This window comes from Nitrosococcus halophilus Nc 4, assembly GCF_000024725.1.
Taxonomy (GTDB): Bacteria; Pseudomonadota; Gammaproteobacteria; order Nitrosococcales; family Nitrosococcaceae; genus Nitrosococcus; species Nitrosococcus halophilus.
This window is the reverse complement of sequence record NC_013960.1, coordinates 628,809-858,840: the sequence shown is the minus strand read 5'-3', so window position 1 is coordinate 858,840 and position 230,032 is coordinate 628,809. Positions and strand designations below refer to the sequence as shown.

The 230,032-nt window shown below is 51.4% G+C and carries 220 protein-coding genes, 2 tRNA genes and 1 pseudogene (2 of these 223 only partly in view); 74 read left to right on the top strand and 149 right to left on the bottom strand.

The features are described from left to right. On the bottom strand, positions 1–120 hold the beginning of the coding sequence (locus NHAL_RS04145; RefSeq protein WP_041355399.1) for an ABC transporter permease subunit. 1,287 nt of this gene lie to the left of the window's left edge; the window shows 120 of its 1,407 coding nt (coding positions 1–120); its start codon is at positions 118–120; its stop codon lies beyond the left edge, outside the window. Between the two features lie 3 nt (positions 121–123). Continuing rightward, positions 124–1,101: an ABC transporter permease gene (locus tag NHAL_RS04140; RefSeq protein ID WP_013031911.1), complete on the bottom strand. Its 978-nt coding sequence runs from the start codon at positions 1,099–1,101 to the stop codon at positions 124–126. Between the two features lie 223 nt (positions 1,102–1,324). Between NHAL_RS04140 and NHAL_RS04135 the strand changes: the two genes are divergently transcribed. The 9 genes from NHAL_RS04135 to NHAL_RS04095 all read left to right on the top strand — a co-directional run bounded on the left by NHAL_RS04135 (position 1,325) and on the right by NHAL_RS04095 (position 14,861). Beyond that, positions 1,325–1,621 carry a hypothetical protein gene (locus tag NHAL_RS04135; RefSeq protein WP_013031910.1) on the top strand — a complete coding sequence of 99 codons (297 nt, stop codon included), beginning with the start codon at positions 1,325–1,327 and terminating at the stop codon, positions 1,619–1,621. A gap of 108 nt (positions 1,622–1,729) precedes the next feature. After that, a complete protein-coding gene (locus NHAL_RS04130) occupies positions 1,730–2,401 on the top strand; it encodes a hypothetical protein (RefSeq protein WP_238985436.1) in 672 nt (223 codons plus the stop codon). A 77-nt stretch (positions 2,402–2,478) separates the two neighbouring features. After that, on the top strand, positions 2,479–3,816 hold the full coding sequence (locus NHAL_RS04125) for a sigma 54-dependent Fis family transcriptional regulator (RefSeq protein ID WP_013031908.1): 1,338 nt from the start codon (positions 2,479–2,481) through the stop codon (positions 3,814–3,816). A 415-nt stretch (positions 3,817–4,231) separates the two neighbouring features. After that, a complete protein-coding gene (locus NHAL_RS04120) occupies positions 4,232–5,698 on the top strand; it encodes an efflux transporter outer membrane subunit (protein ID WP_238985435.1) in 1,467 nt (488 codons plus the stop codon). Positions 5,699–5,739: 41 nt separating this feature from the next. Then, entirely contained in the window at positions 5,740–8,238 is a 2,499-nt protein-coding gene (locus NHAL_RS04115; protein ID WP_013031906.1) for an FHA domain-containing protein, read from the top strand. 74 nt (positions 8,239–8,312) lie between these two features. Continuing rightward, complete coding sequence (locus NHAL_RS04110; RefSeq protein ID WP_013031905.1) at positions 8,313–9,689, top strand: beta-barrel domain-containing protein; 1,377 nt, start codon at positions 8,313–8,315, stop codon at positions 9,687–9,689. 81 nt (positions 9,690–9,770) lie between these two features. Further along, positions 9,771–10,523 carry a peptidylprolyl isomerase gene (locus NHAL_RS04105; RefSeq protein WP_013031904.1) on the top strand — a complete coding sequence of 251 codons (753 nt, stop codon included), beginning with the start codon at positions 9,771–9,773 and terminating at the stop codon, positions 10,521–10,523. Between the two features lie 28 nt (positions 10,524–10,551). Beyond that, positions 10,552–13,602 carry a peptidase domain-containing ABC transporter gene (locus tag NHAL_RS04100; RefSeq protein ID WP_013031903.1) on the top strand — a complete coding sequence of 1,017 codons (3,051 nt, stop codon included), beginning with the start codon at positions 10,552–10,554 and terminating at the stop codon, positions 13,600–13,602. Beyond that, positions 13,599–14,861, top strand: a complete 1,263-nt coding sequence (locus NHAL_RS04095) for a sigma-54 interaction domain-containing protein (RefSeq protein ID WP_013031902.1) — start codon at positions 13,599–13,601, stop codon at positions 14,859–14,861. Before NHAL_RS04100 ends, NHAL_RS04095 begins: the two co-directional genes overlap by 4 nt. Positions 14,862–14,882: 21 nt before the next feature. Here the strand turns inward: NHAL_RS04095 and NHAL_RS04090 are convergent, their stop codons facing one another. Then, entirely contained in the window at positions 14,883–15,662 is a 780-nt protein-coding gene (locus NHAL_RS04090; protein ID WP_013031901.1) for a PP2C family protein-serine/threonine phosphatase, read from the bottom strand. 678 nt (positions 15,663–16,340) lie between these two features. On the opposite strand from NHAL_RS04090, the gene NHAL_RS04085 reads away from it, so the two are divergent. After that, positions 16,341–17,660: an autotransporter outer membrane beta-barrel domain-containing protein gene (locus tag NHAL_RS04085; RefSeq protein ID WP_162010818.1), complete on the top strand. Its 1,320-nt coding sequence runs from the start codon at positions 16,341–16,343 to the stop codon at positions 17,658–17,660. Between the two features lie 108 nt (positions 17,661–17,768). Here NHAL_RS04085 and NHAL_RS20920 read toward each other — a convergent pair whose 3' ends face one another. The 3 genes from NHAL_RS20920 to NHAL_RS04070 form a co-directional block, all read right to left on the bottom strand. Next, positions 17,769–20,393, bottom strand: a complete 2,625-nt coding sequence (locus NHAL_RS20920; protein WP_013031899.1) for a caspase family protein — start codon at positions 20,391–20,393, stop codon at positions 17,769–17,771. Positions 20,394–20,784: 391 nt separating this feature from the next. Next, complete coding sequence (locus tag NHAL_RS04075; RefSeq protein ID WP_013031898.1) at positions 20,785–22,059, bottom strand: serine/threonine-protein kinase; 1,275 nt, start codon at positions 22,057–22,059, stop codon at positions 20,785–20,787. 45 nt (positions 22,060–22,104) lie between these two features. Next, complete coding sequence (locus NHAL_RS04070) at positions 22,105–23,001, bottom strand: alpha/beta fold hydrolase (protein ID WP_013031897.1); 897 nt, start codon at positions 22,999–23,001, stop codon at positions 22,105–22,107. Between the two features lie 137 nt (positions 23,002–23,138). Here NHAL_RS04070 and NHAL_RS19620 point away from each other — a divergent pair, with 137 nt between their 5' ends. Then, the gene (locus NHAL_RS19620; RefSeq protein ID WP_162010817.1) at positions 23,139–24,629 is read left to right on the top strand and encodes an FHA domain-containing protein; all 1,491 of its coding nucleotides are present in this window, start codon (positions 23,139–23,141) and stop codon (positions 24,627–24,629) included. Positions 24,630–24,678: 49 nt separating this feature from the next. Here NHAL_RS19620 and NHAL_RS04060 read toward each other — a convergent pair whose 3' ends face one another. From NHAL_RS04060 to NHAL_RS04030, 8 genes and pseudogenes are all read right to left on the bottom strand, one after another. Next, positions 24,679–24,879 carry a hypothetical protein gene (locus NHAL_RS04060; protein ID WP_013031895.1) on the bottom strand — a complete coding sequence of 67 codons (201 nt, stop codon included), beginning with the start codon at positions 24,877–24,879 and terminating at the stop codon, positions 24,679–24,681. A 99-nt stretch (positions 24,880–24,978) separates the two neighbouring features. Next, a complete protein-coding gene (locus tag NHAL_RS04055; protein WP_203434357.1) occupies positions 24,979–26,031 on the bottom strand; it encodes an efflux RND transporter periplasmic adaptor subunit in 1,053 nt (350 codons plus the stop codon). Positions 26,032–26,106: 75 nt separating this feature from the next. Next, on the bottom strand, positions 26,107–27,621 hold the full coding sequence (locus NHAL_RS04050) for a TolC family protein (protein WP_013031893.1): 1,515 nt from the start codon (positions 27,619–27,621) through the stop codon (positions 26,107–26,109). A gap of 9 nt (positions 27,622–27,630) precedes the next feature. Continuing rightward, entirely contained in the window at positions 27,631–30,966 is a 3,336-nt protein-coding gene (locus tag NHAL_RS04045; RefSeq protein ID WP_013031892.1) for an efflux RND transporter permease subunit, read from the bottom strand. 171 nt (positions 30,967–31,137) lie between these two features. Beyond that, a complete protein-coding gene (locus NHAL_RS22570) occupies positions 31,138–31,278 on the bottom strand; it encodes a zinc ribbon domain-containing protein (RefSeq protein WP_476703501.1) in 141 nt (46 codons plus the stop codon). Continuing rightward, the gene (locus NHAL_RS04040) at positions 31,271–31,867 is read right to left on the bottom strand and encodes a helix-turn-helix domain-containing protein (protein ID WP_049780574.1); all 597 of its coding nucleotides are present in this window, start codon (positions 31,865–31,867) and stop codon (positions 31,271–31,273) included. Before NHAL_RS04040 ends, NHAL_RS22570 begins: the two co-directional genes overlap by 8 nt. A 194-nt stretch (positions 31,868–32,061) precedes the next feature. Beyond that, entirely contained in the window at positions 32,062–33,141 is a 1,080-nt protein-coding gene (locus NHAL_RS04035) for a cytochrome-c peroxidase (protein ID WP_013031891.1), read from the bottom strand. 641 nt (positions 33,142–33,782) lie between these two features. Next, positions 33,783–34,938: pseudogene (locus NHAL_RS04030) on the bottom strand (RNA-guided endonuclease InsQ/TnpB family protein). A 34-nt stretch (positions 34,939–34,972) separates the two neighbouring features. On the opposite strand from NHAL_RS04030, the gene NHAL_RS04025 reads away from it, so the two are divergent. Then, on the top strand, positions 34,973–35,125 hold the full coding sequence (locus NHAL_RS04025) for a ribbon-helix-helix protein, CopG family (RefSeq protein ID WP_013031890.1): 153 nt from the start codon (positions 34,973–34,975) through the stop codon (positions 35,123–35,125). A gap of 150 nt (positions 35,126–35,275) precedes the next feature. Here the strand turns inward: NHAL_RS04025 and NHAL_RS04020 are convergent, their stop codons facing one another. The 7 genes from NHAL_RS04020 to NHAL_RS03985 all read right to left on the bottom strand — a co-directional run bounded on the left by NHAL_RS04020 (position 35,276) and on the right by NHAL_RS03985 (position 41,862). After that, positions 35,276–36,046, bottom strand: coding sequence for a hypothetical protein (locus NHAL_RS04020; RefSeq protein WP_013031889.1), 771 nt, complete (start codon positions 36,044–36,046; stop codon positions 35,276–35,278). Positions 36,047–36,148: 102 nt separating this feature from the next. Beyond that, positions 36,149–37,102, bottom strand: a complete 954-nt coding sequence (locus tag NHAL_RS19615; protein WP_013031888.1) for a lipase family protein — start codon at positions 37,100–37,102, stop codon at positions 36,149–36,151. A gap of 37 nt (positions 37,103–37,139) precedes the next feature. Further along, on the bottom strand, positions 37,140–37,601 hold the full coding sequence (locus tag NHAL_RS04010; RefSeq protein WP_013031887.1) for a ferritin-like domain-containing protein: 462 nt from the start codon (positions 37,599–37,601) through the stop codon (positions 37,140–37,142). Positions 37,602–38,165: 564 nt separating this feature from the next. Then, a complete protein-coding gene (locus NHAL_RS04000) occupies positions 38,166–39,968 on the bottom strand; it encodes an ABC-F family ATP-binding cassette domain-containing protein (protein ID WP_013031885.1) in 1,803 nt (600 codons plus the stop codon). 64 nt (positions 39,969–40,032) lie between these two features. Next, a complete protein-coding gene (locus NHAL_RS03995; RefSeq protein ID WP_013031884.1) occupies positions 40,033–40,353 on the bottom strand; it encodes a hypothetical protein in 321 nt (106 codons plus the stop codon). Between the two features lie 13 nt (positions 40,354–40,366). Beyond that, positions 40,367–40,798: a DUF2141 domain-containing protein gene (locus NHAL_RS03990; RefSeq protein WP_238985434.1), complete on the bottom strand. Its 432-nt coding sequence runs from the start codon at positions 40,796–40,798 to the stop codon at positions 40,367–40,369. A 47-nt stretch (positions 40,799–40,845) separates the two neighbouring features. Further along, positions 40,846–41,862, bottom strand: coding sequence for a ribonuclease T2 family protein (locus tag NHAL_RS03985; protein WP_013031882.1), 1,017 nt, complete (start codon positions 41,860–41,862; stop codon positions 40,846–40,848). A 110-nt stretch (positions 41,863–41,972) separates the two neighbouring features. Here NHAL_RS03985 and NHAL_RS03980 point away from each other — a divergent pair, with 110 nt between their 5' ends. The 3 genes from NHAL_RS03980 to NHAL_RS03970 all read left to right on the top strand — a co-directional run bounded on the left by NHAL_RS03980 (position 41,973) and on the right by NHAL_RS03970 (position 43,327). Continuing rightward, positions 41,973–42,239 (top strand): hypothetical protein, encoded by a 267-nt coding sequence (locus NHAL_RS03980; RefSeq protein WP_013031881.1) that lies wholly within the window; start codon positions 41,973–41,975, stop codon positions 42,237–42,239. 438 nt (positions 42,240–42,677) lie between these two features. Next, positions 42,678–42,920 carry a FitA-like ribbon-helix-helix domain-containing protein gene (locus tag NHAL_RS03975; protein WP_013031880.1) on the top strand — a complete coding sequence of 81 codons (243 nt, stop codon included), beginning with the start codon at positions 42,678–42,680 and terminating at the stop codon, positions 42,918–42,920. Further along, complete coding sequence (locus tag NHAL_RS03970; protein ID WP_013031879.1) at positions 42,917–43,327, top strand: type II toxin-antitoxin system VapC family toxin; 411 nt, start codon at positions 42,917–42,919, stop codon at positions 43,325–43,327. Before NHAL_RS03975 ends, NHAL_RS03970 begins: the two co-directional genes overlap by 4 nt. Positions 43,328–43,412: 85 nt before the next feature. On the opposite strand, the gene NHAL_RS03965 is transcribed toward NHAL_RS03970, so the two are convergent. From NHAL_RS03965 to NHAL_RS03955, 4 genes are all read right to left on the bottom strand, one after another. Further along, on the bottom strand, positions 43,413–43,751 hold the full coding sequence (locus tag NHAL_RS03965) for a tRNA-binding protein (RefSeq protein ID WP_013031878.1): 339 nt from the start codon (positions 43,749–43,751) through the stop codon (positions 43,413–43,415). 303 nt (positions 43,752–44,054) lie between these two features. Then, positions 44,055–44,234 (bottom strand): GNAT family N-acetyltransferase, encoded by a 180-nt coding sequence (locus tag NHAL_RS22395; RefSeq protein WP_420804791.1) that lies wholly within the window; start codon positions 44,232–44,234, stop codon positions 44,055–44,057. 512 nt (positions 44,235–44,746) lie between these two features. Next, on the bottom strand, positions 44,747–44,935 hold the full coding sequence (locus NHAL_RS03960) for a type II toxin-antitoxin system HicA family toxin (RefSeq protein WP_041354628.1): 189 nt from the start codon (positions 44,933–44,935) through the stop codon (positions 44,747–44,749). Further along, positions 44,932–45,144, bottom strand: a complete 213-nt coding sequence (locus NHAL_RS03955; protein ID WP_013031877.1) for a type II toxin-antitoxin system HicB family antitoxin — start codon at positions 45,142–45,144, stop codon at positions 44,932–44,934. Before NHAL_RS03955 ends, NHAL_RS03960 begins: the two co-directional genes overlap by 4 nt. A 626-nt stretch (positions 45,145–45,770) precedes the next feature. Here NHAL_RS03955 and NHAL_RS03950 point away from each other — a divergent pair. Both NHAL_RS03950 and NHAL_RS03945 read left to right on the top strand, forming a co-directional pair. Continuing rightward, on the top strand, positions 45,771–46,061 hold the full coding sequence (locus tag NHAL_RS03950; protein ID WP_013031876.1) for a hypothetical protein: 291 nt from the start codon (positions 45,771–45,773) through the stop codon (positions 46,059–46,061). Between the two features lie 64 nt (positions 46,062–46,125). Beyond that, positions 46,126–46,395 carry a hypothetical protein gene (locus NHAL_RS03945; protein WP_013031875.1) on the top strand — a complete coding sequence of 90 codons (270 nt, stop codon included), beginning with the start codon at positions 46,126–46,128 and terminating at the stop codon, positions 46,393–46,395. A gap of 450 nt (positions 46,396–46,845) precedes the next feature. Here NHAL_RS03945 and NHAL_RS03935 read toward each other — a convergent pair whose 3' ends face one another. The 4 genes from NHAL_RS03935 to NHAL_RS03925 form a co-directional block, all read right to left on the bottom strand. Beyond that, complete coding sequence (locus tag NHAL_RS03935) at positions 46,846–46,968, bottom strand: hypothetical protein (protein WP_420804790.1); 123 nt, start codon at positions 46,966–46,968, stop codon at positions 46,846–46,848. Next, positions 46,913–47,062, bottom strand: a complete 150-nt coding sequence (locus tag NHAL_RS22390) for a hypothetical protein (RefSeq protein ID WP_420804792.1) — start codon at positions 47,060–47,062, stop codon at positions 46,913–46,915. Before NHAL_RS22390 ends, NHAL_RS03935 begins: the two co-directional genes overlap by 56 nt. A gap of 270 nt (positions 47,063–47,332) precedes the next feature. Further along, entirely contained in the window at positions 47,333–47,713 is a 381-nt protein-coding gene (locus NHAL_RS03930; protein ID WP_275261047.1) for a Uma2 family endonuclease, read from the bottom strand. A gap of 253 nt (positions 47,714–47,966) precedes the next feature. Continuing rightward, entirely contained in the window at positions 47,967–50,156 is a 2,190-nt protein-coding gene (locus tag NHAL_RS03925) for an ABC transporter substrate-binding protein (RefSeq protein ID WP_013031872.1), read from the bottom strand. A gap of 126 nt (positions 50,157–50,282) precedes the next feature. Here NHAL_RS03925 and NHAL_RS03920 point away from each other — a divergent pair, with 126 nt between their 5' ends. Then, a complete protein-coding gene (locus tag NHAL_RS03920) occupies positions 50,283–51,062 on the top strand; it encodes an enoyl-ACP reductase FabI (RefSeq protein WP_013031871.1) in 780 nt (259 codons plus the stop codon). Positions 51,063–51,147: 85 nt separating this feature from the next. Then, complete coding sequence (locus tag NHAL_RS03915) at positions 51,148–52,359, top strand: dicarboxylate/amino acid:cation symporter (protein ID WP_013031870.1); 1,212 nt, start codon at positions 51,148–51,150, stop codon at positions 52,357–52,359. A gap of 1 nt (position 52,360) precedes the next feature. Here the strand turns inward: NHAL_RS03915 and NHAL_RS03910 are convergent, their stop codons facing one another. From NHAL_RS03910 to NHAL_RS03895, 4 genes are all read right to left on the bottom strand, one after another. Then, on the bottom strand, positions 52,361–54,274 hold the full coding sequence (locus NHAL_RS03910) for a SurA N-terminal domain-containing protein (RefSeq protein ID WP_013031869.1): 1,914 nt from the start codon (positions 54,272–54,274) through the stop codon (positions 52,361–52,363). Positions 54,275–54,380: 106 nt separating this feature from the next. Continuing rightward, positions 54,381–54,457, bottom strand: a tRNA-Asp gene (locus NHAL_RS03905). A 22-nt stretch (positions 54,458–54,479) separates the two neighbouring features. Further along, positions 54,480–54,555 (bottom strand) — tRNA-Val (locus tag NHAL_RS03900). An 11-nt stretch (positions 54,556–54,566) separates the two neighbouring features. Beyond that, positions 54,567–54,839 (bottom strand): HU family DNA-binding protein, encoded by a 273-nt coding sequence (locus NHAL_RS03895; protein WP_013031868.1) that lies wholly within the window; start codon positions 54,837–54,839, stop codon positions 54,567–54,569. A gap of 360 nt (positions 54,840–55,199) precedes the next feature. Here NHAL_RS03895 and NHAL_RS03890 point away from each other — a divergent pair, with 360 nt between their 5' ends. Further along, on the top strand, positions 55,200–55,736 hold the full coding sequence (locus NHAL_RS03890) for a BCAM0308 family protein (RefSeq protein ID WP_013031867.1): 537 nt from the start codon (positions 55,200–55,202) through the stop codon (positions 55,734–55,736). Positions 55,737–55,806: 70 nt separating this feature from the next. On the opposite strand, the gene NHAL_RS03885 is transcribed toward NHAL_RS03890, so the two are convergent. Beyond that, positions 55,807–56,568 (bottom strand): BON domain-containing protein, encoded by a 762-nt coding sequence (locus NHAL_RS03885; protein WP_013031866.1) that lies wholly within the window; start codon positions 56,566–56,568, stop codon positions 55,807–55,809. Positions 56,569–56,736: 168 nt separating this feature from the next. Here NHAL_RS03885 and NHAL_RS03880 point away from each other — a divergent pair, with 168 nt between their 5' ends. The 5 genes from NHAL_RS03880 to NHAL_RS03860 all read left to right on the top strand — a co-directional run bounded on the left by NHAL_RS03880 (position 56,737) and on the right by NHAL_RS03860 (position 60,233). Further along, positions 56,737–57,081: a Rap1a/Tai family immunity protein gene (locus tag NHAL_RS03880; RefSeq protein WP_013031864.1), complete on the top strand. Its 345-nt coding sequence runs from the start codon at positions 56,737–56,739 to the stop codon at positions 57,079–57,081. A 12-nt stretch (positions 57,082–57,093) separates the two neighbouring features. Next, positions 57,094–57,585, top strand: a complete 492-nt coding sequence (locus tag NHAL_RS03875) for a restriction endonuclease (protein WP_338040069.1) — start codon at positions 57,094–57,096, stop codon at positions 57,583–57,585. 411 nt (positions 57,586–57,996) lie between these two features. Then, complete coding sequence (locus tag NHAL_RS03870; RefSeq protein WP_013031862.1) at positions 57,997–58,956, top strand: hypothetical protein; 960 nt, start codon at positions 57,997–57,999, stop codon at positions 58,954–58,956. A 12-nt stretch (positions 58,957–58,968) separates the two neighbouring features. Further along, the gene (locus NHAL_RS03865) at positions 58,969–59,238 is read left to right on the top strand and encodes a DUF4258 domain-containing protein (RefSeq protein ID WP_013031861.1); all 270 of its coding nucleotides are present in this window, start codon (positions 58,969–58,971) and stop codon (positions 59,236–59,238) included. A gap of 266 nt (positions 59,239–59,504) precedes the next feature. After that, a complete protein-coding gene (locus NHAL_RS03860) occupies positions 59,505–60,233 on the top strand; it encodes a hypothetical protein (RefSeq protein WP_013031860.1) in 729 nt (242 codons plus the stop codon). A 173-nt stretch (positions 60,234–60,406) separates the two neighbouring features. Here the strand turns inward: NHAL_RS03860 and NHAL_RS03855 are convergent, their stop codons facing one another. The 15 genes from NHAL_RS03855 to NHAL_RS03785 all read right to left on the bottom strand — a co-directional run bounded on the left by NHAL_RS03855 (position 60,407) and on the right by NHAL_RS03785 (position 72,050). Then, positions 60,407–61,024 (bottom strand): V-type ATP synthase subunit D, encoded by a 618-nt coding sequence (locus NHAL_RS03855; RefSeq protein ID WP_013031859.1) that lies wholly within the window; start codon positions 61,022–61,024, stop codon positions 60,407–60,409. Beyond that, on the bottom strand, positions 61,024–62,451 hold the full coding sequence (locus tag NHAL_RS03850) for a V-type ATP synthase subunit B (RefSeq protein ID WP_013031858.1): 1,428 nt from the start codon (positions 62,449–62,451) through the stop codon (positions 61,024–61,026). The genes NHAL_RS03855 and NHAL_RS03850 overlap by 1 nt, the downstream gene beginning before the upstream one ends. Next, the gene (locus tag NHAL_RS03845; RefSeq protein ID WP_013031857.1) at positions 62,448–64,229 is read right to left on the bottom strand and encodes a V-type ATP synthase subunit A; all 1,782 of its coding nucleotides are present in this window, start codon (positions 64,227–64,229) and stop codon (positions 62,448–62,450) included. The genes NHAL_RS03850 and NHAL_RS03845 overlap by 4 nt, the downstream gene beginning before the upstream one ends. Further along, complete coding sequence (locus NHAL_RS03840) at positions 64,222–64,875, bottom strand: V-type ATP synthase subunit E (RefSeq protein ID WP_013031856.1); 654 nt, start codon at positions 64,873–64,875, stop codon at positions 64,222–64,224. Before NHAL_RS03840 ends, NHAL_RS03845 begins: the two co-directional genes overlap by 8 nt. Continuing rightward, positions 64,872–65,264, bottom strand: coding sequence for a V-type ATP synthase subunit F (locus NHAL_RS03835; RefSeq protein ID WP_013031855.1), 393 nt, complete (start codon positions 65,262–65,264; stop codon positions 64,872–64,874). Before NHAL_RS03835 ends, NHAL_RS03840 begins: the two co-directional genes overlap by 4 nt. Continuing rightward, a complete protein-coding gene (locus NHAL_RS03830; protein WP_013031854.1) occupies positions 65,264–65,716 on the bottom strand; it encodes an ATP synthase subunit C in 453 nt (150 codons plus the stop codon). The genes NHAL_RS03835 and NHAL_RS03830 overlap by 1 nt, the downstream gene beginning before the upstream one ends. A gap of 25 nt (positions 65,717–65,741) precedes the next feature. After that, positions 65,742–67,724 (bottom strand): V-type ATP synthase subunit I, encoded by a 1,983-nt coding sequence (locus tag NHAL_RS03825; RefSeq protein WP_238985433.1) that lies wholly within the window; start codon positions 67,722–67,724, stop codon positions 65,742–65,744. 19 nt (positions 67,725–67,743) lie between these two features. Continuing rightward, positions 67,744–68,898 (bottom strand): V-type ATPase subunit, encoded by a 1,155-nt coding sequence (locus NHAL_RS03820; RefSeq protein WP_013031852.1) that lies wholly within the window; start codon positions 68,896–68,898, stop codon positions 67,744–67,746. Positions 68,899–68,901: 3 nt separating this feature from the next. Next, the gene (locus tag NHAL_RS03815; RefSeq protein WP_013031851.1) at positions 68,902–69,234 is read right to left on the bottom strand and encodes a hypothetical protein; all 333 of its coding nucleotides are present in this window, start codon (positions 69,232–69,234) and stop codon (positions 68,902–68,904) included. A 15-nt stretch (positions 69,235–69,249) separates the two neighbouring features. After that, positions 69,250–69,945, bottom strand: a complete 696-nt coding sequence (locus tag NHAL_RS03810; protein WP_013031850.1) for a dienelactone hydrolase family protein — start codon at positions 69,943–69,945, stop codon at positions 69,250–69,252. 48 nt (positions 69,946–69,993) lie between these two features. Next, positions 69,994–70,653 (bottom strand): phosphoribosyltransferase, encoded by a 660-nt coding sequence (locus NHAL_RS03805; protein ID WP_013031849.1) that lies wholly within the window; start codon positions 70,651–70,653, stop codon positions 69,994–69,996. A 168-nt stretch (positions 70,654–70,821) separates the two neighbouring features. Continuing rightward, positions 70,822–71,178: a DUF488 domain-containing protein gene (locus tag NHAL_RS03800; protein ID WP_013031848.1), complete on the bottom strand. Its 357-nt coding sequence runs from the start codon at positions 71,176–71,178 to the stop codon at positions 70,822–70,824. Positions 71,179–71,322: 144 nt separating this feature from the next. Continuing rightward, positions 71,323–71,514 carry a hypothetical protein gene (locus NHAL_RS03795; protein WP_013031847.1) on the bottom strand — a complete coding sequence of 64 codons (192 nt, stop codon included), beginning with the start codon at positions 71,512–71,514 and terminating at the stop codon, positions 71,323–71,325. After that, positions 71,514–71,834: a helix-turn-helix domain-containing protein gene (locus NHAL_RS03790; RefSeq protein ID WP_013031846.1), complete on the bottom strand. Its 321-nt coding sequence runs from the start codon at positions 71,832–71,834 to the stop codon at positions 71,514–71,516. Before NHAL_RS03790 ends, NHAL_RS03795 begins: the two co-directional genes overlap by 1 nt. Positions 71,835–71,864: 30 nt before the next feature. Next, entirely contained in the window at positions 71,865–72,050 is a 186-nt protein-coding gene (locus NHAL_RS03785) for a hypothetical protein (RefSeq protein ID WP_013031845.1), read from the bottom strand. Positions 72,051–72,151: 101 nt separating this feature from the next. On the opposite strand from NHAL_RS03785, the gene NHAL_RS03780 reads away from it, so the two are divergent. After that, positions 72,152–74,221 (top strand): NAD(+) synthase, encoded by a 2,070-nt coding sequence (locus NHAL_RS03780; RefSeq protein WP_013031844.1) that lies wholly within the window; start codon positions 72,152–72,154, stop codon positions 74,219–74,221. Between the two features lie 26 nt (positions 74,222–74,247). Here NHAL_RS03780 and NHAL_RS03775 read toward each other — a convergent pair whose 3' ends face one another. The 6 genes from NHAL_RS03775 to bioB form a co-directional block, all read right to left on the bottom strand. Beyond that, the gene (locus NHAL_RS03775) at positions 74,248–74,958 is read right to left on the bottom strand and encodes an MlaC/ttg2D family ABC transporter substrate-binding protein (protein WP_238985432.1); all 711 of its coding nucleotides are present in this window, start codon (positions 74,956–74,958) and stop codon (positions 74,248–74,250) included. A gap of 412 nt (positions 74,959–75,370) precedes the next feature. Next, entirely contained in the window at positions 75,371–76,111 is a 741-nt protein-coding gene (bioD, locus tag NHAL_RS03765) for a dethiobiotin synthase (protein ID WP_013031842.1), read from the bottom strand. A gap of 13 nt (positions 76,112–76,124) precedes the next feature. Further along, positions 76,125–77,054, bottom strand: coding sequence for a malonyl-ACP O-methyltransferase BioC (gene bioC / locus NHAL_RS03760; protein WP_013031841.1), 930 nt, complete (start codon positions 77,052–77,054; stop codon positions 76,125–76,127). 23 nt (positions 77,055–77,077) lie between these two features. Further along, the gene (gene bioH, locus NHAL_RS03755; protein WP_013031840.1) at positions 77,078–77,845 is read right to left on the bottom strand and encodes a pimeloyl-ACP methyl ester esterase BioH; all 768 of its coding nucleotides are present in this window, start codon (positions 77,843–77,845) and stop codon (positions 77,078–77,080) included. Further along, positions 77,842–79,002 carry an 8-amino-7-oxononanoate synthase gene (gene bioF, locus NHAL_RS03750; RefSeq protein WP_041354624.1) on the bottom strand — a complete coding sequence of 387 codons (1,161 nt, stop codon included), beginning with the start codon at positions 79,000–79,002 and terminating at the stop codon, positions 77,842–77,844. Before bioF ends, bioH begins: the two co-directional genes overlap by 4 nt. Positions 79,003–79,011: 9 nt before the next feature. After that, entirely contained in the window at positions 79,012–80,046 is a 1,035-nt protein-coding gene (gene bioB / locus NHAL_RS03745) for a biotin synthase BioB (protein WP_013031838.1), read from the bottom strand. A 51-nt stretch (positions 80,047–80,097) separates the two neighbouring features. On the opposite strand from bioB, the gene NHAL_RS03740 reads away from it, so the two are divergent. Beyond that, the gene (locus NHAL_RS03740; protein WP_013031837.1) at positions 80,098–80,811 is read left to right on the top strand and encodes a ComF family protein; all 714 of its coding nucleotides are present in this window, start codon (positions 80,098–80,100) and stop codon (positions 80,809–80,811) included. Here NHAL_RS03740 and NHAL_RS03735 read toward each other — a convergent pair. The 12 genes from NHAL_RS03735 to NHAL_RS03680 form a co-directional block, all read right to left on the bottom strand. Next, on the bottom strand, positions 80,808–81,629 hold the full coding sequence (locus tag NHAL_RS03735) for a thermonuclease family protein (RefSeq protein ID WP_013031836.1): 822 nt from the start codon (positions 81,627–81,629) through the stop codon (positions 80,808–80,810). The genes NHAL_RS03740 and NHAL_RS03735 overlap by 4 nt on opposite strands. 45 nt (positions 81,630–81,674) lie before the next feature. Next, entirely contained in the window at positions 81,675–82,535 is an 861-nt protein-coding gene (gene ubiA, locus NHAL_RS03730; protein ID WP_013031835.1) for a 4-hydroxybenzoate octaprenyltransferase, read from the bottom strand. 66 nt (positions 82,536–82,601) lie between these two features. Continuing rightward, on the bottom strand, positions 82,602–84,740 hold the full coding sequence (gene recG, locus NHAL_RS03725) for an ATP-dependent DNA helicase RecG (protein ID WP_013031834.1): 2,139 nt from the start codon (positions 84,738–84,740) through the stop codon (positions 82,602–82,604). Continuing rightward, positions 84,715–85,101, bottom strand: coding sequence for a RidA family protein (locus tag NHAL_RS03720; protein WP_013031833.1), 387 nt, complete (start codon positions 85,099–85,101; stop codon positions 84,715–84,717). Before NHAL_RS03720 ends, recG begins: the two co-directional genes overlap by 26 nt. 28 nt (positions 85,102–85,129) lie before the next feature. Then, positions 85,130–87,283: a bifunctional GTP diphosphokinase/guanosine-3',5'-bis pyrophosphate 3'-pyrophosphohydrolase gene (spoT, locus tag NHAL_RS03715; RefSeq protein WP_013031832.1), complete on the bottom strand. Its 2,154-nt coding sequence runs from the start codon at positions 87,281–87,283 to the stop codon at positions 85,130–85,132. A 44-nt stretch (positions 87,284–87,327) separates the two neighbouring features. Continuing rightward, positions 87,328–87,588, bottom strand: a complete 261-nt coding sequence (gene rpoZ / locus NHAL_RS03710) for a DNA-directed RNA polymerase subunit omega (RefSeq protein WP_013031831.1) — start codon at positions 87,586–87,588, stop codon at positions 87,328–87,330. Between the two features lie 225 nt (positions 87,589–87,813). Further along, entirely contained in the window at positions 87,814–89,097 is a 1,284-nt protein-coding gene (iscB, locus tag NHAL_RS03705; protein WP_013031830.1) for an RNA-guided endonuclease IscB, read from the bottom strand. A gap of 216 nt (positions 89,098–89,313) precedes the next feature. Continuing rightward, complete coding sequence (gmk, locus tag NHAL_RS03700; RefSeq protein WP_083761435.1) at positions 89,314–89,958, bottom strand: guanylate kinase; 645 nt, start codon at positions 89,956–89,958, stop codon at positions 89,314–89,316. A 95-nt stretch (positions 89,959–90,053) separates the two neighbouring features. Beyond that, complete coding sequence (locus tag NHAL_RS03695) at positions 90,054–93,113, bottom strand: type I restriction endonuclease subunit R (protein ID WP_238985431.1); 3,060 nt, start codon at positions 93,111–93,113, stop codon at positions 90,054–90,056. A 71-nt stretch (positions 93,114–93,184) separates the two neighbouring features. Then, on the bottom strand, positions 93,185–94,834 hold the full coding sequence (locus NHAL_RS03690) for an RNA-binding domain-containing protein (protein ID WP_013031827.1): 1,650 nt from the start codon (positions 94,832–94,834) through the stop codon (positions 93,185–93,187). A 46-nt stretch (positions 94,835–94,880) separates the two neighbouring features. Further along, complete coding sequence (locus tag NHAL_RS03685) at positions 94,881–96,227, bottom strand: restriction endonuclease subunit S (protein WP_162010816.1); 1,347 nt, start codon at positions 96,225–96,227, stop codon at positions 94,881–94,883. Further along, on the bottom strand, positions 96,220–98,619 hold the full coding sequence (locus tag NHAL_RS03680) for a type I restriction-modification system subunit M (protein WP_013031825.1): 2,400 nt from the start codon (positions 98,617–98,619) through the stop codon (positions 96,220–96,222). Before NHAL_RS03680 ends, NHAL_RS03685 begins: the two co-directional genes overlap by 8 nt. A gap of 274 nt (positions 98,620–98,893) precedes the next feature. Between NHAL_RS03680 and NHAL_RS03675 the strand changes: the two genes are divergently transcribed. Both NHAL_RS03675 and NHAL_RS03670 read left to right on the top strand, forming a co-directional pair. Continuing rightward, positions 98,894–99,223, top strand: a complete 330-nt coding sequence (locus NHAL_RS03675) for a type II toxin-antitoxin system RelE/ParE family toxin (protein ID WP_013031824.1) — start codon at positions 98,894–98,896, stop codon at positions 99,221–99,223. Beyond that, positions 99,216–100,340: a helix-turn-helix domain-containing protein gene (locus NHAL_RS03670; RefSeq protein ID WP_013031823.1), complete on the top strand. Its 1,125-nt coding sequence runs from the start codon at positions 99,216–99,218 to the stop codon at positions 100,338–100,340. Before NHAL_RS03675 ends, NHAL_RS03670 begins: the two co-directional genes overlap by 8 nt. A 329-nt stretch (positions 100,341–100,669) precedes the next feature. Here NHAL_RS03670 and NHAL_RS03665 read toward each other — a convergent pair whose 3' ends face one another. The 4 genes from NHAL_RS03665 to NHAL_RS03650 all read right to left on the bottom strand — a co-directional run bounded on the left by NHAL_RS03665 (position 100,670) and on the right by NHAL_RS03650 (position 105,802). Beyond that, positions 100,670–101,524, bottom strand: coding sequence for a YicC/YloC family endoribonuclease (locus tag NHAL_RS03665; RefSeq protein WP_157862477.1), 855 nt, complete (start codon positions 101,522–101,524; stop codon positions 100,670–100,672). Positions 101,525–101,592: 68 nt separating this feature from the next. Beyond that, a complete protein-coding gene (locus tag NHAL_RS21740) occupies positions 101,593–102,690 on the bottom strand; it encodes an RNA-guided endonuclease InsQ/TnpB family protein (RefSeq protein ID WP_013031821.1) in 1,098 nt (365 codons plus the stop codon). Positions 102,691–102,797: 107 nt separating this feature from the next. Next, positions 102,798–105,188: a phosphoketolase family protein gene (locus NHAL_RS03655; protein ID WP_013031820.1), complete on the bottom strand. Its 2,391-nt coding sequence runs from the start codon at positions 105,186–105,188 to the stop codon at positions 102,798–102,800. Between the two features lie 137 nt (positions 105,189–105,325). Continuing rightward, positions 105,326–105,802 carry a hypothetical protein gene (locus NHAL_RS03650; protein WP_238985430.1) on the bottom strand — a complete coding sequence of 159 codons (477 nt, stop codon included), beginning with the start codon at positions 105,800–105,802 and terminating at the stop codon, positions 105,326–105,328. Positions 105,803–106,307: 505 nt separating this feature from the next. On the opposite strand from NHAL_RS03650, the gene pap reads away from it, so the two are divergent. After that, on the top strand, positions 106,308–107,786 hold the full coding sequence (pap, locus tag NHAL_RS03645; protein ID WP_013031818.1) for a polyphosphate:AMP phosphotransferase: 1,479 nt from the start codon (positions 106,308–106,310) through the stop codon (positions 107,784–107,786). Here the strand turns inward: pap and mtnC are convergent. The 4 genes from mtnC to NHAL_RS03625 all read right to left on the bottom strand — a co-directional run bounded on the left by mtnC (position 107,783) and on the right by NHAL_RS03625 (position 110,133). After that, positions 107,783–108,460 (bottom strand): acireductone synthase, encoded by a 678-nt coding sequence (gene mtnC, locus NHAL_RS03640; RefSeq protein WP_041354620.1) that lies wholly within the window; start codon positions 108,458–108,460, stop codon positions 107,783–107,785. The genes pap and mtnC overlap by 4 nt on opposite strands. Positions 108,461–108,463: 3 nt before the next feature. Further along, positions 108,464–109,006, bottom strand: coding sequence for a 1,2-dihydroxy-3-keto-5-methylthiopentene dioxygenase (locus NHAL_RS03635; protein WP_013031816.1), 543 nt, complete (start codon positions 109,004–109,006; stop codon positions 108,464–108,466). Beyond that, a complete protein-coding gene (locus tag NHAL_RS03630) occupies positions 109,003–109,629 on the bottom strand; it encodes a methylthioribulose 1-phosphate dehydratase (RefSeq protein ID WP_013031815.1) in 627 nt (208 codons plus the stop codon). Before NHAL_RS03630 ends, NHAL_RS03635 begins: the two co-directional genes overlap by 4 nt. A gap of 132 nt (positions 109,630–109,761) precedes the next feature. Beyond that, positions 109,762–110,133 (bottom strand): hypothetical protein, encoded by a 372-nt coding sequence (locus NHAL_RS03625; RefSeq protein ID WP_013031814.1) that lies wholly within the window; start codon positions 110,131–110,133, stop codon positions 109,762–109,764. Between the two features lie 256 nt (positions 110,134–110,389). On the opposite strand from NHAL_RS03625, the gene rph reads away from it, so the two are divergent. The 3 genes from rph to hemW are packed head-to-tail and all read left to right on the top strand — an operon-like array spanning position 110,390 to position 112,911. Next, positions 110,390–111,109 (top strand): ribonuclease PH, encoded by a 720-nt coding sequence (gene rph / locus NHAL_RS03620; RefSeq protein WP_013031813.1) that lies wholly within the window; start codon positions 110,390–110,392, stop codon positions 111,107–111,109. A 3-nt stretch (positions 111,110–111,112) separates the two neighbouring features. Continuing rightward, positions 111,113–111,715 carry an RdgB/HAM1 family non-canonical purine NTP pyrophosphatase gene (gene rdgB, locus NHAL_RS03615; protein ID WP_013031812.1) on the top strand — a complete coding sequence of 201 codons (603 nt, stop codon included), beginning with the start codon at positions 111,113–111,115 and terminating at the stop codon, positions 111,713–111,715. A gap of 38 nt (positions 111,716–111,753) precedes the next feature. Continuing rightward, positions 111,754–112,911, top strand: coding sequence for a radical SAM family heme chaperone HemW (hemW, locus tag NHAL_RS03610; RefSeq protein ID WP_013031811.1), 1,158 nt, complete (start codon positions 111,754–111,756; stop codon positions 112,909–112,911). A 70-nt stretch (positions 112,912–112,981) separates the two neighbouring features. On the opposite strand, the gene NHAL_RS03605 is transcribed toward hemW, so the two are convergent. The 4 genes from NHAL_RS03605 to NHAL_RS03590 form a co-directional block, all read right to left on the bottom strand. Then, positions 112,982–113,776: an RNA-guided endonuclease TnpB family protein gene (locus tag NHAL_RS03605; protein WP_041354618.1), complete on the bottom strand. Its 795-nt coding sequence runs from the start codon at positions 113,774–113,776 to the stop codon at positions 112,982–112,984. Positions 113,777–114,183: 407 nt separating this feature from the next. After that, positions 114,184–114,825 (bottom strand): response regulator transcription factor, encoded by a 642-nt coding sequence (locus tag NHAL_RS03600; protein WP_013031809.1) that lies wholly within the window; start codon positions 114,823–114,825, stop codon positions 114,184–114,186. Then, positions 114,818–116,104 (bottom strand): sensor histidine kinase, encoded by a 1,287-nt coding sequence (locus NHAL_RS03595; RefSeq protein ID WP_013031808.1) that lies wholly within the window; start codon positions 116,102–116,104, stop codon positions 114,818–114,820. Before NHAL_RS03595 ends, NHAL_RS03600 begins: the two co-directional genes overlap by 8 nt. An 888-nt stretch (positions 116,105–116,992) precedes the next feature. Continuing rightward, the gene (locus NHAL_RS03590) at positions 116,993–117,802 is read right to left on the bottom strand and encodes a UDP-2,3-diacylglucosamine diphosphatase (RefSeq protein ID WP_013031807.1); all 810 of its coding nucleotides are present in this window, start codon (positions 117,800–117,802) and stop codon (positions 116,993–116,995) included. A gap of 113 nt (positions 117,803–117,915) precedes the next feature. Here NHAL_RS03590 and NHAL_RS03585 point away from each other — a divergent pair, with 113 nt between their 5' ends. Genes NHAL_RS03585 through NHAL_RS03560 form a run of 6 tightly spaced genes read left to right on the top strand, consistent with a single transcriptional unit; the run spans position 117,916 to position 125,518 of the window. After that, positions 117,916–119,391: an SLC13 family permease gene (locus NHAL_RS03585; RefSeq protein ID WP_013031806.1), complete on the top strand. Its 1,476-nt coding sequence runs from the start codon at positions 117,916–117,918 to the stop codon at positions 119,389–119,391. A 17-nt stretch (positions 119,392–119,408) separates the two neighbouring features. Next, the gene (locus tag NHAL_RS03580; RefSeq protein ID WP_013031805.1) at positions 119,409–120,452 is read left to right on the top strand and encodes an agmatine deiminase family protein; all 1,044 of its coding nucleotides are present in this window, start codon (positions 119,409–119,411) and stop codon (positions 120,450–120,452) included. A 50-nt stretch (positions 120,453–120,502) separates the two neighbouring features. Then, positions 120,503–121,378 carry a carbon-nitrogen hydrolase gene (locus NHAL_RS03575; RefSeq protein WP_013031804.1) on the top strand — a complete coding sequence of 292 codons (876 nt, stop codon included), beginning with the start codon at positions 120,503–120,505 and terminating at the stop codon, positions 121,376–121,378. Positions 121,379–121,434: 56 nt separating this feature from the next. After that, a complete protein-coding gene (locus tag NHAL_RS21735) occupies positions 121,435–123,348 on the top strand; it encodes an ATP-binding protein (RefSeq protein ID WP_013031803.1) in 1,914 nt (637 codons plus the stop codon). A gap of 17 nt (positions 123,349–123,365) precedes the next feature. Then, entirely contained in the window at positions 123,366–123,815 is a 450-nt protein-coding gene (locus NHAL_RS03565) for a response regulator (protein WP_238985429.1), read from the top strand. Continuing rightward, complete coding sequence (locus tag NHAL_RS03560) at positions 123,815–125,518, top strand: ATP-binding protein (RefSeq protein ID WP_013031801.1); 1,704 nt, start codon at positions 123,815–123,817, stop codon at positions 125,516–125,518. Before NHAL_RS03565 ends, NHAL_RS03560 begins: the two co-directional genes overlap by 1 nt. A 19-nt stretch (positions 125,519–125,537) precedes the next feature. Here the strand turns inward: NHAL_RS03560 and thrC are convergent, their stop codons facing one another. The 3 genes from thrC to alaC all read right to left on the bottom strand — a co-directional run bounded on the left by thrC (position 125,538) and on the right by alaC (position 129,238). After that, a complete protein-coding gene (thrC, locus tag NHAL_RS03555) occupies positions 125,538–126,620 on the bottom strand; it encodes a threonine synthase (RefSeq protein WP_013031800.1) in 1,083 nt (360 codons plus the stop codon). A gap of 91 nt (positions 126,621–126,711) precedes the next feature. After that, positions 126,712–128,022, bottom strand: a complete 1,311-nt coding sequence (locus NHAL_RS03550; protein ID WP_013031799.1) for a homoserine dehydrogenase — start codon at positions 128,020–128,022, stop codon at positions 126,712–126,714. Between the two features lie 34 nt (positions 128,023–128,056). Beyond that, entirely contained in the window at positions 128,057–129,238 is a 1,182-nt protein-coding gene (gene alaC, locus NHAL_RS03545; RefSeq protein WP_013031798.1) for an alanine transaminase, read from the bottom strand. Between the two features lie 281 nt (positions 129,239–129,519). Here alaC and NHAL_RS03540 point away from each other — a divergent pair, with 281 nt between their 5' ends. Continuing rightward, positions 129,520–130,353, top strand: coding sequence for an HDOD domain-containing protein (locus NHAL_RS03540; protein ID WP_238985428.1), 834 nt, complete (start codon positions 129,520–129,522; stop codon positions 130,351–130,353). 21 nt (positions 130,354–130,374) lie between these two features. Here the strand turns inward: NHAL_RS03540 and era are convergent, their stop codons facing one another. The 10 genes from era to rpoE form a co-directional block, all read right to left on the bottom strand. Continuing rightward, complete coding sequence (gene era, locus NHAL_RS03535) at positions 130,375–131,286, bottom strand: GTPase Era (protein ID WP_013031796.1); 912 nt, start codon at positions 131,284–131,286, stop codon at positions 130,375–130,377. After that, complete coding sequence (rnc, locus tag NHAL_RS03530; RefSeq protein WP_013031795.1) at positions 131,279–131,974, bottom strand: ribonuclease III; 696 nt, start codon at positions 131,972–131,974, stop codon at positions 131,279–131,281. The genes era and rnc overlap by 8 nt, the downstream gene beginning before the upstream one ends. Then, the gene (locus NHAL_RS03525) at positions 131,971–132,345 is read right to left on the bottom strand and encodes a DUF4845 domain-containing protein (RefSeq protein ID WP_013031794.1); all 375 of its coding nucleotides are present in this window, start codon (positions 132,343–132,345) and stop codon (positions 131,971–131,973) included. The genes rnc and NHAL_RS03525 overlap by 4 nt, the downstream gene beginning before the upstream one ends. Positions 132,346–132,363: 18 nt before the next feature. Continuing rightward, positions 132,364–133,185, bottom strand: coding sequence for a signal peptidase I (gene lepB / locus NHAL_RS03520; protein WP_013031793.1), 822 nt, complete (start codon positions 133,183–133,185; stop codon positions 132,364–132,366). An 82-nt stretch (positions 133,186–133,267) separates the two neighbouring features. Further along, entirely contained in the window at positions 133,268–135,064 is a 1,797-nt protein-coding gene (gene lepA / locus NHAL_RS03515; protein WP_013031792.1) for a translation elongation factor 4, read from the bottom strand. 126 nt (positions 135,065–135,190) lie between these two features. Further along, a complete protein-coding gene (locus NHAL_RS03510) occupies positions 135,191–136,606 on the bottom strand; it encodes a DegQ family serine endoprotease (protein ID WP_013031791.1) in 1,416 nt (471 codons plus the stop codon). 148 nt (positions 136,607–136,754) lie between these two features. Further along, positions 136,755–137,198, bottom strand: a complete 444-nt coding sequence (locus tag NHAL_RS03505; protein ID WP_013031790.1) for a SoxR reducing system RseC family protein — start codon at positions 137,196–137,198, stop codon at positions 136,755–136,757. 206 nt (positions 137,199–137,404) lie between these two features. Then, positions 137,405–138,457, bottom strand: coding sequence for a MucB/RseB C-terminal domain-containing protein (locus NHAL_RS03500; RefSeq protein ID WP_013031789.1), 1,053 nt, complete (start codon positions 138,455–138,457; stop codon positions 137,405–137,407). Beyond that, positions 138,441–139,010: a sigma-E factor negative regulatory protein gene (locus tag NHAL_RS03495; RefSeq protein WP_013031788.1), complete on the bottom strand. Its 570-nt coding sequence runs from the start codon at positions 139,008–139,010 to the stop codon at positions 138,441–138,443. Before NHAL_RS03495 ends, NHAL_RS03500 begins: the two co-directional genes overlap by 17 nt. Before the next feature lie 57 nt (positions 139,011–139,067). Further along, positions 139,068–139,658, bottom strand: a complete 591-nt coding sequence (gene rpoE, locus NHAL_RS03490) for an RNA polymerase sigma factor RpoE (RefSeq protein WP_013031787.1) — start codon at positions 139,656–139,658, stop codon at positions 139,068–139,070. A 185-nt stretch (positions 139,659–139,843) separates the two neighbouring features. Between rpoE and nadB the strand changes: the two genes are divergently transcribed. Beyond that, on the top strand, positions 139,844–141,478 hold the full coding sequence (gene nadB / locus NHAL_RS03485) for an L-aspartate oxidase (RefSeq protein WP_013031786.1): 1,635 nt from the start codon (positions 139,844–139,846) through the stop codon (positions 141,476–141,478). A gap of 46 nt (positions 141,479–141,524) precedes the next feature. Here nadB and NHAL_RS03480 read toward each other — a convergent pair whose 3' ends face one another. The 6 genes from NHAL_RS03480 to sdhC are packed head-to-tail and all read right to left on the bottom strand — an operon-like array spanning position 141,525 to position 145,374. Further along, positions 141,525–141,968, bottom strand: coding sequence for a protein YgfX (locus NHAL_RS03480; protein WP_013031785.1), 444 nt, complete (start codon positions 141,966–141,968; stop codon positions 141,525–141,527). Next, a complete protein-coding gene (locus NHAL_RS03475) occupies positions 141,931–142,179 on the bottom strand; it encodes a succinate dehydrogenase assembly factor 2 (protein ID WP_013031784.1) in 249 nt (82 codons plus the stop codon). Before NHAL_RS03475 ends, NHAL_RS03480 begins: the two co-directional genes overlap by 38 nt. Positions 142,180–142,191: 12 nt before the next feature. Then, positions 142,192–142,887, bottom strand: a complete 696-nt coding sequence (locus NHAL_RS03470) for a succinate dehydrogenase iron-sulfur subunit (protein ID WP_013031783.1) — start codon at positions 142,885–142,887, stop codon at positions 142,192–142,194. 23 nt (positions 142,888–142,910) lie between these two features. After that, the gene (sdhA, locus tag NHAL_RS03465; RefSeq protein WP_013031782.1) at positions 142,911–144,674 is read right to left on the bottom strand and encodes a succinate dehydrogenase flavoprotein subunit; all 1,764 of its coding nucleotides are present in this window, start codon (positions 144,672–144,674) and stop codon (positions 142,911–142,913) included. After that, a complete protein-coding gene (gene sdhD / locus NHAL_RS03460; protein ID WP_013031781.1) occupies positions 144,671–145,000 on the bottom strand; it encodes a succinate dehydrogenase, hydrophobic membrane anchor protein in 330 nt (109 codons plus the stop codon). The genes sdhA and sdhD overlap by 4 nt, the downstream gene beginning before the upstream one ends. Next, complete coding sequence (gene sdhC, locus NHAL_RS03455; RefSeq protein ID WP_013031780.1) at positions 144,997–145,374, bottom strand: succinate dehydrogenase, cytochrome b556 subunit; 378 nt, start codon at positions 145,372–145,374, stop codon at positions 144,997–144,999. Before sdhC ends, sdhD begins: the two co-directional genes overlap by 4 nt. A gap of 189 nt (positions 145,375–145,563) precedes the next feature. Between sdhC and ygfZ the strand changes: the two genes are divergently transcribed. Continuing rightward, the gene (ygfZ, locus tag NHAL_RS03450; RefSeq protein WP_013031779.1) at positions 145,564–146,601 is read left to right on the top strand and encodes a CAF17-like 4Fe-4S cluster assembly/insertion protein YgfZ; all 1,038 of its coding nucleotides are present in this window, start codon (positions 145,564–145,566) and stop codon (positions 146,599–146,601) included. A 43-nt stretch (positions 146,602–146,644) separates the two neighbouring features. Here the strand turns inward: ygfZ and NHAL_RS03445 are convergent, their stop codons facing one another. From NHAL_RS03445 to cysC, 9 genes are all read right to left on the bottom strand, one after another. Further along, on the bottom strand, positions 146,645–146,974 hold the full coding sequence (locus NHAL_RS03445; RefSeq protein ID WP_013031778.1) for an HU family DNA-binding protein: 330 nt from the start codon (positions 146,972–146,974) through the stop codon (positions 146,645–146,647). 141 nt (positions 146,975–147,115) lie between these two features. Next, entirely contained in the window at positions 147,116–148,042 is a 927-nt protein-coding gene (locus NHAL_RS03440; RefSeq protein WP_238985427.1) for an MraY family glycosyltransferase, read from the bottom strand. Positions 148,043–148,143: 101 nt separating this feature from the next. Beyond that, positions 148,144–149,280: a glycosyltransferase family 4 protein gene (locus NHAL_RS03435; RefSeq protein WP_013031776.1), complete on the bottom strand. Its 1,137-nt coding sequence runs from the start codon at positions 149,278–149,280 to the stop codon at positions 148,144–148,146. A 28-nt stretch (positions 149,281–149,308) separates the two neighbouring features. After that, positions 149,309–151,303, bottom strand: a complete 1,995-nt coding sequence (asnB, locus tag NHAL_RS03430; RefSeq protein ID WP_013031775.1) for an asparagine synthase (glutamine-hydrolyzing) — start codon at positions 151,301–151,303, stop codon at positions 149,309–149,311. After that, positions 151,303–152,442: a glycosyltransferase family 4 protein gene (locus NHAL_RS03425; RefSeq protein WP_013031774.1), complete on the bottom strand. Its 1,140-nt coding sequence runs from the start codon at positions 152,440–152,442 to the stop codon at positions 151,303–151,305. The genes asnB and NHAL_RS03425 overlap by 1 nt, the downstream gene beginning before the upstream one ends. A 34-nt stretch (positions 152,443–152,476) precedes the next feature. Continuing rightward, a complete protein-coding gene (locus NHAL_RS03420; RefSeq protein ID WP_013031773.1) occupies positions 152,477–153,583 on the bottom strand; it encodes a glycosyltransferase in 1,107 nt (368 codons plus the stop codon). After that, the gene (locus NHAL_RS03415; RefSeq protein ID WP_013031772.1) at positions 153,580–155,013 is read right to left on the bottom strand and encodes an oligosaccharide flippase family protein; all 1,434 of its coding nucleotides are present in this window, start codon (positions 155,011–155,013) and stop codon (positions 153,580–153,582) included. The genes NHAL_RS03420 and NHAL_RS03415 overlap by 4 nt, the downstream gene beginning before the upstream one ends. Before the next feature lie 106 nt (positions 155,014–155,119). Continuing rightward, positions 155,120–156,532 (bottom strand): MBL fold metallo-hydrolase RNA specificity domain-containing protein, encoded by a 1,413-nt coding sequence (locus NHAL_RS03410; RefSeq protein ID WP_013031771.1) that lies wholly within the window; start codon positions 156,530–156,532, stop codon positions 155,120–155,122. Continuing rightward, positions 156,529–157,158 (bottom strand): adenylyl-sulfate kinase, encoded by a 630-nt coding sequence (gene cysC, locus NHAL_RS03405; protein ID WP_013031770.1) that lies wholly within the window; start codon positions 157,156–157,158, stop codon positions 156,529–156,531. Before cysC ends, NHAL_RS03410 begins: the two co-directional genes overlap by 4 nt. A 162-nt stretch (positions 157,159–157,320) precedes the next feature. Here cysC and NHAL_RS03400 point away from each other — a divergent pair, with 162 nt between their 5' ends. Together NHAL_RS03400 and rfaH are read left to right on the top strand one after the other, a co-directional pair. Then, positions 157,321–158,691, top strand: coding sequence for a mannose-1-phosphate guanylyltransferase/mannose-6-phosphate isomerase (locus tag NHAL_RS03400; protein ID WP_013031769.1), 1,371 nt, complete (start codon positions 157,321–157,323; stop codon positions 158,689–158,691). 60 nt (positions 158,692–158,751) lie between these two features. Further along, entirely contained in the window at positions 158,752–159,270 is a 519-nt protein-coding gene (gene rfaH / locus NHAL_RS03395; protein WP_013031768.1) for a transcription/translation regulatory transformer protein RfaH, read from the top strand. A 6-nt stretch (positions 159,271–159,276) separates the two neighbouring features. On the opposite strand, the gene sufT is transcribed toward rfaH, so the two are convergent. From sufT to NHAL_RS03360, 7 genes are read right to left on the bottom strand one after another with little or no spacing between them, the layout of a single operon-like run. Next, on the bottom strand, positions 159,277–159,822 hold the full coding sequence (gene sufT / locus NHAL_RS03390) for a putative Fe-S cluster assembly protein SufT (protein WP_041354612.1): 546 nt from the start codon (positions 159,820–159,822) through the stop codon (positions 159,277–159,279). 12 nt (positions 159,823–159,834) lie between these two features. Further along, complete coding sequence (sufU, locus tag NHAL_RS03385; protein ID WP_013031766.1) at positions 159,835–160,287, bottom strand: Fe-S cluster assembly sulfur transfer protein SufU; 453 nt, start codon at positions 160,285–160,287, stop codon at positions 159,835–159,837. Further along, a complete protein-coding gene (locus tag NHAL_RS03380) occupies positions 160,284–161,546 on the bottom strand; it encodes a cysteine desulfurase (protein ID WP_013031765.1) in 1,263 nt (420 codons plus the stop codon). The genes sufU and NHAL_RS03380 overlap by 4 nt, the downstream gene beginning before the upstream one ends. Then, positions 161,543–162,886, bottom strand: coding sequence for a Fe-S cluster assembly protein SufD (gene sufD / locus NHAL_RS03375; protein WP_013031764.1), 1,344 nt, complete (start codon positions 162,884–162,886; stop codon positions 161,543–161,545). The genes NHAL_RS03380 and sufD overlap by 4 nt, the downstream gene beginning before the upstream one ends. Further along, positions 162,883–163,656 (bottom strand): Fe-S cluster assembly ATPase SufC, encoded by a 774-nt coding sequence (sufC, locus tag NHAL_RS03370; RefSeq protein WP_013031763.1) that lies wholly within the window; start codon positions 163,654–163,656, stop codon positions 162,883–162,885. The genes sufD and sufC overlap by 4 nt, the downstream gene beginning before the upstream one ends. A gap of 51 nt (positions 163,657–163,707) precedes the next feature. Continuing rightward, positions 163,708–165,156, bottom strand: coding sequence for a Fe-S cluster assembly protein SufB (gene sufB, locus NHAL_RS03365; protein WP_013031762.1), 1,449 nt, complete (start codon positions 165,154–165,156; stop codon positions 163,708–163,710). Next, on the bottom strand, positions 165,153–165,644 hold the full coding sequence (locus NHAL_RS03360) for an SUF system Fe-S cluster assembly regulator (RefSeq protein ID WP_013031761.1): 492 nt from the start codon (positions 165,642–165,644) through the stop codon (positions 165,153–165,155). Before NHAL_RS03360 ends, sufB begins: the two co-directional genes overlap by 4 nt. Positions 165,645–165,842: 198 nt before the next feature. Here NHAL_RS03360 and rpe point away from each other — a divergent pair, with 198 nt between their 5' ends. The 6 genes from rpe (at position 165,843) to trpC (ending at position 171,391) form a co-directional block, all read left to right on the top strand. Then, positions 165,843–166,514, top strand: coding sequence for a ribulose-phosphate 3-epimerase (rpe, locus tag NHAL_RS03355; RefSeq protein ID WP_013031760.1), 672 nt, complete (start codon positions 165,843–165,845; stop codon positions 166,512–166,514). Between the two features lie 79 nt (positions 166,515–166,593). Further along, positions 166,594–167,271, top strand: coding sequence for a phosphoglycolate phosphatase (locus NHAL_RS03350; RefSeq protein ID WP_013031759.1), 678 nt, complete (start codon positions 166,594–166,596; stop codon positions 167,269–167,271). Positions 167,272–167,385: 114 nt separating this feature from the next. Then, the gene (trpE, locus tag NHAL_RS03345; protein WP_013031758.1) at positions 167,386–168,864 is read left to right on the top strand and encodes an anthranilate synthase component I; all 1,479 of its coding nucleotides are present in this window, start codon (positions 167,386–167,388) and stop codon (positions 168,862–168,864) included. Positions 168,865–168,873: 9 nt separating this feature from the next. After that, positions 168,874–169,455, top strand: coding sequence for an anthranilate synthase component II (locus NHAL_RS03340; RefSeq protein WP_013031757.1), 582 nt, complete (start codon positions 168,874–168,876; stop codon positions 169,453–169,455). A 58-nt stretch (positions 169,456–169,513) separates the two neighbouring features. Further along, positions 169,514–170,536 carry an anthranilate phosphoribosyltransferase gene (gene trpD, locus NHAL_RS03335; protein ID WP_013031756.1) on the top strand — a complete coding sequence of 341 codons (1,023 nt, stop codon included), beginning with the start codon at positions 169,514–169,516 and terminating at the stop codon, positions 170,534–170,536. 36 nt (positions 170,537–170,572) lie between these two features. After that, complete coding sequence (gene trpC / locus NHAL_RS03330) at positions 170,573–171,391, top strand: indole-3-glycerol phosphate synthase TrpC (protein ID WP_013031755.1); 819 nt, start codon at positions 170,573–170,575, stop codon at positions 171,389–171,391. 67 nt (positions 171,392–171,458) lie between these two features. On the opposite strand, the gene NHAL_RS03325 is transcribed toward trpC, so the two are convergent. The 6 genes from NHAL_RS03325 to NHAL_RS03300 form a co-directional block, all read right to left on the bottom strand. After that, positions 171,459–171,890: a hypothetical protein gene (locus tag NHAL_RS03325; protein WP_041355376.1), complete on the bottom strand. Its 432-nt coding sequence runs from the start codon at positions 171,888–171,890 to the stop codon at positions 171,459–171,461. Positions 171,891–171,978: 88 nt separating this feature from the next. Then, positions 171,979–172,488 (bottom strand): hypothetical protein, encoded by a 510-nt coding sequence (locus NHAL_RS03320; RefSeq protein ID WP_013031753.1) that lies wholly within the window; start codon positions 172,486–172,488, stop codon positions 171,979–171,981. Positions 172,489–172,786: 298 nt separating this feature from the next. Continuing rightward, positions 172,787–173,347: a hypothetical protein gene (locus NHAL_RS03315; protein ID WP_013031752.1), complete on the bottom strand. Its 561-nt coding sequence runs from the start codon at positions 173,345–173,347 to the stop codon at positions 172,787–172,789. 193 nt (positions 173,348–173,540) lie between these two features. Then, complete coding sequence (locus NHAL_RS03310) at positions 173,541–174,773, bottom strand: methane monooxygenase/ammonia monooxygenase subunit B (RefSeq protein WP_238985425.1); 1,233 nt, start codon at positions 174,771–174,773, stop codon at positions 173,541–173,543. A 63-nt stretch (positions 174,774–174,836) separates the two neighbouring features. Further along, entirely contained in the window at positions 174,837–175,580 is a 744-nt protein-coding gene (locus tag NHAL_RS03305) for a methane monooxygenase/ammonia monooxygenase subunit A (protein WP_013031750.1), read from the bottom strand. A 352-nt stretch (positions 175,581–175,932) separates the two neighbouring features. Then, the gene (locus NHAL_RS03300) at positions 175,933–176,709 is read right to left on the bottom strand and encodes a methane monooxygenase/ammonia monooxygenase subunit C (protein ID WP_013031749.1); all 777 of its coding nucleotides are present in this window, start codon (positions 176,707–176,709) and stop codon (positions 175,933–175,935) included. 413 nt (positions 176,710–177,122) lie between these two features. On the opposite strand from NHAL_RS03300, the gene serB reads away from it, so the two are divergent. Together serB and NHAL_RS03290 are read left to right on the top strand one after the other, a co-directional pair. Beyond that, positions 177,123–177,959 carry a phosphoserine phosphatase SerB gene (gene serB, locus NHAL_RS03295; protein ID WP_013031748.1) on the top strand — a complete coding sequence of 279 codons (837 nt, stop codon included), beginning with the start codon at positions 177,123–177,125 and terminating at the stop codon, positions 177,957–177,959. 54 nt (positions 177,960–178,013) lie between these two features. Further along, positions 178,014–178,466: a CBS domain-containing protein gene (locus NHAL_RS03290; RefSeq protein WP_013031747.1), complete on the top strand. Its 453-nt coding sequence runs from the start codon at positions 178,014–178,016 to the stop codon at positions 178,464–178,466. Between the two features lie 132 nt (positions 178,467–178,598). Here the strand turns inward: NHAL_RS03290 and NHAL_RS03285 are convergent, their stop codons facing one another. The 5 genes from NHAL_RS03285 to NHAL_RS03265 form a co-directional block, all read right to left on the bottom strand. Continuing rightward, positions 178,599–179,630 (bottom strand): cupredoxin domain-containing protein, encoded by a 1,032-nt coding sequence (locus NHAL_RS03285; RefSeq protein ID WP_013031746.1) that lies wholly within the window; start codon positions 179,628–179,630, stop codon positions 178,599–178,601. 6 nt (positions 179,631–179,636) lie between these two features. Further along, positions 179,637–181,316, bottom strand: a complete 1,680-nt coding sequence (locus NHAL_RS03280; protein WP_238985424.1) for a multicopper oxidase domain-containing protein — start codon at positions 181,314–181,316, stop codon at positions 179,637–179,639. 804 nt (positions 181,317–182,120) lie between these two features. Then, positions 182,121–183,563 (bottom strand): SpoVR family protein, encoded by a 1,443-nt coding sequence (locus NHAL_RS03275; protein ID WP_013031743.1) that lies wholly within the window; start codon positions 183,561–183,563, stop codon positions 182,121–182,123. A gap of 32 nt (positions 183,564–183,595) precedes the next feature. After that, a complete protein-coding gene (locus tag NHAL_RS03270) occupies positions 183,596–184,777 on the bottom strand; it encodes a YeaH/YhbH family protein (protein WP_013031742.1) in 1,182 nt (393 codons plus the stop codon). Between the two features lie 63 nt (positions 184,778–184,840). After that, positions 184,841–186,772, bottom strand: coding sequence for a serine protein kinase (locus tag NHAL_RS03265; RefSeq protein ID WP_013031741.1), 1,932 nt, complete (start codon positions 186,770–186,772; stop codon positions 184,841–184,843). A gap of 656 nt (positions 186,773–187,428) precedes the next feature. On the opposite strand from NHAL_RS03265, the gene NHAL_RS03260 reads away from it, so the two are divergent. Then, the gene (locus tag NHAL_RS03260; protein ID WP_013031739.1) at positions 187,429–188,517 is read left to right on the top strand and encodes a glycosyltransferase family 4 protein; all 1,089 of its coding nucleotides are present in this window, start codon (positions 187,429–187,431) and stop codon (positions 188,515–188,517) included. Here the strand turns inward: NHAL_RS03260 and NHAL_RS03255 are convergent. Continuing rightward, positions 188,464–189,285, bottom strand: a complete 822-nt coding sequence (locus NHAL_RS03255; protein WP_013031738.1) for a sulfite exporter TauE/SafE family protein — start codon at positions 189,283–189,285, stop codon at positions 188,464–188,466. The two genes, NHAL_RS03260 and NHAL_RS03255, sit on opposite strands and share 54 nt — an antisense overlap. Before the next feature lie 107 nt (positions 189,286–189,392). Between NHAL_RS03255 and NHAL_RS03250 the strand changes: the two genes are divergently transcribed. Next, positions 189,393–189,917 carry an NUDIX hydrolase gene (locus NHAL_RS03250; protein WP_013031737.1) on the top strand — a complete coding sequence of 175 codons (525 nt, stop codon included), beginning with the start codon at positions 189,393–189,395 and terminating at the stop codon, positions 189,915–189,917. On the opposite strand, the gene NHAL_RS03245 is transcribed toward NHAL_RS03250, so the two are convergent. The 8 genes from NHAL_RS03245 to NHAL_RS03210 all read right to left on the bottom strand — a co-directional run bounded on the left by NHAL_RS03245 (position 189,903) and on the right by NHAL_RS03210 (position 198,611). Further along, entirely contained in the window at positions 189,903–191,177 is a 1,275-nt protein-coding gene (locus NHAL_RS03245; RefSeq protein ID WP_013031736.1) for an MgtC/SapB family protein, read from the bottom strand. The genes NHAL_RS03250 and NHAL_RS03245 overlap by 15 nt on opposite strands. Before the next feature lie 37 nt (positions 191,178–191,214). After that, positions 191,215–191,643, bottom strand: a complete 429-nt coding sequence (rimI, locus tag NHAL_RS03240) for a ribosomal protein S18-alanine N-acetyltransferase (protein ID WP_041354609.1) — start codon at positions 191,641–191,643, stop codon at positions 191,215–191,217. A 101-nt stretch (positions 191,644–191,744) separates the two neighbouring features. Further along, on the bottom strand, positions 191,745–192,440 hold the full coding sequence (locus tag NHAL_RS03235; protein ID WP_013031734.1) for a uracil-DNA glycosylase: 696 nt from the start codon (positions 192,438–192,440) through the stop codon (positions 191,745–191,747). A 7-nt stretch (positions 192,441–192,447) separates the two neighbouring features. Continuing rightward, complete coding sequence (locus tag NHAL_RS03230) at positions 192,448–193,983, bottom strand: 2-isopropylmalate synthase (RefSeq protein WP_013031733.1); 1,536 nt, start codon at positions 193,981–193,983, stop codon at positions 192,448–192,450. Between the two features lie 258 nt (positions 193,984–194,241). After that, on the bottom strand, positions 194,242–195,045 hold the full coding sequence (pssA, locus tag NHAL_RS03225; RefSeq protein ID WP_013031732.1) for a CDP-diacylglycerol--serine O-phosphatidyltransferase: 804 nt from the start codon (positions 195,043–195,045) through the stop codon (positions 194,242–194,244). A 5-nt stretch (positions 195,046–195,050) separates the two neighbouring features. Continuing rightward, the gene (gene ilvC, locus NHAL_RS03220; protein WP_013031731.1) at positions 195,051–196,067 is read right to left on the bottom strand and encodes a ketol-acid reductoisomerase; all 1,017 of its coding nucleotides are present in this window, start codon (positions 196,065–196,067) and stop codon (positions 195,051–195,053) included. A gap of 299 nt (positions 196,068–196,366) precedes the next feature. Continuing rightward, positions 196,367–196,861 carry an acetolactate synthase small subunit gene (ilvN, locus tag NHAL_RS03215; RefSeq protein WP_013031730.1) on the bottom strand — a complete coding sequence of 165 codons (495 nt, stop codon included), beginning with the start codon at positions 196,859–196,861 and terminating at the stop codon, positions 196,367–196,369. A gap of 1 nt (position 196,862) precedes the next feature. Further along, positions 196,863–198,611 carry an acetolactate synthase 3 large subunit gene (locus tag NHAL_RS03210; RefSeq protein ID WP_013031729.1) on the bottom strand — a complete coding sequence of 583 codons (1,749 nt, stop codon included), beginning with the start codon at positions 198,609–198,611 and terminating at the stop codon, positions 196,863–196,865. 363 nt (positions 198,612–198,974) lie between these two features. On the opposite strand from NHAL_RS03210, the gene pyrC reads away from it, so the two are divergent. Next, on the top strand, positions 198,975–200,012 hold the full coding sequence (gene pyrC, locus NHAL_RS03205) for a dihydroorotase (protein WP_041354607.1): 1,038 nt from the start codon (positions 198,975–198,977) through the stop codon (positions 200,010–200,012). Positions 200,013–200,058: 46 nt separating this feature from the next. On the opposite strand, the gene purC is transcribed toward pyrC, so the two are convergent. Genes purC through dapA form a run of 3 tightly spaced genes read right to left on the bottom strand, consistent with a single transcriptional unit; the run spans position 200,059 to position 202,701 of the window. Beyond that, entirely contained in the window at positions 200,059–200,775 is a 717-nt protein-coding gene (gene purC / locus NHAL_RS03200) for a phosphoribosylaminoimidazolesuccinocarboxamide synthase (RefSeq protein WP_013031727.1), read from the bottom strand. 12 nt (positions 200,776–200,787) lie between these two features. Next, a complete protein-coding gene (gene bamC / locus NHAL_RS03195) occupies positions 200,788–201,765 on the bottom strand; it encodes an outer membrane protein assembly factor BamC (RefSeq protein WP_238985491.1) in 978 nt (325 codons plus the stop codon). A gap of 57 nt (positions 201,766–201,822) precedes the next feature. Further along, the gene (dapA, locus tag NHAL_RS03190; RefSeq protein WP_013031725.1) at positions 201,823–202,701 is read right to left on the bottom strand and encodes a 4-hydroxy-tetrahydrodipicolinate synthase; all 879 of its coding nucleotides are present in this window, start codon (positions 202,699–202,701) and stop codon (positions 201,823–201,825) included. Between the two features lie 170 nt (positions 202,702–202,871). Here dapA and NHAL_RS03185 point away from each other — a divergent pair, with 170 nt between their 5' ends. The 6 genes from NHAL_RS03185 to NHAL_RS20905 all read left to right on the top strand — a co-directional run bounded on the left by NHAL_RS03185 (position 202,872) and on the right by NHAL_RS20905 (position 211,876). Then, positions 202,872–203,405: a glycine cleavage system transcriptional repressor gene (locus tag NHAL_RS03185; RefSeq protein ID WP_041354605.1), complete on the top strand. Its 534-nt coding sequence runs from the start codon at positions 202,872–202,874 to the stop codon at positions 203,403–203,405. 19 nt (positions 203,406–203,424) lie between these two features. Beyond that, complete coding sequence (locus NHAL_RS03180; protein ID WP_013031723.1) at positions 203,425–203,892, top strand: peroxiredoxin; 468 nt, start codon at positions 203,425–203,427, stop codon at positions 203,890–203,892. A 358-nt stretch (positions 203,893–204,250) separates the two neighbouring features. Continuing rightward, positions 204,251–209,359 carry a ribonucleoside-diphosphate reductase subunit alpha gene (locus NHAL_RS19610; RefSeq protein WP_083761354.1) on the top strand — a complete coding sequence of 1,703 codons (5,109 nt, stop codon included), beginning with the start codon at positions 204,251–204,253 and terminating at the stop codon, positions 209,357–209,359. An 83-nt stretch (positions 209,360–209,442) separates the two neighbouring features. After that, complete coding sequence (locus tag NHAL_RS03170; protein WP_013031720.1) at positions 209,443–210,690, top strand: ribonucleotide-diphosphate reductase subunit beta; 1,248 nt, start codon at positions 209,443–209,445, stop codon at positions 210,688–210,690. An 83-nt stretch (positions 210,691–210,773) separates the two neighbouring features. After that, complete coding sequence (locus NHAL_RS03165) at positions 210,774–211,415, top strand: MT-A70 family methyltransferase (RefSeq protein WP_013031719.1); 642 nt, start codon at positions 210,774–210,776, stop codon at positions 211,413–211,415. A 119-nt stretch (positions 211,416–211,534) separates the two neighbouring features. Continuing rightward, positions 211,535–211,876, top strand: a complete 342-nt coding sequence (locus NHAL_RS20905) for a hypothetical protein (protein WP_157862474.1) — start codon at positions 211,535–211,537, stop codon at positions 211,874–211,876. Between the two features lie 3 nt (positions 211,877–211,879). Here NHAL_RS20905 and NHAL_RS03155 read toward each other — a convergent pair whose 3' ends face one another. Then, the gene (locus NHAL_RS03155) at positions 211,880–212,254 is read right to left on the bottom strand and encodes an exosortase system-associated protein, TIGR04073 family (RefSeq protein WP_013031718.1); all 375 of its coding nucleotides are present in this window, start codon (positions 212,252–212,254) and stop codon (positions 211,880–211,882) included. Between the two features lie 183 nt (positions 212,255–212,437). On the opposite strand from NHAL_RS03155, the gene NHAL_RS03150 reads away from it, so the two are divergent. The 4 genes from NHAL_RS03150 to NHAL_RS03135 all read left to right on the top strand — a co-directional run bounded on the left by NHAL_RS03150 (position 212,438) and on the right by NHAL_RS03135 (position 217,626). After that, positions 212,438–214,309, top strand: coding sequence for a lytic transglycosylase domain-containing protein (locus tag NHAL_RS03150; protein WP_013031717.1), 1,872 nt, complete (start codon positions 212,438–212,440; stop codon positions 214,307–214,309). Between the two features lie 182 nt (positions 214,310–214,491). Continuing rightward, positions 214,492–214,875, top strand: coding sequence for a hypothetical protein (locus tag NHAL_RS03145; protein ID WP_013031716.1), 384 nt, complete (start codon positions 214,492–214,494; stop codon positions 214,873–214,875). A 357-nt stretch (positions 214,876–215,232) separates the two neighbouring features. After that, on the top strand, positions 215,233–216,138 hold the full coding sequence (locus NHAL_RS03140) for an OmpA family protein (protein ID WP_013031715.1): 906 nt from the start codon (positions 215,233–215,235) through the stop codon (positions 216,136–216,138). A gap of 138 nt (positions 216,139–216,276) precedes the next feature. Then, positions 216,277–217,626: an MATE family efflux transporter gene (locus tag NHAL_RS03135; protein ID WP_013031714.1), complete on the top strand. Its 1,350-nt coding sequence runs from the start codon at positions 216,277–216,279 to the stop codon at positions 217,624–217,626. A gap of 57 nt (positions 217,627–217,683) precedes the next feature. Here the strand turns inward: NHAL_RS03135 and NHAL_RS03130 are convergent, their stop codons facing one another. From NHAL_RS03130 to NHAL_RS03110, 4 genes are all read right to left on the bottom strand, one after another. Then, entirely contained in the window at positions 217,684–217,980 is a 297-nt protein-coding gene (locus NHAL_RS03130; protein ID WP_013031713.1) for a PepSY domain-containing protein, read from the bottom strand. 440 nt (positions 217,981–218,420) lie between these two features. After that, the gene (locus NHAL_RS03125) at positions 218,421–218,849 is read right to left on the bottom strand and encodes a YqaA family protein (protein ID WP_013031712.1); all 429 of its coding nucleotides are present in this window, start codon (positions 218,847–218,849) and stop codon (positions 218,421–218,423) included. Positions 218,850–219,366: 517 nt separating this feature from the next. Then, positions 219,367–219,663, bottom strand: coding sequence for a type II toxin-antitoxin system RelE/ParE family toxin (locus NHAL_RS03115; RefSeq protein WP_013031710.1), 297 nt, complete (start codon positions 219,661–219,663; stop codon positions 219,367–219,369). Further along, complete coding sequence (locus NHAL_RS03110) at positions 219,663–219,911, bottom strand: type II toxin-antitoxin system ParD family antitoxin (RefSeq protein WP_013031709.1); 249 nt, start codon at positions 219,909–219,911, stop codon at positions 219,663–219,665. The genes NHAL_RS03115 and NHAL_RS03110 overlap by 1 nt, the downstream gene beginning before the upstream one ends. Before the next feature lie 163 nt (positions 219,912–220,074). On the opposite strand from NHAL_RS03110, the gene NHAL_RS03105 reads away from it, so the two are divergent. Beyond that, a complete protein-coding gene (locus NHAL_RS03105) occupies positions 220,075–220,638 on the top strand; it encodes a transposase (RefSeq protein WP_238985423.1) in 564 nt (187 codons plus the stop codon). 93 nt (positions 220,639–220,731) lie between these two features. Here NHAL_RS03105 and NHAL_RS03100 read toward each other — a convergent pair whose 3' ends face one another. Beyond that, a complete protein-coding gene (locus NHAL_RS03100; protein ID WP_203434355.1) occupies positions 220,732–220,947 on the bottom strand; it encodes a hypothetical protein in 216 nt (71 codons plus the stop codon). Between the two features lie 113 nt (positions 220,948–221,060). On the opposite strand from NHAL_RS03100, the gene NHAL_RS03095 reads away from it, so the two are divergent. Next, positions 221,061–222,284 (top strand): IS256 family transposase, encoded by a 1,224-nt coding sequence (locus NHAL_RS03095; RefSeq protein WP_013031487.1) that lies wholly within the window; start codon positions 221,061–221,063, stop codon positions 222,282–222,284. Here the strand turns inward: NHAL_RS03095 and NHAL_RS03090 are convergent. From NHAL_RS03090 to NHAL_RS03075, 4 genes are all read right to left on the bottom strand, one after another. After that, the gene (locus NHAL_RS03090; protein WP_203434354.1) at positions 222,245–222,520 is read right to left on the bottom strand and encodes a hypothetical protein; all 276 of its coding nucleotides are present in this window, start codon (positions 222,518–222,520) and stop codon (positions 222,245–222,247) included. The genes NHAL_RS03095 and NHAL_RS03090 overlap by 40 nt on opposite strands. Then, positions 222,517–222,828, bottom strand: a complete 312-nt coding sequence (locus NHAL_RS03085; RefSeq protein ID WP_013031708.1) for a nucleotidyltransferase domain-containing protein — start codon at positions 222,826–222,828, stop codon at positions 222,517–222,519. Before NHAL_RS03085 ends, NHAL_RS03090 begins: the two co-directional genes overlap by 4 nt. 177 nt (positions 222,829–223,005) lie before the next feature. Further along, positions 223,006–224,160, bottom strand: coding sequence for an RNA-guided endonuclease InsQ/TnpB family protein (locus NHAL_RS03080; protein WP_013031706.1), 1,155 nt, complete (start codon positions 224,158–224,160; stop codon positions 223,006–223,008). After that, on the bottom strand, positions 224,138–224,752 hold the full coding sequence (locus NHAL_RS03075) for an IS607 family transposase (protein WP_013031705.1): 615 nt from the start codon (positions 224,750–224,752) through the stop codon (positions 224,138–224,140). The genes NHAL_RS03080 and NHAL_RS03075 overlap by 23 nt, the downstream gene beginning before the upstream one ends. 170 nt (positions 224,753–224,922) lie before the next feature. Between NHAL_RS03075 and NHAL_RS03070 the strand changes: the two genes are divergently transcribed. From NHAL_RS03070 to NHAL_RS03055, 4 genes are read left to right on the top strand one after another with little or no spacing between them, the layout of a single operon-like run. Then, on the top strand, positions 224,923–225,237 hold the full coding sequence (locus tag NHAL_RS03070; protein ID WP_013031704.1) for a nucleotidyltransferase family protein: 315 nt from the start codon (positions 224,923–224,925) through the stop codon (positions 225,235–225,237). Beyond that, positions 225,225–225,650, top strand: a complete 426-nt coding sequence (locus NHAL_RS03065; protein ID WP_013031703.1) for an HI0074 family nucleotidyltransferase substrate-binding subunit — start codon at positions 225,225–225,227, stop codon at positions 225,648–225,650. The genes NHAL_RS03070 and NHAL_RS03065 overlap by 13 nt, the downstream gene beginning before the upstream one ends. Positions 225,651–225,702: 52 nt before the next feature. Then, positions 225,703–225,966: a type II toxin-antitoxin system HicA family toxin gene (locus NHAL_RS03060; protein ID WP_338040068.1), complete on the top strand. Its 264-nt coding sequence runs from the start codon at positions 225,703–225,705 to the stop codon at positions 225,964–225,966. 3 nt (positions 225,967–225,969) lie between these two features. After that, a complete protein-coding gene (locus NHAL_RS03055) occupies positions 225,970–226,368 on the top strand; it encodes a type II toxin-antitoxin system HicB family antitoxin (protein WP_013031701.1) in 399 nt (132 codons plus the stop codon). 450 nt (positions 226,369–226,818) lie between these two features. Here NHAL_RS03055 and NHAL_RS03050 read toward each other — a convergent pair whose 3' ends face one another. Further along, positions 226,819–227,028 (bottom strand): hypothetical protein, encoded by a 210-nt coding sequence (locus NHAL_RS03050; protein WP_013031700.1) that lies wholly within the window; start codon positions 227,026–227,028, stop codon positions 226,819–226,821. Beyond that, positions 227,029–227,256 (bottom strand): ribbon-helix-helix domain-containing protein, encoded by a 228-nt coding sequence (locus tag NHAL_RS03045; protein WP_013031699.1) that lies wholly within the window; start codon positions 227,254–227,256, stop codon positions 227,029–227,031. It lies immediately after the preceding gene. A gap of 308 nt (positions 227,257–227,564) precedes the next feature. Here NHAL_RS03045 and NHAL_RS03040 point away from each other — a divergent pair, with 308 nt between their 5' ends. The 3 genes from NHAL_RS03040 to NHAL_RS03030 all read left to right on the top strand — a co-directional run. Continuing rightward, the gene (locus NHAL_RS03040) at positions 227,565–227,834 is read left to right on the top strand and encodes an AbrB/MazE/SpoVT family DNA-binding domain-containing protein (protein WP_013031698.1); all 270 of its coding nucleotides are present in this window, start codon (positions 227,565–227,567) and stop codon (positions 227,832–227,834) included. Positions 227,835–228,634: 800 nt separating this feature from the next. Next, on the top strand, positions 228,635–229,939 hold the full coding sequence (locus tag NHAL_RS03035) for a flippase (RefSeq protein ID WP_013031697.1): 1,305 nt from the start codon (positions 228,635–228,637) through the stop codon (positions 229,937–229,939). Between the two features lie 11 nt (positions 229,940–229,950). Continuing rightward, positions 229,951–230,032: the start of a sulfotransferase domain-containing protein gene (locus NHAL_RS03030; RefSeq protein ID WP_238985422.1), read on the top strand. The gene runs 827 nt beyond the window's last position; the window shows 82 of its 909 coding nt (coding positions 1–82); it begins with the start codon at positions 229,951–229,953; its stop codon lies off the right edge, out of view.

Below are 230,032 nucleotides of genomic sequence, written 5' to 3'. Positions count from 1 at the left end.
GCGGCGCCAAGGTGCGCGTAGATGCTCACGCCGGCGGATCATCCCTATCCCCACGGCTAGCACCACCAACAATAGGTAAATAAGAATATCGGTCCAAAGAAAAACAGGCTGAAAAGGCATCATTTAGCTAAGGCGCACCCGGGGGTCCACCAAAGTATAAGAAATATCCGTCAAGATCAGCCCCAAGATATAAAGTACTGAACCCAGAAATACCATGGCCCGCACAATGGCAAAATCCTGGGCGTTGATGGCATCAATGGTATAACTGCCAAGGCCTGGGATGCCAAAAAAAGACTCCAAAATAAGGCTGCCTAGAAATAAGGTAGGCAAAATCACCACTGCCCCAGTCAAAATAGGGATCAAAGCATTTTTTAGTATATGCTTAAAGAGCACCTTGAACTCGGATAAGCCCTTTGCCCGGGCAGTGCGAACATAGTCCTTGCCCACCTCTTCCAGAAACAAAGTCCGATACCACCGGGTACCGGCGCCAATACCGGAAACAACCCCAATAATGACGGGTAAAATGATGAATTTGAAAGCCCCTAATCCACTCACATAGCCGGAAATAGGTACCAAATGCATCAGCTTGCCTACCAGGTATTGGCCAGTGATCACATAAAATAGGGTGGAGATAGACATTAAAACCACACAAAATACGACCCCCCCTAGGTCAAGATAGGTCCCGCGGAAAAATACAATAAATAGGGCAAAGGTAATATTAACCAATAAGCCCACCATAAACACGGGCACCGCAATGGCTAAACTGGGCCACATACGGGTACGGAGATCCTGTCCGATATCGCGACCATCATCGGCACGGCCAAAGCGGAAGGCAAATAAAGAAACAGATTTAGTAAAAAAAACAGTCTCGGTAAACTTTTCCTTCCCCTCCGCATCCCTATTCCAGAATAAGGGCTTATCATAACCTCGCTCCCGCTTCCAAGCCTCTATGGCTTCCTGAGTGACCCGCTTAGTTCCCAGATGCACCCGGGCCATGTCATCCGGGCTGTTGATTCCAAAAAACAAAATAAAGGTCAAAATATTGACCCCTACTAGAATCGGGATAGCATACAAGATACGACGAACAATATAAGCAAGCATATCTATTTAAAGTTATTAGGGTAGAAAGATGGAGACTATACTCTAGTCATGACAAGCTATTATGCTATTTAAAGATCACCTATCCAATGAGTCCCCTCCAGCGCCCATTGGCATCCGGGGGAACTCAGCCCTAAAGAAGGGCATGTCCTGCTCATCCTAGCGGAGGTTTAGCTCTCCGGTCATTGATAAAATATTCGATTTGCAACCCGAAGATGCGAAGACGATGAACTTGCAAGAATTCAAAAATCGACTAGCCGCCAATAATCCACCTCAGGATATCCCCTTACCGCTTCAGGCCTTATGGTATGAGGCTAAGGGGGATTGGGATCAAGCCCATCATCTTGCCCAATCAGCGGGGGATGCGGCAGGGGCTTGGGTCCACGCCTACCTGCACCGAAAGGAAGGGGACCTTTCAAATGCCGCCTATTGGTATTCCCGCGCTGGCAAAACCGTCTCCCAATTGCCTTTGAAGGCAGAATGGGAAGAAATCACCCAAGCATTGCTGCAACAACAGAGCTAAGGAATCACCATGAAAGCAATCTCATTGAAACCTTGGTTTTGGCTTACAATAGCAGGATTCTTGGCAATTGGAGGAGGAAGCCCTGCCTTTGGGGAGGAAACCCATATCATGATTCGTGCGCGCGCTGTTGACGCTAAATTTATTGGCAGCAGTGTCGGCGGCATGCGCGCTGTGGTAGAAGACGTAGAGACCGGTGCAATCCTGGCTCAAGGTCAGATTCGAGGGGACACCGGCGACACCGATTTATTAATGAGAACCCCTCCTGAGCGGGGTCAACGAATCACCACCGAAACCACGGCTGGCTATCTGGCCACGGTGGACCTCGAGCGGCCCCGCCTGCTACGTTTTCGAGTATGGGGTCCCACTGGTGCCCGCCAATCCCAGCAAGAGGCCACGGTGACCTCTTGGGTGATTCCCGGCAAGGATATTATTGGCGATGGTATAGTTATTGATTTACCCGGTTTCATTGTCGATGCCTGGACTCGGGTATCAGCCGGTGGCCAAACCGATATTTATGGGAAGATCACCATGATGTGTGGCTGTCCCATTATGCGCGATGGCCTATGGCCACCAGAGAAATTTGAAGTCAAAGCCATCTTGATGCAAAACGGCGAGAAATTGCGAGAAATCGCGCTCCCCTTTACCGGTTCTGTCAACCTTTTCCAAGGAAAAACAGTGATTGAAGAGCCGGGCGTTTATGAGGTGGTGGTCTATTCCTACGATAAAATGACAGGAAATACGGGGGCAAACCAAACCATGCTCCAAATCACTGGCCCATAAACCCTGGCCGGGACACCCAGATAAATGTCGATGGCCAAGGATTTTGCCAAGGTGCCCGCACCACAAGCAAGGCGAAGATGTCTGCGGAAAAGACCACCACCATAGCAGTCCCCCTGGGATCGGGTAGAGGCCGACGGCTCAAATTTGAAGCCCTTGCCTTAAAAGTGCTTTCAGGAGCTGACGCAGGATTAGAAGTCACCCTGTCCTTGCCTACGATAAGGATCGGCACCGCCCCCGATAATGACCTCATCTTGCACGACCGCTCAGTCTCCCGCCACCACGCCGAGATCCGTTCAACACCAGAGGGGTATCTCTTCCGTGATCTTGGCTCAACCAATGGCTCTTTTATCGAGTCTCTGCGGGTCACTGAAGCTATTCTTGGCATGGAGGTCACCGGCATGCTGGGCAGGACGCAAATCCTATTGCGCCACCTCACAGAAGAGCATGAAATAGCGGTAGCCCAGGATAATCAACTGGGCTCCTTAGTGGGGGGAAGCCAACCGATGCGTGAACTCTATGGCTTCTTGCGGGCGGTCGCCCCTACCCCCACGACTCTACTGATCCAAGGTGAATCCGGTTCGGGAAAGGAACTGGTCGCCCGCACCCTCCACCAACTTTCTCACCGCAATGGTCCCTTCGTTATCTTTGATGCCTCTGTGACCGATAGAGAGCTTATCCGCAGCGACCTGTTTGGGCATCTCAAAGGGGCCTTTACCGGTGCCGCCAGCAGCCGAGAAGGGGCCTTTCGCAAGGCGAATCAGGGAACTTTATTCATCGACGAAATCGGTGAGCTTCCCCTTGAGCTGCAACCTAGGCTCTTGAGAGCCCTGGAAAATCGCGAGGTGACCCCCCTTGGCTCAGACCAACCCATTCGAATCGATGTGCGCGTCATTGCAGCCACTCACCGCGATCTTGCCGCCATGGTCCAAGCAGGCACTTTCCGCGCTGACCTCTTTTATCGCCTTTCTGTCATCACAATCGACGTCCCTCCCCTACGGGATATCCCTGAAGACATCCCGCTGCTGGTGCAACACTTTCTCAAACAACGGGCCCTCGACTGTCACCTCACGCCCGCCGCCCTAAAGACACTGCAAGCTTATTCCTGGCCTGGAAATATCCGAGAGCTTCGCAATGTGCTGGAACGTGCTGCTGCTTTGGCAAAAGGAAAATCTATTCACCCCCAGGACCTCCACTTTCTCCCCCTTTCAACCGCCGAAGAATCTCCCTCCCAGTCTAGCCTTTCCCCGTCGCCCCCTGGCTCTCGGCTCAAAGCCTTAGAGCGGCAGATGATCCAAGAAGCCCTGGCGCGAAACCGGCACAATAAGGCCGCCACCGCTCGGGAATTAGGCATCTCACTTTCCACTTTGAAGCGCCGCCTAAAAGAGTATGCAATCCCCTCCCAGAGAAGGCCCTAACAGCCGGGAAAAGCTATAAAAAGCGGGTCAGATTGACCCGGCCGGTTCACTTTGAACCGGTTCATATTGCTCCTAGAGCAGCATGGGGCCTTATAGGGGAAAGGGAAATATCGCCCCGGCCCCCTTCTTCACCCCCTATCTCCTTCTCTTTTCCCGACTTAAATTCTATTGGAATGAATTCTGCATATGTACTTAAGAGCAAGTTACAGGCCCAATGATGTTATGAGTCTCAAACAAAGCAAGCGGTCAACTACCATAAGCAGTACGGCTAGCTAAAAATTTTACTTTTTGTTTAAGTTAATTCCTTGATTAGCTGATGTATTATACTTTTAACTTACGGTGGCGATATGGCTGCCTTAGTCGCAAGGATACCCCCCCTAGACAGGGGGATGTCCCTATGCGGGAGTGTAAAGAAATGCGGGCCCCAACCCAAAAACCAGTGATTTATCGCTTCTTCCCCCGCGGTTATTCAGAGCACCGAAATGGTGTGCTTAATTCTATATTGCTATGGCTGATTGCCGGCATGGGTTTAGTTATTTTGCCCTCTTGCGCCAATTTGGGCGGCCCAGCCTACCAACGTCCGGAACTTCCCGTTAAAAAGGAATGGTCGCGGGGAAGCTCTACAGCAGAAACAATCCGCTTGGATTGGTGGACCGCTTTCGGTGACCCCTACCTTAACAGCCTGATTGAAAAAGCGATTGCCCAAGGTATTGATCTTAAAATATTAGCTGCCCGCAGCGAGGTTGCAGAAGTGGCCATCGAGCAAGCAAGAGCGGGAGCACTACCCACCGTCAATTTAGGGTTTGGAATAAACACCCAGAAGGTTACCGGGCAATCTTCAACCACCCAGTACAACGCCGCCAGCGCGCTGAACTGGGAACTGGATATCTGGGGCAAATTTAAAAAGGGGGTTAAGGCACAAACGGCTGCTTATAAAGCCACTGAGGCGGATTGGCGAGCAGGATATTTAACGTTAGTCTCCAATGTCGCCACCTCCTATTTCCAAATTCGCCAATTCGATGAACAAATCCAGCGACAGCAAGCCTACTTGAACCAGAATGAGGAAATCTTAGCTATCTATGAGTCCATGCACCAAGAAGGGCTCATTCCCGAAACCCAGATATTGCAACAGAAAGCAGAAATTAGCCGACTGAAAACGGGTTTATTGGAACTCAATCGCTTACGTACCGTCACTGAAAATGCTCTAGCCACATTGCTTGGGATTCCCGCCGGTGAACTGCAAGTGCCCCGTAGTTATCTGCAGGACAGCGTGGACATCATTGGCGTACCCTCGGGTTTACCGGCAGACCTCTTATCGCGGCGGCCCGATGTCATCGCTGCAGAATACCGCATTCTTCAGGCACATGAACTCTCTGGTCAGGCAAAGCTAGCTAAGCTTCCTTCCATCACACTGACGGCCAGAGGGGGCACCGCTAGCTTTGAGTTGACTGATTTAATGAAAATGTGGACTTTTGGAATCATGCCATCCATCAATTTCCCCATTTTTGACCCCAATATTAATGCGCGAATCAAAGTGAGCGAGGCTGAAGCCAAAGTGGCTGCAGAGGAATATCGTCGCACCGTATTCCAGGCCTTTGAAGAGGTTGAAAATGCACTCACCAATTTGGCAAGCCGGAAAGAGCAGAAAAAAGAACTGGAGCAACAAATCATTGATCTGAGAATTGTCTCGGATCAGATTCAGGCCCAATTAGAGGAAGGCTTAATCTCTCAACTGCAGGTCTTTGAGATCCAACGCTCCTTGCTGGCGGCAGAACTGGCCATGCTCAGCAATTATCAACAAATTCTCTCCAGTACTGTCACACTATATAAAGCACTGGGAGGTGGTTGGCCAGAGACGGATATTCAGCAATCCCTCCAATAAGGTGAAGTCCTCATTACAATCATTTTTATAGTCAATGACCTATGTATGCTGTCGCCGAAAAAAAATTAAATATTGCACTCAAGCCTTTGTCTCATCCCGAGCTAGGCAAAATTCTTGTGGAAGAATCCTTGTTTCCTATTGGCCGTAATGAGGCGCCTTTTTCATCCTACCCACGGGATTTGGTTACCGCGCTTTCCCGACGCCATGCGCGAATTTTTAAAGAAAATAATAGGGTTTATCTTGCTGATCTTGGATCTCAAAATGGGACCACTATCAATGGTAACCCTATTTGCAACACGCCCATAGAACTTCATGCTGGTGACCAAGTATGTTTTGCAGGAATACTGACTTATCAGGCGGATATAGTCCAATATGACTCTCCCCATGCTGCACCCGAATCCACAACCCCTTCGATTCGCCTCACTCTTGTGCCACAACGGACAGATATTAGCCTTGATCCCATTGTGGTTTCCCAGTTGCCATTTTTGGTTGGCAAAACCAATGAGGCTTTTCTGCGATACAAGGATCAATATCCACAAGAAGTGAATTTCCTCTCTCGGCGTCACGCCCATTTCTTTTTAAAAGAGGGTGATCTCTACGTTGAAGACCTAGGAAGCACTAACGGAACCTTTGTCTCAGGCAACCGCCTAGATGAACATGCCAAACGCCTTAAAAATGGCGATACAATCGCTTTTGGTGGAAATCATTTTGTTTACACTGTGGCCCTGGAAGGCGCTGAGGATCAGGATCTCAAAACATCCGATCCAATCTCATATTCTACAAACAAGATCGATCAGGTCCATCCAGAATCAGCAAAAACAACCTTTGTAGCCTCCGCAACTTCTTTTTTAGATATTTTTTGCATTGACGAGGAAAAAGCTAGCAATCAACCTGAAAAGGGTGAAGAGAACAGTTCTGCTAGTGCCCAGTCTCCCCAACCTTCTGCCCAATCCCAGCCGTCAAAAAGCGCTACTCCACGATGGTTTAGGAAGGCAAAAATCTTTCTTTCAGAAATACATAATGAGTTTTCAGAAAGAGACCCCAAAAAACAAAAGCGATTTCGCATCATTTTAGCAACCGGCACTGGGGTGCTTATTCTGGCATTGGGCACTTACCTGACCAGTGACCAGCAACAAAAGATTGAAGAACTGGTCGAGCAGGGCCACTATGGAAAAGCGGTCTCTCTAGCCAACGAATACTTAGAAAAACATCCAGAGAATAAGGAAATCAAAAATCTGGCAACAGAAAGCCTGCTAAAGTCCATAATGCCTGACTGGATAGCGCAACTTGACAAGCATACCTTTGCAAATGCCAATGAAATATTAAAGCAGGCTCAGTATCAAAACCAATTTAATAGCGATCTCCTATCTATGCTGAAGCTATTAGACTGGATCGTCGATATGGAAGAATTTATTTATAAACGTGGCGGCCTCGATACACCGATTATCATTTATAAACATGAAGACTCAATCAATGCCTTAATTGAGCGGTGGGATGCCGAGCGGACAAGCAACCGTCGTTTAATGACCCATATTCTCACTCTAGTTCCTGAATTTGAATCCCTATACAACCAAACCTTTAGCTCTCTACGAACCCTACAAAACGAGAAAGCAACTTATCTTACCGCACTCGAGAAACTAAAGGCCACCATAAAAGAAAAGCTTGATTCTAATAAGGCAAAAGAGCTTAAATCCATCTTGAGGGAGTTTTCTGATAAATATCCTCACATCGCCGGTATTGAAAACCTGCAATCTGATCTAGAAAAGTACCTCATGATCCAAGCGGACATCGGCAACACCAACCCGATCCGGCTTTCCAAAAAGATGACAATGCTAGCCCTCACTACCCCCCCATTCAAAGAAAAGTTAGCTAAGTTGCAAGCTGCCGTCATGCCACCTCCCAAAATCAATGAACAGTTTCAACAGGCGTCTGAAGCTTGGCAATCAGGGCAAATACGGCAGTCATTATCATTGCTAAAAAACTTAAATCAAGGGGAATGGGCAGAATTAGCCGCCCAAAAGCTACAACGGAATACACAAATCCTTCGTAATTTTCTTGCCTTAAAAGAGGCACAGGAGAGCGATAATTATAGAGAGCGTTTATTTACCTTCTATAATTCTCTGGATCCTGAGGAAGACGTCTATTTTTCACGTCTTCTTGCCGATGACTTTCAATACCATAAGGAGAAAGCTCTGGCTAAAGCGCAACAAACAATAGCCAAAGCCCAAAAGCAGTGGTCAACTTACCTGGAGGAAGGGAGAATTCAGGGCATTCATCGACTCGAAACTACTATCTCGGATGCTTTCAGAATCCGGTCTCGCCTGTTAACCCAGGCTCATAACCATTTAGCCGAAGTCATGCATACTTATAACCTAATACAGCTTGATTTCCCTGCTGAGGACAAAGCCCTCTACCAGAAAATTATCCGAGAAATTAGATTACAACGGCAATCATTAAGGGAATTAAGCATGGTATTAGACCATGCCTTGCTAGAGGCCAAACTCAAGCTTATTGTGGAACCTTCTTATAGTAATAAATAGGATAATGCGCCACAAAGCTATCATTACCGTTGCAACCCTTCATTGAGAACATAAAGCTACCATCAGAGGCGACTATGAGTTCAAAAGAACGCAGCTATAAAAGCTTTCCTGAGGCTCTAGGAGAACATAGTACCGAGGGTATTGCCATACTGACCTCTGAGCCTTCGCGTCTCATGGGAGCCACCATCGGTGTTTTGGTCGCACTGCTGCTTGCCGGTATCATCTGGTCTTTTGTGGGGCGAGCAGATGTGATCGTCACTACCCATGGTTCCCTAAGTCCCGACTCTGAAGCACGCCGATTTTATGCTCCTATTGGTGGTGAAATCGTTGATATTTATATGGCTGAGGGACAACCCGTACTCAAAGGCGATGTCCTCGCCCGCCTTAACGCACGGGGAGCCATTGAGGCCGCGACAAACGCCCTGGATGCGGAACTCAAACTTGCAGAAATAGAGCGGGAATACAAGGCATGGCCCGAACGAAAAAATCTACGCATGCGTCAAGCCGAAGCCCTTAAGAAACAAATTGCTATTGCTGAAGAACGCCATCAAAAACGGGTATCGGAAGGCCTAAGGAAATTGGCTGAGGCCCAAAAAGCAAGACTAGAAGAAGCGCGAGGAACACTTGATAAAGCAGCAAGGCAACTGGAAATCGCCAAACGGGAATGGGAAAAATATAAGCGACTATTCAATAATCCCGGGGGGGGAGGCGTTTCAAAAAATCAGGTCGAAGAAAAGAAAAGTGATTATCTTTCCGCTGCAACCAATTATCGGGTCGCTAAAGCGCAGTTTGGAAAACTAGATTATGAGTTGAGCAATGAGTATTCACAAGCCAAATCGGAATTAGAAGGAAGCGATCAAGAACTCATTAAACTTCGAATCGAATATGAGGCCCTACTAGATGATATCAAGCGAGAGGAAAACCGACTACTCATAAAGCTTCGCGGCGCTCGCTTGGCTGCAGAAGCAGCCTCGCGGATTAAATTTGAAAACATTGACGAAGATAATTTTCTACGTATTCTGGCGCCGGTTTCCGGTGTCATCACTGAAGTCACCTACACACAAATCGGAGACAAAGTCCAAGCCAATACCCCCCTAGGCGCCATTGCCCCTGAAGAGTCGAGAGCCATCCTGAAAATTGAGATTCCAGAACAAGATCGGGGGTTTCTTGAAGAAGGACTACCTGTGAAAGCCAAATTCAGCGCTTTCCCCTATCAACGCTATGGTGCGATTGATGGAACACTAGAGTATATTTCGCCAGCAGCAAAACCCTCCTCCCAAGATAAAAATCTCGTGTATACAGGCCACATAGGGTTAGAGAAGACTTATTTCTCTATCGAGGATGTTGACTATCCCCTACGGTATGGAATGACCGCCACCGCAGAGATCGTGGTCCGGGAGCGACGTTTGATTGATTTAGCATTAGATCCTTTCCGGAAGGTGGCGGGCTAATAGACAGTACTTAAGAACTTTTTAATTTGGGGTATTGATAACACTGAGTCCCCGGGTTTCCAAGAGAAATGGAGGCACACCATGAAAGATATCGTAAGAATTGATGACGAAGTCATCACTGCGGATGCTTTTCTAAAAACACTCAAACTCACTGGACGATTTGAAGAGCTTATTGAGGAAATGGTTAGAGATAAGCTCAAGGTCCACGCCGCTAAACGGCAAGGAGTTTCCTTAACGACTGATGAGATCCAAGAGCGGGCCGATCAATTCCGGCGTGTCTACGGTCTGCACCGGGCTAAAGACATGAACCAATTTCTTGATGCTATTGGCGTTTCTTTAGATGACTTTGAAAACTTCATTATTGAGATCCTCTATCAAGAAAAGATCATGGCTAAAGTCTGTAGTGACGATGCCATAGAAGAATACTTCCGGATGCACTCGCCAAAATTTGAAAGTATTGAACTGGGTCATATTGTCCTTGACTCTGAGGGTAAAGCAAAAGAGATTTTTTCCCTTCTCGAAGAGGAGCCGGAACTTTTCCCAGAATTAGCAAAAGAGCACTCTATCGCAGATACCAGGGACCACCATGGCATGGTTGGCAAAGTGCTGCGAGGTTCATTGCAAACGGATATTGAAAGTAAAGTTTTCAACGCTCCTGTTGGCGAACCTCTTGGCCCCTTTGCATCCAGCGATGGCTCTTTTTTTGAAATTTTTCAGGTGACCGCCAAACACGAAGCTAAACTTGATGAAGAAACGAAGTCCGAGGTACGTCGTTTAGTCGTGGATGATTGGTTGTCTACTCAGGCTCAAGAACACCGAATAGAAGCATTATAATCTGCCTACGGCTAGAAGGAGTCCTTTTGTGAGTAACGAAGCCCTCGTTGAGTTCCTTTCTTCTGTCGAAATTCTCTCTGTCTTTAGCCGCTCGGAGCTAGAAGAATTAGCGGCGCAAGCCGAAACAAAATTCTTTGATCTTGGCGATACTGTCTGCAAGGTCGGTGACACCAGCAGTGGTCTCTATATTGTCAAGTCCGGGATGGTCCGCATTTTTACCGAACAGTTAGGAAAGGAAATTAGCATGGGGCTGAGAAAACAAGGGGATGTTTTCGGCGAGATTGCGATTATTCGGGAATATCGGCATGAGTCCTCGGTGCGCGCCTCTGCAAAGACAGAGATTTTATTTATACCCCGTGAAGCATTCTTACCCCTCTTAGAAAAGAGCAAGGATACGCAAAAATTTATAGCCAGTTATGTGGCGATACGTTCCGCAGGAGGGTTTATCTCCCAACTTTTTGACCTGCGGAAGAAGGTTAATCAGAGCGAGATTGAGAATTTAGTACGCAGCGTTGGTATCAAACGGGTAGAGCCTGGGCAAATTATTCTCGAACAAGACTCCCGCAAAGATCGACGACTATACGTTGTACGCCAAGGTGAAGTAAGTATCCTTCGGGAAGAACATGGTACCGAGTATCATCTTGCCACCTTACGCCAAGGAGATATTTTTGGCGAGAAAGCTTGCCTGTTGCGACAAGAACAACCCGTTTCCGTAGTTGCTGATACTGATACGACTTTATTAGTCATCCCAGAACAAGCTGCCCACTTTATGTTGGAGCGCAATCCCAAACTCCGAGAAATACTTGAGGAGCGGATTCAATTTACCGAACGGGAATTACACCGCCAAAGAAAACTCGCCGAGCGCCGGAAGCGCCCTTTAATGCTTGATTTACATTCAAAACCAGGACGGGGCGAAAAAATTATCCGGCGTTTTCCCTTGGTTGAACAAGCCGAAGAGATGGACTGCGGGGCAGCTTGCCTATCAATGATTTGTAAACACTATGGCATCCCTATCACAATGGGGAAACTACGTGAGATGGCGAACGTCACCACTGAAGGCGCCACTTTAGATAGTATAGCTCGAGTCGGTGAAGCACTTGGCTTTACTACTCGCGGAGTGCAATGTACTTACCAGTCTCTCTTGGGTTTTGAGCTGCCATTTATTGCCCATTGGGAAGGTTATCACTATTTCGTTGTCTACGGTATTTCCGATGAGCATGTTTGGGTTGCTGATCCTGCCGTAGGTTTCCGAAAATTCACAGTAGAGGAATTTGAAAAGGGTTGGAGTGGCACCTGCCTACTATTTACGCCAGGCACAGACTTGGTGCAGGCTGCAGCTACTCGCTCACCCTGGGTTCGCTTCATTAGATACCTCAAACCCCATAAGAAAATGCTGGCCCATATTTTTTTGGCCACCTTCATTATCCAAATCCTTGGTGTCGCTCCCCCCATTATTATTCAAAATATTTTAGATCGGGTAGTGGTACATCAAAACATTGATCTCCTCCATTTACTCATTGTAGGTTTAGTCATCACCAATATTTTTATGCAGCTGACATCAATGCTGCGTGCTTTTTTATCTAATTTTATGATACGCAAAATGGACTTTGCGATGATGTCAGAATTTTTTAAGCATACCCTTTCTCTGCCCATCTCTTTTTTCTTTAAACGTAAAACCGGTGATATCTTTGCACGCTTCCAAGAGAACCAAACTATACGGGCATTTTTAACCGAATCGACCATCACCACTGTTCTTAATCTATTGATGGTTTTTATCTATTTCACTGTCCTCTTTTTCTATAATGTCAAGATGACCTTAATCCTTATTGGATTTGTCATCCCATTATTGATTTTAACCGTTTCGGTAACGCCAAAACTAAAAAGATACGCCCGTGAAGCCTTTGCTACCTCTACCGAGTCGGAAGCAATTCTCATGGAAACGATTGGGGGAGCAGAAACCATCAAGGGTATGGGAATTGAGCGGCCGATGCGCCTAAAATGGGAAAAGAAATATGCGCATTCCCTTGAGGTCCAGTATCGGGCCCAACAGTTTCAAATTCTAGTAGGCCTTGCCAGCCAACTTTTAAATGCTGCCACAACAGTAGTTATTTTATGGGTAGGCGCCAGTCTTGTCCTGGCCCAAGAACTGACCATCGGTCAATTGATTGCCTTCAATGCCTTGATGGGCAGTGTCATGTCCCCATTGCTTGGGCTTGTGGGGCTCTGGGATCGGCTTCATGAGGCCGGTGTGGCGATGGAACGACTGGGGGACATCCTGGATATGGAGCCCGAACAAAAGCCCCAAGACTTACCTTCACGGGTGGTGCTTCCAGATTTAGAAGGCAATATCCGGTTTGAAAATGTTTATTTCCGTTATGGGGGTAATGAAACACCCTATGTGCTTGAAAACCTCAACTTTGAAATCAAGGCGGGGGAACTCATCGCCATTGTCGGCCATAGCGGCTCAGGGAAGACAACGCTTGCCAAGATTTTAGTTGGCTTCTATAGCCCCACAGAGGGCCATATTTTTGTCGACGACTATGATATGGCGGTAGTCGATAAAGAGACTTATCGAGCCCAAATCGGTTATGTGATGCAGAACAATCTGCTGTTTTCTGGCACCATTGCCGAGAATATTTCAGCGGGTGACGAAAACCCGGATCGCCGGCTGATCGAAGAAGTGGCCAAAATGGCCGATGCCCATGGGTTTATCAGCAAAATGCCCTTGGGATATGAACAGATCGTGGGGGAACGGGGGGTAGGCCTCTCTGGGGGGCAAATTCAGCGTATCTGCATTGCCAGAGCCCTCTACCATGATCCTCGTTTGCTCATTTTTGACGAGGCAACCTCGGCGTTAGATACCCAATCCGAAAGTAATATTTTAAAAAGTATGCAAGAGATCCTTAGGGGGAGGACGGCAGTGGTGATTGCTCACCGGCTTAGCACCATCATGCGTGCCGATAAGATCTTGGTCCTCTATAATGGTGCTATTGTCGAACAAGGACAACATCAGGAACTGGTGAACAGGAAAGGGATGTATTACGAACTCGTTCAGAAACAAATGTCAGGCGGAGCATGAAGCTATACAATCTCAAGGGTAGTTCGGCTATTTCCTATGGTGGTCTCATCGAGAAGATCGAAATTCTGCGTTCCACGCTGCGATGGGCGACTAAGTTAGAGCGTCCCGAGATACAAAAACTCCTCAGCCAATGTAATACTTTGCGCGATGAAGTCATGCGACTGTCACATAAAGAACGTTTCGTGACTGCCTCGGCCACTGCTGAAGCGCGGGTAAACCTACCGACTAAAGAACGGCGGCAAGCCTTAATAGATCGCAGCTTTGTCTTTGAAGGTGTATTTGGTGAAAGTCCAAAGCTCTTGGAAACACTGGAAATTGCTGAAAAAGCAGCGCCGACGGATCTCCCCGTACTCATTGAGGGAGAGAGTGGTACCGGGAAGGAGTTGTTGGCGAAAGTTATCCATGCCAATGGAAGCAGGGCAGATAAACCCTATATTTCTGTCAACTGCGGCGCAATCCCACAAGAGTTGCTCGAATCTGAACTGTTTGGTCATAAAAAAGGCGCTTTTACGGGGGCAACCTCTGACCGTAAAGGAAAATTCGAGAGTGCCGACGGGGGAACTATCTTTCTAGATGAGATAGGTGAGCTACCCCTTCATGGTCAGGTCAAACTGCTTCGGGTACTACAATCCAATGAGGTCCAACGGGTCGGTTCTGACGAAATCATCCAGGTAGACGCTCGAATCGTAGCAGCCACCAACCGAAATCTACGGGAGATGAGTCAGCAGGGAAAATTCCGTGAGGATTTATTTTATCGACTCAGTGTCATCCATGTTACCCTGCCCCCTTTGCGAGAACGTCAAGATGAGATTGCATTACTCTTTGAGTATTTTATTGATGAGGCTGCGGAGAAACTTAACCGCCAGCCTATCAAGATGGCGTCGCGACTCAAAACATTTTTATCAAACTACAGCTACCCTGGCAATGTTCGAGAACTGCGCAATATCATCTTCCGCCTCTCTTGCCTAGCCGGTGAAACCGCCGATTATGAGCATTTACCCGATTATATTCGCCCCCAAAGCGCATCCTCCCAACCGGTGGCTATTGACAAGCTAGGGACAGGAAGCTCTCTAAGCGAGGTCAAAAAGGCAGCCAGCGATGAAGCTGAAAAACTTTTCCTTGAAAGGAGTCTTCAGGAGATGAACGGTAAGGTGACAGAGCTTGCCAAACGAATTGGAATGAATCGCTCCCATTTACAGACCCTTCTAAAAAAACATGGGTTAAGTGCCAAAGATTTCCGTTCCAAAAACCAAGCGTAAGAATTTTCAACCCTCTGTTCTTTATGGGTTTGCTATTAATGGATTCAAGAGGGTTCTAGTTCCATCCATTTGATCTTCGGCAAGTACCACCACCACAGTCACATTATCTCTTCCCCCTCGCTTAAGGGCGAGATCCACTAACATTTCAGAACTTTTCTGGTAATTTTCCTCTCTCAATATTCCCCCAATATCTTCATCGCTCACCTCATTATGGAGACCATCACTACATAGCAGAAAAACATCACCACTTTTGACTTCTAAGGCCCCCCTGTCCAACTCCAGGGTATCAACCGCACCAACCGCCCGGGTAATCGCCCCTGCCGAGGGATGATTTTGGGCTTCCCTCCGGTCAAGCAAGCCATGGCTAATAAGTGCTTCCACATGGCTATGATCATGGGATAGTTGCCTCAACCCTCCATTGCGAAAAAGATAAACCCGGCTATCTCCCGCCCACAGATAGATACAGCGCTGGCCGTAGCCAAGCAATACAACGACTGTGCTACCGATGACTCGTTCCTGGCGAGCAGCGGCTTCTTCTCGTAAACGGTGATTAACCTCTTGTAAACGACGTCGAACTTCTGCCTCGAGTGCTTCTAAATTGGACTGGTACGGCATCTCAGCCAAGGTACTCACTACCATCTGACTGGCGACATCGCCAACGGCATGCCCCCCCATCCCGTCTGCAACGGCCCAAATACCATAGTCGCTTTGCTCCAAAAATGAATCCTCATTAATTTTGCGGATTTTACCCTTGTGGGTTCGGGCAGCTGAGCGCCAATGGAGTGCGCCTTTATTGCTCATAGAAAACTTCACCTATCTGAGAAGGTACTGAAATGTTTATTGAATTTAAAATTAAATAATAGATGATTAAAAATCAAACGAATGAATCTAAATCCCATTAGGAGCTAAAAGGTCTGATCTTGCTGGAAGCAAAAGAGGCTTCAATGCCTATTCACCTGTCTATAGCGACTGATGGGACACCCCTGTTTTTATGCATAATTAATGCCAAAAAAATCAAAACTCATTCTAATAGCGCTTTGAACTCTGTGATTCACAAAATCTCAATAAAAAGACAGGATCTTAAAAACCCCATTGCTAATTGTCGCCATGGGAGAAACGCTCTATGATGGCGAATGCTGAGTATTTTGGTTTTTCTAAAGGATAAAAATAAATCTCATGGCATCAAAAAGGAGCCGGTAGTATTCTTAAAATGCCTTTTCTCACCTATGATAAAGAGGAAAGGTAAGAGACTTTTTATACCACTGGCTCGTTCCAAAATACCAGCTATTCTATAGGTAGGTGCTGACTTCACCTAGAGGGGGTGGCTGTTGATCAATAGCAATTCCAGCCATCAACGATAACAATAAGGGGGGAACAATGGTTAAATTTGACCCACCTCTAGCAACAGCAAAAAGAACTATGTTAACCAACGTTTTTTTTCATACCTCTACTTCTAAGGACTCCCTATCTGGGGGGAAATTGCAAAAATGCTCACCATCTTGGCTTTTACCCCAATTAGGCACCTTGGTAGCCCTCGCAGGACTGTGCAATCCAGCCCAGGCCCAACTCCAAATACCAGAACCACTCGCCCCCGGACTCAATCCAACCCAGTCTAATATGGACAGGGTCATCCGTATTGTCTGTCCCCAAGGGGTTGCTGGCCAAGAGTTCCAGGAGCGCTGTAATGCTTTGGTGGGGGGCTCCCAAGAGGCCCCCGATCAAGTCCGTAATGCCCTACAACGGGTATCTCCGGAACAAATTATCAGCCAAGGCACCGAATCAACCAAAGCGGTGCGGAATATGCAGTTCAACCGCCTGTTTGCTTTGCGCACCGGCGCTCCTGGGCTCCTAACCTATAACATGGAAGGACAACCTACGGCTGTTTCCTGGTCCCCCGGCCATGGGACGGGTGGCGCAGCAAGCGCAGACGGCTCGGACATGTGGAGTCGCCTTGGAATTTTTATCAATGGCCTAGGCGGCTTTGGTGATGTGGACTCCACCTTCAATCAACTCGGCTTTGATTTCGAGAGCTCAGGCGTTGTCGCCGGGGTGGATTATCGCTTCACTGATAACTTTATTTTAGGCCTGGCCTTTAATTACCTCAACACCGATACCGACTTCGATCGGGAAGGGGGAGAGTTAGACAGCGATTCCTATAGTGGCTCCATTTACGGAACCTTCTATGCCACCAATAGCTTTCATTTGGATTGGGTCGCCACTTACGGCGAGATCAATTATGACTCCATACGTAACATCAGCTACGCTGTTCCAGGCGATGTCGTCAATACCCAGTCCACCTCCTCCCCAGACGGTGATCAATTCAGTGCCGCTATTAGTGCAGGCTACGATTTTTCCCTCAATGCCTTAACTATCAGCCCTTATGTGCGCGGTGAATATATCAATCTTGAAGTCAATTCATTCAACGAACAGGATCCTCTCGGTTGGGGCGTACGCTACTCAGACCAAGATATTGAATCGGTCACCACTGTGGTAGGCACCCAAATTGCCTATGCTATCAGCACCCAACATGGGGTGGTGCAACCCTTTATCCGGGGCGAATGGTTCCATGAGTTTGAAGACGACAGCCGAAATATCTCCACCACTTTTGTACAAGATCCTACCCGGGAACGGTTTAACATCGTCACTGAAGGCCCCGATAGAAACTTTTATACCTTTGGAGTAGGTGTATCAGGCACCTTTGCCAAAGGAGTTTCAGCCTTTTTCAATTATGATGTCTTGCTAGATCGGGAGGACGTCTCTAGCCACATGTTCATGATCGGCGCCCGCATGGAGCTGTAAGGCCTTATTCTGTATTCCAACGGCCATTTTCGGGATTTTCTCCTGCCGCTTCTGGAATATGAAGTGGCAGGAGAAACCCAGATTTTTACTCTTGCTTACGCCTATTCCCTATTGGGCATAGGCAAACAACCGAGGCTTGTTCTCAGCAGCTAACCGCGCCGGAAAGAAGAAAAATTCTCCCGCCTCGTGTCCGGCATATTTTATCGGTACATACTGGGGATCCTGCTCCACCCCCAAGGCATCCGCCGCCCGGGCGACACGCTTTTGTATCTCATTGTATAAGCGAAAACCTTCAAGGATATCGTCATTCTCCTGGAGCACTTCCAAAAAAGCCTTTGCAAAAATAGAGTGATCCCCCGCGCCTGCATCCAGAACCGGTTTAAGGCCGCCTGATGTCAAGGCAATGCGCGCTTTAGTCTTGGCCATCACTTTAAACCACTTTATTTTAGTTTCTCCTGACATTCCAGTCTGTAAGCGGGCAAGGGATGAGCGAGTTAGCGCTCCTGAATAGCAGGAGTCCGCAACCACCAATATATGCTTCGCAGCCATCACATTGAGAATATCGGTAATAGCGACATTAGAGATCCAGTTGGCGCTACTATCCGACTCAGAATCAACGGGAAGCCAATAACCTCGTAAATTGGCACTCTCCAAATGACCATGCCCGGCATAGTAGAGAAGGAAGTTATCCTGTTCCGTCAGTTTCTCCCGCAATTCGTTCAGGGCGGAAAGAATGGCGTAGCGATCTGCGTCCAGTAACACCTTTGTTTTGAAACCATACTTTGACTGCAGTATATCGGCCACAACCTGAGCATCCTCACGGGCCGCCTTCAGATCGGGAAGATGCTGGTAGTGGTTATTACCAATGATCAGGGCATAGTAGTTGCCAAAATCAATAGCTTTTAGCTCTTTCGATCCCAACCCAGAGGACTTTTCCCTCTCCGCCCTTTGGGCTTTAATGGTTGCCGGAACAATGGAGAAATCCAAAGCGGTACGGTTTCCGCCACTATCGATGGCGACAATGCTTACCGGTGTTTCTGGTCGTTGTATGGGCAAATGCAGCTTGAATAATCCGTTTTTCCGCAACTCCTGGGCCTGGTCATTAATGCGAAAAGATAAAAGATCATCTCTTGGCGTCACCTTGCCAACAAGTTCTATCTCCGATACGGCAGTACGCAAGAGGGCACTTAAATTGCCGCGGGTAGCCGACAAGGGGGGTTCAATGATCTCGATAGAAGGCCCTACCGCTGATGTCTCTACGACGGCAGCCATTGCTGAGGCTTCCGGAACCGTCGCCTCCGCCATCAGTTGCTCAATTTTTTGCTGCTGCTGCTCAAGCTCACGCTTTTGCTGCTCAATTCTAGCATCCCGACGGGATAACTCTTCTTCCAGGGCCTTGATTTCTGCGTAAGCATCTTCTTGGCCTGCCACTAAATCACCCAGTTGACTCTGCAATATCCTGATTTCTTCGTTGCGTTCATTCAGGGCAAGTTGTAGCTGCTGGGTGTTATGCTGTTCCTGGCGCCATTTTTCTGCTAACTTCGAACGCTGCTCTTGGAAGGTTGATTCCAATGAAGTGATATTGTCTTTTTGAGTGTTAACCACGCTTTGAAGCTGATTTAATTTTGCCTTGAGGCGCTCCACCTCTGCCGCCTTATCTTTCCCAGCGGCTGCCGCCTCGAGGCGTTCAAGTTCCGCCTTCATCCGCTCACGTTGAGTTTGCGCTGCTTGGAATTCAGCTCGTCGTTTCCCAAGCTTTTCCTGGGTCTGTTCCAAGACCTGGCGCAAATCAGCTGTCTCCAGTTGCTGCTGCGCTAACTGCTCAATTAAACGCTGTTGCTCTTGTCGTGCTTCCTGTAACTGAGCCTGTAATTTGGCACGGGTTTCCTTATCTAGTGTGTCCTTTGCTTTTTCCGCTGAGGGAGTTGGAAGCAGACGGCCTTGCTCTTCAAGCTGCTTTTGCTTCAATAAGATCTCTTCCTCAAGCTGCTTTAATAAGAGCTCTCGTTCTTGCTCGGCTCTTTGCAACTCCGCTTGACGACGCTCCAGGATTTCCCTGGCTTCGCGCAGCCGGTCCTGCAACTCGGCAACATTTTCCTTCAGCCTTACGGCTTCCTCTTTCACTGCCTGACGCTGCGCTGCTTCAATTGATGAAACGAACTCTAACTCCCCCCCCGTCAGCCCGGAGGCTCTCCGATACCAATTCATGGCAGTGGTAAGGTCCCGCGGGACCCCAAGACCCGCCTCATAGAGATAACCCAGATTGATCTGGGCTCGGGAGTAACCTTGGGCAGCAGCCTTTTGGTACCAGCGGAAAGCCAACTCATAGTCCGCCTTTACGCCCAACCCTTTTTCATAAATCTCACCAACATAAGTTTGGGCCGCGGGATCACCCTCTTGGGCCTTGGGAAGCCAGATTTTCAAGGCCGTGGCATAATTTGCCCGGTCATAGGCCACATACTCCCCACCCCTGATTTCACAATCTATGATGGTGGTTTTGATCGGCCGACGGGCCGTCAGATAAGTAAACTGCCGTCCGAGTTTTCTGACCTGTCCGGGAAGCAAACAGTCAACGACCAACAATTCCTCGGCGTTACCAGCGTTAGCCTTTGTCTCCTGTACCGATGCCGAGCCTGCGGCACATCCTCCCAGGAACACCCCTAAGGCCACGATCAACGTTAAAACCGGCGGGCGTAATCCCTTTGAAGAAAAGGCAATAAGTCTCGGCGCCATCGCCACCAATAACGAAATTTTTCTGCAATGAAATACGCTTAGCACAGCGGGAACCCCGCTTTTAATGGATAGAGGTTTAAAAGATCAATCACCCTTTTATCCGGGCAATCAGCCTGACTTTAAATCCAGTACGTTCACTCAAAAGAGGCATGCATTTTCTGGGCCAATAATTGCTAGCCATTCCCAACCGATTGAAGGATAAAGATATTAAACAACTCCCCCGTAGTTGACTGCAAAATAAATGAACTTCTATTCGGGAAATGGTTGGATAATGACAAACACTAGGCGATTAGATGATACCCAAAAACTAGGCCTCTTAAATTTAAGGGAGATCCTATCCACAGATTAGTTCCCTCTTTCCCTAGAGAAAATAATAGAACAACCGCTCAGTCTATTCATGTTTTTGTGACTTCAGATTTTCAATTTTCCGGAGCCCCTTTTGGGCCTGTTCATTATCTGGATCAATTTCTAGCACCATTTTGTAAGCTTCGTAGGCATTGCTGCCCGGAGGTTCCGTTAATCGCCCCACTGCCGCGTGGACTTCAGCAACATTAAGCAGGTGCTCGACTCTTTCCTGATCTTGAGATTTTTTAGGAAATACTTCCACCTGCTTTAGAGGTTCGTTGGATTGAGGCCCTATCAGGGAGGGAGAAAGAAAAAGGTAAATCCCCAAAAAGACTAAAGCCAACAACCCGATCCCCATCGCCCAGCGCCTAGCCCTGTAAGTTGACGATTTCTTCTCCGAACTAGGCTCAACCAATACCCGAGTCCCTCCCGGCATTACTTGGGTGGGGGACCAGCGTGAAGTCCCGGTTTTTTGAGGTAGTTCCTTCTCGGAAGGGCCAGACAAATGATCAATGAAGGCGATTAATGCCTCCGCATCCTCAAATCGGTCATGGGGATCTTTAGCCAACAAATGCTCTACAAGGGGCTGATAGATGGCAAACTGGGAAGGTAAACTGGGGATAGGGCTTTGCGCATGCATCAAAATCGTAGCAATCGCATCATCTCCTATAAAAGGTTTCTGGCCCGTCAGCATCTCGTAGAACACCACTCCTAGGCTGTAAAGATCGGAACGTCCATCCAGCTTTTTGCCCGTCGCTTGCTCCGGGCTCATGTATTCGGGTGTTCCAACACAGAAACCCACCGCAGTCAGCTGAGTGTGGGCGGTCAGTGGTTTAGCGATACCGAAATCAGTCAGAACTGCAGTGCCATCTTCCTTAAAGAGGATATTGGCCGGCTTGACATCCCGGTGAACAAATCCATGAGCATGGGCATAACCCAAGGCACTGGCAACTTGGCGGATAATCTTCAAAGGGCAGACCACAGGGGCTTGCTGCTGGATACGTTGCTTAAGATTGGCTCCGCCAAGATACTCCATAGCCATATAGTAATGGTTACCAAAACAACCGACGTCATACACGGTGATGATACTCGGATGGCTTAATTGGGCGACAATCTTCCCCTCCTTTAAGAACCGCTCACACAATGAATGGTCGATATCAAGGGGAGGCGTCATGATCTTAAGGGCAATCTTTCGCTCCAGGGACTCCTGGATAGCAAGATAAACCTTCGCCATCCCCCCCTGACCAATCATCCTCTGGATCCTATAACCAGGAATTTTCAGGGAAGAGACTTCTTTCGCTTGCTCCTCGGAGATGCTCATCGAATAAGATTCCATACTCCGCCATCTTCATGGCGCAAATTTGACTTAATGGCTTGACATCGTCTCAAACACCATTCGGTAATCCCTTGAGCGAAGGGCAGCGAGCACAGACGGCCAAATTGCCTTCCAACAACAAATATGATCGAAATCTGCTAATAAATGTAGCTTAGCATGCTTCTGTCGAGACACAGCAGAGCGCACCATAGGGGGCAAAATATTCTGGTCCCGCTCACCCAATAAATGAAGTTGAAAAATGGCAGGATTAAGGGGCGGTTGTTGGCTTGGGTTAATGGAATCCCAAAGAGGAGTATACCCATGATGCTGTGCCCAAGCCGCTGGGTTAAGATTACCAGCAATGGTCACGACTGCTGCCGTTTGCGAAAAGCGCTCAGCAAGCAACATGGCTAACGCACCGCCCCCACTATAACCGATTAAAACCAGCTCACTAAAATTACCTGTCGCTAATACATGGGCAAGCGCTACCGCCATACTCTCCACCACCTGAGGGGAATATCGGCCATAGGTCCAAAGCTGGGGAGTGCAAGGGGGATCCCTAGCCAAACCATGGTAGCAGGGCCGCCCCAAATAGACGCTTGGAACGGTATCTTGGGCCATCAGTCGAAGTGCTAAGGGGTTTCGCGGAGTGGGATCCCTGGAGATCCATCTTCGCTTAATCCAAGGTGAACCATCACCGTCCAGATAAACATGGAGGGTTTTCCGTGGTTGCCCCAAATGGCGGGTGTAGATAACATGCCGAAACTCAGCCCCTGGTATTACCTTGCGAGTCATCCCCCACTCGCGAGCCTTGGCATCGAGACTCTGGGGGGGCGAAACAACGCAGCCCATAAGGAATAAGAATAGCCCCATGAGGGGAAAGAACTTGACCGGCATAGGCTGATAATTCTCTCCTAAGGCCAGAGGACTCATCTTGCCGGTGATCATCAAAGTATACCTCCGCCCCCTCTCTCATTTTGCTGGGGCTATGCTTGAATACATTGTCTAGTCCCTTACCCTGGATAATAAAGGGGAAATGAGAGATGGCAAAATGCCTAGCTAGTATAATGCAAGGTAACGGAAAAATGGCCAGATTAGTGAATACCTCAGTATTTATTCTTACTTTTTTGCTTTGGGCTAGCAGCCCCCCTGCCTCGGCCGCAATCGAAAAAACAGATATTATCCTGCTCCTGGAAAATTCCCAAAGCATGCAGGAAAATGACCCTGAATTTCTTACCCAAAAATTCGTCCTTAATTTCATCAATGGGCTAAGAGGCGATTCTCAAATCGCCATCATCCTTTTTGATGGGGGAACTTCTGTCGCGATGCCCTTAGTCCCTGTTTCCCAGAAAACACGGGATGCCCTGGTCACTAATCTGGATAAACTCACCTATACCGGCCGCTTTAGAAATAGTGCCGCCGGAATGGAACGGGCACTCTACGAGCTTAAAAATTTTGGCCGTCCTGAGGCTGAAAAAGCCATTATCTTGCTGACCAATGGTCCCATCGAGACCGGTGATGAAAAACGGGACCGTGATTTCTCAAGATGGATGCAGGAATATTTAGCCCATGAAGCCGCAGAGGCAGGCATTAAGGTATTTGGAATCGCATTTACTGAGGCGGCTGATTTCCATCTCCTCCAGATCTTAGCCCATACCACGGGGGGAACCTATTATCGGGCCCCTCAAGCCGTTGACCTTCAATCCGCATTCAACCGAATTAGAAAGGTCATCACCCCTACCAGTACAGCCCCAGCAGCGCCTGCCATTGATATTCCAAAACTAAAAAAGGTAGAGCCCCCTGTCCCTGAATCTACAGAAAGCCCCCAAGCGCCGTTGGGTGCTGAAAACCAGCTTCCCTCTCCCCCCCAGCAAGACGCTGAAGAGGGTACCTCTCCGTCCCTGGGGGATTTTCCGTGGTTGCAGCCCTATGTGACCCGGTTAAAGGCGGAGTGGAAATGGATAGCCGCCATCGCTGGTCTGATGCTGGTCGCCATTTTCATCGTAACAGCTTTGCTCAAACGCTCCCGGCAAACTACCGCTCCTTTCGCCCCAGCGGGCAACGACTCCAGGAAATACATTCCCCCTGCGCAGCTCGAAGGTCTGACCCGCCCCTCCCACTACGATATTACCGGCAAACTTGCTTGGATTAGCAGAGCACCTGGAGAAAACTCCAAAGATACAGCCACCATTTGCATTCAGGATGATGTGATCAGTCGGGACCACGCCCTTATTCAATACCGGGATAACGCTTACTGGATAAGCGACCGGGGCAGTATCAACGGCACCTTTGTCAACGATGAAAAGATCACGGGAGAAAGGGCGTTGCACGATGGGGATCGAATTCGATTCGCCAAATACGAATTCAGGTTTATCCTGCCCCATCGTACCGATATGGCGGATACCATGCTCATCCAGTCAGACCACTCGGATGATCGCACCGAACTCATTGACTTAGATGACAGGACCTCCCCTCAGCCAACGGCACCATCTTCCGACAACGCCCCTCCCCAGGATGACGATGACGAGGAGGCCACCATCATTCGACCCGTTCAGCACAACGGTCCCCACCGCTAAAACAACAACAAATGCTGTATCCCCGAAGTAGGGAAGCAACCTTCGAGAATCAGGCTTTCCGCCCAGAAGCGAAGGCCCTTCTGGCCGCCAATGAGTTGGTTAAGTTAAAACCAAGACGTTCCGAAATGCTGCTAGGCTGGCTCTGCTGGGGATTGAATCGAAATCGGGTACCACCGCCTACTACCGCAGTCATTGCCTTCTGATCAAGCTCTACACTTTCCGGGAGATCCTTAATGACGATATGAGCCATAATGATATTCCTCATTGTCGCTTTGAACTTTAAAACTCCGCAGGCTATTCAGATTATATATCCCACGCTCTGTTCATAAATTTAGCACATTAAATTCCGTTACGAAAAAATCATCACTTTTTCCCCCGCCTGAGCACCGCTTAAAAGCTCGACACTTTCAGCAGAGCAAGGACGACCGGTTTTAACAAACCGCCGCTCTAATCTGCCATCGGGATGTACCACTTCTACGAATTCCAATTGACCAATCTGCTGCACCGCCCCAGCGGGCACACACAGATGGACCCGTTCCTTGACGGGAATTAACAACCGGCCAAACATCCCCTCATATAGTTTTTCTGTCCGGGGCAAAGTCATTTTGACAAGAAACGAACGGCTCGGGGCATGGGCCTGGGGTACAATTTCATCAACCTTCCCCTTGAAGGTCAGATTCAATGCGTCAATAGAAACCGAAAGTCTCTTTCCCCTCTCCAGATGGACCGCCAGGGACTCGGCTACCGGGGCCTCCAACCGCAGAGAAGCCTCATCATAGAGCACCAAAAGCGGTTTACCAGGCTGCGCAATATCCCCAGGCTGGGCTAACCGATCCACAATCTGTCCCGAGCGGGGAGCAGTAATGGCAGCATAGGAAAGCACCACCTTAGCTTCAACAAGGGCCTGTTTTGCCCGCAGATACTCAGCGCGGGCCACTGCCACTTGGGTTTGGAAATCATCAAATTGCGACTTGGTGATGGCCTCGCCACGGTAAAGTTCCTGCACCCGCTCGAAATCCGCCGCTGCCTTTTTCCAATTGGCCTTGGCCGCTTCCAACACCTCCTCCGCCTGCAGGGCACGGGCCTGTAAATCTTTGCTATCCAAGCGTATCAGCAGATCTCCCTTTTGGACCTGATCTCCTGCCCTCACCGCAATGTCTTCAATCGTCGCCAACACCTTAGCCGAGATTTGGGTTCGAGTTGCAGCTTTCAACGTCCCCACCGCTTGCTCTACCTCTTGGCGGCGGATTTCACGCACCAAGGCGGTTTTTTGATCCGCCAATTTTTGCCAACTCGGAGGATGCAACGTCGGCTCAATTTTTTCTTCAAACGCTCCGGCTAGCCAAGCGATGACCACCACTAAAAGGGCCAATCCCATGACCAACGAGAAGATTTTTTTCACCCCTCTGGGGGGATATCTTTTGGGCTTCACCACTCAGCCACCTGCTTCAATGGACTATGGACCATGATCACCCGCCTAAGCGGTAAAGGCATCGCTTAATCGACCGGCAGCGCGCTCCAAATTCGACCGTGCAATCTCTATCCCCGCTTGGGCATTGGCAAAGCGCGCGCGCGCTCTGGAAAGGGCGACTTGCGCATCAATCAGCTCAGTCAGGGTGGCCATTTGGGCCCTATAGCGAATCTCAATTTCCCGCAGGCTCTCCCGTCCCTGCTTGACGGCTCCTGTGGCTACCCGCAGTCGCTCCCGTGCCTCCTGGAGTTGCAAATAAGCGCGGCGAACATCCAATTCAATATCGGACAACAGCCCTCGCTGCTGGGCATTAAGCTTATGCAGGCGGGCCTGGGCCTGTTGAATTTGGCTCCGGGTACGCCCCCCATCAAACAAGGTAAGCTGGGCCACCAGACCTACAAAAAAATTGGTGTCGCCGCTGGCCAGATCCCCCGTAAAGGCATCATAGTGGGCCGTTAAATCCAGGGTAGGATAGTGGGCGGCGCGGGCGGCACGGATGTGAGCCGAGGCGGCTTCTCTCTTGCGGGCCAACCGGCCAATTTCCGGGCGGCTGCGGAGAGCTTCCTCAATGAGGGTTTCCAGTTCGCTAACCCGCTCGGACCCAGGGGCTGGCGGTACGGTTTGGGGCAATTCCTGCCTAGGCACTGGAGCACCCACCACATTATCCAGCACCATCCAGGCCAGTTCAAAACGGTTGCGGGCAGCAATCAAGGCTTCTTGTACCTCGGCTAAGCGAACTTCAACAGACAGGACATCAGACTTTACCGCAGTCCCTGCCCGCAACCGGGTCTGGACTATGGCAAGATGGTGCTCCACCTGCTCAATGGCTTCCCGTCCTATTTGGAGGAGCTCATGGGCCTGTAATAGGCGGTAATAACCTTCAGTCACCCGAAAAACAAGTTGGTTTTGCACGCCCTCCAAACCGGAGACCGCGGCCTCCCGCTCTGCGGCGGCGGCCCGCTTGGCCGCCATCTGTCGTCCTCCAGAATAAAGATTGTATTGGGCCAGCACTTGGGTGTGAAAATTATCGGTGAGGGAGGGATCATTAAAATCCTGATCGAAGTTCAATTGGGCCTGATTAAGTTGGAACATGAATGTCTGCACGGGATTATCCGAAATTCCATAGCTCTCGGAAACACTCAAACGAGGAAAAAATTCAGCCCGGGCCCCTGCCAAAGCCGCATCGGCAATATGAATGCGCTCCAGTGCCGAAGCCACATCAGGATTGGATTGCAACGCTTGTTGAATCAGCTCGTTCAACACCAATACCCCTTTTTCATCCCGCAGAGGGAAATTGCTCTCTATCTTCCCAGTTTCCCCTACCCGCTCAGGACTCGGTAACCCAGTGAAAGAGCGCTCTTGGGATATCTCAGCAGTCCCCGGGGATTTCACCCCTCTTTTCGGTGGCGGCTTGAGTCCCTCGGCACAGAGGGCAGACGCTGAAGGGCAACCGGCATTTTTAGCACACCCTACCGCCCCAAAACCCAAGAGACCCAGAAGTAATAAAAGGCGCGGAGACATGGAATGTACCTACCCCCCTGAAGAGGAGCTTTTTGCCACCAATCGACCCTCGGCAACGGTCCCAAAAACTAAGGAATACACGATAGGGATCACCAGCAATGTGAATAAGGTCGAAGTCACAATCCCGAAGATGATGGCCCAAGCAAGGCCGGAGAAAATAGGGTCCAGGGTAATCACCCAGTTACCCAAAAGAGTCGTCGCGGCCGTCAAAAGAATAGGCCGGGTGCGGATGGCCGTGCTGCGAATAATCGCCTCCAACAGCTCGTGCCCTTCCTCTTGGGCATAGCGAATAAAGTCGATGAGGACCACTGAATTCCGCACCACGATTCCGGCCAACGCGATCATGCCGATCATCGCCGTGGCGGTGAAATAGATGGGATTGGGATAGCCCCCAATAGCCTGGCCCGCCATGATATTGAGCAACCAGAACCCTGGCATAATGCCGATGAGCGTCAAAGGAATGGCGAGCATAATAATGAGCGGCAGAATGCGGGAGCCCGTTTGGAACATCAAAATGATAAAAATACCCACCAGGGCCGCGGCAAAAGCCAGCCCTAGATCCCGAAAAACATCAAGGGTGATATTCCACTCCCCTTCCCCAGCCCACTCAATGGGATAACCGGCTGGCACTGACCAGGGCTCCCCTCCTCCTGGCGAGAACCAAGTTCTCTCACTCAATGGCCGAGGCGTTGCCGTCTCTTCCTTCTCCTCCCCAGTTTGGCGGTCAAGTTGCATATCGATAATGGCATCCGCCGGCGGAACCCCCGCCACCTCAGCATAGACATAGACCACCCGTTCGAGATTTTTATGGTAAATGGTTTGATCTTCCCGTTCCTGGCGGAAAGACCCCAATGAACCCAACTGGACCAATTCTCCCTGCTGACCCACAATATATAGCTTTTCCAGATCGTTGATGGCCGACCGTTGGGCCCGGGGAAGGCGCAATTCTACCCAAAGCGGATCAACCTCTTTGGGCCGATGAAGCACCGTGGCTGGCAAACCATCGAGGGCCATTTGCACCGTTTTGCCGATATCTGCCGTAGAAATACTCGATAAAGCGGCTTTTTGCTTGTCGGTCTCAAATACCCACTGGATTTGTTCCTCTTGGGCGCTAATATCCACATCCACCACCTTGGGTTCTTGGCGTAAGCGTTCTTCTAGACGCCGGGCTACGGCAATTTGCTCCTCGTAGGCGGCGCCCTCTGGAGCATAGACTTCCGCCGTAATCGTGGCCAATACGGGGGGGCCAGGGGGGACTTCCACCAACTTGACGTTAGCCCCTAGTTCCTGAGCCAAGCGAGTAACATCCTGGCGTATACGGAGAATAATTTCGTGGGATTGGTGGGCCCGCTTATCCTTAGGGGCCAAGTTGACCCGAATATCGGCCACATGGGGCCCCTGGCGGAGGTAATAGTGGCGCACTAAACCATTGAAGTCCATGGGCGACGCCAATCCAACATAAACCTCATAATCACGAACCTCCGCCACCCGTGACAGATATACGCCTAGGCGCCGGGCCACCCCATCGGTAGCCTCCAGGGTCGTCCCCTCTGGCATATCGATCACCAACTGAAATTCATTCTTGTTGTCGTAGGGCAACATTTTGAGAGGAATAGTCCGAAATAAAGGCAAGGTTAACGCGCCCAGTAGCAACACCAGGACTAACCCCAAAAGGGTCCAACTACGCCAGCGTTGATTAAGGATTGGCGTCAACACTCTCCGATAAAAGCGGTAGAGGGGTTGCTCCCCGAGCTCATAGGGTTTCTCCCCGGCCTTCCCTGTCTCCACCAGTTTTCTCAGCGCCACCATGGCCAACCAAGGGGTAATGGTGAAGGCCACCACCGTGGAAAAGGTCACCGTCAAGGGAACATTTAAAGCCATCGGCGCCATGTACGGTCCCATCATGCCGGTAATAAAGGCCAAAGGGAGGAAGCTGACGATGATGGCCAAGGTGGAGAGAAGCAACGCCGGACGAACTTCCTGAACCGCTCTGAGGACGGACTCCCGGGCCGGCAAGACCCGCATGGTAAAGTAGCGGGCAATATTTTCTACGTCTGTAATGGGATCATCCACCAGCAGCCCCAAGGCCAGGATCAGGGCAAACAGGGTAACCCGATTGATGGTGTAACCCGCCACGAGATTCACGAATAGCGCCAGGCTGTAGCAAACCGGAATAGCCAGGGCAATCACTAAAGCCGGTCGCCATCCCAGGGTGAGACCAATGAGGCCAATCACTGTCAGCACTGCAACCGCCAGCGCTTCTACCAGTTCATTGACTTTATCGTTGGCGGTTTCCCCATAGTTGCGGGTAATCCGATAGTAGACTCCCGCAGGCAAATGGGTCTGGGAAAGGGCCTCCATCCGCTGCTCAACCGCATCGGCCACCCACACCGCATTGGTCCCCTTGCGCTTGGCCACGGCCACATGGACCGCCGGAAAAAACTCCATACTCTCTGTCCGGGACTCGGCCGCCGGGCCAAAACCAATCCAGCTATAACTTTCCACTTCGGCTGGACCTTCCAATACCTCGGCCACATCTCGCAGATAAACCGGCCGCCCATCCTTCACCTGGATCACCAGATCTTGGAGTTCCTCCACATCGCCAAGAAAGGTGCCCACTTCAACATTGAATTGCTGGTTTTGCTGCTCAAATCCCCTCGTGCGGTAATTGACGTTGCTTGCTTGAAGGGCATCCAGGATCTGCAAGGCTGAGGTTTGCCGGGCGGCTAAACGCTCCGGATCCAGTTCCACACGAATTCTTTGCGGTCTCCCTCCCACTACCCGAACCCGATTGGTATCGCGAATCTGTTTTAATTCAAGCTGGAGTTCCTCGGCGATACGCCTGAGCTCATGATCCCCGTAAAGAGCGGTGCGATCCGACCAGAGGGTAATGTTGACAATGGGAACATCGTCGATCTCAATGGGCTTCACCACCCAGCGGGTGACCGCAGGAGGCACTTGGTCAATATTCGAGTTGATCTTGTTATAAAGCTTAACCAGGGACTCCACCCGGTCCTCTCCCACATAGAAGCGAACCGTGACAATACAGCGTTCCGGTTGGGACATGGAGTAGACGTATTCCACCCCATCAATCTGATACAGTAGTTTCTCTAAGCGGGTGCCTACCTGCCGCTCCACCTCCTCCGCAGACAGGCCAGGCGCAGAGATAAAAACATCCGCCATGGGGACTACGATCTGGGGATCCTCTTCCCGCGGAGTCAAGTGCAAAGCCGCGACGCCGAGAAGCAGGGACAGAATGCTCAACAGGATGGCAACATCGCCGCGAAGGAAAACCTCCACTAACCGGGTGAGCAGCGGGGTCTTTGCGCTATGGGAGTGAGTCATTTCCTAGACACAGTCTTACGCCTGCTGGTATCGCCAACAGCGCCAAGATAAGGACAACCGCGATAACCCCCTGGGTCAGTGCTTTTGTTTGTGGGATCTGACTTCTCCCCGCCCAGTCGGGCGAGGGTTGTTGGATCACTCCAAGAACTTTCCTCGTTCAACACGCCTTCCCTAGGCGACAACGCCTATTGTCGCCCCCGTTCCAGTCGCTCCAGAGGCTAACCCCGCCAGCCCGGCGGTTTTGATATTGATCGCCGCTGCGATGTCGCGGTCATGGACAGTCCCGCACGAGGGACAGCGCCATTCACGCACCTCCATGGGTGGGGCAACGCTTGGAGCTGGGGAACCCGCGGTCGATCTCGACTACGGTTCGCCCTACCCACTGCCCCTTGTACTTCAGTTGACGGACAAACTCACCCCAATGGGCATCGGCTATGGGCTTGGCAAGCCGGGGGTGTTTGATCATGTTCTTCACCGCAAGAGATTCAACGCACACGACTTGGGTGGCGTCCCTACGGCAGTCAGCTATTTTGGTGTGCAGACGGGCCACCTTCAGCCGCAGTTTGTTGCGGTTACGGGAACCTTTCCGCTTCTTCGCCAGCTTACGCTGCAGATAGGCCAGCTTCGCTTCGTACTGCTTGGTGTACTTGGGATTGCCGGATTTGAATCCGTCGCTAGTGACGCTGGAAACCTCATTCAGCCAAGAAAAGTCCTGCTTGAGTTGGACAAGCCTTTTTTCCAGCGCCCAATGGGGAATGACTTCGCCGTTCTGATAGAACGCATCGGTACGATGCTTGAGCGTGTTGTTCCAAACAAAACGCGCACAGCCGAACGAACGAGCCAGCAGTTCGGCTTGTTCAGCTGTGGGATAGAATCGTTCCTGGTACGCCCTCTTCGTCATATTTGTGTTTTACAAAGCTCAGCGCATTCTATAAAGCCGCTTCGCGGCTTGCGCTTATATCACCGCCCGATTGGGCGATGCTTTACGCGCTATTGGGTAAAGGCGGCAATCCCTTGCCGCCAAACCTAGAGGCGGGCTGAAGATGCCGCCCTAGGAGAATCATTATTAATATTCTTAGCAGTGATGGAATAAGATTAATGTCCCATCATAGCTTCGCTGGAAACATCCACCACCGGGAGCGGCGTTCCCTTGGTGTGAGGCGGCAGAATAGGATATTCCACTTTCGGCTGTTCGCCAGTCAAAGTTTTCAAAAAGGTCACAATGGCTGCGGTCTCATTATCATTGAGGTCTATGCCCAGTTGTGACGACCCCATGATAGCGACGGCTTGTTCCAGTTCCCATACCTCGCCAGAATGGAAATAGGGAGGAGTTAGCTCTATATTGCGCAAGGAAGGCACTTTGAAGACATACTCATCACTGGCCGTCTTGGTCACCGCAAACCGCCCTTTGTCTTCCTCCGGCAGGACTTCACCACCGGGTTTCTCTACAACCCCAAAAGGATAATAGCCCTCGCCACCTAGATTAACCCCACTGTGGCAACTGGAACAACCTTTATCCATAAAAAGTTTTAGTCCTCTTTTCTCTGCCTTGGAGAGCGCTCCAGCATCACCCTTAAGGTATTTATCAAAGGGGGATCCCGGGGTCAATAAAGTGGCCTCGAAGGCTTCTATGGCCTTAGCCATATTATTAAAAGAGACGGGGTCAGCCTCGCCAGGAAAGGCCTTTCTAAAGCTCTGGACATATTCTGGGATGCTTTTAAGGGTCCGCTCCACTCGATCTGGAGTATTGTTCATCTCTACCCCTGCCTGAATCGGCCCTTTCGCCTGGGCTTCGAGATCCTCGGCCCGTCCATCCCAGAATTGCGCCAGGTTAAACACGGAATTAAGCACGGTAGGAGCGTTACGGGGTCCCTTTGCCCACCCATGGCCAATGGAAGTCTCTTCCAGATCTACCCCTCCAAGGGCCAGGTTATGGCAGGTATTACAGCTAATCAACCAGCTCTTAGAAAGGCGAGGATCGAAATATAGCCACTTCCCAAGCTCGATCCTCTCCGGCGTCACCTCATTTCCCTCTAAGGCTGGCGGCTCAGTGGGAATCGGCTTAAATTGGGACTGAGCCTGCTCCATCAGCTTCCCATCGTTTTTTCCTGCAAGGACATGACTGGTGTAGGTGGTTCCTATTGCTAGCGCCAAGCAAAAAGCAATTTTTCTCATTCTTCTCCCTCCTTAATAGTGGGCACATAAAAAAATATGGAGGCTAATCTACTCTATTACACTCATTCCAGGATTTATTGAGAAATATCAGCGACCTGATTAATCCTCGTTTTATAGGGATGAAATTAGAACACCAAATATTAAATAATAGATGAGATTATAAACGATGTCTTCTAGCCTTTCTCCATCGAGGAGGGACCAATAGCCCCCGCCCCCAATACTGCCGCCTTAGAAGCTGTTGGAAAATACCTTTATGGGTAGGGTGGGTTGAGCGTAGCGAAACCCACCGCTTCGCCGGGAGCACATTAGGACCTGCGAAGGATGCCCATAGGGAAGGGGCACATCACCGCTGTTCGTTGGTCCCCCTTTCCATGGTGCGCATCGCTGCGCTCTGCACACCCTACGCTGTCCTCAAAGTTTTCCAACAGCTTCTTAGCGAGCACTCGTTGATCAACTGCTGAACTTGCAGGTCAAGCTATAGAAATCCTATAAAATTTCTCCGCTTACAGCAAACTCAGCATTTCAAGCCCCCATCTCAAAGGTGGATACGATTGGAGTTTCGCCATGACTGACTGCGGTTCGGTCCCTCCTCCCCTTGTCAGCCTGGAGAATTCGCGTTTCTCAGCAGTCCTCGGCGGTGGCTAGGCCACGGCCCTTGGGGTCTTCACCGCTCCACGCGCTTTATCGGTTCCGGCGCTCCCCGCCGTACCCAACATCAAAACATTCTTGGCCGCGTTAATATCCCGGTCGTGCTCCGTTCCACAGTCCGGGCATTCCCACTCGCGAACTTTGAGCGGCATGGACTCTTGAATAGTCCCGCACTCAGAGCACCTCTTGCTGGTGGGTGCCCAGCGGTCCACGATAAACACTTCCCGGCCATATTGCTGCTTTGTACTCCATTTGCCGCTTGAGCTCATACAGCCCGCAATCCGCAACGGCTTTGCTCAAGCGGCGGTTTCTCAACATCCCTGTGATATTCAAATCCTCCAGACAAATCACTGGGTTCTCGTTGACTATCTTGGAGGATTGTTGGTGCAGAAAATCCCGGCGGCTATCGGCTATCCGGGCATGGATACGCGCCACTTTTTGCTGTTGATGGCGGCAACGCTGAGAGCTTTTCTTTTTCTTGCTCAGGCGACGCTGAGCCTTTTTCAATTGACGGGCATATTGATAGGTATATTTAGGCGCACCAGACTTATACCCACTAGAGGTGACCCCCACATCCTTAACCCCCACATCCACCCCAACAGCGTTCTTGCGGGCAGGCAGAGCGGCAATCTCCACCTCACAGGCCATGCTGACAAAATAACGGCCAGCGGGGTCTTTACTGACCGTCACCATTTTGGGGATACCCATCATCCTGCGAGACCATTTCAGCTTAAGCGCCCCAAGCTTTGGCAGCTTCAACAACTTGCTTTCGGCGTTGAAATTCTTCGCCACATGGCGTTGGTCCAATTGATAGCGTACCGATTGGGTCTGATGGCGTCTCTTAAAGCGGGGATACTTGCCCCGACCGGCGAAGAAGTTTTTAAACGCCCTATCTTGGTCCCTCAGTTTTTGGGTATGGCAACTGGCGGTGGCTTCGCTCAGCCAGGGGCACTCGGTTTGCTTCAGTGCCGTCAATTGGCGGCTGGGGCTGATAGTGTTCAGCGACTCGCCCTGCGCTTGATACGCCTTCGTTCGCGTTTCCAACGCCCAATTCCACACATAGCGGGCATGGCCGAATTCAATGGCCAATTGCCGCTTTTGCGTGGGTGTGGGGTAAAACCTGAATTTGTAGGCGCGTTGTGTTACCACGCAGCAATTATGGTACAACTGTCGGGTAACAACAATGGCAAGAGAATTATTGAATGTGCGAATCGATTCCGAACTCAAGAAACAACTTCAGGAGTTAGCAGAGAGAGAAAACCGAACGCTGTCGAACCTCGTCGAAACGGTGCTCGCCAACTACGCGAAACGCGAATTCATGGCAAAACGCGAGTAATCGGCCCTCGCGCCCGACGCGCCGTTTCACTTCGCACTCTCGCTAGGGGGGCGTCGTGCGTCCATACACTCCTTCAATGCTGAGCGCACTCAGAAGAGCTATGATTGATTTCTTGTAGTCTTAAAAGCCGAACTTGGTGAGAACCGGTTCCTATCGTGCTAAATTTTGATATTGGCGATATAAGATATTCCCGCCCCAAACCAAGGAGAGCAAAATCAATGCCTCTCCCATAAAATTCACCCCTCCAGCAATCAGGTGGTCGTATTCGAGAAGCCCCAAGTCACCCAAGATATTCCGCCAATCGTGATGACCCGGATTATCCCGTCCCGTCGTGCCCCCCAGCAGGAGAAGTTCACCAGCTCGAGCGTCGTTGATGTAGGGTGCCAGATCCATCACACTTTGCCCCAACCACCAAAGACCTATACTGGCGCCAAAAGTATCCCGCTGTTGCAAAAGAAAAACGCCAATTACCGCCATAGGCATCATTAACTGGGCCAATGAACCCCCTAGAATGGTCATAAATTGACCAAAAGGAATGAATAGGATATGGCCGGCTTCATGGAAGATCAAATCCACCAAATGCATAAACGAGCCATTGATTTCGGGCAGCCCCCCCGTCAATTGGCTGTAATCTGTCTGGATGAACCAGAAGCCCCAAAACGCAAAGCACACAAAAAGGAGCAAGCGGCCATAAAAGCCGCTGTGACTCACTGGAGACTCCACATAGAGCACTCTTTCTTTGAGCTGCCCTAGCAAGGCATCAGTTTTGCTATTTCTGCTCTTGGGGGATGATGACTCTGGCGAGCGAAATCGCTGCTTCAGCCATCGAGAAAAAATCAACCCGCACGCTGGACATTGGGATTCGGGAATAATATCGCTAGCTTGCCGCTGGTAGCCGCACTTGGGACAAGTTTGGTACATTTTCCTCGCCTTAATCAGCCCTTAATGAGGGGGTATAAACCCCCGCTACGGGTGTTTTCGACGAAAAAAGTGACTTCTTTAAAATTTAAACGGAATACTCAATTAAGGGTAGGTGGCCGCTTTGAGTATCTTCCGGACAATACGCTGCAGGATCTCCAGATCATGATCCCTCAAAAAGTCTCTATTTCCCAAGTTAAGCTGATTCAGAACATTGGAGAAAGTCGTCAGCAACCTTCCCCCATCCATGAATGCTTTTGGCATGGGGGTGCCCGGCAATGACGGCTGTCCCAAAACAGACTCCATTATTCTGCCCCAATATCCCTCTAATTTCTCGGTATAAAAAAGCTCGTCATTCCAATCTACAAAAAACAATTTACCCACATGAATATATTCAATGTTTTTTGTCTGATAAGCCCCAAGGTTTGGGAAAAAATCAAGAATTCGGTCTAAAAACACCGTTCCAAGGATTTTTGCAACTGCCGGAGAAAAAGGGACATGAGGAATCAAATCATCACGTCGCTCAAACCTGAAAATCGGAAGAGGGTAAGACCTTGAAAAATTCCGATCGCCAACCCGAGGCGATGAGAATACATGGGCAGCGGTTACCGGTATCTCATTGGCTTCCTTAAGCCGCCTTGCCGCAATGGTAGCTAAAGCGCCTCCCGCGCTATGACCAGTGATAAAAAGTTGTTTGCTCCCTCCACCATGATCCCGAACCATCTCAGGAAGTTGGCTATAAATAGAATCCAACTCGTTGTCAAAGCCTTTGTGCACTCTATAGCCCAACTTATCATAAACAATCTGGGCATAATTAAGGTTGGTCAACCAATTCAATGCTGAAGTCTCTAAATCATGAGAGGATTTTATATTAATTTGAGTACCACGAAAGGACAGCACCACAATACGATCATCAGAGGCGATAAAACCGGTAAAGCTATCGCCTTTAAAGACGTCAATAAACGCTGGCTGCCACCTCTCAAAATTAAATTTCCGAGGTTTTGTATAAGTCGCCCTGGACGCTTCTAATAGCAGCTGAGTTTGATCGACAAAATTCATCAACTTATCTCGCAGATTATTGACGCTCTAGAAGCTCTTACCCGCACCCTTGACCATGACGATGGCGCCGCCCCCTCCCTCGACCATGTCCACCCTCTTGCCCTCTTTCTGCGCATCTCTGAAACGCAGGCAAATGATTCTCCTGGGAAGCTCTTTTTAATTGTAAGAATACCTGATAAACATCGGGATATTCCTGGGTAAGGTGAAGTAGCCGATCATACATTTCCGCATTGTCTATTTCCGCCTGAACCCCCTTCCGACAGGCTTCCAAAACAGAAGAAGGAACCTCAACCTTAGAATCCCAATCATCTTCCGGGACGGGGATACCATATTTATGAAATAAGGGAAGCAATGCTTGGATATGTCGCTCCTCGGCTTCCACAATATTTACAAATGGCCTAATGTCTCCGTATCTGCTCATCACCTGACGATAGGTGGCACGGGCCTTATACTCATCATTCATGGCCTCTGTAAGCGCCTTTCTCAATTCCTCTGACATTATCAGCCCTCATGAGATTAATAAGAAAAACGATTTTTAACATCTATGTGGACTTACGCAGTTAGCCATTCCCACGCAGGCAGAAATCTAATCACTGCCCGAAAAAACTGGATCCTCGTCTTCGCGGGTATGACGTCTCCGACCTTTTGCGTAAATCCTGCCTATGACTATTTCGCCCACAGCTACTCTAACAATTCTGAGTATAGTCCCGATTTTAATAAATCGTCAGTCACCGTTAGCCTCAAAATGGGAGCCACTACCTCAAAACCCTCAGCAAGGCATTGTTTCATCATTTCATACCCCAGCTCATCCGCAATTGGCCCCCTCTGCCATGCTTTCTCCCAATGTTCTTTATCGGCCATTGGGCATAGGCTACCCACGCTCCATCATCATTTTGGTGAAGTCTAGAACCAAGACTCCCCTAAATTCTATATGCAGCCTCGGTTATCCTCCGCCAACCCTCGCAGAATCGATCCTCCATGCCGAGATTAAGCTTCCACTGATACACCACAACAAACATTTCCTCACCCCGACCTCACCTATAGACCAAGCAGCAAAAACGGATCAATTATTCTGATTTATCAACTCCAATTCTTCCCACCGCTGATATAGCTGTGCCACCTTATTCTCCGCCTCTTTAAGCTGGGCGTATAGCTCCGTTAATCGTTCAAAATCACTGGTAATTTCAGGATCATGAAGCCGCTGCTGAAATACCTCGACGACTTGCTCCGCCTTTGAGATTTTTTGCTCAATTCGGTTGAGCTCTTTCCGTTCTTCATAACTCAATCCTTGAGACGCCTTCTGTTTGGGCGGAGGAGAATGACCTTTGGATGCCTCTTTTGAAGGTTGGGAGTTTCTAGCCTCGAGCCATTGGTGATAATCGGCAAAAAATTCCGCTTTCCCATGACCATCCAAGTAAAGCAATGTGTCGCTAAGACGATCCAGCAAGAAACGGTCATGGGTAATCAGAACGATAGCGCCGGGAAAGTCCTGCAAACTTTCCTCCAGCACCTCAAGGGTAGGAATGTCCAAGTCATTGGTTGGTTCATCCAACAATAAAATATCCGCAGGCTTTAGCATCAAATTCGCAATCAACACCCGGGCTTGTTCTCCGCCGGAAAGCTGGGATACCGGAAGCCCCAGCTTTTCACTGGGGAAAAGAAAACGCTTAGCCCAAGAGGCGATATGGAGGGCACGTCCCTGGAAAATAACCTGATCTCCCTGGGGGCACAAGGCTTCCTTTAAGGTCTGGGTCGGATCTAATTGCTCCCGCTTTTGATCAAAAGTCACGATTTGAACCCCATCCGCCCACTTGATAGAGCCGGAATCGGGGCTAAGATCTCCTTTTAGCAGTTGCATCAAAGTGCTTTTCCCACTTCCATTCCGCCCTAAGATCCCCACACACCTGCCTGGAGAAAGCTGTAGGCTCAGATGGACAAAGAGTTGCTTTCCGCCCCGGCTGATTCCTAGATCTTTGGCTTCCAAAAGCTTCTTGGTTTTTCGCTGAGTCGCTTCAAAATCAATTTCTGCGGCTTTCCCTTGGGCGTTGCGGGCTTTCACTGCGCTCAACTCATCCTGGAGCTGTTGCGCGCTGTCAAGACGATAACGCGCTTTCGAGGTCCGGGCTTTAGGACCTCTTCTCAACCAATTGAGTTCTCGTTCTACTTTATTGGAGAGAACCAGTTCCTGCTGTGCCTGCTGGTTAAGCATCTCTTCCCGCTTCTGAAGAAAACTGCTGTAATTACCCTCCACCTTCAGAAAACCCTCTGGATACTGCTTATTGAGCTCCACAATCCGATTGGTGGTGTTTTCCAGAAAATAACGGTCGTGACTCACCAACACAAAAGCAAAAGAAGCCTGCTTCAGCAACCCTTCTAGCCATAAAATCCCTTCCATGTCCAGGTGGTTGGTGGGCTCATCCATGAGCAATAAATCCGGTTCCTGTATCAAAGCCTGGCTAATGGCAAGCCGTTTACGCCATCCTCCCGATAAAGTGCCTACCTTCTGCTCCCTATTTGGAAACACCACCTGACGGCTAATTTCCCGCAGGCGTTGATAGTGCTCCGTTTCTCTATGCTCCTCTGAGAGAACCTGGAATAAAGTTTCCTCAACGGTTTTTTCCGGGTCGAATCGATCCTCCTGAGGCAAATAAACCACGAGCGCATCTCGTTTCTGGACAATCTTTCCTGAGTCGGGGGTCTCAATTCCTGCAAAAATTTTCAACAAGGTGGATTTTCCAGAACCATTGGGACCAATTAACCCTAAGCGTTCATCGGAAAAGAATCCCAGAGAAATATCGGAAAATAAAGCATGATTTCCATAAGACTTGCTAATGGCATGACTGTTAATCAGGAGAGTTGAAGACATCTTTTATTTCAAATGGCATCTAAATAAGATTTTCGAATTGCAGACACACATGCATGATCTGTTACTATTTTAAAAATACACACTTATCAATGACTCCAGGCCAGGAAAAAAGCGCTTTCTGCTTTTGTTCAGGGGACAGTTTTGCGGCCGCCTCCTGAATGGCCGCCATATCGCCACTCATTGAGGCAATGATAAATGCGGCCTCTTCTGCAGGCAGTTTGCCCTGGGTTTCCTTGTACATACATTCACACTGGGCACGATTAGCTCCTCGACTTTTCAAACATCCTTCCATAAAAGAATCAGCCTGGCCACCCACTCCGGCTTGACTCCAAATAAGAAAAATGAGGGTCAACACTGTGTTTCCAAGGGTACGTTTATTTTTCATCTTGCTTTCCTATTTACTGATTCCAACTTTCTAGCTTTACCTCAACTTCCTTAGTTGAATTCACAATAAATTTGACTTCATCCCATTGAGGGGCTCTAAAAACAGCTTTTACATTATTAGAAAAACCATAGGACTCTTTAGGTATCCCAAGAAAATTACGATCAGCTTCGCCATTTTTATTTTGATCGTGAAAAGCCGCTATCCCATATTCCCCTTCGGGGACATCATCGACTCTCCACTCAACTTTCTGGCTCTTCACCTCCAGCACAGTATTGAAAAAGGATTCTTCCAGCCACTTCTCGGCAGCATTATAGAGGGCAACCCGAACCTGCCCTTCCACGGGTTTAATGCCTATGATATTGATAACTAAAGTATTTGCCCCCCTGGTTTCGGCCATTGCCAAATGACTAAAACCGCCCCCCCAAAACCACAGCGCAATACCCACGGTAAAAAAAATGGTTCTGAAGTCTTTGCGAAACATGGGGGATAAGTTCACTGGCTAGACAATCCTATGGGGTCCACCCGGAAGTGGGACCCACAATCCGATCCGCTTTGCTTAGGCGCTTGGGCGATGAGGACTTCCAAATCGGTCCCCGGAGTCAAAGCCCCCGTCAGGCTTATTTGGACCTCCACCAACATCCCCTGTTCACACTCCAGCTTGATCCGTTCCCGGGCTCCTGAACCCAGCACAGCGGCCAACCGGGTGAGAAAATCCTCGGTTCGGACTTCCCGGCCAATCTTCCGGTTCATAAAGTAGGCCATACCAGCATCATTGAACTGGCGCGTCAAATCCACCGATACCTGGAAGTATTTCTCCGCCGACCAGTCCGCCTGGCAAGTACCGTGCTTGTGCCACTCGTGACGCTCAAGGCAAGAGTCAACTTCCACACTGGGCATCACCTGGGCCAGCGCATCATCACGGAAAAGAGGGGTAAGGATAACCTCCGGGTAATCGCAAAAGTCCTGTTCCTGCATTTTGATCTCCCCACAAAAACCATAGCTCTTGCCGCACGCCTGCTTGTTAGGCCAGAGACCATGGAGGGTGAAATGGCGGGCTTGATAAGCGCTCGGATCAGTCAAACGACAAACCGGTTTTTGGGGCTTAGTTTCGCAAAAAGCTGGCTGCCAACTCAAGGCCAGCACATAGCTATCCCCTTGACCGGCGACATTGCAAGCATTGCCTCCCACTCCATTCCCCCCTGGGTCTCCTGCCTGAAATTTGCCACAGTCGACACTGACCCAGCGTTCCTTAGGCCCGGCGGAAGGGACCCGGATTCGGTACCAGCCTGGATTATCGGGCTTGTTGGCCTCAAATGCCCGGTAACGCTCCCCCGCCACGATCTGGGCGCTATCTGGATTGGTCTGCTTGTTTTTTGAAACATAGGCAGGACAGGATCTCTCGGCGGCAAAAATACCGCTCACCGGGGCTGCCCAAGGGACTTGAGCACAAAAAAAGCCAACGGCCACGGAGCATACCAGAGCGGCATTTTTTATCCAGCGGGACATCATACTTGCTCTATCCTTAATCTCTGTATTAATGTGGGAACCGCCTCAGTCATCTATACTTGGGGCTCAAATTGGTCAAAAATGAATACTAAATATTTAATAAGTGGCCACAAATGGAAAATTTAATACCTTCAGATTTACTTCCCTATATACTCATTGTCTTTGTTCTCGGCGTAATTATTGGGATTTTCTCTCGTCGTTTTTTATGGGGCTTTATCGCACCGCTTCTTGCCGCCGTCTTTTTATATGGGGTTGAGTCCGGCAGCCTTGTGGGATTCGCCTATGCCCTATTTCTCGTTATGACGCCACCTATCATACTCGCTTCAGGAGTCGGTGCCTGGCTCGGCATAAACATTTCCAAAAAACTTCAAAACAGATAGGCGAAATACTCACCAGACAGGGACTCCTTCGGTTCAGGAGGGTGGTGTTCCGGTTTGAATAGCAATTTTCCCCGTATCTAGTGGAGCTTCTTGCCGCACGGAAACTTAAGGCTGTTGATCCGGTGGTTTAAGAATGCGGTCGGTTTCGCACGGCTCAACCGCTACTACAAGCGGGCAAGTAGCGTGCGTTGGGCGCACGGAGAAGAATCACCTGCTGGGATAAAAGGTCAGGAAAATCAACTCCTCATACCAATTTAACCAAAGAATGCAATCTATTCTCGTCTACGTTTCCGAGAACATCGCCTATCTTCTAAAGACTATCCATGCCACTCATAATTAAAATCTAACAGGCTCACTGGCTACTATTATGCATTACTTGACCATGTTTCATTATGGTACCATAATGAAACCATTAATATGGATTGGAGAATTTTCAATATGCCCACACTGACCATAAAAAACATCCCAGATGATTTATACAATGCGTTGAAACATATTGCAGAACAGCACCATAGAAGCATCAACAGCGAAGTCATTGTTTGTCTGAAAAAAACACTATTGCCTAGCCGTATCTCTCCAAATGAGAGACTCCAGAATATCCAAGCTCTACGCTCCCAGATCACACCTGGAGTAATTTCAACAGAGGAGATAGATCAAGCGATTAATGAAGGCAGGCCATGATCGTTGCTGATACAAATGTTATTGCGTATCTGTTACTTCCTACACCATTTTCTGATTCAGTAGACACACTGTACAGAATAGATCCCGTCTGGGCTGCCCCCTCTCTTTGGAAGAGTGAGTTTAGAAATATATTAACTCTTTACCTCAGAAAGGGCCTCATTACTCTTGAAAAGGCACTTCGAATCCAAGAGAATGCTGAATTGATAATGATAAATAATGAATTTGATGTACCTTCTCCTCATATCCTTGCGCTCGTAAATGAAAGCAAGTGTTCATCATACGATTGCGAATTTGTTGCACTTGCTCACCAGTTAAACACACCGCTCATAACGCAAGACAACAAATTGTTAAAAGAATTTCCCTCCATTGCTATTTCTATTTCTGAGTTTCTTGATAGAAAGTCCTAACGGGGCTGTAGAAAAGCCCCAAAATTCTTCATTTTTAGTGCTTTCAAAATCGTGCTTTTTTGGCGCCCGCGTGAACATTCCTTATTTAGGCTAGCTTTGCACCATTAGGCGCTTCGGTATCTGGCACTGCCAATACAACCGCCCCATCATCGCGGTGAAATCCCGTAACCAAACACTCAGATATGATTGGCCCTATTTGCTTGGGTGGAAAATTTACAACCGCCATCACCTGTTTACCAAGCAATGACTGCTTATCATAAAGATCGGTAATTTGTGCACTAGATTTCTTGATTCCTATTTCATCACCAAAGTCTACTTTTAGCTTGAAAGCAGGTCTTCTTGCTTCAGGAAAGTCTTCAACCTCGACGATGGTCCCCACTCTCAGTTCAACTTTTTGAAAATCACTCCATTCAATAGGGTTCATATCAATTCCTAAATAGTTTGCATGCCTTTCTCGTAGTTTCGCGGATATTTATTCTCGCCAATGCTTTGGATTATTGAGGACATCAGCGCATATCACTTGTCCTTTAACATGCCCAATAACCCCCGAATGAAGTTCCTGGACCATCCAAGCATCGGAATTTTCAGGCGGGATTGGATACGGTGCGTAGAATCCCTTTATCCCAGCGGCGGAAAAGCCATACTTTGGATAATAGCCAGGATGTCCGAGTACAAATACTAGTTCAATACCCGCCGCCTTCAGTTGTTTTAGTCCTTCCTTGATAAGTCAACCTCCGATACCCTGATTTTGGTATTCTGGGTGCACCGATAGAGGAGCAAGAATTGCTGAAGAAACTAGCCGTTGAGAATGCTTAATTCGTACATTCGTGAAAAGAATATGCCCGACAACATGATCGTTGACAGTTGCAACAAGGGACAATAATGGCTGGGCACTTGGATCTGCCAATAGATCGGTAACAAGATCCGTGATCTCGTTTCCTTTGTACCGGGTTTTTCAGAGAGCGTGACGCGCATGCCTTTGGGGTGTTCAAAATTCCTATGACTTCCCCCTGCGTAGACGCCCAATTTATAAAACGCACTCCCGTTGCAGATGGAGGGCTTAATGGTCACGTGCCCACTGGCCCCGAGTACCTCATACCAATTTCATGTAATTTTGCATTGTATAAGTTCAGTCTAAACAATTGCTTGAAGCCTTAATAGATTGCACTCTTTGATTAAATTGGTATCACACCTCTTATTGGGTTCTTGTCCATCGCCCCGCGATTTTGCCTTGGGCTTCCTTCAGACCTCCCCTCAAGAGTTGGCCCTTGCCCTTTAGCTAACCTTCGGCTCTGCGATTACCTGGTATCGGGACTTTCACCCCACTAGTTAAATGCCATGCCTGGCACACACGACAAAGCTCACTTGCCGTTTTTGAGCGCAGTGAAAAAACGGTCAAGTGCAGCGCCTTGTTAGCGGCTATTTGATTGGCTCTACACCAAGGTCTTTGCATATCTTCTTTGCCAAGATATCTTTTATTTCGGAATGCCTTGGAATTGCAGATCGTTTGTTCAGAGCAGGATTATGCCACCATGAATGTTTACCACCTTCCCTCAAAAGATCACATCCTTGGCTGCGTAGGTACTGGAGAAGTTCATTTCTCTTCATATAGCAATTTTTTCTTCCTTATAACCGCTGCCAGCGGCAGTCAGCGCATCCTGGCGGTTAAATTCTAGTGCCTCTTTTAATGTAATTTTCAAAGTCTCTTTCAATTCTTCGTAGGTCTTTTCTTGGCAGTTGACCCCAGGAACTTCTTCGATCCACCCCACCCACCAATCGTCTTCCTGTTTTACAACAGCGGTATATTCGTTCTTCATGGCCATTACCTCCTTACTGTTCATTTGCTGCCGCTAACATAGGATAGATATAAAAAATCTACTTTATAACAGAAACTTTCTATAGCGTTTCCCGAATAAATGAGATACGAATATCGACTTAGTCGGGCCTTAAGTTCTCAATCCAACCGTATCTCTCCTCTTTGGGAAACGCTATAGCTATAAGAAGCTGATACTTTACTCAACATGGCCTTAATTATCCAGTAACAACAACAAGTTATAAAAAAGGCCACAATCTCTCTGGGATTGTTATGGATAAGTCAACGCCCTCCAAGAGGCAGGTACTTACTTCCCTCTCATCCCCCACCCACAGCATCTCTCCGTTTTTCTTTGCCCTTTACCCCCAAGAGCAACCCGCCAACGAACACCCTATTTTTATTGTTGCCATCAAACCAACTTTTTAAACATTTCTCTTCCCGTGAGTCGTCAGGCATGTCCTGGAGAGAAAATATAATATTCATTAAATCATAGACTTAAAAATATCACGCCCCCTCGACTACCCACTTGGCACGGCAACTGCAATCTGTTGGGTAAGCACCGAAAAAATTTCGGTTCCAAATTTAAAGCTTAATGAATGATTTAACTTTCAATTTAAAGGAGAACACACCATGAGCACACTCTTTATCACTGACTTGGCCGAGAGCAAAACCCTGGACCAGGACGCCATGACTTCCGTCCGCGGCGGAATGCGCGCCCTTAAAAGCCGCAGCCTGTACTGGGGACCTATGGGGGACCGCTTCGTTAGCGTCAACCCAGTCCAGTCCATTGACCAGTTCCAGGGCATTAATAATGCGGTAGGCAACAATGTGGCTAACTTCGGGTTCTCTGATGTGCGCAACACCAACACTCAGAACCAGCATGCCCAGAACAATGTGAATGTGGGTGGGTTTCTTCTCTAAACTCAATCTGGCCTAGATGAACGAGGGGGGCCAACGGCCCCCCCACTTGACAGAGGAAAGTAACATGACATCCATTACCGTTGCCGATTTAGCTGAAAACAGAACCCTGGACTCCCGGCAGATGTCCACCCTGCGGGGCGGTAAAGCCCTCGGGCTTCCCGGCTTGAGTTTTGCCAATGTGGCCGTTGATATCGATCTAAATCAGGAGATTAACCAATTCCAATCCCTGAATATCAATGCCGCCAATAATGTCTCTAACTTTGGCTTGTTTGCTCCCAATATCAGCCCGACGCTGAGCCAAAGCGCGCCCGTGACCACCAACCTCTTTACCTAAAATACCGCCACCGCCCCCTTCACGGGGGCTGCGGTGTTGAGGCATCTCCCCTCATCTATATATATACCCTGCCTCTGCATCCCTTAGAGCCCATTGGAATTGTCCGACAAGGATAAGCAATGGCTGAACCCTGAGCCCATTGCTAATGCATGATTCAAGACCCTTAATATTCCCGGGCTTAGACGCTTTTTAAATCTACAACGCAAGACCTGGCTCCGTTATATTAGGCCATTTATAGCTTTTTCCATTCTTCTTTACTGATTTGTGCCTGCCTCAATATGCTTGCCAGAAGCTACTTGCCAATATCCCCTTGGTGTGGATTGGGAACACGGATAGTCACGCTACCTCTGATCATAAACTGATGCCTTCCACCTGAATAAGGACCCTCAAAGCCAAGCTGCCGTAGGTAATAGATTAATTCCCGCCGTTTGATGGATCCGAAAACAGGCATTAAACAATTTCTTTTATTATTAATTCAATTCCATCGATCACTGGCAAGTCTAAATTTTTATGAACCCTAAATAAGATCCACTCTTCCAACACTTCTTCTAGTTGCTCCCGGCACTCTTCCAAGTGAAGCGGCATTCGCATAAACTCCTCTGCATGGCGGAATTTCGCCATAAAATGAGCCATCATCGGAAAGAATCTCATACTGTGCATGGCGCATAGCCGCTTGCATGTATTGTATTAGCATTGGCAACTGTTCCCTATTAAAATATCGCGCTTATTTGGCAGCTATATTGCTTAGAAGCTGCTGGAAAACCCTTTTGCTAGGATAGGTTGAGTGCAGCGAACCCTATCGCTGCTCCCCCTTTCCCTTTCGATGGTGTGCATCGCCGTGCTCTGCACACCCTACTCCATAGGGGTAGTTGAGATTTTCTAAAAGGTGCGGAGATAGGGCCGTCCGCTTTCCGAAACTCTTCAGCGCAGGAATCTTTCATTCTTTCTCCTCACCTTTGACAAACACCTGATTCAGATTAATTTCGAGTTCAGGAAAGGTAGCAACAGCCAACATCCCTTTACCTTCCACAATATTAGGCTTACCATAAGTGCCCTTCCCACTCTTTAACCATACTGTCACCAGCTTATCGGTGGGGTGCGCTGTCCAATATTCTTTGACACCCACCCGTTCATAAAGGACTCGCTTTTGGATTTGATCTTTCGCTGCGGTAGCAGGCGATAATACTTCGATGATCCAATCGGGCGCACCACGGCAACCCCTCTCATCCAATTTGGAGGAATCGCAGATCACAGCAAGATCAGGTTGAACGACGGTTTCTGTCTGCTCGTCAGCCTCATCGCTCTTCGGTAGGCGCACATCAAAGTGCGCCCTATAGACGCGGCAGGGTCGTTCGAGGAAAAAATTGGCAATCTCTGGCGGGACAGTTCCAACAGTATTTCTTGGTGGTTTCGGCTTGGCGCTGGTGCCATGCCATAAGCCACACCGTCAATCAGTTCCCACCGTTCCTCTTCCGGCCACGTGAGATAATCCCCGTAGGTGTACCCCCCTTGCCGATCTCTGGCGAGCGTCATCCCGGTTCCTCCTTATGTCCCCTTCCTTCTTCTTAATGCTAATGCTCTTCCAACACCACTCGCCCTGGCTGTCGTTCTTTGCGCCAGTAAAGCATCACTGCGGGCATGGCCACTAACACCAAGGCCGCTAAAAGCGCCCACAGGGGCCAGATCACCGGGCGATTCCATTCAGCCCGCAACTGGGCCCGTAGTTGCGGATCAATGCGGCGGTACTTCAAGGTATTATTCGCCATCAAGTTAGGTTTGACATTAGAATTCCAGGCATGGAGCAAATTCACCTGCTTAGGATGATAGCCCCAAACCCAAGGGGCATCCTGGCGGGCAATAGCCACCATTTCTCGGATAATCATCAAGCGCTCCGGACCGTTTTCCATACTTTTCATCTGCCCAAAAAGACGATTGAATTCCGGATTACTATAGTTAGCTGCGTTCTCGCCACCATGTTTGGCCTTGCCCTCAGGCCCATAGAGCAAAAATAAAAAATTTTCTGGATCGGGATAATCCGCGTTCCACCCCCATTGGAAGATCTGGGCATTGCCCTGGCGCATCTTGTCTTGAAAGCGGTTGTAGTCAGTATCGCGCACCACCAACTGGATATTCAGTTTCCGGAATTGCTTCCGCATCCAGCTCAGTAAAGCAGCGCTGTCCGGGCCTCTGCTGGTGGTATCAAAATGCAACAAGAGGGGTTTGCCGGTCTCGGCGTCCCGGCCATTGGGATAACCGGCTTCAGTCAACAGCCGACGGGCTGTTTGCAGGGACTTGCGACGAGGTTGTCCCTTTTCCCATTCATACACATAAGGATTAATCCCCTTTTCGCCGCTTTCATAGCCGAAAATTCCCGGAGGCAAGGGACCTTGAGCGGCAATCCCACGACCATTGGCAAAGATGGAGATAAATTCCTCGTAGTCGATGGCAATGGAAATGGCCTGGCGCAGCTTGCGGGCCCGTTCGCTATACCCTCCCACCACCGGGTCCAACATATTAAAGCCCACATAATAGGTGGAAGTGCCAATAGCCGTGACCAGCTTGATGCCCTTAGCCTCCATCTGTGCCGTCAAGCTGAGCTCGCCTCCGCCGGAAATGCGCAAGGCTTGATCAAAACTGTCTGAAGCCACTTCAGAAGCATCGTAGTATCCCTGCAAGAATTTATTCCAGTAGGGAATGCTTTCCTTCTCTAGACTAAACACCACCCGATCAATGAAAGGCAAAGGTTCGCCCCCATCCGCCAGGAGACCCGCGGTCTTATCCTCAGGTTCCCCCTCAGTGGGATAAGTTTCCCCATGAAAGTTCGGATTGCGTTCCAGCACCATGCGGCGATTAGGATCATTTTCCGTCAGCATGTAGGGTCCCGTCCCCACAGGGTACCAATCCAGGTTCAAATTGCGCTCGGCCATGCCTGGTTGTGAATAAAACCGATCCGCTTCCCAGGGTACGGGGGCAAAAAAAGGCATGGCCAACCAATAGCGCAATTGGGGGTATTTGCCTTCGATGGTTAATCGATAAGTATAGCGGTCCACGACCTCTACCCCGGCTAGGGGATAGGCACGAAGATCTAGATACTCATCCTGGGTACCGGCTTGGGCCGCCGCCAAAGTTTGGGTATATTCCTTCAATCCCACAATATGATGGCTCATCAGGCCCAAAATGGGGGAGTGGACCTTGGGGTGGGCCAAACGTTTAATCTGGTAGACATAATCCGCCGCGACCAATTCCCGGGTGCCGGTGCGGGGAAAATCGCCAATCTTATAAATTCCCTCCAACTCCCCAGGAGTTAGGTTATGGTAAAGCAACCGGCCCGCGTCATCCTTGGCCAATGCCGGATGGGGTTGGTAATAAATCCCCGGTCGGATCCGAAGCTCATAAACGCTATAAGCAATTTCATGGGCGGAGGCCTCCTCGGGAAGAAGATTGCCCGTCGCGTCCAAGTAAGTGACCTGGGGCAAAGATTCGGCGGTCAAGGGCGTTAGGGTATAGGGACGCAGCAGATAATGGTATTGCAAAGGAGGCTCGTAGATCTGACCGGTAAAGATCACCTCGTTGGCACTATAGGAACGGGCCGGATCCAAGGTCTTGGGACGCAAATTAAAACTTGAATAGGCGACGTTATGGGCACCCTCGGTATGGGGATAGGGATTATTCCAGATTTCCCCCGTACAGGCCGTTAGCCATAGGAGGCAGAAAATTCCTGTCCAGCGCAGGAGAGGAGAGATCAAAAAAGCTATTAACATGCTTGCAAAACGCTCACTATAAGCCCACTCAAGGAAAAGTCCCCTTTTTCCCCTTTCGGAAACGGGCAATTTCGGGTAGTTTTACCCGCCAACTTCTGAGAAAAAAAGATTTGAGGAGTCATACTTATGGGTTTTCTAGCAGATAAAAAGGTCCTCATTGTGGGTGTCGCCAGCCCCCGCTCTATTGCCTGGGGAATCGCCCAAGCCATGAAGCGAGAAGGTGCCGAATTGGCGCTGACCTACCAAAACGAAAAACTTCAGGGGCGAATTGAAAAGCTGGCCTCCCAATGCGATACCGATATCACCCTGCCCTGCGATGTCAGCAGCGACGAACAAATCGAAGCCCTGTTTACCCACCTAGACGATTATTGGGACCATGTGGATATCATTGTCCACTCAGTAGCCTTTGCTCCCCGTGACCAGTTGCAGGGGGATTACCTCGAGAGCGTCACCCGAGACGGTTTCCGCATCGCCCACGACATCAGTTCTTACAGCTTTGCCGCCCTGGCAAAAGCAGGCCGAACCATGATGCATGGTCGCAAGGGCGCCCTCCTGACCCTCAGCTACCTCGGGGCTGAACGGACCATTCCTAACTATAATGTCATGGGGGTGGCGAAAGCCAGTCTCGAAGCTAATGTGCGCTACATGGCCACCGCCCTGGGACCGGAGGGAACCCGAGTCAACGCCATCTCCGCCGGTCCCATTAAGACTCTAGCGGCAGCGGGCATTGATAATTTCAATAAATTCCTGGCTTATTCCGAACGCAACACCCCCCTCAAGCGCAATGTCACCACGGAAGAAGTGGGGAATGTGGCCGCTTTCCTCTGCTCCGATTTGGCCTCAGGAATTACGGGGGAAATCGTCTATGTGGATGGGGGCTACCACATTGTCGGCATGGGCGAGTGAGGGAGAAACCACGACCCCTTTTCGCCCCTCTGGCGCCATAACATACGACTACCCATAAAAATAACAAAAGCAAATTCTGAAAACTATGCCCCATCGTACTGCGCTTATACTTCTGGGATTTATTATCGTTGGCGTGATTGCAGGCGTCCTGGCGGGATGGTACGCTGGCCCCCGCATGGAAGCCGTGGCTTGGCTCGGCACCCTGTTTCTCAATGCCCTCAAGATGACCATCATCCCCCTGATCCTGTCTGCCGTCATTACCGGCGTCGCCAGTTTGGGGGATGTCCGTAAACTAGAGCGGGTGGGGGCTATCGCCATCGGCTATTATGCCTGCACTACCGCCATTGCGGTGGCCATTGGCCTGCTGGTCGTCAACCTGATTCAACCCGGGAGCGGTATCACTATTGGCGATGGCTCGGTCCCCGAAAACGTTGCCGCCAAAGGAGAGACGGGAATTGAGGATATTTTACTCTCCCTCATCTCCCCCAATCTCATTAATGCTGCCGCTGAAGGGCAACTCCTCCCCCTCATTGTCTTCGCCATCTTGTTCTCCGCCACACTCACCACACTCGGAGATAAAGGCCGACCGGTATTGGCTTTCTTTGAAGGGGTGAATGAGGCCATGATGAAGCTGGTGGTATGGATCATGTACCTGGCGCCGGTGGGCATCTTCGCCCTCATCGCCGCCCGCCTAGGCCAGAGCGGCGGCGGCGAAGCTTTTTTAAGGGAAGTCAGCGCCGTAGGGTGGCATGTGGTGACCGTGCTTTCCGGGCTGGCCCTGCACTTTGTGGTGCTGCTGCTGCTCTTGTTTTTTGTTGCCGGCCGAGGGTGGGATTACCTGGTCACCATGCTCCGCGCCCTGCTGACCGCTTTTGGCACCGCCAGTTCCTCCGCCACCCTGCCGCTCACCATGGAATGCGCGCGGGAAAATGAGGTTGACCCCCGAGCCGTTCGCTTCGTGCTGCCCTTGGGCTCCACGATTAACATGGACGGCACGGCCCTTTACGAAGCTGCGGCGGCAATGTTCATTGCCCAAGCGTATGGGATCCACCTGGGCTTGGAACAGCAGGCTCTTATCTTTATCACCGCCACCTTGGCCGCCATTGGCGCCGCCGGCATCCCCGAGGCGGGCCTGGTCACCCTGGTCATCGTGTTGAATGCCGTGGGTCTCCCCCTTGAGGGCATTGGGCTATTACTGGCTGTGGACTGGTTTCTCGATCGCTTCCGCACCTCGGTGAATGTTTGGGGCGATGCCGTCGGGGCCGCCGTGTTAGCCCGCTTCCTACCCAAAAGCTAAGTTACAGGTTATCCCGATAAATTTTAATATCTGCTTCCGCTCTCAACTCATCGATAAAGCCCCGATAGGCCACTTGGCCGTGCATCTGCTCCACTTCTTGGGCCAGGGATTGGCGCGCTTTCTCATCTAGCTGCTTCAGGTCTCCATCCTTGACCGTATAGAGGCCTACCACTGCATAGTCCCCTGATCCCAAGGGTTGTCCTGCAAAAACGGGACTCTCCGATTGAGGATGGGGCAACCCATAGGCCATCTTCAGGATCTCCCGAGGAATACCCTCGCCGCGACGGCTATAAAATTTCTTCTCATTCCAAGCCTCTTCCCCAGCAAAAACAGATTCCGGAGCCTCTCCCTGCCGCAAGCGCTCAACCAAGGCGTCTCCCTGTTCTCGGGCCTTGGCCTTGGCCCGCTCCAAGGTCAAATTTTCCTGTATTTTTTCGCGGACTTCCTCAAAGGGCTTGATGTCGGCTGGGAAATGTTTTTTTACCCGTAATACCACCAGGTCATTGGGTCCTAACTCAAGAGTTCGGCTGTTCATCTCTTCCTGCAGCACTTCTTCACTAAAAGCAGCCGTCACCACCTTGGGGTTGGCCCCAATCCCGCTGCCTCCACTTCGCGAGAAAGGCTCGCTGGTCTCAATGGGGAGTTCGAGGGCCTCCGCAGCAACCTCCAGGGTAAAGGGATTCTCATAGGTAAGATTATCCAGAGTCTCCGCTTGCTCGTAGAAATGTTCCTCCGCCAGTTGCTGGCGGTACTTTTGCGCCAGTTCCTCACGGACCTCTTCAAAGGAGGGAGCTTCGCCCCGTTGAATACCGGTCAGCTGGATAATGTGGTAACCAAACTTGCTCAATACCGGCTCGCTCAGATCGCCCACCTTTTCCAGGGAAAAGGCCGCCTCCTCAAAGGCCGGGTCCATCACCCCCCGCCCAAAGAAACCCAGATCCCCTCCCTGTTGGGCCGAACCCGGATCTTCCGAGACTTCCTTGGCCACTTCCTCAAAAGGTTCCCCTTGTTGTAAACGCCGCAACGCTTCCTCGGCCTTCTCCCGTGCCGCCTGCCGGGCGGCATCATCCCCCCCCTGGGGCACTTGTACCAATATATGACTGGCCCGGCGCTGCTCCGGGGTTCCGAATTGATCTTTGGACTCCGCGTAGAGGTCACGCAAGGTCTGCTCATCCACCGGGATATCGGTAGCTAAAGACTTAGCGGTAAGGCGCAAATAATCCACCGCCACCCGCTCTGGGGTGCGGAATTCATCCGGATGCTCCTCATAATATTGGCGCAACTCCTCGTCACTGATTTGAATAGCATCGCGGAACTTGGACGAAGGCACAATGCCGTAGCCGATTTCCCGCTCCTGATGCCGAAGACGGGCGATATCCTCCATTTCCTGCTGGGTTGCAAACGCCGAAAGGTGCAAGGTAGAGGCCAACTGCTCGCTCAAGAGACTCAAGCGCAACCGGGCCTCGTAAGCTGCGGTCGTTAATCCTTGGCTATTCAGCACACTCTCGTAACGCTGAAAATCAAACTGACCCGTCTCATCTTGGAAGGCCTCATTGTTATGAATGACCTTACTGAGTTCCGAGTCGCTCATGCCTAACCCAAGCTCCCCCGCGGCATCCAAAACCAAGCGCTGCTCAATCAACCCCTCTAAAACACGCTGTTTGGTCGCCGGGTCATCCAGCATTTCTTCCGAGAAACCTTCCCTCATCAAGAAACGCAATTGTTGGGTATAGCGCTGGAATGCCGCGCGGAATTCACGGGTAGTAATCTCCTCACCGTTGACGGAGGCGGCTAGGGCTTCTCCCCCTTCGCGGAAATAGTTATTAATACCCCACAGGGCAAAAGGAATAGTAATAAGCCCAACAATTACCCAGGCAAAGATACCTTGGGCACGACTCCGTATGGCTTCCAACATGGATTTAGCTACCTCTTCAACAGAGCGACCACTAAAAAGGAACAAAAAAGGCGCAATTTACAATCCTGTAAAATGCGCCTTTTCATTCTATAGCTCTAACATAAGATGGCGGAGTGGACGGGATTCGAACCCGCGACCCCCGGCGTGACAGGCCGGTATTCTAACCAGCTGAACTACCACTCCTAAAAAAACTATCAATCCCACCTGGTGGGTGCTGAGGGGCTCGAACCCCCGACATTCGCCTTGTAAGGGCGACGCTCTCCCAGCTGAGCTAAGCACCCAAGGAAACTGCCTAGTTTACAGCATCCTTAAGGGCTTTTCCAGCTTTAAACGAAGGTATTTTCGAAGCTTTGATTTTAATTTCCTCACCCGTTTGCGGGTTACGGCCCGTCCGGGCAGCGCGATCCCGCACGGAAAAGGTGCCAAAACCTACGATTGTCACTTGGTCACCACGCCTTAGCGCATCGGTAACCGCTTCGATAACAGAATCCACGGCCCGGGCTGCGGCAGCTTTGGTTAAATCCCCTGACTCCGCTACCGATTCAATAAGCTCCGATTTATTCACTAAGTTATTCCCCTATTTTGCCAATTATTTTAACTTTAAATTTATTCGACGGTTAGCTGGTTACAGAATTTCCTTGGCTAAGACCGGCGCGATTAACTCCAAACCACGTCAGATTCTATACCAATTGGCCAGAAGCCGAGTCAAGCGCATCTCCAGCTATTCACCCCTCCTCCAGGCCCCCTGGCCGCTTCCACTTCCATAGGGAGTGAAATTACCCATTCCCAGGGACAGGGGATAAGTCTATATTTATTGGTAGATGCCCAATAGCAAATTTAACAGAATTTATAGACGTAACTAAAATCCATTGCGGATATTTTAGTAACCCATTTTCCGTCTTTTCAGATAGTTAAGGAGAATTTTATGGGAAAAGGGGGCTCATCTAAAGATACCTATAATATCGCCCATCAGAAGGGAACGCCAGGTGCTGGAGGCAATCGGGGAGATCGGCTGATCAAGGAAATGATCCATGATCCCTATAAAACCCGGAGCAAATTACCGGAACCTACCGTCTGCCCGGAATGCCAGGCCCTCTTTCAGCAGGGCAGATGGGCCTGGGCGGAAGTTCCCCCTAACGCTAATCAGGAGCTATGCCCTGCCTGTCAACGGATACGAGACCGGGCTCCCGCCGGGTTTTTAATGCTGAGCGGAGCGTTTTTCCAAGAACACCGGGAAGAAATCATCAACCTTATCCGCAACAAAGAGAAAAGCGAGAAGGCGCAACACCCCTTAAAGCGAATCATGGACATTGAGGAGCAAGAAGGAGAAACCGTCGTTACCTTCACCGAAATCCACCTACCGAGGGGAGTGGGAGAAGCCCTGAATCGGGCCTATGAGGGTGAGCTTGATTATCAATATACGGATGAGACCAGTATTCTCCGGGTGCGGTGGCATCGGTAGGGAATGCTGGAAATAATAGCCCGCCAAAGTTTTTGAAGGGGACTTTGGCGGGCAGTAATATCCCGGATCCTTACAGCGTTCTCACTTGGATCTGGTTAACGACGTCCGTCATCCCCGACAGACACCAGGCATTGGTCTCTGCCATGCCTTTTTCTTCCTCAGTAGCCACCAATCCCCTCAAGGTGATCACCCGATCCTGGATATCCACTCGAATTTGATCCGCTTCCACTAAGCGATCCTTTTCCAGGATCAAACGGAGAGCATCGGCAAGCTCTTCTTCCGTCTCCTCCCGGGCGGGCACCACCTCCAAGTGATTTTCAACATTTCGGCACCCTCGTAACCACCAGCTCATTGCCCCGATGAGATACTTATGGGAGGGGCTTGGAACATGGCCTTCCAAAGTCACCACCCCCTCTTCCACTGAGATCTGGACTAAGCCACTGGGCTCACGGTCTGCTTGCTGCCAAGTTTCAAAGTCTACCTTTTCAAGCCCTTGTCCACCGCCCTCCTGGGCCCGTCCCTGAAGGGTGCAATTATGGAAAGTTAAGTCTTCCAGCAATGACTGGCACAGGGCATCCCGCAGCGCCCCCTCACCCCGGTGCTCTGTGGGCCTAACGGTGAGCCGGTCAACCAATTCAGTCACATCAGCTAATTTTCGGTTGCGCAAAAGTTGCAGGGCGCACTTTTTGGTGGTGAGATCTTCCACTTCGCCTTCAAGTATAAGAGTCCCATTGCGGACGCTTACCTCAATAGGAGAGCGATGGAGATTGATACGTTCATCGTATTCAAGAACCGCTTTTACCTGTTTAATGGTGTCATCCTGTGTGCTCATTTTTTTCCCCTATTTTCAATCAGCCTATGCATACAAAGTTAGTCCCTTAGCCAAGGTTTTGGGGAATTTCTGTCGAAATATAAGTACCCCAGCGAAAGTTTTGAGGGGTTGGTTTTCCTGGGCTCTCATCCCAACCTCTGCCTTTTTGTCCTATTTTGCTTTTTACTTATGCCCCCTCTTTCAGCAAAGGAAGATAGCCTTGATCAGGGCTGGTTCCTTAACGCCTGCCAGCAAGCACTCACGAAAAAGATAGAAGCACCTAAAACTGCCTTCAACAGTGGCTACTGCTATGGCTACCTGGAAGGCCTACGGCACACAGGAAAAATAGCGAACGATTTTGTCACTCAACCCGAGCTATGGGGCCGTCAACTCTGGTGCATCCCTGAAGAAGAAAGCCTTGAAGCAGTAACACAGGCTATAATCGCCGAGCTGAAGATTCCTCCTGGCACCGGCAAAGCCTCCTACCCGGCCGCAGTCATGAAATCCTTGAAAAAACGCTATCCCTGCCCATAAGCCGCTGAACTAATTAGCGGTACCGCCGATATAGCCTTAAATTCAACTCAAGAGGTATGGTGTATGGCTCGTCGCCGATCCAATATCATGGAAGATATGCACGACATCTTTCTCGTTCAGTGCAAACAATGGAAAACTAGGCAGGTGGGGGTCGCTAAGGTGCGCGAACTTTACGGTTTGGTGGCTGGTGAGAACGCTACTCGAGGAATCCTAGTCACTTGTGGTCAATTCACTCCCGACGCTAGGGCCTTTGCCAAAGGAAAATCGCTGGAGCTGGTAGATGGGACAGCGCTGCTGGGACGAGTAAGTAAAGTTCAAAAGCACAGCAAAATGGATCCCGCCATCGCCTCTCAGCAAGAACACGCTACCCATATAGCTCCCGATTGCCCGCTTTGCAGAAAACCGATGGTGCTCCGAAAAGCTCGGAAAGGAAGTAATGCCGGTAAACAGTTTTGGGGTTGTACGGCATTTCCTGGGTGTAGAGGTGCAAGAAACTATCCATAGGACAAAAAAAGTTGTCCTTTAGTGCACCCTCCCCTTCTCCGCGTTGCTAGACCTTATCTTCCTTTTACATACCCTCCCTCCATCTAGAAGCAGCACACCATTTGCGTTGGATCACTTCCAGCATTCCCGTTCTCTTCTAAAGCAACCAGTTCTTTTTTTACCCTAGTTATACCAATCCCAATAAAAAACATTCTTTATTAACCATTAACCCCCCCCTCATCCTAACCTTCTCCCGCCAGGGGAGAAGGGATAAAAGAGCGTTAATTTCTGGGATTAGTATTAGGCTCTCTCACGGATTTATAGATATTTGTTATAGGAAAAATATCATTGACTTTTTCTAGACACCCGCTAAAATGGGTTATAGATATTTTAGATATCACATATATCTTGATCTTATCTTAAGAGGCTGCCATGAATATCCGAAAAATTACCCCAGAAAAACTAACTGAAGAGCTTGCCTCTCTTCTGCATAGTTTGGTGAGAGATCTCAATGATATATATGAACCAGGAGCTGGACGACGGCTGCTAGGATTGCCAGAAGATCCAGAATCACATGAGCTTCCCTCTCCCAGTGAACTGGATATCTCCCACTACGAGATGACTCATATTATGCAGGCGCTCTATGAATATCTCGATAAGAATGAATGGGATACCGCAGGAAAAACGAGACACCTATTAGATTACGTAACTAGAGCCCGGTACTTCACCATATTGTTTAGAGATGGATCACCTTTAGGCATGAATATAGAGGGGCCTGTACACGGTTACTGTAAACACATTGCTGATACTGCTTTTGCACGCTGGGCACTTGAAGAAGATGCGGGCATTACGATAAAGGATCTCGCGCTTATCGCTGATGTTACTGAGAAAACTATTCGCATGGCCGCAAATCCCAAGCTACCGGACCCTCTTAAGACGACACGTTCCGGCGGGCGGACTTACATCGATCAGGAAGAAGCGCTGCGTTGGCTCAAGAAACGGCCTGGATTCCGGGAAACTCGTTACTTTGACTCGGCGGAAGAAGGGGAAATCCCAGAATTCGATTCTGTACAGGAGTTAGGACAATTCATCGCAGCCCAGCGGAATAAGTTAGGCCTATCCCTAGAACAGATTGCTGAAAAGCTGGAGTGGTCACCTGAGATATTAGCTGCCTTCCAAGCACTAGAAAAAAGCAGCGATGAATTTGACTCGGACCCGATTGACAGTGATGAATTATTTTTTGGATTAGGAAAACTGCTTCGCCTGGATGCGAATACATTTGCCATTAACGCTTATAAGGTTGCCATATGGCATACCTTTAAGTGCAAATTCCAGCAGGTCCAGGAAAAATACGGCCAAAAAGGCAATACGAATACCGAACATCGTAAGTAAGGAAAGGCAAAGATGGCTTTAACCAAACATGCTCAAAACCGCATGCAACAGCGTGGTATTCCACCGCTGGCAGTGGAGCTTTTAATGGCCTATGGGCGCATTGAATATCAGAATGGAAGCCAACTCCTATATTTCGACAATCGTAGTTTCAAACGCGTTTGTAAAAAACTCGATGCAGCCAGGAAAAACATAGAGCAACTTGCAAAAGCCTATTTGGTGATCGGTGAGAACGGCCAAGTTATCACAACCAGCCACCGGACCAAACAGATTAAGAGAAAGTGAGTTTATTCAGCACACCACCTTGGAGAAGAAGAAAACAATGGAAAATAACTACTTTCCTAAATTTGCCAAAATCATTGGAGCGCAAAACAAAAGAGACCTTATCTTCTAAGACTAATGCGGCAAAGATTGATCAAGATAGAGTACGGATTCAAAGACAGGTTGAGGTTTTGATCAAAGAATAGCTTGAATAAAGATAGGGCGTGTCTAGCGCCCCGCTCAGTATATGGCGGGGCCCATTTGCACGGGGCGGTATATGGTTTATTTACATGGTGTGCCAACTCGAAGTCGAAGGGCATTTTCCGCAAGCTCACTACGCGTTTGATAACGGGGTGCTCTCGCTGCCGCTCATGCGGTTGATTGAACAGCAGGGCAAGCACCAGGTGTTGGAGCTAGAAAGCTCCCGGCTCATTCAATGGCAGGGGCAGTGGCGCCGGGTCGATGAGATCGCCGCCGAGTTGCGCCAGCAACATCCTGAGAGCTTTCGTTGCGTGAACGTGAAGCTGCGTAGCGGTGAGGAAAGACCATTCTGGGTCTTCACCAAAACGGTGCGGTTAAAGCGCTATGGTCGTAAGCGTCTGGTTCTGGTCCATGAGCAAGCTGACCTCCAGGATCAACCCCGTTTTTTACTCACCGACGCCCTGCACTGGGAAGGGGGACGGGTCATTCAGGTGTGGAGCTACCGCTGGCCGGTGAAAATCTTTCATGAGTTCTGCAAACAAGCTGTGGGACTGGAAGCGGCTCAGGTGCGCAAGGAGGAAGCCGTCAAAAGCCACTTCCGCTTGAGTTGCGTAGCGCAGTCGCTGCTTCAGCGCACCCCAGCAGGAGGCAGAAAATCTGAACGATTCGCCTTTGTTGAAAACCCACAACACACCCTCGGTCAGAAGCGCTATACCCTCACCCGCCAGTCCCTCGGTCAAATGTTGCACTTCGTGCAGGGACTCTTTGCACAGGGGCAATCTCAGGAGCAGATTCTGGAACGACTAATGCCCGCTTAACTCTAAACCTCTCTCAACATTTTGAGGTTAACTTTCCAAGTCGTGTTTCAACAGGCCGCAGACTTAATCTGACAGACACATTTTCTTCTTTTGTCGGTCGTGTTCTTGGTATAGACATAAACAACTTTAAGAAAGTGCGGTAGGATGGGTAGAGGCGATCGCCTCTACCCATCCTACCGCACTTTCTTACCCTGCTCCTGTAACACCTTAATCTGAAATAAAGCGTTACGCTCCTCTTCTTCCAAGGCCGATTGAATGTAGCGAATAGCCCCTTGGTAGCGGGGAATCACATTGTATTTGAGGGCATTAACCCGTTTCTGGGTTTTACGCTGCTCGGCCAGCATACGGCGCAGGGAAGTCTCTGCTTCCCCAAGCCGGGCTAAAACCATTGCCAGTTCCGCCAGTTTGGTTCGAGTCTCATCCAAACTAGCATCGGTCCAAAGCAGGCTGATGGGCTGCAAGGGCAGAGGTTCAGCAGTCACCGCCGGGTATTCCACTCCCAGGCTAGAACGGGGGAGGATCTTCACTGACAGGCTGGGGTGAATGCCTAGGGCCGCCTGGCGTAACTGACGGCTATTCATCCGCAGGTGGGTAATGGATAGCCAATGGTAAGAATCTTCCAAGGCGGCCCGGGCTTCATGCCGCAATTGGCGATAACGGGTTAAATGCTCGTAAACCAACCGTGTCAACAACTCCCGCTTGCGTTCCAGCAAGTCGTGCCCTTCCTGGAGAAAAGTGACTTGACGTTTAAGATCGAGCAAAGCGCTCTTGGTCGGAGGCTGGCGCGCCATCAACTCTCTCCAGAAGCTCTCTCTTGGGATAGGTCTGCCTGACCAGAGTCGCTGCCCCACTTATGATATTTTTCAAGATCCGCCTCAGTCACTCGGGTGAGGGCTGTCTGGGGAAGCAAGGAAAGCAAATCCCAAGCCAAGTCCAAGGTCTCAATGATGGACCGTTCCTCCTCTTCCCCTTGCTTGACAAAACGCTGTTCGAACTGGCCAGCAAAATTAAGATACTGCCGGTCAGACTCGGAAAGTTCCTCGGCGCCGATAATAGAAGCCAAGTTTCTCACCTCCAAAGCCTTGGCGTAGGCCGCATAGATCTGGCTGGCGACCCGGGGATGGTCTTCTCGGGTAAAGTCCTTGCCAATCCCATCCTTCATCAACCGGGACAAGGAAGGAGGAATGCTCACCGGAGGATAGATTCCTTGATGATAGAGTTCCCTGGAAAGAACAATTTGCCCTTCCGTAATATAGCCCGTCAGGTCGGGAATCGGATGGGTAATGTCATCGGAGGGCATGGAAACCACCGGCACCATGGTAATGGAACCGTGTCGGTTCTTAATCCGTCCGGCCCGCTCATAAATCTCGGCCAGATCGGAGTAGAGGTACCCAGGGTAGCCTTTACGGGAGGGCACATCCCCCTTGGCCGTGGCCACCTCGCGCAGCGCTTCCGCGTAATGAGTCATGTCGGTCATCACCACCAGCACATGCAAGTCCTGCTCAAAGGCCAAATACTCGGCGCAGGTCAGCGCGGTACGGGGCAGGATCAAGCGTTTGATGGGAGGATCGTCCGCCAGGTTGAGATACATCACCACATTGCCCAGCACACCGCTGCTCTCGAACTCCTCCTGGAAGAAGCGGGCATCTCCATAGGTGACTCCCATGGCGGCAAAGACCACCACAAAGCGGGTCTCCTCACCCAGCAGTTTGGCCTGGCGGACAATCTGAGCCGCCAGGCGATTGTGGGGAAGGCCCGAGCCGGAGAAGATGGGCAGTTTTTGGCCACGCACCAGGGAATTGAGACCGTCAATGGTGGAAATTCCGGTCTGGATAAATTCTTGAGGATAGGCACGGGCGACGGGATTGGCAGGGGCACCGTTGACATTGCGTTTGAGGGGAGCCACGATAGGGGGGCGGTTATCACGGGGGGCCCCCACACCGTCGAAAATACGACCCAAGACATCTGGTGATAAAGGGATCTCAAAGGGTTCTTCCAAAAACCGGACCCAAGTGCGTTCTAAATCCAGGTCATCGGTGCCCTCGAAGATTTGGACCAGGACTCCTTTGTCGGAAGTGAGGATCACCTGCCCGTTGCGACGCCGCCCCTGGTGATCCTTGACCACCACCCGCTCCCCAAAAGCGCCACCGGGGATATCTTGCATAAACAACAATCCCCCCCGGGCCGCAGAGGCGGTACAGTACTCCTTCTCTTTCATTCCGAATGCTTTCCAGCCTCGGCGTATTCCATGCCGAGCCGATCAAATTCTTCCCTTATCGTCTTGGCGAAATCCCGCAATTTTTCCACTTTAGTATTGTCATAATCGCTTTTGCAGCGCTTGGCACGGGCCAGAATGGGCAGTCCTAAAAGCTCTTGTACCGGCACCCCCCGCTCCAGTAATTCAGTGCCCCGATGGTAGAGCTGGAGCATCAGCTCCAAGAGGGCAAACTGTTTCTCCGGGGTGCAAAAGCTATCCACGGGGTCCAGGGCGCTCTGCTGCAACACCCCTTCCTTGATAAGGGCCGCTCCCTCCAGCACCCAGCGCTGGGTACCGGATAAAGCCTCGGGACCCACCAGGTTAACGATACGGGAAAGTTCTTCCGCTTGGGTGAGCAAAGTCATGGCCTCAGCACGCTCTGCTTGCCAACGCTTGTCAATATGCTCAGCCCACCAGCGGGCGGCCACCGGGATATCGTCAGAAAAACTTTCCGTCCAGGAGACGGCCGGATAATGACGGGCATCTGCCAATTCTTTTGAGAGGGCCCAAAAGGTTCCCACGATTTCTTTAGTGTGGCTGGTCACGGGCTCAGAGAAATCACCCCCCGGAGGGGAAACCGCACCGATAAGGGTCACTGAACCGACTTTCCCCCCCAGGGCCTGGACCCGCCCCGCCCGCTCATAGAAGGCAGCGAGCCGGGAGGCTAGATAGGCTGGATAACCTTCCTCCACCGGCATCTGCCCCAAGCGCCCGGCCACCTCCCGCAACGCTTCGGCCCAGCGGCTGGTGGAATCCGCCACGATGACCACATCATAGCCCTGGTCTCGATAATACTCGCCCAGGGTCACGCCGACGTAAAGGGAAGCCTCCCGAGCCACTACCGGCATATTCGAAGTATTCGCGACCAGTAAGGTACGCTCCATCAACGATCGGCCCGTATGGGGATCAGTCAATTGGGGAAAGGAATCAAGAACTTCAACCAGTTCATTGCCCCGCTCACCGCAACCCACATAAATCACAATATCGGCATTGGACCAGCGGGCAATCTGGTGTTGGACAATGGTCTTACCCGCCCCAAAGGGACCTGGCACCGCCGCTTTACTACCCTTGAGCAGCGGGAAAAAGGTATCCAATATCCGCTGCCCGGTAATCAATGGCGCCACACTGTATTCCCGTTGTCGGTAGGGGCGAAACTTGCGCACGGGCCAACGGTGAGAGAGGGTCAAGTCATGGAGGCGGTTATCCCGCGTACGCACGCGGGCAATCACCTCAGCCAATGGATAATCCCCCTCACCCACCAGCTCCAGGAGTTCTCCTGATAACTCAGGGGGGACCAGGATGCGATGTTCAATGGTGGGGGTTTCAGGCACGGCGCCCAACTGAACGCCGCCGGTGACCGTCATGCCGGTGGTTAACTGAGGGTTGGGTTGGAAGTGCCAAACCCTCTCTTGGTCCAAGCCTTGGAGTTGGATACCACGGGAGATCCGATCCCCGCTGACCTCCAAGATACGGTCAAGGGGCCGTTGTATGCCATCGAAAATTTGCCCTAAAAGGCCCGGTCCCAGTTCCACCGAGAGGGGATAACCAAGAGGCTCCACTGCCTCGCCAGGACGCACCGATTCGGTCGCCTCATAGACTTGAATAAGGGCCTCCTCCCCCTCACGGCCGATGACTTCCCCCACCAAGCCGATTTTTCCAACTTTCACCTGCTCCCCAGTGGGCACCTGGGGAAGGCGCGCTCGAACCAGCGGGCCGTTGACTTCCAGCAACTTACCCATGATGGAACACTCTTTCCACCGGAACCGCTTGGGCAAAAAGACGCTCAATAATGGCTTGATGAAGCTCCTCCGCCAGCCGATCCAGGCGGCCTTCAAAGGTATTATCCACGCGGATGCGGCGGTCTTTGCTCACCACCTGCACTCCGCCGCTGCAACTTAGGGGTTCGGGAGATAAGCGGATATGCTTGCCCGGCACCGCTTCTGCCGCAAAAGCTTCCCAGGTCCCCTCAAGGCATTCCAGATCTTGCTGATTGAGCTCCGCAACAAGCTCTTCCTGCTCGATAGCGTTGGCCCCGGCCCCCAGGAGTCGCTGTAGTACGGGCAAGTATCGTGGCCTCTCCGCGGCAAACGCCCTAAGCTGGTGGCGAAGATCCTGAACCACGGCTTGCACCAATTCCCAGCGGAGACGATCTAATTTTCCTTGGAGCTTGAGTTCACTTGCTTGCACCCGCCGCCGATAGACCCGCTCCGCCATTGCTTTGGCCGCCAGTATTTCCCGTTCTTCCCGGAGGCGCAGACGCTCATCGGTCTCTTCGATAATACGCTCTCGGCTCTGCCGCGCCCGGGATAAGTACTCTTCCGCCAAACGCTCGGCACGGGTCAGGAGGGCCGCCTCCAATGCTTCCACATTGGCCTCGGTACTCATGTTTCTTTCTCTAGGGCACCATGGCCCAATACCTTAGCCACCAAATCTTCCACTGCAGGATGGTAATCGCCTGGTGCCTGCAAGGGAGGCACTTCAGTGATGACGATCCGCGGACTCTCGGCCCGCACTCGGCTGAGCCGCCCCGACGGGCAACGGGAAAGTCCTGGCTCTAAGAGAACTAATGCTTTTTCTTTTCCTCTCTCCAATTCCTCTAGCAGCTTTTCCACATCGTCTTCAGTGGCATTGGGCCAAGTTTCAAAGCCAATCAAAGCAAACCCTTCCGTGAGGGCGGGGCTTCCCATCACAATCAGACGGGTACCCGATCCCACCTCCCCCGAGGGTCCCAACTTAGGCTCCGTGCTAAACCTTAAAATTTCCTGTTCAGCCATTAGATTTTACCTAGCATGAGGATGGTGACCACCACCCCATAAATGGCTATCCCCTCCGCTAGGCCTAGATAAATGAGCGTGCGCCCGAACAATTCCGGTTTCTCGGAGATTGCGGCCAAGGCGGAAGAACCTACCGTCCCCACGGCATAGGCTGCAGCCACGGTCGCCACTGCAGTAGGCAGCCCCACCGCCAACAGAGCGAGGGCCATCCCCATGGAAATCTCCGCAGAAGCCGTTGCAGCCGCCTCCCCTTCCTCAGCCATGGCGTCCCCCATGACTAGCAACAACAAACCAACTTGGGCCGCCATGAAAATGAGTAAATTCATTCCTATGGCACCCCCCCACCAGCGGGGTACTGCAAGCCCCCGACTTCGCGGACGGATCACATAAAACACCCCCACTCCCACCAAGACGACGAGGCTTAAACCCATCAAAGCAATCAGCCAGTACATGGTTACTCCCTTTAACAACCTGAAACTATTTTGGAATCGCCAATGTCAGCGGTTGAAATACCCGGCCATCACCGCTGAAAAACCGAGAAAACCCCTCGTAATATTCCAAGCGTAATACCTGAATAGCCACGATGGCCCCCTCCAGAATTAAAATAAAAAGATTGCCCAACACCATGGTGATCCAATGGCCTGCGAACTCCATCGTCCCGGCCAAAGCAAATACCGCCAGCGCCAACGCCACATGATTCAAACTAAAGGCCGCTACCCGAAGAAAAGAAAGGGTATTGGCAAAATAGCCCATTAACATTTCAAAGCTCTCAATGAGCACCACCAGTCCCCTTGCCATACCGGGGACCTGAACCTGATACCATTGATATCCCCACAGGGCGAGAAGGGGCAATAAAATGACCGCTGCCTCCGCAGATCCGAAGACTCCCTCCTCCACCCAGCGGAACGCCCCGTACACGACACCTAAATACATCAAGCATCCCGCCAATCCCCGCCCCCCTAACAGGGCCTCGGCATAACGCCCCGCTGCTAAACGGTTGCGAATCCCAATGCCGGTCGCCAAAAGAATAAAGCCCACTCCCCAGAAAAGGGCGACTTCAAGCATCCGTTGAGGGTTGGACAAGGGCGCCATCCATAAAGGGGGAATGAACCCTTCATACCCAAAGACGCTGCCATATAAAAAGCCAAAAAAGCAGGATGAAGCCCCTAAGGAGAGCACCAAAGGAGTGTAACTCCCCAGTTGGCGGTACCCCCACCAACCCACCGCCAGCAGAGTTGCCCCATGCCCCACATCGCCAAACATCATGCCAAACATGGCAATAAAGGTCAGGGCAAACAGCCAGGAAGGATCTAATTCACCGTAACGGGGCACCCCGTAGTTATGCACCAATTTTGTAAAAGGCTGGAGCCAAGGGGGAGAACGTACCAAGGAAGGCACCGTCAGTTGCTCCTCTAGGGCCGGATCTCGGGCCTCTAGAACAAAAGGCTTCCCAAACCGTTTTTGCAAGGCTTCCTGCAAAAGAGCTACCTCTTCCGTGGGTACCCAACCCTGGACTGTCGCCAGTCCACCCCGACTGCGCAGAGCCAGAGAATCGCCTAACATGGCATAGGGGGCCGCCAGGACAAGCTTTTGTGACCCCTCAAACAAGGCTCTTTCGTGTTTTTTATAGAGAGTTTCAACCTCCCGGGCCAAGGCCAGGCGTTGTTCCTGGAGGTGCTGGCGTTGTGCCGTCAACCGCTGGCGAACCCTCTGGGGATGATCTTGAAATTCGGGGGGCAGTTGCAGCGGGCGGTAGGCAGCCGCCCGGAGCACGCTTTGGACTTGTCGCTCATTTCCCTTCACCCCAGCAAGCACCACCAGGGCGGTAGCCTCAGAGCCGGCAAAAGACTTGAGGATATAGCCTGCAATGCCTATCGCTTCCTGAAGCCGTTTGAGATTACTTTTGGGGACAGCCCCAAGTCGGACATCCAAAAATTGCAGCTCACCCTGCAACAAGCCCAAATTCACATCCAACTGGGCATAGGTATCCAGGGTTTTATCCAGTTGGGTGACGGCGCGGATCTCCTCGTCCAACTGCCGGGCTTTTTCCGTCAACTGGGCACAACGGCGCCACAGCCCCCCTAACCAGTCATTGAGGGCTGCCAACTCCGGCTCGCTGACGAGCTGCATCTTCTCTGGTGGGAAATGGAGGTTAACACCCAGATATTCCCCCACCTTCTGCAGGCGCAAGCGGGCACTAGAAAACAACGCCTGATAATTGGCGGCGGGACATTCTGGCAAACTTTCCTCCCCGGCAGAAAAGGATTCCGGATTGAACACCCCACTTTCCGCCAGGGCCAGGGCAGCGGCCGGAGCCTCCTCCCTGAGCATGTGGAGGGTGATCCGCTGCATCGGTAATGGTGTAAACGTAAACATCCCCCGAAGAATTTCCCAGACTACCAAAGCCTTTTCCTTGAGCATATGAAGAGTAACCCGCTGCATCGGTAATGGTGTAAGCATTCCCAGAGACCCCCCCAGACTACCGAGCCATGCCGCCAGAAGAGGACTGCAAAGTCCCTCTCTCTCTGAAGCTAGCGCTGTCATCAGTAAGCCAAACTGCCTGATGGATGAGATGGGGCGCGAGCTGCAAGGTGCGGCCTTTGATGACCCCATAAAGATGTAATAATTCTTTTTCCCGGAGGAACAAATAAGCTAACGCCCGCCCCAGATTGAAACTGGTGCGTTTCAGAATAAATCGGGCGACTCCCAGTAAATGCTTTCCCAGTCTGTCTTCCACCTCGGAAGCTGAAGTGGCCCCTGCCACCAAAGGTTCTAAAGGAGTCGGAACCCGGCGCAGCGCCTCTTCGAAATTTTCTGCACGCACCAGGGTTAGCAAGTGCTGGCTACTCAGATGATAGCCACCAGGGCTCAGCAAAAAATAAGTCAGCGGGGGAGCAAGGCGGTAAGCAAACCGGTAGCGCAAGAGCCACACCAGATTGATTTGGTCAATAAGATGACCGACCAATGGTTGCAGGTAGTGGCGGTCTAGCTCTTCCTGGATAGCTTTCATTCGCTGATCCAGCCTGGCATAGTATTCTCTATCGATAGTGGCCTCGATAAGAAACAGCTCCCGATCTTCCCCATGGTGAGGCAATTCATAACGTTCTCCATAAACAGATCGGGCTTGATGGGCAATGCCGGCATAGGGCGTTCCCTCCAAACAACCCAGCATCTCTGGAACATCCTCAGCCTCCATAAGCTTGTTCAAGGGCAATGCTGTCATAGCCCCAATATCAATAAAATCAGCTTCGATAGCTTCCTTAGAACGGCCCGTCAATTTCCCGCGAACCACCGCTTTCAGGTTGCCTATCTCAAACCGGCGCAGCCAATAGCTCAGCAATTCTTGGGCTTCACTGTCCAAGGGACGAATAAGGCGACGGGCTTCTCTCAACAAGTTATCTATCAACACCTGTTCTAAAGAGCGGTCCTCCATTTCCTCCAAGGAAATCGTCGTCAGCCCAGCAGCACGCAGCAAAACCGTGGCATCCGTGACCGATTGTTCCACCAACTCTTGCAGTTGTCCTGCTGACAGGAGACGCCCGGAGAGGGCCGAGACCAAGGTATTTAAATAGGCATAGCGGGCAACAGTGGCTATCGACGGGGGCTTAGTGGCAATGACGGGGAAACGCTGCATACCCTAGGGATAAGCAGCAGGATCGAGCAGGCTGGCCAGGGCTATCTCACTGGCTTCGCCCTTGCGCTCCTCGGCCAAGGCTTCAAGCTGCCTTTCTCTCTCCTCATAGCGCCGGGTCAATTCACTAACGGTTTGCTCTGCCCGCTTCTCGGCCCTGGTCACAAAAGATTGCTGAATTTCTGGGATACGGCTGGCAAAGCGCTCTTCCGCCCGACGAGCTTCAGCAAGGGCTTTCTGGATTATCTTATCCCGCTCCTGGCTGGCTTGATCCACTAATGCCTGGGCACGCATCTCTGCTTCCAGGAGGCGCTTTAAAGTCTCTTTTGCCCCGTCCATAAACTCCTGTCTCACCTAGGATAAGGAGGGTGAAAGATGCTGTTGGAACCATTCACCAGCCAGCCGCGCCACCTCCTCTAACTTGCCGGGTTCCTCAAAGAGATGAGTGGCCCCGGGAACAATTTCTATACAGTACTCTGCCTGTAGCGGTTGGGTGGCCTGCAACGATTGAATGGCTTCCTGATTTAATTTCACCACCGGCGCATCATAACCGCCCACAATCAGCAGGGTCGGCGCAGTCACTCGAGGCAATGCCTCTCCGGCCAGATCAGGCCGCCCCCCACGGGAAACCACCGTCTTTATCAGCGTTGGTCGCTCCGCGGCTGCAATTAATGCCGCAGCCGCTCCCGTACTGGCGCCAAACAAGCCAATCCGAAGGTTTTGTAGCTCCGGCTGTTGCTTGACCCAATCCAAGGTGGCAATAAGCCGCTCAGCCAATAATTCGATGTTAAAACGTAAATGCCGGGTTTGCTGATCAACCTCCCATTCCTCGGGGGTCAGAAGGTCAAACAACAGCGTAGCCATTCCTACCCCATTGAGTGTTTCCGCCACCAAGCGGTTACGGGGGCTCAAACGGCTACTCCCACTACCATGGGCAAAAATAACAAGCCCTGAAGCTCCTCCCTTGGGGATAGCCAGTTCCCCCTCCAAGGAGATTTCACCCGCTTGTATTTGGATAGGTCGGGCTGTAACGGGGGTCGAATTTCCCATGGGCGCCTCCCACTTAGGTACAGGTTGTCATACACATCAGGAACTCAATCAATCCTGTTCTCTCTGCTGCCAAGCACGGACGAGCAAATCACGCACTTCCTCATCGCTGGTCTGGGAAAAATCCCTATACCATTTGCCGATAGCAAGAAAAGGCTCGGGAGTAGCAAGACAGATGACTTCATCGGCCTCAGCTCGGAGCTTTTCCACCGTATCGGCTGGCGCCACCGGCACGCCGATAACAATTCGTCCCGGTTGCCGTTGCCGCAGGGCCAAGACCGCCGCCCGCATGGTGGCTCCCGTAGCCAAACCATCATCAATTAAAACAACGCAGTGATGACGAACTTCTGGTACGGGCCGCTGGCCTCGATAGGCTTGCTCCCGACGTTCAAGCTCCTTTTTCTCCCGGCTCACCACCCTATCGATAACACTGTCCGAAACTCTTAAACTTGACACAAGCTCCTGATTCAAATACTTTATTCCGCCGCTCGCTATGGCACCCATGGCCAATTCTTCCTGACCGGGCACCCCTAGCTTACGCACGAGCATCAGATCCAAGGGCACCGCTAGGGCCTGGGCGACCTCAAAAGCCACCGGCAATCCGCCACGAGGCAATGCGAGGATGAGGACATCGGTACGCCCCCCATAGGGCTCAAGGGCCTCCGCCAATAATCGTCCTGCCTCGACCCGGTTTCTAAAAGGTAATTGCATCGTGGCACCCTCACTCTTTAATATCCTTAATACCGCTTAGTGCTAATACAAATAGCCCTTTAATTTGTAACCTTCAATTAAAGTATAGAAGCTCCCAGCCGGTAGGATGGAGTTCCCTCACCTGGAAATCATCGCTACCAAAGGGAATGCCCCTTTTATAACGAGGCACTAATGGGATAACTTTTTTTCCAAATACTCCTTAAGCGCCATGGCGTTATTATGGGCTGTATCCTTGGCCCCAAAAATCAGAGTCACTTTTCGGCTTTTTACTATTTCAGTCAGTTGGTTTACTGTTTCAGGCTGTCCTTTTAGCTCTTGAAAATAACGCTTTTTGAATTCTGGCCATTTCTCCGGTTCATGCCCAAACCATTGCCGTAGCTGGTCACTCGGTGCAATATTCTTAAACCAGTCATCGATAGCGGCAGCTTCTTTCTTGATCCCCCGAGGCCAGAGACGATCGACTAATATCCGGTAGCCATCATTTTTATCCGGTTCCTCATAGACCCTCTTCAAAGCAATTTTCATGGCAAGTCTGCTCCTACTTCGGGGCAGTAAGCTGGGTAGAGACACCCCCAAAGCGCCACCGCCTGGAAAGGCTTATCCCACGCAGATCCTCCAAAGCCGCATAGCACAGGGGCACCAGGAACAAGGTCACGAACGTTGAGAACGTCACCCAAAGGCCAGGTGGGCCAACATCACCACCAACGGTTGGGCGTAGGCGCGCAAAGCCACTGCCGCCAAAGGCACTTCCCGCCCCTCCGGCCTGCTCCTGCTACGAGTGCTAATAGGCGATATCCGAGTGGATGACGCCTTCGGAAATAAACACCCTATTCCCAAGCCAACCACGGTCGCTCTGGTCATTACTCCGCTTGGATAGGGAACGATTCTGGGTCAGAGGCAGGTTCGACGCGGATTTCCACGTGCCGATTGAGGCGGTTCAGCACCGTGACCAGCCGGTCGATAGTAAATCCCTTAAGGTCGGCGTTCTTAATCCGGGAAATGTCTGGCTGGGCTAGTCCGGTGATGTCGGCAGCCTTGCGCTGGGTGAGCTTCCGCTCGCGCAAGATCCCGATGATCTCCGCCACGAGTTCCGCCCGCATTTGCCGGGCTTCGGCGTCCGCGTAACCTAGATCGCGGTAAATATTTCCGCTACCGCGTACAATTTCAACCTCTTCGCTCATTTCAACTGCTCCTTTAGCTGTTTTAGCCGTTCACGGATAAGCAATCTCGAAAATGCCTGAACCCAAGCCCCTCATCGGCTTGGTGATGGCCGCTTTTTCTCCTTTGGCTGCAATCGTGAGGGTGTCTGTCATAATCTCCTGCACGGCGGCGGGAAACTTCAAAAATTCTTTCCGTGCCGCCTTGATCCATGAAATTTTTCTTGGGGGTTCCTTCATGGATTTATGATAGTAAATAAACTATCATTTTCAAACAAAAAGTCCCGGCCTTCGAGTAAGCTGGCAAGGGTTCTCCTGGAAACCGGCATACCCAACAAGACATGAGCAGAAAAAATACCTTTTTTAATCTTTATCACCACAATTTTATTCGCGCAGCGGTGGCAGTCCCCCAGTTGCAGGTTGCCGATCCCATATTTAATGCCAAAGAAACGGAAGCTTTGCTGCAGCAAGCCGCCGAGCATAAAAGCCTGCTGAGCGTCTTTCCAGAACTAGGACTTTCCGCCTACTCCTGTGATGATCTCTTCCAACAACAAGTGTTATTGGATGAATGCCAGGAAGCCCTCGGTCAAATACTCAAGCGCTCTCAAAAACTCCCTATCATTGGCGTCGTGGGCCTGCCGCTGCAAGTTGATAACTTGCTTTTCAACTGCGCCGCAGTATTTCATCAAGGCCGCCTCTTAGGCATCGTCCCCAAAACCTATTTACCCAATTACCGGGAATTCTATGAGTTACGTCAGTTTACCCCCGCCGACTATGCCTTACGGGAAAGTATCCCTCTTTGTGGCCAAAAGGATGTGCCCTTCGGTAACCGCCTCCTATTTCAGGTTGAAGAACAACCCCTCTTCACCTTCTATATCGAAATCTGTGAAGATTTATGGTCTCCCATTCCACCTTCTTCCTATGCGGCCTTAGCGGGGGCAACCGTGCTCATCAACCTTTCCGCCTCCAATATTACGGTGGGAAAAGACGATTACCGCCGCCTCCTGGCCAGTAGCCAATCTAGCCGTTGCTTAGCCGCTTACCTCTACACCGCCGCGGGGAGCGGTGAATCCACCACAGATCTGGCCTGGGATGGCCATGGGATGATCTACGAGAACGGTACCTGCTTAACCGAAACCCAACGCTTCAGCTATCGCTCCCAGCTGGCCATGGGCGATATCGACTTGGACCGCCTGCAACAGGATCGAATGCGCCAAAACAGCTTTGGCCAAACTCGCTACCGCCATAAAGACTTGCTGGCAACCTTCCGGACTATCCGTTTCTCAGCACCCCTTCCTATTCAGGAACAAGTTTTGCTCAAGCGTTCCTATGAGCGTTTTCCCTATGTTCCCAGCAACCCTGCGGACCGTGATCAGCGCTGCCAAGAGGTCTATGAAATCCAAGTCCAGGGATTGGTCAAACGGCTCCAAGCAACCGGCTTGGATAAGGTGATCATCGGCATTTCAGGAGGACTTGATTCTACCCAGGCCCTCATCGTCTGCGCCCACGCCATGGATGTGATGAAGCTACCCCGCACTCAGGTGCTGGCCTATACCATGCCCGGGTTTGCCACCAGCGAACAAACTTTGCAACAAGCGCGACGGCTGATGGCGGCCATCGGCTGCCAGGCCCATGAAATCGACATTCGCCCGAGTTGCATGCAAATGTTGAAAGATCTTGGCCACCCCTATGCCCAGGGTAAACCGGTCTATGATGTGACTTTTGAGAATGTGCAAGCGGGGGAGCGAACCAGCCATCTATTCCGGCTAGCCAATCTCCATGGGGCACTGGTGGTGGGCACCAGTGATTTAAGTGAACTGGCCTTAGGCTGGTGCACCTATGGAGTCGGGGATCACATGGCCCATTACCATGTCAATGCCAGCGTACCTAAGACACTCATTCAATATATAGTGGGCTGGGTCTCCAAAAACCAACAACTAGGGATAGAAGCAAGTAGAATTCTGGAAGAAATCCGGGAAACCGAGATCAGCCCGGAACTTATCCCCCACGAGAACAACGAACAACCTGCTCAGCGCTCCGAGGAGGTTATCGGGCCCTACCAACTCCAGGATTTTCATCTTTATTACACTTTGCGTTTCGGTTATACGCCTGCCAAAATCGCTTTCCTCGCCTGGTCTGCTTGGCACGACCGGACTGGCGGCACCTGGCCTGATATTCCAAAGGCCCAGCACAATCAGTACGAACTGACCGAGATTAAACGCTGGCTAGGAGTCTTTTTGGAACGGTTCTTCAAATTCAGCCAATTCAAACGCAGTTGTCTACCCAATGGACCCAAGGTCGGCTCCGGGGGAGCTTTGTCACCCCGGGGTGACTACCGCGCCCCCAGCGACAGCGAAGCCAGCGCCTGGCTGGCCCAGCTTGAGCAAATCCCTGACAAAATTGCTGATTAGGGACTTTCAGAGGGCTCGCGGCCTCCTCATTTCATGGCATGCTGGTTGCGCAGCGCCAGCTTGTCGATCAAGCCCTGAATCCCACCAACCCGGATCTCACGGTAAAAGGTGGCCCGATAGTTGGTCACCAAGCTTACCCCTTCTACCTGCACATCCTCCACCTTCCAACTTTTTTCCTTGTTAAGGTAAAGATTTACTGCGATATGGATGGGGGGGCCCCCATTTTCATTCTCCACCTGCACCTTGACATTGACCCGGGTGGCCTCCGGGGGATGGTTCACTGGCAGCACTTTGATCCGTTCCTGGAGGAAATTTCGGATATCCTCCGTACTATACTTGTGCAAGGCCGTGACATAGGTTCGCACCAGTAGTTGACGAAACTGGGCCGTAAAATCGAGCTGTTGTTCCTCTGTTGCCTGACGCCAGTGCTTGCCCAATACCCGGCGCGACATTCGCCCAAAGTCAAAATGTGGCACGATGAGTTCATTGGCCAAGCGGTAAAAATACTCTGGATTATCCGCAGGGCTGACCTGCTGATCCTTTAACGCTTCAAGAACCCGTTGCGAAGTCTCCAACACAATGTCTCGCGGCGAAAGCAGATTCGCCTGGGCCGCCATCCCTAATGGCATGATGGCCCACACCATGATCCCTAGAGCCAAGAACCGCTTAGCCATCGGCTTATGCCCCCCGTCACTTCTCTGCCCTAAAAAGTGTTGCATAAAACCTCTTGTGTTCATCACTACACCTTAACCATCGTCCACAACCAGACAATCTATAGTATAAGGAAGCATACAAATTTAAGTAATGCCAGAATTTGCCGAAATGGCGGTCATAAGATAAAAAAAAGGGCGCCTAAACTAAAAGGGCGCCCAGATCTAGGAGGCTTAGAGGACAAATATGAGATCTCAAAACTGTTATTAAAATTATAGCAGGATTCGTGCCATTTGTTAGGGGTATAATAAAAATCTACCGAAAAGGTTTTTTTACCACAATAACCATATGTTTTATAAGAGTATTTTTCCTTGGAGCCTCTGGAAGCAATCATTACTCTTAGGCCCTATGAGTATTGCCTGTCAAAGATATGACGTGGCAAATCACCCATTTTTGTTGCTTTAACCCAACAATACTTTATCTGGATAGTGTTCCAGTTCATTTGCTCAATTCTCCCCCTTTAAAACACGACCCTTTATCGGCGTCTCTTTGGACCGCAGCGATGCATAATTCCTTGTCAAGAAAAGCAGCCACTTTCCCCGGCACCGGTCTTGAAAGATAGGGCACCGTTCCCAACAAAGGAGCCGGCAGACGTTCACGCAGAGCCTCTATATTCTCCTTTTCCCAGGCAAGCTTGGTGGACTCAATACTATTGGCAATCCATCCCCCAAAAGGCAAGCCGGCTCGGCTGATGGCCTCGGCGGTTAGCAGGGCATGATTAAGACATCCAAGACGTAATCCCACCACCAGCACCACGGGCAAATCCAGCAAAACAGCCAAATCGGCCATGGTTTGTTTACCGTTGATAGGCACCGCCCAACCGCCTATTCCTTCCACCACCACCCTATCCGCAAGGGTGGACAGGGAATCAAAAACGGCTTTTATGACGGTGGGCTGAATCTCAATGCCCGCCGTTGCCGCCGCAATATGGGGAGCAATAGGCGGCGCTAGGGGGTAAGGATTCACCTGCGGGTAATCCAGAGAAACGCTGGCACATTGACTGAGCAATAAGGCATCTTCATTGCGCAGCCCTGCCGTTGTCCGTTGACAACCGCTGGCGACCGGCTTCATGGCCGCCACACGGTAACCTGCCTGCTGCAAGCAGACCATTAAGCCCAAACTACAGCAGGTCTTACCTACCTCCGTATCCGTGCCGGTAACGAAAAGTCCTGTCCCCATGGCGGAAAAATCTTCAGGACCGGTTTCCAATGGGTTTGGAACGGCCTTTGAGGGCATGGAGAGGGATTTGTATAGCGCCGTCCGCAGTGCGCTGCTGTAAGGTTTGTTCTACGCCCCAGGCATGACCATAGACTACTTCGAAACTTGCTGGTAAGCGCCCTCCCTCACGAAAGGCCTCGTAACTTTGCATCATCTTTTGCCGCCTATTCTTACCCATCAAGCCCGCTTGCCGCCCCGAGCCCACCGTTTGCGCCCCTAGCAGTTTAAGGTCGCGCATCAGCCCATAGACATCGGGATAGGTGAACGTGTAGTGTTCGACGTCCATCACCGGCTCTGCAAGACCTGCCCGGACTAACCCATCGCCGATGTCATGCATATCCACAAAAGGATTCACATGCCGGTAAGCATCGGCACTGGACCAGGCTGCCCGCAATTCTTTCAAGGTATCGGGTCCTAAGGTGGTGAAGGTGAGCAATCCTCCAGGCTTTAAGATCCGCCGAAATTCGGTGAACACAGAGTCCAATGCTGAGCACCATTGCAAGGTCAAGTTGGAGAAAATTAGATCCACACTTTGATTGGCGAAGGGCAAACATTCCGTATCGCCACAGACAAAATGGCAATGGCGGCGAGGCCACACCGCTTCCAATACCCGCTCTAGCGCTCTGCCTTTCACCCGCCGCCGGGCCTCATGGAGCATCTCCGGTGCCAAATCCAATGCCATGACTTGCGCCTTTCCATAGCGGCGTAGAAGGTCTATTGTCTGAAGCCCAGTCCCCGCCCCCACATCCACCACTACGGCCGGGGATAGCTTGACTAACTCTAAACGCTCCAGTAGCTGTTCCCCCACCATGCGTTGTAATACCGCCACCTGATCATAGCGGGCGGCAGCCCGATTAAAGGCCTTGCTCACCTGTCGCTTGTTAATACCGTATTCCGGATTCAAGAATTCACTTCCCGCTACAAAGTCTAGATTTCCAAAAAAGGCTGAAGAATGTCCCCAAATGCTTGCTGGTGGGAAAGGAAGGGGACATGTCCCGCCCCCGGAATAATACCCACTTGAGCCTGGGGCAACTGGGCAGACAGCCAATCACCTACTTTGGCCGGAACCAAAGTATCGCGCTGCCCCAGCACCATCAAAGTTGGACAACTCACCGTCGCTAAGTTTACCCGGAGATCGCTGTTTTTAAGCAAAGCCAAGCCGGCCACTAGTCCTTCCCTGCCTGAGTGATGAGCAGGCGTGAGCTGTGTCAAAAGGGCCTGAGCGACTGCTTTTGCTTGTTCAGCACCTCGGGTCTGCAACCAGACAAAGCGCTTCAGGGTTGCCGTTAAATCCGCCTGCAGCGCCTCCCCAAAAGCCGTTAACACCTCTGGGGCAACGGCCCAAGGCCAATCAGGTGCGGTTACAAAGCGGGGGGTGCTGGCCGCCAGCACCAGCTTCTTCACTTGCAGGGGATAATTGATAGCCACTTGCAAAGCCACCAAACCGCCAAGAGACCACCCCATCCAAATAGCCTGGGGGGGCGCCACCTTCTTTACCGCTTCTGCCACGGCAACTAACTGCCCCCCTTGAGGCAGGGGATCGCTCCGGCCATGACCGGGCAGATCCACCAGGGTCACCCGGAAGTGGGCCGCCAAGCGTTCGGCAAGGGGGAACCAAACCCCGCTGTGAAAACCCCACCCATGGAGCAATACCAGATCAGGACCTGCGCCCCGCTGTTCTACATACAGACTCATAAGGACTCGGCCAAGGCCTCAAGTAGACGCTCCACCTGGGTCTCAGAATGGGCGGCGGTCAAGGTGATTCGCAGCCGTGCGCTTCCTGCCGGCACCGTAGGCGGACGAATGGCGGTAATCAACATCCCTCGCGCGAGCAGGCTTTCACTCAACTTAAGCGCTGCCGCTGAGTCCCCCACTAAAAGGGGTTGGATAGGGGTCTGGGAATCCATCAGTTGAAGCCCCAACTGGGCTGCCCCTTGGCGGAATTGGGCAATCAAATGGGCTAATTTCTCCCGGCGCCAGGATTCGGCTTCGGCTAACCGAAGGCTGGCCAGGGTAGCCGCCGCCACCGCGGGGGGCGGGGCAGTGGTATAGATATAAGTCCGAGCCTGTTGGATCAGGGTTTCAACAAGGGCTTCCTCACCGGCGACGAAGGCCCCGAAGGTGCCCAAAGCCTTGCCCAAAGTCCCCACTAAGATGGGTACCTGAGCCATTCCCAACCCCCAATGGGCCAAACTCCCGCGCCCTCCTTCCCCCAAGACCCCTAGGCCGTGGGCATCATCCACCAGCAGCCAAGCATCGAAATGGCGAGCGACTGTGGCCAGTTCCGGCAGGGGGGCCAGATCCCCATCCATGCTAAAGACACCATCGGTCACCACCAGCTTGCGCCGGGCTCTACGGGCGGCCAAAGCAGCCTCCAGGGCCTGGCAATCCCGGTGCCGATACCGTTTAAAACGAGCCCCCGCAAGCAACCCCCCATCCAGCAGAGAAGCATGGTTAAGGCGGTCCTCAAAAACCGCATCTTGGTGCCCCAGCAAAGCGCTAATGACCCCAAGATTGGCCAAATACCCGGTAGAAAACAACAACGCCCGGGGCCGTCCCACAAACTCCGCCAAGGCTTCCTCTAATTCATGATGGGCACGGCTATGGCCCGTCACCAGGTGAGCAGCCCCGCTACCAACGCCGTATTCCTGGACTCCCTGCATAAAGGCAACTCGAATCTTGGGGTGATTGGCCAGGCCCAAATAGTCGTTACTGCAAAAAGTCCAAACCCGGCGGCCATCCACTTGGATCTCCGGCCCCTGAGGACCTTCCAGTACCCGCCGATAGCGATAAAGAGATTGGGCCTGACGCTGATCCAAATTCGGCGCCAGGGCGGTCTTTAAATCCGGCACCACTCCGTTTCAAGCAGAGGCAGAAGGCATCTTGTCTGCATTGGAGACGGCGGGGGTCTGCTCCTCGGAGGGCAGACACTTAAGCCCCAAGCGCTCAAACAATTGCTGATCATGATCCGTGGTTGGATTGGGGGTGGTGAGCAATTTTTCACCATAGAAAATGGAATTCGCCCCGGCGAGAAAACATAAAGCCTGCAATTCATCGCTCATTGCTTCCCTGCCCGCCGAGAGACGCACAAAAGAACCGGGCATCAAGAGCCGAGCGCAAGCCACGGTGCGCACAAACTCAAAAGGGTCCAGCGCAGGGGCTCCAGCCAAGGGGGTTCCCTCGACCTGGACCAACATATTAATCGGAACGCTTTCCGGATGGCGTGGCAAGTTAGCCAAATTGGCTAGCAGTCCCGCCCGATGGTCACGGTCCTCCCCCATCCCCACAATACCACCACTACAAACATGAATGCCCGCTTCCCGCACTCGGGCCAAGGTATCCAATCGATCCTGGTAGGTGCGAGTGGAAATGATTTCCCCGTAAAACTCTGGCGAAGTGTCCAAGTTATGATTGTAATAGTCCAATCCGGCGGCCTTGAGCCGTTCCGCTTGGCCGGGGCCTAACATGCCCAGGGTCACGCAGGTCTCCAGCCCCAATGCCTTCACCGCTACAATCATCTCCGCCACAGGCTCCAATTCACGGTCTTTGAGGCTACGCCAAGCCGCCCCCATGCAAAAGCGACTAGCTCCCCGCGCCTTGGCATTCCGCGCTGTCGCCAAGACCTCATCCAGAGGCAATAGGGGTTCGGCTTTCACCGGAGTGCTGTAGCGGGCACTTTGGGGACAATAGGCGCAGTCCTCGGGACATCCCCCTGTTTTAATGCTCAGCAGGGTGCTCACCTGGACTTGATTAGGATCAAAGTGCCGACGATGGACCGTCTGGGCCTGATGGATGAGATCCACAAAGGGCTGTTCAAGCAATGCTCTCACCTCTTCTGTGGACCAATCATGGCGCAGGCCATCACATATTTCAGTTGAAGGAAGAAAACAGGTCATAATTACTCATTATACTCATCAAGCTGCTGCCGGATTCTTTATGGAGAAGCCGTGACTGTCAACCGAGCCTCAATTTGGCTGGAAACCTTTTGGCAGAGGTTATACCCTCCATTATGCGCTTTATGCGGAGCGCCGGGCGCTACTGGACTAGACCTTTGTAGCCGCTGCCGGGCTGATTTACCGCCTCTCGGCAGTGCTTGCTTGTGCTGCGCACGCCCCCTCTCCATTCCCGGAATCTGCGGTGCCTGTCAACAACAAGCCCCTCCCCAAGACCGGACCCTAAGCGCCTTCCGTTATGCGCCCCCCCTCGATCATTTGATCCTGCAGCTAAAATTTCATGGCAAATTACATCTCGCCCAGTTGCTAGGCGCATTGACCGCCGAGCACCTGGAACATCGGGCTCATCCCCTGCCAGAGTGTATCATTCCCGTCCCCTTGCACCCTACTCGATTGCGGGAACGGGGGTTCAACCAGGCCCTGGAACTGGCGCAACCCATTGCCGCCCGGCTGCAAATCCCCATTCACTATCAGGGGATATACCGAAAGCGGAACACCACCAGCCAATCAGAACTGCCCCGTCAGGAACGTAAACGCAATATACGCGGCGTCTTTGCCCTTCAGGGGCCTCTAACCGCCCGTCATGTGGCGATTATGGATGATGTCTTCACTACCGGGCATACCGTGGGGGAACTCACTAAAGTCTTGCGCCGAGGCGGCGTACAAATCGTTGAGGTTTGGACCTGTGCCCGAGCCCTGCCCTTTTAAAGCGGTTTGAGCCCACTGGGGTGGCGAACCAGAATCGAATAATTGCTCCGGCGGCGGGATACCCACCCTCGAACCTCAAGCTGCTTCCCCAAATAACGTTCAAGCTCCCCAAAAAGGCCCAATTGCTCCTGGGGAATGCGTACCGCCACCTGGGGGCCAAAGGTCAGGCGCACATATTTGCGTCCTGGACGAATCGCCACGGGAACCCCTTGATAGCGCTGCCAACCCCGCCGATAGTTGCCCTCGGGGATCTCCAGGATCGGCCGGGGTACATAGTCGGGCATCTTCCAAAGCCCCCGCTTAGCCGCTTCGGCGCCCTCCTGGGCCTGAACCAATGAATTGCTGTACTTGAGATTGGGAGGAATAAGGTTAACCACCGCCAATCCTTCCTCCACCAGGCGGAGATTCAGGTGCTCTCCCTCCACGGTAAAGACGTGGGCTAGCAGTCGATCATAGTGATCGTGCCGCTCTTTATCGAATTGGAGCTGTACCTTTTGGTCTTCGATATGTTGCCGCAGCCAATCCCGCGCCGAACGCCCTCCCGCCTCCTCCGGCCGATAACGGCCCTCGATCTCGGGGGCGTTAATCCCTAACAACCGGACTCGCAACCCTTCCTTGAGCAGAAGGGTATCCCCATCATATACCCGCTGGACGTAGTAATAAGGGGCCTGGAGCTTGAGTTTTATCTCCTGGGCACCCGGCTGGGGACGGTCGCTATAGTGGGTATGGCCTTCCCCATCGACCCAACGAAACACGGCCGCCTCTGAGGGGGCAACCAGGAGAAATGCCAGCAACAGCAACAAAAGCCTCTTGGTCACCGCAAAACTCCCAAACGCTCTTATGTTTATAGAGTCAGACAACCGCTACGCCGCCAAGTAATGGAGGGCAATCCCCACAAATATGGTGGCCCCAAAGGCGTTATTATTGAGGAAGGCCCGAAAACATTGCGCCGGTTCCCGATCCCGGATTAGATATTGCTGGTAGCCAGCAAACCCTGCCGCCACTAACAACCCGGAGTAATAATACCCGCCTAACCCTTCCCGGTATCCCACCCAGAATAGGATCAGCAACAACATCCCTTGCAGGAGGGCCGTAATCAAGCGATCTTCGTTGCCAAACAAGACGGCCGTGGATTTGACGCCGATGAGCAAATCATCTTCTCGATCCACCATGGCATAGAAAGTATCATACACGGTCGCCCAGAGCACCGTAACCACAAATAGCAGCCATGCCGCCCCTGGCACCGTTCCCGTCTGGGCGGCAAAAGCCATGGGCACCGCCCAACCAAAAGCAGCGCCCAAGTAAATCTGGGGCCAATGGGTGTAACGCTTCATGAAAGGATAGGTCGCAGCCAGAAAAGCGCCGGCAAAAGAGAGCCCGATGGTCAAGGGATCCAGTAACAACACTAACCCAAAGGCCACTAGACACAGCCCAACAAATAGGATCAGCGCCTCTCGAGGATGGACTCGACCCGTGGCCAGGGGGCGGTTAAGGGTGCGTCTGACATGGGGATCGAAATCACGATCGGCAAAATCGTTGATCACACATCCAGCAGAGCGCATGATCACAACGCCCAGGACAAACACCCCCAATACCTTGGCATCAGGCTGACCCCCACTGGCAATCCAGAGTGCCCAGAGGGTTGGCCATAACAATAAAAAGATACCCACTGGACGATCCAACCGCATCAATTTAGCGTATATCTCAAGTTTTTGTTTTGTCATAGAAAATCATTAAAAACACTGGATGATAGTTGTTGGCGAGAAACCTTTGGCTCCAAAGCTGCTCGTTTACACTTCCCCGTAATGGCTTTCTTCCCCTAGCCAGCGGCGAATTAAAGCTTCCGCTTGGGCAGGATATTGCCGTTGGAAGCGATCTGCCACTCGCCCCACCCGCGCTAACAGATCCTGGTCCCGCAGAAGATCAGCGACCCGGTACTGGGGCAGGCCCGTTTGGCGAGTTCCCAAGACCTCACCCGGACCTCGAAGCTCAAGGTCACGGCGTGCGATCTCAAAGCCATCGTTAGTGGCCCGCAAACAAGCCAACCGGGCCCGGCTCAATTCGGACAATGGTCCATGGTACAACAGGACACAATAACTATCCGCCGCGCCGCGACCGACCCGGCCCCGCAACTGATGCAACTGGGAAAGCCCCAGACGCTCGGCATTCTCAATAATCATCAGGCTAGCATTGGGGACATCAACCCCCACTTCAATAACCGTGGTGGCGACCAGGAGATGAATCGCCCCGGACTTGAAAGCGGCCATGGTGCTTTCCTTGTCCGGGGGCTTCATCCGTCCGTGGATGAGCCCAATGCGCAATTCAGGCAATACTTCGGCCAGCTCCGCTGCGGTCTTCTCCGCCGCCTGAGCCTGCAAGCTGTCGGATTCTTCAATCAGCGTACACACCCAATAGGCCTGTCTCCCTGCCTGGCAGGCCCGGCGCACTTTGACCACCACTTCGGTTCGGCGGCGATGGGAGACGGCTGCTGTGGCGACGGGGATACGCCCAGGCGGTAATTGGTCAATCACCGAGGTGTCCAGATCGGCATAGGCCGTCATGGCTAGGGTTCGCGGGATGGGCGTGGCGGTCATAATCAACTGATGGGGACAATAGGCGCCATGGCGGCCTTTTTCCCGGAGTGCTAGCCGCTGCTCAACGCCAAAACGGTGTTGTTCATCGACCACCACCAACCCCAGATGATGAAAATTGACCCCTTCCTGAAACAGGGCATGGGTTCCCACCGCCACCTGCGCTTCCCCGCTTTTGAGCCGATTCAAACTTTCCCGCCGTCCCTTTGCGGCCCCTTTAGCGGCTAGCCATTCCACATTGATCTCAAAAGGGGAAAACCAACGTTGTAAAACCCGTAGATGCTGTTCCGCCAGCAGCTCGGTAGGCGCCATCAACGCCGCCTGGTGACCGGCCTCAACCGCCTGTAAAATCGCCAAGGCGGCCACCACCGTCTTGCCGGAGCCCACGTCCCCCTGAAGCAGGCGCTGCATGGGCGAGTCCCGGGCCATATCCTCCAGGATTTCTTGGACGACTCGCTCCTGGGCCGCCGTTAAGGGAAAGGAAAGCGCCGCCAAAAAACGTTTTTGCAATTGCCCTTCACTGGCTAGCGACGGTGCCTGCAGTTGGGTGGCCCGTAAGCGCAATTGCCGCAGGCTCAAATGGTGCGCCAGCAATTCTTCAAAGGCCAGGCGTTGCTGGACAGGGTGCTTCCCCTCAGCCAACACATCTAAGGGGGCATCCGGTGGCGGCTGGTGAAGATAGACAATCGCTTGACTCAAAGTCGGCAAACCGATCCCTTCTAGGAATGTCGGCGGCAGGTGATCGATGATTCCCTCCTCGCCAAGATCCTTGAGCACCCCTTGGATCAGATCCCTGAGGAGGGGTTGGCGCAACCCTTCCGTGGTGGGGTAAATGGGGGTAAGGTGGACCTCGATTGCCTCCGCCTCCTCCCCCAGGAGACGACGATATTCAGGATGAACCATTTCCAGCCGTCCGGCGCCCTGTCGTACTTCACCAAAACAACGTAACCGGATTGCTGGCGTCAAGGAATTTTGCTGCCAGGTTGAGAAATGGAAAAAACGCAGGAAAATCTCCCCAGTGCCATCACTGACGGCGCAAACCAGAGAACGGCGGCGACCCTGGCGGATCTCGCTCAGCTGAATTTCGCCCTCAATCAAGGCTTCCCTGCCTATCTGCAAGGCCCCTATGGGCACCAATTGGGTTCGATCCTGGTAGCGCTGGGGGAGGTGAAAGAGCAAGTCCTGGACCTTGGAAAGGCCCAATCTTGCAAGCCGCCTAGCCAAGTTGGGCCCCACGCCCTTGAGCGCGGTTACCGGAGTGCTCAAGGTGAGCGGGTTTGGGTCACCCTGTTCCTGAGTAAGCGAGGGTTTCTCAGTCGCCAAGATGGACAATGGCATCCATTTCCACCGCCACTTCCCGGGGGAGAGCCGCCACCCCAATAACCGCGCGGGCGGGATAGGGAGGCTGAAAATAATCGGTCATAGTGGCGTTGACAAGGGGGAAATGGGTCAAGTCGGTAAGATAAATATTTAACTTCACGACCTGGGCTAGGCTACCCCCCGCCGCCTCGGCGACCACCTTGAGGTTCTCAAACACTTGCCGAATTTGAGCCTCCATATCCCCCTCCACCAGCTCCATGGTCTTGGGTTCAAGGGGTATTTGTCCAGAAAGGTAGACTACATCCCCTACTTTTACAGCCTGGGAATAGGTGCCAATGGCAAGGGGGGCGTTATCGGTTTGGATCACTTCGCGGGGCATGATGGCTCCTTCAAGTGTTATTGCTTATTTAATGCTTGCTGCGAACAATGCGCAGCACCATATCGAGGGCTCGGATACGCCGCATCAGACGCGCCAGTTGATAACGATTCCGGACTTCGAGGGTAAACAGGATGCTACAGATAGCGCCGTCCCGATCATTGACACTGACATTATCAATGTTGGTATCCGTATCAGAGATGGCGGCGGCCACCGTGGCCAGCACCCCACGGCGATTTTCCACATCCACCCGCACTTCCACTGGAAGTTCGGCCTGCACCTCATCGGCCCATTCCACCTCTGTCCAGCGCTCGGGACGCTCCCGGAATTCCGCCAGATTTTTACACCGCCCGGTATGAATGACGACTCCCCGCCCCGCAGTGACAAAACCACGGATAGGATCACCGGGGATGGGGCGGCAACATTTGGCAAAAGTCACCACCATGCCCTCAGTCCCCTTAATCTTCAGGGGCCGGCGAGTAGAAGCGCTTCCTGATTTTTTTTCTCCCTCTTTCTCTTCCAGCGCCGGCGCCAAGCGCCGGGCGACCAGCAAGGCAGGACGATTGCCAAGTCCAATCGCCTCCAAGAGCTGATCAACCCTTTCTAACTCGAAATCCTTGAGGAGCAGCTGGAGGCGACCCGGGGGAATATCATCCAAGGTCAAGGAATAACTCAGAAGGTGTTTGTTTAGCAAACGCCGCCCCAACTGGATCGACTCATCCCGCTTTAGGTTTTTAAGATAGTGGCGGATATTGGCTCGCGCTTTGCCTGTCACCACGAAGTTGAGCCAGGAGGGATTGGGCCGGGCCGTGGGAGAAGTGATGATTTCCACGTTTTGCCCATTCTCTAGGGGAGTGGATAACGGAGCCAGACGCCGGTCAATCTTGGCCGCCACACAATGATTGCCCACATCTGTGTGGACGGCATAGGCAAAATCCACTGCCGTGGCTCCCCGAGCTAAAATCATAATCTTGCCCTTGGGGGTAAAGACATAGACCTCATCCGGAAACAGATCGACTTTGACGTTCTCCAGAAACTCCAAGGAATCGCCGGCATCTTGCTGTATCTCCAGCAAGCCTTTGAGCCACTCCCGGGCACGCCGTTGAGCGCTCCCGTTGACTCGCCCGCTCCCGGATTTATATAACCAGTGAGCCGCAATCCCGGCCTCTGCCACCCGGTCCATATCATGAGTCCGGATCTGGACTTCAATCGGCACCCCATAGGGACCAAATAAAACGGTATGTAGGGCCTGATAGCCATTGGCCTTGGGAATGGCGATATAATCCTTAAATTTACCAGGAACAGGCTTGTAAAGGTTGTGAACTACTCCCAATGCCCGGTAACACGTATCCGCCGAATCCACCACAATTCGAAAGGCGTAAAGATCCATCACCTCGGAAAGGGAGCGGTGTTTGTCCCGCATCTTGACATAAAGGCTATAAAGGCTCTTCTCCCGCCCTTCAACAATGCCTTCGAGGCCCTCTTGCGCGAGCCGCTGGGCGATACCATCCTGAATGCCCCTGACGATTTCTTTGCGGTTACCCCGGGCCCGCCTGACCGCAGCTTCCAAAACCCGGTAACGCAGGGGATAGAGGGCTTGAAACCCTAAACCTTGTAACTCCTTACGGATGTTATTCATGCCTAGGCGATTAGCAATAGGCGCATAGATCTCCAAGGTTTCGTGGGCGATACGCCGCTGTTTTTCCCGGGCAACGTAACGCAAGGTGCGCATATTGTGCAGCCGATCCGCCAGTTTGAGCAAAATGACCCGGATATCCCGGGTCATCGCCAGCAACATCTTACGCAAATTTTCCGCTTGGGCATGCTCCCGGGAAGTGACATTAATCTGGGCGAGCTTGCTCACGCCATCCACCAGCTCCGCGACCTCCTCACTAAAATATTGAGATAGTTCAGTCTTGGAAACACCCGTATCTTCTAAGACATCATGGAGCAAGGCGGCCATAATGCACTGATGGTCCATGTACATTTCCGCCATAATGGCCGCCACCGCCAGGGGATGGGTAATATAGGGTTCACCAGAGCGACGTTTTTGCTCTCCGTGGGCAGCAGCAGCAAAATGGTAAGCGCGCCGAATCTCGCTTTGAAACTCCGGCTCAAGATAGCTCGCTACGGCCGTGCAGAGGCTATCGATACTCCCCGGCAAAACCTTCCGGTCGCGGGGCATAAGCCCTCGAGGAGAGAGCTTAATGGCGGTTTGGGGTTGAGTATTCAGGACTCCTCCCGAACTTCATCTTCACTGACCACCGATTCTTCAGCATGCTCACGGGCACTCGCCGAATCCATCACGCCAACGCTAATGTTACCCTCTGCAATCTCGCGCAGGGCCATTACCGTGGGCTTATCATTATCCCAAGGCAAGGAGGGTTCCGCACCCAGGGCCAATTGCCGAGCTCGCTTCGCTGCGGCCAGGACTAATAAGAAGCGGTTATTAATATTCCCAATGCAATCTTCAACCGTCAGGCGTGCCATAATCTCGCCTCTATCCTCCGTTACTGTAAATTAAGACCAAGCAAAAAACGCTTTTACTCCCAGATTATCATAATGCTTTGAAACGCCGAAGCAGATGCCCTCCTGAGGGGGATGGCTACCCTGAAGGAGTGCATGGACGCACGACGCCCCCCCAGCGAGAGTGCGCAGCTTGCTACGCGGTGAGCGCGAGGGTCAGCATGACTTGCTGTCGTCGCCGTGTTTGGCTCAGACAGCCGATAGCCCGTAGTCATAACCATCACCTCTTTGGATGAGTTTGAAATGCTTCCAGTTGGCCGAAATCTTCCGGGCCTTGGCCTTGATGTCAAAGGCGCCGTTAGCCCGGATGCCTGCCAGTATTCCGGTGTGTGTGCCCCCATACTTACCTTTGGGCTGAATGAGCCTCACCAGATCACCCGTTTGAAATCCTCTTACTCGCTTGCACCTTCCGGCCTTCCCGCGTGGAAATCCGTACTTATCAGTGCGCGCAACTTGCCGTGTGCCGCGTCCAGTGGCCTTTATTTGAAGTGCTCGGTAGCCTTCGGTGAGGGTCACCTGCTCACCGATTTCACCCACGCACGCGGCATCAATCCAATGGTCTTTGCCGTAGCTTTGACTGATCCTGTTTTTCTTAGTCCTTCCGCCACTCCAAAAAGAAGTCGGCAACCCCACTGATTGAATAGCGCGACCAACAGCGTAGCGGGTAGCATTGACCGCGGCGGCATCTTTTAGGGGCTGATTGGCTTTGGATTGGATCTGAGAATATCCAAACTCTGTCGCCGTTTTACTATTCTTCTTTTGGTTGCAGGGCGTGCACACCAAGGTTAAATTAGATACCCGGTGACTGCCACCCCTAGATCTAGGGACGATGTGTTCAACTTCCAGAGGGACATCCTTGTTGCTACAGTAGGCGCACTTCCTGCCCCACTTCTCTAGTAGGTATTCGCGTACCTCATACCCCATCAATTCGCCTTGCTGATATTCAACGCCGCTGATTTCCGGGTTTTGAATTTTCTGCATATCAAAGCGTACGGTTTCAATGTGGCATTCAGATAGGGGCGCTCTATCGAGTAGACGGTTAAACCATGTCGAAACATTCTCAACCCGTGATCGCAGTGAAGGCGGTAACCAACCGGCGGGTCTTGTTCTATTCAAAAACCGTGGCGCACGATAGCGGGTCTTTCTGCCTCTACGACCTCGGCGCAAACTGCGCCGCTTCTCTAACCTATCGCGTACAGATTGCCCTCTGTGCTCCAGGTTCGCGGCCCACAGCACGACGCGCCCCTGTTGAGGAAAATTCCCAACTAAAGCCAATCCGGTGGTTTTGCTGCCCGGATCAACCCTGAACTCAACCGGCTGCGGGTTAGAATCAACTCTATATTTCAGGATGATCGTAAATGGCTGCATCCGATAAACGCCAGCCTTCCCATCCCGCAACAACCGCCTAGCCCTTGAGGGCCTGCACGGCATCAGCGCTGTTTTATCAGTGTCTAATACAAAAACTCTATTCATTAGCTTTCGCTACTCTAAAAGTTAGGGTTCTCTCGCCAATGTTTGAAGGGTCGTTCAGTCTCGGCATTCGCTCCTGTGTCGCTCCGTAGTTCATTGCCTTTGACCTCAGCGCCTGGGGCTGAGAAATGCACTCCAGGGTGAGTCGCTTTCGCTTCAACTTCAAACGTAGCCCCGAAGGGCTGAGGCTGGTTGAGCCAACCAACTCATTCGAAAAGTTCAGGACGAACTTGGAGAATTAGTTGGGCGACGACTCAACAATAACTCACCTAGCAAGGGCGTTAACCGCTCCTCTTGCCGGAGACGCAACAAACGCCGGCCTCGAATAATGGCCATCAGATCCTCAAGCGCCGTCTCAAAAACATCATTGACCACGAGGTAGTCAAATTCATTATAGTGAGAAATCTCTGTACGGGCGTCCCGCATCCGCCGGGCAATCACGGTTTCCCCATCTTGTCCCCGCAGGCGCAGCCGACGCTCTAGGGTCTCCCGGGAAGGGGGCAGAATAAAGATGCTCACACAGTCAGGAAACCGTGCTTGCACTTGGCGTCTCCCCTGCCAATCGATCTCCAGGATAACATCCATACCCTGCTCAAGAAGCCCAGCCACCTTCTCCCGAGCCGTACCATAATGGTGATCAAACACCTGGGCATGCTCCAAAAAGGCACCCGCCTGTTGCATGGTCTCAAAGGCGGCGTCATCAATGAAATAATAATCCACCCCATCCCGCTCCCCTGGGCGGGGAGGACGGGTCGTATGGGAGACTGAAAGGCAAACACCCGTCATGGAATCCACCAACGCTTTGACTAGGCTGGTTTTCCCAGCGCCAGAAGGGGCCGCGACAACGAATAGGCTACCAGGCATCATGAATCATTTTTAGCGGAATACTGAAAACCCACCATTATCTTATTCTTTTTTATTTTCTACCATCCCGCATCCCAATACCGAGTATCGACCTTCTACTCCAGCAAATGCCTTAGGCTCTGTTGCAGAGATGATTTGAACGCCGGATCGCTAGCCAGCAAGCGGTACAAATCCAGATCCATTTTCCGGCGCTCGAGCATGACTTCCTCGAAGATCTTCTCGAAGGCCAAGGTGCGGTTATCCGCGTCCTGGTTGTGCTTGTATTTGGCTTCAAAGTCCGGGTGGGCCTGGATGCTTTTGATGATACTGAGGAACTTCACCCGCTGTTCTTCCGGCGTGGCCTCCCAACCCTGGAACCAGCGTTCGTTAAAGCTTTGGATAATCTCATCAAGAGGATCCTGTTCTTCGCCACCTCCGTGAACGCCCCGAGGATTGGGGTTAGTGGGGTCAACTTCCGTCTCGGATTCATCCAGCCCAATGGCCTGATTCAGCTTGACCCGTTCCAGGCCATAGGAAGACAGATCGACGGAGTCCAGCAGGGCATCGATTTCATCGGCATCCTTGCTTTTAACCACCAGCTTGGGAATCAGGAACTTCAGAAACCAGAACAGCTTCTCCCAGGCAACCACTTCATAGGGCATAATGGACGCCATCTGGCCATAAATCTTCACGAATTGCTTGGCCTTGATTTTGAAGTCCGCCTTTTCCTCGTCCTCCAGGCCCAATTCCTGGTTGAAACGCGCCGCGGCGGTATCCATCAGGGGGCTCAATTGCTGGGCATCGGCGTTGTCAAAGTACAAGCCGACAAACGCTTCCACCTCGCGCCATTCGTAGACCCCCACATCCCCCAGGGCATCCTTGAGTTCGTGCAGCACATTGACATCCGTTGCCTGTGACAGGCTGGTGGCGGTGTAGAAGGGATCAAAGGCGGCCTTGATGTCCTCCACCGTGTTGAAGAAATCCAGCACGAACAGGTCTTCCGTCTTCTTGCCCCACTGGGGAGCCGCCCGGTTGAGGCGGGACAGGGCCTGCACGGCCAGGACCCCTTGCAGTTTTTTATCCACATACATGGCGGTCAACTTGGGCTGATCGAAGCCGGTGAGGTACTTGTTGGCCACCACCAGCAGGCGGTACTCGTCCTTATCGAACTTATCTCGGGTGTCCGCTTCAGGAAAGCCATTCATCTCGGCCTCGGTGTATTCAATGCCGTCTACTTCTTTGGCGCCGGAGAAAGCCACTAGCGCCTTGAAAGGGTTGCCCCGGTCCCGAAGGATGCACCCAATCGCCTGGTGATAGCGGATGGCGGTTTCGATATTCTGGGTAATCACCATGCCCTTGGCCCTGCCCCTGAGCTTTTTGGCGTTCACCACCTGGGGGATAAAGTGCTCCAAAATGATCTCGGCCTTGGCGTTGATGGTCTGGGGATTGCGCTCCACATAGGCCCGCAACTTCTTCTGGGCCTTGGCGGTATCGAACAGGGGGTTGTCCTCGATGGATTTTTGGATCTCGTAATAGCTTTTGTAGGTGGTGTAGTTGGCCAGCACATCGAGAATAAAGCCCTCCTCGATGGCCTGCTTCATGGAGTAGAGATGGAACGGCTTGAAGCTGCCGTCGGGCTGTTGCTGCCCGAATTTCTCCAGGGTGCTGTTCTTGGGGGTGGCGGTGAACGCAAAGTAGGAGGCATTGCCCCGCATCTTGCGCGAACGCATGGCGTTCAGAACCTTATCCTGAGGGTCGCTCTGATCGTCTTCGTCATCGGCATCCCGCCCCATGGCCTGATTCATCTTGCCGTGGGCGCTGCCATCCTGGGAGCCGTGGGCCTCATCGATGATGACGGCGAAGCACTTATCGCTCATGTCCTCGATGCCATCAATGATAAACGGGAATTTCTGGAGGGTGGTGATAATGATCTTCTTGCCCTGCTCCAGGGCCTGTTTAAGGTCTGAGGAGCGGAGGGCCGGGGCGATAATGTTCTTCACCTCCGAGAACTCGCGGATGTTCTCCCGCAGCTGCTTGTCCAGCAGACGCCGGTCGGTGACCACAATCACCGAATCGAACAGGGGCGCATCCAGCCCCTTGGCTCCCCGGACATGGGCAGAGACCGGGTAGGTCTCGATTAGTTGGTAGGCGGCCCAGGTAATGGAGTGGGATTTCCCGGAACCGGCGGAGTGCTGAATCAGGTAAGTCTGGCCCACTCCCCGTTCGCTGGCGTGGGCCACCAGCTTGCGGACCACATCCAACTGGTGATAGCGGGGAAAAAACAGGGTGCGCTTGGCCAGGGAGGTTTTGCTGCCGCCGTCGAGGCGCACAAAATGCTGGATGATGTTGGCGATGCTCTCCTTGCTGAACACCTCCCGCCACAGATAGGCGCTTTTATGGCCGCCGGGATTGGGCGGATTGCCGGCGCCAAAGTGATGCCCCTTATTGAAGGGCAGAAAGAAAGTGCTTTTCCCGGCCAACTTGGTGGTCATGTACACTTCGTCGGTATCCACCGCCATATGCACCAGACAGCGCCCGAATTGCAGCAAGGGCTGGGTGATGTCCCGCTCCAGGCGATATTGCCTCTGGCCGTGGTAGCGGGCGGTCTGGCCCGTCCAGGGGTTTTTCAGCTCCAGGGTGGCGAAGGGCAGGCCGTTGATGAACAGCACCAGGTCGATTTCTTCCAGCGTACGGGTCAGGGAATAGCGCACCTGACGGGTGCTGCTGAAGAGGTTGGCGCTGAAGTTCTCCTTGACCTTATCCGAGCTGCTGGCCAGGGGCGGAGGAAACATCAGATGGAAATGGGCGTCATCAATGCTCAGGCCCCGCTTGAGCAGGTGCAGCAGCCCGTGCTTTTTCACCAGCCGGTCGAACCGCTCCAGAATCTTGCTCCGCCAGTCAGGGTGGTGCTTTTTGAGCTTGTCCAGTTCCTCGGCCTGGGCGCTCTCCAAAAACTGCCAGAAAAGTCGGGTATCGACCGCATAGTGGGCATTGAAATCCGCAGCCTGCCCCAACTTGTAACCCTGGTTCGGGCTGAAGGGCACCTCCCTTATCCCCTCCCTGATGGCTTTTTGTTCTTCCAGACAGGTGCCGGTCAGATATTTCTCTATGGTAGCCTCTAGGGCCTGTTCGTTGGTTTGGCTGACCATGGCGGACTTCTTAATTCTTATTTCCAAGACAGGCGCTCAGTCAAATGACGCCTTTAGATTAACATCCTGTATAATGTCTAAAAATATCTAAAAAATGTCTAAGAATTGGATTTAGACATTTGCCAGTCCTTCCCTTTTGGTTCGATTAAACCCTCATTTTTCAAGGCCTGGAGCAGATTTTTAATCTTGTGGTTCTTCTGCTTTTCGTCTAAAACGTCTGGGAGTTTGTCTAGCAGCAAACGGTTAATGTCTGCTCGCTTTGCCGTACCAAACCTCTCAATATACTCGCAGATGAGCTGTTTGTAGTGCTGATCGTCGAAACCACGATTACGGATATACTGGGCTCTCTCGTCGCTATGGCGGGCTACACGAGCGGAAATGTGGAAATTCGGCTTGCGCCCCTCTATAAGCCCCTGCTGTTTAAGATATTTTGCCTGTTCATCCGTTAGAGGTTTACGCTTTTGAACGCGATCAAGCAACATGATGTCATCGAGTGTCAAGTCTGGCAATTCAGCCAATTTGCGTGCGTAGTTCACATCAATCACACGCCCGGTAATAGTTACCTGAACCCTGCACTTATCCAATAGGTATTCCGGCAACGGGAAAAAGCGTTTCTTCTGGATAACGAACATCTTACGAATACCACTGCCGATGGTATCGATCATATTCAAGTTGACCATGGCATCGGTCAGGAAACGGTTGCGGTAACGCGACTCTGGCGCATCTGAGTGAATCACATGCTCTACCGAACCGGGAATAAAGCTGCCGGGGTTACTAAAACACAAACGGCCATCTTCAAATTCCACGACCGAAATTTTCCCGCCCAATTCATAATCCTGATGGGCAATGGCATTATTCAGAGCTTCGCGGATAATAAAAGGGTCGAACTGATCAACTTCTTCTGGAAATAGCGTCCCCTCAGCCATATAGCGATATTTTAAATTGCGGATCTTGTGGAATACCTGCTCTACACTCAGCAATAAGGGACAGGAGAAGTGCTCGTAATCACGCTCCAGTCCATCCCGGTCTTTCAATATCCAGGTAATTGTTGCAGAGCCAGGATTCAGCCAGTGCGAGGATTCTGGCTTACCCAAAAGCAAAATCGCAGTACGAGTAACCTGCCCATTGATCGTCAACTTGGCTTTGTTTAGGAAGGTCGCATTGTCCCAGCTTTCTATTTCTCCAGATAATTTGGGGTGTTTGGTGGCGTACTCACGTCTGGCGAGGGTAATGGCATCCTCGTTCAGTTCATTAACGGTTGCACCGTGACAGATTTCGGCGCTCCAGTCATACGCTCGATTCTGAGCCCGGATTCGCTCAATCTCCTCAAGGTTAAGCGGCCCCAATGACTCCCCATCGCGTCCGTAATAGTGGCCCTCCCAGGCGATGGGGAGACCCTGCGGTGCGGCAGGAATTTCAAACAGAATCACCCGACCAATTGGATGCTCTACCGTGTAAATGTCGACAAACGTCAACCGGTTGGTTGTCTTGTCTGCAATTTCTTTTTTGAGTGACAGCAAGTCTTTCATTTGTATGCGGAACCGAGTTCCAACCACTTTCCTGCTATCCTTTACCCCGAAGAGCAACCAAGCCTTATTGAGCCCTTTTAAATTGGCTTCGTTACTGAGAGCCGAAAAATACTTGCCGAGTTTTTTGAAATCGTATGAATGTCTGGCTTCTTTAAATTCAACCACCTCGTTTTCACCAAAGCTTTTGAGTAGCTGTTGAAGCTTATACTCTGGATTCATTTCGGCTCTTGATATTGGCATTCACAGAAACGTTTATAAATTGTTATCAAGCCACCTTCTCTTCCCTGCGGGCCGGTTCTCCCACACCGGGCACCTTGATCTTGCCGGTGACGGCGCTGTTGATGAGGGTGGCTTTGTATTCCTTGAGTTTGGTAATTTGTTGTTCGAGGAGAGTGATGCCTTTGTCCAGTTTGGCGGATTCGGTTTCGATGTAATCTAGGATTTCAAGCTGTTCATCATAGGGGGGGACCGGACAAGAAAAGTTGCCAATTTGATCTGTGCTAATATGAGGAACACTGATACCAGTTAGCATCGGTTCAAAGTACGAAAGGAAGATGTTACTTGACAGCGTATTTGACACATACTTTGTGCATACACCAGATTTTCCCCTGATTCGGACAACTCTCTGGAGAAGTAGACAAGGCAAGTCTTCTTCATCTATTAGAGACAAACGTATACCCGAAGAAATCCAAGGCCTATCCATAGCCATAACCAAGTCACCTTTGGCTAAGTTATACTTGGAATAATCTGCTGCTTCCTTTTTTGGCCAATAAACCACTTCACCCCAATCTGTATTTCCAGGATTTACATTAACTCCCCTGAGAAGTTTGATATCCTCAGAATTACTAGAGTATAAAGAACTCTTAAAAGCAAATCCGGGAAGCATATCTATATGGTGCTTAAGCTTGGCGAACTTCCAATGTTTCGGCACATGTCCAATCCACTCCACTCCGGAATCCCGCATGGGCGCATCCGAGTTGAGGCCACGGGTGACGGCGTTCTGGATCAAGATCTGCTTGCGCTCTTTGAGCAGGGTGATCTGCCGTTCCTTGATGTTGACAGCTTGCTCGATCTGGGCGGTTTTGCGGTCGAGGAAAGCAGCGATGGCGGTTTGTTCTTGTTTTGTGGGGATAGGTATACGTTGAATACCTATAAAGTCCGCGCTTGCCCGCGGCATCTTAGAGCCGTAAGTAGACGCATTCACTAAGTCTATAAACGATGAAGAAGTCATCAAGTACCTGAAATACTTAGAGCTTCCTTGTCGCGCACGATAAACAAGAAATTCAGTTGAGCAAAGCCCCTCCACTTCAGTTAGAGCCACTTTGGATAGGTAAGGTCTCAGCTTTCCGAATAAAATATCGCCAGCCAAGAACCTATTTGCCATCCCCTCAACCTCTGATGCTGTTTCAATGAAACGGCCAGTGAAGGACTCAACATTTTCCATGCCAATGTATTTTAAATTGGACTGGCGTGTTATCACTTTTTCGGATGCTAAACTCAAAGCATATTTTAGCGGTACAACCTGCCAGTGAGATGGAATTTCACCCAGCCACTCCACGCCGGAGTCTTTATAAGACTCATAACTAGGCATCGTTATTCGGAAATCACTCACCCTCCACCCCCGAAACCTCTTCCACATCAATGCCCAAAATATCGGCAATCAACCCCTCGGCCTGCTGCTCCAGGGCGATAATCTCCCTGGCTACCTCTTCCATACTGCGCAGGGGCTGGTGGCGGTAAAAATATTTATTGAAGCTGATCTCGTAACCGATTTTCACCGAATCCATATTGATCCAGGCTTCACTCACATGGGGTTTAACTTCGGCTTTGAAGTACTGGTGAATATCGTCCTTCAGGGGGATGGTTTCGCTATCGCGCAGATCCGAACTGCTTTCATAGGTGAGGTATTCGTCGGGCTTTTCAGTTGCATAGTAGCCAAAATCGGCTAGCTCGCTTTCCTCGCAGCCCAGCCGTTGCAGCAAAGTCCGTAGTTGATCCTGGCTGAACTTCTCCACCTTCTTGATGACTTTCTCGGCGTTTTCGTCATACTTGCTAACGGCGTTGAGCAACTGGTTCTTATCGCTGACGCCCAGTTTGACGCCGGTTTCCTTGGCCAGGGCCTTCAGCGCCTTGTCTACTCGCGTTTTGAAGCGGTTAAAGTCGTTGAACTCGTCGGTGCCGATGACTGCCATCAAATGCTCGGCCATCTGAACCAGGGTATGGTGCTTCCGCCAGGTCTCCAGGTTCAGCAGTTTCTTGCGCTGCTTGGCGTTGAGATTCAGCGCCTGTTCTTCGCACCAGGCGAGAATGGCCTTTTCGTGCTCGGCCAGGGTACCTTTTTCATAAACCCTGTCCCCCCATTGTCCATAGATCCAGGCCATGGGCTCTCCTAGGGCCTTGTCGAAGCGCAGGGTTTCAATGCGTTCGGTACTGAATTGGGCCTTGCGCCGGTCCGGGCGTTCGATGGCGACCTTGTAGTAGCCGAAATCGCGATTGTCGAACACCTGGGCGGCGATGCCCTCGGCCCCCGCCGGGCGGTCGATGCTGGCCAATTCCAGATAGGTTTGAGTGATTTCGCGGATATGTTCCGGGGCGAACTCGCAGTTCTTGTTGCCCAGGTTCTTGCGCAACTTGCGGTAGAGCCGGCTGGCGTCGATCAACTGCGCCTTGCCCCGGCGGTGCTCCGGCTTGTGGTTGCTGAGCAGCCAAATATAGGTGGTGATGCCGGTGTTGTAGAACAGGTTGTTGGGCAACTGGATGATGGCTTCCAACAGGTCGTTCTCGATGATATGGCGGCGGATGTTGCTCTCGCCGCTGCCGGCGTCGCCGGTGAACAGGCTGGAGCCGTTGTGGACCGAGGCAATGCGGGAACCCAGGCCTCCTGCCTGGGGGGCTTTCATCTTGCTGATCATCTCCATCAGGAACAGCAGTTGGCCGTCGCTGGAACGGGGGGCGGCATCGACGGTTTCCACATGGCCCCAATAATCCTTGAGCTGCACCTTGAAGCGGGGGTCGATGACCTCGCCGCCGTCCTTGATATATTTCTGTTCGCCGGCCCAGCTTTTGCCATAGGGGGGATTGGAGAGCATAAAGTCGAACCGGTTGCCGGCGAATTCGTCCGTGGATAAAGTGGAGCCCACCCGGATGTTGGCCGGGTTGTTGCCCTTGATCATCATGTCCGACTTGCAGATGGCGTAGGTCTCGTCGTTGATCTCCTTGCCGTAGAGATACACATCGCCGCTGGCGCGGATGGCGCCCTCTTCATCCTTGATGAAGTTTTGGGACTCGGTGAGCATGCCGCCGCTGCCGCAGGCCGGATCGTAGATGGTCATCACCGGCGGCAGCTTGTCCTTGACCGGATCGAAGACCAGGTGGGTCATCAGCTCAATCACCTCGCGGGGGGTGAAGTGCTCGCCGGCCTCTTCGTTGTTCTCTTCGTTGAACCTGCGGATCAGCTCCTCGAACACATAGCCCATCCCCAGGTTGCTGAGGGCGGGCAGGCGGTTACCCTCCGGGTCTTGGGCTTCCTCGTGGGTGAGGTTGATGTAAGGGGAAGTAAACTTCTCCAGCACATCCAGCAGCACGTCCTTGGCCGCCATATGGCGCACCTGGGCCTTGAGATTGAACTTGCCGATAATCTCCTTGACGTTGCCGCTGTAGCCGCTGAGGTACTCTTCCACATTGGCCAGCAAAATCTGCTGGTTGTTGGTGGCGGTTTGGTAGAGCTGTTTCAGGGTCCATTTGCTGGCGTTGTAGAACACATAACCCGAGGCCGCCTGCAAGGCGCTGTCCTCCAGCTCGGTCAGTTTCATCTCCTTGCGCTGGAACCGGACTTCCTCCAGCACGGCAGCCTTGGTGGGTTCAAGCAGGGCATCCAGGCGGCGCAAGACCACCATGGGCAGGATCACATCCCGGTACTTGCCCCGAACGTACACATCGCGCAGGCAATCGTCGGCAATGGACCAAATAAAGGACACCAATTTGTTATGGAATGCGTGGTTCATCGAAAGTTTTAAGGGTTAAGGTTGAAGTGTTAAGGGAAAAAAGGGTTAAGTTTTTGCTTTCCTTAACCCTAAACGGAAGCGGAGGGAAATTATTCGATGTTTTGGATCTTCTCACAAAACAAAAATACATTTAAAATCAATATCTTGATGTCTATTTTGCTAGCAATTAAAATAATACTACCCATGGGCCATATTTTATGGCGTACATACTGAATTGGACAAAAATATCAAAATAATTTACCTAATAGGTAAAGAATGCTAGAATAAGGACACCTTGGAAATCCTGTTCGGAAACAAAAAGGTTAGAGAGCTATGCGAGCAGCGGCGTATAGCCGAGAAGAAGCTCGGCACGCAGTGTGCTCGCAAATTGCGAGCACGACTCAGTGATCTTGAGGCTGTCAGCCGAGTAACTGAGCTCGTCGCTGGAAACCCTCACCCTCTCAAGGGGGACCGACAAGGACAATTCGCTCTCGATCTGGCAGGAGGCTGGCGTCTGGTATTTAGCCCAGCCAACGAGCCTTGCCCTATGAAGGATGATGGGGGTATCGATTGGGCTCAAGTGACCATAGTTTGTATTGAATATATAGGGGACTATCATGACTGAGTTGAGTGCTGCATTTGCGCCAGACTGGGTCTCCCCGCCTGGCGAATCCATACTTGATATATCTGAAGAGCGCGGCTGGACACAAGCTGAACTTGCTCAACGTCTGGGATACACAGAAAAACACGTCAGTCGGCTTATCAACGGCAAAGTACCACTTAGCGTTGATGCTGCACTTCGTCTGGAGCGCGTAGTCGGTGGGACAGTTGATTTTTGGCTATCTCGCGAAGCTAATTATCAAAATCATAAAGCGCGACTGGAAGCAGCCGAGAAACATGCCAACTGGGTATCCTGGCTTGATGATTTACCGGTTAAAGAGTTGATGGACAACGGCACCATAACGAAGCAGCGCTTGGTCGGAAAGAATAAACCAAGCGTAGTTGAGTCGTGCCTCCGGTTTTTTGGCGTTGCATCACCAGATGAGTGGAGAGCACACTACGGCGGTATGCAAATGGCATTTCGGAGAAGCCGAGCTGAACAATGTGACGTAGGCGCGATCTCGTCTTGGCTAAGACTGGGAGAGCAGCAAGCGGAACAAGTTGACGTGCCCAAGTACAATAAAGCTCGCTTCGAAAAGGCTTTACGCGTGATTCGCACATTTACATGTGACCCGCCTGAAGATTTTGAGCCAAAGATGAGACAACTGCTTTCGGAAGCAGGTGTAACATTTGTCCTAGTACCCGCTATATCAAGAGCCCATGTAAGTGGAGTTGCTCGGTGGTTAGGGCCTACACGACCTCTAATACAGCTTTCCTTATACGGTAAAACTAACGATAAATTCTGGTTTACTTTTTTTCATGAGGCTGCGCATATCCTGCTGCATTCTGGGGGTAAAGAAGAGAAGAAATCGGTCTTTCTCGATGACCCTAATGCAACACATACTGACGATCCGCAAGAACATGAGGCGAATAGTTGGGCTGGAGACTGGTTAATTCCATCTCAATATAGCGGTAGATTGACTAGCTTAACTAGCAAAGCGGACGTGCGTCATTTTGCAAAAGAGATCGGAATTCATCCAGGTATAGTGGTAGGACGTTTGCAGCACGATGGAGTAATACCGCCGTCATGGATGAATGATCTTAAGCAGAGTTTCAAGTTCAAAAAAGCGTCTACTGATTAAATGTTTTAACGAGACTTCCACACTCGATTCTTCACTAAAAGGAGCGATGGGCGCACGCTTCATTCTGGCATAAATAACGCTGCTGTCCGCTCTCACTTTTGCCACGTTTGACCACTCGATCAGTTTTCGTACGGTTTTGTCGTATAGCTTTCCCATTCTCCTGCCTCAAAAAATTGGGGAGTACAATCTCATCTATAAAACTATAGCGAGATATTACTCCCCATTACTACCCAAACTTGGCAGGACTTACACGAACACGATGACAGTCAAAATATGTTAAGTCATTGAATGTTAATGGTTATAAGAACAAACAAGAGCACTATAGAACATCACTCGATATTCTGAACTTGCTCCCGGACTTGTTCGATGAGCACCTTAAGCTCCACTGCATCTTGGCTAATCGCCACATCCACGGACTTGGCGGCCAAGGTGTTGGCCTCCCGATTCAGCTCCTGCATTAAAAAGTCCAAACGCCGGCCCACGGGTTCCTCCCGCTGAAACACTTGCCGGACTTCAGCCATATGGGCTTGCAGCCGATCCAGTTCTTCCGTGATATCGCTTCTTTGGGCAAAAAGCACCAACTCTTGCTCCAACCGCCCAGGCTCCAGTTCTGCTTGAACCGTCTCCAATCGAGCGTGCAAGCGTTCTCGAAAACGGGTCATGGCTTGGGGCAATTGGGCGCGGACCCGCTCCACAATCGCCTCGATTTCGCCACAGCGCTGGGTCATGAATACCACTAAACGGGCGCCCTCGGCGGCCCGGGTCTCTACCATCTCATCTAAAGCGCCCGCCAAGGCAGATAAGGCTTCGGTTTTCAGCCGCTCCACATCAAGCGCTGGGCTTTTCAGCACTCCTGGCCAACGCAGCACTTCCAGGCTATCGAGGGGCGCCGGGTGATGGGCGAGGGCATCGATCTCTTCACAGAGGTGGACCAATTGGCGGGTTAATTGCTCGTCGAGGGAAAACTTTATCGCCGCCGCTGAAGGAGAGAGATAACGCAAGGCGCAATCGACTTTTCCCCGCCTAAGCCGATTGCTGACTAATGTCCGGACCTGAGATTCAATGAAACGCAATTCCTCCGGTAAACGCACCGAAACATCCAAGTAACGGTGGTTAACCGAGCGAAGCTCCCAAGTAAAAGTCCCCGCATCACTTTGTACCTCTTGACGCGCAAACGCTGTCATGCTGTAAACCACAGGCCATCTCCAGGCGTAATATCATAAAATTGCCTTATATTGACATCCTTCCCGCCCTAAAGGAGGGGAATTCCTTCCGCAAGACGGCGATGCCCCGCCGCGAGAATGTTCATGGCTGCGTTCACGTCTCTATCGTGATGCGCCCCACACTCAGGGCATGACCATTCTCTTATTCCAAGACCTGCCCTACCTCTCGGACTACTGTTGCTGATACCGCCACAGCACGAACAGGCTTGGGTAGTGTACGCTTCGTTGATCTCTACAAACTCGGCTTGCATCGCTTTCGATTTATAATCAAGCTGAGTTTTCAGTATAAACCCGCCCGCATCTAAAACAGATTTAGCCATTTTAGTTTTAGCAAGGCTGGAACTGCTGACATTACCCACGACGATGAATGCGTTTTCATGAACCACTTGGGTTGTGAATTTATGGAGGGCGTCTAAACGCCTATTTTTGATCTTGGCATGGATAGCCTTTACCCGTTTGTTCTTGTTGGCGCGTTGCGCTTTGGCCAGTTGCGCTTGCCCATTACGGTAGAAACGATACGCTTCCAGCTTCAAACCGTTGCTGCAAGTGGCGGTATCCTTTAAACCCAGGTCAATCCCCACCTGCCCGGTGGCAATGGACTGCTCAAGAGCCACTTCGACCACGATGTTGAAATACCAGCGTCCGCGGGCATCTTGTGAGAAAGAACCGGAGCGGAACGCCTGCTGAGACAAGCCGTAGCTGTCCCATACTTTGAAGGAGTGGCTGGCAAAGTACACCTGACCCTTCTTCCATTTGGCGGCGCCTTTCTTGAACGGTATCCAACCTAATGAACGGCGCGGCCCACCAGAAACACGCCAGCGGAGCTTGTCGGTTTTGAATTGTCTGCGTGATTTGTGGTGCGCGGCAATCACTTCCTGCACGGTGGTGGAGTGAATAATAAAGCCGCGCTCCAGCTTGATGCTTTTTAGCTGCTTTTGCAGCTCGTATGCCGTGAATGAGTTGCGGATATAACCCACACCGGGAACAGGCACATAGGAATCATCCGCCGTGATTTCGTTAGCCCCATTCCAGACCTGATTGACTTCAAAGGCCATGCGCTCAAGGACTGGCTTATGCTTATCCTTGACTCTGACTTTCAGGGTTTTTATGTTGGCCTTAAGTTTCATCACTTAATATTAACAGAACCGCCCTACATCCCCTCCCTGAAGGAAGGGGCTTTGGGCGGAATTTCGGTAACTTGAACAAGGAGGTAGAACCAGCAGGGCCAGGCAGTTTACAAGGGCCACTTCCAGTTGCGGATTTCCGGCTTGTCAGTACCATACTCGTAAGCATAGTTGCGGCATTCAATTTGCCTGTCACGCAGTGTTTCCTTGGCATGAGCGCCCGCCACCTGGAGTGCCGGGATACGGTTGATGACATCGATAGCCAAGCTAAAGCGGTCCACTTCGTTCTGAATGGCCAATTCCAGGGGAGTGTTAATATTGCCCTTTTCTTTGTAGCCGCGAACATGCAGGTTGCGATGGTTGGTGCGTCGGTAAGCCAGGCGGTGGATAAGCCAGGGGTAGCCGTGGAAATTAAAAATAATAGGCCTGTCCACGGTAAATAGGCTATCGAAGTCCCGGTCCGAAAGCCCGTGGGGGTGCTCGCCGGCGGGGGTGAGGGTATAAAGGTCCACCACGTTGAGAAAGCGGATCTTGAGATCCGGGAAGGACTCACGCAGCAGCGCCGTCGCCGCCAGGGCCTCCTGGGTGGCCACATCACCGCACCCGACCATCACCACATCGGGCTCCGTCCCCTGGTCATTGCTGGCCCAGTCCCAAATACCGATACCCTTAGTACAGTGCTTGATGGCCGCATCCATATCCAGGTACTGCAAATGCTTTTGCTTATCCGCCACGATCACGTTGACATCGTTGCTGCTCTTGAGGCAATGGTCGGCCACGCTGAGCAGGGTGTTGACATCAGGCGGCAGGTAGATACGGGTCACGGTGGGACTTTTGTTCACCACCAAATCAAGGAAACCGGGGTCCTGGTGGGTAAAGCCGTTGTGATCCTGCCGCCAAACGGTGGAGGTGATCAGAAGATTAAGGGAGGACATCGGCGCTCGCCAGGGGATATCCTCGGCGATATCCAGCCATTTAGCGTGCTGATTGAACATGGAGTCGATCACATGGACAAAGGCCTCGTAGGTGGCGAAAACACCATGGCGGCCGGTGAGAAGATAGCCCTCCAGCCAGCCCTCCAGGGTATGCTCGGAGAGCATTTCCATTACTCGCCCGTCAGGGGCAAGCTCCCCCCCATCGGCATCCTCCGGTAGATAATCCGCGAGCCACGTCTTTTTGCTGGCTTCATAGACGGCGCTCAATCTATTGGAGGTCGTCTCGTCAGGCCCGAACACCCGAAAATTATGAGGGTTATTCTCCATAATATCGCGCAGGAACTCGCCAAGGGGCCGGGTGTTTTCAACCTCCATCTGGCCTGGCTTCGGCACCTGGACAGCGTAGTTGCGAAAGTCAGGTAGGCGCAGCGCTTTACGCAGCAGGCCACCATTGGCATGGGGGTTGGCGCTCATCCGCCGGGGTCCCACCGGGGCCAGGGCCTTCAACTCGGGGATGAGCCGACCACTGGCGTCAAAATGCTTCTCCGGTTGGTAGCTATGCATCCACTCTTCCAGCATTTGCAAATGGGCCGGATGGTCCCGCATGCCGGACAAAGGCACCTGGTGGGAGCGCCAATAACCTTCCACCTTATGCCCGTCCACTTCCTTGGGGCCGGTCCAGCCCTTGGGACTGCGGAGTACGATCATGGGCCAGCGGGGCCGGCTTGCAATACCCCTGCGGCGAGCTTCTTCCTGGACCCGACGGATCTCGGCTACGCACTGCTCCAGGGTCGCCGCCATCGCCTGGTGCATCAGCTCCGGATCCTCCCCTTCCACGAAATAAGGGGTCCAGCCGTAGCCCTGAAACAAGTTCTCCAATTCCTCATGGGAGATGCGGGCAAGAAGGGTCGGATTGTTAATCTTGTAGCCGTTTAAATGGAGGACAGGCAAGACGGCCCCATCTCGAATGGGATTGAGGAACTTATTGGAATGCCAAGCGGTGGCTAACGGCCCCGTTTCAGCCTCACCATCCCCGATCACCACCGCCGCGATGAGATCCGGATTGTCAAAGGCGGCGCCAAAGGCATGGGAGAGGCTATAGCCGAGTTCACCCCCCTCGTGGATGGAACCGGGGGTCTCGGGGGTACAGTGACTGCCAATGCCACCGGGGAAGGAAAATTCCTTGAAGAAACGGCGCATCCCCTCTTCGCTCTCCCCTTTATTGGGGTAGGCCTCTCCATAGACTCCCTCTAAGTACACCGGCGCCAGCACACCGGGAGCGCCGTGACCCGGCCCGGCAAGAAAGATCATGTTGAGATCCTGCTTCTTGATAAGCCGACTGAGGTGGATGTAAATGAAGCTAAGCCCAGGACTTGATCCCCAGTGGCCGAGGAGCCGCTGTTTGATATGCTCCGGCTTAAGAGGCTCCCGCAATAAGGGGTTATCCTGGAGATAAATCATGCCCACGGCAAGGTAGTTGCAGGCCTGCCAATAAGCGTGGATCTGCCTCAGTTCTTCCGCTGCTAAGGGACCCCTCTGCGCCTCCGATTTCGCCGTGACAGACATGTGGGCTTCCTCCTCACCTGGTGTTTAAACGTCTCTCCTATTCCATTATGGGCTTAGGGAGGCCTATTTTGAAGGCGTGTCGAGAGCAAATCCATTGGCAATTGATTTTAAAAATGTTTTTAGCGAGGCGTTAGAGCTTAACGGGCTGTCACCAGAAAATAATGAGGGTCCCCTTCCTGAAAGAGCTCAATAGACCCGGAATAAGAGCGGACTTCTCCTGGATCGAGAACAGCTTCATCTGCGGTCAACGCCGTACTGATGATCTCTGCTGAGCCAATCTGAATCCCTACCTGGTCGAAAAGGAGGATTTTTACTTCAGGGTGTATCACCGACAAGGTATCATTTTGCAATACTACCCGGTATTCAGTAGCGACTTTCCCTTGGGCCTTGATCAGGGTAAAAATAATATTCCGTAGGTATTTGTGAGTAATAAGGATGGCCTTGTCATACTCCAAAGGCACTAAATGTGGTAGCCGCCCTTGAAGCAATGTCTTCATCTCACCCTGCAGCTTTTCCAACGCTTCAGTTGTTGCCGTCAACTGCCGTGCCTGCTTATAAAATTCTGCCGAAATCTGATCATTTTCTGCAGACAATTTAGAAGTGTAGAGCCACATGAGCAGAATTATTAATGAGAATAAAAAAATGAGGCTACCGAGAGCAATCTGAAGTAATTTAATTTTTAGCTCGCTCCGATGCCGCCTTCGCGAACGGCTTATATAGGGTTGAGAGAGCTGAGGGCCAGGCTCTGTAGTAGGTCTGTCCCCCTTCGGTTTTAGTCGAGTCTGCCCCTCGATAGGCGACAAGGAATTTTGCCGCATCTCACGATTATCCATTCTTGTCCCGATGACTCACGGTTTGATAAATTCCAATACCTGGCTGTTCATCTTGTCTTGGTGATGAAAAACCCAAGCTAGTCCTCCATGACCCTTCCAAATTACGTACCAACATAAAAATATAGTTACATTTTCGATACTTAGGTCTACCTTAAGTGAGTGAGCATCAGGATTTTTTACACCTTATCATTATTTTATCAGCATAATATAAATTTTTATTATTATTTTCATATGCTTAGAAAAAATAACTCAATGTTTATTTTTTTTACATTAAAGGAAGAACCCCATGCTCGAGGCGGCCAAACAAGAGCATAGACTCTCCAAAGCAGAATATAAAAAGGCGCTCCCCCTTTTACGCACTCGCCTATTGTCAATACAACAAAGGCTAATCAAAGCAGACTTTCCCGTCATTATTCTGATTTCGGGAGTGGATGGAAGTGGCAAGGGCGCGATCATCAATCGGCTTAACAAGTGGATGGACCCCCGGTACATTCAAACCCATGCCTTCGGCCCTCCCTCGGATGAAGAGCGGGAGCGCCCCCCCCATTGGCGATACTGGCTCGCCTTGCCTCCCAAAGGGCGCATAGCTATCTTTGCCGGCTCATGGTACAGCGATCCTCTCTCCCGCTATATGAAAGAGTTGATGGATTTCAAGCAAATGGAGAAAGCACTGACCCGCATTTGCAAACTGGAAGAAGAACTCATTAGGGACGGTGCCTTAATCCTCAAATACTGGTTACATCTTAGCAAAACCCAGCAACGCCAGCATTTCCAGAAGCTGATGAAGAATCCCAAAACCCGTTGGCGGGTCACCCCGCGTGATCTGAAACACCTTGAACTTTATGATAAATTTTGCGCCATTGCAGAGTACACGCTCAAGGCCACCCACACCGCCGAATCCCCCTGGCTGATTGTAAACGGGAGCAACCCCTATTCCCGGGATCTTAAAATCGGCCAAGATCTCTATCACCGTATGAGCGCCCATCTAGAAGCACGCACCTTAGCTACTGTCGCTCCCCTGCCTCCTCCGGTGAAAACCCATTCGGTCAGGGAAATGGACCGACTTAGTGCCCTCGACCTCACCCAGTCTCTCTCGAAAAAAAGCTACAAAACCCAACGCAAGCACTACCAAGAGAAGCTTAGCCGGCTAGCGCGACGGGCCAATAAAAACCAAATTTCTAGCCTTTTGGTGTTTGAGGGCTGGGATGCCGCTGGCAAGGGGGGCAGCATTCGGCGCATTACTCAGGCCCTGGATGCCCGCTACTATCGCGTTATTCCCTTTGCCGCCCCCACGGACGAAGAAAAAGCTCACCATTATCTTTGGCGTTTCTGGCGCCACCTGCCACGGGCTGGCCGGATCACCATTTATGACCGTAGCTGGTATGGGCGGGTACTGGTGGAGCGTATCGAAGGCTTGGCCACCCCTGAAGAATGGATGCGCGCCTATGGGGAGATTAACGATTTTGAGGAAGAACTGACAGAGCATGGGATTTTGGTGATTAAATACTGGCTGCATATTAGCCAGGACGAACAACTACGCCGTTTCAAAGAGCGGGAGAAAATCCCCTACAAACAGTTTAAAATTACCGAGGAAGATTACCGCAATCGGGAAAAATGGGAAGAATACCAGGCAGCCGCCAACGAGATGATTGCGCGCACCCACACCCCCTATGCCCCCTGGTATTTAATCGAAGGCAATGACAAGCGCTTTACCCGGATTAAGGTCTTAAAAATCTTCTGCGAGCAGCTAGCAAAAGCCCTTTAGGCGGCGAAGGAGTCAAAATCACGCACCTGGAGATGGGATGCCGTGGGACTGAGTTCCCCCTCCCGAACCAACCATACGGTTTGCATTCCCACCTTAGCTGCCGCGTCCAACTCTTCCTCCACATCAGAAAGAAAAAGAATTTCTTCAGGCCGAAAGCCAATGATTTCAGCAATATAGCGGTAAGAATCGGGTGCTCGCTTAGGGCCGGTGCGGGTATCAAAATAGCCATCAAAAAGGGGTGTCAAGTCACCCCCAGGCGTATGGGCGAATAATAGTTTCTGGGCCTGAACGGAGCCGGAGGAGAAGACATAGAGTTTAAGCCCCGCCTCACGCCAAGCACGCAAATTGCGCTCCACATCTGGGTAAAGATGACTGGTAAAATCACCTTGCTGATAACCTGCTTCCCACAGCAGCCCCTGCAGGGATTTCAACGCTGACACCTTGGCATCCGCGTCGATCCAAGCCAGCAACTGGCGAATAATCCCTTCTTGATCCAAGCGCTCACCGGGGATCGCCGCCCGCACTTCCTCCAGCAAGGGCGCCACCTTGGGATCTTCTGCATGTTGTTTCACAAAGTCTTCCATCCGTTCCCGTGCGTAGGGGAATAGCACGTCCTTCACGAAAGACAGGGAGGTGGTGGTCCCCTCAATATCCATAACAATCGCCCGGATCACGGTTTATTGACCCAAGCGGGGAAACCGGTCCGCAATGTCGTCGCCGGTAAAATCGGCAACCCACCCCTCTGGTGTGGTAAAGAGTCGGATACATTTCAAGTTTGGATTTTCCCCCATATCAAACCAGTGGGGTAGGCCCGCGGGCACGCTAATAAAATCCCCCTGCTCGCATAGCAAGGCGTACACCTTACCCTGAGCGTGGAGATAAAATTGTCCCCGCCCTTCCACGAAAAAGCGCACCTCAAAATCGCTGTGGGTATGCTCGCTCAGAAATTTTTCCCGAAGCGCCTGCTTTTCCGGATGATCAGGCTTAACGCTAATCACATCCGCTGACTTAAATCCGTATTCCCGGCACAGCCGGTCCACGGAAGCCTGATAGGCCGCCAGGATTTCCTCCTGGGAAGCCTCCGGGGCCAAAGACTGTGGTGTTTCCCACCGTTGGAAACACACTCCGATCCCGTCCATGAATTTAGCAATCTCTTCAACTCCCCCATAGGTCTCAACCTGGTTGGGGTCATTTTCATGGTAGATTTTCAATAGGCTCATGGGCTTGCTAACCTCCGTCTGAGCACCTCACACTCAAACAAAAATTCAAAGGCCTCCACGTGGCGGCAGGCCTCCTCTACACTACGCCCCCAAGTATACAAGCCATGTCCTGCAATAAGATACCCAGGGCTGTCTGGATTCTGCGCCAAATAAGCGTCCACCGCCGCCGCTAAGCGGCCCATATTTTGGTCATTGGGGAAAATAGGAACCCGTACGGTCGTCTCGTGGGTCTCTATTCCGGAGAAGGCTTTCAGTACCTCATAATCGCTCAGTATCAACTCACCCGATAGCATACGGGACAGCACGGTGGAGTAAACCGAATGGGTATGGAAAACGGCATTGGCTTCAGGAACACGCCGGTATAGGGCGGCGTGGAGCAGTGTCTCGGCGGAGGGGCGCTTGCCGGTCGTTAAGGAACTACCCTCCAAATCCGCAAGCAGCATCCCTTCGGGGCTCAATTGGCCCTTATGCCAGCCGGACACGGTGATGATCATGCAATTGGAATCAATGCGCGCGGAAAAATTGCCGCTGGTGGCAGGAACCCAACCGCGCTCAAAAAAGAAATGGCCAACTCTTACCAATTGCGCGGCAGCTTGTTGGCAAAGAGCATTCTTTTCATCCAAATATCACGAATCCTCTATAACAGGAATATCTTGCTCTATACAGGGCTAATGCCCGATCGCTGGCGCCGCCACGACTGGGGTACTGGTCTCCCCCCACTAAAGGGGGGAAGGCCACGGACAGTTCATAACCGCCTACCAACGCCGCTCAATGCTGACGGTGGGTTCTTGCGGAGTTTTATGCCTCCAAGGTTGGGGCATTTTTTCATTACAGAACACCTCTTCTGGGCAAGGAGGGGAGAAATCAGAATGCTGTGATAATGATAAGGTAATAACCTGCCACTCCTCTAAAAGCTTTCCATACACCTTATCGCTTTCCGCTTCATCTTGCACTTCTGGGTGTTCCGCCAACAATTGCAAGTGATGAACAATGGCCCGGGCGGTCTGGGAACAAGGATGGGTCATAAAGCGAGTCATGAGATAACAGACCGTAGCTTCCAATCCATAAAAAGCAACCTGTGGGCTGGTCTTTCTTAATGGCATTTTATTAGGCATTGAGTTGGGCATCTTGGCTCTCCTTAGACGTTGCCTCAGCTTTTGTTCAATTGGGGGCACTATCGTAAATATACTATTAAATATACTATCATTTAAATGATAATAATTATCATTAATAAATCAAGTCAAGCACTATTCCGCGCTATTTTTCTTCCTTCCCTCCCTCATGGAGACCTAAAAGTTATAATATAGATTTTTGAAACCCTCATGACTCTCAGAAGAAGTTATGATGATATGGGTTTTTTAAAATCCGGAAAGGAAATCAACCATGAGACCAAGCGGCCGCGCCCCAGACGAATTACGCCCTATCCGCCTTACCCGCCACTACACCAAATATGCCGAAGGTTCGGTATTGGTAGAGTTTGGCGATACTCGAGTTATCTGTACCGCTTCGGTCGAAGACCGAGTTCCCCGCTTCCTAAAAGGCAAAGGACAGGGTTGGGTAACCGCTGAATATGGAATGCTCCCCCGCTCTACCAATATCCGAATGGGGCGGGAAGCCGCTCAGGGGCGCCAAGGGGGACGCACCATGGAGATCCAGCGCCTTATTGGCCGCTCCTTACGGGCCATAGTGGATCTCAGCGCTTTGGGGGAAATCACTGTGACTATTGATTGTGATGTCATCCAGGCTGATGGGGGCACCCGTACCGCCTCCATCACAGGGGCTTATGTGGCCCTAGTGGATGCAGTCGGCAGCCTTCTCAAAAAGAGGGTCATTGCCCATAGTCCTATTCATGGCCAGGTAGCCTCGGTATCGGTGGGTATTTGTGAAGGGAGACCCGTACTGGACTTAGATTATATAGAAGATTCCACAGCGGAAACCGACATGAATGTGATCATGAACGAGGCCGGTGGGTTTATCGAAATCCAGGGAACGGCCGAGGGCCATGCCTTTCGAATGAACGAGCTGCAAGCCATGTTGGAGTTAGCGAAAAGCGGAATTGGCACTTTACTTGCTAAACAGACGGAAGCCCTTGCCAAGAATTAAACCATGGCCCTGCTACAAGCTGTTTTAGCAAGCAATAATCCCGGCAAATTGCGGGAAATGGGCGAAATTTTAAGCGAGCTTAGAATGGAGGTCATTTCCCAATCTGCATTCAAGGTGCCTGAGGTGGCAGAAACAGGTCTTAGTTTTGTGGAGAATGCCCTCATTAAGGCCCGCAATGCCGCCCGTCATACGGGGCTGGCGGCCATTGCCGACGATTCCGGCCTTGAGGTCGATGCCCTAGATGGCCAACCGGGAATCCACTCAGCCCGCTATGCAGGCCCCAACGCCACCGATCAGGAAAATTTGGAAAAACTCCTAGAAAACCTCAAGACGGTACCCGAAAAGCCACCTAGCGCCCGGTATCAGTGTGTCATCGTCTATATGCGACACTGGCAAGATCCTACGCCATACATCTGCCAAGGAACTTGGGAAGGACAGATCATTTTCACTCCCCAGGGTAGCGGGGGGTTTGGGTACGACCCCCTCTTCTACCTGCCTGAGCATCACTGTACAGCGGCAGAACTGTCGCCAGAAGAAAAAAATCGCCTTAGCCACCGGGGCAAAGCTTTAAGGGTGCTGCTAGATGCCCTCCGCCAAGAAGCCTAAAAGCCTTATTCTTCACTGCCCAGGCAAAATATTCATCTATGCTCCAATTCCACGCTCTACCGCCTCTTGCCCTATACATCCATCTCCCCTGGTGCGTTCGTAAGTGCCCCTATTGCGACTTCAATTCCCATCCCTTGCCGGAGGAATTCCCGGAAACCGCTTATATTGATGCTCTGATCCGAGATTTGGAACAGGATCTGCCGCGGATCTGGGGCCGACGTATCCACAGCATCTTTATGGGAGGGGGGACTCCTAGCCTTTTTTCTCCAGAGAGCTTAGATCGGCTGCTCTCAGCACTGCGGGCCCGCCTGTCTTGGGCACCGCAGATGGAAATTACCCTGGAGGCTAACCCGGGAACCGTAGAACAAGGTCGTTTCACTGAATTCCGCAGCCTCGGCATCAACCGCCTTTCCCTTGGCATCCAAAGCTTTAACGATGAGGCGCTTAAAAATCTGGGGCGAATCCACTCCTCCCAGGAGGCCTGTCAGGCCATAGCAATGGCCCATACTGCAGGGTTTGATAATATTAACTTAGACCTGATGTTTGGCCTCCCTGGGCAAACGGAAACCCAAGCCCTAGCTGATATCACCACAGCCATTAGCTTTGCCCCTAGCCATATTTCCCACTATCAACTCACTATCGAGCCCCACACTTATTTTTACCGCTATCCCCCCTCCCTGCCTTCAGAGGAAGGTATCGATACTTGGCAAGAGGCTTGTCAAGCTCAGTTAACTCATGGGGGTTATGGCCGCTATGAAGTATCCGCCTTTGCTAAAAAGGGTCGGCAATGTCAGCATAATCTCAATTATTGGCGTTTTGGGGATTATCTTGGAATCGGCGCTGGCGCCCATGGAAAAATCTCCGATGCCATGGAAAACCGCATCACTCGAATCTGGAAAATTAAACATCCTTCAGCCTATCTTACCAAAGCAGGCACAGCGGAAGGCATCGGCGGGGAAACGATCCTCTCTCCCCAAGAGGCGGCCTTTGAATTCATGCTCAACGCCTTGCGCTTGACGGGGGGATTTCCCAGCCGCCTGTTTCAGGAGCGGGTGGGCCTTCCCATTAGTGTGGTGGAAAAAGCATTACACCAAGCAGAGACTCTAGAATTGATTGAGTGGGACTTTCAGCAGATCCGTCCTACAGAAAAAGGATTGTCCTTGCTGAACGAGTTATTGCAGCTATTTTTACCCTGACTTCTCCCCGCCCTGTCGGGCGAGGGTTGTTGGATCACTCCAAGAACTTTCCTCGTTCAACACGCCTTCCCTAGGCGACAACACCTGTTGTCGCCCCCGTTCCAGTCGCTCCAGAGGCTAACCCCGCCAGCCCGGCGGTTTTGATATTGATCGCCGCTGCGATGTCGCGGTCATGGACAGTCCCGCACGAGGGACAGCTCCATTCACGCACCTCCAGCGGCAGCATTTTGTTGATATGTCCGCACCCTGGGGTGGGGCAACGCTTGGAGCTGGGAAACCCGCGGTCGATCTCGACTACGGTTCGCCCTACCCACTGCGCCTTGTACTTCAGTTGACGGACAAACTCACCCCAATGGGCATCGGCTATGGGCTTGGCAAGCCGGGGGTGTTTGATCATGTTCTTCACCGCCAGAGATTCAACGCACACGACTTGGTTTTCGTTGATCAGTGTGCGGCTCGCCTTGTGGGTGGCGTCCCTACGGCAGTCAGCTATTTTAGTGTGCACACGGGCCACCTTCAGCCGCAGTTTGTTGCGGTTACGGGAACCTTTCCGCTTCTTCGCCAGCTTACGCTGCAGATAGGCCAGCTTCGCTTCGTACTGCTCGGTGTACTTGGGATTGCCGGATTTGAATCCGTCGCTAGTGACGCTGGAAACCTCATTCAGCCAAGAAAAGTCCTGCTTGAGTTGGACAAGCCTTTTTTCCAGCGCCCAATGGGGAATGACTTCGCCGTTCTGATAGAACGCATCGGTACGATGCTTGAGCGTGTTGTTCCAAACAAAACGCGCACAGCCGAACGAACGAGCCAGCAGATCGGCTTGTTCAGCTGTGGGATAGAATCGTTCCTGGTACGCCCTCTTCATGATATTTGTATTTTACAAAAATCAGCGCATTCTGTAAATCCGCTTCGCGGCTTGCGCTTATATCACCGCCCGATTGGGCGATGCTTTACGCGCTATTGGGCAACAACCGCCTAGCCCTTAAGGGCCTGCACGGCATCAGCGCTGTTTTATCAGTGTCTAATACAAAAACTCTATTCACTTTCGTGACTCCGAAAAGTAAGGGTTCTCTCGCCAATGTTTGAAGGGTCGTTCAGTCTCGGCATTCGCTCCTGTGTCGCTCCGTAGTTCATTGCCTTTGACCTCAGCGCCTGGGGCTGAGAAATGCACTCCAGGGTGAGTCGCTTTCGCTTCAACTTCAAACGTAGCCCCGAAGGGCTGAGGCTGGTTGAGCCAACCAACTCATTCGAAAAGTTCAGGACGAACTTGGAGAATTAGTTAGGCGACGACTCAACGTTTGTGTCTTCCAAAAAACGTGCTAAATGGATCAGATCGGCCAGGTTTTTAGCCTCCAATTTTTCCATCACCCGAGCTCGGTGGATTTCAACGGTTTTAGTGCTAATTCCCAATTCTATAGCCACCACCTTGTTAGGTTTACCCTTCACAATGAGTTCCATCACTTGGCGCTCGCGAGAGGTGAGCTGGGCCACCCGCTGGGCAATTTCCTCTTGCTGCTGCCTAGTTTCACGCCTTTTTCGATCCAGTTTAATACTTCTCTCGATACGCTCTAGGAGGATCTGGTTGTCAAAGGGTTTCATAAGAAAATCAATGGCTCCCCCATGCAACGCACCTACCGCATCGGGGACACTCCCATGGGCAGAAATAAAAATGACAGGGAGGGGGTTGTTTTTTTCCGAAAGCAATTTCTGCAACTGTAAACCGCTCATTTCAGGCATCCGAACATCAAGCACCAAACACCCCGATTGGCTAGGGTCCAACTTCTTCAAAAACTCGCCTGCCGAAGGGTAAGTTTTGACCTTAAACCCCGCTGACTCGATAACCCAGCGCAGAGAGTCCCGCACCGCCTCATCATCGTCAACGACAAACACAATTGCTGGATGACTCTCACTATTCATTCTGGTTATCCTTAGGCAAAACAGGCAAAGTAAAACGAAAGGTGGCGCCCTGCTCCCAGCGGGGCATAGCCCATAGCCGTCCACCATGTTTTTCAATAAGACTACGGCTGATGGCTAAACCCAGTCCTAACCCTTCAGGTTGGGTAGTAAAAAGGGATTCGAACACCTGTTCGAGCCGGTCGACGGCCTGCCCCGCCTTGGTACTGACCCTCACTTCAATCTCCCGGGCTGCGTTTAGTTTCGCCGTTAGCTTTAATTCACGGCGAGATGACGGATCGTTCGCCATCGTATCCATCACCTTGCACAACAAATCTAGCAAAACCTGTTCCACCTCGATGGGGCTGACAAAGATAGGCGGTAAGTCATGGGGCACCCCTAGCGAAATCGAAATCCCTTCATAATCTAGCCTAGGCTCCACTAACTCTATCGCCCGCAAAATAATTTTATTGATTTGGATCCTCTGAGGCTGCTGTAGTTCCCAAGGGACCCATTGCCTCAAGCGCCTGATGATTTCACTAGCGCGTTCTGCTTGAATAACAACCTCCTCCATGGCGCTCAGTAAAGAAACCGGGTCCCTTGTACTGGTACGCAATCGGCGTACACACTCTTGAGCATAGGTAGCGATAGCGGCTAGAGGCTGATTAATTTCATGGGCTAATCCTACTCCAAGTTCACCCAGGAGGGTGAGTTGGGCACACTGAAAAAGTTCTTCCCGACTTTGCTGCAGCTGGACCTGGGACTGAGTCCGGGCGCTGAAATCCAGCAAGGCAATACGGCGACTCCTCTCTCCCTCTTTTTGCCCTCTTAAGGCTAAATTTTCTAAATGGGCATAAATGATTTTGCCATCCCAGCGTTTGAGACGGAGTTCCTGAGCCGCTTTACCCCCTTCCTGATAAACTGCCTTAAGAAAAGAAAGAAACACTGGGATATCCCGCTGCACGACCCAGACGCTAAATAACTCTCCGACGATATGTGAACGCTCTGCCCCTAGCAGCGCTGCTCCCGTCAGATTGATCTCCTGAATATAGCCCTGGCAATCCAAAGTGAGATAACCCACCGGGGCGAAATCATATAACTCGGCACAGCGATTTCGCGCCTCTTCCAGCGCTTGCTGGGACTGCTGGAGTTCCTGGCTTTTTACCTCTAACGCGGTTTGAGAGGTCTGGAGTTCCCGAGCTAGGCGTTCAAGATCTTGAGGTGGGGAAGACGCCGGTTGAATCTGAGGGTTTTTGGGTTCCTCCGGCAGAGCCGTTTTAGACCATTCTTCGTGATTTGCCACAGGCAGTTTATTCCACTTCCATTTTTAAGGCTAGCCTTTCGCTGACTTTCCATGATCCGCATCAAAACTATCGGTTCTTTCTTTGAACCTTTTAGATAAAAATAGAAGATTTTTTAGATTAAATTCTAGGCAAAAACACGATAGAGATTATGTTATTGTTTTTATTATATATTTTTTAAGCAAGGCTGCGCTAAGCAAGAAATTTTATTTGTATTATTGAGTTAACAAAATGGCAACAAAGGAAATGATTAATAACTCGAGCACCCATTAAAATCTAGAAAACTAGAGCAACAATTGAAGTGTATCAATTATTTTACAGTCGTTGCTGGAATGGGAAAAAATAATAGGAGGGAAATGAAATCGGAGTTCGCTGCTTATGAGTGACAATTATCGGCTTATCTGCTTTCGCCGACCGGGCTCCTGCCCGGTTGTCCTCTGCGCGTTTCCTGCTTCATCGAGGCCCCTATTGTCCCAGGTCTTGCCCGGTATCGTCAGGAGGCTGTGCCCCTCCACAGGCCTAACTTCCCACGCTCCTCGCGGTAGCCAAAATGGATGTGCCGGTCGGGTTTTACATCATGGCCGGTCTTCTGATAACAACCCCAAGGCCTCCCTATTGAGACCACACCCTAGCCTGGGGTCGATGTTACCGAAACGCGCCGCAGCGAACAACACGTTATGTGGCCCTTGCGCTCGGCGCGCCGTTTCACTTCGCGACCTCGCTAGGGGGTCGTTCACCATCCATGGAGAACTTCAAAGGTTTCCTTTATCCCAGCTATTAACCCGCTAGAACCAGAGAATCAATAACTGGGATAAAGGGTTCTCGTGACGGCTCCCCACCCTATTGGAAGGAGCTTCCAACTTCGTTAAAGTGCCGATGAAGTGTCTCTGTTAATTGGTGCTGACTAAACGCCTCTTACGTTCAATGCTTGCAGGGGCATCTTCGTTAATCAAAAAGACGCTTTCATCAGCCCAATGAAGAATGGCAAGCTGGCCAGCTTTATTTTCTACCAGCGCCGTACAACTCTCTACCCAATCTCCGGTATTACAGTATAAAACCCCCTCAAAATCTTCCACCGTCGCTTTATGAATATGACCACAGATGATGCCACCGACTCCTTGACGCTTAGCCTCATGAACCAGGGCCTGTTCATAATTGCTGATAAAGTTAACCGCATTCTTAACTTTGTGTTTAAGATATGCGGACAAAGACCAATAGGGGAAACCCAGCTTACGCCGGAAAAAATTGAACCATCGATTAAATACCAGAAGCATATCGTAGGCATGGCCGCCAATCAAAGCCACCCACTTACTATGGCAAACGATGCTATCAAATTCATCCCCATGGAGGACTAAAAAGCGCCGGCCATCTTCGGTAACGTGTATTGCTTGCGCCTCGATTCGAATACCGCCAAAATTTTTACCGACATAATCCCGAAAGAACTCATCATGATTTCCAGGTATATAGATCACTTCGGTACCGTTTGCCGCCTTCTGCAGGACGTTGCGCACGACTTCGTTTTGCAGTTTAGGCCAATACCAGCCGTTTTTAAGCTTCCAAAAATCAATAATATCTCCTACAAGATAAAGCCGCTCTGCTTCAACCTGGGTCAAGAAATCTAGCAAGAACTCTGCATTACAGCCCCGAGAACCCAGATGAATATCAGAGAGCCAAATGGTACGGTAATGTAACGATGCCATAAGTCGCTGTCTCCCACCAAAACTGTTGGCGACTGTAATGGCCAGATGTGACTAGGCAGTTACCCTTCGGTGAAATTTTCGTGATCAGCCTCTAAAAAATTAATGCCATAATAATGACCGAATCCACGGCTCAATACCCCTATCATCGCCGCCAATACATTGGGCTTATTCTTGGCCCCTTGGTGGTGGTTTCGCTTCTGGTGCTACCGCCTCCTCCTGGCTTGGATATTGAAGCTTGGCGAACCGCCGCGGTAGCTTTGTTAATGGCTATCTGGTGGATTACAGAAGCCTTACCGATCCCCGTTACCGCACTCCTCCCTTTGGTCCTATTTCCCCTGTTTGGAATTGCCGACATCCGGGAAACGGCAATCCCTTATGCTAATCCACTTATCTTTTTATTTATGGGAGGTTTCATCATTGCCTTGGGGATGCAGCGCTGCGGCCTGCACCGGCGTCTTGCTTACTTTATCCTCAGCCACATGGGGGCTTCACCTGCGGCGACCCTTGGCGGCTTCATGGCCGCTAGTGCCTTTCTCAGCCTTTGGATTAGCAATACCGCCACCACTATGCTGATGCTGCCCATCGCCATCTCTGTGATTGAAGGGCTTCGAGGAACGAAAGAATCTACCCCGCCATCTTCCCCTTTTGCGGTGGCCCTTCTGTTAGGCACCGCCTATGGGGCCAGCATAGGCGGCCTCGGCACCCTCGTAGGAACGGCGCCCAATGCGCTATTAGCCGGCTTTGTTCTGGAAACCTATGGCCTGGAGTTAGGGTTTGCGGAATGGATGCTGCTGGCAGCCCCCTTTCTGCTAGTGCTCTTAACCCTTGCTTGGCTCATGCTTACCCAAGTCGCATTTCCAGGCCTTCATAGAGAACACGGCGATCAGAGGGTCCAGATGCGCCAGGCACTAAAGCAACTCGGTCCTGTGTCTCGGGCTGAACGCAGGGTCAGTATGGTCTTTACGCTAGTCGCCGCCCTTTGGTTGCTACGCCCCCTAATCGAAGCGATGGCCCCCCACTTCGCGCTTAATGATCCGGGAATCGCCCTCTTTGGCGCCATTCTCCTGTTTCTCATTCCCGTTGATTGGCAACGGGGGCATTTTCTCATGGATTGGACCACGGCAGAGCAATTGCCCTGGGGCACTTTGTTGCTCTTCGGGGGAGGACTCAGCCTTGCTGCCAGCATCAGTGACACAGGACTGGCTAACTGGCTCGGCGATAGCTTCACCCTGCTATCCGGCTTACCCCCTTGGCTGATATTGCTGGGGATTGCGACGACAGTGATGTTCCTCACAGAACTCACCAGCAACACGGCCACAACCTCCGTATTCCTACCTATTCTGGGTTCTGTCGCCTTAAGCTTGGGCCAACCCCCCTTGCAGCTCTTAATCCCCGTCACCCTGGCGGTCAGCTGCGCCTTTATGATGCCGGTGGCCACTCCCCCTAATGCCATTGTCTTTGGCACTGGCCTCATTAGTATTCCCCAGATGGCACGGGCCGGATTTTATCTTAACTTAGCCGGTCTCCTAGCCATCACCGGGATCAGTTATTGGTGGGTCCCCCTTATCTTTAGCCCTTCTCTACCCTAAGGAGACCCCATGGAATCATGAACAATCCTAAATATACCTTACTTCCAGAATGGGCTCCCCAAAGTGGAGTCATGCTGACCTGGCCCACTGCTGAAAGTGACTGGGGACCTTGGCTGAAGGAAATTGAGGCGGTGTACCTGAACATTGCCCGCGAGATCGCCAGCCGAGAAAAGTTACTCATTGTTTGCCGCCACCCGGATCACCTGGCCCACGTGAAAAAGCAGTTGGCGCAACAAAGGATAAATCAAGCTGCCCTCTCCCTTCATGTGGCCCCTTTCAATGATACTTGGGTTCGAGACTATGGCCCTCTGGGCTGCTTGGATCCAGAGGGACGGCCTCTACTGCTGGATTTTGTTTTCAATGGCTGGGGGGGTAAATATGAAGCCAGGCTGGATAATGAGGTCACAGCACGGCTATATACACAAGGTGTTTTTGGGACCATTACATTCAAACAGTTAGCATTGACTCTTGAGGGAGGCAGTATTGAAGTCGATGGTGCAGGCAGCTTACTCACTACCGCAAGTTGCTTGTTATCTGGAACTCGTAATGGTAACCTTACCCAGGAAGCCATGGAAGTGCAGCTTAAGCAGTGGTTAGGCGTTGAGCAAGTACTATGGCTACACCACGGCCAACTCGCTGGGGATGATACCGACGGCCATATCGATACCTTGGCCCGTTTCTGTGACCCCCAGACAATATGCTATGTGGCTTGTGATGATCCGAAAGACCAACATTACCCTGAGCTTCAAGCCATGGAAGGAGAACTACGAACCCTGCAAACGGCTAAAAGCGCCCCTTACCGTTTGGTGCCATTGCCTTGGCCGAGCCCTAAATTTAATGCCGAAGGTCAGCGACTACCGGCAAGCTATGCCAATTTTCTTATTCTCAATGGGGCGGTTTTGGTCCCTACCTACCAAGATCCCGCCGATACCCAGGCCCTATCGATTCTCCAAAGTTGTTTCCCGGATCGGCAAGCGGTCGGCATTGACTGCCTTCCTCTCATTCAACAATATGGCAGTCTCCACTGCATGGCCATGCAGCTACCGGCGGGTATCCTCTAGCTAGGGTGCCCTCTTGAAATCCGGATTTTTCACCACCATCGGATATACCATTGAAAGTTGCTATCGTTCAGCAAGCCTGTAGCCAGCAGCGCCAAGAGAGCCTCAAATACAGCATCCAAGGGATTCGAAAAGCGGCTGAACAAGGCGCGAAGCTAATTCTATTGCCAGAACTGCATACGGGACCCTACTTTTGTCAAACTGAGGATACCCAGTATTTTGACCTGGCAGAGCCCATTCCCGGTCCCTCAACAGAAGTCTTTGGAACCTTGGCGGCAGAGCTGGGGGTTGTCCTGGTTATTTCCCTGTTCGAGCGCCGAGCGCCCGGGATTTACCATAATACAGCGGTGGTCTTGGAGACAGACGGCCACATTGCTGGACGTTATCGCAAGATGCATATTCCTGACGACCCCAATTTTTATGAAAAATTTTATTTTACTCCAGGTGATTTAGGATTTACGCCTATTGAGACCTCGGTGGGACGCCTTGGAATCTTAGTCTGCTGGGATCAATGGTATCCCGAGGCGGCCCGTCTGATGGCCTTAGGGGGCGCGGAATTGCTGCTCTATCCTAGCGCCATCGGTTGGGATCCTCGAGATGATGAAGTGGAAAAGTCTCGACAGCAGGAAGCTTGGATCACTGTACAACGGGGCCATGCCATTGCCAATGGCTTGCCCCTTCTCGCCAGCAACCGGATTGGGATAGAACCCGACCCTAGCCAACAGACACCGGGTATCCAGTTCTGGGGCGCAAGTTTTATCGCTGGACCTCAAGGGGAAGTGCTTGCTATGGGGCCGATGGATGAAGCCGCAGTATTAGTGGCGGAAATAGACCTTCAACGTATCGAGGTCATTCGCCGAATCTGGCCTTACCTGCGGGATCGCCGGATTGATGCTTATGAAAACTTAACCCAACGTTATCTTGACTAAGGAATGGCGACCACCCGTTAGCATGGATTTGATTAACTTGGTAAAGAAACAGGGCAATGAGCTTATTGGCAAGCTTGAGTTTTAAGCGATTATTCTCCGACCTAGCCCTGAAGTGGAAAATCACCTCAGTCACCATTCCCCTGATTATCGCTATCCTTCTGCTAGGGTATGCACTGAGCAGGGATAAAGGCCAGGAAATCGAATTTACCCAGAAGGAAACCTATGGTATCGAGTATAGCCGTGCCCTGCGGAATTTGATGCAAGCCTCCATGGAGCACCGTGGCCTGGCCAGCCTTTATCTTAGCAGCGGCGCCAAGGTTAAGGATCAATTAGAGCAGAAACAAAAGCAAATCAGGGAACGTATTCAAGCCGTCAACGAAGAAGAGGCGCAATACGGTGCAGCCCTTAATACGGCCGAGGGATGGCGGAATATCCAGACCCACTGGGAGCAATTGCAACGTCAGGTCGTCGATTTGTCCCCCAAAGAAAGCACGGCTCGACACAATAGCCTAATTACCCTGATCATTGACTTAATTGCCAAGGTCAAACATTCCTCCAATTTAACCCTGGACCCCCACACCGACAGTTATTACTTGGTAGACACGATACAAAATCAGCTACCGAACTTAATAAACACCATCGGTATATTACGGGCGGTAGCGGTAAAAACAGTGGGCAATTCGCAAATCAGTGAAAAAGATAAAACCGATCTGATTGGTTTACAGAAAGTAGCGGATCTCTATAAAAGACAAATTGAAAAAAATCTCAACATTATTATCGACAATACCCCCGCCTTGAGAGCCAGACTGGAGCAATCCGCCGAGGAGTTCTCCCAAGCCAGCAATCGTTTCTTCAATTTAATAAACAACGGCTTACTGGCTGGAGTCAGCAACAATAGCAAGCTGGGCGCAAGTGAGACCTACAACACCGCAACGCAAGCGGTAAACGCCGGATTTCATTTTTTCGATACCGCCTCCTCATCCCTGAATGAACTTTTGCAAGAGCGGATAGCAGCAGTCAAGCAAGAACAATATGTCACTCTAGGGGGGATAATCTTGTTTGTAACGTTTGCCATTGGCGTTGGCTTCATGGTCATTGGCGCAATTACCCGGCCTATCCAAAGGGCGCAATTTCTTTCCATGGCCATTGCCAGCGGCAATCTGGAAAATGCCATTGAGAGTAATAGTAATGATGAAGTGGGCCGGATGCTACTCTCCTTAAGCGATATGCAGAAAAAACTGCGGCAGCAGATTGAAAAGGAGCGCCATCACCTCAAAGAATTGGAAGAAAAAAACGCAGAACTGGAACGCTTTATCTATACCGTTTCCCATGATCTCCGCAGCCCCTTAATCACCATTAAAGGCTTTTCAGGCATGCTGAAGCGCAGCCTCTCCCAAGGTGACAGGGAACAGATGCAAGGAGATATTAAGCGCATCCAGGCTGCGGCAGATAAAATGCAATTATTGCTTGACGACTTGCTAGAGCTCTCCCGCATTGGCCGCTTGGTTAACCCACCGGAAAAGGTTTCCCTAGAACATCTCGCCCGGGAGACCGTCGAACTGGTTAAAGGCGCTATCATTGAGCGAAATGTCCAAGTTGAAATTGGCCCCGACTTACCCCTCCTTTTTGGCGATCGGAAACGGCTTCTAGAGGTCATGCAGAACCTTGTTGAAAATGCTGTTAAGTTCATGGGCGAGCAAAAAGAACCCCGGATTGAGATCAATGCCCTAGAAAGAGAGGGGGAACTGCTATGCTACGTGCGGGATAATGGTATGGGAATCAGTTCCCGCTATCATGAAAAGATTTTTGATCTATTTGATAGGCTCGATCAAGATGTGGAGGGTACGGGGATCGGCCTTGCTATTGTGAAGCGCATTATTGAAGTCCATGAAGGGCGGGTCTGGGTTGAATCAGAAGGTCCAGGCCAAGGAAGCACATTTTATTTCTCTATCCCAAAGGTCCCAGCTTAAAGATGAAAGGTGAAGTTTTGAATATTTTGCTGATTGAAGATAATGCGGATCATGCAGAACTGGTGATACGCAGTTTTCAAGAACATCGCATCGCTAATCGCATTTATCATGTCTCCCATGGAGAAGAAGCGCTCCAGTACCTATTCCGACAGGGCAACTATACCAATCCAAAAGCGAGTCCCCGTCCCCATGTCATTCTGCTCGACCTGCGTCTACCCCGTATCGATGGTCTAGAAATACTGGAGACCATTCGGTCCACTCCTGAAATCACCAATATTCCCATTGTGGTACTGACCACCTCTCAGGCAGAGCAGGATGTGGCCCGAGCCTATAGCGAGCATGTCAATAGTTATCTGGTCAAGCCTGTGGATTTCGATAGTTTCAACCGAATGATGGAGGATTTGGGTTTCTATTGGCTGGCTTGGAATCATTATCCCTGGTCCGAAACCTCATCCAAGTTAGCCTAATGAAGCCTGCTCCCCTCACTCCAAGGGAAGACGTTTCCCCTCAAAAACCTATACAGCTTCTCCTCATCGAAGACGAAGAGGCCCATGCGGAACTCGTGCGACGGGCATTGCAGGGGCAAGCTACGCCTATCGATTTAATGGTAGCACGTACCCTCCGGGAAGCGCGGGAATATCTTAACCACACCCTCCCCGATCTTGTCATTACCGATATCCGCTTACCGGACGGCAGTGGCATTGAACTCCTGTCACCCGGAATCAGCGTTTCCCCCTTTCCGGTCATCGTGATGACCAGTTACGGGGATGAAAAAATGGCGGTTGAGGCCATGAAGGCAGGAGCATTGGACTATATCGTCAAATCCGAGGCCACCCTCAATGACATGCCCCATGTGGCAGAACGCACCCTACGACAGTGGCATGAGATTACCGAGCGCAAACGGGCCGAGAAAGAACTCCGAATCCATGCCAAGCAACTCGTAGCCCTGTCCCATCTCAGCCATCAGGTGCTCTCGGGGATAGGGATTGATGCCCTAATGAAAGAAGCTGTCCATCTCATTACCCAAACCCTCAAAACAATAAAATGCGTCAAGATCCTAGAATTACTTCCCGATCGTAAAACCCTACTGCTACGGGCGGCCACGGGTGGGTGGAGTTCCCGGGTGGGTCAAACCACTTCTCTCACCCACCCAAACCCCCTTATTACCCATGTTTTGATTTCCGGCAAGAGGGTTTTTGCCGAAGATTTACATACCGATGAGCGGTTTCGGAGTTCACTACTCACTGAACAATATGGACACAGCGGAGTTGCCCTGCCCCTCTCTGGTCGAGATAGATGCCTAGGTGTTTTATGGGCCAGCTCAGAGCAGCCCTGGACCATGACCAACAATGATATTAGTTTTCTAGAATCGACGGGAAATACCCTGGCGGTCGCCATTGAGCGCAAGGAGACCGAGGCACGGATGCGTAAGTTACAAAATGATTTACTTCAAGCCAGTCAATTCAGCACCCTGGGTGAACTGGGCACCACCCTCGCCCATGAAGTCAATCAACCCATTACGGCTATCATTAACTATGTCCGGGCCTGCCAGCAAATGATCATGGCTGGTAAGGGCCAAGTCACCCAGACTATTTGCGAATTGATGGATAAAACCGTCGCTGAGGCGGAACGGGCAGCCTCCATTATCCATCACCTTCGGGAGTTTGCTCGAACCGGGGAGTTGCATCGAACCCCGGAAGCCCTTAATACGGTTGTTTACGATGCCAGCCGACTGGCTTTAGGAGAAACAACTGAAAGTGATATCAAGGTAAATTTCGAATTTAGTTCTCAGCCACCTCTGGTCTCCATTGATAAAATCCAAATTCAGCAAGTGGTGTTCAATCTCGTTCGCAACGCGGTGGAAGCGCTCACGGAAGCAGAGCGAAAATTTATCACTATTAAGACCATTTCCACTCAAGACCATGCCGTTGAGGTCCAAATTCAGGACACCGGTCCAGGCATTAGCCCTCCACTCAACGATAAGGTTTTCAAGCAGCGCTTCTCGACCAAAAATGAGGGAATGGGGATGGGGCTTTCCATCAGCCGTTCCATTATCAAAGCCCACCAGGGAGATTTATGGATCTCCGATACACCCGGCGGCGGCGCCACCTTCCATTTTACATTGCCCCTATCCGAGATACAGCCTACACATAAAGAGACTAACAATTAAGGGTAATTTCATCTCTAGGCTAACTTTCCAGATTCTCTAAGATAGCCGCTTGAACCGACTCTAGGCTCGCTTCAACCGTCACCACAGGCGCTTTACTCTGGGCAATAGCCGTATCCGGATCCTTCAGACCATGGCCAGTCAGGGTACAAACAATCTTGCTACCCCCAGGTATCTTGCCAGCCTCAATGTCCCGTATCGATCCGGCTAGAGCAGCCGCCGAAGCGGGCTCGCAAAACACGCCTTCTCTTTCGGCAAGCAATTTTTGAGCGGCTAGAATCTCTTCGTCAGAGCAAGCACTAAACCAACCCTGGGATTCCTGCTGTGCTCCCCAAGCCTTATCCCAGCTTTGGGGATGGCCAATACGGATGGCGGTAGCAATGGTTTCCGGTTGGTCCACCATTTTACCTTCTAGAAAGGGGGCCGCCCCGCTGGCCTGATAGCCACACATGCGGGGCCGGGTATTGACGATCCCATGGGCATGGTATTCACTGTAACCCATCCAATGGGCGGTAATGTTGCCCGCATTCCCCACCGGCAGGCAATGGAAATCCGGGGCACATTCCAGTTCTTCAATAATTTCAAAAGCTGCCGTCTTTTGTCCCTGGATCCGATAGGGATTAATGGAATTGACAATGGTCACGGGCGCCTTACTCGCCACCTCCTTGACGAGTTGCATCCCCCTATCAAAATTACCCCTGATTTGGATCACTATAGCCCCATGCATCATGGCCTGAGCAAGCTTGCCATGGGCAATTTTACCTTCCGGAATAAGGACAAATGCGGTAATTCCCGCTCGCGCCGCGTAGGCGGCTGCCGAGGCCGAAGTGTTGCCGGTAGAGGCGCAGATAATGGCGCGACTGCCCTCCTCAACAGCCCTGGTGACGGCCATGGTCATTCCCCGGTCCTTAAAAGAACCGGTTGGGTTGAGTCCCTCATACTTCACATAAATATCGACCTCCCGGCCCAACTCTCGGGGGATATTATTCAATCTGATAAGGGGGGTATTCCCCTCTCCTAAGCTAATCACCCGGGTATCGTCATGGACCGGCAAGCGGTCGCGATATTTATCAATCAGGCCGGTATAACGAGCTCGAAATGGCATAATGGAAAATCCTGTTTTAATCGGACTACTGTAAGGGTAAAAGTTCTCAAAGACAAAGACTATTTTAAAAATGCCCCGGGTCAGGCTGCCCTTAGCACAGGGTTTCTAGGCGAATCCGGGTCACCGATCCTTCAATGGACTTTAGAGCCTCGATACGGCGAATGGCTTCATTCATATTCCTTTCCAGCACTGGCTGGGTCAATATGATAATGGGTACATGGTTTTCGCCGGCTGCCGGTTCCTTTTGAAGGATGGCCTCGATGCTGATACTTTGATCCCCGAAGACCCGGGTGACTTCGGCCAACACACCGGGCCGATCCACTGCCCGCATCCGCAGATAATAGGCCGTTTTTACCTCTTCCATGGAAAGAATGGGAATTTCCGCCAAGGCATGGGGCTGAAAAGCAAGATGGGGTACTCGATTTTCTGGATCAGAAGTCAAAGCCCGCACCACATCCACCAGATCGGCAACTACCGCAGAGGCGGTGGGATCGGAGCCTGCCCCTGGACCGTAGTAAAGGGTGGGTCCGACAGCATCCCCTTTCACCAAGATTGCATTCATCACTCCATCCACATTAGCAATCAATCGACGGTAGGGAATGAGGGTAGGATGAACCCTGAGCTCAATACCCCCCACTACTCGCCGGGCAATCCCCAAATGTTTAATCCGATAGCCTAGTTGCCCGGCATAATCAATATCTTCACGAGTCATCCCGCCAATGCCTTCGGTATAGACCTGTTCGAACTGTAACGGAATACCGAAGGCAATGGAGGCTAGAATTGTGAGCTTGTGGGCAGCATCAATCCCTTCCACATCAAAAGTAGGGTTGGCCTCAGCGTAGCCTCGATGCTGGGCATCCAATAAAGCTTCAGCAAAATCACACCCCTTATCCCGCATCTCGGTAAGGATAAAGTTACTGGTGCCATTGATAATCCCGGCTAACCATTCAATGTGGTTACCGGCAAGGCCTTCGCGTAGGGCCTTGATAATGGGAATACCGCCTCCCACAGCCGCTTCAAAGGCGACCATGACGCCCGCTTTTTGCGCTGCCGTAAAGATCTCGTTGCCATAAAGGGCAATTAACGCCTTATTTGCCGTGACCACATGCTTACCCTCGGCAATCGCCTTCAACACCAGGGTGCGCGCTAAGTCGGTTCCCCCCATGAGCTCGACGATAATTTCAGCCTGGGGATCGGTCACCACTTCATGGGGATTAGTCGTCAGCCAGATACCCTCCGTATTACAGCTACGGACCTTATGAGGGTCACGGGTTGCAGCACAGCAGACCTGAATACCACGCCCAGCGCGGCGGGTAATTTCCTCGGCATTACGCGAGAGAACATTAACTGTACCGCCACCGACTGTACCTAAGCCGAGCAAACCTACCTTGACTGGTTCCAACAGGCTTCTCCTTAATTAAAATAAAAAAAATGACTCACTGGGCCTGCCTGAACATATGCCGTATCCCGCGGATGGCCTGGCGGGTACGGTGTTCATTTTCAATCAAGCTAAAGCGAACAAAATCATCGCCGTAAGTCCCAAACCCAACGCCAGGCGACACCGCTACTTTAGCCTCATTCAGCAACTTTTTGGAAAACTCCAAAGACCCGAGGTGGCGAAAAGGCTCTGGAATGGGCGCCCAGACAAACATCGTGGCCTTGGGCAGGTCCACATCCCAGCCTGCACTTGCAAGGCCTTGGCATAGTACATCACGGCGTCTCCGATAAGTGTCGCAAATCACTTTTACACAGTCTTGGGAACTTTCCAAAGCGGTGATGGCCGCCACTTGAATAGGCGTAAACATGCCATAATCCAAATAGGATTTCATGCGGGTCAGCGCGGCTATTAACATGGGATTGCCACACATAAAACCCACCCGCCAACCTGGCATATTGTAAGTCTTGGACAAAGAATAAAACTCTACAGCGATATCCTTGGCCCCTGGGACTTGCAAAATCGAGGGCGCAAAGTAACCATCAAACACGATCTCGGCATAAGCCAGATCATGTACAACCCAAATCTTATGCTCACGAGCAATTGCAATCACCTGCTCAAAAAAGGATAAATCCACGCACTGGGCGGTGGGATTGGCAGGAAAGTTGAGCACCAACATCTTAGGCCGAGGCCAAGTATCCTTAATCGCCTTTTCTAATTCAGCAAAGAAATCCCCCCCAGGGACAAGGGGGACATGACGGATATCCGCCCCTGCAATCACCACCCCATAAGGGTGGATAGGATAAGCGGGATTAGGCACCAAGACGGCATCTCCCGCTCCTAGCGTAGCCAGTGCCAAGTGGGCCAGTCCTTCCTTAGAGCCAATGGTCACAATGGCTTCGCTTTCAGGATCCAATGCTATATTGTAGCGCCGCCGATACCATTGACAGATCGCCCGGCGCAGTCGAGGAATCCCTCGTGAGACAGAATAACGGTGGGTATCTGGGCGCTGCGCAACCTCCACCAGTTTATCCACAATATGCTTGGGCGTGGGTCGATCCGGATTGCCCATCCCAAAATCAATAATGTCTTCCCCTCGAGCCCGGGCCTTAGCCTTCAACTCGTTGACAATATTAAAAACATAAGGCGGCAGACGCTGGATACGCGGAAATTCCCTAATCAAATTAGTTACCTATTAGCTAAATGGCGCTATTTTCGCCAATTTCATCCTGAATAAAGATAAACCCCTGAAAATACCGTATGGGGAAAAAAGGTGTCAAATGCTTTTGTGCTCTATTCCCAACAAAGCAATGCCCATCAAGACAATAACGCTATCTTGGCTCAATAATTCAGGCAAACCCTTATATTGCCGATATGTAGGACTAGCAAGAGTGCTAGGAAGTATTGGCTCACCAGGTTTTATACCAGGAACCAATACGCTATCAACGCCCGGAGGAAAACGAGGTGATACAAATAGAACAATTCTGCACGGAGATCCTTGAAGATTTGAACAACAATCATTTGGTGTTACCCACCTTGCCCGAGGTCGCCCTCAAGATTCGCGAGGTGGTCGACGATCCGAATACTTCGGCAGCCGATGTCGCAAAAATTATTGTCACCGATACGGCCCTCTCGGCTCGTCTGATTAAAATTGCAAATAGCCCCCTCTACCGGGGCCGTCACCCCATTGACAATGTCCAGATGGCTCTAGCTCGCCTAGGAATTACCTTAGTCCGCAACCTCGTGACCAGTTTAGTGATGGAGCAAATATTCCAAGCGACCTCCGAATCCGTGGATCGACGCATGCGCAAACTTTGGGAACAAAGCACCCAGGTAGCCGCCATCGCCTATGTACTTGCCACCCAGATAGACAAGTTTAAAGCTGATGAGGCGCTGCTAGGAGGGCTTATTCATCAGATCGGCTCCCTTCCTATTCTCATGCGGGCTGAAGATACTCCGGAATTGCTAGAAAACGAGACAATGTTGGACGAGATTATTACCCAGCTTTCTAGCCCTCTCGGTAAGGCTATCCTCCATAGTTGGCATTTTCCATCAGAGCTCGTAGCGGTTACCGCCGAACATAATAACCTTCAACGAAACCCCAAACCAGAACCCGATTTAGTGGATGTGGTTATCGTAGCGAAATTACAAAGCAATCTTGAGGATATGGAATCTCATGAAGATTGGCATACTATACCCGCTCTTGCCAAACTAGGCTTTAGTACCGATATTAGCGTCATCAATCTAGAGGAAAACGAAGCTGAGATCCGTGAAGTCAAAGCCATGCTTGGGGGATAAGAAACAGCCTCTACTCGGAAGCTAAGGACTGTCGTACCCCCAACTACGCAGTAAGTGTTCATTATCCGACCACCCTTCGCGAACTTTGACCCATAATTCCAAGTAAACCTTACCTCCAAACATTCGTTCCATATCAAGTCGGGCCTCATAACCAATACGCTTGAGGCCTTCCCCCTTCTTACCAATCACGATAGCTTTCTGCCCAGGGCGCTCAACATAAATCGTCGCAGCAATGCGGTAAAGGTTCTTTTCTTCCTCTATAGATTCCACGAATACCGTGAGAGCATAGGGTAATTCTTGTCCCAAATGGCGCGTTAATTTCTCACGAATAAGTTCTGCCGCGAGGAAGCGCTCGCTGCGGTCTGTCACCTGATCTTCAGGGTATATCATCGGCCCTTCCGGCAACAGCCCAGCAACCTTTTTTTCTAGCACTGCCACATTATCCCCTTTCCAGGCAGAGACAGGGACAATAGCTGCAAACTCCATTTTCTTAGAAAGCTGCTCCATAATGGGCAGCAAGGTTTTTTTATCAGCGACTCGGTCTACCTTATTGAGCACTAGAACGATGGGAACCCCACGCCGACGTAATCGCTGCAAGATCCGTTCATCCTCCTCGGTAAATCGGTAAGCTTCGACTATGAATAAAATGAGATCCACGTCCTCAATGGCAGAATCCGCGGCCCGATTCAGGTACCGGTTCATGAGTCGGCGCTCTTTATCCTGAAGGCCAGGGGTATCCACATAGATCGCCTGTGCATCGGGGGAGGTTTTAATCCCTAAAATCCGGTGACGGGTGGTCTGGGGACGACGCGCGGTGATACTGATTTTTTGGCCTAGAATACAATTGAGTAGGCTTGATTTTCCCACATTGGGACGGCCGATAATCGCGACATAGCCGCAACGAGCACCTTGGGTAAGCATCTTCTCAGGCATTCATGTTTTCACCTGCTGTCTGCAACAGCTCTAAAGCTTGGGTGGCCGCATCCTGTTCGGCCTTGCGGCGACTACGCCCCGTCCCAACCACCGAAGGGAAGGTGTCGTTGATAATGCACTCAACCTGAAAAACCTGATCATGGGCCTCCCCTCTCACCGCACTGACTCGATAATCGGGTAGGGGAAGCTGCCGGGCTTGCAAATACTCCTGGAGACGAGTCTTAGGATCTTTAAGGAGGACTTCGCTGGTCAGTGCCTCTAACCGATCCTCATAAAGAGAGGCCACTAATTTCCGGCAAGCTTCTAACCCCCCATCTAGGTACACCGCTCCTATCACTGCTTCAAAGGCATCTGCCAATATCGAGGTACGGCGGTAGCCGCCACTTTTCAGTTCCCCCGGACCAAGGATCAAATGATCCCCGATTTCAAGTTCCCGGGCTAATTCCGCCAAGGTTTCTCCCTTGACTAGGGTCGCCCGAAGTCGACTTAATTTTCCCTCCTGGGCCTTGGGAAAACGTATATAAAGAAACTCCGCAATCAGAAAATTCAGAATAGAATCCCCCAGGAATTCCAGGCGCTCGTTGTTCTCCTTGGCAGCGCTACGGTGGGTGATAGCGCAGCGCAATAAAGCCGGCTCTGTAAAACGATAGCCTAACTTTCCACACAATCGCCTCAAACCGTCAATCAACGTGCGGGAACCTCGATGGCACGGTTGAAATGCACTACCAAGTCAATATTCCCCAGAAAAGGGGTGCGCACTTCATAATCGACGGCAACGGTTAATGTATTACGGGTTTTAGCAATGTCAATATTTTCCTTGGAAACACGATCCACCTCATTAATATCTAGCCGCCGAAGCAAAATGTTACGAATCTCAGCATGGCTCATTTCATGCAACTCGGACTGCTTGGCCAGACCTTCTAAAGAAGTTTTTACACTAAAATATTCCACGTAGAGGGGAAAAAGACGCAATACTCCTAGCCCCAACAAAGCCAATAAGGCCAGCATAAAAAGCCAGCCTAGAAAGCCCATACCCTCTTGTTGTTTTCTATCAGGCATCCCCGCTCCCTCAATTGGTTATTGAATAGATTCTCCGATACGGTCCCAGATAATTCCTCCCTGATCCCACTGCCAGCTCATCCACACCATAAAGGCCTTACCCACTAAATTCTCTTCAGGCACAACCCCCCAAAAACGACTATCGTTACTCCGATCCCGGTTGTCCCCCATCATAAAATAATGGCCTTCGGGGACAATATATTGACCTTCCACCAAGCTTGCCCCAGGCTCGACTACAATCCGATGTTGGCCATCTCCCAAGTGCTCTGCCCGAAGTTCAGCAGGCTGACTATGGGAATGTGCATCTTGATAGTAAGGCCCGATAGTTTCCTGGGGCACGGGCTTGCCATTCACATAAATAGTTTTATTAAAGTAGCCGATACGATCCCCAGGCAATCCGACTACCCGCTTAATATAATCGACAGTGGGGTCTTTCGGATAACGAAAAACCGCCACATCACCCCGCTGCGGTTTACCCATCTCAATAATCTTTTTATTAATAACAGGCAAACGGATTCCATAAACGAATTTATTGACCAGGATAAAATCCCCTACCATAAGGGTTGGAATCATCGATCCCGAAGGGATGCGGAAAGGCTCTACCAAAAATGAACGCAGCACTAATACAACAATAATAATAGGAAAAAAGGAACGGGCATATTCTACCAACACCGGTTCCTTGTTGAGCTCTTTTAAGTCAGCTTTACTCGCCCCCTCTGAAGCTGTTTTCCTAGCCACGACTTCGCGCCGTGCAGGTGCCCACAGCCAAGCATCCAAAGCCCAAATCATGCCGGTGATTACAGCAGCAATCAGCATTATTGTAGGAAAATCGAAATTCATCGGAAATATTTACCTTAATTCACTAAATCACAATCCAGTAAGCTTACCTATAGGAAATATCAGTTTTCTCTCTAGACATTTTTCAAGGCTTTTTTCCCACTTTCAACACCGCCAAAAATGCCTCTTGGGGGATTTCCACTGATCCTACCTGCTTCATGCGTTTTTTACCTGCTTTTTGCTTTTCTAGTAGCTTGCGCTTACGGGTAATATCACCACCATAACATTTCGCCGTCACATTTTTACGCAAGGCTTTCACCGTAGTGCGCGCCACCACATGGGTTCCGATAGCCGCCTGAATAGCCACATCAAATAGCTGCCGAGGAATGAGTTCTCTCATCTTTTCAGCCAATTCCCGCCCTCGATAATAGGCCTGATCCCGATGAACAATCAGCGAAAGCGCATCCACCCGCTCCCCATTAATCAACAAATCCAATTTAACCAGATCCGCAGCTTGGAAGCGCATGAAATGGTAATCCAGGGAAGCATAGCCACGGCTCACCGACTTGAGTCGTTCAAAGAAATCAAGCACCACCTCACTAAGTGGCAACTCATAATTAAGTAGAATTTGGTTCCCTAAATACTGCAGCCGCTTTTGTACCCCTCGCTTCTCCTCGCACAGACCAATCACCGCCCCCACATGCTGTTGAGGCACCAAAATATCGGCCTGAATAATGGGCTCACGAATCTCGGCAATATGCCCAGGTTCTAGCAAAGCGGAGGGATTATCAATGGGCAACACCTCGCCCTTAGAAGTTAATACTTCATAAACCACGGTGGGCGCGGTGGTAATGAGATTGAGGCCGTATTCTCGCTCCAGCCGCTCTTGCACAATCTCCATATGCAGCATGCCTAGAAAGCCACACCGAAAACCAAACCCTAAGGCCTGGGACGTCTCGGGCTCATAGAATAAAGCAGCATCGTTAAGACGAAGTTTAGCAAGCGCCTCTCGGAGATCCCCGTAATCATCCGAGTTAACGGGGAACAGGCCGGAGAAAACCTGGGGCTTGACAGCCTTAAATCCCGGCAACGGTTTAGCAGCGGGCCGATCGACATAGGTCAGAGTATCCCCCACCGGTGCCCCATCCACATCCTTGATCCCCGCAATCACATAACCGACCCCCCCTGCAGAGAGCTGCTCAATATCCTTACGCTTGGGGGTGAACAACCCTACTTTCTCTACTTGATAGTGGTGGCCAGTGGACATGACCTTGATTTTATCTTTAGATTTAAGCGTGCCATCGATGACCCGCACCAGAGAAATCACGCCCAAGTAATTATCAAACCAGGAATCGATAATCAGTGCCCGCAAAGGTTCCGCTGGATCACCCTGGGGTGGGGGGATGCGGGTGACCAGCGCTTCTAGAAGCTCTTCGATCCCTTGCCCTGTTTTGGCACTCACTTGCAAGGCATCGCTTGCATCTAAGCCGATAATCTCTTCAATTTCTTGACATACTCGCTCTGGCTCTGCCGAAGGAAGGTCAATCTTATTCAGTACTGGCACCACTTCTAAGCCCTGCTCAATCGCCGTATAGCAATTGGCAACGCTCTGGGCTTCAACTCCTTGAGAAGCATCAACCACCAGTAAAGCCCCCTCGCAGGCAGCTAGGGAACGCGATACTTCATAGGAAAAATCCACATGTCCCGGCGTATCGATAAAGTTGAGGTAATAAAGCTCTCCATTTCGCCCGCGGTAACTCAAGGAAACACTCTGGGCCTTGATAGTGATACCCCGCTCACGTTCAAGATCCATAGAATCCAACACCTGTTGGGCCATTTCACGTTCACTCAGGCCACCGCAGAGCTGTATGAAGCGGTCGGCAATTGTGGATTTGCCGTGATCAATATGGGCAATAATGGAGAAGTTTCGAATATTTTTCATACTTTGGCAGATAGCATCAACCTACCGACTATAAAACAGAATACCGGCCGGAGACCTCTCCCCGACCGGCATCTGATACCTCGTTAATGGTAAAGGTCGCTGTATTATCTAGACAGCAGAAAGCCCTCAACCATCCCCTGGAATTTTTATGGCGACAAAAGAAGTGGTTTGTCCCCGTTGCAGAAGAAGCGGCACAGACTTACCTGCAGGCAATTTTCCGACAAGCTCTTTGAATTGGCTAATATCCTTGACCTCCGTATTATTAATGCCAAGAATAATATCGCCCCGCCGAAGCCCCGCCTCAGCGGCGGGTCCTTCTTCCACTCTAGTGATTTGCACGCCCGAGGTTAAATCAAGTTGCGCACGCTCCTCATCGCCCAGATCGGTCACCTCAATCGCCAGTCGCTTCTCAAAAGTTTGTCCCGGTCTGCCTACGGCCTTCCGCAGTTCTTCTTCTTCCGGTAACTCGCCAATCTTAACCTTAAGTGTCTTCTGGGCGCTGGCACGTAAAATTTGCACGTCAACCTTATGACCGATTTCGGTCCTCCCCACTAATGGTGGCAAATCTGATGATTGAGGAACCAGGTTCCCGTTAAAACGAGTAATAATATCACCCGCTTGGATACCGCCCTTCGCTGCTGGACTGTCCGCCAATACCCTCGCGACCAAAGCACCTTGGGGCTTTTCTAGTCCAAAGGACTCTGCCAATTCACGGGTGACATCCTGGATAACTACTCCGAGCCAACCCCGACTCACCTGTCCTTTTTCTTTGAGTTGTTCTACAACTTCCATAGCCACATCAATGGGTATGGCAAAGGAAAGCCCCATGAACCCCCCTGTGCGGCTATAGATCTGAGAATTGATACCTACCACTTCTCCCGCCAAGTTAAAGAGAGGTCCGCCTGAGTTCCCTGGATTAATGGCCACATCCGTTTGGATAAAGGGCACATAACTCTCTCTCGGCAGACTCCTTCCCAAGGCGCTGACAATACCTGCCGTGGCCGAATGCTCAAAACCAAAGGGGGAGCCAATGGCAAGCACCCACTCGCCCACCTTAAGTTGGCTAGAGTCGCCTTGTTTCAGGGTTGGCAAACCTTTCCCATTCACCTTTAACAGGGCCAGATCACTGCGTTCATCCCCACCTACAACCTCTGCTTCCAATTCGCTTCGGTCGCTAAAACGTACAATTATCTCATCCGCATCACGGATAACGTGATAATTGGTAATCACGTACCCATCTGATGAAATAATGAACCCTGATCCTAAAGAATGGGTTTCAAAACTTCGCGGTTCTCCTTCTCCCTCGCCAAAGAAGCGGCGGAAAAAATCTTCAAAGGGACTTCCTTCTGGAAATTGGTGTAATCCGTGCGGCAAACGGGGCCCTCGTTGGGTAACCTTCTGGGTGGTACTAATATTGACCACCGCAGGACTGCTATTTTTCACCAATTCAGTAAAATCCGGTAGTCCTGCCGCCTGCGGGCTACTCGCCAATAGCAGCAATACTACCAGGAAGACCCACTGTTTATTCAAAAAACTCTTCATGCTAACTCCCAATATTTACCGCGCAAAAAAGCGTATGAATTTAGCGAAGGGAAAAGATGATAGAGGCTTGAAATCTAGTCCCAAATACTATACGGCCGCGGTCTCTGCTTGATATTTTACCACTCTATCAATGTAAATAGGGCTCGCTTTACCGGTTGCCTTTACTCACTGTACGCAGGATTTGAGGTTCAAAGCCACGTTCAACCTGCACATATCGCACCCCTAAAAGCCCTGCTGCCAACCCGCTGAGCCCTGATAGAACCACAAGACTTTCGCCCCACCCCCAATGCTGCGCTAAGGTTTCACCAAATCCAGCGCCTAGAAACATAGCGAGCAAAGGCACCACATAGAGCACGAAAGGGCCTAGATAAAGGATTCTTTCGGGGATGCCCACAATCACCCAATCCCCTACTTCTGCTCCCACCGGATTGGAAGCCTTGACAGCAATGGATTTTCCAATCAGATACTTGGCGATAGATCCCGTACCACATCCCTGACTGACGGTACAAGCATGACAGCTCGTACGGCGTTCCGCCGTCACCCATGCATAAGTTTCGCTTTTTACTATGACCCGCGCTGTTTCTTCAACCATCGTTTCAACCTAGAAACGGCAATTGGACCTGCCCAAGTAATAGGGGCAGGACGCAATGGCGCCCTGGGGCCACTCCCCGCAAGGAGGAGTAACGCCGTCAGCCGCGCCGCCTAAAAGGTGCAATAGGGCGGCGGCCAAAAAGTCAGAATTCATAGCACCTTTCCCGGGCTTCTAAGCGTTCAACTGCCCTTTACTCGATTCAAGGCTTAATCCGAATCGGAGCCTGTATAGCGAATGGATTTCCCCATTCGCTTTACCGTGGTATGGGGAACTTCTCCCACCACCGTCAGGTAATGGAGCGCTTGAATAGCGCCATAGACATTAACCGCCCCCATGTTTGAAAAACCATGTAAGTGGCCCTGTTGGGCGTGCATAATACGCTCGATAAATATGGATACCGAGCTAAGCCCATCCGAATAAACCAAGTGTTCTACAGGCACTTGACCATTGGGCAACAAATGCCTGCCATGAGCTACCAGAGTAAATCCAGCAGGAATCCAGCCGACTTGCCACTGGCTTTCATAATCACCGGCATTAACACTAAGGGGCTCACCTTCCCGCCACGAGAATTCTCTTCCTGTCACTGCGGGCACCAACGCCGTATCGGGAATTTCTTCAGGTAGCAAAAGTGAGGTAAACATCATCTGCTCAAGGGCGCGTTCCCCTTCCCCTTCCCCGACCATCATCGTTTTCAACAACAGTCCTGTCTCGTTATCCACCCACAGGCGATAACCGTAACGATACTGGTCTTTGGGAATAATGACGACCTGCTGGGTTTCCCTGCCTGCAATCCGGTCTGGTTCCCCGAGGGAGAACCGATAATGCTCTCGCATGGCCTTCAGCTTAGCGGGCAAACGCCTCGAAAAGCCATTGTTGTCATGGAAGTTCTTGCCCCTCGCAACTACCTTAGGATAGTGGTGCTCATCCACTAACACGGCCTTGTCATCAGGGAGTATACAAGTGACTAATTCATTGTTGCGGACAATCTCCCGGGGCACGCCGTTAAGAGATACCAAGCGCTCGTATTCTCCCTCTTTGTCCGCCTTATGGATCACGCGGACTGCCTTAAGCTGGTTATTCCGCAGATAAACGAATACCCCCTGGTAGTTCAGGGATTCTGCCGCCCGTCCCATTCTATCAAGCAACTGTAACGCGGCATCGAATTCCTTCGCTATCGAAACGCCAGGAAGAGGTACGGTCAGAATGGTGAAGAAAAGGGCGCAAATAAATCCTTGATGATGCTTAACGGGAGCTTTCATAGGATACGATACGTCCATAGCGAAGCATACCCGGCATATCGACATATTCAGTGTGATTAACCAAGTAGGTGTTCAGACGCTCCTCAACCTCAGGCTCGAGGGCCACTCGGCGATTATTTTCCTGAGCCCGCATCACTTCAGAACCTGGAACAACCGGTGGTGTAGTCGCAATTTGGGATTCGGGGACTAACGGCTCACTGGTCAGCGCTTGGATCCCTAATACGGCGATTGCGCTCAATGATGCAGCGAGAGCAAGGCCTGCTCCGTACCGCCATTTCAAACGTAATTGCCGAGAGACATTAGCCCCACGGTGTTGTTCTACCAATAAATGGGGTTCGTTTTCCAGAGCCCGAGAGACTTGCCCCGCTAAGTCATATAACGACGCTTCTGGCAGGTGACCTTGCAAGGAGTCCCGGATCAAATGATAATTTTCCCAACGCCTACGCACCTCTTCTTTTGCCTTGAAAGCTTGGAGTACGGATTTTGTCTCTTCAGGTGAGAGCTGCTCCCCATCCATCAAGGCCGATAGTTGTTCATTAATTTCATCATTCATCACGGTTCCAACCATCCATAATCTTTTGATATTTAAGACCTAAACAACTTCGAGTCGTTAATAGGTGGTGAGATTGGTTAAAAGAGGTTTGATCTTTTCGTCGATGGCCTCTCGGGCTCGGAAAATACGCGAGCGCACCGTGCCGATAGGACAATCCATCGCCTCAGCAATTTCCGCGTAGCTCATGCCTTCGAATTCGCGCAAGGTAATTGCCATCCGTAACTCATCCGGTAATTCCTCAATGGTGTCATTTACCGTCTTTTCGATTTCGTCACGTAGCAGCAGATGTTCGGGTGTGGCATACTCTTTTAGTACCGTTTCTGCGGCATACTGTTCCGCATCTTTCGCATCGATGTCGTTCTCGGGCGGTCGACGGTTTTGGGCCACCAAGTAATTTTTGGATGTATTGATGGCAATGCGATACAACCAAGTATAAAACGCGCTTTCCCCTCGGAATCGGGGTAAAGCGCGGTAAGCCTTGATAAAGGCCTCTTGTGCCACATCTAGAGCCTCTCCAGGGTCGTGGATGTAACGGGAAACAAGCCTTAAAATTTTCCGCTGGTACTTGAGAACCAGCATATCAAATGCTTTTTTGTCCCCGCGCTGAACGCGCTGCACCAATTCACGATCAACTTGCTTGTCGCTCATTCCAGCCTGCCTATCCCGCCGGAAAGCGACTCGGCCTGTCAACATCATAGACAGTTACATTATCGAGTAGTTCGTATCCCATAAGTTCGCCGATTAAGTATTAACTAGTTTATTATTCTGAACTGTTTTCTATCCACGTACCAGAGAGCGGTCCAAAAAACTCGTCGAGGAGTACCTCTAACCCCATGATTCATAATTATGACGTGCTGATCATCGGTAGCGGCGCTGCTGGCTTAACGCTAGCCTTGCACCTCGCCCCTCACGCCCGGGTGGCTATCTTGTCTAAACGCACCCTTGAAGAAGGGGCTAGCCTCTACGCCCAGGGGGGGATCTCCGTTGCCCTCGACAAGAATGATTCTACAGAATCCCATATTGAGGATACCTTACGAGTGGGATCCGATCTATGCCATCAAGCGGCGGTCCGCTTTACTGTCGAACAGGCCCGCGAAGCCATCAGCTGGTTGATTGAACAAGGGATTGCCTTCACCCGCGAGAGCAATGGGGGGCCCGGCTATCATCTTACCCGAGAAGGTGGTCATAGCCACCGCCGAGTTATTCATGCGGCGGATGCCACGGGCCGGGTCGTAGAGAATAAACTGGTTCAGCTGACTAAAATAGGCTCCAATATTGAAATATTGGAGAATCATGTCGCCATCGACCTTATTACTAGCCATAAATTAGGGCGGGACGGCAATCAATGCTTAGGGGCTTATGCCCTCAATCGGACCGAAAATCGGGTAGATACCTTTAGCGCCCGTTGTGTTGTCCTCGCCACCGGCGGCGCCGGTAAAGTTTACCTTTATACCAGCAACCCGGATGTTTGTACTGGAGATGGGATTGCGATGGGCTGGCGTGCCGGCTGCCGGGTGGCCAATATGGAATTTATTCAGTTCCACCCCACTTGCCTCTATCATCCCCAGGCCAAGTCTTTCCTGATCACAGAGGCATTGCGGGGAGAAGGAGGGCGATTACTTCTGCCTAATGGCAACTCCTTCATGCACCGCTTCGACCGGCGCGGTGAATTGGCCCCCCGTGATATTGTGGCTCGAACCATTGACCATGAAATGAAGCGCTTAGGAATTGACTGTGTATACCTGGATATTAGTCACAAATCAGCCGAGTTTATCCGCCAGCATTTCCCTAACGTCTATGCCCACTGCTTAAAGTTTGGCATCGACATCACCCAAGAACCCATTCCCGTGGTGCCTGCCGCCCATTACACTTGTGGCGGTATCATCACCGATCTTCGGGGGCAAACCGATCTTGAAAACCTCTATGCCATCGGTGAAACGGCCCATACCGGACTCCACGGCGCCAACCGTATGGCCAGCAACTCACTGCTAGAGTGCCTGGTCTTTGCTCGTGCGGCCGCTCAGGATATTAATGCCCGGCTTGCGGAAATCTCACGACCCGAATCTCTACCTCCTTGGGATGAAAGCCAGGTAACCGACTCTGAAGAAGAGATTGTGGTCGCCCACAACTGGGATGAGCTACGGCGCTTTATGTGGGACTATGTGGGGATCGTTCGGACGGTAAAGCGCTTACAACGGGCCAAACGCCGCGTTGATTTATTGCTTCAGGAGATCGCCGAATATTATGGTAACTTCCGGATTACCAATGACCTCATCGAGCTACGCAATCTCGTCATCGTCGCCGATCTTATTATCCGCTCAGCCTCAGAACGCAAGGAAAGCCGAGGATTGCATTATCTCTTAGATTACCCGCAAAAAAGCCCTTTGGCCCAAAATACCGTATTAACCCCTCCAGGACATCAACCTAGCTCACCTTCCCAGTCCCTATTCCACCACAATCCCTCATGAACGACCGCAATAGGCGCCATGCTTATAAAGGGATACATCTTGGAAGTCAAGTCCGGGTGATGCGCAAACGCACCCGCAACCGCCGCAGGACTTCCAGATTGACATTATCCGGCAACAACACGACGCTTGCCCGTCGCCACCAGGGTCCCAGCACAAAATTTAGCACCACCAGGCGGGGTCCCACTAGGCCGCCAGGAAGCAACTTACCAACCCGCTCCCTGCCATCGCGTTGCCGCAAACGCCAAACATTGTGGCCATCCCAGGAAATCTGGACGATTGCCCTCGGGCTTAAAAGCAAAGCCTGGCCCCGTAAACTTAGGTAAAAACTGACAAGAATGGCAAGACTCAAGAGCGCTTTCAGTTCCCACCAAAGCGCCAACCCAGGAAGAAGCGCCAAAACCCCGCCGTGGACAGCAACAAGGTAGACTGCCAAAACCCGGGAAGGGTAACGTTTAAGGTAGAGAGGTACGGCGTATTTTAGCGATGACATTGGCAGTTACGGGATCGGGATGAGAGTCCTCGCCCAGACAATACTGCCATAGCTGAGGATCGGAATGGTGCAAAAGCGCCTCAAATGCCCGCTTTTCTTCATCGGAAATGGCGTGGTAGGAAGTTTCAAGAAAAGTCCCTAGCAGCAAGTCTAATTCCAGCAACCCGCGCCGACAGCGCCAACGCAGACGACATAGAGGGTCCTTTGACATGGCCTGTAGTACTCAAATGGAGTCCTTCATCATCCGATGTTTGATGCGGCTGATGGCTTCGGCAGGGTTAAGATTCTTCGGGCAAACATCAGCGCAATTCATAATGGTATGGCAACGGAACAATTTATAGGCATCATCCAATTCTGATAAACGCTCTTCGGTGGCCTGATCCCGGTTATCCACCACAAAGCGGTAGGCCCATAACAAAGCGGCAGGCCCCCGGAATTTTTCCGGGTTCCACCACCAGGAGGGACAGGCGGTAGAACAACAGGCACAAAGGATGCATTCATAGAGACCATCCAATTGCTTTCGCTCTTCGGGGGATTGCAGGAATTCAACTTCCGGTACCGGATCTTCCCGGATCATCCAGGGCTTCACTGCCCGATACTGTTGGTAAAACTGGCTCAGATCCACGACCAGATCGCGAATCACGGGTCTGCCGGGTAAGGGACGCAAGACTATGGGCTCTTTGAGACTAGCCAAAGGGGTAATGCAGGCCAAGCCATTGCGGCCATTAATGTTCATCCCATCGGAGCCACAGACTCCCTCCCCACAGGAGCGACGGAAGGAAAGGCTTTCATCCTGCGCCCGGATCTTCTCTAAGGCATCCAACAGCATCATATCCGGCTGAGTCTCGCTCAGCGCGTAATCTTGCATGTAAGGTTTAGTATCGGTTTCCGGATTGTAGCGATAAATGCGAAAGCGCACGATTTTTCACCCTATCCTCACGGTTAATAAACTCTTTCCTTTGGAGGGAACGATTCCACGGTCAAAGGTTTCAACCGTACCGGCTTATATTCTATTTGTTCTTGTTCCTGAAAATACAAGGAGTGCTTAAGCCAGCGGGCATCGTCCCGCTCCGGGTAATCGACCCGATAGTGGGCACCTCGACTCTCCTGCCGCGCCAGGGCGCAACGCACGACCGCCTGAGCGAGATCCACTAAATTTTCCAGTTCCAAAGCGTCAAGCCGGGCGGTATTGAAAATTTTGCTCTGGTCCTTCAAACGCACATGCTGGAGACGCTCCGCAATCTCCGCTACCTTTTCCACCCCCTCTTTAAGCACCTCTTCATTACGGAACACGCCGCAGTTCTGTTCCATGACCTTTTGCAATTCGGCGCGTAACCCATCCACACTTTCCCCATCACCCGAACGTTCCCAACGGGCTAGGCGTTCCAAAGCCTGCTCCACACTCTCAGAGGCTAACGCCCGGTGATAGCGGTGTCCCTCCAGGTACTCGATAATATGGTTACCGGCGGCCCGCCCGAACACCACAATGTCCAGCAATGAATTCCCCCCTAGGCGGTTAGCTCCATGGACGGAGACACAGGCGCATTCCCCCACCGCATATAATCCAGGGATGGCTTCCTCGGCACCTTCATTATAGGGAGCTACCACTTGCCCAAAGCGATTAGTGGGAATCCCCCCCATCACGTAATGGCAGGTTGGATAGACGGGAATGGGTTGCTCAATGGGGTCCAGGTGCAGAAAAGTCAAAACAGTCTGCCGGATGCCCGGTAGACGCTCCTTAATGACCTTTTCCCCCAGATGATCCAACTTGAGCAAGACATAATCGCCATGGGGGCCACAACCCCGTCCTTCTTTCACTTCGGTATAAATAGCTCGGCTGACCACATCGCGGCTCGCCAGATCCTTAACGTGGGGGGCATAACGCTCCATGAAACGTTCCCCTTCACGATTAATCAGATAACCCCCTTCCCCTCGTACTCCTTCGGTGATTAGCATGCCCTTGCCCGCGACACCGGTGGGGTGAAATTGGACAAACTCCATATCCTGGAGAGGAATTCCGGCGCGGGAAGCCATGGCCATACCATCGCCAGTATTGATCCGGGCATTGGTATTGGTGCGGAAAAGCTGTCCAGCTCCCCCCGTCGCCAGCAAAGTACATTTGGCTTCGATAATCCAGGGCTGACCCGTTTCGATCTCTAGCGCCACCGCGCCCAAGATATAACCCTTGGCATCCTTAATCAGATCCAAGGCAAAAAATTCATCGAAAAAATGGGTTTTGGCCCGAATATTTTGTTGATAGAGGCTGTGAAGAATCGCATGACCAGTACGGTCAGCGGCGGCGCAGGTTCGAGCTGCCTGCTCGCCACCGAAGTTTTGGCTTTGTCCTCCAAAAGCCCGCTGATAGATTTTTCCATTCTCCAAACGGGAAAAGGGGACCCCGGCATGTTCCAAGTCAATCACCAAATGAGAGGCTGCCCGGCACATATACTCAATGGCGTCTTGATCCCCTAAATAATCGCTTCCCTTTACCGTATCATACATATGCCATAGCCAATTGTCGGGCAGCACATTGGCAAGCGCGGCATTCATCCCCCCTTGGGCGGCAACAGTATGGGAACGGGTAGGAAAAACCTTAGAGACCACGGCCACATTCGCTTCCGCCTGAGCTAACTGCAGGGCCGCCCGGAGTCCTCCTCCACCGGCCCCAATAACCAATACATCAAAGCGTCGCCGAGGCAAATTCATCTCAACAATATCCTGACAATCCAGAATGCAATCCCACTATACCCTATCACGACCAAAGAATGGGCAAATAAGCGCAGCGGCGTAGAGTGCACATAATCGAGAATCACATCCCGCAACCCTACCCAGGCATGTAGCAACAAGGCACCGAAAAAAAGGGTCACCAAAACGCTTATTAACGGCTCCCCCACCCACCGTTGCCACTCCTCGTAGGATTCGAAGGGGTCCTGCACTAGGCGAATAAAAAAAAGCAACAACACCACTAGCATAAACACTGCCGTCACCCGCTGCACCAACCAGGCGCGCAAGCCGGTCATTACCCCCTTCACCACAACACTCCTGCAATCAATAGGGTGACCACTAATGCTGAGACGTTCGCGATGCGCGCGCTCCAACTCGGCCGGTAGTCCTTCACGCCCACATGGATATCGAATAATAGAAAGCGAATTCCCGCAAAAATGTGGTGAAGCAGTGCCCAAAGCACCACCATACCCACCAATTTTACCCCGAGGCTATTAAAAAACCCGATGACCTGGGCAAAGCCCTCAGAATCTTGCAAGGAGAGATCCAACAAATACACTAAAACCGGTACCAGAAGTGAAAGAATCACCCCTGAAATACGATGCAGGGCCGAGACGATTGCATTTGCCGGAAAGCGGATCAAAGCCAAATTAAGAAAAGTCGGGCGATGATGATTAGCCATCGGTTCCACTCAAGCTGATAAGTCTACGTGCTCCATCCATGCCCCACACCTTCTCCCCTTATTTGTAGCTATGTTTCAATGAAGTCTTTAACTACTCACTAGGGATGTTCGCAGATTAAAATGGTGTTAGGCAAGTCATTCATAATTCTAGCCTAAAGATTCCACTCGGATAAGGAGAAAACCAGACGAATGCAACAGGAATGGAAGTCTTTTCTGAGACAAGCAGGCGCGGTCTTTGACGGGGATAGAGTCCTCCATTTTGGACACCCTCAGGACGAATCAACAGCCGCTGGCTCCTTCATGACTGATTTATCCCACTTAGGATTGATTGCGCTTACCGGAGAAGACGCAAGCACACTTCTCCAGAATGTCCTTACCAATGATATCGGAGAAGTCAATGCACAGCGCAGCCAACTAACAGGGCTCTGTAACCCTAAGGGCCGATTACTAGCAATTCTACGACTTTTCCAATGGGATACCAATTTTTATCTGAGCCTCCCCCATAGCCTCTTAGAAGCAGTGCTGAAAAAACTGAATATGTATGTCCTAAGGGCCCAAGTCTCCCTTATAGACGCCAGTGAACAATACTGTTGCTTGGGGCTGGCCGGTCTGCAAGCGAGTGATGAACTCAGACACTGCTTGGGGAAGGCTCCGACAGCAGTCAATGAAGTCTATCAAACCTCTAGCTGCTGTGTGCTTCGGGTGCCCGGCGATCCCCCCCGATTCGAAGTGGTGGGAGAGTTCGACGCCCTCCAAAAACTCTGGAGCAAACTCAGTAAAACCGCCGTACCCGTAGGCACTCATTTTTGGGAGTTGGCCACGATTCGGGCGGGTATCGCCACTATTTATCCTGAAACCCAAGAGTCGTTTATCCCCCAGCAGGTTAATCTAGAACTCACAGAGGGGGTAAGCTTCACTAAAGGTTGCTATCCTGGCCAGGAAGTGGTTGCTCGCATGCATTATCGCGGCAAACCGAGTCGCCGAATGTTTCTCGCCCATATGATCACGGATAAACGGCCTCAGCCAGGTGATCCGGTCTATCTAGCCGATGGCAAAGAAGGGCAAACCGTCGGTGAAATCGTCGCTGCCCAACCGGCACCGGAAGGAGGCTACGACAGTCTAGTGGTGTTACAACTCGCCAGCCTTGAAAAAGGCGATATGGTGTGGAACAGCGGGAATGGGCCAGAACTCACGCTCCGGGAACTTCCCTATGAATTAGGAAAGTAAGACCAAAAAATTGCGGGCGGCCTTAGGGCCGCCCGCTCACGGGTCAATTGAGACGCCTATGACCTGTATCAAAGGCCCTAAAACGTAAGTAACTACGGGGGGGAACCTGAATGATTTCTCCCGTTCTAGGATTGCGGGCTTCGCGGGCATCCATGTGCTTAGCGTAGAATTTGCCAAAATGGCTGAGGCGCACTTCCTGCCCAGAAGTCAAGTCGGCAATCACCTGCTTCTTGAAGGCGGCAAGAATTTCTTCCACCTGGTCCGGGGTCATACCTGTTTGCTTTGCAATGCGCCCTGCCAATTCCTTATCGCCAACCCCATAGACAGAGAGCGAAACCATCATCAAAATAAGGGACAAGATAATCTTCTTCATTTTATCTCCTTACCGCCCTAGCGGGATCATTCTTTTATCAAATCCAATGCCCGTTCCTGTAAATTGCCACATAAATACTAGCCAGTACTTACCCCAAAGGACGTGACACGGATCCCAAATCAAGGAAGTAAGAAGCACAACTCATTCTTTTGGATACATGGGGCATAAGCGTTCAACCCCTACGTAGGCCACCCCAAGAAACATCAGCGTGGCGAGAAACACCCAGGGTAGGGTTTCCCGGTTTGCACTTGCCCACAGGGCTGCAGCGACCAACCCTGTATTGACGCCGCTAATGGCTAAAAGCACTTTACGATGAGACCATCCGGCCTGGTGTAACCGTTGATAGGCATGGGAACGATGGGCGCTATACCAACGCTCGCCGGCCAAAATCCGGCGCAGCAAAGTCACCGTGGCGTCAAACCAGAACACACCGTAGACCATCATCCACAGCAAAACCGGAATATCCCAGCAAATGTGTCCAGCAAGGGCAAAAGCAGCAATCAGAAACCCCAGAAAACTACTGCCCCCATCTCCCATAAAAATCCTGGCAGGAGGCCAATTCCATACCAGAAAGCCAGCGACTACGGCCACCAACACCCAAGCCAGATAGGCGTAACCATACGCCCCTGCCTGCCACAACCACCCCCCCCCGGCACTGAAAACAAAACAAGCCTCCATAGCTGCAAGACCATCCGTGCCATCCATGAAGTTAAAGAGGTTAATCGACCAAACTATGGCAACAAGGGCGCTCAATACTCCTAATCCCTGCCAAGAAAATATCTCCCAATCGGGATTAGCCTCCCTAGCCCATAAAAAATAAACCGCGATTACAGCGGCGATGAGGTGCACCAGAGCGCGCCACAGAGGGCTTAAATCATAAAGATCATCCCCGTAGCCAATCCCCGCCACTAGAATCCCCCCTGGCAATAAAAAAAGTGCGGCATTGGAAGATAATTCACCACTGGCCCAAGTTAGCAAAACTGTTACCAACCATAGCCCCACGAACACCATCCCTCCTCCCCGGGGGGTGGGTAGCTGGTGGGAAGAGCGCGCATTAGGGACATCCATGAGTCCCTTACCCAAAGCATAGCGCCGAAAACAGCCAACCAATCCCAGGGATAAAAAGAAAAAGGCCAACAGCGAAACTAGAAACCAATCGGCATTAATATTTATATCCTGGCTCCCTTCGATAACAATCCCCCATACAATTTAAAGGTCTGCTCGATGACCTGTTCTAGCGAATACTCTGCCATCGCTAATGCCCGCCCTTCCCTGCTCATCGTTCTGCGCCTAGCCGGATCTTCGATCAACCTTTGTAGGGAATGCGCCAAACTATGACTATCCCGTGCCGAGACAAGCAAACCATTGATGCCATGATGGACAATCTCTCGGCAACCGGGAACATCAGTCGCCACAATGGCCCGACCACAAGCCGCAGCCTCAATGAGTACCTTAGGCAAGCCCTCTCGATAAGAGGGTAAACAAACCAGATTAGCCTGGGCGAAAACCTCTGGCATGTCCTCCCGATGGCCCCACCATTCCACTACCCCTTCCGCCTCCCAGGCCTGTAAAGTCTCCGGCGGCACCGTAGTAGGATTTCCCGGATCGGGGGCACCTGCTAACACAAAACGGGCTTGCACACCTTTTGCCCGAAGCCAGCGGGCTGCTTCAACAAATTCCCCCACCCCCTTGTCCCAAAGCAGCCGTGATGCCAGGAGAACGAGCGGGGTGCCCGAGGGCTCCGGACGTGGGGCATAGACGGCCATATCCACCCCCGACCCCCTGATCAAGAGTGTCGCAGGTTCAGCCACTACCCCACTTTTGACAAAGAGGGAGCGATCGTTTTGGTTTTGAAATAGGGTGCAACCATTGCGGTGTCCTAGCGCTAACCGCAGGGCAGCTTTAAGGCCTTGGCGCAAAAAAGTCGCTTTCCAACCGGGAGTAATGAAAGTATAACCCAATCCGGTGAGGGCATTGACCACTCCAGGGACACGGGCCAAGCGGGCGGCCATACCGCCATAGAGGACCGGCTTGAGGGTGACATGATGAACCAAGTCCGGCCTCAACCGCCGATAAAGAAAATAGAGGGCGATAAGCCCTCCCGCCTCCTTCCCTGGGTTCCGACCCTGTCGATTGAGGGGAATAGGATGGTAAGAGAAACCCTGCTGCTGAATGTCCTTCACGGCAGCAGACTTCGGGGTGGCCACATGGACATCATATCCCCTTTGCCTAGCCGCCTGGGCAAGGGGCAGACGATGAGAAAGGAAAAAGGCGGCCTCATTAACGACAAAAAGAAGACGAGACACGGAATTACTGAATTACTGAATTACTGAATTACTGAGCTTCCAACCATGCTTGAAACATTAAGACGCACCAGAGGGGATATTGCCAGTTACGCCGTCCGGTGAGATGCTCTTCCCATTTTTGGCGGATAGGCCCAGGGTGGAAATACCCTTCTCGCTTGAGTTTGCTTTCATCAAGCAAATCCTCTGTCCAGTCACGCAACGGCCCACGCAACCAAATGTCAATAGGCACCCCGAAGCCCATCTTCGGACGCTCTACCAATTCCTTAGGAACATAGCGGTGTAATATCTGGCGCAACATCCACTTGCCTGCCCCCTCCCGCACCTTCAGCCCTACCGGAAGGCGCCAAGCAAACTCCACCAGGCGATGATCCAGCAACGGAACCCGGACTTCCAAACTCACTGCCATACTGGCCCGGTCCACCTTGGTCAGGATATCATCGGGAAGATAGGTCATCAGATCCAGGAACATCATGCGCTCGGTAAGGTCGGTCAGGGTAAGATGAGACCACACTTTATCCGCAATACCTGAGGTTTCAGAACCATTGATGACAATACTACTAGGGTTTTGCCATTGTGAAATGAGCTGTTCATAGATGACGGCAGGAGAATCCGAAGCCAAAACGGCCGCTAGCTTGTGCAATTTATCGCCCGGATGGACTTGCCGGAGCCGGGCCGGTAAAAAAGGACCCGCGCTTGCGAAAACCCGGTCCCAAACCCGGGGCGGGGGAAGCCGCAACCCTTGGGCAGCCATTTGGCGCGCAAAGCGAGGAATCCGCCCCACCTTGCTCCAGATCCGCCTACACCAGAAATAGCGGTTATACCCCCCCAATAGCTCATCGCCTCCATCCCCAGACAGGGCCACGGTGACATGCCGCCGTGCCAATTGGGACACCAGAAAAGTGGGAATCTGAGAGGAGTCGGCAAAAGGTTCATCATAGAGGGTTGGAAGCCGAGGGATCACGGCCATGGCTTCCTGGGGGTTGATATAAAGCTCGGTATGATCCGTACCTAAATGGCGGGCCACTTGGGCAGCATGAACCGCTTCATTATAGCCCTGCTCGTGGAAACCAATGGAGAAAGTTTTGACGGGTTGACTGCTTTGAGCTTGCATGAGGGCGGCAACCATTGAGGAATCAATCCCTCCAGAGAGAAAGGCCCCCAGGGGGACATCGGCTACCATCTTACCCGCCACGGCTTCCCGTAGCCGCTCCTCCAACTCAGCGATGGCCTCTTCATCACTGCCCCTAAAAGGGGCTGCGCCTCCCTTTTCCACCGCTTCCCAGGCAGACCAATAGGCCACCGGTGCAATCATCTGGCCTCCTGAGCCCTCCGTCTCTGGAAAGGGGGTGGGAGCCTTACCTGCTGTTAAGGCTTCCCAAGGCAAAGCTAAAAAACATCCTGGCGGAAGCTTGTAAATTCCTTTATAGATAGAAAAAGGGGTGGGGATATAGTTATGACGCATAAAAAGGGTCACTGCTTTCCGCTCTATCTCCCCCTGCCAGGCAGGGTGCGCCCTGAGCGCCTTCAGTTCGGAGCCAAACAGAAAGGCCCCCTTCATCCAACCATAATATAAGGGCTTCTCTCCTAGCCGATCCCGGGCAAGATAAAGCACCCGCGCCTTTCTATCCCAGAGGGCCAAGGCAAACATCCCCACACAGCGCCGCAGGGTTTCACCCACCCCCCAAGTCTCGATCCCCGCGAGCAAAACTTCCGTATCCGAGTGGCCGCGCCACTGAGTTCCTCTCTGTTCTAGCTCTGCCCTAAGTGTTTGATAGTTATATACCTCCCCATTAAAGGCCATCACATAGCGACCACTAGCAGACTGCATAGGTTGGTGACCGCTGGCAGAAAGATCCACCACCGCCAAGCGCCTATGAGCGAGATGAATTCCCGTCTCCCGTTCCAGCCAGATCCCCTGATCGTCTGGCCCCCGGTGGACCAAGCACGAGGCCATCTTAGTGAGGATATGCTCAGCCCGATCCGCCGGCAGCGAAGAATCATAGAATCCTCCAAAGCCGCACATTAAGGGGTCACTTCCATGTACAATTTTTCGTACTGGCGCACAATTTCCGAGAGACTAAAATGCTCAATGATGCGTTCGCGCGCTTTAACTCCCCGTTGCTTGCGGCCTTTGGCCCCGGCTGCGATTAAGTCCTGCCAGGCAGCGGCTAGGGCCCGGAAATCTTTGGGCGGCACCACTTTACCCGTGCCGCCAATAAGATAGGCAGAATCGCCCACATCTGTAGCTACACAGGGTACGCCGCAGGCCATCGCCTCGCCCAGCACGTTAGGAAAACCCTCCCCCCACGCTGATGACACCGTGGCAATATCGAGTGCCGGCATTAGTCCAGGAATGTCCTCTCGCTCCCCCAGCAAAATGACTTTTGAGCTTAAACCTAACTGGCGAATAAGTTCGGTTAAGGGGCCATTGGACAGGTCGATGCCCCGCCCGGCTAATAGAAAAGCAACCTTCATTTCCGCCCCTGCCTTCATGAGCTCTGCTGCTGCCTGAAGAAAATTGGCGTGGTCCTTCATGGGATGATAGCGGGCAATCAACCCAATCAAGACGGTATGAGAGGGGATTGCTAGCTCACGCCTGAGCCGCTTCCTCATCTTCCTGTCAGGGTGGTATTCCCTATAGTCGAAACCATTAGGGATAATCCGGGTCTTCTCGGGCTTAAATCCAACCACCTCATGTTGAAAGGCACTGGTTTTACTATTATAGAGAATAAGGCGTGGCCTCTCGGAGAGCCATGCTCCCCCATAAATTACCCCCCGGGTAAGTCTTCGTTCCTTGGACAGATCATAGAGGGATTGCCGAATATTCCACAGCACTGGGATTTCCAGCCCTAGGGAAGAGGCCGCCACGGTGGCCGCTAGATTGCCGTGATACATCCAGCCTTGAATCAGATCGGGAGCGAGCTTTTTGAGCAGGCCACGCAGATGAATCAAAGCCCTGGGGCCTGGAAGACCCCGCCTCATCCCCAGGGTATATACCGGAATCCCGAGGGATTGGATCTGATGACCCACAACCCCCTTCTCCAACAAAGAAATCACGCTGGGGTTAAAGTGCGACGTGGTTCGATTTGCCAACAATCGAAACAAAGCCCGCTCTGCCCCCCCCACATCTAATCCAGTAATGATATGAACTATGTTTACCATGCAATACCACTATTTCTCCGGGAAAGAAGCATTTTCAAAGATTGAGGACCTCAAGGTAGGCGGTAATTGCCGCCTCTAGGCTAAAGTCTGCAGCCCGCCCCCTCAATACCGAGGCTGTGGGACCCCTGCCCTCTAAAATATCCATCATTGCTTTGGCCATATGGAGATCATCCCCCACTCCAACCAGAGGCCCATAGGTTCTATCATGGAGAATTTCAGCGGGCCCGCTCGGGCAATCGGTGGCAACCACCGGTGTGCCCACTGCCATGGCTTCAACCAATACGTTTCCAAAACCTTCCCAAGCCGAGGACAACACAAAAACCGCTGCTCGACCCATATAAGCGTAGGGATTGTGTACAAAACCAGGTAAGGCCACATCCTGTTGAAGATTCAGGGTCCTGATCAGGGCCTCCAGCTTTGGACGCTCCTCCCCTTCGCCAAGGATGATCAGCCGTGCCAAACGCTGTTCCCGGACTCGGGCAAAAGCCCGGATCAGGGTCGGGAAATCTTTTTGTGCCGTCAATCGTCCTATGCCGAGAATCACCGGAGGCTGATCGGCTCCCAACCAGGGATGCGGAATAGGAGCTTGAGCTTGGGCTAACAAATCGGGGATAACCACGGGGTTATAAATGACTTGAATCTTCTCAGGGGCCAGGCCCGTAGTCTGGATCAAGTCCTCGGCAACCCCCTGGGAGACAGTCACAACTTTTTTAGCTCCTGGATACCAACGGGTGATGAGCCAAGGAATAAAGCGGGCCCGCCAGACCTTGGTATGGCGCTGTTCAACGGAGAGTGTGCTATGCACACTGACCACACAACTTGCCTTGGAGGCGGCCAAACGCTTGGCCACTAAAGCAATAAGATTAGCGTGGTCCAAAGCTGAAAGCAGGGCCTGAGGTTGCTCCCGCCGTAAATAACGCACCAACCCCGGCAAGCTTTTTATTACCCGGGAAACTCCCAAATTCACCACATGAACCGCTTCGGGGACTCGGTTAAGGTAAGGTCCCTCCGCACTGGCCAGGACCAAGTCAACGAGCAAACCCCGCTCAGCAAATCCTTCAGCCAGAGTCAACATCACCCGCTCCGCACCGCCGCCATGAAGGGAAGGCAAAAATAAAGCGAGACGCTTGGTTTTGCTCATATAGTGCGCCGTTCAGGAAAGAGGCGATTAAATAGCAGGATGCGACTGTCGGCAATATTGAACACCAAAACGAAAAGCCCATAACTGACCATACCGACAAAAACCTGAATACTAAGCCCCATTAATCCTTCGAGGGAGAGTAATGGCCAAAGGGCGAGCCCCATGACAAAGGTGGCACCAAGAATTTTCAGGCTCTCGTATCCTGGAATAGGCAATTTAAAATAGCGCCGTCCTAGCATCATACTCAACACTAATGCCGATAGATAAGCACAGAGGGTTCCATAGGCAGCGCCCATGATACTGAGCTTAGGAATCAACCAAAGGTTTAAGATCAAATTGATGGTGGCCGCCACTAGCGCAATCCAAACTTGCACGATGGTGCGCTGACCAAGCTGGAAAGCCAAATCAAAATAATAGGCCTTGATACCGGCAAGGAATGAGGCAATTGCAATCCAGAAACTGAGCGCCACGGCGGCTTTTCTGAATTCGGCGCCGAGCACCACCTGGGCAATATTTGGCGCCAAAAGGACCAAACCCACGGTAGCAGGCAAGGCGATACTTAAAAGGCCGATTGCATTTTTTTTTAACTGGACTTGCGCGGCTCCCCGCCCTTTCTGCTCTAGCGCATGAACGGCCAGGGGATAAGCAGCCAAATGGACAACCATCATCAATACCCCCAGGGCCTGGTTAGGCAGGTCATAACCCACCGCATATAGCCCCGCCGAATGGGACCCTTGCAACCATCCAAGCAGCAATCGGTCGGAACTGCTCACCACGAAGGTCAAGGCAAAAGTGGCGGTGAGGGGGAGACCATAGGAGAGCAGCTGCCCCATCAACCCTTTATCAACATGATGGGGGCTAAGATGGCGCCACTCCTCCCGCGCCCAGAGGACGACGGCAAGGATGAGACCGCCGATGAGTCCCCAAAGCACACCGGCAGCGCCGAATCCCCACCAGGCAAGGGTGCCGCCTAAGGCGAGCGAAGCCAGCGACTTGGTGATGGCCAACAACCCATAGCGCTGGGGAGTCAGCTGGGAGGCGGCCATCTGTAGATTAGCGTCAAACAGGGCTTGGGCCCATAAAAAAAGGATTCCCAAACCAATCAATGCACGCATCTCGGCCTCTGGCCAGCAGCTCCACAGAACTAGCCCCAGCATTGCGCTGAGTATTACCACCGCCAGATAACCGGCCACCAGGGTAGACAGAAATATCGGTTTGCGATCTCGATACCGCGCCAGATATCGTAGGAGTCCTAGATTCAGCCACTGAAACAGAACCGCATTGGCAAGGCCTACTGCGGCAATGACAAGGGCATAGTGACCGTATTCCTCAGGGGCAAGCAGACGAGTGTAAATGGCTAGGGCGGTAAAATTGATCAGTCCAGGCAAACCCCGGGCAAGGGTATATAAAGCGCTATGTTGCAGCAACATAGAGAGTCTGCCCCCCTCTCAGTGGGTTCAACATGGATCAGAGCCAGCATGGCCCTTTAGATGGGAATCAGGGAACATAGGCTTAGAAAAATTTTCGAATGGCCCCTTAAGGTATCTTTACTTGTGCTTGAGGTAAGAGTCGCTGAAGTTGCCTTGACAAGGCCGCTTTAGCTTTCTGTTCCCCATGGACGATACGGATTTCTTTCGGCTTTTTTTTCATTCTCCGGACAAAGCCCAGCAGATCTTTTTGATCCGCATGGGCCGAATAGCCCGCTAAGGTGTGCACCTGGGCATTGACGGTGTAACGCCGCCCTTCCAGTTCAACATAGCCGTTTTGAGGGCCATATTGCTGAATAGCTCGACCCGGAGTGCCTGCCGCCTGATAGCCCACCAAAACAATATCCGTCTTGGGGTTCTCCACCAAAGCCTTTAAATAGTTGACGATGCGGCCACCGGCACACATCCCACTGGCAGCAATCACCACGGTGGGGCGCGGACTTCGAGCCAGGTAAGCGACCGTGGCCAAGTGTTGCTCATGGCTACCAATGGTAGTCAGCTGCTCAAAGGCTAAAGGATGCCGACCTTGGATTTTTACCCTTTTAGCTTCTTGATCCCAGAATTTGCTAAGTTTTCGGTAAACCCGAGTAAAACGATTAGCCAGAGGCGAATCGACCACTATTTCCAGGTCTCTCCAGCGCAGCCCTGAAGCCACTTCCCGATCTCCAAAGCGATAGATAACCTGTTCCAGCTCATAGAGCAATTCCTGGGTCCGGCCAATACTAAAAGCAGGGATAAGCACCATACCCCGATTGCGGAAGCAGCGTTCGATGATTGCCTGTAGTTGGGCATGTCGCTCTTGGCGACCCTCGTGAAGCGTATCCCCATAAGTGCTTTCGATAATCAGGATATCGCTGCCGTAAGCAGGCTTGGGAGCGGGAAGAAGGGGGGCATAAGGCGCCCCGAGATCACCAGAAAACAGTACCGTGGTCGCCTGTTGACGCCCATTCGCCACCTTACATTCAATGTAAGCCGAGCCCAGGATATGTCCCGCCGGCTGGAAGCGCACTTGCAGGGAAGCTGCCTTACGGTTGCCTGGTATTTTTACCCAGCGCCCATAAGCCACAGGCTTAATTCGACTTTTCAAGACCTCAAGAAAGCGTCTAATCAACTCTTCATTCCGGGTAAAGCCCACCTTAACCGCATCTTCTAATACCAACGGCAGCAACACTGCCGTAGGCTCAGAGCAATAGATTTTACCCTCGAAACCCGCCGCTAAAAGATAAGGAATACGACCGACATGATCAATATGACAATGGGTCACTAGCAGAGCCTGTACCGCTGAAAGATCGAAATCAATCTCCAAAGCCCCCCTAGAGGCCCCTCCAGGTGAAGCCTCAACCCCTTGGAAAAGGCCGCAATCAATGAGCACCGAGCGGTAAGAGTCAATAAAGAGTTCGTGGCAGGAACCGGTTACCCCCGCAATGGCTCCATGATGCTTGATCCGGGCCCCCGCAGTCACATTTGAGCCACGGGTCTAGCCGCCTCCTCCGGAATGATGCCCCGGCATTTCAGTAAATTGATAACCATCTCTACATTTTCTTCTACAGCCTGAGAGCCCGTATCGACCACCAACTCTGGCTTTTCTGGTTCTTCATAGGGTGAGGACACTCCGGTAAACTCTGGAATCTCTCCAGCGCGGGCCCGTTTATAAAGGCCCTTCACATCCCGCTGTTCACATACAGCCAGAGAGGCTTGGCAATAGATTTCCAGGAAATCGCCCTCGGCCACTAAGCCGCGCACCCGCTGACGATCGTGCCGAAAAGGAGAGATAAATGCGGTCAGCGCAATCACTCCTGATTCAACAAAAAGCTTGCACATTTCTCCAATACGGCGGATATTCTCGGAACGGTCCTGCTCAGAAAAACCCAAATCAGCGCAAAGGCCATGGCGCACGTTATCACCATCGAAGACAAAAGTTCGGCATCCTATTTGGAAAAGCCGGGCCTCCACTGCATGGGCTAGAGTGGATTTGCCTGCGCCGGAAAGGCCAGTAAACCATAAAATAGCGCTCTTATGACCGTTTAATCTTTCTCGATCCGCGCGCATAACGAGGGGCTTGTGCCACACTGTGTTACTCGAGGACATGATTCTCTAGTTCCATAAAATTTATGCTCAAATATCCCTTCCTTAGGAAGGTGCATAACATGCACAGTATTAACCGACCATGGCATTGTCAACCAATTTCTTAAAGTTTTTACGGCCAGAAACGCTAAACTTTTAAACAAGATGGAGGTACGATAGTGCTCATTGGCAGACCGGCTTAACGGCAGTGCCTTCGATACCCCGCTGCCCGCTCCTCTGGTGGTATGCAATGAAGAGCACCGTTTCTTAGTTGCCGAACAAATGCGCCAAATCGGGATTGCTCCCCGCCAACTTATTTTGGAACCCTTCGGCCGCAATACCGCGCCGGCGCTTACCTTAGCCGCACTTTCGGTTTTGGAATCAGAGGAAGATTGGATCTTGTTGGTGATGCCGGCAGACCACGTTATCAACGATATCGGCACCTTCCAAGCCACTGTTCAAGCAGGGTATCAGCTCGCTCAAGACGGCTACGTGGTAACTTTTGGCATTGTCCCTACTCGAGCCGAAACCGGCTATGGCTATATTGAAATGGGTCAGCCATTACCCCAAAAGGCTGCTACTTCAGCGCCCGCTCCGAACGCTTTTACCCTAAAAGCTTTCGTGGAAAAACCGGATCAAGAGACGGCACAGCGCTATTTGCAGTCGGCTAATCACCTATGGAATAGTGGCATGTTCATGCTCCAGGCATCAGTATGGATAGAAGAGATTTCGACCCATGCCCCCGAGATTGAACAGGCCTGCCGTCAGGCTATGACAGAGGGGACTCAGGATGGCGAGTTTTTCCGAATAAAACCCGCTGCCTTTGAAGTTTGTCCTAGCAACTCTATCGATTACGCAGTGATGGAGAAACTGACCACTGAACACACCCTCCACCCTCCCGCAGTCGTTTCTCTAGATGCGGGCTGGTCCGATGTGGGGGCATGGCCTAGCCTGCTAGAAGCCAACCCACGGGATCAGAATGGCAATATGGTCCGGGGTGATGTTTACCTTGAAGAGACCCAGGATACCTTGATCCTATCAGAACACCGCATGGTCGCCGGTATTGGCCTAAAAGACCTCATGGTCATTGAAACACCGGATGCGGTACTCGTAGTCCACAAGGAACACGCCCAACACGTCAAGAATGTGGTGGCGAAACTCAAAGAAGGAGGACGAGAAGAATATATCAAGCACCGAAAAGTATATCGCCCTTGGGGCTGTTATGAGAGCATTGATTGTGGCACTCGTTTCCAAGTTAAGCGGATCACGGTAAACCCCGGCGCTTCGCTATCTTTACAAATGCACCATCATCGGGCCGAGCATTGGGTCGTCGTCAGAGGGACCGCACGTGTGATTCGAGGTAATGAAAGCACCCTGCTCTCTGAAAATCAATCGACCTATATCCCCATAGGTATTCAGCATCGATTGGAGAATCCCGGAAAGTTACCTTTAGAAATTATTGAAGTCCAGTCAGGGAGTTACCTGGGAGAGGATGATATTGTTCGTTTCGAAGACCATTATGGCCGGGCGGGAGATGCCTCCTTGGGCAAACTCTGACCCGAACGCCGCGATGATAATATCGATAGACTATACACCGGCTAAGTAGGTAGTTCAGAAATGGAACACACCCCTTCTTCTAAAAGATCTTGGTACCTGATTTGGTGTAAGCCGCGGAAAGAACATTTGGCTCAAGAAAACCTTGAACGCCAAAGATTTGAGACTTATCTACCCTTGGTGCGGCAGTTACGGCGCCGTGCTCACCGGCGCATTACAGTAGTTGAACCCCTCTTTCCCCGTTATTTATTCATTCACCTAGACAAGGAAAAGGACAACTGGAGTTCCATACGCTCTACCATCGGAGTCACCGCTCTAGTCCGCTTTGGAGACCAACCGGCTCAGGTGCCGGATAGGCTAATCAAGGAACTGCAAGCCCATGAATCACCCGATGGCATCCATGATCTGCCAAGCCGCAGCTTTCAACAGGGGCAAAAAATCCGTATCGAAGAAGGACCATTAGCCGGACATGAAGGCATCTGGCTGGCCTCCAATGGAAAAGAACGGGCCCAAGTTTTACTGGAAATAATGGGTAAGCAAATTAAAACCGAGATGAACCAAAACTGGCTTGGGCACTCCTAAAACCCACTAAAACATGCCGGTCTGGAGCTTGGCCGCCTCAGACATCATGTTCTGATTCCAAGGGGGATCAAAAACCAGTTCGACATTAGCTACCTCAACAGCCGGGATAGCCTCAACTTTTTCCTTCACATCTTGCACCAGAATCCCGCCCATCCCACAGCCGGGGGCGGTTAGGGTCATCTTGATGTCTAGTTGCTTTCGACCCTCAGGCAAGGAGGAAATAGCGCACTCATAAACCAAGCCTAGATCCACGATATTGATGGGAATTTCAGGGTCGAAGCAGGTTCTCATCTGATCCCAAGCCAGCTCTTCAATCTCCTCATCGGAGGCTTCCTCAGGCAATGTCGGCGGCTCTACCGGCTCCAAACCCAAGGCATCCGCGTCTTTACCGGCTATCCGAGCCAGGCTCCCGTTAACATAAACAGTATAGCTCCCCCCCAAATCTTGGGCGATCATCACTTCCGTGTCCTTGGGAATAATTACCTTATCCGCCATCGGCACGAGTACTGCTTCGCAGTCACGATTGAGGACAATAGGGTCACGATTGTACATATCCATCTCGGATTATTCCGTGGTCACTGCCTGGTTTTTATGCTCTAGGGCTGCATGCAAAGTATGCCAGGCAAGGGTTGCGCATTTCACCCGCATGGGAAATTCCCTAACTCCAGCCAGCACCTCCAATTTCCCCAAGGATACCCCTTCACCACCCTGAGTCCCATTATCGGTTACCAAGTCGTGAAACCTGCCAAACAACTCTTCAGCCTCCTGGGAAGTCTTACCCTTTAGAACTTCGGTCATCAAGGAGGCCGAAGCCATGGAAATGGCACAACCCTCCCCCTGAAAGCTTACATCTTCAATCACTCCATCATGCACTTTAAGGAAAATGGTGACCCGATCTCCACATAAGGGGTTATGGCCATCCGCCTGAAAATCCGCGTTCTCCATGGGACGAAAATTCCGCGGCTTTTTTCGGTGGTCCAAAATAACTTCTTGATATAAATCTCTCAGTTCATTCATCCCAATAACTCCCCTACGCGCTTGATCCCAGCAGCTAAGGCATCCACTTCCGCTTTGGTATTGTAAAGCGCAAAAGAAGCCCTTGCCGTTGCCGGAACCCCAAAGCGATCCATCACCGGTTGGGCACAATGATGGCCCGTGCGGATGGCAATACCCTCGTGGTCAAGAATGGTTCCGACATCATGGGGATGAACTCCTTCCAAGGTAAAGGATAATACCCCCACTTTTTCTTGGGCAGTGCCGATAAAACGCAACCCCGGGATCTGGGCCAAAACTTCTGTGGCATAGGCAGAAAGTTCTTGCTCATAGAGCGCTACATTCTCCATCCCTAGCGCCTCCAGATAATCCACCGCCGCACCCAGACCAATGGCTCCAGCGATATGGGGCGTCCCTGCCTCAAACTTATAGGGAGGGTCGTTATAGAGGGTTTTGTCAAAGCTCACCGACAGGATCATATCTCCCCCTCCCTGATAAGGGGGCATCGCTTCCAACCACTGCCCTTTGCCATAAAGCACACCAATCCCCGTAGGCCCGACCATCTTATGTGCCGAAAAAGCGTAAAAATCACAGTCAAGTTCCTGCACATCCACCGGCATGTGGGGAACTGCCTGGGCCCCGTCAAGCAACACCGGGACTCCTTGGGCATGGGCTAATTTAATGATCTCTCGCGCCGGATTGATGGTCCCCAAAGCATTCGAGGCATGAACCATAGCGACCAAGCGCGTGCGGGGCGACAAAAGTTTTTCATATTCATCTAGGCGCAGCTCACCGGCATCATTAATGGGGACCACTTTGAGCACCGCCCCGGTCTGCTCGCACAAGAGCTGCCACGGTACAATATTAGAGTGATGTTCCATATGGGAAAGCAGGATTTCATCACCGGCTTGCAATCGATTTCGACCAAAACTCTGGGCAACCAAGTTGATTGCCTCGGTAGTTCCCCGCACGAACACAACCTCTTCCCGCTGGGCAGCATTGATAAAGCGCTGCACTTTATCCCTCGCCGCCTCGTATGCCTGGGTGGCCCGTTCGCTGAGCTGATGCACAGCACGGTGGATATTAGCGTTATCCCACTGATAATAGTGGTCGATGGCCTCAATGACTGGTCTGGGTTTTTGCGCCGTAGCCGCATTATCTAGATAAACCAGAGGTCTGCCATGCACTTGCTGCTGCAAAGTGGGAAAATCAGCGCGCACCCGCTCAATATCAAAAAGTCTACCCGCCATAGGCACTTTAGCGGCGATATTTCCAATGGTCATAGCTCCACCTCCTGGCGCTGTTCCTCGGAAAGCCAGAGACCCAATTGATGCTCAACACGATTTCGAACAGGGAGCAATTCAATATGCTTCACAATTTCCTCGGCAAAAGCATGGGTCAGCAGCTGCCGGGCGTCTTTCTCCTCCATGCCCCGAGAACGAAGATAGAAAACTTGATCCTTATCTAATTGCCCTATGGTGGCGCCGTGGGCACACTTGACATCATCAGCATAGATCTCAAGTTCTGGCTTGGTATCGACTTCAGTCCCTTCAGACAACAACAGGTTGCGGTTGGCCTGGCGGGCATCCACCTTTTGCGCGTGGGGGTGAACAATCACTTTACCGTTAAAGACCGCTCGTGACTTACCGCCTAAAATTCCCTTGTAGTATTCCTCGCTAGTGGTATGGGGCTGCTTGTGGTCAATTCGCGTATGGTTATCCACATGACGTTCGCCATTCAAAGCATAGAGCCCCTCCAACACACAGCCGGCACCCTCGCCCCCCAATACGCTATTGATATCGTTACGCACCAACCGGCCACCTAAAGCCAAATTGCGGGAGAGGAACTGAGCGTCTTGCTCTTGCTGCACTTGCACCGTCGCAATATGGAAGCTTTTAGCTGCTTCCTCCTGCAGCTTGATATGTTCAACCTTGGCGCCCCTTCCCATGACCACCTCGGTGACCGCATTAGTGAAATACACCCCATCATTTAACCCGGCATAGTGTTCAATAACTGTCAATTCACTCTCCGGTTCGAGAATCATAAGGTTACGGGGGTGAGTCACCACCGCGTCACTTCGCCCGGTGGTAATAAAGAGGAGATGTACTGGCTTGGTCAGTACCGCCTTGGCAGGCAAATAAAGGTAAGCGCCGTCAGCCATGAAAGCAGTGTTAAGCGCCGTGAAAGGCTGATTGTGATGATCCGCATAACCGGCGAATACACTCCGTAAACCTTCTCCCTCCTGTTTGAGGCCGTCGGCTAAACTCCCTACCACTGCACCCTGGGGGAGTTCCTCAATCTCCGATAACCCCGGGACAAAACGGCCATCGACGAATACCAAGCGAAAGCAAGGCATATCTGGCAAAAAATACCCCTGACATTCATCCAAGCTAACCGCTACCGGCGAAGAAACCACCGGAGTAAATGCGGTCTCCGCAAGCGCCCGGACTCGGGTATACTTCCAGTCCTCATTTTTAGGACCAGGAAAGCCCATGGACTGGAATTGTCCCAAAGCCTGCTGGCGTAATTCTCGAAGCCAGGGTTGCACTGCCCCCACTTGCTCAGATTCCAGGCGAGCATGGGAATCAAGATAGGACTGCCAGGCTTCACTTACCCCATTCATAAGGAGGCTGCTCCTGCCACTGGGTTTTTATCTTGTTCAAGCCAACCGTATCCTTTCTCCTCCAACTCCAGCGCAAGTTTCTTATCCCCGGATTTCACAATGCGCCCCTGGGAAAGCACATGGACATAATCCGGCACAATATAATTGAGGAGACGTTGATAATGGGTCACCAGGATAAGTCCCCTCTCCGGACTCCGCAGAGCATTGACTCCATCGGCGACGATCCTGAGGGCATCAATATCCAACCCTGAGTCGGTCTCGTCCAAAATGGCCAATGTGGGCTCCAAAATAGCCATCTGTAAAATTTCGTTACGCTTCTTTTCCCCCCCCGAGAAGCCTTCATTGACTGCTCGCTGCAGGAAACTTTCATCCATCTTGACCAACTTCATTTTTTCCCGCACCAGAGCCAAAAAGTCCATGGCATCCAGCTCATCTAGTCCGCGATGCTTGCGCACGGAATTTAAAGCCGCCTTCAACAGATAAACGTTGCTTACACCAGGGATCTCCACGGGATACTGGAAGGCCAGGAAGATTCCTGCGCGAGCGCGCTCTTCAGGTGCCAAATCCAATAAATTCTGACCCTGATAAAGGATCTCCCCTGCCGTGGCCTCGTAATCCTCCCGCCCTGCCAAAACACTGGCCAGGGTGCTCTTCCCCGAGCCATTCGGCCCCATAATGGCATGCACCTCACCGGGTTTTACATTTAAATCAATACCCCGGAGGATGGGTTTACCATCCACGCTGGCATGCAGGTTCTTGATGGTTAACATTTAAAAACCTCTATCACTTTGTTGTCGATGCCATCAAATTACGGGTAAGGGTTAGCCGACCGCCCCTTCCAAGCTCACGCCCAGTAGGTTTTGGGCTTCTACTGCGAACTCCATGGGCAATTCCTTAAAGACTTCCTTACAAAAACCATTGACGATCATAGAGACAGCATCTTCCGCGGAGATTCCCCGCTGTTTACAATAGAACAGTTGATCTTCGCTGATCTTGGAGGTCGATGCCTCATGTTCCACCTGTGCCGAAGGGTGTTTAACCTCAATGTAGGGAAAGGTATGGGCGCCGCATCGATCCCCTAGGAGCAGGGAATCACACTGGGTATAGTTCCGGGCGCCAACGGCAGTGGGCATCATCCGCACCAACCCCCGGTAGGCATTTTGTCCTCGCCCAGCAGAAATCCCTTTAGAAATGATGGTGCTGCGGGTATTGCGCCCCATATGGATCATCTTGGTCCCCGTATCCGCTTGCTGGAAATTGTTAGTGAGTGCCACTGAGTAGAATTCACCCACTGAGTGATCCCCTTGCAAGATAACGCTAGGATACTTCCAGGTAATGGCCGAACCGGTCTCCACCTGGGTCCAGGAGATCTTGGAGTTGGCCCCCCGACAAGCACCTCGTTTAGTCACGAAATTATAGATTCCGCCACGGCCCTCCTCATCGCCGGGATACCAATTTTGCACTGTGGAGTACTTGATCTCGGCATTGTCCAAGGCAACGAGCTCCACCACCGCAGCATGGAGTTGGTTCTCATCCCGCATCGGCGCAGTACAGCCTTCTAAATAACTGACATGGGCCCCTTCGTCGGCAACGATCAGCGTGCGCTCAAACTGGCCGGTTTGGGCGGCATTGATACGGAAGTAGGTGGACAATTCTAAGGGGCAACGAACACCCTTGGGCACATAGACAAAGGAACCATCGCTAAAGACGGCTGAATTTAAAGCGGCATAAAAGTTATCCCGGTAGGGCACCACTGTACCGAGATATTTCTCCACCAACTCAGGATATTTCTGCACCGCTTCGGAGAAAGAACAAAAAATGACTCCTGCTTCAGCCAGCTTTTCCTTGAAGGTGGTCGCTACGGAGACGCTATCGAATACCGCATCCACAGCTACCCCCGCGAGCCGGGCCCGCTCATGGAGGGGAACGCCTAGTTTCTCATAGGTTTCCAATAGCTTTGGATCAACTTCATCTAAGCTCTTAGGGCCATCTTTCTTTGATTTGGGCGCGGAATAATAAACAATGGATTGATAATCCACGGGTGGATAGTGTACATGAGCCCATTTCGGCTCTTTCATCTCTAGCCAATGGCGATAGGCCTTAAGGCGCCACTCCAGCATGAATTCCGGCTCATTTTTCTTGCTAGAGATGAGGCGGATAACATCCTCATTGAGGCCGGGGGGAATAGCGTCCGCTTCGATATCGGTGATAAAGCCAGCCCGATATTCCTGATGAACAAGATTTTCAACCTTAAGGGGTGATTTACTCATAGCCTGCTCCCGCGGTTATCTCTCGTCGTATTATCTGTACGCACCGAACGCCTCGTCAGTTGGTGAAACTGGATGGGATGCACCCCCATCGGCTGAACCATGTCGGACAATTTAATTTCATTCAAGGCCCCATAAACCGCTTGATTAATCCGCTCCCAGTGGACACGGGTGGAACAATGGGACTCTTGCCCACATTCCCCTGGGGTACTAATGCACTCAGTTAAACCGATAGGTCCCTCTAGGGTGGTAATAATTTCTGCTACTGAAATTGTCTCTGGCGGTCTTGCTAAACTATAACCACCCTGGGCCCCCCGCGACGATACCAACAACTGGGCTCGGGCCAATTGTTTAAGGATTTTACTAACCGTCGGTAAGGGCATTTCCACCTGGGCGGATAAATCGGCTGCGGCATGTTGACCCTTAGGATCCGCCGCCAAACGAGTCATTAGCACGATACCGTAATCGGTCATTTTACTCATGCGGAGCATGGGAGCCTCCGTTCCAATTTAGGACTATTATAGTCCCAATTAAGTTCAAAACCAAGTAATTTAGTAAAGTATTGACTAGGAGGCTCCCCATATCAAAAAGCAAGCTGAAAAATAACTAATAATGGGGTAAAGTGCACAGCTTTACCCAACTGAAAACCATTTTGATCGGAATAGCTAAAAGTTTAAGAGGTAATGATCATGGCCGATTATAAAATTGCCCCTTCTATCCTATCGGCGGATTTTGCTCGTCTGGGGGAAGAAGTTACTGCCGTATTGGACGCGGGTGCTGACATGGTGCACTTCGATGTGATGGATAACCATTATGTTCCCAACCTGACAATCGGCCCTCTCATCTGCGAAGCACTGCGCAAACATGGCATCACCGCCGATATCGACGTTCACCTGATGGTGAAACCCGTTGATCGAATCGTGCCTGATTTTGCCAAGGCGGGCGCCAATTATATCACTTTTCATCCGGAAGCCTCCGAACATATCGACCGGACCCTACAGCTTATCCACGACGAAGGCTGTAAAGCTGGCTTAGTATTCAATCCAGCCACCTCCCTCGATTATCTTCAATATGTCCTGGACAAAGTGGACATGGTGCTTATCATGTCGGTTAATCCCGGTTTCGGCGGCCAGAAATTCATTCCCTCGGCACTCGATAAGTTACAGGAAGTTCGTCGGATAATTGACGCTAGCAGCCATCCGATTCGGCTTGAAATCGATGGCGGCGTTAAGGTCGACAATATTCGACAAATCGCAGCAGCGGGGGCAGATACTTTTGTGGCGGGTTCTGCCATCTTCCAAAGCGAAAATTACAAAGCCACCATTGGCGAAATGCGCGCCGAACTCGCCAAGGCACGGTAAAAAGGGCTGCGCCATCAATATGGCGCAGTATAATTAAGCCTTACGTCCAATCAATAAAGCAAAACGATAGATATACAGAATGCTCAGAAAACCAAAGATGGTGCTCATGGATGTGGATGGTACTTTGGTAGACAGTGTGCCTGATCTTGCCTTCTGCACCGATGCCATGATGGAGCAGCTAGGCCTGCCAGCGCGGGGTGAAACCAAAGTTCGGCAGTGGGTAGGGAACGGCGTAGAACGGCTGATTAAACGGGCCCTGCTTGATAGCTTGGAGGGGGAGCCGGAAGAGGCTTTATACCAAAAGGCCGAACCTATTTTTTTAGCCCTCTACAAGGAAAACACCAGCAAACGCAGCCGCTTATATCCGGGGGTAAACGAGGGGCTAGCCTGGCTCAAGTCCCGAGGGTATCGCCTAGGCAGCGTCACCAATAAGGCAGCCCAATTCACCTATCCTCTGCTTAGGGATCTAGGAATAATTGACTATTTTGAGATAATTATAAGTGGCGACACCTTGCCGGAGAAAAAACCCCATCCTGCACCGCTACTCCATGCCGCTAGTTTTTTCGGCATCGCCCCCGAGAAGGCGCTCATGGTTGGGGACTCTATTAGCGATGTGAAAGCAGCGAGGGCAGCCGGTTTCCAGATCATCTGCCTAAGCTATGGTTATAATCATGGCATAGACATCGCTGACAGCCATCCGGATGGTGTCATCGATTCCTTAATTGAAATTAAAGGCCTATTAAGCGAGGCGGCCTAGAGAACACTTTATGACTCACTTCCAGACCAGTGATTTATGGCGGAAAACAAGACGATGGTGGCGTTAACTCCCACTAAACCCGCCTAGCCATCTCTTTAACTCTGGAAGTAGACCATGGAACTTGAACAATTTAAACAGCTTACCGCCCAAGGCTATAATCATATTCCGCTTGTGCGAGAGGTTTTGGCCGACTTGGACACGCCTCTCAGCACTTACCTTAAGCTAGCCAATGGCCCTTATTCCTATTTATTTGAATCGGTCCATGGCGGCGAAAAATGGGGCCGATATTCGTTTATCGGCCTACCTTGCCGCACTGTGGTCAAGGTGCGAAATCAGGAGGTGGTGGTGGAAACCAACCACCGGGTTGAAGAAACGCACCATACGGATGATCCTCTAGCTTGGGTAGAAACCTTTAAACAGCGTTTTAAAGTTCCGGCAATGGATACTTTGCCCCGTTTTACGGGTGGATTGGTGGGGTACTTTGGCTACGATACTATCCGCTATATTGAACCCAAGCTTGCCCATGGGAATAAATCCGATTTCTTGGGAACACCGGATATCCTGTTACTTGTCTCCGAAGAAATTGTTATCTTTGACAATCTCAGCGGTAAACTCTACCTCATTATTCATGTCGGCCCGGAAGGTTATGAAGAAGGACAACGCCGCCTAGACGCCCTCGAGGAGCGTCTTCGGGCAGGCATACCCACCCCTCACACCATTGAGCCTCCCCGGGTGGTGATAGAAGATGATTTTATCTCTGGGTTTACCGAGGAAGGCTTTAAGGCAGCAGTCAGCAAGGCGCGCCAATACATTACCGACGGTGATGTGATGCAAGTGGTGTTATCGCAGCGGCTCTCAGTGCCCTTTACCGCCTCCCCCCTCAACCTCTATCGGGCACTCCGTTGCCTTAATCCATCCCCCTACATGTTTTATTTGGATCTCAATGATTTCCATGTAGTGGGATCCTCCCCGGAGATCCTGGTGCGCCTAGAGGAGGGTGTGGTGACGGTACGTCCCATCGCCGGAACCCGGCACCGGGGCGCAACGGAAGAAGAAGATCGCGCACTGGAGAAAGAGTTATTGGCAGATCCCAAGGAGCTTGCAGAACACTGGATGCTCATTGATCTAGGCCGAAATGACGTCGGCCGGGTAGCCACAATCGGCAGTGTTAACGTGACCGAAAAAATGCTCATCGAACGCTACTCCCATGTGATGCACATCGTCTCCAATGTGACGGGACAGCTCAAACCGGGGCTCTCGGCCATGGATGTTTTACGGGCGACCTTTCCCGCCGGTACGGTCTCTGGCGCTCCCAAAGTTCGGGCCATGGAGATCATCGACGAATTAGAACCTACTAAGCGTGGGATCTATGCAGGTGCAGTGGGGTACTTAGCTTGGTCGGGCAATATGGATACCGCCATCGCCATTCGCACCGCGGTGATTAAAGATCAAACCCTCCATATTCAAGCAGGCGCGGGAATTGTCTATGACTCGGTGCCCCAGAGTGAGTGGAATGAAACCATGAACAAAGGCCGAGCCATCTTTCGGGCGGTGGCTTTGGCTGAAGCCGGTCTCAATGGTTCTTTCCGCTAGGAGATGAGTATGCTATTCATGCTCGACAATTATGATTCATTTACCTACAATTTAGTCCAATATTTAGGCGAATTGGGTGAAGAAATCTGCGTTTTTCGCAATGATAAAATCAATATCGCGGACATAAAGCGATTGCATCCAAAACGTCTCGTGATCTCTCCGGGCCCTTGCACCCCTAACGAAGCGGGTATTTCCCTTGAAATTATCCGCCACTTTGCTGGTAAGATCCCTATATTAGGGGTATGCCTTGGTCATCAGTGTATCGGCCAAGCCTTTGGCGGCCAGATAGTGCATGCCAAAACCATTATGCATGGTAAAACCTCGATGGTGCATCACAGCCATAAAGGGGTGTTTCAGGGTCTGGATAATCCCTTTGAGGCTACCCGCTATCATTCCCTAGTCATCGACCAAGCCAGCCTCCCTCCCTGCTTGGAAATCACTGCCTGGACCGAAACCGACACGGGAGAACTAGACGAAATCATGGGAATTCATCATCGGGAGCTTGCCATCCAAGGGGTGCAATTCCATCCCGAATCAATTCTTACCCAACAGGGACATGATTTGCTTCTCAACTTTCTCAAACATACCTGAATTTCCCAAAGAGTCTAAAAAACGGCTCTCCACTCTCAGAGTTTAAAAGAAATACCCTATGGATATTCAGACAGCCCTTCGTACTATCACCACAGGGCGCAATCTCACCAGTGAAGAGATGACATCGGTCATGAACCTGATCATGACGGGTCAGGCAACCCCAGCCCAGATTGGCGGCCTACTCATTGGGCTTCGGATGAAAGGAGAAACGGTGGAAGAAATTGCCGCCGCCGCCAAAGTGATGCGCAAACTGGCCACTAAGGTGACAGTAACAGGAGCCCACCTTGTGGATACCTGCGGTACAGGAGGAGACGGCGCCAATACTTTTAATATTTCAACCGCCAGCGCTTTTGTAGTTGCCGCAGCAGGGGGGAAAGTAGCCAAGCATGGTAACCGTTCCGTCTCCAGCCAATGCGGCAGTGCAGATATCCTCGAAGCTGCTGGAATAAAACTGGAGCTTACGCCAACACAGGTCACCCACTGCATTGAAGAACTAGGCGTTGGCTTCCTGTTCGCCCCTCGCCACCACGGCGCCATGAAATACACCATAGCCCCACGGCGAGAAATGGGGATCCGCACCCTTTTTAACCTTTTGGGTCCCCTCACTAACCCTGCCGATCTCCCCAATCAAGTAGTGGGGGTCTTTAGCGGGGAATGGCTTGAGCCTCTAGCCTGGGTCTTACATCGTTTAGGCAGCCAGCATGTGCTCATCGTACACGCTGAAGATGGCTTGGACGAAATCAGTATTGGAGCCGCCACCCGGATCGCTGAATTGAAGCAAGGGACCGTCACCAGCTATAGAGTCACCCCCGAGCAGTTTGGTTTTGAACGGGTTGCCATCGATCGTCTAGTAGTTAACAGCGCTCAAGAAAGCCTTGATGTTTTACGCTCGGTTTTAGCCAATCAACCCGGCCCAGCCCGTGATATTGTAGCTTTGAATGCGGGGGCCGCCATCTATGCAGCGGATCTCACCCCCACCCTGGAAGAGGGGGTAAACAGAGCATTACAGGTTCTTTCCGAAGGCAAAGCCCAAGAGAAATTGACCACCCTAATCGCATTTACCCAGGCTTTTAACAAATAATAAAGACGAGCTCGAAAAGAGGGAGATACTTGAAAAATGAATGAGGCCCCCGATATCTTGCGAAAAATCTTACAACGGAAAGCCGAGGAGATTACCGAACGGGCGCAACAACTTTCAATCCGGGAGCTCAGCCGACAAGTGGAGGCAGCGCCTCCAGTACGCAGCTTTGTTAATGCCATCACCCAAAAGATAAGGGCCCAACAGTTTGCCGTTATTGCTGAAATCAAAAAGGCCTCTCCCAGCAAAGGGCTCCTTCGGGAGGTCTTTGATCCGGCAGCAATTGCCCGTAGCTACGAACAAGGGGGGGCGACTTGCCTGTCAGTACTCACAGATCGCAATTTTTTTCAGGGTAGCGAAGCAAATCTCCGCCTGGCTCGAAGTGCTTGTGGATTACCCGTGTTAAGAAAGGATTTTATTATTGATCCCTACCAGGTCTATGAGGCTCGGGTGATGGGTGCCGACTGTATTCTACTGATTGCAGCAGCCCTAGGCGACGCCCTGATGCTAGAACTCACGCAACTCGCTGAACACCTGGATATGGACACCCTTGTAGAAGTACACAGTGCCGAAGAGCTTGAGCGGGCTTTAGCCCTAAATACGCCACTTATCGGTATTAATAACCGAAATTTAAAGAACTTTGAGACAAAGTTAGAGACTACCCTTGACCTACTTCCCCAGATACCACCCGATCGCCTAGTAGTTACTGAAAGCGGTATTCATAGCACCGCGGATGTAATGAGGATGAAAGAAGCCGGGGTCTATGGCTTCCTTGTTGGCGAAACCTTTATGAAAGCAGAAGAGCCCGGCGAAAAGCTTGCAGAACTATTCCGACACTCAGAGAGATTATCCTCCTAAAACTACAGGGGATTCAGATCAAATGGTCATTTTACTCCTTTCTCTGGGCGCTCATGGGGTAATTTCCCTAATCCAGAAACCCTGAGCGACCCAGCCGCCAAGTGTAGGCGCAGGCACCCACCAAAACACCCAGGATCAATGCTCCCCCGCCTAATTCTGATGAGAAAATTGCAGTTAAGGATCCTTTATTGAAGGCCGCTAATCCAAATTTCCCCAGACTGGCCCCAATAGCACCAAGAAAAAAATAAAGCGCTAGCCGGCGGTGCAAGTAGAGGAAGAAGGCTGCAGCCAAAACTGCGATATTAATAAACAAAGTCACCCCGATCTCTGACCATGTCAGAGTCTCAAGCATAGTTTGCTGCTCAATGGGGAGATTTCTAACTCCAGTAACCGTGGAAAGGTAGCTCACTAAAGCGGTACCGGAGGCAATGGCAAGAAAAAAAGATATGAAAATCGTCCCTGGACGATGCTGCTCTAGATGGGTTTGTTTGCCGCTCATAGAAAATACCTCAAAGAAAAGAATAAGCCCTAGCTTAAAGCCAGGCATACCCGCCCACTCAGGCAGGTATGCCTAAGTCCTACAGGATTTATTCCTTTTTAGTATAGACAACCGTTTCAGGCATGCCTATCACATCATCAAAATCGCCATCCAGGTTATAGTCCTCTTTCAAGGTGAGTTTATCACCTTCAAGGGTATAATAGATGGCATAGTCATTGGTAGTCGACTTCATATCGACGGCGCTCCAGCTCTGTGTCCCTTCGTTATATTCCGCTGTACCGTAGGAATTTGCCGTCCACTCCATGTACTCAGGCGATACAGAGACGCTTCCGGTTTCTCTTGAAGTCTCCGACCAATCATAGACCACAGAACCATCTTCAGCGATTAGTTTTTTATGCCAAGAATATTTATACGTATTGCCAGAAAAAGTGACTTGTCCTTTAGTTTTCAGGGTTCCACTGTTCTGCTTCTCGGTCCCAAGCTCCGCCTCCCAGGTTCCTGCAAGGCCAAAATCCTCTGCACCTGGACCACCCGATTGACAAGCCGCCAATACTAAGGCGAGGAACGCCATAAACAACATCAAGGGAAACCGTTTCATCTAAGCTCCTTATTCTATTGATTAGTATTAGATAGCCTATTGAGCCAAAAGGTTGCTAGCGCAATTTTTCTTTATTAGATCAATTCTATCATCACAACATAGCGAGCATTAGCTATCAACTGCCCGCTCAACTCTTTTAGTTTGGTATTGCCTTACAAGATAGCAGCGCATCCCGTTTTCCCCCGGCATTCAATTATATAAGTAATTGAATGCCGGGGAATTCCCCTATGAATTTATGAATTCTCCCCGATGCCCCAACACTGGCTATTGTAAATATTATTAAAAAAATGCTGGGCTGCTACGCGTTCGCTTCCTTTTTACCGCGGCGGTTAAACCAAACCATGGCCCCTATAATAACAGCGGCAAAAGCGATCGAGGCAATCCACTGGGTGGTCTGCTCTCCTTGAAGAGCAACTCGAAGTGGCGCTTTGAACACCAGCGGCTGATCACCGCCAAGGGTGACAACTGCGGTGTATTCTCCCGGCTTAGCAAAAGCAGCCTCAAGTTCAATAGTCCCTTTGGGGTACATTTGAACAGGCCGCTCCACTATAGTTTTATAATTTGACGGACCCGAGGCGGTTTCCTGCTCTTCCACAACCCGAATTTCCACAGGCCGATCACGCAGCACCCTTTCCACCAAATCAAAAACTAAAATGGAATTTCCGGCGGTCGGTAAATCCCAGCACAACTCTTCCCCGCCAATGGTTTCCGGCTGATAAGCGGTAAAGTGCATCCGATAATTACCGATATTAACAACACACTTATCCGCTTCGATTCCTCCCCCCCCATGGGCCATGGCGGAGGTATTGACGAGTAACAATCCAAATAATGCAAAGCAGCTAAATAGTACTCTCTTCATTAGCTAATACCCTTTTTAGCTTTGAGGGATTGGCATGAAATGCAACTTCAGAGCTTTAGAGTCTGAGCTACAGATAGATAAGAATAGGCCGACCCTTCGCCCCAATGTATGGAGTGAAGGGTCGGTTTATCAATTGCGAACAGCTTAACTCATTATACGCATGTTTGACTACACGCGCCAGGAGAGGCCGTTCTTAGACAAAGATTGGGACTAACGGTCCGCCAACAGGTATCGGCATTCTGTTGCCTTCGGGGTCGACAAAGAACAACAATCCGCCAAACCGGCTATCCGGATCGTAGATAACGTCAGCCATACGCTCGACTTCCCAGGCCGCATCGGTACCGGCGACTTCGACCACCACCGTTTCACCCGGAGCAATATCCTGCTGGCTCACTTCTAGCCCTTCTGGTGCCAATAGATTATCCGGATAATCCGTGTCATCGACAATGACATCAGGGTTCAAGAAACGAATACCACCGGTCGCAAACTCACCAATGGAAATAACTTCATCGGTGTGGTTAGTGACCTCAAGCTTCATTGTGATAGTCCGGCCTGGCACCCGGTAGTTAGCCTTGAGCACATCGACCGAGACCATCGCATCATAATTCACCGGCAACGGATCAATGTCACCTAGCAGACCAGCCTGTAACGGAACAGTCACGGGATGCTTACCTTCGGCGCTTTCATAGCCATACAGAACGATGACGAGGACACCGACCATCACACCCAGGGTCACCTTCTTGTCTGTATCGGTGACGAGATCATTGGCCTCCCCTGCTTCTACTCTCATGTAGCGAGGTAAAAACATGGGACGGCGAGCCCACCACCACATCCAGGCGATACCCAAAACATACCAGAACACGTGCCAACCGACGATGGTGCCTAGACCCAGCCTTTCGATGTCAACGGTGTTACCCGTCAGGTCTGTGATGGGGTTTTCAAAGTCCTCAATATTACCCGTAATGGTTATATATTTGCCGGGACCGATAAGTGGACCGCCCCCTTCGATGTTCATCATCGTATGGACGTGCCAAGTTCCCGGACGACGGCCTTTGAGTTCCACCGAAAAGCTATAATCGCCGCCGAGCTCGATACCCACTGAACGGGGCACGAACACGTCATTGATGTAAGAAGACATCCGAGTGGACACCGGTCCAGGTTGACCGACATTCAAAAAGGACACGTGCGGATGACGCACCGCTTCCGGCCAATCCGAGAAAACACGGAATTTGCCGCTCATGGTGTAGGTTTCGTTGACCGCAATCTGGTCCTTGGACCATCTGAGGTCATACCAATGGATTGTCCGCATCCGTAGGAAGGCGGCCTGTGACTTCTCACCGTGGGCAGCTACCGTAGGGACGTAGAAGACGCTCGATGCCACCACGGTGGCAAAGCCGATGGCTAGCCATTTTCTGGCTCGATTCATTATATTACCTTTCATGTTCTCCGTCTCTCTGTTTAGGATTTTAGAATTATTATCTTCCAAAACTTACACTTGATCGATGTTGTAGTCTCTGGAGAACCAGCGGCCGACGAAGTGCCACGTAAAGTACATGACCATGCAAACAAAGCCCGAGAAGAACGCCGATACCGGAACGACATCTTTACCAAATGTTCTCAGGGTACCTTTCTCGACCATCCGGATATATTCAGGAGTACCCGTCCGAACATAGTGATACCCCATGATGTCAGCAATGGACATGACCAAACCATTGTATTCCACGGGAACATGGAACTGGGCTAACAGCGGCCAGTTTGCAGGATAAAGCAACAAGCCGTAGAACAGCCCACCCACGATGGCGGTCAAGCCATAGCTCTTGGTCAGCACGAGAACGGCATCCAAGAATAAAGCCATGGGTACCAGAATGGCCGGCCAAACGAAGTTAATTGGGAAGTAGGTGAAACCGTAGAAGTTATAGTAACGGTTAGCCCACTCACCGGCTAGCACCCCGAGCGTCACGATGGTAGCGCCAAAGGGAAGACGGAATTTTTCCCAGAAAAATGCCTGCATGGCGGCAGGGTAAGCAATCGCCACGATGGGAGCCACCGTGACCCACATGCGACGGTCTTTCCAATCGACCCAGAAATCCCAGTCGCCAAATAGAAGCATACAGTGAACATGGTACGAAGCCAGAAAGATCAGGAAGAACGCTCCCAACGCGATAAGGTCCAGCGTTCTAGAGATCTTTGCAGCTTCCTCCGGTGTACGAACCGCAGACGCAAGTGCACTCATATCTGCCCTCCTAAAATAGGGTTTTTATTTGATATCCTATTATGATTATTCATTCACCGGTCCGTAGATCCGTGAATTCCTAAGGCCTGCTTTCCTTGCTGCCTATTCTTTCGCCACTCGTTAAGGTTTCTTTTTTCGGGGTTCCACTTTTCCCATCCTCAACAAGCAGACATATCCTTAAGTCGTTATTATTAAAATTCCATTACCCCTCTAGCTCTCGGCAGAACTCCCTCCTGCCTAGGGGTTGAATATAGAAGGTGATATAAAAAGGCGGCCGCGAACCCTCAATTGATCTTTGGATTGCGGCCGCCTCAAATCAACCCTTTAACTGAAAGCTCATCAACACAAGCTATCAGCTACGGGAGTAGTCCGCGCTCTGCTGGAGTTGCTGGCCAATCAGCTCGCGCATGCGGCCTTGGACCTGCAAGAATACTCCGAACATCGCCAGGATGAACCAAGCAAAGAACACAAAGCCCCAATGCAACGGTGCGACAAACAACTCCTCCATGAACCAGAAGGTGTGACCCCACTCATTCAGGCCCACATTCGGGAAGATCATGAAGGGTCCAAACACCAACATCAGGTAAGGCACAGACCAGCCCTTAGCAAAGTAAGGAATACGAGTCTTGGCATACACGAAGGAACCCAAGCCTACCATAACGTAGATCGGGTAGCTCATGTAGAACTCGATGATGTGGCTAGGGGTGAAGTCCGTATCCCGGACCACGGTCTGATGCCAGGTACCATCCTGCTCGGTAAAGAAGCTTGCGCCCCAGAACAGGCCGACACCATAAACAACCCACCACATATACAGGGTGCAGTAACGGCGCAGTTCCTCACGGGGTTGAACAGCATCTATGTTGCGATCCCGAGTCTTGATCAGATAAGCCACCAAGCCCGCAGTCGCTAACGCTTCAACGACGAGCTCAATGTACAGCAAATTCATCCAGTATTTTTCGAATTCCGGCGTAAAGGAATCCAACCCATACTTCCATCCGTAAACGCCTTCATACCAACGTACACAGATGTAGAAGATAAAGAACGCCGCGACGGCCCCCCACATACCTTTCCAGGCAAAGAGGGATTCCTCTTCAGCTACTCCCGCAACAGCTCTACTAGTTGCAGCCATATTGATAGCCTCCTATTTGACTGAACTATTTCTATCGAGTAAGCCATCCCAGTCTTAACATAACTGGTGATTGGCCCTCACCTCTCTCCCCTCCTTTGAACTGGTTTTTCGAGGGAAGAGTAAAGTCCTTTGCAATTACAATAAGTCCTTTGGTAAGGGAGTGTAGCATCCCCAAAATGTGTGTCAAGCAATAATAAATACGAATTTTTTATGCTTATTTTCGTGATATACATTTAGAAAAGCTCAATAACCCTTCCACTAGTTGGGCATTGTATATGCCCTAGATTTTACCTACAAGAAGCAAGGTTAATTCCCATAAAAAATTCTAAAGTCCCTATTGTCGGTCTTTATCCCCCTCAGGGAATGTTATGATTTAGCCGCATCTATAAAAATTTCAGCGAGAACTCTCACCCATGTCTACCCTTATTCTTCAAGGGCCACACTTAACCTTGGATCTGGCTAATCAAATTGCTCGACACACCCAAACTGAACTTCACCCCCAAGGGCAATGCTACCGGCTTTATGGCAGGCAACCGTTTTCCCCTCAAACCTTAGCGAGGCTACGGTCAACTTATGATGGTGTTGATATTAATCTTCTTCCGGAGGATTACCACCCTGAGCAGGTACGCCTTCTAGTCACCGACATGGATTCCACTTTTATTAATATTGAGTGCATCAATGAAATTGCGGCCTTCGTTGGTAAAGAAGCCCAGGTTAGCAAGATCACTGCCGCCGCTATGCGAGGTGAAATCAATTTTGAAACTTCTCTCATCCAACGGGTAGCGCTATTGAAGGGTGTCCCCGCCAATGTCCTCGCCGAGATCTATGAAAAACGGCTCGCCGTCAATCCAGGTGGAGAAACCTTGCTGGCTGCACTTAAACAACGCGGCCTTAAAATTGCCTTGGTGTCTGGTGGTTTTACTTATTTCACCGAACGTTTAAAGCAAGAATACAATTTAGACTATACCCTAGCAAATCAACTAGAAATTAAGAATAGCCGGCTTACCGGCACCGTAGTAGATGGCATCGTGGGAGCGGCTGCCAAGGCAAAATTCTTGCGGATGCTGTGTGAGAAATTAGGTATCGACTCGCGGCAAACAGTGGCTGTCGGCGATGGAGCCAATGATCTGGAAATGTTAAGAGCTGCAGGTCTTAGTGTGGCGTACCATGCTAAACCCAAAGTACAGGCAGAAGCCCGTGTCGCTCTTAACCATAGTGCTCTGGATGGAATTTTGCCATTCTTATTTTGAGAAGATAGTGAAAACCTACTCCCAATTAGTTGATCCCGTAGCAAGGAGATGCCCATGTCAGTCGGACAATATTGCAATCGAGAAGTCATCGTAACCTCACTCGATACCTCTATTTTAGAGGTTGCGCAACTGATGCGTCGGCACCATGTGGGGGATGTACTCGTCGTAGAGCAACAAGGGGAACAGAATATCCCTGTTGGCATTGTGACTGATCGGGATCTCGTCATTGAGATTCTGGCCGAGGAGATAGCCCTAGACGCCGTCACGGTGAAAGATGTCATGAGCTCTGCGATCACTATATCTGAGAAAGCAGACCTCTGGGACACCCTGCAACAGATGAGGTACCAGGGTATCCGGCGGATGCCAGTGGTCAACGAGAAAGGGAGTCTAGAGGGGATTCTAACGGTTGATGATGTCTTGGCATTGCTGGCCGAGGGGCTTACCGATCTCGTTAAGCTGGTAAAACATGAAATAGAACAAGAGTCTCGCTTGCGGAGTAAGCCTTAATCTAATTTGGCCTTATTGATGTAGAAAGATACGCCGGCGTACCCTGTCACCAAGCATTTGGGGGGTTGGTGCAAGGTACGCCGGCAAAAAACAGGAACTACTCTCGGGAGTGAGCTGACTCCCGGAGTCTATTTACTTACCAAATGACCACCACTTACGTGGTTTCGCTTCCGGCTTAGAAACTTGTCGTAGCTGCTCCGTTTCTTTCACCGCTGCCCTACGCCTGACTCGCCCCAGACCCACAATCGCTAGAGCAAGGCCCGCCAGACCCGCACCCAACGAGGAACCCATCGTGCTCCAATTAGTTTCCGTTTCATAGGGATCCGGGTAGTTTGGCGCCGTGATCCCTGGGATGCTGGGGAAATCTTGATCGCCACTTCCTACTTTTAGTTGGGCCTTCATGCCTTTTTCCGTATGTTGAGCAATATCGCAGTGGACAAAATAGGTCTTCTCCACACTCGGCACGATGAAAGTGCCCGTTCGACGGCCTGGTCCTGCCACCTCAAGGTGAAACATTCCCTGAGGATAGATATATTTGGGCAACATGTGGACCATCCATTGGTGGCGAATATTATCCTCATTAATAAAGGTGACTGTGATGCGCGTGCAGGGCTTGACGTTCCATTCGTGTTTATCAAAACCAAACACTGTTCCCGGGAACTCTTTGGCATACTTAGTCCCTGCTCGCACTGTAATTTCCACATCACCTGCAAGCTGAGGACAATCACGGGGCAAATTGTCCGTATTTTCATTCATGACCATGCCCTTAGCATCCATATCCATCATGTGGTGTTCATGCTTGAATTCATGATGAATGTGGGCCTCTTCCTCAGAAGGCTGCTTGACTTTTACATCTTCGGCCTCCGCCGCATGCTCATGGTGATGGTGATGCTCCGGCCCTTCAGCGGCCGCAGCTTCTGCTTCTCCTTCAGCCTGCATTTCCGTTCCAGCCTGAACTGAGGTTTTTTCCTCTGACTCCGACGCAGACTGTCCTTTATCCTGAGCACCCGAGTCCTCTGGGTGCTCATGGTGATGGTGATGCTCGGGCGCAGCCTCCTCTGATGAGGGCTTACCCTGCTCTGGACTGTCAGCCGATTCTACAGCGGCGGCATCAAGAGAAAGCATGAGCGCCACACTAAAAATGAGCCATTGATATCCAACCATTTCTATTTATACCTCCTTGGGACGCCGCCTAAAAGTCCTGATCAAGCGAACCCCAATGACGAGACCTCCGAGCAGCAACCCTACCCCAAAAGAAACTAAAACTGGCTGGATTTGCAACTGGGCAGGCGCCTTGTTGACATCACCAAACAAGTTTTCTTGGTCAAAGCTCGCCCATACCGGCACTTCTCTTTGATAAAACTGCTTACTAAAATAGGGTTTCAGATCCACCCCCTTGGCGAGCGGCAAACCTTTTTCGCTGAGAAACGACTCGTAAACGATATTGGTCACGCCTCCGCCAGGATTGATACCGTCGGTGGTCACGGCCCTCTCCGTATGATCATGCATCAGCCAGATCCCTTCCCCATAGCTATGCAACCCATCAATAGTCGTATTCAACGCTAAATCAATGCGCTGGGCTGGCCCTAGGGAGTAGACATCCCGGGTGATCCAGGCTTCCGGGTTATGGGGAGCACCGTCATAATCGGTGATAGTCATCTTATGGCCATGGCTATGGACATAAATAGGATCTTGACCCGCATTCGCCATCCGGAGCTTCACCTGTTCATTCGGTTCCACCACTACCAGGGATTCCCGGAGGGTATAGGGATAAGAACGGCCGTTAAGCAGAAAATAGTTAGTCGGCTCTTGAGTGATATTGTAATCCCGGTTAATCGCCTGGGCGATTAAGCGCGCGTCATTAGCGATCTTAATCTTATCTGCCAGCGACTGGTCGACACTTTGATAAAGAAGATCGTATTCCCGATCATAGGTTTCTTTCACTGCCACCGAGGGATAGCGCACCTGTCCCCCCCCCACATTCAGGGTCTGAACCCAGTTATTGGGGCGATTTTCTTCCACTACCATCATCCCTATCAATCCCATACCAATGTGGGCGTGGGGTTGGACATGGCAATGATAAAGCATGGTTCCCGCGTGCCGGGGAGTCATTTCATAAGTGCGACTCTCCCCCGGCATCAAGGGCAGCTCACTAGTCTGGGGAACCCCATCGTTCCCCTCGCCCTTTTCGTCCAGGAACGGGTGATCAATCCCATGAAAATGGATGGTGTGGGGTAAATAGTGGGTGTTTTCGAGAGTCACTTTTATCGTATCCCCTTGCTCAACGCGGATAGCAGGGGATGGCGCCCGCAGGTAGTAATTGGCTTGCATGCTCTCGAAGTTAAGGGTGGACATGCCCCGGGTCTTAGGGGCAAAAACCCACAATCCAGGCTGGACACCCGGCGCAATGGAGTAAGCGGGAATGGGCTCTGGGGTATCCGGCGAGAAGCCGTTCAATTCGGCCACTTCCAACCGAACATGAATGACATCCGGATCGCCGTCCCCATCCCGGTCCTTACCTTTGATCACAGCATCCATCGAAAGTTGGGTCTCCATAATGGTGTCATGGGAGACATTATTCGTACCTTTTACGAACGCTGCGATATCTGCCGGGTTATCCGGGCTACAAAGAGGCGAGGCTTCCACAGCAATCCCGTCAATCACCTGACGCTCTCGCCAGACGGGATCCACTTCAGGACAGATCGGCTCGCTGTCCAATTCCGCAAGACTGAAGCTTTCAGCTTCCGGAGGTCGTTGATAGGGAGCCGATTGCACCATGGAGGGAAGCAAGAAAGCAACACTTCCCAATCCTATCACCATGGCTAAGAAAGCTTGACGTATACTTATCATTTGCATACACACAACCTTGATTAAAGGTTCAACTCGATGTTTAGCCGCGGTTCGAACCCCATATCCGAACCTGCATCTCAGCTAAAAATTAGTTATATTAGTTCCTACTAATCCTACTTAGTTCCCTGGCTACAAACAAGGGATTTCCTGTTTAGGTTTAGCATTGGAATATTATTTCAATGATTAAGGTATGCCGTCAGCTTAATGCTACTTAGCTTGCACAACGGTCTCTAGCACGAACCTTAAAAATGAAAATATTGTGTTGGGAGAAAGGGAAGATCAGGAACGGGCGAAGAGATGTGGCGGCACCAAAACCTTGAAAAATTCCCACTGGGAATTCTATGTGGCGAGTGGGGAGACGCAAAGACACCAACGGTTAATATAGTCCCCGTCAATTCCTTTGCGCCCCCTAGCATTGGGTTAAGTGTAGGATGCTGACTTCTTATCTCGTTAAGAAACTAATCCTTAGACTTAACCCAAGATAATCAAAGCGCGCGCTTATATGGAAACGTAGCCAGTAACAAAAGATAACTTTTGCCACTCCCCTTTTGCGCGCACCCTAATTATTAGATCCTAGTCTTTCATGATCCAGCGAACAAAATAGTAAATCCCAGCGACAAGCGCTATGGTCACGACAAATCCGACGGGGGTGAATATCTTATCAGTTAATTCTAGGATTGCTCCCATTCTATAATCTCCTTTTTCAAGTTAAGTTATTTATCTCCCCGCACCTCGGCCAGGCGGGAATTTAAAGTGGCGTAGTATAGTGACGATCATACTTCATGACAAGCCCATAATTTGGGATCAACGAAAACGGCCTAGCGTTTTTTGCACAAAGCCATCCTCCCCATAACCCAAGCGGACTTTCCTATCATTAAGCTGAGTCTCTAGCCACACATCCCGCTCCCAAAGCTGATAGAGATGGGCGAGGGTCCTCTCGGCGTATTCTGCCTGAAGGTCACGTCCATCATGTTGGTGTTTAAGATAGAGCTGCCGATTATGTCCATAATCGGCATCCTCGATCCGAATGACAGGGATCCCCCCCATGCCTACACTCTTTAGCAAGGTTTCTTTGACTTCACGCCAATGTTCCTCGTCAGAGACCTTGCTAATCACCAGATCTTCTCCCTTAGGCTGGTATTCGAACATATCCATCTCGCGCATCAACGCCTCGGTCAAGAAACGGCGCAAGAAAGAAGTATCCCGATCGACTTCGCGAACCTGAAAAATTTTCTCATGCCCTCCCATTTGGGGTTCGCCGTAGCGCTCCCTTTCTTCTGGAGAGGGGGTCTCGCAGCGACGGTAAATATCATGCCAAATTTTAAAACCTAAATAATAGGGATTAATATCACCAGGATGGGGACGCACCACCTGATTGTGATGAACTAAGAATTCAAGGTATAGATCCTGGGGTAAACCCAAACTATTCATAATCTTATGATGCCAATAACTGGCCCAACCCTCATTCATGATTTTGGTTTCTATCTGAGGGATAAAATAACGTGCCTGCTCATGAACGATAGTGAGCAAATCTCGCTCCCAGTTAGCAAGATAGGGATTGTTATCCCGAATAAAGAGCAAAATATCCTCTTCGGGAAACAAGGGAAAATGATTCAAATCGGGCTCTACGTACTCAGGCCGTTTATGCAATTCTCCATAGGGATCAGGCGCAGGATGGGCGGCGGCCAACACCTGCTCCTTTTGCTCCTCGGGACTTAGCTTGCGTATTGCTTGGTTTCTGCGGCACTGTAGGGATAAAGCATGGGCCGCATCAAGCACTGCCTCTACTTTATCAAGACCAATGGAAGGATCTTCAATATACTCCCGCACCCGATCAGCGCGGAGTTTGAAGTTAGAAAGAGTTAGTTCGGGTTGGGTATCTCGAAAAGTAAAATTATTTTTGAAAAAATCATTATGGCCATAGACATGGGCAATAGTTAGGATTTGCAAACATAAAGAATTTTCTCGCACTAAATAGGCTAAAGCAGGATTTGAGTTGATGACCATTTCATAGGGCAGTCCGCTCACCCCATGTTCATAAAGGGTCTGGAGCTTCTCGTAGGCTTTGCCATAGGACCAATGGGGATAATGGGCAGGCATACCCGAATAGGCCATATAACCCAGCATTTGAGCATGGTCACATACTTCAAACTCCTGAGGAAAGCAAGAGAGCCCGAATTCCTCGACTTTTTCACGAATCTTGGCATCCCAATATTCTAGATCCTTAATCGTCCAATGACTGGCCATAATGTCTACCCCAGCACTTTATTGAATAAAATTTACTCATATTCACTACTCTCCCGCTCTCGGGATAATAGCTGCCTAAAACTAGGCCAAATATCTTCCTTGCGCTGGATTAACACAGGTTGGAAATTATCAGCCCTGACGTTTCGGAATAAATCTAGCATAGTCCCCTCATAGAAGCCCGAGGGCCGAGGTTTGATTTCGCCGTAGCCAAATAAATTACATGCCTGGCATAGCTCTTCGGCAGCCTTTAGGGTTGCAGCGTTATCGCTATCAAAATTGTCACCGTCTGAGCAATGAAAAGCGTAAATATTCCATAGGGAGGGATGGTAACGATTCTGAATAACCTCTAAAGCCTTGTGGTAGCCTGAAGAGATAAAAGTGCCACCGGATTCCCCCTTATAAAAAAACTCCTCCTCCGTCACTTCTCGGGCCTTAGTGTGATGGGCAATGAAAACCACATCCACATGGGCGTAACGGGAACGGACAAACTGGTAGAGCAAAAAGAAGAAGCTGCGCGCCAGGTACTTTTTTAAGGTATCCATAGAACCGGAGGTATCCATGATACAGAGCACCACGGCATTCGACTGGGGGCGTAAATCCTCCCGTAGCCGGTGATAGCGCATATCATCACGATGGAAGGGGAAACGCCGTTCTAGCTCGCTAATTTCACTGGCCTTATTACTTGCCAGGCGCCGTCTAATCCGAGCCCTGGCTGTGCGCCGTTTATCCATATGGACCCGAACGCCCACACGGCGGAAGCCTTTTCGCTTGCTGGTGCGCTCCGACAACACCTCACGGAAACGCTTACGCTCCATGTCCGGCAGTTCTAGGTCCTCGAACATGATCTCGATCAACTCTTCTAGAGTGATCTCAGTCTCATAATAATCCATGCCTGGACGGTCACCGGCATGGCCCGGCCCTCCATCCCCCTGAGACGCTTGGCCAACTGTTTGGCCGGGCTCCGAATCTCCCTCACCTGTGCCTACTCCCGGCGTATTCCGTCCGTAAACGAAACGGTATTCCCGAATCCCTCGAATAGGAACTTTGACAATACGATCACGGCTTTGACCAATAATGGACTCCTCAGCCACAATATCAGCTACATTATCACGGATGGCTTTTCGCACCTTCTGCCGGTGCCGCAACCGGTCTCTGGCACTACGGTCCGAACGCAAAGCATCAGACTGAGAATAAGGACGGAACACTGTAGTCATAACATTCATCGCTCAGGCATATTCTGTACACAGTTCAGACATTGCTATACTCAATCTCCCCCCTTAATCCTTCCACAGGTTGTTGGCGGCATATTTCAGCACCACCTCTGCCGAGTATTCGTTGTAGCCCCGTTCAAGGAGGTTTTTGAGCAAATCATCATATTTCTTGGTTTGCTCCTCATCCCGGGTCCGGGATTTGGTGATAATACGGCTTAAATCCCGCACCGAACTGGTCAGTTTTTTCTCAATGGCCTCCTTCAACGGCTCGTATGACTGATAACTTATCTTTTCACCCCGGCGGGTAGCCGCCCAGAGAAAGGCGATCACTTCCTGCCGAAAACCTTCGGCAGCACTGCCCACAATGGCGATCTGCTCCTCTACTGACTTGAGGAAATTCTCGTCAGGCTGTAATTCTTCCCGCGTATCCCGATCCTTAACCCGGGTCTTATTCACATAAGCCTCAGCATGATCCAAGTAATTCTGGAATAAGGTCTCTGCTTGTTCTTCATAGGAGTAGACAAAAGCTTTAGTAATTTCCTTTTCCAGAATCTCAAGATAGACCTTATGTAAGGTATCCTGGAGCAATTCCAGATAGTGCTTCCGCATATCGTCCGCCAGATCCGATTGTTTGACCATTGCGATCAAGGCTTCACGGACGTTGATGGGGTTAATCCCCTCTTCGCTATCCGCCAACGCATTATCCAGGGCCTTCATAATGAAGCGGGTTGAAATGCCAAACATTCCTTCCCGGGAAGCAGCCTCCTGGAGTTCCTTGGCATTGATCTTGAGGGTAGTTCCTTTCTCTACAACCTCCTCGCCATTATAGAGCCGCAGTTTGGTCATCAAGTCACATTTAGGGGTGGGCTCCAATCGGGAAAGAATAGCAAACATGGAAGCCAATTCGAGCGTATGAGGAGCAATATGGGCCCGGAAATCAGAATGGCGCAAAAGCTTCTCATAGATCTTGATTTCCTCTGTCAAGCGCAGGTTATAAGGAACCTTAATGACTACAATCCGGTCGAGAATGGCCTCGTTGGTATGGTCGGCTTTGAATTTCTGCCACTCGGCTTCATTGGAATGGGCAACGATACAGGTATCCACATAGACGGTACCGTGGCGACCAGGGGCCGGGACAAACTTCTCCTGGGTAGCCGTAATCATAGAATGCAAATACTCAGTCTCGTTTTTAAAGACCTCAATGAATTCCACCATACCCCGGTTGCCCACATTGAAAGCCCCATTTAAGTCTAATACCCGAGGATCGCCTTCGGAGTAGACATCTAGTTTGGAGATATCTTCTGATCCAATGAGCACTGAGGTATCCTGGTTATTAGGATCTACTGGCGGGACCACCCCAATACCTCGGCGATCTCGTTTGGAAAAATCTGCGGTGATGACCGGCACGTCTTCATAACGGCCATCAAACTCTTCCTTGAGACGAAAGCGGCATACGGGGCACAAATCCCCCTCGATATGCGCATCAAGCATCTTCTCAAATTCCTTCCGTAAATGGCGCGGTAGAAGATGCAAGGGTTCTTCGCGCATCGGGCAGCCTTCGATAGCATAAATAGGCTCTGCATTCTCCAGCCCCCGGTGCAAATGCTCGATAAGAGAGCTCTTGCCGGCTCCCACAGGCCCCATCAGATAGAGCACCTGACGACTTTCCTCCCCATGCAGGGACGCAGAATGGAAATAACGTACCAGTTGAGCTAAGGTCCGCTCGATACCAAAGAACTCGTCCTTGAAAAACTCATACACTTTCACTGGCTCATCGCCATAGAGGCGTTTGACATGAGGATCACCCGAAGCATGGATGTCCTCCGCCCCTTCCCGCATGACCATGTCATAAACCCGAGAATGGGCTAACCTCGCAATATTAGGGTCCTTTTTGACTTTTTCTAAATAATCAATAAACGTCCCACGCCATTCCTGACGTTCACGCTTTGCTCGGTCTTTTTTAATAATCTCAGTAAATCCGTTTTTTGTATCGACCACACTGCACCTCCTCGCCGGAAATACCAATTAGGGCACCACAACAACCGCTAAAGTAAAGACACAATAGTCCCCCCCAGAGTTCCAAGTCTCCGCCCGCAAAAATGCTAAAGAACTTGACAAATCAAGGAGTTGTTTTTGAGTTTCAAGGTACGATTGCTGTTCTAAACTCTTTTTCGAGAACATCAGCAATCGTGAAAGATCCCCTCGCACGAAAGCGGGAGCCTGTACCCTCAGTATAGTCTCTAAAAAACCGAAGGGGAGGGGGAAAACGGTCGCGTGTTGCTTGAAGGAACTAGCGCACATACTGCACCAGAGCAATTGAAGGTTGCGACTGACAAATACACTGTCAACCGCCTGCTCGCATGGACAAGCCAAGCCTTACCCCACAATGAATACCCATCCCGGTGATTTGCAGCCATTCTTGGTTCGCCCTTGTGAGATCCTGCTTAAGTACGCTTTAAACCAACAAATAAAGCTAAATACCTCACAAAAATATAATCTACCAAACAGTGGTTTTATAACCAAGGGCGCTTCTCAGGGACAGAACCGCTTTTGCCTGGGTTGATCACAAAAAATTCATCAAAAATTAACCGCCTAGTCACACTTTTCCCCTAAAGTCGGAACCGAGATTATTTTTCTAGTGAGCGAGGATCTCGGTGCGGATACTAATTGTAAGCGACGCTTGGCGCCCCCAAACTAATGGGGTGGTCACCACTCTTTCCCGAACACAAAACGAACTTGAAAAGGCAGGACACCCCACATTTGTCATCGGTCCCGATCGATTCCGAACCATCCCCTGCCCCACCTATCCTGAAATCTCTTTAGCCCTCAATACAAACAGCAAACTGTCCCATTTAATTGAAGAACTGCAACCGCAAGCCATCCATATTGCCACCGAAGGCCCTTTAGGCTTAGCAGCCCGAAAATGGTGCCTCCGCCATGGTCACCCCTTTACCACCTCCTTCCACACTCGCTTTCCAGAATATATTAAATTACGCACCGGTCTTCCCCTAGGGGTAGGTTACCGTTATCTACGTTGGTTTCATGGGGCTAGCGCCCGCACAATGGTCGCCACTCATTCCCTCCAAAAAGAGCTTTCATCCAAAGGATTCAAAAACCTAGTGCTATGGCCACGGGCTGTTGATACCCACTTGTTTTACCCCCGGGATAAAAACTTTCTCAAACAACCCCGCCCCCTCTTTATGTATGTGGGGCGGGTCGCGGTAGAGAAAAACATCCGTGCCTTTTTAAGATTGCAACTACCAGGAACCAAAATCGTGGTAGGGGATGGCCCCCAACTCGATAAGCTCAGTAAAGAATATCCAGAAGTGGTGTTCACAGGGGTCAAAAAAGGAGAAGAACTCGCTTCCCATTTTGCCGCTGCCGATGTTCTTGTCTTTCCCAGCCATACTGACACTTTCGGCCTGGTCATGCTGGAAGCCATGGCCTGCGGCGTTCCCGTGGCAGCCTACCCCGTTCCCGGCCCCATTGATGTCGTTATCAACGGCGAGACCGGCTATCTCAACGAAGATCTAGCCGCCGCCGCCCTGTCTGCCCTGTCTCTAGATCCTCACCGGTGCAGGGCCTATGCAGAAAAGTTCACCTGGCCTGCCATTACCCAGCAGTTCTTGCATAACCTCGCCCCGATTTCCACTCAACAGGATGGGAAAGGTCGCGAGACTTCCCCAATTTCACCGCCCACTGAGCAAAAAAGTGGCTCCCATCAGCTCAAGCAACATATTTAGGCCTAGGTATCCAAGAAAAATGGCAAACACCCTCTTTAAAGTTATCGAAGCCAACCTATGGGCAAGCCTTGCCCCTAGGGGGGCAAATAACATACTAGTCGCCACGATACCCACAGCGGCTGGCCAATAGACATAACCACTGCTCCAAGCAGGCAACCCTAACTTATCCCATCCCATCCAGACGAACCCGCAAGTGCCACCGATGGCGAGGGGAAAACCACAAGCACTTGCCGTCCCCACCGCATTCCGCATGGGAATGCCATGCCAAGAAAGATAGGGTACCGTAAAACTCCCCCCCCCAATTCCAAAGAGTGCGGAGACTCCCCCGATGGCCACACCGACTAATGCCAGAATCCAACGTTGCGGTAGGGGATGGGCTGCTGTTAGGCGAAATCCAATCCCCATTTGCCACGCAATTAACAGAGCAAAACCACCGAATAACCCTTTAAGGACTTGCCCAGAAAGGGCATCCGCAATGACTGCACCCAACAGTGCGCCTAGCATAATCCCCGGCGCCATTGCTGCCATGATGAGCCACAGCACACCCTCCCGCCGATGATGAGCCCAGATCGCAGCCATTGAGGTAAGCACAATAGTGGCCTGGGAGGTGCCAATAGCCATGTGCATACTAAGCTCGTCGCTAATCCCCTGGGCCGAGAACACATGTACTAGGACGGCCACAATCACCAATCCGCCCCCGATTCCAAGCAAACCCGCCAAGGTCCCCACTAGGGCTCCCAAAGCCAGATAGGTCGTCAAATCGGTCATAAGTTGTCGATTCGGTAATGGTATCCAGGTTAATATTCAGACTACCCTGATTTTGGAGAATTTATAGCGGTTCCCATTTAGATGGAACTCCATAGGAATTTAACCCCGTGCCCAACCAACGTACCCCCCTCTACCATGGTCGTATTGTCGATCTTGGCCTTGAGAAGGTCACATTACCCAATGGCCGGCAAATCAGCTTGGAGATCGTCCGCCACCCCGGTGGCGCGGTAGTGGCGGCTATCGATGACAAACATCAAATCTGCCTTCTCCGCCAATATCGACATGCCGCCGGCGGTTTTATCTGGGAAGTCCCTGCAGGTAAGCTGGACCCTGGCGAAGCTCCATTCACCGCCGCCCAGCGGGAACTTGAAGAAGAAGCCGGGGTCCTAGCCAGTCATTGGCGCGAACTCGGCGCTATTTATAGCACCCCAGGCTTTTGCGATGAGATCTTGCACCTTTATCTCGCTCAACAGTTGACTTTCACCTCTTCCGCCCCTCAGCCTGAGGAGTATCTGGAAGTTCATTGGCTTCCCCTTACTCAGGCCCTAAAGTGGGCCTATAGCGGGCAGATTAAAGATGCCAAAACATTGGTTATCTTATTTCGAGCTGCGGGGGTATTAGACTTGCTCTAGCCCAGGGATATTGCCACCCCAAAGCAACAGGCTGCTGCCTCCCATCACCACTGAGAGCAAAAAAATCCCCAAAATAGGCAACCCAAAACGAGCCCCTCCTATCCCCCAAGCAAGCCCACCTTTCACCAAGGTGTTCACCATGGCGGCCAAGAAAATTCCTATGGCGGCAACCGTTAGGGCCTCGGCCTCATCTTGAGCCATTCGGGCCAAGGTCAAGGATATCGCATCCACATCACTGATACCTGAGATTCCAGCCACCACATACAGTCCAATATCTCCAAACCATTCCTTCAAGGCCCGTGAAGCCAACATCACCAAGGCCAACAAACCACCAAATTTCACCGCCATCCCCAAATCACAGGGATTTTCCAATGTAACATGGGGAGTCGTCTGGCGTTTAGCGCCCCGCCAAAGCCAATATCCCCCTCCAAAGACGATGGCCCCCATCAAGCCAACAGGGAAGAGTAAGTAAAAGACCACCGGGGGGTAGATAATGCCCACCACCAGCAGGAGCCGCGGAAACATGGTCGCGGCGGCAAACGCGATCCCCGCCCCCAGTAAACGCTGGCCCTGGGGATTTGCGCGAGCGACCCGGGAAAAGTTCAAGGTCAAAGCAGTGGAAGAAACCAACCCGGCAGACAAGGCAGTCACCAGTACCCCCCGGCCGGCTCCCCCAATGCGGACAGCAAAGTAACCGATAAAAGAAACGCCGGCAATCAAAACCACCATCCACCAAATTTCATAAGGATTGAGGGTTTGCCAAGGGCCAAATCCTTGATTGGGCAATACCGGCAACAACACCACAGAGATCAACAAAAGTTTATAAACGGCATACAGTTCTTCCTGGCGCAGCCGCGCTACCCAACCATGCAAAACGGGCTTAAGGCCTAAGAGTATAGTGACCACTACAGCCACTGCTGCCGCGACGGTCTCATAGCCCATCACAGTCAAGGCGCCTAGGGCGAAGGTCACCAAAGTGGCCACCACTGTGGTCATCCCCCGATCCCCGCTTCGCCTGACACTGTCAAAGTAGGAAACAAACACTAATAAAGCAAAGGCTAAAAAGGTAAACCCCAGCAAAATAGACCCTACTTGCTCAGCTAAAAGGGCACACAACCCCCCCAGCAGGCTAATTAATCCAAAGGTGCGGAGCCCAGCGATTCGGGTCCCCTCTTCCGCATGGCGTTCCTGCCACCCCCGCTCCAACCCCACCAGCAATCCCAATGCCAGGGCCAACCCCAACTGCTCAAAGAGTTCCATGGACTATTCCCCTGCCAAGGATCGAAGGAAATGAAAACTAGTCGGCCAGTTGCAAGGCCAGCAAAAGCGCATCTTCGCGCCCCTTATGGGCTGGATAATAACCTTTGCGGGTACCGATCTCATTAAAGCCAAATTTATGGTAAAGGCTTAGCGCCGGGTAATTGGAAGGACGCACCTCCAGGAAGACCGTATTCGCGCCCCGCTCCCTGGAAACCTTTAAGAGGTGGCGTAAGATATATCGGCCACAGCCTTGATGCTGATGATCAGGATGAACACAAATATTCAATACATGGGCCTCACCAGCCTTCACCGCGACAACCCCATAACCATAAATCTTGCCTCCCCGTTCATAGACCCAAGCGTCATAGCCGGCCTGTAGGCAATCAGTAAAGGTCCCCTCGGTCCAGGGAAAAGCACAAGCCGCCCGCTCAATCGCCCCGACCACCTTCACATCGGCATCCCTCATACGCCGGGGCGCAAATCCCCGTAGTCTACTTAGTAACTTTTGCAACAAATTCGCCACCCTTTTCTACCTTTGATAATATTTGATAACACCTAAAGGCATTATCAAAGTTCCCGGTACACTTTAAGCGCCAACCGCAGATCCTGCCAAGCCCGCCGTTTTTCCCGGGGCGAACGCAGCAGATAAGCAGGATGATAGGTCACAACCAAAGGAATTGTGGTGTCTGGATATTTGTGCACGATTCCGCGCAGGCGCCCCAAGGGTGCCGAAGTCTTGAGAAGATTTTGCCCCGCCACTCGGCCTACCGCGAGGATAATGCGGGGCTGTAACAAGGCCATCTGGTGCCGCAGGTAGGGTTCACAACTGGCGACCTCTTCCGGTAATGGATCCCGATTTTTGGGCGGGCGGCACTTGAGGATATTGGCAATATAGACCTGCCCCCGCTGGAGGCCTAGCGCCTCTAGCATGGCATTGAGCAATTGCCCCGCGCGCCCCACAAACGGCTCTCCCTGGCGATCTTCATCCGCCCCTGGCGCTTCCCCCACAATCAGCCATTTAGCCTCCCGATCCCCCACCCCAAATACCGTTTGAGTCCGGCTACAGTGCAACGAGCAGGCCGTACAGCCCGCAACGCGAGCGGCAAGTTCCTCCCATCCGGGTGCCACTTCAGTGGGCATATTCTCCCCCAAGGGCACCCCGCCAACTTCCACGGCGGGTGCCCTGTCGGCATTTGCGGATTGGCGCTGCCGCCAAACTTGGATTCCCATCGCCCCCAGATAGCGCAGATGGTGTGAGTCCATAGCGGCCTCAAACCTGAGGGTAAGCGCGCTCTACCGGGTACAGGATTTTATTGAGGGCATTGACATACGCTTTGGCCGAGGCCACCACGATGTCAGTATCCGCCCCTTGCCCATTGGCAATACGCCCATTTCTCTTCAGCCGAACGGTCACCTCTCCCTGGGCATCGGTACCACCGGTAATACTATTCACCGAGTAAAGCAGTAATTCCGTATTGCTCTGGAGAATAGAATCGATAGCTTTATAAGCAGCATCCACTGGCCCACTACCCAGAGCAGTCGCCTGCTGCTCTATACTATCCACGCTTAGAGTGACAGCAGCCGTAGCGATTTCTCCTGTTTCAGAGGCCACCTTGAGCCATAAAAGTTTGAAACGCTCATTTTCAGCAGCCAAATTAGCATCGGTGACCAGCGCTTGGAGATCATCATCGTAAATTTCATGCTTTTTATCCGCCAACTCCTTGAAACGCTGAAAAGTCGCATTTAATTCCTCTTCCGTCTCAAGCTCAATGCCCAGTTCTCGCAAACGAGACCGGAACGCATTGCGTCCAGAATGCTTGCCAAGGACCATTCGATTGGCATGCCAGCCCACATCTTCCGGACTAATGATCTCATAGGTCTGACGTTCCTTGAGCACGCCATCCTGATGGATGCCGGATTCATGGGCAAAGGCATTAGCCCCCACGATGGCTTTATTCGGCTGCACAGAAAAGCCGGTAATCCCCGAGACTAAACGGGAAGTGGGAACAATCTGGGTGGTATCGATATTAGTATCGCAGGGAAAGAAGTCTTGGCGAGTTCGAACAGCCATGACCACCTCCTCAAGGGCGGCATTGCCGGCCCGCTCCCCAAGGCCATTGATGGTACATTCTACCTGGCGAGCGCCATTCATTACCGCGGCTAAAGAATTGGCCACCGCCAATCCTAGGTCATTATGGCAATGGACTGAGAAAACGGCCTGATCTGAGTTTGGTACCCGCTCGCGCAGGGTACGAATAAGTTGACCAAACTGGTCCGGGAGATTGTAGCCTACCGTGTCTGGAATATTAACAGTGCGAGCACCGGCAGCAATCACGGCTTCCAAGACCCGGCACAGAAAATCGATGTCCGAACGCCCTGCATCTTCCGGGGAAAACTCCACATCATCGGTATATTTTCTTGCCCGCTTTACCGCTTTTACGGCATGTTCTAGGACTTGGTCTGGCTCCATCCGAAGCTTCATCTTCATATGGATGGGCGAGGTCGCAATAAAAGTATGAATCCGGGCCGCTTCAGCCTCTGCCAAAACCTCGCCGGCCCGATCGATATCCGCCCCTAAAGCCCGCGCTAGACCACACACCCTGCTCTCCCGCACCGCCTTGGCCACCGCCTGTACCGCCTCAAAATCACCCTGGCTAGCTACGGGAAAACCTGCCTCTATAACATCCACCCCCATACGTTCCAGGGCTTTAGCGATGCGCACCTTTTCTTCCCGAGTCATGGAAGCACCGGGGCTTTGTTCGCCATCACGCAAGGTAGTATCGAAAATGATCAATTTATCTTTCATTACTGGCTGCTCCACTCACTATATACGGCTAGAATTATCAACGGAGTTGAAACACCGCCGGAATTTGAGTATCCGTCGGCGTGACTGCTAGTTTGATTATTGAATTGAGTATTTCTGCCCCTTAGCAGGGCAGCAGCAGGGGCAGAGCAGCCACGTATAGGCCAGGAAGCCCCAGGACGGGGTAGTTGAAAGGATAAATGAGTAGTGCCATTGCGGACATGACACTACTATATCGGGATTACGGGCAAATGCCAATGCCTATTTTTCGTCATCGTCTACTTTAGTAGAACCCAGCGGAGCACGACGCTGTATCCGGTGCTGGCGAATCTGGACCAAGGTCACCACGGGTCCCGACAAGGCGTACAGCAGAAAGGCAATAAATAATACCTTAGGCGGATCGGTCGATATCAAAACAAAAATCAACACCACCAGCAAGATAGCCACAAAGGGGACTTTTTCCCGACTATCCAAGCCCTTGAAACTATAGTAGCGGATATTACTGACCATAAAAACAGCCGTTAGGATGGTCAGAATGAAAGCAGGAAGCAGGAGAGCCGCACCAGCAATGCCAGCATCCACGGCAAACCACACCAAACCTGCTAAACAAGCAGCCGCAGAAGGACTTGCCAACCCCTGGAAATAACGCTTGTCAGCAATCCCCACCTGAGTATTGAAACGGGCTAACCGGAGGGCGGCACAAGCCGCATAGAGGAAAGCGGCCAACCACCCCAGTTTGCCGAGGCTGTGAAGAGTCCATTCATAGATGACCAGCGCCGGCCCTAACCCGAAAGAGACCATATCCGCCAGGCTATCGTACTCTGCTCCGAAAGCGCTCTGGGTGTTGGTCAAACGGGCAATGCGCCCATCCACACCGTCCATTAACATCGCAACAAAGATAGCGACCGCCGCTGCCTCAAAACGGCCATTCATAGCCGCCACAATGGCATAAAAACCCGCAAACAGGCCTGCCGTAGTCAGCAAGTTGGGGAGAAGATAAATCCCCCTGCGGCGCCGGCTATTGCCGGCCCCCGCAGCTAAGAGAGGTTTCTGCTCAGAGTCCACTACAATTAATTTTTGCTCTGGTCCACAATGCGGGATTCCCCGATCCACGGCATCATGGATCGCAGCCTTTCACCGACTTGTTCAATAGCATGCTCCTGCCCTAGACGCCGCTTCGCCTTAAGGGTAGGGGCACCTGCTTGGTTCTCCAGAATGAACTCCCGAGCAAATTCGCCACTTTGAATCTCACCCAGAATACGACGCATCTCGGCTTGGGTCTCATCGCCGATGACCCGAGGGCCGCGGGTAAAATCGCCATACTCAGCGGTGTTGGAGATAGAATAACGCATATTGGCAATGCCACCTTCATACATGAGGTCGACGATAAGCTTGAGCTCATGGAGGCATTCGAAATAGGCCATCTCGGGAGCATACCCGGCTTCCACCAAAGTCTCGAACCCCGCCTGGACCAGTGCCGTTACTCCCCCACAAAGAACAGCCTGCTCGCCAAAGAGGTCGGTTTCGGTCTCATCCCTAAAGGTGGTTTCAATGATTCCAGCCCGTCCCCCCCCATTGGCCGAAGCATAGGATAAAGCGATATCCTTCGCCTTAGTAGAAACATCTTGATGCACTGCAATCAAAGAGGGCACTCCCCCCCCTTGGGTGTAGGTGGATCGCACCAGATGGCCAGGCCCCTTGGGAGCAATCATCACCACATCAAGATCAGCCCGCGGCTCAATTTGCCTAAAATGAATATTAAAACCATGGGCAAAAGCAAGAATAGCGCCTTGCTTCAGGTGGGGCTCAATATTTTCCTGATAAAGTTTTGACTGATGTTCATCGGGCGCCAAGACCATCACCAGATCCGCTTCTTTAATTGCCGTCTCAATAGGCAAAACGGTCAAACCCGCATTTTCGGCTTTGGCGACGGAGGCCGAACCGGAACGCAGGCCCACTACCACCTCCACACCCGAGTCCTTAAGATTATTAGCATGAGCATGTCCTTGGGAGCCATAACCAATAATGGCCACCCGCATGCCCTGGATTAAGGATAAATCACAATCTTTATCATAGTAGATATTCATTAACTTCCTCGTAACAACGTTACTTCTTTAAATTCAGTTTCATAGCCAAGAACGCGTCAGCGGCAACGGTTACCGGCTCATCTCTTCCACCCTAGCTATTTCCCCTAGGATGGAATAATTTCTTGCAGTATTTGGATAAACCCTCGAACCAGGTGGCGATCAGCGATTAATCTTTAGCAAACATAATTCACAGCCAGGCGTGGGTCAAAATGCTTAATCGTGGTTTAGAAAACAAGGAAGGAAACAAATAGGGACCTTCTGTCTTTTTGCATGGAACCCAACCGCTAGCCACAGTCCACCTATTCTTGCAGCCCCTTTACACCACGGGCAATTCCCATGGCTCCAGAACGGACGGTTTCCAAGATCTGAAATTCTTTAAGCGCCTGAATAAAAGCGTCCTGCTTATCTCCACTACCGGTCAGTTCAATCGTATAGGTATTATCAGCAACATCAATAATACGGCCACGGAAAATATCACTTAGGCGTTTAACCTCATCCCTTTCACTCCCTGAGGCAGCCTGCACCTTGATGAGCATTAACTCCCGCTCAATATGAGCCCCCTGGGTCAGATCCTCCAGCTTAACCACATCAATCAATTTATTCAGCTGCTTCAATATTTGCTCGATGATCTCATCCGAACCGGAGGTGACCAATGTCATCCGCGACAGGGAGGGATCTTCCGTCGGGGCGACAGTAAGGGATTCGATATTATAGCCGCGGGCAGAAAATAAACCCGCGACCCGGGATAAGGCGCCGGATTCATTTTCCATCAGTAAAGAAATAATATGACGCATGCTAGGCCCATTCTCTTTCCAGTGATTGGGGTACCGCGCATTCAGGGCCTAAATGCATTTCGTGATGCCCTTTACCTTGAGCAATCATGGGATACACATTCTCTGTCGGGTCAGTAATAAAATCCAAAAATACCAAACGATCCTGAAGGGCAAACGCCTCCTTCAAGGCTGCTTCCACATCACCCGGTTTTTCTATTTGCATCCCTATATGGCCATAGGCCTCGGCTAACTTCACAAAATCAGGTAAAGCATCCATATAGGAGTGGGAGTAGCGCCGATCATAGAAAAACTCCTGCCATTGGCGCACCATGCCCATATAGCGATTATTAAGATTCACTATTTTGATAGGCAAGGAGTACTGCATACAGGTGGATAGTTCTTGGATACACATCTGGATACTGGCTTCGCCGGTAATACAAACCACGGGAGAATCGGGATAAGCCAATTGCACACCCATGGCCGCTGGCAAGCCGAACCCCATGGTTCCCAGACCCCCAGAATTGATCCAACGCCTCGGTTTGTCGAACTTATAGAACTGAGCCGCCCACATCTGATGTTGACCGACGTCAGAGGTGATATAAGCTTCCCCCCGAGTAGCCTCATAAAGTTTTTCAACAATATACTGAGGTTTAATAAGCTCGCCACTTTGCTGGTAGCGCAGACAACGGTGGCTCTTCCACTCCTCAATCTGGGACCACCACCTCTCCAAAGCTTCTCGATCGGGCTTCCTATCGGCGTTATTTAAGTGGGCAATCATCTCCTTCAGCACCAGCCCCACATCCCCCACAATGGGGATATGAACTTGGACATTCTTGGAAATACTGGAAGGGTCGACATCCACATGGATAATCTTGGCGTAAGGACAAAATTGCTCCAAGTTACCCGTTACCCGGTCGTCAAAGCGGGCACCAATGGCGATCAACACATCACATTCGTGCATCCCCATATTGGCTTCATAAGTCCCGTGCATCCCCAACATGCCCACAAATTGAGGATCGGTACCGGGATATCCTCCCAATCCCATCAAAGTGTTGGTGACTGGATAGCCAAGCAAGCGAACAAATTCCGTCAGTGCTTCGGCCGCATTGCTCAGAATCACCCCCCCTCCCGTATAAATCATAGGACGGCGGGCGGATAAGATGAGATCGATAGCCTTTTTGACTTGCTCCGGAGTCTCTACAGCCACCGGGTGGTGATAAGAGCGCAAAGTGAGCTGCTCAGGATAATGATAGGGAATCTTGATATTCGGATCCGTCACATCCTTAGGAATATCAACCACCACCGGACCCGGACGGCCAGTCGTTGCAATGTAAAAGGCTTTTCTGATCGTTAAGGCCAGGTCATTAAGGTCCTTGACCAAGAAATTATGCTTGACACAGGGGCGCGTAATGCCGACGGAATCCACTTCCTGGAAAGCGTCACTGCCAATCGCCGCCCGTGGCACTTGGCCGGTAAGCACAACCATGGGAATGGAATCCATATAGGCAGTGGCAATACCCGTTACCGCATTGGTCGCACCGGGACCAGAGGTGACCAGCACCACACCGGCTTTGCCCGTGGCACGGGCATAACCATCAGCGGCATGAGTCGCCCCCTGCTCGTGGCGCACTAATACATGCTTGACCTGGTCTTGCTGATAGAGCGCATCATAAATATGTAATACGGCACCGCCCGGATAGCCAAAGATGTATTCCACACCTTCGTCTTTCAAACACCGGACAAGGATCTCGGCACCACTCAAGAGATCCACGGCAGAAACCCCTCTAAATTGACTAAGTTAATTCGCCCGCAAACAGGACCCGTTGCTGACACTCCCCGCCCTTCGCTACGCCCAGGACGAGGGTTCCTGGGTCGCCCCAAAAACCTTCCTGCTTCATCACGCCTTCCCTAGACGCCAGCGAATGCTGGCGTCCCCGTTCCGACCGCTCCACAGGCTAACCCCGCCAGCCCAGCGGTTTGCGCTTATCTCCCCACCCGAAAGGGCAAGGCTTTAGGCGCTATCTGGGTAATACCTAAACAAAGCTATCAAAACACAGTAACTAGATCCCTGCTTTGGGTCAAGACAGAATCCCAACCGATCCTTAAAGCCTTAAGGTTATGGCATACTAGAACGATGACAATGACACTACAATTAACTCGACCTGACGATTGGCACCTGCACTTACGGGACGGAAAGGTTCTTGCTGATCTCATTCCGGCCACAGCCCGGTGTTTCGCCCGGGCCATCATCATGCCTAACCTGCGGCCACCTATCACCTCTACCGGCCAAGCTCTGGCGTACCGGGAACGTATCCTTGCGGCACGTCCTCAAGGTCTCGCTTTTGAGCCCTTAATGACCCTTTATCTTACTGATAATACCACACCTGAGGAAATTGCCCGCGCCCGCGACAGTGGCCACATCTATGCCGTTAAGCTCTATCCCGCAGGGGCGACCACCAATGCCGATTCCGGAGTAACCAACTTACGCCAACGCTATGCCGTATTGGAAGCCTTGCAAGAGCAAGGGCTCCCTTTGTTGGTTCATGGTGAAGTCACTGATCCCAACGTCGATATTTTTGACCGAGAGCAGGTCTTTATCGAACGCCATCTTATTCCTTTGCTCCGTGACTTCCCTGCCCTACGGATAGTGCTAGAACATATTACCACGGGAGAAGCGGTAGATTTTATCAAGGGGGCGCCAAAAAACATCGCCGCGACCATCACCCCCCACCACCTGTTGCTCAACCGCAATGCCATGTTAACGGGAGGTATTCAACCTCATCATTATTGCCTGCCGGTACTCAAACGGGAAAAGCATCGCCAAGCCTTAATCGCCGCAGCCATCAGCGGTAATCCCAAATTCTTTCTAGGTACCGATAGCGCGCCCCATGCTAAAACCGCAAAGGAAACAGCTTGTGGCTGTGCAGGGATCTATAGTAGCCATGCGGCCCTGGAACTTTATGCCGAAATTTTCGAAGGGGTCGGCGCTTTAGAAAAATTAGAGGCCTTTACCAGCTTTCACGGCCCTGATTTTTATGGCCTACCCCGCAACCAAGAGACGGTGACGCTCCTTAAAACCCCCTGGCGGGTACCCGAGAAACTCCCTTTTGGCGACCAAATATTAATCCCCCTGCGGGCAGGGACAACGGTGGCCTGGCGCCTCGCCGAATAGGGGTAATATTTCCCAGAAAAGGACACTCCTCTTCCAGGCTCTACGCCTACAAGGGCGTCCCCAAACGCCGAGCCACCTCTTCATAGGCTTCGACAACCCCCCCTAGCCCTTGACGAAATCGGTCCTTATCCAATTTCTCCCGAGTTTCCACATCCCAAAGGCGGCAACCATCGAGGGTAAATTCGTCACCTAACACGACCTGACCCTGGTAATCCCCAAACTCTAGCTTGTAATCGACTAACAACAGGCCCGCACCCAAGAATAATGACTTTAAAATGTCGTTGATTTTAAAAGTATATTCTTTCATCCGCTCGACCTGCTCCATAGAGGCCCAACCGAAGGTGCAAATATGATACTCGTTAATCATCGGATCGTGGAGCGCATCATTTTTAAGAAAGAATTCAAACACGGGAGGCTCTAAATCCAGCCCCTCTTGCACCCCCAACCGCCGGCACAGGCTACCCGTGGAAATATTGCGCACAACACATTCAACGGGAAACATCTCCAAATGCTTAACCAGTGATTCTTGCGCGCTCAGAAGACGCTCAAAATGGGTCGGAATACCCGCCGCCGCCAACTTTTCCATAATAAAGGCGTTAAACTTGTTATTGATTTCTCCCTTGCGGCTGAATTGCTCAATCTTCTGACCATCAAAGGCTGAAGTGTCATCACGAAAATGCAAAATCAACCGGGCAGGATCATCCGTTTTATAAACCGTCTTAGCCTTGCCCGAATAAAGTTCAGATTGTTTCTCTACTGACATGAATTTCCCTTTTTATTCAGTCAACTGCTCGCCTAGTAAGGATAATAAGCGCTTGGCCGTTTCCGACTCGTCACGCCGCCCTTCCGCATCCAGGATAATCACCCGGGTGACTGCGCCGTCTGAGATCAACTTGATCTGATAGCGGCCCTGCTCATCTTGGTCTCCCATGGTATCCCAAAAAGCCAACTTGGAGAGCCACCCCGAATCCTCTTCTTGTTGCTGCCTAAAAGGATCCTCGTAACGGATATAATAAATACCCCGGGAACGGTTCTGATCTTCTACCGCAAAGCCTTTGCGATCCAGCACTAATCCCAACCGACGCCAGGCGCGAGAAAAATCTTGGGCCATCTGCATGGCCGCGCCCCCATCAAGCATGCTAACACGGCTAGGACTGGAAACAGTTTGCTGACCGCCCTGTTCAGCCCGGGCCAGATCCTGGGCATGCAGGGCTCCTAGATACTCGGCTAATTTTCGAAGTATGGTTTCTTCCTGCCTGGGATCGGGAGTAGCCGTATGCTGCTTTAAAAAAACAACAGTAGACTGAGGCACTTCTCCCCGTTCAATCCGTACCCGGTAATTGTCCTGCTCAGAGGGACCGGTAGCATCCATGAAACCAATGCGAATATCTTCAGCCTTGATCTCAAGGCCATTTTCAAGCCAAAAGTTGCGTACCCGCCCCCACACCTGCTCCTGGTTTCCCGGCACCACCAGCCGCTGCTGCTCCCCCTCCCCTTCCAGGCGGGGTTTCCTATCCGCCTCAATCCCATAGATATCCATCAGCGGATTACGGGCTTGCTCTTGATATTCTAAATAGGTCGCCGTACCGCCACTGTCATCCATCACGTCGTCACGAATGGCATCAGCGCTCAGATCAGGGGGAATATCCAAAGGCGGTAAGGTTTCAGCCTTGCGGTACTCCTTAGTATTATCAGGCACCACTTCATCGAGCACGGAAAAGGCACTGCAACCCCCAAGCGCCACAGCGACCACGCCCAAAAAAACGTTACATCTCCATATGTTCAGACACATAGTCGATAATTCATAACTTCACTGTAGAACCTGCGCTTGGCGCAACGCTTGCCGTAGCGGTTCCCGATAACGTTCAGACAAAACAGTCAAAGGTAAACGAATGCCTTCAGCAATAAGGCCCATCTCATATAAGGCCCATTTCACGGGAATTGGATTTGCTTCAGAAAATAGGGCCGTGTACAAGGGTCCCAGCCCAGCATTGATGGCTTCCGCAGCTTCTCGATCCCGCCGCAGCGCCACAGTACACAGCTCATGAACGACCTTAGGCGCCACATTGGCGGTGACTGAAATGGTCCCCCGGCCTCCCATTAGCATATACTCCATGGCGATATCATCGTCGCCGCTATAGAGATCAAGTTTTTCGCCACACAGTTCCAGAATCCGCCGCCCTCGGGCAACCCCTCCCCCGGCTTCCTTGATGCCAATAATATTGGAGATACCCGCTAAACGGGCTACCGTTTCCGGCAACAAATCACAAGCCGTTCGGCTAGGCACATTGTAAAGGATCTGAGGAATAGGAACGGCCTCGGCAATGGCTTTAAAATGGAGATATAAACCTTCCTGGGTTGGCCTATTGTAATAAGGCGCCACCAACAAACAAGCATCGGCACCGGCTTCTAAAGCTGCACGGGTGAGTTCCTCGGCCTCGCGGGTACAATTGGCCCCCGTTCCCGCGATTACCGGCACGCGCCCATGGGCCTGATCCACCACCTCGCGAATAACGCGGATATGCTCTTTCACATCCAGGGTAGGCGATTCGCCGGTGGTCCCTACCGCCACGATAGCATCAGTGCTGTTTTCTATATGGAAATCGACCAACCGACGTAAACTCTCCCAGTCTAGGGCGCCGTCAGGATGCATCGGTGTAACCAAAGCAACCATGCTGCCATGAAACATAGTGCTATTCCCATAAATTAAGTGATTAATCGCGCATAGTACGCACGGTCTTTATGAATGACAAGGCTCTGTCGCATTTTACCGACAAACAAGCCGGATCGGTGACGATTGCAGCGTAATCGGCTAAGCTAACTGCCCTATTCCTCTGAATGGGCAAAACAGAAAACGCAATGCAGCAACATTTGGTGATCTCGGCGATAGGACGCGACCGCCCCGGTCTTTTGAAAGAATTAAGTGGAGCCATACTCGATAGCGGTTGCCACATCGAAGACAGCCGGATGGTCCTACTCGGAGCGGAATTCGCTATGTTGCTGATAGTCTCTGGCGGCTGGAGCGCAGTGGCTAAACTAGAAGCGATGCTCCCTGCCCTGAAGCAACGCCTTGACTTAGCTGTTCTCAGCAAACGCACCGAAACCCGTCCCAGCAATCACAAACTGATGCCCTACGCCGTAGAGGCCATATCCCTGGACCAACCCAGCATTGTCCATGAACTTGCCTATTTCTTTGCCAGCCGCAATATTACCATTGAAGAACTCAGCACCCGCCGCTACCCCGCACTTCACACTGGAGCGCCTTTATTTTCGGTAAGCCTCATTATACACTTGCCCGTTGATTTATCTATCGCGATTCTGAGAGAGCAGTTTATGGAACTGTGTGATAATTTGAACTTGGATGCTATCTTAGAACCTATCCGAGGCCGCTAATTTCCGAGACAAATTCCCCATGAGTGAAATCACTATAGGAAAAACAGTCCCTGATTTTGAACTCTCTGCCACTTCAGGGCAGACCGTGAAGCTATCACAATTGCAAGGCCGGAACGTGGTCCTTTACTTTTACCCAAAGGACGACACCCCAGGTTGTACCCGGGAAGGACAAGATTTCCGGGATTTTCATGCAGAATTCGAACGCCTCGATACGGTCATCCTTGGCCTTTCTCGGGATACCCTGAAATCCCACGAAAACTTCAAGGCAAAACAAGATTTTCCTTTCGAACTCCTATCAGACCAAAACGAAACGGTTTGCCAACTGTTCGACGTTATCAAACCTAAGAAAATGTTTGGCAAGGATGTCAAGGGGATAGAACGCAGCACCTTTCTCATTGACAAAGAAGGAGTCCTGCGGAAAGAGTGGCGCAAGGTGAAGGTGGAGGGTCACGTGGCGGAAGTGCTCGAGGCGGTCAAATCCCTCTGAAAGGGAAACTGATCCCCTGGAATTATCACCGACCTTTTTCACTCACGACAGGATAGAGAGCGGCGTTTTTTGCTGCAAAACCCACTCACTTTCCTTCTTGCCAATGGCCGTCAAAATTTAAGCGTTTGCTAGGAATACCCGTCCAATCGGGTATTGCGCCACTTATCCACAAGGGGCCCCGAAAAGCCCCCTCAATAACCCCTTGCGCTTCCCTAAAAAAGGGGGTCGACCGCAGCTTCTCATTGGGTTTACTATAGTACATAATACTACACTATATAGTGCTTCAAGAGGGAGTGGACCACAGTTTCTTGTGGTTTTGCACTGACTAAAAAATAACCCAAAATTCTACCAGTCTGCCATGAAAACAGAATCGTCCACTATGCTACATGGCCGGGAGCAGAGCCCTGATTCTGAATCCCTAGACCCTACCGTCAGGGCCACTGCTCCCGGCCAATATCGAGTCATCCGCCGTAACGGCAAAGTCACCGGCTTTGACCCCAGCAAGATCGCCGTCGCCATGACCAAGGCTTTCCTAGCGGTGGAAGGCGGCAGTGCCGCCACGAGCAAACGCATCCATCAGACGGTAGAGGCCTTAACGGCCCAAGTGGTGGAAGCCTGCACCCGCCGTTTGGAAACGGGCGGCACCGTCCACATCGAAGACATTCAGGATCAGGTGGAACTGGCCCTGATGCGGGGGGGATACCACAAAATAGCGCGGGCCTACGTGCTATACCGGGAGGAAAGAACCCGGGAAAGGGCCCAAGCCGCGGCCAAAACGAAGAAAAAGGCTGCCGAACCTCCTCTCCAGATGACCTTAGCCGATGGTCGCGTCGTACCCTTGGATAAAGCCCGGCTGACTCGAATTATAGAGGAAGCTTGCCAGGCATTGCCTGAAACCCAACCCCAGACGATTCTCAACGAGACCTTGCGTAACCTCTTTGACGGGGTCGCCGAACAGGATGTGGAAAGGGCGCTTATCATGAGCGCCCGCACCTTCATCGAGAAAGAACCCCATTACAGCTACGTGGCCGCTCGCCTATTGCTGGACAGCCTGCGTCGAGAGGCTCTCTCCTTTATCCACGGCGCTGAAACCCATGCCACTCAAGGGGAAATGGCGGAGCGCTATCCGGAATACTTTGCCGCCTATATCAAGCAAGGCGCTGATTTACAACTGATTGACCCCCGTCTAACCCAATATGATCTGACCCGTCTAGGTCAGGCCTTACGGCCAGAGCGGGACTTTGAGTTCACCTACCTGGGTCTGCAGACCCTCTATGACCGCTATTTCATCCACTCAGGGGGAATTCGCTTTGAATTGCCCCAGGCCTTTTTTATGCGGGTGGCCATGGGTCTGGCAATCAACGAAGTTGAACGGGAAGAGCGGACCATTGAGTTCTATGAGCTGTTATCCTCCTTTGACTTTATGAGCAGCACCCCCACCCTGTTCAACTCAGGTTCCCTGCGGCCCCAGCTCTCTTCCTGTTATTTGACCACGGTAGCCGATGACTTGGATGGCATTTACAGCGCCATCAAGGACAATGCCCTGCTTTCCAAATATGCGGGCGGGCTTGGCAACGACTGGACTCGGGTTCGGGGAATGGGCGCCCACATTAAAGGGACCAACGGCAAATCCCAAGGCGTGGTGCCCTTTTTAAAGGTGGCCAATGATACCGCAGTGGCGGTGAATCAGTGTTTTGCGCCGGACACCCTGGTGCACACGGCCGAGGGAGTAACCCCCATCAAAGCCATCCAGGCCGGGGATTTGGTATTGAGTCAATGCGGCGAGTACCGGGAGGTCACCCGCAAGTTGGCCTATAACCAGACTGAGGCCATGGTGGAACTCCATATCAAGCACAGTATCGAGCCGGTCCAGGTCACTGCCGGTCACCCTTTTTGGGCGCTGCGCGGCGTCCCCATGGAACAATCCAACGACCGAACCCTGTCCTGGCTTGCCCACGGCAAAATACAGCCTGAATGGGTCGAAGCCGGAAAGCTGTCCAAAGGGGATTATGTGGCTCAAGTCATACCGAAGGAGATCGTACCGGTCGCTGATTTTACCGAAGATGACGCTCACCTATATGGTATCTTGCTTGGTGATGGGCATTCCGATAAGAGGGGAGAAGAATGGGGAGTTTCCGGTAACCCTCAGCAAGATCACCACCTCCAGTTCGTACGCCGCTATCTGGAAGTGCGCGGAATTCACTACTGGGAAATCAACCGTGGCACCCGCTATGTCCAGATTCGTTGGGCCAGCGGCCGTGGCGTCATTCGCAATGCCACCACCGGTCGCATTGTCGGTGCTGGCGCGCCCACCCTTCCCTTTACCCGCGACGACCTTTATGACCACACCGGAAACAAACGCATCCACCGCCGGTTCAGTCATCTCCCCCGCCGCCAGACCCTGGCCTTGGTACAGGGGCTGCTGGAAACCGACGGCGGCGTAAGCCGAAATAAAGAAATTTACTTTACCAGCACCTCATTTTTACTTGCAGAGGGGCTGCGCTACCAACTATTGCGCCTAGGGGTGCCTACCGCTGGCCAATACCGGGAACGCTATCAGAATCACAGGGGGCGGCGTAGCGATGGCAGCGAAATCCGTTTTGACGGTATCTGCCGAGCAGTGGATGTACGCATCCCCGCCGTGGCTGAAATTGCGGAACGCCTCGGTTGCCGCGCACTCACCAAGCGCAACTGGATCGAATACGGGAGTTGCTTATTCACCCGCATCCGTAGCGTACGTGATATCGACCCCCTGCCCTTCGTCTACGACCTCAAAGTTGAAGGGGATCCCAGTTACATGACCACCGCAGCCCTGGTTCACAATGGCGGGAAGCGGAAGGGCGCGGTCTGCGCCTATCTGGAAACCTGGCATATTGATATCGAAGAATTCCTAGAGCTGCGCAAGAATACCGGCGACGACCGCCGCCGCACCCACGATATGAATACCGCCAACTGGGTGCCGGACCTGTTCATGAAGCGGGTTGCCGAAGACGGGGAATGGACTCTTTTTTCGCCCGATGAAACCCCGGATCTCCATGACCTGGTGGGCCAAGCCTTTGAAGAAGCCTATCTTCGCTACGAGGAAAAAGCGGCCTGCGGCGAAATCAAGAACTTTAAAAAGCAGCGGGCCGTGGATTTGTGGCGCAAAATGCTCTCCATGCTGTTTGAGACGGGACATCCCTGGATCACTTTCAAGGACCCCTGTAACCTGCGCTCGCCCCAGCAGCATGCTGGCGTGGTGCACTCATCGAATCTGTGTTGTATCGCTGCCGATCAACGTGTTGTTACTGACAGGGGATTGCTGACCGTTGGTGAACTTTACCGATTGGGGGGCAAGAACAAAGTGGTTGGATTAGACGGTATCTACGACGCTTCGGAGATGTTGTTGCCACGGCCTAACGCGCCAATGGTCGAAATCCAAACTGAAGAAGGTTATACCCATAAGATCACTCCCGATCACAAAGTGTGGGTTAAAGATCGCGGATGGGTCGAGGCACAGCACCTCGCGCCAGGTGACAAATTACTTACACAACAGATTGAAGGGCTCTGGGGACATCAGCACGACCCCGATTTAAGCTACCTGATGGGATTAATTGCCGGTGATGGCACCTTTGGTAATTGCAACGTACATCTTGATGTGTGGAGCCAGGATTTCACTTTTCTCAAACCAATTGAAGAGAAAACACACACACTACTGGACGGTAATGCTGTACTGCGCACTACATCCACCAATAGTCCTGCGTTTTACCTGAATACAGAACGAAAGAGAGCACGGTTAAGTTCAGCGCCACTCAAGCGGATATTGGAGGAGAATGGTTTCACCAAAGAAACAAAGCTGCGTATCCCTGAATTGGTTTGGCAAGGCGATCGAGAGACTGCCGCAGCCTATCTGCGAGGCCTCTATCAGGCAGATGGACATATCCAAGCTTCCCGTGAAGTAACTTCCATGGTGTTTGCTTCCCATAATAAAGAATTTATCCGCGAACTGCAGATTCTATGGGCAAATTTCGGTGTGAAAACATCTATCAATCAGATGCGCGGCCACAGGCAGCAGCTTCTGCCCGACGGAAGGGGTGGAAAGCGCAAATACTGGGTGAAGCCACTTTATCGCCTGTTGATTACCTCAATTCAAGGTTGCCGAATTGCCGAGGACATAACGCATTTGGCGGAGCATAAAGCTAACACCGCCAAAGCGGCCAGATACTTCCTGGATAACATCAATAAAGAAGGTTACCAGCAAAAATTGTGGGCCACTTTTTCAGGGCTAAAACACTTGCCAAATGAGGATGCTTACTGCCTTACCGTTGATTCGACGACCCATGCTTGGACAGTCAACGGGCTGATCACGAAGAATACCGAGATCACCCTGAATACCTCAGATGATGAGATCGCGGTATGCAACTTGGGGTCAATTAATCTCCCCCAACATCTGGATGAGAACGGCCTTAATCTTCCCAAGCTGGAGAAAACCATCACCACCGCCATGCGCATGTTGGACAATGTCATCGATTATAATTATTACAGCGTGCCCACGGCGCGGCGTTCCAACCTCCGCCATCGGCCCGTAGGTCTAGGCCTCATGGGCTTCCAGGACGCCCTCTACAAACTCCGCCTTCCCTATGCCTCGGAAGCCGCCGTGGAGTTCGCCGACCGTTCCATGGAGGCCATCAGCTACTATGCCATCAAGGCCTCCAGCAACCTCGCTGGGGAACGGGGCAAGTACTGCACTTTTGAAGGTTCCCTCTGGAGCAAAGGGATTTTACCCATTGATTCCATTGGGTTGCTGGAACAAGGCCGCGGCGGCTACCTACAACAAGACCGCACCCAGACCCTAGACTGGGACGGCCTGCGGGAACAGGTTAAAACCGTAGGCATGCGTAACTCCAACTGCATGGCCATCGCGCCCACAGCGACGATTTCCAATATCTGCGGCGTCAGCCAATCCATCGAACCCACTTACCAAAATCTGTTCGTGAAATCCAACCTCTCGGGCGAATTTACGGTGATCAACCCCTACCTGGTCCAAGATCTTAAAGCCCGGGATTTATGGGACGAAGTGATGGTCAACGATCTGAAATACTTTGACGGCAGCGTCCAGCCCATCGACCGCATACCGGAAGATCTCAAAACCCTCTATGCCACCGCCTTTGAGATCGATCCCCGCTGGCTGGTGGAAGCCGCCTCCCGTCGCCAAAAGTGGCTCGATCAGGCTCAGAGCCTCAACCTTTATATGGCCGAGCCCAGCGGTAAAAAGCTCGACAATCTCTATAAACTGGCCTGGGTACGGGGCCTCAAAACAACTTATTATCTGCGCTCCCTCGGCGCGACCCATGTGGAGAAAAGCACCATGACCTCGGATCAGGTCAACACCCTCAATGCGGTCCAATCCGGCTCCCCCCAGGAACCGGAATCAGAAGCCCCCCAAGCTTGCTCTATCTTGGACCCGGATTGTGAGGCTTGCCAGTAGCCTCTTCGTGCGCACAGCGCACGCTACTTGCTATTGGAATTGGGAGTAGTCAAAAATCTTAGTCAATAATGAGGAGATCAAGGATGCTGAATTGGGACGACCCACTTGCAGGCGTTGATAGTCAAAAAACCCAACCTCAAAAATTGCCTCCCATCAGCGCGTACTCCAATGAGGGTGGGAAGGAGATGGAGGAGACACAAGATAACTCAAATGAAACATTGCTGACGGACAATCCAGAATCCCCTACAGCCACCGTCACTGGGACCGAAGCCGGCACGGGCGTTCTGGGGATTGAAAACATTGAAATGGGTGCGGCCCGGATTCAGGTGGATGATAAACGGATCATCAACTGCCGGGCGGATCTGAACCAGCTGGTGCCCTTTAAATACCACTGGGCCTGGGAAAAATACCTCAACGGCTGCGCTAACCACTGGATGCCGCAAGAAATTAACATGAACGCGGATATTGCCCTATGGAAAAGCGCCGATGGATTAACCGAGGATGAACGCACCATCATCAAACGCAATCTCGGTTTCTTCGTCACCGCCGACTCCTTGGTCGCTAACAATCTGGTATTGGCCGTCTACCGGCACATTACCAATCCCGAATGCCGCCAGTACCTGCTGCGTCAGGCTTTCGAGGAAGCGGTGCACACCCATGCCTACCAGTACTGCGTGGAGTCCCTGGGATTGGACGAAGGGGAAATTTTCAACATGTACCGGGAAGTGCCAGCCGTGGCCCGTAAAGCCGAATGGGCCCTGCCCTTCACCCAGTACTTGGCCGATCCCCAATTCCACACCGGTACCGACGAAAATGATCAGAAACTGTTGCGGGAACTCATCGCCTTTTATGTGATCTTCGAAGGCATCTTCTTTTACGTAGGATTCGTCCAAATTCTCTCCATGGGCCGCCGCAACAAAATGACCGGCACGGCTGAACAGTTCCAGTACATCATGCGCGATGAGTCCATGCATATGAACTTTGGCATTGATGTCATCAATCAGATCAAGATTGAAAACCCCCATCTGTGGACTGACTCCTTCAAACAAGAAACCATCCAAATGATCCGGGAGGCCGTGAGCCTAGAAACCCAATACGCTTATGACACCATGCCCCGTGGCGTGCTAGGCCTGAATGCCCCCATGTTTGACGAATACCTGAAGTTCATTGCCAATCGCCGCTGCGCCCAGATCGGACTGCCGGAACAGTATCCTGGCGCCAGCAATCCCTTTCCCTGGATGTCCGAGATCCTGGACCTCAAAAAAGAAAAGAATTTCTTTGAGACTCGGGTGACGGAATATCAAACCGGGGGCGCCTTGAAGTGGGATTAACTCAATCGATAGCGGGCTTTCAGCCCGCTATTTGATTTATTCCGGAATAAAAAAATATAAACCACGATTTTGGGAGACATTAGATGGCTTCCGGTTTGGTCGCCCCCCCCAAAAAATATAGGGTCATCTATGCCGATCCACCTTGGGCATTTAAAACCTATTCAAAAAAAGGAGTTGGCCGCAGCGCGGAAGCCCATTACGACTGTCTATCCATTGAAGAAATCTGCCGTATTCCCGTTAACGAATGGACGACCCCTGATGCCCTGCTCTTCCTCTGGGTGACCGACCCGCTGCTTCCCCAGGCCATGGAAGTGATCCAGGCCTGGGGATTCACCTATAAAACGGTAGGCTTTTATTGGGTGAAACTCAACAAGTCAGCCCAAATCGGCCAACTCTCCGAAAAGGATTTTTTTACGGGTTTAGGCTTCTGGACCCGGGCCAACCCGGAAATGTGCTTGCTGGCGACCAAGGGCCAGCCAAAACGGAAATCTGCCAGCGTCCGCCGCCTAATCATTTCTCCACGACGGGAACATAGCCGCAAACCGGATGAGGCCTACGAGCGCATCGAGCAATTAACCGATGGCCCCTATCTAGAAATGTTTGCCCGCCGGGCTCGATCAGGCTGGGACGGATGGGGGAATCAAACGGTTTTGTTTAACAAGGGCTCGGTCAACACCCGTCGAATCCCCTCTGACCTGAGAAAACACCCTCTAAAGGAAATTTGATGGCCATTGGGCCGGTGCGATAACCCAACAAAACACTCGGAATTAAGATAAGAAGCTGCTGGAAAATACCTTTATGGGTAGGGTGGGTTGAGCGTAGCGACCGATTCGCCGGGAGCGAATTGGGTCGTGCGCAGCACGCCCGCAGGGTGCAGGCCAGGGATGGCCTGCAACAAACCCACCGCTTCGCCGGGAGCACATTAGGACCTGCGAAGAATGCCCACAGGGAAGGGGCACATCACCGCTGTTCGTTGGTCTCCCTTTCCATGGTGCGCATCGCCGCGCTCTGCACACCCTACGCTGTCCTCAAAGTTTTCCAACAGCTTCCTAGGCACCTTGTGCTGCATCCAGCAAATAAAACTTATCCGGCCTACTTTTGGCTTCACACCCCACCCACCAGCGAATATCTCTTGGATAAAGCCTGTCGGCTAGATAAGGCGCCTTGCGCCCCATCCGGCAAATAAAACTTACTGCGCCACGCCGTAAGTCGTATCCCGATGAAAATCCTCAAAGATATAGGGAGGATGGATAATTTCAGAAGTCGGCACGAAAAAAGTGGCTAATTCCCCTGCCCCTACGAGCGTGCGTCCCAGGGTGTGGCCAATACCTTTCACCAATCCCCAGGTGACTCCAATACCCACATTACTATCCTGACTGGTATTCACTATATTTTTGGGGATTTCCACCCAACCAGTGGCCACATTGACTAATCCACGCCCCAGTTTTTCCCCTACCCTCTCTCCATAACCTTCTTCCGCTAGAGTCGGCGAAGCAACACCAAAAAGCAGAAAAAACAATAAAACAATGAACCCCATTGCATTAGGCGCTTTGTCATTAACCATTTTTACTCCTTTTGTCGAAGTTTTAGCAAAAGATAGCAAATTTTAGGTCGTACCCCAGCAAATAACTCAATTAGACAACCAGCAGTATAGGGTAAGATACCCAGGAATTATGCTTAAGTTTAGATAAAAAATTCATTAAAATAGCAACTTAATTATTTTTGCTCCCTTCATCAAACCGTCCAAATGAAAAAATGGCTTTCTACAGGTCTTGTGATTGGGCTGCTCGGGCTATCCCCGGGGAGCAATGCCAGTGAAATCCGGGTACCACTACAACTGGATCATGAGTTTCTCCGCCAAATTCTCATTAGGCAAGTATATACTGGCCCCCATCATACGGCGCAGATGTGGAATGAGGATAGCAGATGCAACTCTCTGGTACTTTCTAATCCTCAAATCAGTAGCGCGGGCCCGCAAATTCGCCTGCTTAGTGAAGGAAAAGCCAAAATTGGAACCCCTATCGGCAATCGCTGCATTCCGCTCCTAGATTGGAAAGGGATGATTGAGGTATTCCAAGAACCTGTGCTTGGGCCCCAATTGGCTACAGTCAGTTTCCGAACCGTTAAATCAAATATTTACAATCCTCAAGGGGGTAAAAATCTCACCACAGGTAAACTGTGGGATGGAGTAAAAAAATATGTCCATCCCAAGCTTTCACAGGTGCGGATTAACCTCCACCCCCTGTTGGCAGAGCTGCGAAGCTTGCTACCCCTTGTGTTACCCCAGCAAGAGGGACCTCAAATTCAAACCACGCTTCACTCGCTCGCACTGACCGAAGCACAAACCACCCCGGCCGGTATGAGGGTCACATTGGGTTTTACACTCCCGGATCTCAGCCATCCCCAAACACCGACCTCTCCCGAACCTGCCCTCTCGCCCGCAGAATTGCAACGCTGGAAAACAACCTGGCGGCACTGGGATGCGTTTCTCACTTTTGTCATCAAACATGCAGCAGCCGAAAGCACGCTAAAAGAACTTCGCCTCACTCTCTTGGAAATCCTATTGGATGCCCGTCATGATATTGGGAAGGCCCTCACCTCCTCGACCCCAGGAACCCCTGATCCCATACGTGCCCTATTTCTAAGCACCTGGGAGCGCTTGTCCCCGGTGTTGCGCCGCCTCACCCTGAACATGTCCAATGAAAGAGCCCTGCGCTACTTGACCTTTATTACCGCCAGCGATGCCCTAAAAATCATTGATCAACTTCGTCCTGTATCCGGCCTTGACATTTCCACCGACGGATTGCGCCGACTAGCGCGGACCATTGCTCCCCAAGAACAGCAGGACCCCCTCTCTTACAGTTTTAAAGTCGATCCCAGTCTGCGTCGATCGTTTGGGCTGGGCCCCCCTCTACCCCCACCCCAGGAAAATCCCGATCTCGGCCTAAGCCATTGGTTTTGGCGAAGCGCTTGGGCTGCCAGCGACATTGATCAGTCGCTGATTGCCCGGCTAAACCAATGGGCGCCCACCTCCCGCGATATTGGCACCTATCTACCCATAGTCCACCAACTTTTGGATCAAACCACCCACCACTTACTCCACCGGCGCCAATTAGAACCCCAAATGCAATCATTATATCGTTGGCTCCTGCTCGCCACCGCCTGGCAAGAAAGCTGTTGGCGCCAGTTCATCAAGCAAGGAGACAGCATCCAACCGATTCGTTCTCATGCCGGTTCAGTAGGTCTGATGCAGGTCAACCAAAATGTTTGGCGAGGTTTTTACGACGTTAACGGTTTGAATCAGAATATTGCCTACAACACCAAAGCAGGTGGCGAAATCTTGATGCACTATCTGGTCGATTACGCCATTAGAAAAGGCGAGCATAAAAAAACAGATAATTTCCATAACCTGGCCCGGGCGGCTTATGCTGCCTATAATGGAGGACCTAGACACCTGAGCCGTTACCGTAAGGCGAACACGCCCAAATCCTTGCGCAGGATAGATGCGTTCTTCTGGGATAAATATCAAACCATCAAACAAGGCAACGAATTGGCTGTTGCCCAGTGCTTTGGTGTAGAAGCCTCCTCCTTGCAATCTCCACCAGGGACGAGGAAATAAAAAAGCTTGGCGACAAACCTTCCCTTGAAGATAAAAGTGGTGTGACGCTCAACAATTTTTTTTTGAAAGTTAAAAAATAACAAAATACGCCGATCATTTTTACACTAGTTGCAAAATCTACCTGAGATCAAAATTTTTCCCTTCTTTTTTTAACGGGATTTATCGAATAGGATTGAGTACTCATGGATATTTTTATCGGGGTTCTTATCGGTGGCCTGATTGCAAGCATTGCACCCGTGACAACCATTATTGCCGATCATCTACGATGGCGGCGTGAAACCAAACTCATGCACTTGAAAACCGAGCGGGATAAGCTCGAGCAGCGGTTTAGGGAAACCCTGGAGCAGCTTTCCAAGGCAATGGCACGGAATAGCTATCCTGCTGAGATGACCTCGGACATCATGATCATGCTGCCAAAGGAAGTTTCCGATCAATATTTGGCGTTTCTAGAAGAAAAAGACAAATCGACACCCAAATGCCGCCAAGCCTACCTGGATATAGCCGCTGTCATGAAAAAATCCTTGGCCAATATTGAGCAGCAAATAGAAGCCTTGGTAGCAGACTAATTCTACATATAACCTCTTTACAATTTTTTTGCCACTGAAAAACGATGACTCTCTTTCCATAACATCCACGTTGGAACATTATACGGTTGTTGGAAAATCTCTTTAGGGGTGGGTTGAGTGCAGCAAGACCCACCACTGTTCGCTGAATTCCCTTTCTATGTGGATGATGCCTATTGCTGGGCTCTGCACGCCCTATACTGACAGCAAATCTTTTTCACCACTCCTGACGCTTTTCCTATAACAATTTGTCATTGATATTGAATAGCCTATATATGTTATTTGAACTAGACTAGAATTTAGAAACCAGGTAAAACTTGAATGACTCTTAGCAACAAAAATTAAGGAGGGGAGGGAAGTATGAATAATAAAAAAATCATCGCAACCATTGCAACGGTTGTGCCAATATTATTTACAGCTGACATATCAGCACAATCAAGCGATCAGCCCCTATATGCACCCTATGAAGGCTGGCCGCCCTGTGCCGTCATGGAGGCCGCAGGAGAGACCATGCCCGATGGCCAAGTGGTCACGGGGGTTATCTGCCGCTCCAATCCCTTTATTCCAGATAGCGATAACGACGGGGTTCCAGATGATACCGATCAATGCCCCGGAACACCTGAAGGGGTAGAAGTGGATACCGTGGGCTGCCCCCTAGATAATGACAACGACGGGGTACCGGATTATCTCGACCAATGCCCCGACACCCCGGTAGGCGTGGCGGTAAATAGCGAAGGCTGTCCCCTAGACAGTGATGGTGACGGGGTACCGGACTATCTTGACCAATGTCCCGACACCCCCCCAGGCGTGGCGGTAAATAGCGAAGGCTGTCCCCTAGACAGTGATGGCGATGGGGTGACCGATGATGTAGATCAGTGCCCCGACACCCCTGCTGGCGTTGAAGTAGACGAAGTAGGCTGTCCCGAACCTGTTGTCCTTGAGGGAGGAGTCCATTTCGCATTTGATTCCGCCAAACTGACCCCAGAAGCACGTGACATATTGGATGAGACGGCGGATTCTCTGCGTACTCATCCCGATCTAGAGGTCACTATTGAAGGCCATACTGACAGTGTGGGTAACGCCGACTATAACAAGCGTCTTTCCCAATTGCGCGCTGAAGCCGCCATGAACTACTTAGTTTCCCAGGGCGTCGATCAGTCTAGGCTGGAAGCGGTAGGATATGGGGAAGCACAACCCATTGCCTCCAATAAAACCAAAGAAGGTCGGGCACAAAATCGCCGGGTCGAACTCCATACCCATGACTAATGATTAAATCATTAAAGTAGTTGATGAGGGCCTTTTGAGGCCCTCATCTTCTTTTGCCCAAGTTGGTTCGCGGATACAAGCTATGGTAACGTTATTTTTCTATAGAAAATACCCATTCACTAATCACGACACACCACCATGGCAAAGCACGAGGGCCAGGCGCAACCGTACCTAGAGCCCCTTCCTCCTATCGGTCTTCGACCGCTTCTTGCACTTGCCATTCCCAGTGCTGTTTTCGCTTTTCTCACCAACGGTTTTCGGATCGTCGACCAATATTTTATTCAAGGCGTGTCCGTCGAGGCCCAAGCAGCCATCGGCTCCTCCGCCTTCGTTCTTATTTTTACCTACGCCACTTTTGAAGTGTTTGCGGCAGGGGCAGGCCCTCTCATCGCTCGGGCGACGGGTGCCCATGATCCCCTAGCCCGTCGAACATTGCTCGGCGAAGCCATCTACGGCGCCCTCCTCCTGACCATGCTTTTAATGGTCCTGGGGACCCTGGGGGCACCGATGATTACCCATACCTTGGGTCTTGAGGGCCAATCAGCCATCGAATGCACTCGCTATCTTCGCACCCTTTTTTTAACGATACTGCCCCTGGTGCTGACCCCCTTAGTCGACCAAACTTTTATTAGCATGGGTTCGGCCCGACCACCATTGCTACTCCATACCCTTTCCCTAGGCCTGAATATTATTTTGACCCCGCTGCTCATCCATGAGGCGGGACTTGGCATTGTCGGCGCCGCCCTAGCTTCCAATATCGCCCGTGGCATTGGGGTCGGCATTGGCTTGATATTGCTCAAGCGGATAACAGGATTAACCTTCGAAGATCTCAAACCCCGAGGACAACTCCGCCGGATCATGCGCATCGGCACCCCCATGGCGCTAGGAACGGCCTTTTTTGCCATTGTCTATTGGGGACTGCTGAAAACTTCCGTCTCGCCACTGGGGACTCATGTCAACGCGGCCCTGGGAATTGGCTTTTCCGCCCTGGAGGGGTGCACCTGGCCCCTCTTCCATGGGCTCTCCCTCGGCGCCGCCTCTCTCGCCGGCCGTTACCTGGGAGCCCGCCGGCCCGATCTTGCCCGCCGGACCTTCCACATGGCGCTGCCCCTGGCCACCCTGCTGGGCCTCGCGGCTTCCCTAATATTTTTCTTTGCGGGTGAAGCTCTGACTGCCCTTTTTACCGACGACATTGCCGTTCATCGGGCGGCCACGGAGTATGCGGTGATCCTGGCCGCTTCTCAGCTTTTTCTGGCCTGGGAGGCCCTGAGTGAAGGCATTCTCGCCGGTGCCGGCGATACCCGGACGGTATTTTGGTACAGCACCCCTTTCAACTTGATTCGGGTCCCACTGGCCTGGTTATTCGCTTTTCCCATGGGTTTTGAAGCCTCTGGGATCTGGTGGGCCATCAATGTCACCACCTACGCCAAAGCCCTATTCAAAGGGTGGGCCGTGTGGCAAGGACGCTGGACGACTATTGAGCCTTGATGCTGGGGGGAACAATAATCAGGCCGGTTGGCTCAAAAGAGCCGACCGGCAAACAGCTCAGGACTCCGGCTCTGATTTTAGCTTCTTACCGGTGGAAGCGTCGTAATAAACTTCCCACTTCTTGCCATCCTTGTCCTTAACCTCGACTTCCCAGACCATCTTCCCCTCCTCTTTTTCTCGCTCAACCGCAATGATTTCACCAGGATAATCAGCGCGGACCTTTTCAATGATCTGCTCTATAGCAAGAAAACCTTCAGCGGCCGGGGTAGATTGCTGTCCATAGGACTGCCCCGCACCCAAGGTTGTCAGGCCAACAAAAACAGCCAGGGGGATTAATTTTTTGCCCTTCATCATGGTTTTACTCCTGTAGTAGTCAGCCATACATCGCCCACTGAATACGCTCCGCCCTATGGGGCAAAGCTTTATACCCTTAATAGATATAGCGTTTCCCCGATAGGAAAGATACGGTCAAAGGGTTCTGCTGAGTCAATATTCGTGCCTTGTTTATTCGGGAAACGCCATCACTAACGGTGTCATACCTGAATCTATCTCTTTCCTTAATTTAAGCAATTTCCGGAACAGAGGCCTCCTTCTTATCCTCCCCCTTGGAGGGAGGAGGAAATATTGACCTTGGCGCTAAGGTAAGTGCCCCAGCGAAAGTTCTGAGAGTTTTGTTTTCCTGGCCTCTCATCCCTCCCCTTCGTGCGCACAGCGCACACTACTTGTTGGCTTGTAGGGGGGCGCGAAAACAACCACATTACCCCCCAAAATTTTTGCCAAGATACTCCCTCCATTTAACCTGTCACACTCCACAGCGCTGCGTAGCGGGCACACTTACCCACGGCGATGAAAGCAAGGGCTAAAAGCAAATTTAAGCGCAGCCAACCGGCAACAAAACATAGCGGATCGCCAATCACGGGGACCCAAGACCAAAGTAAGCTGAGAGGGCCATATTTATGGAGCCAACGAGAGGCCCGCTGGTGAGCAGGTTTCTCCAGCGCCCGCATGGGATAACGTCGCGCCAGCAACCGGCCCATCCCCAGTGTCACCATACCCCCCAAAGTGTTGCCGAGAGTGGCTATCCCAATTAACAACGATGGAGAATGGACATTCTCTGCTGCCAATAAGGCAAACACCACCTCCGAGCCTCCCGGCAACAGCGTTGCCGCCAAAAAGCTACTCCCAAAGAGGCTCCAAAGATCTAAATGAGCTGGAAAATTCAATATTAGGATTCTCGCCGATTCAACTTTACGACCATGGAATCGTCAAATCACTCCTGAGGCAGCGAACCCACATCAAGGAAGCATAAAAACTTGGGTAATGGTAATGGCTTGACGAAGCCATATTAGCTAACTAACGTGACTAAGCACAAATATTGAAGTTCCCTTCCATGATTCAAGTTAGCATACACGAAGTCAAAACCCATCTTTCATCCTAATTTCGATGCCCCCATCGAGGATTACCGGAGGTCGTGTTTTAAATGGGGAGAATTGAGCAAATGAAGGGGAGGCTAAGCCTATCCGTTGCGGGCAATGACCTTGCCGGAAACGGCCTCAAGGCCTTATTGATGCGCGCCCTTCGGGCCTCCTGCGGAGGCCCCAATTCGCTCCCGGCGAATCGGTCCGGCCTACTAGGAGGCGCTCATAAACTGCTCGTAGGCCGGATTAAGCGTCGCGTATCCGGCAAAACAATAGGGGAAATGGCCTCTATTTCATACTAGCCATAATCCCGCCTTGGGTTTCACCCGTTAAAATAATTCAGAATATCCATATCCTGATGGGGAATACCGATAATATCAATGCCATCCTCACGTAGGAGATAAAAAACCAGATGCGAGCCTTGGGGAAAGCAATAATAGCCTTCCTCTATATCAGGCCGGTGCTTTCCCAGACACGGATTTTCCGCCAGCCAGGCAAAGCGTTGATCAAGATTTTTCAGATAAATATCGCGTTGTTGCTTGCCCCAGATTTTGAGCGTATAGCGCCCGATATTTTTCAAATCCGCTTTCGCCCGTGGTGTAATCCTGTAACCGGGCATCAGATTTCCTGATCTAACTCGGTAATCACCGCCTCGATGGAATAGTTTTCGACAAACTCACCGCGCTGCGCCTGCGCCTCCCCTTGCCCTAAATGTGCCCGTAGCGCGTCCAGCTTGCTTCTCCTCTCTTCCAGCAAGCGCAGCGCATCGCGTACGACTTCACTGGCGGAACCGTAGCGCCCGCTCGCCATTTCGTTCTTAATGAAGGTTTCCCAATGCTCTCCAAGGCTTAAACTGGTATTGGCCATGATTGCTACCTTGTATATTCATATCTAATAAATATGAATATACTCTGTCTGGTCATATCTGCCAACAAAAAACTAGCTTGCGCCGCAAAAGGAGGCGCTATATGTCGGCAGATCTGCTGACTGGCCGTACTTCAGCCTCCAGCGGGCAACCTTTAAAGGCGGGATGCGCGTTTCCGGCAATCCCAAGTACACCAAGCAGTACGAAGCGAAGCTGGCCTATCTGCAGGGTAAGCTGGCGAAGAAGCAGAAAGGTTCCCATAACCGCAACAAACTGCGGCTGAAGGTGGCCCGTATGCACACTAAAATAGCTGACTGCCGTCGGGACGCCACCCACAAGGCGACTCGCACACTGATCAACGAAAACCAAGTCGTGTGCGTTGAATCTCTTGCGGTGAAGAACAGGATCAAACACCCCCGGCTTGCCAAGCCCATAGCCGATGCCCATTGGGGTGAGTTTGTCCGTCAACTGAAGTACAAGGCGCAGTGGGTAGGGCGAACCGTAGTCGAGATCGACCGCGGGTTCCCCAGCTCCAAGCGTTGCCCCACCCCAGGGTGCGGATATATCAACGAAACGCTGCCGCGGGAGGTCCGTGAATGGCGCTGTCCCTCGTGGGGGACTGTCCATGACCGCGACATCGCAGCGGCGATCAATATCAAAACCGCCGGGCTGGCGGGGTTAGCCTCTGGAGCGACTGGAACGGGGGCGACAACAGGCGTTGTCGCCTAGGGAAGGCGTGTTGAACCAGGAAAGTTCTTGGAGTGATCCAACAACCCTCGCCCGACTGGGCCGGGAGAAGTCAGCCCCTTTTTTCTACCCAAATCAGGCCATCCCTCGCGCTTGAAGAAAGGTCCGCCAATGGCGGTACAGCGCGGCCAATGCACCGGCTGCCTCCACTGCGGCAAGCAAATTGGCCAAACGGCGCTGGGGCTGATCGGGATATTCATGGGCAAGCCGATTGCGAATTTCCCTCCCGACGAACCAATCGGTGGCACTGAGCACATGCAGCTTTTCCAAGCGGTCGAGCCGGTCACGCATGGGCCACTCCTCGAAAGGTTCGCCCAAAGCAGCCAAGGTCGCCGGCACGAGAGGGGGTGTACAAATAACTGTGTAACTGGTGATCTGTAATTAACAACAAGGAGAAAGCACTGATGACCAGTATTGAAAAAAAGACCGATGAGTTGCTGGATGAACTTCTGAAGGAGTGCAATAGCCCGAAAGAGGTTCTGGGCGAGCATGGGTTATTGAAGCAGCTGAGCAAGCGCTTGGTGGAGCGGGTTTTGGAGGCTGAGCTGACTGAGCACCTAGGGTACGCGCCCCATGCTCAGGAAGGTCGGGGCAGTGGCAACAGCCGCAACGGCAAGAGCAAGAAGCGGGTTCAGAGCGAGGCGGGGCAATTGGAAATCGAGGTGCCACGGGACCGCAATGGGAATTTTGAGCCGCAATTGGTCAAGAAACGTCAGCGTCGGCTGGAGGGCTTTGATGAGAAGGTGCTAGCGCTGTATGCCCGGGGGCTCTCGACCCGAGAGATTGAGGCGCAGCTGGAAGAGCTCTATGGGGTGGAGGTCTCCCCGGCGCTGATTTCCCAGGTGACCGATGCGGTGTTGGAGGAGGTGCGGGCCTGGCAAAGCCGGCCCCTATCGGCCGTCTATCCCATCCTATATTTTGATGCCTTGTTTGTGAAATCACGCCAGGAGGGCATGGTGAAAACGAAAGCAGTGTACTTAGCCCTGGGGGTCAATCTAGAGGGAGAGAAAGAGCTGTTAGGGATGTGGATGAGTGAAAACGAAGGGGCTAAATTCTGGCTGTCGGTATTCAATGAGCTGAAAAACCGGGGGGTCGAGGATTGCTTTATTGCCTGCGTGGACGGGCTCAAGGGCCTGCCTGAGGCCATCGAGGCGGTGTTTCCACAGGCCCAGGTTCAGCTGTGCATCGTGCACAAGGTGCGCGGCTCGCTGAAGTATGTCCCCTGGAAACAGCGCCGGGCCGTGGCGGCCGACCTGCGGGCCATCTATGGCGCCGCGACCCTGGCCGAGGCCGAACAGGCCCTAGAGCGCTTCTCAGCGCGTTGGGATGAGACATATCCGGCCATCAGCCCCAGCTGGCGGGCCGATTGGTCACGGCTGACGGTCTTCTTTGATTACCCACCCCAGATCCGGCGAGCCATTTATACCACCAACGCCATCGAATCCTTGAACTATTCACTACGAAAAGTCTTGAAAAACCGGGGCGCTTTTCCCACGGATGAAGCCATTTTCAAGGTGCTCTATCTGGCCCTGAACAATATCACCAAAAAATGGACTCAACCCATTCGGGACTGGAAGGCCGCCCTCAATCAATTCGTCATCCTCTTCGCTGAGCGGATGCCCAAGTGAAAATTAGTTACACAAAAAACTTGACACCCTCGCACGAGACGCATCCCCAAGGCATCCTGGAGCTTCATAAAACGAAATAGCACCTGATCCGCAATCCTCATGCGGTGGGGATCCCCTTCAATCTCATCGAGGTTGGCCACCTCCCCATAGGCCGCCCAACTTGCCATCGCCTGCTCCAGAACCGCTAGATGCCGATCCGCCTCCCAAAGCGCCGATTCCAGCCTCGTCCTCGTCATGCTTTCTCCAGGGGCAGGGCCTGCGACCGTACCGTTTGCACGAACTCGTCCTCTTCGCCAGGCTCGGCCAACACCACATCTAGCTTGCGTTCTCCCAATCGACGCCATACTTGGGCTACGAAACGCGCGCGGATTCTAGCAGCTTCCTCGGCGGACAACGATTCAGGAAGCTCAATCAATAAGTCGATATCACCTCCCCGACGCAAGTCATCCGTTCTTGAACCAAACAGAAGCACGCGTGCCTCGGGACCAAAACATTCCCGTGCCGCCTCAACCAATACACGCTGTTCAGATACTGTCAGCCGCATCACTCAACCCTGGCGCTCCACATTATCTCCTTATCACAACTTTAATAGCCCGTTCAATAAAGGATAACCATACTCCCCCATCTGCTCCACCCCGAACTTCAAGAACCAAGCCCCGTCTATTCCCATCCTGCTACCGCTCATAAAAGTCTAGGATAATCTCTGAAAACCTAGCCTTATTCACACCGTCAACACCGACGCCGCTAGCGCGGTCTTACTCGACTCTTGTGTGCGTTTTACGTCTGGCTTGAGCGTGTCCCGACGATACTGATTTAAATTGATCGCGGCATTGAGATCGCGGTCTATGGTCAATCCGCAATCACACGCCAACGCTCTATCCGCCAGCGTGATGTCATGGAGTTGACCGCAACCTGAGCACATCTTGCTGGAGGGAAAAAACCTATCCACCCGTTCAACCGTGCAGCCACGAAGATAGGCTTTGTATTCGATAAACTGCCGCAACATAGCAAATCCTGCATCCACTATTGACCGGGCAAGTTTGCGGTTTTTAACCATGCCTTTGACGTTGAGATCTTCTAGGGCAATCCGGTCATAGCTTGCCGTGAGTTGATGGCTCAGCTCATGGAGCACGGCGCTCCTTTGTTTGGCTATCCGGTAGTGCAACTTCGCTAACCGCTGCTTGGCTATCGCTCGGCGGTTAGAGCCTTTCTTCTTCCTGGATAGATGGCGGCTCAATCGCTTGAGTTTCTTAAGACTCCTTTTTAGTTTGTTATTGGCGGGGAAAACTTGACCGTCTGAGGCAACGGCCAATGATTTAACACCGAAATCAACGCCCACAGAAGGCGCTCTGTTTTGGCTGTAGTCTTTGTAGTCTTCGGTGTCCACCAAGATAGAGGCAAAATATTTGCCCGCTCGCTTACTGATCGTGACTTGCTTAGGCGTTCCTTCAAACCGCAACCGCTGCCGCATCGGGATAAGCGTTTTCAGCTTTTCAATGCTTAGCTTGCGGCCCTTGACTTCAAATTTAGTCCGCTCACGTAGGGCGAAACTATCGTTAATATCCTTTTTCTTGAACTTTGGAAAACCAGGCTTCTCTCCCTTCTTCACCCGCCTAAAAAAGTGCTTAAAAGCATTGTCCAGATCATCAATGGCGTTACGCGTCACCCGGCTTGAGACTTCGTTATACCAGGGGAACTCAGGCCGAATAACCTTAATGTAGTGCTGATAAGCCGCCGCCTTGCTCCACTTATTCTCATCTTTAGAGAAGTGCTCCAGCAGCTTGTTATAACAGTGCCGCCTAGACCCGCACGCCTTACCTAAATACGCGGCTTGGCTGATAGAGGGCCGCAACTCAATCTTGTGTGCTAGTAACATGCTTTAGCGCCTCTACCGTCTGCTGGTGTTTTCTGCTTCGGCTTCCATACAGCCGGGCTGAAAATACCGTGATGATCTCCAAAACATCTTGGGCTAGCTCTTCCTCAAAACTAGGCTGCTCACCTTTATGGATAATCACAATCTCAATGCCTTGAATTTCGCAGAGGGTAAAAATTAACTCTGCGCCAAACCTTAATAGCCGGTCTTTGTGAGTAATCACTAGCCGCCGCATCTTTCCCCGTAGAATAAGCTCAACCAGCCTGTTTAAGCCTTTCTTGCGGTCATTCATCCCTGAACCGAGATCTTTAATAATCTCGGATTTCCACCCTTTGGCCGCACAGTAAGCCTCTAGCATGGCATGCTGACGCCCAAGCTCTTCCTTTTGCTCATCGCTGCTGACACGGGCATAGCAAACCGTTGGGCTGCTCTCATTCGCCAGCCCTAGCAAATCCGCTACAGCGTAATAACGGGTCCCGCCTTTGGTTTTTCTGGCGGGTAACAGCTCCCCCGATGCTTCCCATTTCCTGAGCGTATCTGGGGTAGTGCCTAGCAGCTTAGCGGCTTCACCAATTTTTACTAATCTCTTTTTTATTTTTATAAATTAGCAGAGATTATAATAAATCTTAATACTCACAGTTAAAACCCCCAAATAGGCTATTTGGCGAAAAGCGGGCCGATAACATATCCTCAAACTTAGGATATGCGGAACATAGGCTTTATTATTGATGAATTCAAAATTTTCAGACCATACAAACAGCGATAATGAATCCCCCCCCGAAAAAAGCCCCCCAATGGGACATCGCAGAAGCTCAACGAATCGTGCAAGAAAAACTAGGTGGAATAAAGGCGGATATCTACTTATTTGGCTCTAGGGCAGACGGAACCATGGGCCGCTACTCGGATATCGATATTGGCATAGACCCCCATTACCCGTTACCCACGAGTTTGCTTGCGGAAATTCGAGAAGCTCTCGAGGAAAGCCAAATCATCTATCATGTGGATCTTGTCGATCTTTCACAGGCCTCCGAAACATTCCGCCGGCGTGTCCTCGAAAAAGGTGTGCAATGGAAAGGTTAAGACAAAGAATTGGCACCGCCCGTAAAGCGCTTTCACAGTTTGAAAAACTGGCTGATCTACCTCAGCCTAACGATATCGAGCGTGATGCCGGCATACAACGCTTTGAATTTAGCTTCGAGGCAGTTTGGAAGACCGCCCAGCGGTACCTCCAAGTCGTGGAGGGAATAGATGTGGCATCCCCGAAGACGGTCATTAGAGCCTCCCTGCAAGCAAGTCTTTTCGATGAGGCTGAATCACGCCTTGCGCTGCAAATGGCAGACGACCGTAATCTCACCTCCTATACATATAATGAGGCTCTTGCTAAGAAGATATTCTCCCGCCTAGGTGCCTATCATAAGCTCCTGCGCAACTGGCTAAATCGCATGGAAAAAAGACTTGACAAAAGTAGCGTGCACCGTGCGCACGATCACTAAACAAAGGCATGACTATTTTAAAATAGCACCATGCTGCTACCACTATTATGCTATGCACACGATAAGCCAAAATCCAAACATCATTCCAGGCTACGGAAGCCCTCGGGGTTATGTAGAATTACACAATATGAATAGCACGGAACTGATACAGCGGCTGGAGCGCGAAGGGTGGAAGCGAGTAGGTGGCAAGGGAGATCATATGAAGTTCAAACATCCTGTGAAACACAATCATGTGGTCGTACCACATCCGCGCAAGGATATCCCTATCGGCACGCTACGCAATATCTACCGGCAAGCTGGATGGAAGTGGAGGTAAGACATGTTGTATCCGGTCTATATTCATCCAGGTGATAATAAGCATGCCCACGGAGTAACCTTTCCGGATTTCCCCGGATGTTTCTCTGCGGCTGATTCCTGGGAGGAACTGCCCGCCAAAATTCAGGAGGCAGTAGAGCTGTATTTCGAGGGAGAGACAATGGAGATCCCACCTCCCACACCGCTGGAGGAATTGGTGCAGCGCCCAGAATTCGAGGGCGGTGTGTGGATGATGGTGGATATTGATTTCTCCCGCGTACGCCCCAAGGCGGTGCGCATCAATATCTCTCTGCCCGAAGCCTTGGTGCGCCGCATCGATGAATATGCAAAGGCACACCAGATGAGCCGTTCCGGATTTCTGGCAAAGGTCGCCGAAGAGGCAATGCGTAAGAAGCACAACTAAACCGGCGGTATTCTGTCTTACGACCACATAAACGTAGCGCGGTGAAACAGCACCCAGAGCCACAAAAGTTAAGTGGCACAATAGGCCTAAGAAGCCTGAATTCAGGCTAAGCGATGGATGTCTCCGGTTGTTAGTAAGCTGAGGGGGACAAGAGGGCGAATGTCGGTTTCATTCCCGTTTAAATGAACAACGTTCTTTAATTAAAATGCCCCCCTCATCCTCACCTTCTCCCCTGGCGGGAGAGGGGACGGAAAAGAGCATCCTGCCTTCGCCTACGTGGGTGCTGTGAGGCCACAATCTCCTCTGGTCTCAAATGCCTTCTGTAGGGGCGGCTTCAGCCGCGCCCCCTTGGAGCCCCGATGCACATTTTGTTCGCGGCTGAAGCCGCCCCTACAACCGCTCCGACAAGAATCTAAACGCAGTGTTTCCTGCAATAATGAGCCCATGTAGTTATCCAGAACTCAGGTTAAGAAAGCTAGCCATGGGGGGGTGCCACATCCTTGCAAGAATATCCCTATCGGAACGCTGCGCAACATACACCAGCATGTAGCGTGCGCCATGCGCACGAAGAGGAGGGATGAGAAACCAGAAAAACAAAACCCCTTTTGGAGAGAGGATGGCCGCAATCAGAACACCGGGATCGAGCACGGCCCAGAGCATCTACCTCTGCCTGCGCTCGGCGTGGATTTCCCGATAAGCCAGAACCAGGGCTTGATCTTCGTCCAGCTCACTGCGAGCCCCAATGGTGCGAATACTTTCTAACCCCAGATAGCGCCGCAAGGCTTCTTCCACGATTTGGTATTCGCGCCGACCAGAGCGTGCAGCCATGACCTTGGTCGCCCGCAGAAGATCTTCATCCAGGTAAACCGTCGTTTTCTTTTTTCCCATCTTTCAATTTTCACAGAAAAAAGGTCAAACTCCTCTGCATCCTAGCTTCCCGGGTTTCGATGCAAAGGGCATCGTGGGACGTTTCAAAAAGCACCGCAGGCCGGATTAAGCATCGCGTATCCAGCAAAATCCGGATAGCACTCCAGTTCGACATAACCCTGTGAACAAATTCACCCTACACCCGATTCAGCGCAATGGAAATAAACCTTCCCTTATGTCGAACTGACATTTGGCCAAAGCTATCGCTCGCCCTGTAACCTGTGGGTATTACAATACTTTAATTAAATAATACCCTGTGGAGATTTGCCATGACAACGACGCTTACCAGAAAAGGACAAGTCACGGTGCCAAAGAAGATCCGTGATTACCTCGGCTTGCGCCCAGGATCGGCGGTCGACTTTTTGCTGGGACCGAACGGCGAGGTGATCGTCCGTCCGGCAGAAGATACCGCACCAGCACACTGCAAGGATCGTTTCGGCAAGCTGCGAGGCACGCTCGATACCGGCAGGACCACCGATGAATTGATGCACGTGCTGCGTGGCTACGATACCGACGCAAACGACCCCGGCCTAAAATGATCCTGGTCGACACCTGCATGCTACTCGATGTGGTGCAAAACGATCCGAGCTGGGCGGACTAGTCACTGGCGCAACTGGAATGGGCCGCGGAACGCGGCAACCTGGTGATCAACCCGGTCGTGTATGCTGAGTTCTCGGTGTGGTATGAGAATATGGAAGAACTAAAGCGGACCCTTGCCGGCTTCGATACCGCCCTTGAGGAAAGGAAGGTTCGTGCGCATGGCGCACGCTACTTTTTTAGCCTAGCGGCATCCATTTCCCCAGTATAATTTCTGAAATCAGATTCTATCTAATTTCAAGCGACATTCCCCAGCCATAACGTGCCAGCATAGAGGAACCACGGTTCGCTTTGATATCAATTATTAATGGTATTCAAGGTTTTTATCCCCAGGCCGTTAATTGCACTGTATGAAATAATCCTATGCTTGGAACCCACATTCCCCACTCTTGATTATCAGTTTTCAAGAGTGAAGGGCTTAGTAGAGTAGTCCTAAAGTAGAATGTATTGGGAAGAAACAACGGCTGACGGTTAACGTTGGGAGTTCAGTATTGGAAGAAAATACATGAAGGTCGTGAATACCCAAGAACGTAAATTACCGCTATCCCCTTTGACAATGCCTCCAAGAAAGGAATCAAAAATTGCGTTTGCATAATTGCGGTGGCTCTATCTCTTTTTTCCTTTGGCTGGCTAATAACGGTCCGCTGGCGCAAGAGTTCGAGCAACGCCTTCTTAAACACTTAAACGTGGGGTACACCACTAGAATTAATTCGCACGGTCATTCAGATTCCACGGCACTGAAATGCGCGCCCAGCCACTAATCCGCAGTCTATGGGCTGATCTGCGACCTGGCAGCGAGCGAGGCCGACTAGTGCGAGCCGCTGGCGGCTCGTCATTGATAAAGCTTGGATCAGTACTCCTTGCTTTCCTCGCCAGCCTTCTATACGCACGAGCGCTCGGCCCCCATGACTACGGCCTTTACGCCTACGTTATCGCTTGGGCAACGATGCTCACCATCCCAGCAAGCCTGGGCTTGCCTCGATACCTCGTTCGTGAAGGGGCTCGCCACCCTGCCAACATCCGTGGACTACTCCACTGGTCCGACAAAAGAATAGCCTGGGCGGGTGCATTTGCCGCACTCGTTTTGGCCAGCGCCTTTTTCATTCCCGCCGCCGCCGAGGCCCGCTGGTTATTCTTGATCGCGGCCCCCCTTCCCCTGCTGGCCAATCTTGGCGCCCTACGCCAGTCGTTGCTTCAGGCTCAGAACCGTGTGGTGCAAAGTCAATGGGCACAACTCTTGCTAGCACCCGCCCTGATGCTAACGGCACTCATCATTATTTTGTTGTGGAGTGGCCGGATCACCGCCATGGAACTGACCGCACTATTGGTAGGCACATCAGTTGTGCCACTGATAATCAACCACGCCCAGCTCCGCAAAACCCTTGAAGATTCCCATCAGAGTCATCAACCCACACCCGCCAGCATTCGACAAGGGCTGACATTTATGTGGCTCGGCATGCTGTATTTGATAAACAGCCGCACCGATCTCATCATGCTGGGCGCACTTCAGGGAGCAGAGTCGGCCGGTGTCTATGCCGTAACCTCGCGAGCAGCAGATTTGGTGGCTTTTTTTCTTGCGGCCAGCAATACCGTGATTGCTCCTCGTATCGCAGGTTTGTATCAGAGAGGCGAGCACGCCCAATTGCAACGGCTAATTTCCGGGGCGGCCATGGGCGTATTTTTGCTCACGCTGCCGATCGCCCTCATATTTGCGCTTTTCTCGCATCAGATTATTACCCTGTTCTACGGCCCTGCCTATGCAGCCGGCGCCGTAGCCCTGCAAATTCTCACCTTGGGTCAATTATTCAATGTGCTGGCCGGCCCGACAGCCACGATATTGAACATGACGGGGCACGAACATCTTTCCACCGCGGGAGTCGGTATCAGCGTTGTCATCAACGTAGCGCTAAATACACTGCTGATCCCGCACTTCGGCGTGGAAGGTGCCGCTACCGCCACAGCAACTAGTCTTATCACCTGGAATATCGTTCTGTGGTATTGGGTACGGAACCGACTTCAACTACGCCCGAGCGTCCTATGTCATTAAAACACCACCCTATGCAAGAAAAAGTACGCATCCCAAATTTATTCATCATCGGCGCCCCGAAATGCGGTACAACCGCATTGAGCCATTATCTTG

What these genes read in the sequence shown, in the direction of transcription:
- NHAL_RS04140 (WP_013031911.1), bottom strand. Translation starts at nt 1,101, where the DNA reads ATGCTTGCTTATATTGTTCGTCGTATCTTGTATGCTATCCCGATTCTA.
- NHAL_RS04135 (WP_013031910.1), top strand. Translation starts at nt 1,325, where the DNA reads ATGAACTTGCAAGAATTCAAAAATCGACTAGCCGCCAATAATCCACCT.
- NHAL_RS04130 (WP_238985436.1), top strand. Translation starts at nt 1,730, where the DNA reads ATGATTCGTGCGCGCGCTGTTGACGCTAAATTTATTGGCAGCAGTGTC.
- NHAL_RS04125 (WP_013031908.1), top strand. Translation starts at nt 2,479, where the DNA reads ATGTCTGCGGAAAAGACCACCACCATAGCAGTCCCCCTGGGATCGGGT.
- NHAL_RS04120 (WP_238985435.1), top strand. Translation starts at nt 4,232, where the DNA reads ATGCGGGCCCCAACCCAAAAACCAGTGATTTATCGCTTCTTCCCCCGC.
- NHAL_RS04115 (WP_013031906.1), top strand. Translation starts at nt 5,740, where the DNA reads ATGTATGCTGTCGCCGAAAAAAAATTAAATATTGCACTCAAGCCTTTG.
- NHAL_RS04110 (WP_013031905.1), top strand. Translation starts at nt 8,313, where the DNA reads ATGAGTTCAAAAGAACGCAGCTATAAAAGCTTTCCTGAGGCTCTAGGA.
- NHAL_RS04105 (WP_013031904.1), top strand. Translation starts at nt 9,771, where the DNA reads ATGAAAGATATCGTAAGAATTGATGACGAAGTCATCACTGCGGATGCT.
- NHAL_RS04095 (WP_013031902.1), top strand. Translation starts at nt 13,599, where the DNA reads ATGAAGCTATACAATCTCAAGGGTAGTTCGGCTATTTCCTATGGTGGT.
- NHAL_RS04090 (WP_013031901.1), bottom strand. Translation starts at nt 15,662, where the DNA reads ATGAGCAATAAAGGCGCACTCCATTGGCGCTCAGCTGCCCGAACCCAC.
- NHAL_RS20920 (WP_013031899.1), bottom strand. Translation starts at nt 20,393, where the DNA reads ATGGCGCCGAGACTTATTGCCTTTTCTTCAAAGGGATTACGCCCGCCG.
- NHAL_RS04075 (WP_013031898.1), bottom strand. Translation starts at nt 22,059, where the DNA reads ATGAGCATCTCCGAGGAGCAAGCGAAAGAAGTCTCTTCCCTGAAAATT.
- NHAL_RS04070 (WP_013031897.1), bottom strand. Translation starts at nt 23,001, where the DNA reads ATGATCACCGGCAAGATGAGTCCTCTGGCCTTAGGAGAGAATTATCAG.
- NHAL_RS19620 (WP_162010817.1), top strand. Translation starts at nt 23,139, where the DNA reads ATGGCCAGATTAGTGAATACCTCAGTATTTATTCTTACTTTTTTGCTT.
- NHAL_RS04060 (WP_013031895.1), bottom strand. Translation starts at nt 24,879, where the DNA reads ATGGCTCATATCGTCATTAAGGATCTCCCGGAAAGTGTAGAGCTTGAT.
- NHAL_RS04050 (WP_013031893.1), bottom strand. Translation starts at nt 27,621, where the DNA reads ATGTCTCCGCGCCTTTTATTACTTCTGGGTCTCTTGGGTTTTGGGGCG.
- NHAL_RS04045 (WP_013031892.1), bottom strand. Translation starts at nt 30,966, where the DNA reads ATGACTCACTCCCATAGCGCAAAGACCCCGCTGCTCACCCGGTTAGTG.
- NHAL_RS04040 (WP_049780574.1), bottom strand. Translation starts at nt 31,867, where the DNA reads ATGACGAAGAGGGCGTACCAGGAACGATTCTATCCCACAGCTGAACAA.
- NHAL_RS04035 (WP_013031891.1), bottom strand. Translation starts at nt 33,141, where the DNA reads ATGAGAAAAATTGCTTTTTGCTTGGCGCTAGCAATAGGAACCACCTAC.
- NHAL_RS04025 (WP_013031890.1), top strand. Translation starts at nt 34,973, where the DNA reads ATGGCAAGAGAATTATTGAATGTGCGAATCGATTCCGAACTCAAGAAA.
- NHAL_RS04020 (WP_013031889.1), bottom strand. Translation starts at nt 36,046, where the DNA reads ATGTACCAAACTTGTCCCAAGTGCGGCTACCAGCGGCAAGCTAGCGAT.
- NHAL_RS19615 (WP_013031888.1), bottom strand. Translation starts at nt 37,102, where the DNA reads ATGAATTTTGTCGATCAAACTCAGCTGCTATTAGAAGCGTCCAGGGCG.
- NHAL_RS04010 (WP_013031887.1), bottom strand. Translation starts at nt 37,601, where the DNA reads ATGTCAGAGGAATTGAGAAAGGCGCTTACAGAGGCCATGAATGATGAG.
- NHAL_RS04000 (WP_013031885.1), bottom strand. Translation starts at nt 39,968, where the DNA reads ATGTCTTCAACTCTCCTGATTAACAGTCATGCCATTAGCAAGTCTTAT.
- NHAL_RS03995 (WP_013031884.1), bottom strand. Translation starts at nt 40,353, where the DNA reads ATGAAAAATAAACGTACCCTTGGAAACACAGTGTTGACCCTCATTTTT.
- NHAL_RS03985 (WP_013031882.1), bottom strand. Translation starts at nt 41,862, where the DNA reads ATGATGTCCCGCTGGATAAAAAATGCCGCTCTGGTATGCTCCGTGGCC.
- NHAL_RS03980 (WP_013031881.1), top strand. Translation starts at nt 41,973, where the DNA reads ATGGAAAATTTAATACCTTCAGATTTACTTCCCTATATACTCATTGTC.
- NHAL_RS03975 (WP_013031880.1), top strand. Translation starts at nt 42,678, where the DNA reads ATGCCCACACTGACCATAAAAAACATCCCAGATGATTTATACAATGCG.
- NHAL_RS03970 (WP_013031879.1), top strand. Translation starts at nt 42,917, where the DNA reads ATGATCGTTGCTGATACAAATGTTATTGCGTATCTGTTACTTCCTACA.
- NHAL_RS03965 (WP_013031878.1), bottom strand. Translation starts at nt 43,751, where the DNA reads ATGAACCCTATTGAATGGAGTGATTTTCAAAAAGTTGAACTGAGAGTG.
- NHAL_RS03960 (WP_041354628.1), bottom strand. Translation starts at nt 44,935, where the DNA reads ATGAAGAGAAATGAACTTCTCCAGTACCTACGCAGCCAAGGATGTGAT.
- NHAL_RS03955 (WP_013031877.1), bottom strand. Translation starts at nt 45,144, where the DNA reads ATGAAGAACGAATATACCGCTGTTGTAAAACAGGAAGACGATTGGTGG.
- NHAL_RS03950 (WP_013031876.1), top strand. Translation starts at nt 45,771, where the DNA reads ATGAGCACACTCTTTATCACTGACTTGGCCGAGAGCAAAACCCTGGAC.
- NHAL_RS03945 (WP_013031875.1), top strand. Translation starts at nt 46,126, where the DNA reads ATGACATCCATTACCGTTGCCGATTTAGCTGAAAACAGAACCCTGGAC.
- NHAL_RS22390 (WP_420804792.1), bottom strand. Translation starts at nt 47,062, where the DNA reads ATGCGCCATGCACAGTATGAGATTCTTTCCGATGATGGCTCATTTTAT.
- NHAL_RS03925 (WP_013031872.1), bottom strand. Translation starts at nt 50,156, where the DNA reads ATGTTAATAGCTTTTTTGATCTCTCCTCTCCTGCGCTGGACAGGAATT.
- NHAL_RS03920 (WP_013031871.1), top strand. Translation starts at nt 50,283, where the DNA reads ATGGGTTTTCTAGCAGATAAAAAGGTCCTCATTGTGGGTGTCGCCAGC.
- NHAL_RS03915 (WP_013031870.1), top strand. Translation starts at nt 51,148, where the DNA reads ATGCCCCATCGTACTGCGCTTATACTTCTGGGATTTATTATCGTTGGC.
- NHAL_RS03910 (WP_013031869.1), bottom strand. Translation starts at nt 54,274, where the DNA reads ATGTTGGAAGCCATACGGAGTCGTGCCCAAGGTATCTTTGCCTGGGTA.
- NHAL_RS03890 (WP_013031867.1), top strand. Translation starts at nt 55,200, where the DNA reads ATGGGAAAAGGGGGCTCATCTAAAGATACCTATAATATCGCCCATCAG.
- NHAL_RS03885 (WP_013031866.1), bottom strand. Translation starts at nt 56,568, where the DNA reads ATGAGCACACAGGATGACACCATTAAACAGGTAAAAGCGGTTCTTGAA.
- NHAL_RS03880 (WP_013031864.1), top strand. Translation starts at nt 56,737, where the DNA reads ATGCCCCCTCTTTCAGCAAAGGAAGATAGCCTTGATCAGGGCTGGTTC.
- NHAL_RS03870 (WP_013031862.1), top strand. Translation starts at nt 57,997, where the DNA reads ATGAATATCCGAAAAATTACCCCAGAAAAACTAACTGAAGAGCTTGCC.
- NHAL_RS03865 (WP_013031861.1), top strand. Translation starts at nt 58,969, where the DNA reads ATGGCTTTAACCAAACATGCTCAAAACCGCATGCAACAGCGTGGTATT.
- NHAL_RS03860 (WP_013031860.1), top strand. Translation starts at nt 59,505, where the DNA reads ATGGTGTGCCAACTCGAAGTCGAAGGGCATTTTCCGCAAGCTCACTAC.
- NHAL_RS03855 (WP_013031859.1), bottom strand. Translation starts at nt 61,024, where the DNA reads ATGGCGCGCCAGCCTCCGACCAAGAGCGCTTTGCTCGATCTTAAACGT.
- NHAL_RS03850 (WP_013031858.1), bottom strand. Translation starts at nt 62,451, where the DNA reads ATGAAAGAGAAGGAGTACTGTACCGCCTCTGCGGCCCGGGGGGGATTG.
- NHAL_RS03845 (WP_013031857.1), bottom strand. Translation starts at nt 64,229, where the DNA reads ATGGGTAAGTTGCTGGAAGTCAACGGCCCGCTGGTTCGAGCGCGCCTT.
- NHAL_RS03840 (WP_013031856.1), bottom strand. Translation starts at nt 64,875, where the DNA reads ATGAGTACCGAGGCCAATGTGGAAGCATTGGAGGCGGCCCTCCTGACC.
- NHAL_RS03835 (WP_013031855.1), bottom strand. Translation starts at nt 65,264, where the DNA reads ATGGCTGAACAGGAAATTTTAAGGTTTAGCACGGAGCCTAAGTTGGGA.
- NHAL_RS03830 (WP_013031854.1), bottom strand. Translation starts at nt 65,716, where the DNA reads ATGTACTGGCTGATTGCTTTGATGGGTTTAAGCCTCGTCGTCTTGGTG.
- NHAL_RS03825 (WP_238985433.1), bottom strand. Translation starts at nt 67,724, where the DNA reads ATGCTTACACCATTACCGATGCAGCGGGTTACTCTTCATATGCTCAAG.
- NHAL_RS03820 (WP_013031852.1), bottom strand. Translation starts at nt 68,898, where the DNA reads ATGCAGCGTTTCCCCGTCATTGCCACTAAGCCCCCGTCGATAGCCACT.
- NHAL_RS03815 (WP_013031851.1), bottom strand. Translation starts at nt 69,234, where the DNA reads ATGGACGGGGCAAAAGAGACTTTAAAGCGCCTCCTGGAAGCAGAGATG.
- NHAL_RS03810 (WP_013031850.1), bottom strand. Translation starts at nt 69,945, where the DNA reads ATGGGAAATTCGACCCCCGTTACAGCCCGACCTATCCAAATACAAGCG.
- NHAL_RS03805 (WP_013031849.1), bottom strand. Translation starts at nt 70,653, where the DNA reads ATGCAATTACCTTTTAGAAACCGGGTCGAGGCAGGACGATTATTGGCG.
- NHAL_RS03800 (WP_013031848.1), bottom strand. Translation starts at nt 71,178, where the DNA reads ATGAAAATTGCTTTGAAGAGGGTCTATGAGGAACCGGATAAAAATGAT.
- NHAL_RS03795 (WP_013031847.1), bottom strand. Translation starts at nt 71,514, where the DNA reads ATGACCAGAGCGACCGTGGTTGGCTTGGGAATAGGGTGTTTATTTCCG.
- NHAL_RS03790 (WP_013031846.1), bottom strand. Translation starts at nt 71,834, where the DNA reads ATGAGCGAAGAGGTTGAAATTGTACGCGGTAGCGGAAATATTTACCGC.
- NHAL_RS03785 (WP_013031845.1), bottom strand. Translation starts at nt 72,050, where the DNA reads ATGAAGGAACCCCCAAGAAAAATTTCATGGATCAAGGCGGCACGGAAA.
- NHAL_RS03780 (WP_013031844.1), top strand. Translation starts at nt 72,152, where the DNA reads ATGAGCAGAAAAAATACCTTTTTTAATCTTTATCACCACAATTTTATT.
- NHAL_RS03775 (WP_238985432.1), bottom strand. Translation starts at nt 74,958, where the DNA reads ATGAACACAAGAGGTTTTATGCAACACTTTTTAGGGCAGAGAAGTGAC.
- bioD (WP_013031842.1), bottom strand. Translation starts at nt 76,111, where the DNA reads ATGGGGACAGGACTTTTCGTTACCGGCACGGATACGGAGGTAGGTAAG.
- bioH (WP_013031840.1), bottom strand. Translation starts at nt 77,845, where the DNA reads ATGAGTCTGTATGTAGAACAGCGGGGCGCAGGTCCTGATCTGGTATTG.
- bioB (WP_013031838.1), bottom strand. Translation starts at nt 80,046, where the DNA reads ATGACCTGTTTTCTTCCTTCAACTGAAATATGTGATGGCCTGCGCCAT.
- ubiA (WP_013031835.1), bottom strand. Translation starts at nt 82,535, where the DNA reads ATGACAAAACAAAAACTTGAGATATACGCTAAATTGATGCGGTTGGAT.
- recG (WP_013031834.1), bottom strand. Translation starts at nt 84,740, where the DNA reads ATGCCATTGTCCATCTTGGCGACTGAGAAACCCTCGCTTACTCAGGAA.
- NHAL_RS03720 (WP_013031833.1), bottom strand. Translation starts at nt 85,101, where the DNA reads ATGCCCCGCGAAGTGATCCAAACCGATAACGCCCCCCTTGCCATTGGC.
- spoT (WP_013031832.1), bottom strand. Translation starts at nt 87,283, where the DNA reads ATGCCCCGCGACCGGAAGGTTTTGCCGGGGAGTATCGATAGCCTCTGC.
- rpoZ (WP_013031831.1), bottom strand. Translation starts at nt 87,588, where the DNA reads ATGGCACGCCTGACGGTTGAAGATTGCATTGGGAATATTAATAACCGC.
- iscB (WP_013031830.1), bottom strand. Translation starts at nt 89,097, where the DNA reads ATGAATAGAGTTTTTGTATTAGACACTGATAAAACAGCGCTGATGCCG.
- gmk (WP_083761435.1), bottom strand. Translation starts at nt 89,958, where the DNA reads ATGCCTGGTAGCCTATTCGTTGTCGCGGCCCCTTCTGGCGCTGGGAAA.
- NHAL_RS03690 (WP_013031827.1), bottom strand. Translation starts at nt 94,834, where the DNA reads ATGAATCCAGAGTATAAGCTTCAACAGCTACTCAAAAGCTTTGGTGAA.
- NHAL_RS03680 (WP_013031825.1), bottom strand. Translation starts at nt 98,619, where the DNA reads ATGAACCACGCATTCCATAACAAATTGGTGTCCTTTATTTGGTCCATT.
- NHAL_RS03670 (WP_013031823.1), top strand. Translation starts at nt 99,216, where the DNA reads ATGACTGAGTTGAGTGCTGCATTTGCGCCAGACTGGGTCTCCCCGCCT.
- NHAL_RS03665 (WP_157862477.1), bottom strand. Translation starts at nt 101,524, where the DNA reads ATGACAGCGTTTGCGCGTCAAGAGGTACAAAGTGATGCGGGGACTTTT.
- NHAL_RS21740 (WP_013031821.1), bottom strand. Translation starts at nt 102,690, where the DNA reads ATGAAACTTAAGGCCAACATAAAAACCCTGAAAGTCAGAGTCAAGGAT.
- NHAL_RS03655 (WP_013031820.1), bottom strand. Translation starts at nt 105,188, where the DNA reads ATGTCTGTCACGGCGAAATCGGAGGCGCAGAGGGGTCCCTTAGCAGCG.
- NHAL_RS03650 (WP_238985430.1), bottom strand. Translation starts at nt 105,802, where the DNA reads ATGTGGCTCTACACTTCTAAATTGTCTGCAGAAAATGATCAGATTTCG.
- pap (WP_013031818.1), top strand. Translation starts at nt 106,308, where the DNA reads ATGCTCGAGGCGGCCAAACAAGAGCATAGACTCTCCAAAGCAGAATAT.
- NHAL_RS03635 (WP_013031816.1), bottom strand. Translation starts at nt 109,006, where the DNA reads ATGAGCCTATTGAAAATCTACCATGAAAATGACCCCAACCAGGTTGAG.
- NHAL_RS03625 (WP_013031814.1), bottom strand. Translation starts at nt 110,133, where the DNA reads ATGCCCAACTCAATGCCTAATAAAATGCCATTAAGAAAGACCAGCCCA.
- rph (WP_013031813.1), top strand. Translation starts at nt 110,390, where the DNA reads ATGAGACCAAGCGGCCGCGCCCCAGACGAATTACGCCCTATCCGCCTT.
- rdgB (WP_013031812.1), top strand. Translation starts at nt 111,113, where the DNA reads ATGGCCCTGCTACAAGCTGTTTTAGCAAGCAATAATCCCGGCAAATTG.
- hemW (WP_013031811.1), top strand. Translation starts at nt 111,754, where the DNA reads ATGCTCCAATTCCACGCTCTACCGCCTCTTGCCCTATACATCCATCTC.
- NHAL_RS03600 (WP_013031809.1), bottom strand. Translation starts at nt 114,825, where the DNA reads ATGAATAGTGAGAGTCATCCAGCAATTGTGTTTGTCGTTGACGATGAT.
- NHAL_RS03590 (WP_013031807.1), bottom strand. Translation starts at nt 117,802, where the DNA reads ATGGCATCGTTACATTACCGTACCATTTGGCTCTCTGATATTCATCTG.
- NHAL_RS03585 (WP_013031806.1), top strand. Translation starts at nt 117,916, where the DNA reads ATGACCGAATCCACGGCTCAATACCCCTATCATCGCCGCCAATACATT.
- NHAL_RS03580 (WP_013031805.1), top strand. Translation starts at nt 119,409, where the DNA reads ATGAACAATCCTAAATATACCTTACTTCCAGAATGGGCTCCCCAAAGT.
- NHAL_RS21735 (WP_013031803.1), top strand. Translation starts at nt 121,435, where the DNA reads ATGAGCTTATTGGCAAGCTTGAGTTTTAAGCGATTATTCTCCGACCTA.
- NHAL_RS03560 (WP_013031801.1), top strand. Translation starts at nt 123,815, where the DNA reads ATGAAGCCTGCTCCCCTCACTCCAAGGGAAGACGTTTCCCCTCAAAAA.
- thrC (WP_013031800.1), bottom strand. Translation starts at nt 126,620, where the DNA reads ATGCCATTTCGAGCTCGTTATACCGGCCTGATTGATAAATATCGCGAC.
- era (WP_013031796.1), bottom strand. Translation starts at nt 131,286, where the DNA reads ATGCCTGAGAAGATGCTTACCCAAGGTGCTCGTTGCGGCTATGTCGCG.
- NHAL_RS03525 (WP_013031794.1), bottom strand. Translation starts at nt 132,345, where the DNA reads ATGCCTGATAGAAAACAACAAGAGGGTATGGGCTTTCTAGGCTGGCTT.
- lepB (WP_013031793.1), bottom strand. Translation starts at nt 133,185, where the DNA reads ATGAATTTCGATTTTCCTACAATAATGCTGATTGCTGCTGTAATCACC.
- lepA (WP_013031792.1), bottom strand. Translation starts at nt 135,064, where the DNA reads ATGAAAAATATTCGAAACTTCTCCATTATTGCCCATATTGATCACGGC.
- NHAL_RS03510 (WP_013031791.1), bottom strand. Translation starts at nt 136,606, where the DNA reads ATGAAGAGTTTTTTGAATAAACAGTGGGTCTTCCTGGTAGTATTGCTG.
- NHAL_RS03505 (WP_013031790.1), bottom strand. Translation starts at nt 137,198, where the DNA reads ATGGTTGAAGAAACAGCGCGGGTCATAGTAAAAAGCGAAACTTATGCA.
- NHAL_RS03500 (WP_013031789.1), bottom strand. Translation starts at nt 138,457, where the DNA reads ATGAAAGCTCCCGTTAAGCATCATCAAGGATTTATTTGCGCCCTTTTC.
- NHAL_RS03495 (WP_013031788.1), bottom strand. Translation starts at nt 139,010, where the DNA reads ATGAATGATGAAATTAATGAACAACTATCGGCCTTGATGGATGGGGAG.
- rpoE (WP_013031787.1), bottom strand. Translation starts at nt 139,658, where the DNA reads ATGAGCGACAAGCAAGTTGATCGTGAATTGGTGCAGCGCGTTCAGCGC.
- nadB (WP_013031786.1), top strand. Translation starts at nt 139,844, where the DNA reads ATGATTCATAATTATGACGTGCTGATCATCGGTAGCGGCGCTGCTGGC.
- NHAL_RS03480 (WP_013031785.1), bottom strand. Translation starts at nt 141,968, where the DNA reads ATGTCATCGCTAAAATACGCCGTACCTCTCTACCTTAAACGTTACCCT.
- NHAL_RS03475 (WP_013031784.1), bottom strand. Translation starts at nt 142,179, where the DNA reads ATGTCAAAGGACCCTCTATGTCGTCTGCGTTGGCGCTGTCGGCGCGGG.
- sdhA (WP_013031782.1), bottom strand. Translation starts at nt 144,674, where the DNA reads ATGAATTTGCCTCGGCGACGCTTTGATGTATTGGTTATTGGGGCCGGT.
- sdhC (WP_013031780.1), bottom strand. Translation starts at nt 145,374, where the DNA reads ATGGCTAATCATCATCGCCCGACTTTTCTTAATTTGGCTTTGATCCGC.
- ygfZ (WP_013031779.1), top strand. Translation starts at nt 145,564, where the DNA reads ATGCAACAGGAATGGAAGTCTTTTCTGAGACAAGCAGGCGCGGTCTTT.
- NHAL_RS03445 (WP_013031778.1), bottom strand. Translation starts at nt 146,974, where the DNA reads ATGAAGAAGATTATCTTGTCCCTTATTTTGATGATGGTTTCGCTCTCT.
- NHAL_RS03440 (WP_238985427.1), bottom strand. Translation starts at nt 148,042, where the DNA reads ATGGATGTCCCTAATGCGCGCTCTTCCCACCAGCTACCCACCCCCCGG.
- asnB (WP_013031775.1), bottom strand. Translation starts at nt 151,303, where the DNA reads ATGTGCGGCTTTGGAGGATTCTATGATTCTTCGCTGCCGGCGGATCGG.
- NHAL_RS03425 (WP_013031774.1), bottom strand. Translation starts at nt 152,442, where the DNA reads ATGGTAAACATAGTTCATATCATTACTGGATTAGATGTGGGGGGGGCA.
- NHAL_RS03420 (WP_013031773.1), bottom strand. Translation starts at nt 153,583, where the DNA reads ATGAGCAAAACCAAGCGTCTCGCTTTATTTTTGCCTTCCCTTCATGGC.
- NHAL_RS03415 (WP_013031772.1), bottom strand. Translation starts at nt 155,013, where the DNA reads ATGTTGCTGCAACATAGCGCTTTATATACCCTTGCCCGGGGTTTGCCT.
- cysC (WP_013031770.1), bottom strand. Translation starts at nt 157,158, where the DNA reads ATGTCCTCGAGTAACACAGTGTGGCACAAGCCCCTCGTTATGCGCGCG.
- rfaH (WP_013031768.1), top strand. Translation starts at nt 158,752, where the DNA reads ATGGAACACACCCCTTCTTCTAAAAGATCTTGGTACCTGATTTGGTGT.
- sufT (WP_041354612.1), bottom strand. Translation starts at nt 159,822, where the DNA reads ATGTACAATCGTGACCCTATTGTCCTCAATCGTGACTGCGAAGCAGTA.
- sufU (WP_013031766.1), bottom strand. Translation starts at nt 160,287, where the DNA reads ATGAATGAACTGAGAGATTTATATCAAGAAGTTATTTTGGACCACCGA.
- NHAL_RS03380 (WP_013031765.1), bottom strand. Translation starts at nt 161,546, where the DNA reads ATGACCATTGGAAATATCGCCGCTAAAGTGCCTATGGCGGGTAGACTT.
- sufD (WP_013031764.1), bottom strand. Translation starts at nt 162,886, where the DNA reads ATGAATGGGGTAAGTGAAGCCTGGCAGTCCTATCTTGATTCCCATGCT.
- sufC (WP_013031763.1), bottom strand. Translation starts at nt 163,656, where the DNA reads ATGTTAACCATCAAGAACCTGCATGCCAGCGTGGATGGTAAACCCATC.
- sufB (WP_013031762.1), bottom strand. Translation starts at nt 165,156, where the DNA reads ATGAGTAAATCACCCCTTAAGGTTGAAAATCTTGTTCATCAGGAATAT.
- NHAL_RS03360 (WP_013031761.1), bottom strand. Translation starts at nt 165,644, where the DNA reads ATGCTCCGCATGAGTAAAATGACCGATTACGGTATCGTGCTAATGACT.
- rpe (WP_013031760.1), top strand. Translation starts at nt 165,843, where the DNA reads ATGGCCGATTATAAAATTGCCCCTTCTATCCTATCGGCGGATTTTGCT.
- NHAL_RS03350 (WP_013031759.1), top strand. Translation starts at nt 166,594, where the DNA reads ATGCTCAGAAAACCAAAGATGGTGCTCATGGATGTGGATGGTACTTTG.
- trpE (WP_013031758.1), top strand. Translation starts at nt 167,386, where the DNA reads ATGGAACTTGAACAATTTAAACAGCTTACCGCCCAAGGCTATAATCAT.
- NHAL_RS03340 (WP_013031757.1), top strand. Translation starts at nt 168,874, where the DNA reads ATGCTATTCATGCTCGACAATTATGATTCATTTACCTACAATTTAGTC.
- trpD (WP_013031756.1), top strand. Translation starts at nt 169,514, where the DNA reads ATGGATATTCAGACAGCCCTTCGTACTATCACCACAGGGCGCAATCTC.
- trpC (WP_013031755.1), top strand. Translation starts at nt 170,573, where the DNA reads ATGAATGAGGCCCCCGATATCTTGCGAAAAATCTTACAACGGAAAGCC.
- NHAL_RS03325 (WP_041355376.1), bottom strand. Translation starts at nt 171,890, where the DNA reads ATGAGCGGCAAACAAACCCATCTAGAGCAGCATCGTCCAGGGACGATT.
- NHAL_RS03320 (WP_013031753.1), bottom strand. Translation starts at nt 172,488, where the DNA reads ATGAAACGGTTTCCCTTGATGTTGTTTATGGCGTTCCTCGCCTTAGTA.
- NHAL_RS03315 (WP_013031752.1), bottom strand. Translation starts at nt 173,347, where the DNA reads ATGAAGAGAGTACTATTTAGCTGCTTTGCATTATTTGGATTGTTACTC.
- NHAL_RS03310 (WP_238985425.1), bottom strand. Translation starts at nt 174,773, where the DNA reads ATGAATCGAGCCAGAAAATGGCTAGCCATCGGCTTTGCCACCGTGGTG.
- NHAL_RS03305 (WP_013031750.1), bottom strand. Translation starts at nt 175,580, where the DNA reads ATGAGTGCACTTGCGTCTGCGGTTCGTACACCGGAGGAAGCTGCAAAG.
- NHAL_RS03300 (WP_013031749.1), bottom strand. Translation starts at nt 176,709, where the DNA reads ATGGCTGCAACTAGTAGAGCTGTTGCGGGAGTAGCTGAAGAGGAATCC.
- serB (WP_013031748.1), top strand. Translation starts at nt 177,123, where the DNA reads ATGTCTACCCTTATTCTTCAAGGGCCACACTTAACCTTGGATCTGGCT.
- NHAL_RS03290 (WP_013031747.1), top strand. Translation starts at nt 178,014, where the DNA reads ATGTCAGTCGGACAATATTGCAATCGAGAAGTCATCGTAACCTCACTC.
- NHAL_RS03285 (WP_013031746.1), bottom strand. Translation starts at nt 179,630, where the DNA reads ATGGTTGGATATCAATGGCTCATTTTTAGTGTGGCGCTCATGCTTTCT.
- NHAL_RS03280 (WP_238985424.1), bottom strand. Translation starts at nt 181,316, where the DNA reads ATGATAAGTATACGTCAAGCTTTCTTAGCCATGGTGATAGGATTGGGA.
- NHAL_RS03275 (WP_013031743.1), bottom strand. Translation starts at nt 183,563, where the DNA reads ATGGCCAGTCATTGGACGATTAAGGATCTAGAATATTGGGATGCCAAG.
- NHAL_RS03270 (WP_013031742.1), bottom strand. Translation starts at nt 184,777, where the DNA reads ATGACTACAGTGTTCCGTCCTTATTCTCAGTCTGATGCTTTGCGTTCG.
- NHAL_RS03255 (WP_013031738.1), bottom strand. Translation starts at nt 189,285, where the DNA reads ATGACCGATTTGACGACCTATCTGGCTTTGGGAGCCCTAGTGGGGACC.
- NHAL_RS03245 (WP_013031736.1), bottom strand. Translation starts at nt 191,177, where the DNA reads ATGGAACTCTTTGAGCAGTTGGGGTTGGCCCTGGCATTGGGATTGCTG.
- rimI (WP_041354609.1), bottom strand. Translation starts at nt 191,643, where the DNA reads ATGAGGGATGCCGATGTGAAGGTGGTCGGGGCGATTGAGCGGGCGGCT.
- NHAL_RS03235 (WP_013031734.1), bottom strand. Translation starts at nt 192,440, where the DNA reads ATGGACTCACACCATCTGCGCTATCTGGGGGCGATGGGAATCCAAGTT.
- NHAL_RS03230 (WP_013031733.1), bottom strand. Translation starts at nt 193,983, where the DNA reads ATGAAAGATAAATTGATCATTTTCGATACTACCTTGCGTGATGGCGAA.
- ilvC (WP_013031731.1), bottom strand. Translation starts at nt 196,067, where the DNA reads ATGAATATCTACTATGATAAAGATTGTGATTTATCCTTAATCCAGGGC.
- ilvN (WP_013031730.1), bottom strand. Translation starts at nt 196,861, where the DNA reads ATGCGTCATATTATTTCTTTACTGATGGAAAATGAATCCGGCGCCTTA.
- pyrC (WP_041354607.1), top strand. Translation starts at nt 198,975, where the DNA reads ATGACAATGACACTACAATTAACTCGACCTGACGATTGGCACCTGCAC.
- purC (WP_013031727.1), bottom strand. Translation starts at nt 200,775, where the DNA reads ATGTCAGTAGAGAAACAATCTGAACTTTATTCGGGCAAGGCTAAGACG.
- dapA (WP_013031725.1), bottom strand. Translation starts at nt 202,701, where the DNA reads ATGTTTCATGGCAGCATGGTTGCTTTGGTTACACCGATGCATCCTGAC.
- NHAL_RS03185 (WP_041354605.1), top strand. Translation starts at nt 202,872, where the DNA reads ATGCAGCAACATTTGGTGATCTCGGCGATAGGACGCGACCGCCCCGGT.
- NHAL_RS03180 (WP_013031723.1), top strand. Translation starts at nt 203,425, where the DNA reads ATGAGTGAAATCACTATAGGAAAAACAGTCCCTGATTTTGAACTCTCT.
- NHAL_RS19610 (WP_083761354.1), top strand. Translation starts at nt 204,251, where the DNA reads ATGAAAACAGAATCGTCCACTATGCTACATGGCCGGGAGCAGAGCCCT.
- NHAL_RS03170 (WP_013031720.1), top strand. Translation starts at nt 209,443, where the DNA reads ATGCTGAATTGGGACGACCCACTTGCAGGCGTTGATAGTCAAAAAACC.
- NHAL_RS03165 (WP_013031719.1), top strand. Translation starts at nt 210,774, where the DNA reads ATGGCTTCCGGTTTGGTCGCCCCCCCCAAAAAATATAGGGTCATCTAT.
- NHAL_RS03155 (WP_013031718.1), bottom strand. Translation starts at nt 212,254, where the DNA reads ATGGTTAATGACAAAGCGCCTAATGCAATGGGGTTCATTGTTTTATTG.
- NHAL_RS03150 (WP_013031717.1), top strand. Translation starts at nt 212,438, where the DNA reads ATGAAAAAATGGCTTTCTACAGGTCTTGTGATTGGGCTGCTCGGGCTA.
- NHAL_RS03145 (WP_013031716.1), top strand. Translation starts at nt 214,492, where the DNA reads ATGGATATTTTTATCGGGGTTCTTATCGGTGGCCTGATTGCAAGCATT.
- NHAL_RS03140 (WP_013031715.1), top strand. Translation starts at nt 215,233, where the DNA reads ATGAATAATAAAAAAATCATCGCAACCATTGCAACGGTTGTGCCAATA.
- NHAL_RS03135 (WP_013031714.1), top strand. Translation starts at nt 216,277, where the DNA reads ATGGCAAAGCACGAGGGCCAGGCGCAACCGTACCTAGAGCCCCTTCCT.
- NHAL_RS03130 (WP_013031713.1), bottom strand. Translation starts at nt 217,980, where the DNA reads ATGATGAAGGGCAAAAAATTAATCCCCCTGGCTGTTTTTGTTGGCCTG.
- NHAL_RS03115 (WP_013031710.1), bottom strand. Translation starts at nt 219,663, where the DNA reads ATGCCCGGTTACAGGATTACACCACGGGCGAAAGCGGATTTGAAAAAT.
- NHAL_RS03110 (WP_013031709.1), bottom strand. Translation starts at nt 219,911, where the DNA reads ATGGCCAATACCAGTTTAAGCCTTGGAGAGCATTGGGAAACCTTCATT.
- NHAL_RS03105 (WP_238985423.1), top strand. Translation starts at nt 220,075, where the DNA reads ATGCGCGTTTCCGGCAATCCCAAGTACACCAAGCAGTACGAAGCGAAG.
- NHAL_RS03100 (WP_203434355.1), bottom strand. Translation starts at nt 220,947, where the DNA reads ATGCGTGACCGGCTCGACCGCTTGGAAAAGCTGCATGTGCTCAGTGCC.
- NHAL_RS03095 (WP_013031487.1), top strand. Translation starts at nt 221,061, where the DNA reads ATGACCAGTATTGAAAAAAAGACCGATGAGTTGCTGGATGAACTTCTG.
- NHAL_RS03090 (WP_203434354.1), bottom strand. Translation starts at nt 222,520, where the DNA reads ATGACGAGGACGAGGCTGGAATCGGCGCTTTGGGAGGCGGATCGGCAT.
- NHAL_RS03085 (WP_013031708.1), bottom strand. Translation starts at nt 222,828, where the DNA reads ATGCGGCTGACAGTATCTGAACAGCGTGTATTGGTTGAGGCGGCACGG.
- NHAL_RS03080 (WP_013031706.1), bottom strand. Translation starts at nt 224,160, where the DNA reads ATGTTACTAGCACACAAGATTGAGTTGCGGCCCTCTATCAGCCAAGCC.
- NHAL_RS03070 (WP_013031704.1), top strand. Translation starts at nt 224,923, where the DNA reads ATGAATCCCCCCCCGAAAAAAGCCCCCCAATGGGACATCGCAGAAGCT.
- NHAL_RS03065 (WP_013031703.1), top strand. Translation starts at nt 225,225, where the DNA reads ATGGAAAGGTTAAGACAAAGAATTGGCACCGCCCGTAAAGCGCTTTCA.
- NHAL_RS03060 (WP_338040068.1), top strand. Translation starts at nt 225,703, where the DNA reads ATGCACACGATAAGCCAAAATCCAAACATCATTCCAGGCTACGGAAGC.
- NHAL_RS03055 (WP_013031701.1), top strand. Translation starts at nt 225,970, where the DNA reads ATGTTGTATCCGGTCTATATTCATCCAGGTGATAATAAGCATGCCCAC.
- NHAL_RS03050 (WP_013031700.1), bottom strand. Translation starts at nt 227,028, where the DNA reads ATGCTCTGGGCCGTGCTCGATCCCGGTGTTCTGATTGCGGCCATCCTC.
- NHAL_RS03045 (WP_013031699.1), bottom strand. Translation starts at nt 227,256, where the DNA reads ATGGGAAAAAAGAAAACGACGGTTTACCTGGATGAAGATCTTCTGCGG.
- NHAL_RS03040 (WP_013031698.1), top strand. Translation starts at nt 227,565, where the DNA reads ATGACAACGACGCTTACCAGAAAAGGACAAGTCACGGTGCCAAAGAAG.
- NHAL_RS03035 (WP_013031697.1), top strand. Translation starts at nt 228,635, where the DNA reads ATGCGCGCCCAGCCACTAATCCGCAGTCTATGGGCTGATCTGCGACCT.